The sequence below is a fragment of the Paracoccus sp. S1E-3 genome, assembly GCF_013868135.1.
Classification (GTDB): Bacteria; Pseudomonadota; Alphaproteobacteria; order Rhodobacterales; family Rhodobacteraceae; genus Paracoccus.
In genome coordinates this window covers 1-223,714 of record NZ_JACEMU010000016.1, presented here as the reverse complement: position 1 = coordinate 223,714, position 223,714 = coordinate 1, and the positions used below count along the sequence as shown (strand labels likewise).

General features: G+C 65.6%; 223 protein-coding genes, 3 tRNA genes, 1 pseudogene and 1 riboswitch (1 of these 228 cut by a window edge). Of the genes and pseudogenes, 139 read left to right on the top strand and 88 right to left on the bottom strand.

What is annotated here, in order from left to right; translation table 11 throughout:
- A protein-coding gene (gene hflX / locus H1S04_RS15595) for a GTPase HflX (RefSeq protein ID WP_181746442.1) crosses the window boundary here: on the top strand, positions 1-1,213 show its 3' portion. 86 nt of this gene lie to the left of the window's left edge; 1,213 of the gene's 1,299 nt are visible here — the last part of the coding sequence; the start codon falls outside the window, past its left edge; its stop codon occupies positions 1,211-1,213.
- A gap of 309 nt (positions 1,214-1,522) precedes the next feature.
- Here the strand turns inward: hflX and H1S04_RS15590 are convergent, their stop codons facing one another.
- A complete protein-coding gene (locus H1S04_RS15590) occupies positions 1,523-1,789 on the bottom strand; it encodes a DUF333 domain-containing protein (protein ID WP_181746441.1) in 267 nt (88 codons plus the stop codon).
- A gap of 161 nt (positions 1,790-1,950) precedes the next feature.
- Entirely contained in the window at positions 1,951-2,718 is a 768-nt protein-coding gene (gene radC / locus H1S04_RS15585; protein ID WP_181746440.1) for a DNA repair protein RadC, read from the bottom strand.
- A 189-nt stretch (positions 2,719-2,907) separates the two neighbouring features.
- Here radC and H1S04_RS15580 point away from each other — a divergent pair, with 189 nt between their 5' ends.
- The 8 genes from H1S04_RS15580 to H1S04_RS18830 all read left to right on the top strand — a co-directional run bounded on the left by H1S04_RS15580 (position 2,908) and on the right by H1S04_RS18830 (position 12,029).
- A complete protein-coding gene (locus tag H1S04_RS15580; RefSeq protein ID WP_181746439.1) occupies positions 2,908-3,897 on the top strand; it encodes a BMP family protein in 990 nt (329 codons plus the stop codon).
- Entirely contained in the window at positions 3,897-5,570 is a 1,674-nt protein-coding gene (locus tag H1S04_RS15575; protein ID WP_181746438.1) for an ABC transporter ATP-binding protein, read from the top strand. The genes H1S04_RS15580 and H1S04_RS15575 overlap by 1 nt, the downstream gene beginning before the upstream one ends.
- Positions 5,570-6,667, top strand: coding sequence for an ABC transporter permease (locus H1S04_RS15570; RefSeq protein WP_181746437.1), 1,098 nt, complete (start codon positions 5,570-5,572; stop codon positions 6,665-6,667). Before H1S04_RS15575 ends, H1S04_RS15570 begins: the two co-directional genes overlap by 1 nt.
- 53 nt (positions 6,668-6,720) lie before the next feature.
- Positions 6,721-7,773: an ABC transporter permease gene (locus H1S04_RS15565; protein WP_181746436.1), complete on the top strand. Its 1,053-nt coding sequence runs from the start codon at positions 6,721-6,723 to the stop codon at positions 7,771-7,773.
- On the top strand, positions 7,757-8,554 hold the full coding sequence (locus tag H1S04_RS15560; RefSeq protein WP_181746435.1) for a purine-nucleoside phosphorylase: 798 nt from the start codon (positions 7,757-7,759) through the stop codon (positions 8,552-8,554). The genes H1S04_RS15565 and H1S04_RS15560 overlap by 17 nt, the downstream gene beginning before the upstream one ends.
- Before the next feature lie 246 nt (positions 8,555-8,800).
- On the top strand, positions 8,801-9,361 hold the full coding sequence (gene petA / locus H1S04_RS15555) for a ubiquinol-cytochrome c reductase iron-sulfur subunit (protein WP_181746434.1): 561 nt from the start codon (positions 8,801-8,803) through the stop codon (positions 9,359-9,361).
- Between the two features lie 10 nt (positions 9,362-9,371).
- The gene (petB, locus tag H1S04_RS15550; protein ID WP_181746433.1) at positions 9,372-10,694 is read left to right on the top strand and encodes a cytochrome b; all 1,323 of its coding nucleotides are present in this window, start codon (positions 9,372-9,374) and stop codon (positions 10,692-10,694) included.
- A 531-nt stretch (positions 10,695-11,225) separates the two neighbouring features.
- Positions 11,226-12,029 carry a cytochrome c1 gene (locus H1S04_RS18830; RefSeq protein ID WP_298948203.1) on the top strand — a complete coding sequence of 268 codons (804 nt, stop codon included), beginning with the start codon at positions 11,226-11,228 and terminating at the stop codon, positions 12,027-12,029.
- A gap of 680 nt (positions 12,030-12,709) precedes the next feature.
- Here the strand turns inward: H1S04_RS18830 and H1S04_RS15540 are convergent.
- Positions 12,710-14,137, bottom strand: coding sequence for a Glu/Leu/Phe/Val dehydrogenase (locus H1S04_RS15540; RefSeq protein ID WP_181746431.1), 1,428 nt, complete (start codon positions 14,135-14,137; stop codon positions 12,710-12,712).
- A gap of 151 nt (positions 14,138-14,288) precedes the next feature.
- On the opposite strand from H1S04_RS15540, the gene H1S04_RS15535 reads away from it, so the two are divergent.
- The 4 genes from H1S04_RS15535 (at position 14,289) to H1S04_RS15520 (ending at position 16,155) form a co-directional block, all read left to right on the top strand.
- A complete protein-coding gene (locus tag H1S04_RS15535) occupies positions 14,289-14,939 on the top strand; it encodes a TetR/AcrR family transcriptional regulator (protein WP_181746430.1) in 651 nt (216 codons plus the stop codon).
- Positions 14,940-15,094: 155 nt separating this feature from the next.
- Complete coding sequence (locus tag H1S04_RS15530) at positions 15,095-15,439, top strand: hypothetical protein (protein ID WP_181746429.1); 345 nt, start codon at positions 15,095-15,097, stop codon at positions 15,437-15,439.
- Entirely contained in the window at positions 15,439-15,729 is a 291-nt protein-coding gene (locus tag H1S04_RS15525; RefSeq protein WP_181746428.1) for an I78 family peptidase inhibitor, read from the top strand. The genes H1S04_RS15530 and H1S04_RS15525 overlap by 1 nt, the downstream gene beginning before the upstream one ends.
- Before the next feature lie 81 nt (positions 15,730-15,810).
- Complete coding sequence (locus tag H1S04_RS15520) at positions 15,811-16,155, top strand: DUF2794 domain-containing protein (protein ID WP_181746427.1); 345 nt, start codon at positions 15,811-15,813, stop codon at positions 16,153-16,155.
- On the opposite strand, the gene H1S04_RS15515 is transcribed toward H1S04_RS15520, so the two are convergent.
- Genes H1S04_RS15515 through H1S04_RS15505 form a run of 3 tightly spaced genes read right to left on the bottom strand, consistent with a single transcriptional unit; the run spans position 16,143 to position 19,337 of the window.
- Entirely contained in the window at positions 16,143-16,835 is a 693-nt protein-coding gene (locus H1S04_RS15515) for an ATP-binding cassette domain-containing protein (RefSeq protein WP_181746426.1), read from the bottom strand. The two genes, H1S04_RS15520 and H1S04_RS15515, sit on opposite strands and share 13 nt — an antisense overlap.
- Positions 16,822-18,372, bottom strand: coding sequence for an ABC transporter permease subunit (locus tag H1S04_RS15510; protein WP_181746425.1), 1,551 nt, complete (start codon positions 18,370-18,372; stop codon positions 16,822-16,824). The genes H1S04_RS15515 and H1S04_RS15510 overlap by 14 nt, the downstream gene beginning before the upstream one ends.
- Positions 18,348-19,337 carry a thiamine ABC transporter substrate binding subunit gene (locus H1S04_RS15505; RefSeq protein WP_181746424.1) on the bottom strand — a complete coding sequence of 330 codons (990 nt, stop codon included), beginning with the start codon at positions 19,335-19,337 and terminating at the stop codon, positions 18,348-18,350. The genes H1S04_RS15510 and H1S04_RS15505 overlap by 25 nt, the downstream gene beginning before the upstream one ends.
- Positions 19,338-19,373: 36 nt before the next feature.
- A riboswitch (TPP riboswitch) is annotated at positions 19,374-19,470 on the bottom strand.
- Positions 19,471-19,582: 112 nt separating this feature from the next.
- Between H1S04_RS15505 and aroC the strand changes: the two genes are divergently transcribed.
- The 7 genes from aroC to phoB all read left to right on the top strand — a co-directional run bounded on the left by aroC (position 19,583) and on the right by phoB (position 26,767).
- Positions 19,583-20,683 (top strand): chorismate synthase, encoded by a 1,101-nt coding sequence (gene aroC, locus H1S04_RS15500; RefSeq protein ID WP_181746423.1) that lies wholly within the window; start codon positions 19,583-19,585, stop codon positions 20,681-20,683.
- A 198-nt stretch (positions 20,684-20,881) separates the two neighbouring features.
- Positions 20,882-21,913: a PstS family phosphate ABC transporter substrate-binding protein gene (locus H1S04_RS15495; protein ID WP_181746422.1), complete on the top strand. Its 1,032-nt coding sequence runs from the start codon at positions 20,882-20,884 to the stop codon at positions 21,911-21,913.
- A 59-nt stretch (positions 21,914-21,972) separates the two neighbouring features.
- Positions 21,973-23,157 carry a phosphate ABC transporter permease subunit PstC gene (gene pstC, locus H1S04_RS15490; protein WP_181746421.1) on the top strand — a complete coding sequence of 395 codons (1,185 nt, stop codon included), beginning with the start codon at positions 21,973-21,975 and terminating at the stop codon, positions 23,155-23,157.
- Positions 23,154-24,515 carry a phosphate ABC transporter permease PstA gene (gene pstA / locus H1S04_RS15485; protein WP_181746420.1) on the top strand — a complete coding sequence of 454 codons (1,362 nt, stop codon included), beginning with the start codon at positions 23,154-23,156 and terminating at the stop codon, positions 24,513-24,515. The genes pstC and pstA overlap by 4 nt, the downstream gene beginning before the upstream one ends.
- A gap of 21 nt (positions 24,516-24,536) precedes the next feature.
- Positions 24,537-25,334, top strand: coding sequence for a phosphate ABC transporter ATP-binding protein PstB (gene pstB, locus H1S04_RS15480; protein WP_181746419.1), 798 nt, complete (start codon positions 24,537-24,539; stop codon positions 25,332-25,334).
- Between the two features lie 11 nt (positions 25,335-25,345).
- Positions 25,346-26,071 (top strand): phosphate signaling complex protein PhoU, encoded by a 726-nt coding sequence (gene phoU / locus H1S04_RS15475; protein ID WP_181746418.1) that lies wholly within the window; start codon positions 25,346-25,348, stop codon positions 26,069-26,071.
- A 3-nt stretch (positions 26,072-26,074) separates the two neighbouring features.
- Positions 26,075-26,767 carry a phosphate regulon transcriptional regulator PhoB gene (gene phoB, locus H1S04_RS15470; RefSeq protein WP_181746417.1) on the top strand — a complete coding sequence of 231 codons (693 nt, stop codon included), beginning with the start codon at positions 26,075-26,077 and terminating at the stop codon, positions 26,765-26,767.
- Between the two features lie 118 nt (positions 26,768-26,885).
- On the opposite strand, the gene H1S04_RS15465 is transcribed toward phoB, so the two are convergent.
- Complete coding sequence (locus H1S04_RS15465) at positions 26,886-27,605, bottom strand: glutathione S-transferase family protein (RefSeq protein WP_181746416.1); 720 nt, start codon at positions 27,603-27,605, stop codon at positions 26,886-26,888.
- A gap of 126 nt (positions 27,606-27,731) precedes the next feature.
- On the opposite strand from H1S04_RS15465, the gene argC reads away from it, so the two are divergent.
- From argC to H1S04_RS15440, 5 genes are read left to right on the top strand one after another with little or no spacing between them, the layout of a single operon-like run.
- Positions 27,732-28,649: an N-acetyl-gamma-glutamyl-phosphate reductase gene (gene argC, locus H1S04_RS15460; protein ID WP_181746415.1), complete on the top strand. Its 918-nt coding sequence runs from the start codon at positions 27,732-27,734 to the stop codon at positions 28,647-28,649.
- Positions 28,646-30,172, top strand: coding sequence for a 2,3-bisphosphoglycerate-independent phosphoglycerate mutase (gene gpmI, locus H1S04_RS15455; protein WP_181746414.1), 1,527 nt, complete (start codon positions 28,646-28,648; stop codon positions 30,170-30,172). The genes argC and gpmI overlap by 4 nt, the downstream gene beginning before the upstream one ends.
- Positions 30,169-31,371, top strand: a complete 1,203-nt coding sequence (locus H1S04_RS15450; protein ID WP_181746413.1) for a murein hydrolase activator EnvC — start codon at positions 30,169-30,171, stop codon at positions 31,369-31,371. Before gpmI ends, H1S04_RS15450 begins: the two co-directional genes overlap by 4 nt.
- Entirely contained in the window at positions 31,368-32,873 is a 1,506-nt protein-coding gene (locus tag H1S04_RS15445) for a S41 family peptidase (protein ID WP_181746412.1), read from the top strand. The genes H1S04_RS15450 and H1S04_RS15445 overlap by 4 nt, the downstream gene beginning before the upstream one ends.
- Entirely contained in the window at positions 32,870-33,367 is a 498-nt protein-coding gene (locus H1S04_RS15440; protein ID WP_181746411.1) for an RNA pyrophosphohydrolase, read from the top strand. Before H1S04_RS15445 ends, H1S04_RS15440 begins: the two co-directional genes overlap by 4 nt.
- 32 nt (positions 33,368-33,399) lie before the next feature.
- Here the strand turns inward: H1S04_RS15440 and H1S04_RS15435 are convergent, their stop codons facing one another.
- Positions 33,400-34,230 (bottom strand): LOG family protein, encoded by an 831-nt coding sequence (locus tag H1S04_RS15435; protein ID WP_181746410.1) that lies wholly within the window; start codon positions 34,228-34,230, stop codon positions 33,400-33,402.
- Positions 34,231-34,325: 95 nt separating this feature from the next.
- Here H1S04_RS15435 and dapD point away from each other — a divergent pair, with 95 nt between their 5' ends.
- A complete protein-coding gene (dapD, locus tag H1S04_RS15430) occupies positions 34,326-35,150 on the top strand; it encodes a 2,3,4,5-tetrahydropyridine-2,6-dicarboxylate N-succinyltransferase (RefSeq protein WP_181746409.1) in 825 nt (274 codons plus the stop codon).
- Positions 35,151-35,257: 107 nt separating this feature from the next.
- Here dapD and rsmD read toward each other — a convergent pair whose 3' ends face one another.
- Both rsmD and H1S04_RS15420 read right to left on the bottom strand, forming a co-directional pair.
- Entirely contained in the window at positions 35,258-35,842 is a 585-nt protein-coding gene (rsmD, locus tag H1S04_RS15425; protein WP_181746408.1) for a 16S rRNA (guanine(966)-N(2))-methyltransferase RsmD, read from the bottom strand.
- Complete coding sequence (locus tag H1S04_RS15420; RefSeq protein ID WP_181746407.1) at positions 35,839-37,041, bottom strand: NAD(P)/FAD-dependent oxidoreductase; 1,203 nt, start codon at positions 37,039-37,041, stop codon at positions 35,839-35,841. The genes rsmD and H1S04_RS15420 overlap by 4 nt, the downstream gene beginning before the upstream one ends.
- Positions 37,042-37,147: 106 nt before the next feature.
- Between H1S04_RS15420 and H1S04_RS15415 the strand changes: the two genes are divergently transcribed.
- The 7 genes and pseudogenes from H1S04_RS15415 (at position 37,148) to H1S04_RS15385 (ending at position 44,522) form a co-directional block, all read left to right on the top strand.
- A tRNA-Ala gene (locus H1S04_RS15415) sits at positions 37,148-37,223 on the top strand.
- A gap of 201 nt (positions 37,224-37,424) precedes the next feature.
- Positions 37,425-37,796: pseudogene (locus H1S04_RS15410) on the top strand (recombinase family protein); the annotation flags it as partial.
- Complete coding sequence (locus H1S04_RS15405) at positions 37,793-38,203, top strand: hypothetical protein (RefSeq protein WP_181746406.1); 411 nt, start codon at positions 37,793-37,795, stop codon at positions 38,201-38,203. The pseudogene H1S04_RS15410 and the gene H1S04_RS15405, both read left to right, overlap by 4 nt.
- A gap of 56 nt (positions 38,204-38,259) precedes the next feature.
- Positions 38,260-38,775, top strand: coding sequence for a DUF488 family protein (locus H1S04_RS15400; protein ID WP_181746405.1), 516 nt, complete (start codon positions 38,260-38,262; stop codon positions 38,773-38,775).
- Positions 38,714-39,478 (top strand): hypothetical protein, encoded by a 765-nt coding sequence (locus tag H1S04_RS15395; RefSeq protein ID WP_255435648.1) that lies wholly within the window; start codon positions 38,714-38,716, stop codon positions 39,476-39,478. Before H1S04_RS15400 ends, H1S04_RS15395 begins: the two co-directional genes overlap by 62 nt.
- Positions 39,479-39,800: 322 nt before the next feature.
- On the top strand, positions 39,801-41,930 hold the full coding sequence (locus H1S04_RS15390; RefSeq protein ID WP_181746404.1) for a site-specific DNA-methyltransferase: 2,130 nt from the start codon (positions 39,801-39,803) through the stop codon (positions 41,928-41,930).
- A gap of 3 nt (positions 41,931-41,933) precedes the next feature.
- Positions 41,934-44,522, top strand: coding sequence for a DEAD/DEAH box helicase (locus tag H1S04_RS15385; protein ID WP_181746403.1), 2,589 nt, complete (start codon positions 41,934-41,936; stop codon positions 44,520-44,522).
- A 311-nt stretch (positions 44,523-44,833) separates the two neighbouring features.
- Here H1S04_RS15385 and H1S04_RS15380 read toward each other — a convergent pair whose 3' ends face one another.
- From H1S04_RS15380 to H1S04_RS15325, 12 genes are all read right to left on the bottom strand, one after another.
- Complete coding sequence (locus H1S04_RS15380; RefSeq protein WP_181746402.1) at positions 44,834-45,376, bottom strand: metallophosphoesterase; 543 nt, start codon at positions 45,374-45,376, stop codon at positions 44,834-44,836.
- Between the two features lie 76 nt (positions 45,377-45,452).
- Positions 45,453-46,046, bottom strand: a complete 594-nt coding sequence (locus H1S04_RS15375) for a hypothetical protein (protein ID WP_181746401.1) — start codon at positions 46,044-46,046, stop codon at positions 45,453-45,455.
- A 5-nt stretch (positions 46,047-46,051) separates the two neighbouring features.
- Complete coding sequence (locus tag H1S04_RS15370; RefSeq protein ID WP_181746400.1) at positions 46,052-46,420, bottom strand: DUF3768 domain-containing protein; 369 nt, start codon at positions 46,418-46,420, stop codon at positions 46,052-46,054.
- Positions 46,421-46,887: 467 nt separating this feature from the next.
- The gene (locus H1S04_RS15365; protein WP_101754806.1) at positions 46,888-47,925 is read right to left on the bottom strand and encodes a hypothetical protein; all 1,038 of its coding nucleotides are present in this window, start codon (positions 47,923-47,925) and stop codon (positions 46,888-46,890) included.
- A 2-nt stretch (positions 47,926-47,927) separates the two neighbouring features.
- Positions 47,928-48,146, bottom strand: coding sequence for a KTSC domain-containing protein (locus tag H1S04_RS15360; protein ID WP_181746399.1), 219 nt, complete (start codon positions 48,144-48,146; stop codon positions 47,928-47,930).
- A gap of 2 nt (positions 48,147-48,148) precedes the next feature.
- Positions 48,149-50,053: an ATP-binding protein gene (locus tag H1S04_RS15355; protein WP_181746398.1), complete on the bottom strand. Its 1,905-nt coding sequence runs from the start codon at positions 50,051-50,053 to the stop codon at positions 48,149-48,151.
- Positions 50,043-51,233: an SIR2 family protein gene (locus H1S04_RS15350; RefSeq protein ID WP_101754807.1), complete on the bottom strand. Its 1,191-nt coding sequence runs from the start codon at positions 51,231-51,233 to the stop codon at positions 50,043-50,045. The genes H1S04_RS15355 and H1S04_RS15350 overlap by 11 nt, the downstream gene beginning before the upstream one ends.
- Before the next feature lie 266 nt (positions 51,234-51,499).
- A complete protein-coding gene (locus H1S04_RS18825; RefSeq protein ID WP_255435647.1) occupies positions 51,500-52,462 on the bottom strand; it encodes an SOS response-associated peptidase in 963 nt (320 codons plus the stop codon).
- 657 nt (positions 52,463-53,119) lie between these two features.
- Positions 53,120-53,929, bottom strand: a complete 810-nt coding sequence (locus tag H1S04_RS15340) for a hypothetical protein (protein WP_181746397.1) — start codon at positions 53,927-53,929, stop codon at positions 53,120-53,122.
- Positions 53,916-54,143: an AlpA family transcriptional regulator gene (locus H1S04_RS15335; RefSeq protein WP_181746396.1), complete on the bottom strand. Its 228-nt coding sequence runs from the start codon at positions 54,141-54,143 to the stop codon at positions 53,916-53,918. Before H1S04_RS15335 ends, H1S04_RS15340 begins: the two co-directional genes overlap by 14 nt.
- Before the next feature lie 356 nt (positions 54,144-54,499).
- Positions 54,500-55,549 (bottom strand): hypothetical protein, encoded by a 1,050-nt coding sequence (locus H1S04_RS15330; protein WP_181746395.1) that lies wholly within the window; start codon positions 55,547-55,549, stop codon positions 54,500-54,502.
- The gene (locus H1S04_RS15325) at positions 55,530-56,669 is read right to left on the bottom strand and encodes a site-specific integrase (protein WP_255435646.1); all 1,140 of its coding nucleotides are present in this window, start codon (positions 56,667-56,669) and stop codon (positions 55,530-55,532) included. The genes H1S04_RS15330 and H1S04_RS15325 overlap by 20 nt, the downstream gene beginning before the upstream one ends.
- A gap of 571 nt (positions 56,670-57,240) precedes the next feature.
- Here H1S04_RS15325 and H1S04_RS15320 point away from each other — a divergent pair.
- Positions 57,241-57,675 (top strand): hypothetical protein, encoded by a 435-nt coding sequence (locus H1S04_RS15320; protein ID WP_181746393.1) that lies wholly within the window; start codon positions 57,241-57,243, stop codon positions 57,673-57,675.
- A gap of 140 nt (positions 57,676-57,815) precedes the next feature.
- Positions 57,816-59,072, top strand: coding sequence for an MFS transporter (locus H1S04_RS15315; RefSeq protein ID WP_220185259.1), 1,257 nt, complete (start codon positions 57,816-57,818; stop codon positions 59,070-59,072).
- On the opposite strand, the gene H1S04_RS15310 is transcribed toward H1S04_RS15315, so the two are convergent.
- From H1S04_RS15310 to H1S04_RS15295, 4 genes are all read right to left on the bottom strand, one after another.
- On the bottom strand, positions 59,069-60,361 hold the full coding sequence (locus H1S04_RS15310; protein WP_181746391.1) for a TRAP transporter large permease: 1,293 nt from the start codon (positions 60,359-60,361) through the stop codon (positions 59,069-59,071). The two genes, H1S04_RS15315 and H1S04_RS15310, sit on opposite strands and share 4 nt — an antisense overlap.
- Complete coding sequence (locus H1S04_RS15305) at positions 60,358-60,888, bottom strand: TRAP transporter small permease (protein WP_255435645.1); 531 nt, start codon at positions 60,886-60,888, stop codon at positions 60,358-60,360. The genes H1S04_RS15310 and H1S04_RS15305 overlap by 4 nt, the downstream gene beginning before the upstream one ends.
- Complete coding sequence (locus H1S04_RS15300; protein WP_181746390.1) at positions 60,885-61,856, bottom strand: TRAP transporter substrate-binding protein; 972 nt, start codon at positions 61,854-61,856, stop codon at positions 60,885-60,887. Before H1S04_RS15300 ends, H1S04_RS15305 begins: the two co-directional genes overlap by 4 nt.
- A 68-nt stretch (positions 61,857-61,924) precedes the next feature.
- Positions 61,925-62,539, bottom strand: coding sequence for a DsbA family protein (locus H1S04_RS15295; protein WP_255435644.1), 615 nt, complete (start codon positions 62,537-62,539; stop codon positions 61,925-61,927).
- Between the two features lie 144 nt (positions 62,540-62,683).
- Between H1S04_RS15295 and H1S04_RS15290 the strand changes: the two genes are divergently transcribed.
- Positions 62,684-64,192 (top strand): inorganic phosphate transporter, encoded by a 1,509-nt coding sequence (locus tag H1S04_RS15290; protein ID WP_370470477.1) that lies wholly within the window; start codon positions 62,684-62,686, stop codon positions 64,190-64,192.
- Positions 64,193-64,195: 3 nt separating this feature from the next.
- On the top strand, positions 64,196-64,765 hold the full coding sequence (locus H1S04_RS15285; RefSeq protein ID WP_255435643.1) for a histidine phosphatase family protein: 570 nt from the start codon (positions 64,196-64,198) through the stop codon (positions 64,763-64,765).
- Here H1S04_RS15285 and H1S04_RS15280 read toward each other — a convergent pair.
- The 12 genes from H1S04_RS15280 to rpsF all read right to left on the bottom strand — a co-directional run bounded on the left by H1S04_RS15280 (position 64,762) and on the right by rpsF (position 72,781).
- A complete protein-coding gene (locus tag H1S04_RS15280) occupies positions 64,762-65,151 on the bottom strand; it encodes a GFA family protein (RefSeq protein ID WP_181746388.1) in 390 nt (129 codons plus the stop codon). The two genes, H1S04_RS15285 and H1S04_RS15280, sit on opposite strands and share 4 nt — an antisense overlap.
- Positions 65,152-65,255: 104 nt before the next feature.
- The gene (locus tag H1S04_RS15275; protein WP_181746387.1) at positions 65,256-65,678 is read right to left on the bottom strand and encodes a glyoxalase superfamily protein; all 423 of its coding nucleotides are present in this window, start codon (positions 65,676-65,678) and stop codon (positions 65,256-65,258) included.
- Positions 65,679-65,930: 252 nt separating this feature from the next.
- The gene (gene glnA / locus H1S04_RS15270; protein ID WP_181746386.1) at positions 65,931-67,337 is read right to left on the bottom strand and encodes a type I glutamate--ammonia ligase; all 1,407 of its coding nucleotides are present in this window, start codon (positions 67,335-67,337) and stop codon (positions 65,931-65,933) included.
- An 81-nt stretch (positions 67,338-67,418) separates the two neighbouring features.
- On the bottom strand, positions 67,419-67,757 hold the full coding sequence (locus H1S04_RS15265; protein WP_181746385.1) for a P-II family nitrogen regulator: 339 nt from the start codon (positions 67,755-67,757) through the stop codon (positions 67,419-67,421).
- Positions 67,758-67,907: 150 nt separating this feature from the next.
- On the bottom strand, positions 67,908-68,309 hold the full coding sequence (locus H1S04_RS15260; protein ID WP_181746384.1) for a nuclear transport factor 2 family protein: 402 nt from the start codon (positions 68,307-68,309) through the stop codon (positions 67,908-67,910).
- A gap of 72 nt (positions 68,310-68,381) precedes the next feature.
- Positions 68,382-69,716, bottom strand: coding sequence for a trigger factor (gene tig, locus H1S04_RS15255; RefSeq protein WP_181746383.1), 1,335 nt, complete (start codon positions 69,714-69,716; stop codon positions 68,382-68,384).
- 21 nt (positions 69,717-69,737) lie between these two features.
- Positions 69,738-69,822 (bottom strand) — tRNA-Leu (locus H1S04_RS15250).
- A gap of 83 nt (positions 69,823-69,905) precedes the next feature.
- Complete coding sequence (locus tag H1S04_RS15245) at positions 69,906-70,703, bottom strand: NAD(P)H-hydrate dehydratase (protein ID WP_181746382.1); 798 nt, start codon at positions 70,701-70,703, stop codon at positions 69,906-69,908.
- Entirely contained in the window at positions 70,700-71,374 is a 675-nt protein-coding gene (locus H1S04_RS15240; RefSeq protein WP_181746381.1) for a hypothetical protein, read from the bottom strand. Before H1S04_RS15240 ends, H1S04_RS15245 begins: the two co-directional genes overlap by 4 nt.
- Before the next feature lie 142 nt (positions 71,375-71,516).
- Complete coding sequence (rplI, locus tag H1S04_RS15235; protein WP_181746380.1) at positions 71,517-72,092, bottom strand: 50S ribosomal protein L9; 576 nt, start codon at positions 72,090-72,092, stop codon at positions 71,517-71,519.
- A gap of 11 nt (positions 72,093-72,103) precedes the next feature.
- On the bottom strand, positions 72,104-72,331 hold the full coding sequence (gene rpsR, locus H1S04_RS15230; protein WP_090520233.1) for a 30S ribosomal protein S18: 228 nt from the start codon (positions 72,329-72,331) through the stop codon (positions 72,104-72,106).
- Between the two features lie 12 nt (positions 72,332-72,343).
- Complete coding sequence (gene rpsF, locus H1S04_RS15225) at positions 72,344-72,781, bottom strand: 30S ribosomal protein S6 (RefSeq protein ID WP_181746379.1); 438 nt, start codon at positions 72,779-72,781, stop codon at positions 72,344-72,346.
- 228 nt (positions 72,782-73,009) lie between these two features.
- On the opposite strand from rpsF, the gene H1S04_RS15220 reads away from it, so the two are divergent.
- From H1S04_RS15220 to H1S04_RS15200, 5 genes are all read left to right on the top strand, one after another.
- Positions 73,010-73,738 carry a YceI family protein gene (locus H1S04_RS15220; RefSeq protein WP_255435642.1) on the top strand — a complete coding sequence of 243 codons (729 nt, stop codon included), beginning with the start codon at positions 73,010-73,012 and terminating at the stop codon, positions 73,736-73,738.
- Positions 73,739-74,456: 718 nt separating this feature from the next.
- Positions 74,457-75,419: an agmatinase gene (speB, locus tag H1S04_RS15215; protein WP_181746718.1), complete on the top strand. Its 963-nt coding sequence runs from the start codon at positions 74,457-74,459 to the stop codon at positions 75,417-75,419.
- A 9-nt stretch (positions 75,420-75,428) separates the two neighbouring features.
- The gene (gene prfA, locus H1S04_RS15210) at positions 75,429-76,481 is read left to right on the top strand and encodes a peptide chain release factor 1 (RefSeq protein ID WP_181746378.1); all 1,053 of its coding nucleotides are present in this window, start codon (positions 75,429-75,431) and stop codon (positions 76,479-76,481) included.
- Positions 76,478-77,308, top strand: coding sequence for a peptide chain release factor N(5)-glutamine methyltransferase (gene prmC / locus H1S04_RS15205; protein WP_181746377.1), 831 nt, complete (start codon positions 76,478-76,480; stop codon positions 77,306-77,308). The genes prfA and prmC overlap by 4 nt, the downstream gene beginning before the upstream one ends.
- 231 nt (positions 77,309-77,539) lie before the next feature.
- Positions 77,540-78,307 (top strand): DUF4167 domain-containing protein, encoded by a 768-nt coding sequence (locus tag H1S04_RS15200; RefSeq protein ID WP_181746376.1) that lies wholly within the window; start codon positions 77,540-77,542, stop codon positions 78,305-78,307.
- A gap of 759 nt (positions 78,308-79,066) precedes the next feature.
- Here the strand turns inward: H1S04_RS15200 and rsmA are convergent.
- The 6 genes from rsmA to lptF are packed head-to-tail and all read right to left on the bottom strand — an operon-like array spanning position 79,067 to position 86,782.
- Positions 79,067-79,915, bottom strand: coding sequence for a 16S rRNA (adenine(1518)-N(6)/adenine(1519)-N(6))-dimethyltransferase RsmA (gene rsmA / locus H1S04_RS15195; protein WP_181746375.1), 849 nt, complete (start codon positions 79,913-79,915; stop codon positions 79,067-79,069).
- A complete protein-coding gene (gene pdxA, locus H1S04_RS15190; protein WP_181746374.1) occupies positions 79,912-80,877 on the bottom strand; it encodes a 4-hydroxythreonine-4-phosphate dehydrogenase PdxA in 966 nt (321 codons plus the stop codon). The genes rsmA and pdxA overlap by 4 nt, the downstream gene beginning before the upstream one ends.
- A gap of 4 nt (positions 80,878-80,881) precedes the next feature.
- Positions 80,882-82,150, bottom strand: a complete 1,269-nt coding sequence (locus H1S04_RS15185; RefSeq protein WP_181746373.1) for a peptidylprolyl isomerase — start codon at positions 82,148-82,150, stop codon at positions 80,882-80,884.
- A gap of 32 nt (positions 82,151-82,182) precedes the next feature.
- The gene (locus H1S04_RS15180; protein WP_255435641.1) at positions 82,183-84,531 is read right to left on the bottom strand and encodes an LPS-assembly protein LptD; all 2,349 of its coding nucleotides are present in this window, start codon (positions 84,529-84,531) and stop codon (positions 82,183-82,185) included.
- The gene (lptG, locus tag H1S04_RS15175) at positions 84,531-85,628 is read right to left on the bottom strand and encodes an LPS export ABC transporter permease LptG (protein ID WP_181746371.1); all 1,098 of its coding nucleotides are present in this window, start codon (positions 85,626-85,628) and stop codon (positions 84,531-84,533) included. The genes H1S04_RS15180 and lptG overlap by 1 nt, the downstream gene beginning before the upstream one ends.
- Positions 85,625-86,782, bottom strand: a complete 1,158-nt coding sequence (gene lptF, locus H1S04_RS15170) for an LPS export ABC transporter permease LptF (protein WP_181746370.1) — start codon at positions 86,780-86,782, stop codon at positions 85,625-85,627. The genes lptG and lptF overlap by 4 nt, the downstream gene beginning before the upstream one ends.
- A 131-nt stretch (positions 86,783-86,913) precedes the next feature.
- Here lptF and H1S04_RS15165 point away from each other — a divergent pair, with 131 nt between their 5' ends.
- The 3 genes from H1S04_RS15165 (at position 86,914) to H1S04_RS15155 (ending at position 89,537) form a co-directional block, all read left to right on the top strand.
- Positions 86,914-88,527 carry a leucyl aminopeptidase gene (locus H1S04_RS15165; protein ID WP_181746369.1) on the top strand — a complete coding sequence of 538 codons (1,614 nt, stop codon included), beginning with the start codon at positions 86,914-86,916 and terminating at the stop codon, positions 88,525-88,527.
- Positions 88,528-88,534: 7 nt separating this feature from the next.
- On the top strand, positions 88,535-88,987 hold the full coding sequence (locus tag H1S04_RS15160; protein WP_181746368.1) for a DNA polymerase III subunit chi: 453 nt from the start codon (positions 88,535-88,537) through the stop codon (positions 88,985-88,987).
- A gap of 82 nt (positions 88,988-89,069) precedes the next feature.
- Positions 89,070-89,537, top strand: a complete 468-nt coding sequence (locus H1S04_RS15155; RefSeq protein ID WP_181746367.1) for a GNAT family N-acetyltransferase — start codon at positions 89,070-89,072, stop codon at positions 89,535-89,537.
- 166 nt (positions 89,538-89,703) lie between these two features.
- Here H1S04_RS15155 and H1S04_RS15150 read toward each other — a convergent pair whose 3' ends face one another.
- Together H1S04_RS15150 and H1S04_RS15145 are read right to left on the bottom strand one after the other, a co-directional pair.
- A complete protein-coding gene (locus H1S04_RS15150; RefSeq protein WP_220185274.1) occupies positions 89,704-90,273 on the bottom strand; it encodes a TIGR02281 family clan AA aspartic protease in 570 nt (189 codons plus the stop codon).
- Positions 90,273-90,887: a MarC family protein gene (locus tag H1S04_RS15145; protein WP_181746365.1), complete on the bottom strand. Its 615-nt coding sequence runs from the start codon at positions 90,885-90,887 to the stop codon at positions 90,273-90,275. The genes H1S04_RS15150 and H1S04_RS15145 overlap by 1 nt, the downstream gene beginning before the upstream one ends.
- Before the next feature lie 179 nt (positions 90,888-91,066).
- On the opposite strand from H1S04_RS15145, the gene H1S04_RS15140 reads away from it, so the two are divergent.
- The 14 genes from H1S04_RS15140 to H1S04_RS15075 all read left to right on the top strand — a co-directional run bounded on the left by H1S04_RS15140 (position 91,067) and on the right by H1S04_RS15075 (position 102,151).
- Positions 91,067-91,336, top strand: a complete 270-nt coding sequence (locus H1S04_RS15140) for a twin-arginine translocase TatA/TatE family subunit (RefSeq protein ID WP_181746364.1) — start codon at positions 91,067-91,069, stop codon at positions 91,334-91,336.
- Positions 91,337-91,367: 31 nt separating this feature from the next.
- Positions 91,368-91,853, top strand: a complete 486-nt coding sequence (gene tatB / locus H1S04_RS15135; protein ID WP_181746363.1) for a Sec-independent protein translocase protein TatB — start codon at positions 91,368-91,370, stop codon at positions 91,851-91,853.
- 3 nt (positions 91,854-91,856) lie between these two features.
- Positions 91,857-92,711 carry a twin-arginine translocase subunit TatC gene (tatC, locus tag H1S04_RS15130; protein WP_181746362.1) on the top strand — a complete coding sequence of 285 codons (855 nt, stop codon included), beginning with the start codon at positions 91,857-91,859 and terminating at the stop codon, positions 92,709-92,711.
- A complete protein-coding gene (locus tag H1S04_RS15125; RefSeq protein ID WP_181746361.1) occupies positions 92,704-93,546 on the top strand; it encodes an ATP-binding protein in 843 nt (280 codons plus the stop codon). Before tatC ends, H1S04_RS15125 begins: the two co-directional genes overlap by 8 nt.
- A 75-nt stretch (positions 93,547-93,621) precedes the next feature.
- On the top strand, positions 93,622-94,875 hold the full coding sequence (locus H1S04_RS15120; RefSeq protein WP_181746360.1) for a helix-turn-helix transcriptional regulator: 1,254 nt from the start codon (positions 93,622-93,624) through the stop codon (positions 94,873-94,875).
- 46 nt (positions 94,876-94,921) lie between these two features.
- Positions 94,922-95,296 (top strand): response regulator transcription factor, encoded by a 375-nt coding sequence (locus H1S04_RS15115; protein WP_181746359.1) that lies wholly within the window; start codon positions 94,922-94,924, stop codon positions 95,294-95,296.
- Between the two features lie 187 nt (positions 95,297-95,483).
- Positions 95,484-95,747, top strand: coding sequence for a hypothetical protein (locus H1S04_RS15110; RefSeq protein WP_181746358.1), 264 nt, complete (start codon positions 95,484-95,486; stop codon positions 95,745-95,747).
- The gene (locus tag H1S04_RS15105; RefSeq protein WP_181746357.1) at positions 95,737-98,379 is read left to right on the top strand and encodes an ATP-binding protein; all 2,643 of its coding nucleotides are present in this window, start codon (positions 95,737-95,739) and stop codon (positions 98,377-98,379) included. The genes H1S04_RS15110 and H1S04_RS15105 overlap by 11 nt, the downstream gene beginning before the upstream one ends.
- 126 nt (positions 98,380-98,505) lie before the next feature.
- Complete coding sequence (locus H1S04_RS15100) at positions 98,506-99,657, top strand: FliM/FliN family flagellar motor C-terminal domain-containing protein (RefSeq protein WP_220185258.1); 1,152 nt, start codon at positions 98,506-98,508, stop codon at positions 99,655-99,657.
- Between the two features lie 219 nt (positions 99,658-99,876).
- Positions 99,877-100,095 (top strand): translation initiation factor IF-1, encoded by a 219-nt coding sequence (gene infA, locus H1S04_RS15095; protein WP_036636451.1) that lies wholly within the window; start codon positions 99,877-99,879, stop codon positions 100,093-100,095.
- 101 nt (positions 100,096-100,196) lie between these two features.
- The gene (locus tag H1S04_RS15090) at positions 100,197-100,793 is read left to right on the top strand and encodes a nucleoside triphosphate pyrophosphatase (protein ID WP_181746355.1); all 597 of its coding nucleotides are present in this window, start codon (positions 100,197-100,199) and stop codon (positions 100,791-100,793) included.
- Position 100,794: 1 nt separating this feature from the next.
- Positions 100,795-101,835, top strand: coding sequence for a ribonuclease E/G (locus H1S04_RS15085; RefSeq protein WP_181746354.1), 1,041 nt, complete (start codon positions 100,795-100,797; stop codon positions 101,833-101,835).
- Positions 101,835-102,008, top strand: a complete 174-nt coding sequence (locus H1S04_RS15080) for a DNA gyrase inhibitor YacG (RefSeq protein WP_181746353.1) — start codon at positions 101,835-101,837, stop codon at positions 102,006-102,008. The genes H1S04_RS15085 and H1S04_RS15080 overlap by 1 nt, the downstream gene beginning before the upstream one ends.
- Positions 102,009-102,075: 67 nt before the next feature.
- Positions 102,076-102,151 (top strand) — tRNA-Phe (locus tag H1S04_RS15075).
- 610 nt (positions 102,152-102,761) lie between these two features.
- Here the strand turns inward: H1S04_RS15075 and H1S04_RS15070 are convergent.
- The 6 genes from H1S04_RS15070 to secG form a co-directional block, all read right to left on the bottom strand.
- Positions 102,762-104,951, bottom strand: a complete 2,190-nt coding sequence (locus tag H1S04_RS15070) for an FTR1 family protein (RefSeq protein WP_181746352.1) — start codon at positions 104,949-104,951, stop codon at positions 102,762-102,764.
- Positions 104,948-106,495: a multiheme c-type cytochrome gene (locus H1S04_RS15065; RefSeq protein ID WP_181746351.1), complete on the bottom strand. Its 1,548-nt coding sequence runs from the start codon at positions 106,493-106,495 to the stop codon at positions 104,948-104,950. The genes H1S04_RS15070 and H1S04_RS15065 overlap by 4 nt, the downstream gene beginning before the upstream one ends.
- A complete protein-coding gene (locus H1S04_RS15060) occupies positions 106,486-106,968 on the bottom strand; it encodes a hypothetical protein (RefSeq protein ID WP_181746350.1) in 483 nt (160 codons plus the stop codon). Before H1S04_RS15060 ends, H1S04_RS15065 begins: the two co-directional genes overlap by 10 nt.
- A 5-nt stretch (positions 106,969-106,973) precedes the next feature.
- Complete coding sequence (locus H1S04_RS15055) at positions 106,974-108,008, bottom strand: imelysin family protein (RefSeq protein WP_181746349.1); 1,035 nt, start codon at positions 108,006-108,008, stop codon at positions 106,974-106,976.
- 414 nt (positions 108,009-108,422) lie between these two features.
- A complete protein-coding gene (locus H1S04_RS15050; RefSeq protein ID WP_181746348.1) occupies positions 108,423-110,069 on the bottom strand; it encodes a CTP synthase in 1,647 nt (548 codons plus the stop codon).
- A 147-nt stretch (positions 110,070-110,216) separates the two neighbouring features.
- On the bottom strand, positions 110,217-110,654 hold the full coding sequence (secG, locus tag H1S04_RS15045; protein WP_181746347.1) for a preprotein translocase subunit SecG: 438 nt from the start codon (positions 110,652-110,654) through the stop codon (positions 110,217-110,219).
- Between the two features lie 136 nt (positions 110,655-110,790).
- Between secG and H1S04_RS15040 the strand changes: the two genes are divergently transcribed.
- Positions 110,791-111,078 carry a hypothetical protein gene (locus tag H1S04_RS15040; RefSeq protein ID WP_181746346.1) on the top strand — a complete coding sequence of 96 codons (288 nt, stop codon included), beginning with the start codon at positions 110,791-110,793 and terminating at the stop codon, positions 111,076-111,078.
- A 65-nt stretch (positions 111,079-111,143) separates the two neighbouring features.
- Here the strand turns inward: H1S04_RS15040 and H1S04_RS15035 are convergent, their stop codons facing one another.
- The gene (locus H1S04_RS15035) at positions 111,144-112,100 is read right to left on the bottom strand and encodes an acetyl-CoA carboxylase carboxyltransferase subunit alpha (protein WP_181746345.1); all 957 of its coding nucleotides are present in this window, start codon (positions 112,098-112,100) and stop codon (positions 111,144-111,146) included.
- Between the two features lie 101 nt (positions 112,101-112,201).
- Between H1S04_RS15035 and H1S04_RS15030 the strand changes: the two genes are divergently transcribed.
- The 4 genes from H1S04_RS15030 to uvrC all read left to right on the top strand — a co-directional run bounded on the left by H1S04_RS15030 (position 112,202) and on the right by uvrC (position 116,984).
- A complete protein-coding gene (locus H1S04_RS15030) occupies positions 112,202-113,008 on the top strand; it encodes a S49 family peptidase (RefSeq protein WP_181746344.1) in 807 nt (268 codons plus the stop codon).
- A 102-nt stretch (positions 113,009-113,110) separates the two neighbouring features.
- The gene (locus tag H1S04_RS15025; RefSeq protein ID WP_181746343.1) at positions 113,111-114,046 is read left to right on the top strand and encodes a calcium/sodium antiporter; all 936 of its coding nucleotides are present in this window, start codon (positions 113,111-113,113) and stop codon (positions 114,044-114,046) included.
- Positions 114,043-114,816: an SDR family oxidoreductase gene (locus H1S04_RS15020; protein ID WP_181746342.1), complete on the top strand. Its 774-nt coding sequence runs from the start codon at positions 114,043-114,045 to the stop codon at positions 114,814-114,816. The genes H1S04_RS15025 and H1S04_RS15020 overlap by 4 nt, the downstream gene beginning before the upstream one ends.
- Before the next feature lie 311 nt (positions 114,817-115,127).
- On the top strand, positions 115,128-116,984 hold the full coding sequence (gene uvrC / locus H1S04_RS15015; RefSeq protein ID WP_181746341.1) for an excinuclease ABC subunit UvrC: 1,857 nt from the start codon (positions 115,128-115,130) through the stop codon (positions 116,982-116,984).
- Positions 116,985-117,037: 53 nt separating this feature from the next.
- Here uvrC and H1S04_RS15010 read toward each other — a convergent pair whose 3' ends face one another.
- The 3 genes from H1S04_RS15010 to ccmI all read right to left on the bottom strand — a co-directional run bounded on the left by H1S04_RS15010 (position 117,038) and on the right by ccmI (position 119,723).
- On the bottom strand, positions 117,038-117,916 hold the full coding sequence (locus H1S04_RS15010) for a glycosyltransferase family 2 protein (RefSeq protein WP_181746340.1): 879 nt from the start codon (positions 117,914-117,916) through the stop codon (positions 117,038-117,040).
- A gap of 86 nt (positions 117,917-118,002) precedes the next feature.
- Positions 118,003-118,470 (bottom strand): Holliday junction resolvase RuvX, encoded by a 468-nt coding sequence (gene ruvX, locus H1S04_RS15005; RefSeq protein ID WP_181746339.1) that lies wholly within the window; start codon positions 118,468-118,470, stop codon positions 118,003-118,005.
- The gene (gene ccmI / locus H1S04_RS15000; RefSeq protein WP_181746338.1) at positions 118,467-119,723 is read right to left on the bottom strand and encodes a c-type cytochrome biogenesis protein CcmI; all 1,257 of its coding nucleotides are present in this window, start codon (positions 119,721-119,723) and stop codon (positions 118,467-118,469) included. Before ccmI ends, ruvX begins: the two co-directional genes overlap by 4 nt.
- Positions 119,724-119,920: 197 nt before the next feature.
- On the opposite strand from ccmI, the gene H1S04_RS18540 reads away from it, so the two are divergent.
- The 3 genes from H1S04_RS18540 (at position 119,921) to H1S04_RS14985 (ending at position 121,433) form a co-directional block, all read left to right on the top strand.
- Positions 119,921-120,214: a hypothetical protein gene (locus H1S04_RS18540; protein ID WP_220185257.1), complete on the top strand. Its 294-nt coding sequence runs from the start codon at positions 119,921-119,923 to the stop codon at positions 120,212-120,214.
- A 181-nt stretch (positions 120,215-120,395) separates the two neighbouring features.
- On the top strand, positions 120,396-120,998 hold the full coding sequence (locus tag H1S04_RS14990; RefSeq protein WP_181746337.1) for a superoxide dismutase: 603 nt from the start codon (positions 120,396-120,398) through the stop codon (positions 120,996-120,998).
- Between the two features lie 132 nt (positions 120,999-121,130).
- Positions 121,131-121,433: a hypothetical protein gene (locus tag H1S04_RS14985; RefSeq protein WP_181746336.1), complete on the top strand. Its 303-nt coding sequence runs from the start codon at positions 121,131-121,133 to the stop codon at positions 121,431-121,433.
- Here the strand turns inward: H1S04_RS14985 and H1S04_RS14980 are convergent.
- On the bottom strand, positions 121,430-121,687 hold the full coding sequence (locus H1S04_RS14980) for a DUF6522 family protein (RefSeq protein WP_181746335.1): 258 nt from the start codon (positions 121,685-121,687) through the stop codon (positions 121,430-121,432). The two genes, H1S04_RS14985 and H1S04_RS14980, sit on opposite strands and share 4 nt — an antisense overlap.
- A 75-nt stretch (positions 121,688-121,762) precedes the next feature.
- Between H1S04_RS14980 and H1S04_RS14975 the strand changes: the two genes are divergently transcribed.
- Positions 121,763-122,428 carry a 5-formyltetrahydrofolate cyclo-ligase gene (locus H1S04_RS14975; RefSeq protein ID WP_255435640.1) on the top strand — a complete coding sequence of 222 codons (666 nt, stop codon included), beginning with the start codon at positions 121,763-121,765 and terminating at the stop codon, positions 122,426-122,428.
- Here H1S04_RS14975 and H1S04_RS14970 read toward each other — a convergent pair.
- The 5 genes from H1S04_RS14970 to H1S04_RS14950 form a co-directional block, all read right to left on the bottom strand.
- Positions 122,425-123,573 (bottom strand): HPP family protein, encoded by a 1,149-nt coding sequence (locus H1S04_RS14970; RefSeq protein WP_181746334.1) that lies wholly within the window; start codon positions 123,571-123,573, stop codon positions 122,425-122,427. The two genes, H1S04_RS14975 and H1S04_RS14970, sit on opposite strands and share 4 nt — an antisense overlap.
- A 175-nt stretch (positions 123,574-123,748) precedes the next feature.
- Entirely contained in the window at positions 123,749-124,378 is a 630-nt protein-coding gene (locus H1S04_RS14965; protein WP_298948003.1) for a CoA transferase subunit B, read from the bottom strand.
- Positions 124,378-125,082, bottom strand: coding sequence for a CoA transferase subunit A (locus H1S04_RS14960; RefSeq protein WP_181746332.1), 705 nt, complete (start codon positions 125,080-125,082; stop codon positions 124,378-124,380). The genes H1S04_RS14965 and H1S04_RS14960 overlap by 1 nt, the downstream gene beginning before the upstream one ends.
- 49 nt (positions 125,083-125,131) lie before the next feature.
- Positions 125,132-125,854, bottom strand: coding sequence for a xanthine dehydrogenase accessory protein XdhC (gene xdhC / locus H1S04_RS14955; protein WP_181746331.1), 723 nt, complete (start codon positions 125,852-125,854; stop codon positions 125,132-125,134).
- Positions 125,855-125,938: 84 nt separating this feature from the next.
- The gene (locus H1S04_RS14950) at positions 125,939-126,364 is read right to left on the bottom strand and encodes a VOC family protein (protein WP_181746330.1); all 426 of its coding nucleotides are present in this window, start codon (positions 126,362-126,364) and stop codon (positions 125,939-125,941) included.
- Positions 126,365-126,430: 66 nt separating this feature from the next.
- On the opposite strand from H1S04_RS14950, the gene H1S04_RS14945 reads away from it, so the two are divergent.
- Entirely contained in the window at positions 126,431-127,018 is a 588-nt protein-coding gene (locus H1S04_RS14945; protein WP_181746329.1) for a TetR/AcrR family transcriptional regulator, read from the top strand.
- Here H1S04_RS14945 and H1S04_RS14940 read toward each other — a convergent pair.
- From H1S04_RS14940 to dprA, 3 genes are all read right to left on the bottom strand, one after another.
- On the bottom strand, positions 127,006-127,404 hold the full coding sequence (locus tag H1S04_RS14940) for a hypothetical protein (protein ID WP_181746328.1): 399 nt from the start codon (positions 127,402-127,404) through the stop codon (positions 127,006-127,008). The genes H1S04_RS14945 and H1S04_RS14940 overlap by 13 nt on opposite strands.
- A 64-nt stretch (positions 127,405-127,468) precedes the next feature.
- Entirely contained in the window at positions 127,469-130,147 is a 2,679-nt protein-coding gene (topA, locus tag H1S04_RS14935; protein WP_181746327.1) for a type I DNA topoisomerase, read from the bottom strand.
- A 159-nt stretch (positions 130,148-130,306) separates the two neighbouring features.
- Entirely contained in the window at positions 130,307-131,746 is a 1,440-nt protein-coding gene (dprA, locus tag H1S04_RS18990) for a DNA-processing protein DprA (protein ID WP_181746326.1), read from the bottom strand.
- A 118-nt stretch (positions 131,747-131,864) separates the two neighbouring features.
- Between dprA and H1S04_RS14925 the strand changes: the two genes are divergently transcribed.
- Positions 131,865-132,170, top strand: a complete 306-nt coding sequence (locus H1S04_RS14925) for a hypothetical protein (protein ID WP_181746325.1) — start codon at positions 131,865-131,867, stop codon at positions 132,168-132,170.
- Positions 132,171-132,190: 20 nt separating this feature from the next.
- On the opposite strand, the gene tldD is transcribed toward H1S04_RS14925, so the two are convergent.
- The gene (gene tldD, locus H1S04_RS14920; protein ID WP_181746324.1) at positions 132,191-133,615 is read right to left on the bottom strand and encodes a metalloprotease TldD; all 1,425 of its coding nucleotides are present in this window, start codon (positions 133,613-133,615) and stop codon (positions 132,191-132,193) included.
- A gap of 189 nt (positions 133,616-133,804) precedes the next feature.
- Here tldD and coxB point away from each other — a divergent pair, with 189 nt between their 5' ends.
- The 15 genes from coxB (at position 133,805) to H1S04_RS14845 (ending at position 148,077) form a co-directional block, all read left to right on the top strand.
- Positions 133,805-134,683 carry a cytochrome c oxidase subunit II gene (gene coxB / locus H1S04_RS14915; RefSeq protein ID WP_370470476.1) on the top strand — a complete coding sequence of 293 codons (879 nt, stop codon included), beginning with the start codon at positions 133,805-133,807 and terminating at the stop codon, positions 134,681-134,683.
- 12 nt (positions 134,684-134,695) lie between these two features.
- Entirely contained in the window at positions 134,696-135,610 is a 915-nt protein-coding gene (gene cyoE, locus H1S04_RS14910) for a heme o synthase (RefSeq protein WP_181746323.1), read from the top strand.
- A complete protein-coding gene (locus H1S04_RS14905) occupies positions 135,610-135,882 on the top strand; it encodes a hypothetical protein (RefSeq protein WP_181746322.1) in 273 nt (90 codons plus the stop codon). The genes cyoE and H1S04_RS14905 overlap by 1 nt, the downstream gene beginning before the upstream one ends.
- On the top strand, positions 135,879-136,490 hold the full coding sequence (locus tag H1S04_RS14900; RefSeq protein WP_181746321.1) for a cytochrome c oxidase assembly protein: 612 nt from the start codon (positions 135,879-135,881) through the stop codon (positions 136,488-136,490). The genes H1S04_RS14905 and H1S04_RS14900 overlap by 4 nt, the downstream gene beginning before the upstream one ends.
- 20 nt (positions 136,491-136,510) lie before the next feature.
- Positions 136,511-137,335, top strand: coding sequence for a cytochrome c oxidase subunit 3 (locus H1S04_RS14895; RefSeq protein WP_181746320.1), 825 nt, complete (start codon positions 136,511-136,513; stop codon positions 137,333-137,335).
- 184 nt (positions 137,336-137,519) lie between these two features.
- Positions 137,520-137,771, top strand: a complete 252-nt coding sequence (locus H1S04_RS14890) for a hypothetical protein (protein WP_181746319.1) — start codon at positions 137,520-137,522, stop codon at positions 137,769-137,771.
- Between the two features lie 144 nt (positions 137,772-137,915).
- Positions 137,916-138,596, top strand: a complete 681-nt coding sequence (locus H1S04_RS14885; RefSeq protein WP_181746318.1) for an SURF1 family protein — start codon at positions 137,916-137,918, stop codon at positions 138,594-138,596.
- An 8-nt stretch (positions 138,597-138,604) separates the two neighbouring features.
- Positions 138,605-139,987 (top strand): threonine synthase, encoded by a 1,383-nt coding sequence (gene thrC, locus H1S04_RS14880; RefSeq protein ID WP_181746715.1) that lies wholly within the window; start codon positions 138,605-138,607, stop codon positions 139,985-139,987.
- 53 nt (positions 139,988-140,040) lie between these two features.
- Entirely contained in the window at positions 140,041-141,246 is a 1,206-nt protein-coding gene (locus H1S04_RS14875) for a pitrilysin family protein (protein ID WP_181746714.1), read from the top strand.
- On the top strand, positions 141,246-141,830 hold the full coding sequence (locus tag H1S04_RS14870; protein WP_181746317.1) for a GNAT family N-acetyltransferase: 585 nt from the start codon (positions 141,246-141,248) through the stop codon (positions 141,828-141,830). Before H1S04_RS14875 ends, H1S04_RS14870 begins: the two co-directional genes overlap by 1 nt.
- 4 nt (positions 141,831-141,834) lie before the next feature.
- The gene (locus tag H1S04_RS14865) at positions 141,835-143,247 is read left to right on the top strand and encodes an FAD-binding oxidoreductase (protein ID WP_181746316.1); all 1,413 of its coding nucleotides are present in this window, start codon (positions 141,835-141,837) and stop codon (positions 143,245-143,247) included.
- A gap of 57 nt (positions 143,248-143,304) precedes the next feature.
- On the top strand, positions 143,305-144,246 hold the full coding sequence (locus H1S04_RS14860; RefSeq protein ID WP_181746315.1) for an ABC transporter permease: 942 nt from the start codon (positions 143,305-143,307) through the stop codon (positions 144,244-144,246).
- Positions 144,243-145,058, top strand: coding sequence for an ABC transporter permease (locus tag H1S04_RS14855; RefSeq protein ID WP_181746314.1), 816 nt, complete (start codon positions 144,243-144,245; stop codon positions 145,056-145,058). Before H1S04_RS14860 ends, H1S04_RS14855 begins: the two co-directional genes overlap by 4 nt.
- Positions 145,055-146,638, top strand: a complete 1,584-nt coding sequence (locus tag H1S04_RS14850) for an ABC transporter ATP-binding protein (protein ID WP_181746313.1) — start codon at positions 145,055-145,057, stop codon at positions 146,636-146,638. Before H1S04_RS14855 ends, H1S04_RS14850 begins: the two co-directional genes overlap by 4 nt.
- A complete protein-coding gene (locus H1S04_RS14845; RefSeq protein ID WP_181746312.1) occupies positions 146,635-148,077 on the top strand; it encodes an aldehyde dehydrogenase family protein in 1,443 nt (480 codons plus the stop codon). Before H1S04_RS14850 ends, H1S04_RS14845 begins: the two co-directional genes overlap by 4 nt.
- A 19-nt stretch (positions 148,078-148,096) precedes the next feature.
- Here H1S04_RS14845 and H1S04_RS14840 read toward each other — a convergent pair whose 3' ends face one another.
- Positions 148,097-148,966 (bottom strand): M48 family metallopeptidase, encoded by an 870-nt coding sequence (locus H1S04_RS14840; RefSeq protein WP_181746311.1) that lies wholly within the window; start codon positions 148,964-148,966, stop codon positions 148,097-148,099.
- Between the two features lie 120 nt (positions 148,967-149,086).
- On the opposite strand from H1S04_RS14840, the gene H1S04_RS14835 reads away from it, so the two are divergent.
- Positions 149,087-150,616 (top strand): ATP-dependent RecD-like DNA helicase, encoded by a 1,530-nt coding sequence (locus tag H1S04_RS14835; protein ID WP_181746310.1) that lies wholly within the window; start codon positions 149,087-149,089, stop codon positions 150,614-150,616.
- 512 nt (positions 150,617-151,128) lie between these two features.
- On the opposite strand, the gene H1S04_RS14830 is transcribed toward H1S04_RS14835, so the two are convergent.
- Together H1S04_RS14830 and H1S04_RS14825 are read right to left on the bottom strand one after the other, a co-directional pair.
- Positions 151,129-151,929 (bottom strand): EcsC family protein, encoded by an 801-nt coding sequence (locus tag H1S04_RS14830; RefSeq protein ID WP_298948014.1) that lies wholly within the window; start codon positions 151,927-151,929, stop codon positions 151,129-151,131.
- 3 nt (positions 151,930-151,932) lie between these two features.
- Positions 151,933-152,517 (bottom strand): GNAT family N-acetyltransferase, encoded by a 585-nt coding sequence (locus tag H1S04_RS14825; RefSeq protein ID WP_299291151.1) that lies wholly within the window; start codon positions 152,515-152,517, stop codon positions 151,933-151,935.
- Positions 152,518-152,605: 88 nt separating this feature from the next.
- Between H1S04_RS14825 and H1S04_RS14820 the strand changes: the two genes are divergently transcribed.
- Genes H1S04_RS14820 through H1S04_RS14810 form a run of 3 tightly spaced genes read left to right on the top strand, consistent with a single transcriptional unit; the run spans position 152,606 to position 154,621 of the window.
- A complete protein-coding gene (locus tag H1S04_RS14820; protein ID WP_181746309.1) occupies positions 152,606-153,205 on the top strand; it encodes a flavin reductase family protein in 600 nt (199 codons plus the stop codon).
- A complete protein-coding gene (locus H1S04_RS14815; protein WP_181746308.1) occupies positions 153,202-153,738 on the top strand; it encodes an adenine phosphoribosyltransferase in 537 nt (178 codons plus the stop codon). The genes H1S04_RS14820 and H1S04_RS14815 overlap by 4 nt, the downstream gene beginning before the upstream one ends.
- Positions 153,731-154,621, top strand: a complete 891-nt coding sequence (locus H1S04_RS14810) for a DMT family transporter (protein WP_298948018.1) — start codon at positions 153,731-153,733, stop codon at positions 154,619-154,621. The genes H1S04_RS14815 and H1S04_RS14810 overlap by 8 nt, the downstream gene beginning before the upstream one ends.
- Here H1S04_RS14810 and H1S04_RS14805 read toward each other — a convergent pair.
- The gene (locus tag H1S04_RS14805; protein WP_181746307.1) at positions 154,616-156,244 is read right to left on the bottom strand and encodes an MFS transporter; all 1,629 of its coding nucleotides are present in this window, start codon (positions 156,242-156,244) and stop codon (positions 154,616-154,618) included. The two genes, H1S04_RS14810 and H1S04_RS14805, sit on opposite strands and share 6 nt — an antisense overlap.
- 94 nt (positions 156,245-156,338) lie before the next feature.
- Positions 156,339-156,593 (bottom strand): GlsB/YeaQ/YmgE family stress response membrane protein, encoded by a 255-nt coding sequence (locus H1S04_RS14800; protein ID WP_181746306.1) that lies wholly within the window; start codon positions 156,591-156,593, stop codon positions 156,339-156,341.
- Between the two features lie 315 nt (positions 156,594-156,908).
- On the opposite strand from H1S04_RS14800, the gene H1S04_RS14795 reads away from it, so the two are divergent.
- The 24 genes from H1S04_RS14795 to H1S04_RS14680 all read left to right on the top strand — a co-directional run bounded on the left by H1S04_RS14795 (position 156,909) and on the right by H1S04_RS14680 (position 178,907).
- Positions 156,909-157,274, top strand: coding sequence for an NADH-quinone oxidoreductase subunit A (locus H1S04_RS14795; protein ID WP_181746305.1), 366 nt, complete (start codon positions 156,909-156,911; stop codon positions 157,272-157,274).
- 89 nt (positions 157,275-157,363) lie between these two features.
- Positions 157,364-157,882 (top strand): NADH-quinone oxidoreductase subunit B family protein, encoded by a 519-nt coding sequence (locus H1S04_RS14790; protein ID WP_181746712.1) that lies wholly within the window; start codon positions 157,364-157,366, stop codon positions 157,880-157,882.
- A 5-nt stretch (positions 157,883-157,887) separates the two neighbouring features.
- Entirely contained in the window at positions 157,888-158,514 is a 627-nt protein-coding gene (locus H1S04_RS14785) for an NADH-quinone oxidoreductase subunit C (RefSeq protein ID WP_181746304.1), read from the top strand.
- A 74-nt stretch (positions 158,515-158,588) separates the two neighbouring features.
- Positions 158,589-159,824, top strand: coding sequence for an NADH-quinone oxidoreductase subunit D (locus H1S04_RS14780; protein ID WP_181746303.1), 1,236 nt, complete (start codon positions 158,589-158,591; stop codon positions 159,822-159,824).
- A 145-nt stretch (positions 159,825-159,969) separates the two neighbouring features.
- On the top strand, positions 159,970-161,019 hold the full coding sequence (gene nuoE / locus H1S04_RS14775; RefSeq protein ID WP_181746302.1) for an NADH-quinone oxidoreductase subunit NuoE: 1,050 nt from the start codon (positions 159,970-159,972) through the stop codon (positions 161,017-161,019).
- Positions 161,020-161,047: 28 nt separating this feature from the next.
- Positions 161,048-161,962 carry a hypothetical protein gene (locus tag H1S04_RS14770; protein WP_181746301.1) on the top strand — a complete coding sequence of 305 codons (915 nt, stop codon included), beginning with the start codon at positions 161,048-161,050 and terminating at the stop codon, positions 161,960-161,962.
- Complete coding sequence (locus H1S04_RS14765) at positions 161,962-162,189, top strand: DUF5337 domain-containing protein (RefSeq protein WP_181746300.1); 228 nt, start codon at positions 161,962-161,964, stop codon at positions 162,187-162,189. The genes H1S04_RS14770 and H1S04_RS14765 overlap by 1 nt, the downstream gene beginning before the upstream one ends.
- A 10-nt stretch (positions 162,190-162,199) precedes the next feature.
- Positions 162,200-163,495 (top strand): NADH-quinone oxidoreductase subunit NuoF, encoded by a 1,296-nt coding sequence (gene nuoF, locus H1S04_RS14760; protein ID WP_181746711.1) that lies wholly within the window; start codon positions 162,200-162,202, stop codon positions 163,493-163,495.
- 152 nt (positions 163,496-163,647) lie between these two features.
- Positions 163,648-164,049 (top strand): DUF5333 domain-containing protein, encoded by a 402-nt coding sequence (locus H1S04_RS14755; protein WP_181746299.1) that lies wholly within the window; start codon positions 163,648-163,650, stop codon positions 164,047-164,049.
- A gap of 11 nt (positions 164,050-164,060) precedes the next feature.
- Entirely contained in the window at positions 164,061-166,091 is a 2,031-nt protein-coding gene (gene nuoG, locus H1S04_RS14750) for an NADH-quinone oxidoreductase subunit NuoG (RefSeq protein ID WP_181746298.1), read from the top strand.
- Positions 166,092-166,100: 9 nt separating this feature from the next.
- Positions 166,101-166,898: a hypothetical protein gene (locus tag H1S04_RS14745; protein WP_181746297.1), complete on the top strand. Its 798-nt coding sequence runs from the start codon at positions 166,101-166,103 to the stop codon at positions 166,896-166,898.
- Complete coding sequence (nuoH, locus tag H1S04_RS14740; protein ID WP_181746296.1) at positions 166,891-167,952, top strand: NADH-quinone oxidoreductase subunit NuoH; 1,062 nt, start codon at positions 166,891-166,893, stop codon at positions 167,950-167,952. Before H1S04_RS14745 ends, nuoH begins: the two co-directional genes overlap by 8 nt.
- A gap of 4 nt (positions 167,953-167,956) precedes the next feature.
- On the top strand, positions 167,957-168,127 hold the full coding sequence (locus tag H1S04_RS14735) for a hypothetical protein (protein WP_181746295.1): 171 nt from the start codon (positions 167,957-167,959) through the stop codon (positions 168,125-168,127).
- A gap of 2 nt (positions 168,128-168,129) precedes the next feature.
- Positions 168,130-168,621, top strand: a complete 492-nt coding sequence (nuoI, locus tag H1S04_RS14730) for an NADH-quinone oxidoreductase subunit NuoI (protein WP_181746294.1) — start codon at positions 168,130-168,132, stop codon at positions 168,619-168,621.
- On the top strand, positions 168,618-169,022 hold the full coding sequence (locus tag H1S04_RS14725; RefSeq protein ID WP_181746293.1) for a carboxymuconolactone decarboxylase family protein: 405 nt from the start codon (positions 168,618-168,620) through the stop codon (positions 169,020-169,022). The genes nuoI and H1S04_RS14725 overlap by 4 nt, the downstream gene beginning before the upstream one ends.
- On the top strand, positions 169,019-169,621 hold the full coding sequence (locus H1S04_RS14720) for an NADH-quinone oxidoreductase subunit J (RefSeq protein WP_181746292.1): 603 nt from the start codon (positions 169,019-169,021) through the stop codon (positions 169,619-169,621). The genes H1S04_RS14725 and H1S04_RS14720 overlap by 4 nt, the downstream gene beginning before the upstream one ends.
- Positions 169,622-169,686: 65 nt before the next feature.
- A complete protein-coding gene (locus tag H1S04_RS14715; RefSeq protein WP_181746291.1) occupies positions 169,687-170,103 on the top strand; it encodes a hypothetical protein in 417 nt (138 codons plus the stop codon).
- Between the two features lie 64 nt (positions 170,104-170,167).
- Positions 170,168-170,473, top strand: coding sequence for an NADH-quinone oxidoreductase subunit NuoK (gene nuoK / locus H1S04_RS14710; RefSeq protein ID WP_147097326.1), 306 nt, complete (start codon positions 170,168-170,170; stop codon positions 170,471-170,473).
- Positions 170,474-170,479: 6 nt separating this feature from the next.
- Positions 170,480-172,627, top strand: coding sequence for an NADH-quinone oxidoreductase subunit L (gene nuoL, locus H1S04_RS14705; protein ID WP_181746290.1), 2,148 nt, complete (start codon positions 170,480-170,482; stop codon positions 172,625-172,627).
- Position 172,628: 1 nt separating this feature from the next.
- Entirely contained in the window at positions 172,629-174,212 is a 1,584-nt protein-coding gene (locus H1S04_RS14700) for an NADH-quinone oxidoreductase subunit M (RefSeq protein WP_181746289.1), read from the top strand.
- Between the two features lie 10 nt (positions 174,213-174,222).
- A complete protein-coding gene (nuoN, locus tag H1S04_RS14695) occupies positions 174,223-175,713 on the top strand; it encodes an NADH-quinone oxidoreductase subunit NuoN (RefSeq protein WP_181746288.1) in 1,491 nt (496 codons plus the stop codon).
- 26 nt (positions 175,714-175,739) lie between these two features.
- Positions 175,740-176,462, top strand: a complete 723-nt coding sequence (locus H1S04_RS14690; protein ID WP_298948044.1) for a biotin--[acetyl-CoA-carboxylase] ligase — start codon at positions 175,740-175,742, stop codon at positions 176,460-176,462.
- Positions 176,462-177,241: a type III pantothenate kinase gene (locus H1S04_RS14685; protein WP_181746287.1), complete on the top strand. Its 780-nt coding sequence runs from the start codon at positions 176,462-176,464 to the stop codon at positions 177,239-177,241. Before H1S04_RS14690 ends, H1S04_RS14685 begins: the two co-directional genes overlap by 1 nt.
- Positions 177,234-178,907: a ribonuclease J gene (locus H1S04_RS14680; protein WP_181746286.1), complete on the top strand. Its 1,674-nt coding sequence runs from the start codon at positions 177,234-177,236 to the stop codon at positions 178,905-178,907. Before H1S04_RS14685 ends, H1S04_RS14680 begins: the two co-directional genes overlap by 8 nt.
- 398 nt (positions 178,908-179,305) lie before the next feature.
- Here the strand turns inward: H1S04_RS14680 and H1S04_RS14675 are convergent, their stop codons facing one another.
- The gene (locus tag H1S04_RS14675) at positions 179,306-181,096 is read right to left on the bottom strand and encodes an SLC13 family permease (RefSeq protein WP_181746285.1); all 1,791 of its coding nucleotides are present in this window, start codon (positions 181,094-181,096) and stop codon (positions 179,306-179,308) included.
- Between the two features lie 84 nt (positions 181,097-181,180).
- Between H1S04_RS14675 and H1S04_RS14670 the strand changes: the two genes are divergently transcribed.
- Positions 181,181-181,885 (top strand): tRNA (guanosine(46)-N(7))-methyltransferase TrmB, encoded by a 705-nt coding sequence (locus tag H1S04_RS14670; RefSeq protein WP_181746284.1) that lies wholly within the window; start codon positions 181,181-181,183, stop codon positions 181,883-181,885.
- A gap of 226 nt (positions 181,886-182,111) precedes the next feature.
- Here H1S04_RS14670 and mazG read toward each other — a convergent pair whose 3' ends face one another.
- Positions 182,112-182,948, bottom strand: a complete 837-nt coding sequence (gene mazG / locus H1S04_RS14665) for a nucleoside triphosphate pyrophosphohydrolase (protein ID WP_181746283.1) — start codon at positions 182,946-182,948, stop codon at positions 182,112-182,114.
- A gap of 180 nt (positions 182,949-183,128) precedes the next feature.
- On the opposite strand from mazG, the gene yajC reads away from it, so the two are divergent.
- The 9 genes from yajC to H1S04_RS14620 all read left to right on the top strand — a co-directional run bounded on the left by yajC (position 183,129) and on the right by H1S04_RS14620 (position 189,416).
- Positions 183,129-183,461 carry a preprotein translocase subunit YajC gene (yajC, locus tag H1S04_RS14660; RefSeq protein ID WP_181746282.1) on the top strand — a complete coding sequence of 111 codons (333 nt, stop codon included), beginning with the start codon at positions 183,129-183,131 and terminating at the stop codon, positions 183,459-183,461.
- 12 nt (positions 183,462-183,473) lie between these two features.
- On the top strand, positions 183,474-185,138 hold the full coding sequence (secD, locus tag H1S04_RS14655) for a protein translocase subunit SecD (RefSeq protein ID WP_181746281.1): 1,665 nt from the start codon (positions 183,474-183,476) through the stop codon (positions 185,136-185,138).
- A 10-nt stretch (positions 185,139-185,148) separates the two neighbouring features.
- Entirely contained in the window at positions 185,149-186,123 is a 975-nt protein-coding gene (secF, locus tag H1S04_RS14650; RefSeq protein ID WP_181746280.1) for a protein translocase subunit SecF, read from the top strand.
- On the top strand, positions 186,123-186,479 hold the full coding sequence (locus tag H1S04_RS14645) for an Mth938-like domain-containing protein (RefSeq protein ID WP_181746279.1): 357 nt from the start codon (positions 186,123-186,125) through the stop codon (positions 186,477-186,479). Before secF ends, H1S04_RS14645 begins: the two co-directional genes overlap by 1 nt.
- Entirely contained in the window at positions 186,476-187,108 is a 633-nt protein-coding gene (ccmA, locus tag H1S04_RS14640; protein WP_181746278.1) for a heme ABC exporter ATP-binding protein CcmA, read from the top strand. Before H1S04_RS14645 ends, ccmA begins: the two co-directional genes overlap by 4 nt.
- Before the next feature lie 214 nt (positions 187,109-187,322).
- Positions 187,323-187,979, top strand: coding sequence for a heme exporter protein CcmB (ccmB, locus tag H1S04_RS14635; RefSeq protein WP_181746277.1), 657 nt, complete (start codon positions 187,323-187,325; stop codon positions 187,977-187,979).
- Positions 187,980-188,018: 39 nt separating this feature from the next.
- Positions 188,019-188,744, top strand: coding sequence for a heme ABC transporter permease (locus H1S04_RS14630; protein WP_181746276.1), 726 nt, complete (start codon positions 188,019-188,021; stop codon positions 188,742-188,744).
- Positions 188,741-188,893 carry a heme exporter protein CcmD gene (ccmD, locus tag H1S04_RS14625; RefSeq protein WP_181746275.1) on the top strand — a complete coding sequence of 51 codons (153 nt, stop codon included), beginning with the start codon at positions 188,741-188,743 and terminating at the stop codon, positions 188,891-188,893. Before H1S04_RS14630 ends, ccmD begins: the two co-directional genes overlap by 4 nt.
- A 7-nt stretch (positions 188,894-188,900) precedes the next feature.
- A complete protein-coding gene (locus H1S04_RS14620) occupies positions 188,901-189,416 on the top strand; it encodes a DsbE family thiol:disulfide interchange protein (RefSeq protein ID WP_181746709.1) in 516 nt (171 codons plus the stop codon).
- Between the two features lie 10 nt (positions 189,417-189,426).
- On the opposite strand, the gene H1S04_RS14615 is transcribed toward H1S04_RS14620, so the two are convergent.
- Both H1S04_RS14615 and H1S04_RS14610 read right to left on the bottom strand, forming a co-directional pair.
- Complete coding sequence (locus H1S04_RS14615) at positions 189,427-189,777, bottom strand: cupin domain-containing protein (RefSeq protein ID WP_220185255.1); 351 nt, start codon at positions 189,775-189,777, stop codon at positions 189,427-189,429.
- 343 nt (positions 189,778-190,120) lie between these two features.
- A complete protein-coding gene (locus H1S04_RS14610; protein WP_181746274.1) occupies positions 190,121-192,517 on the bottom strand; it encodes an ATP-dependent helicase in 2,397 nt (798 codons plus the stop codon).
- 213 nt (positions 192,518-192,730) lie between these two features.
- Between H1S04_RS14610 and H1S04_RS14605 the strand changes: the two genes are divergently transcribed.
- Positions 192,731-193,666 carry a hypothetical protein gene (locus H1S04_RS14605; protein WP_181746273.1) on the top strand — a complete coding sequence of 312 codons (936 nt, stop codon included), beginning with the start codon at positions 192,731-192,733 and terminating at the stop codon, positions 193,664-193,666.
- A gap of 18 nt (positions 193,667-193,684) precedes the next feature.
- Here the strand turns inward: H1S04_RS14605 and folE2 are convergent, their stop codons facing one another.
- Complete coding sequence (gene folE2, locus H1S04_RS14600) at positions 193,685-194,734, bottom strand: GTP cyclohydrolase FolE2 (RefSeq protein ID WP_181746707.1); 1,050 nt, start codon at positions 194,732-194,734, stop codon at positions 193,685-193,687.
- Between the two features lie 25 nt (positions 194,735-194,759).
- Entirely contained in the window at positions 194,760-195,935 is a 1,176-nt protein-coding gene (metZ, locus tag H1S04_RS14595) for an O-succinylhomoserine sulfhydrylase (RefSeq protein ID WP_181746272.1), read from the bottom strand.
- An 81-nt stretch (positions 195,936-196,016) separates the two neighbouring features.
- On the opposite strand from metZ, the gene H1S04_RS14590 reads away from it, so the two are divergent.
- Complete coding sequence (locus tag H1S04_RS14590; protein WP_181746271.1) at positions 196,017-196,997, top strand: hypothetical protein; 981 nt, start codon at positions 196,017-196,019, stop codon at positions 196,995-196,997.
- Here the strand turns inward: H1S04_RS14590 and H1S04_RS14585 are convergent.
- The 3 genes from H1S04_RS14585 to H1S04_RS14575 all read right to left on the bottom strand — a co-directional run bounded on the left by H1S04_RS14585 (position 196,988) and on the right by H1S04_RS14575 (position 199,716).
- Positions 196,988-197,614 carry an inner membrane-spanning protein YciB gene (locus tag H1S04_RS14585; protein WP_181746270.1) on the bottom strand — a complete coding sequence of 209 codons (627 nt, stop codon included), beginning with the start codon at positions 197,612-197,614 and terminating at the stop codon, positions 196,988-196,990. The genes H1S04_RS14590 and H1S04_RS14585 overlap by 10 nt on opposite strands.
- A 17-nt stretch (positions 197,615-197,631) precedes the next feature.
- Positions 197,632-198,534 carry a DMT family transporter gene (locus H1S04_RS14580; RefSeq protein WP_181746269.1) on the bottom strand — a complete coding sequence of 301 codons (903 nt, stop codon included), beginning with the start codon at positions 198,532-198,534 and terminating at the stop codon, positions 197,632-197,634.
- Between the two features lie 69 nt (positions 198,535-198,603).
- Complete coding sequence (locus tag H1S04_RS14575) at positions 198,604-199,716, bottom strand: thioredoxin family protein (protein ID WP_181746268.1); 1,113 nt, start codon at positions 199,714-199,716, stop codon at positions 198,604-198,606.
- Between the two features lie 230 nt (positions 199,717-199,946).
- Between H1S04_RS14575 and acnA the strand changes: the two genes are divergently transcribed.
- Both acnA and H1S04_RS14565 read left to right on the top strand, forming a co-directional pair.
- The gene (gene acnA / locus H1S04_RS14570; RefSeq protein ID WP_181746267.1) at positions 199,947-202,715 is read left to right on the top strand and encodes an aconitate hydratase AcnA; all 2,769 of its coding nucleotides are present in this window, start codon (positions 199,947-199,949) and stop codon (positions 202,713-202,715) included.
- Positions 202,716-202,797: 82 nt separating this feature from the next.
- Entirely contained in the window at positions 202,798-203,136 is a 339-nt protein-coding gene (locus H1S04_RS14565; protein ID WP_181746266.1) for a hypothetical protein, read from the top strand.
- A 90-nt stretch (positions 203,137-203,226) separates the two neighbouring features.
- Here the strand turns inward: H1S04_RS14565 and H1S04_RS14560 are convergent, their stop codons facing one another.
- Together H1S04_RS14560 and H1S04_RS14555 are read right to left on the bottom strand one after the other, a co-directional pair.
- Complete coding sequence (locus tag H1S04_RS14560; protein WP_181746265.1) at positions 203,227-204,000, bottom strand: 23S rRNA (adenine(2030)-N(6))-methyltransferase RlmJ; 774 nt, start codon at positions 203,998-204,000, stop codon at positions 203,227-203,229.
- A 430-nt stretch (positions 204,001-204,430) separates the two neighbouring features.
- Positions 204,431-204,655, bottom strand: coding sequence for a DUF1127 domain-containing protein (locus H1S04_RS14555; protein WP_181746264.1), 225 nt, complete (start codon positions 204,653-204,655; stop codon positions 204,431-204,433).
- Positions 204,656-205,193: 538 nt separating this feature from the next.
- Between H1S04_RS14555 and H1S04_RS14550 the strand changes: the two genes are divergently transcribed.
- The 9 genes from H1S04_RS14550 (at position 205,194) to murD (ending at position 215,497) form a co-directional block, all read left to right on the top strand.
- The gene (locus H1S04_RS14550) at positions 205,194-205,685 is read left to right on the top strand and encodes a YcxB family protein (RefSeq protein ID WP_181746263.1); all 492 of its coding nucleotides are present in this window, start codon (positions 205,194-205,196) and stop codon (positions 205,683-205,685) included.
- Between the two features lie 677 nt (positions 205,686-206,362).
- Entirely contained in the window at positions 206,363-206,878 is a 516-nt protein-coding gene (gene mraZ, locus H1S04_RS14545) for a division/cell wall cluster transcriptional repressor MraZ (protein ID WP_181746262.1), read from the top strand.
- A gap of 3 nt (positions 206,879-206,881) precedes the next feature.
- On the top strand, positions 206,882-207,871 hold the full coding sequence (rsmH, locus tag H1S04_RS14540; protein WP_181746261.1) for a 16S rRNA (cytosine(1402)-N(4))-methyltransferase RsmH: 990 nt from the start codon (positions 206,882-206,884) through the stop codon (positions 207,869-207,871).
- The gene (locus H1S04_RS14535; RefSeq protein WP_181746260.1) at positions 207,868-208,260 is read left to right on the top strand and encodes a cell division protein FtsL; all 393 of its coding nucleotides are present in this window, start codon (positions 207,868-207,870) and stop codon (positions 208,258-208,260) included. The genes rsmH and H1S04_RS14535 overlap by 4 nt, the downstream gene beginning before the upstream one ends.
- Positions 208,257-210,065, top strand: a complete 1,809-nt coding sequence (locus H1S04_RS14530) for a penicillin-binding protein 2 (protein WP_181746259.1) — start codon at positions 208,257-208,259, stop codon at positions 210,063-210,065. The genes H1S04_RS14535 and H1S04_RS14530 overlap by 4 nt, the downstream gene beginning before the upstream one ends.
- Positions 210,066-210,075: 10 nt before the next feature.
- On the top strand, positions 210,076-211,560 hold the full coding sequence (locus H1S04_RS14525) for a UDP-N-acetylmuramoyl-L-alanyl-D-glutamate--2,6-diaminopimelate ligase (RefSeq protein WP_181746258.1): 1,485 nt from the start codon (positions 210,076-210,078) through the stop codon (positions 211,558-211,560).
- Positions 211,560-212,939, top strand: coding sequence for a UDP-N-acetylmuramoyl-tripeptide--D-alanyl-D-alanine ligase (murF, locus tag H1S04_RS14520; protein WP_181746257.1), 1,380 nt, complete (start codon positions 211,560-211,562; stop codon positions 212,937-212,939). Before H1S04_RS14525 ends, murF begins: the two co-directional genes overlap by 1 nt.
- Before the next feature lie 3 nt (positions 212,940-212,942).
- Positions 212,943-214,025 carry a phospho-N-acetylmuramoyl-pentapeptide-transferase gene (gene mraY, locus H1S04_RS14515; protein ID WP_181746256.1) on the top strand — a complete coding sequence of 361 codons (1,083 nt, stop codon included), beginning with the start codon at positions 212,943-212,945 and terminating at the stop codon, positions 214,023-214,025.
- A 77-nt stretch (positions 214,026-214,102) separates the two neighbouring features.
- Entirely contained in the window at positions 214,103-215,497 is a 1,395-nt protein-coding gene (murD, locus tag H1S04_RS14510; protein ID WP_181746255.1) for a UDP-N-acetylmuramoyl-L-alanine--D-glutamate ligase, read from the top strand.
- 87 nt (positions 215,498-215,584) lie between these two features.
- On the opposite strand, the gene H1S04_RS14505 is transcribed toward murD, so the two are convergent.
- A complete protein-coding gene (locus H1S04_RS14505; RefSeq protein WP_181746254.1) occupies positions 215,585-215,887 on the bottom strand; it encodes a hypothetical protein in 303 nt (100 codons plus the stop codon).
- A gap of 33 nt (positions 215,888-215,920) precedes the next feature.
- Here H1S04_RS14505 and H1S04_RS14500 point away from each other — a divergent pair, with 33 nt between their 5' ends.
- Complete coding sequence (locus H1S04_RS14500; protein WP_367275776.1) at positions 215,921-216,850, top strand: LysR family transcriptional regulator; 930 nt, start codon at positions 215,921-215,923, stop codon at positions 216,848-216,850.
- 6 nt (positions 216,851-216,856) lie between these two features.
- On the opposite strand, the gene H1S04_RS14495 is transcribed toward H1S04_RS14500, so the two are convergent.
- On the bottom strand, positions 216,857-217,348 hold the full coding sequence (locus tag H1S04_RS14495) for an SH3 domain-containing protein (RefSeq protein ID WP_181746252.1): 492 nt from the start codon (positions 217,346-217,348) through the stop codon (positions 216,857-216,859).
- Between the two features lie 144 nt (positions 217,349-217,492).
- On the opposite strand from H1S04_RS14495, the gene parC reads away from it, so the two are divergent.
- Positions 217,493-219,730: a DNA topoisomerase IV subunit A gene (gene parC / locus H1S04_RS14490; protein WP_181746251.1), complete on the top strand. Its 2,238-nt coding sequence runs from the start codon at positions 217,493-217,495 to the stop codon at positions 219,728-219,730.
- 108 nt (positions 219,731-219,838) lie between these two features.
- On the opposite strand, the gene H1S04_RS14485 is transcribed toward parC, so the two are convergent.
- The 4 genes from H1S04_RS14485 to H1S04_RS14470 form a co-directional block, all read right to left on the bottom strand.
- Positions 219,839-219,991, bottom strand: coding sequence for a hypothetical protein (locus H1S04_RS14485; RefSeq protein ID WP_181746250.1), 153 nt, complete (start codon positions 219,989-219,991; stop codon positions 219,839-219,841).
- Between the two features lie 153 nt (positions 219,992-220,144).
- Positions 220,145-220,705, bottom strand: coding sequence for a cytochrome b/b6 domain-containing protein (locus H1S04_RS14480; protein ID WP_255435638.1), 561 nt, complete (start codon positions 220,703-220,705; stop codon positions 220,145-220,147).
- Positions 220,706-220,735: 30 nt separating this feature from the next.
- On the bottom strand, positions 220,736-221,188 hold the full coding sequence (locus H1S04_RS14475; RefSeq protein ID WP_181746248.1) for a cytochrome c: 453 nt from the start codon (positions 221,186-221,188) through the stop codon (positions 220,736-220,738).
- Between the two features lie 171 nt (positions 221,189-221,359).
- Entirely contained in the window at positions 221,360-222,253 is an 894-nt protein-coding gene (locus H1S04_RS14470; RefSeq protein WP_181746247.1) for a DUF533 domain-containing protein, read from the bottom strand.
- A 217-nt stretch (positions 222,254-222,470) separates the two neighbouring features.
- Here H1S04_RS14470 and tuf point away from each other — a divergent pair, with 217 nt between their 5' ends.
- Positions 222,471-223,646 (top strand): elongation factor Tu, encoded by a 1,176-nt coding sequence (tuf, locus tag H1S04_RS14465; RefSeq protein WP_181745627.1) that lies wholly within the window; start codon positions 222,471-222,473, stop codon positions 223,644-223,646.
- Positions 223,647-223,714 lie beyond the last annotated feature (68 nt).

Genomic DNA, 223,714 nt, shown 5'->3' with positions numbered 1-223,714 from the left:
CCTGCCTGAAAATGCGTTGGACGAGGCGGTCGCCCTGGCCCATGCCCTGCCGGGGGTGGAGGTCGTGGGGGCGCAGGTCGTCCGCCTGCGCAAGGCTGAACCGGGCAAGCTGTTCACCAAGGGGAAGCTGGAAGAAATCGGCACCGCGCTTGCGGAGGTCGAGGCCGAACTGGTGCTGATCGACGGGCCGGTGACGCCGGTCCAGCAACGCAACCTTGAAAAGGCCTGGGATGTGAAGATCCTGGACCGGACGGGTCTGATTCTGGAAATCTTCGCCGATCGCGCGCGTACGCGGGAAGGCGTGTTGCAGGTGGAACTGGCGGCGCTCAGCTATCAGCGCACTCGTCTGGTTCGCGCCTGGACGCACCTTGAACGGCAGCGCGGGGGGCTCGGCTTCGTCGGCGGTCCCGGCGAAACCCAGATCGAGGCTGACCGCCGCGCCATCGACGAACAGATGACCCGGCTGCGCCGGCAGTTGGACCGGGTGGTGAAAACCCGCACCCTGCATCGCGCCGCGCGCGCCAAGGTGCCTTATCCGATTGTCGCGCTGGTGGGCTATACCAACGCGGGAAAATCAACGCTTTTCAATCGCATGACCGGGGCCGAGGTGATGGCCAAGGATATGCTGTTTGCCACGCTCGATCCAACGATGCGGGCGATCCGGCTGCCCGGCGGGCGCCAGATCATCCTGTCCGACACCGTGGGGTTCATCAGCGATCTGCCGCACGAACTGGTCGCCGCCTTCCGCGCCACGCTGGAGGAGGTGCTGGAAGCCGACCTGATCCTGCATGTGCGCGACATCAGCCACCCCGAGACCGAGGAACAGGCCGCCGACGTGGCCGAAATTCTGGAGTCGCTTGGCGTTGATGAAAACGTCGCCCTGATCGAGGTGTGGAACAAGATCGACGCGCTGTCTCCGGCGACGCAGCAGGCGCTGCGCAACACCGACAAGCGCACCGATGGCGTGCAGGCGATCAGCGCGCTGACCGGCGAAGGGCTGGACGATTTGACCAAGGCCATTGATTCGGCGCTGGAAAATGCCCTGTCCGAGCCCAAGGAGCCGGCCGAATTGCGTCTCGATTTCAGCGACGGCCGCCGCCGCGCCTGGCTGCATCAGGCCGGCGTGGTCCAGTCCGAGCAGCCCGGCGACGAAGGCCTGACCGTCCGCGTCCTGTGGACCGAACGCCAGCGCGCGTCTTTCGAGGCGCTCTGATCCGACGCCGCCAATGGCGTTGAATACGGAAGCGCGCGCGGCCGGCGCCGCAGGCGTGACATCTGAAAGTATATTCGGCGTGATCCTTCGCACCGTCCTCGGCGCGGGCCTCGGCGCAGGCCGACAGAACGCCGATGCCTCAGGTTCCGCCGCTGCAAGGGCCGCCTCGACTGCACATTGCCTCAGCGTGACCACGCATCAGGCTCACAGATCGTGCCGTGTTCGGACGTCGCCGAATGCCGGGGCTGCGCCGGCTATGTGTCTGATGCGCCCGATCCCTGCTGCAGGCCCACAGCGTGCTGGCTGACCTTACAGATCGTTATGGCTGTTGAGTAGATCGGCCGCACGCACGGTTCGACCGTCCGGCATCCGGCACAGATCGGCGCGCCTGCCGCCAGCGGTTCGGGGAAGGACGGTGCCGCCGCTGCCCTGACAGTAAAGGGCAGCAGGATCGACGGCCATCTGCGCCGCCGAGGGTGCGGCGCTGCTGCGTGTCGTCGTTGAGCCGCCGCCGCCACCGCACGCCGTCAGGGCGATGGGTGCGATCAGCACGGTCAGGGCCAGAATGGGTCGCATGGTCGTTCCTTCACTCGATCAAGCGAAGATTGCCGCTCCTTGCAACCAGAGACAAGTAGCGACGGTTCACGACTGCCCCTTGCCGTGTGTTCTGACCTTTCGACTCGTGGGCGGTTGGGGCGCGTCGCCCCGGCCTCGGTGTTCCGAGCCGGAGCGCCTGCCTATAACAATCCTTCGCGACGAAAGCTGACCTCGCGCCCGGTACCGATCACCAGATGGTCGTGAATGGCGATCCCCATGACCTCCGCGCCCACGCGGATGCGGTCGGTCATGGCGATGTCGGCCTGCGACGGGGTCGGGTCGCCGGAGGGGTGATTGTGCACCAGGATCAGCGCCGACGCGCCAAGTTCCAGCGCCCGGCGCAGGATCTCGCGCGGATAGACGGGGACGTGGTCCACGGTGCCGCGCCCCTGCGCCTCGTCCGCGATCAGCACATTCTTGCGGTCAAGGAAAAGGACGCGGAACTCCTCGGTTCCGGCATGGCCCATGGCGGTGTGGCAATAGTCCAGCAACGCGTCCCAGCCCGACAGGACCGGCCTGCGCAGCACCCGGCCGCGTGCCATGCGTTGGGCGGCAGCGGCGACGATCTTCAACTCCGTCACCACGGTGGGGCCGACACCGTCGATGCTGGTCAGCCGGGCTTCGGGCGCGGCAAGGACGCGGGCGAAATCACCGAAGGTTTCGATCAGCCGCCGGGCCAGTGGCTTTACGTCCTGCCGGGGAATGGCGCGGAACAGCACCAGCTCCAGCATCTCGTAATCCGGCATCGGGACCGCGCCGCCGGCCATGAAGCGTTCGCGCAGGCGGGCGCGATGATCGGCCAGATAGGAGGGCGTTTTCGCCCCTGGCCGCGGGATCGGCACCGCCTCGTCGCTATCGGCGGCGAACAGCGGCAGAGGTGCTTCGTGAAAGGCGCGATTCGTGTCCATTCGCAAAGGCTTGCATGACGGCGGTGAAAAATCCGTTAACCGGCGCTCGCGCCAGAGCCCTGCAATTCCGGTCCCGTTCGGCTGACCTTTCGTCAGCGCCAAGAAATCGCCTTGACCCAAGGCCCGCCTTCCGCCCTAAACTCGATGCCATCCTCGGGCAGAATCGCCCGCTCGAAACAAGAGGTTGCCATGACCCTGACGAAAACCCTTCTCGCATCGGCCGCGACGCTCGGCCTGATGGCGGGCGTTGCTGCAGCTGAACCCGCGCTGATCTTCGATCTGGGCGGCAAGTTCGACAAATCCTTCAACGAAGCCGCCTATGCCGGGGCCGAACGTTGGAAGGCCGAGACCGGAGGCACCTACAAGGAACTGGAAATGCAGTCCGAAGCGCAGCGCGAACAGGCCCTGCGCCGGCTGGCCGAAACCGGTGTGAACCCGATCGTGATGACCGGCTTCGCCTTTGGCGAGGTGCTGAACAAGATCGCGGGCGATTATCCTGACACGAAATTCGTCATCATCGACACCGTGGTGGAACAGCCGAACGTGCAGTCGAATGTCTTCAACGAAGGCGAAGGGTCGTATCTTGCGGGGATCATGGCGGCGAACGCCTCGAAAACCGGGACGGTCGGCTTCATCGGTGGCATGGATGTGCCGTTGATCCACAAATTCGAATGCGGCTTCCGCCAGGGTTTCCTGGCCGCCAAGCCCGACGGCAAGGTTCTGGTCAATTATACCGGCACAACGCCCGCGGCGTGGAACGACCCGGTGAAGGGTGGCGAACTGGCCAAGGCCCAGAAATCGCAGGGCGCAGATGTGATTTACGCCGCCGCAGGCGGCACCGGGATCGGTGTCCTGCAGGCCGCCGCCGACGAAGGCATCCTGTCGATCGGCGTCGATTCCAACCAGAACCACCTGCATCCGGGCAAAGTGCTGACCTCGGTCGTGAAGCGCGTCGACAATGCGGTCTATGATGCCTTCAAGGCGGGTGAAGCGGTCGAGCCGGGCGTGAAGGTCTGGGACGTGAAGTCGGACGGGGTGGTCGTGGCCATGGACGACAACAACAAGCCGCTGGTCACGCCGGAGATGACCGCCGTGGTCGAGGACGCCCGTACCAAGATCGCCTCGGGCGAGATCGTCGTGCATGACTACATGACCGATAACACCTGTCCGGTCGATTGATGAACGACACCGTGACCAAAGCTGGGGGGCCGGATTCGGCCCCCCAATCCATCCCGCCGGCCATTGAACTGCGCGGGATTTCCAAGGCGTTCGGCCCGGTTCAGGCCAACAGGAACATTGATCTGACCGTCCAGAAGGGCACGATTCACGGCATTATCGGCGAGAACGGGGCCGGGAAATCGACGCTGATGTCGATCCTTTACGGCTTCTACAAGCCGGACAGCGGTGAGATCCTGATCGACGGCAAGCCCATCCAGATCACCGATTCCATGACGGCGATCCGCGCGGGCATCGGCATGGTCTTTCAGCATTTCAAGCTGGTGCGGAACTTCACCGTGCTGGAAAACATCATCCTCGGGGCCGAGGATGGCCCACTGCTGCGCCCGTCTTTGGCGCGCGCGCGGAAGCGCCTGCGCGAACTGGCCGAGGAATACGAATTGCAGGTCGATCCCGATGAGGCGATCGAGGAACTCTCGGTCGGCCACCAGCAGCGGGTCGAGATTCTGAAGGCGCTGTATCGGCAGGCCGACATCCTGATTCTGGATGAGCCGACCGGCGTGCTGACCCCCGCCGAGGCGGATCACTTGTTCCGTATCCTCAATGGCTTGCGCGATGAGGGCAAGACCATCATCCTGATTACCCACAAGCTGCGCGAGATCATGGAGATCACCGACAATGTCAGCGTCATGCGGCGCGGCGAGATGGTGGCTTCGGTCAGGACCGCGGAAACCACACCCGAGGAACTGGCCGAGCTGATGGTCGGCCGCAAGGTTCTGCTGGAGGTCGACAAGACCCCCGCCCAGCCCGGCAAGCCCATCCTGGAGGTGCGCGACCTGCGCATGATCGATATCGACAAGGTCGAGCGTCTCCGCGGCATTTCCTTCGACATCCGCGCGGGCGAGATCGTCGGCATCGCGGGCGTCAGCGGCAACGGCCAGACGCAGTTGCTGGAAATCCTCGGCGGCTTCCCGGAAAAGGGCGCGAAGATCAGCGGCGAGGTGATGATGAACGGCCAGCCGCTGGCGCTGAACGGGCGCGGCTCGGACGCGGCGGAGCGGCGCGAACGCGGCATCGGCCACGTTCCCGAAGACCGGCAGGACGAGGGGCTGATCATGGATTTCCCGGCCTGGGAAAACGTATCATTCGGCTATCACAACGCGCCGGAATATTCGAACGGGATCTTCATGGACTGCGCGGCGATCCGCGCCGATGCGGAAGGCAAATTCCAGCGCTTCGACGTGCGCCCACCCAACCCGGAGCTGGCGGCGCGGAATTTTTCCGGCGGAAACCAGCAGAAGATCGTCGTGGCCCGCGAGGTCGAACGCAATCCCGACCTGCTGCTGATCGGCCAGCCTACGCGCGGCGTCGATATCGGCGCCATCGAATTCATCCACAAGCGTATCGTCGAGTTGCGCGACGCCGGCAAGGCGGTGCTGCTGGTCAGCGTCGAGTTGGATGAGATCATGTCGCTTTCGGACCGCGTGCTGGTGATGTTCGACGGCATGATCATGGGGGAACGCGACCCCGAAACCACCACGGCGGGCGAGTTGGGGCTGCTTATGGCGGGTGTCACCGACAGGGACGCCTCTGGCCGCGACGGGATCACCCCGGCGCATCGGCACCCGGCCGATCACCCGGACGAGCCGACCGCAAAACCCGAAGGGCAGGCGTAATGGACAAGATGCCGAAATGGGTGGATGTGATCCTGACGCCGGTGATCTCGCTTCTGCTGGCGGCGGCGATTTCCGCGCTGGTGATCCTCGCCATCGGGGAAAGCCCGTGGGAGGCACTGAAGACCATGGTGACCGGCGCGCTCGGGTCCAGCTATGGCTGGGGCTTCACGCTGTATTACACCACCAATTTCATCTTCACCGGGCTCGCGGTGGCAGTGGCCTATCACGCGGCCCTGTTCAATATCGGCGGCGAGGGGCAGGCGGGGCTGGGTGGACTTGGCGTGGCCCTGGTCTGTCTGTTTATTCCCTGGCCGCACTGGACGCTGGCGCTGCTGGGCGCGATGCTCGGCGCGGCCGCCTTTGGTGCGGCCTGGGCCTATATCCCGGCCATTCTTCAGGCCAAGCGCGGCAGCCATATCGTGATTACCACGATCATGTTCAACTTCATCGCCGCCGCCCTGCTGAACTGGGCGCTGGTGAGATGGCTGCGTCCGGTGGGCAGCATGGATCCGGCCTCGGCCAATTTTCCGCCCTCGACCCATCTGCCGAAGATCAGCGACATCTTCGCCCGTTTCGGCATCGAATGGGGCACCCATACCCCGGCCAACGTCACCTTCCTGATCGCGCTTCTGGCCTGCGTGGCGGTCTGGCTGCTGATCTGGCGCACAAGGCTGGGATATGAGATCCGCGCCTTCGGCAAATCCGAAACCGCCGCGCGTTATGCCGGCATCTCGCCGGTCAGGATCACCGTCATCACCATGCTGATCTCGGGCGGCCTCGCCGGTTTGATGGCCATCAACAATGTCATGGGCGAGGCCGAGCGGCTGGTGCTGAACAGTGTCGAAGGCGCGGGCTTTATCGGCATCGCTGTGGCGCTGATGGGCCGCAATCACCCGGTCGGGGTGCTGCTGGCGGCGCTGCTGTTCGGCTTCCTCTATCAGGGCGGGGGCGAGCTGGCGCTGTGGACTTCGATCCCGCGCGAGCTGATTATTGTCATTCAGGCCCTGGTGATCCTGTTCACCGGCGCGTTGGACAACATGGTCCGTATGCCGCTGGAACGTTTCTTCACCGCCCGCCGGCTGAGGAACCGGGCATGAGCAGGGCCTGTCGCATGAACGCCGCCCGTCCTTCGGCCACGGAGGGCTGAGCCATGGATTTCAACACCATCCTGCAGATCCTCGACAGCGCGGTCCGGCTGATGACGCCCCTGCTGCTGGCCTGTCTGGCGGGGCTGTATTCGGAACGCGCGGGCGTGTTCGACATCGGGCTGGAAGGCAAGATGCTGATGGCCGCCTTCACCTCGGCCACGGTGGCGGCGCTGACGGGCAATGTCTGGCTGGGGCTGTGCGCGGGGATCATCGGATCGCTGATGCTCTCGCTGGTGCATGGGCTGGCCTCGATCACTTTCCGGGGCAACCAGTTGATCTCCGGGGTGGCAATCAACTTTCTGGCCGCCGGGCTGACGGTGTTGTTGGGGCAGAAGATCTTCGGGCTGGGGGGGCGGACGCCCACCCTCAACCCCGGCGCCGAGCTGGAGGCGCTGACGACGCCGTTCCGCGACTGGCTGTCGGGGATCGTCGGGCCTGATCTGGCGGTGACGCTGACGACCATGCCGCGCTTCACCGAGATCAGGTTGCCCTTCGCCGATGCGCTGCGCGATGTGCCGGTGATCGGGCCGATCTATGCCGAACTGATCTCGGACCATTCGATCCTGGTCTATGTGGCCTTCCTGTGTGTGCCCGCGACCTGGTGGCTGCTGAATCGCACCCGTTTCGGGCTTCGGCTGCGGGCGGTGGGGGAAAACCCGGCCGCGGTCGATACTGCGGGCGTGTCGGTGACGCGGCTGCGTTACGCCGCCGTGGGCATCTGCGGCGTGTTGTGCGGACTGGCCGGGGCCTATCTGGCGACCGGGCTGTCGGCGGGCTTCGTCAAGGACATGACCGCCGGGCGCGGCTTCATCGCGCTTGCGGCATTGATCTTCGCCAAATGGCGCCCCTGGGGCGCGCTGGGTGCAACCTTCCTGTTCGGCCTGCTGGAGGCCATCGCCAACCGCTATCCCAATCTGGAACTGGGGCCGATCACCATTCCGTCGATGTTCATGAACGCGCTGCCCTATATCCTGACCGTCATCATCCTCGCGGGCTTCGTCGGCCGCGCCATCCCGCCGCGCGCGGGCGGAGAACCCTATGTCAAAGAGCGCTGAACTCGCTGCCCTGATCCAGGACCGCGCCGGACCCGAGGCCCCGGAATACGGGCTGATCCTCGGGTCCGGCCTTGGCCATCTGTCGCAGGCGGTCGAGGGCGTGGCCATTCCCTATGACGAACTGCCCGGCTTTCCGCATGCCGGTGTGTCGGGTCATGTGCCGCAACTGGTGATCGGCAATCTGGAAGGGCGCCGCGTCGCGGTGTTTGGCGGCCGGTCGCATTATTACGAATCCGGGCGCCCCGATGCGATGCGCCTGCCGCTGGAAACGCTGGCCGCGCTTGGCACCCGGAAGCTGATCCTGACCAATGCGGCGGGGGCGGTGAATACCGTCCTCGCGCCGGGCGGCCTGATGATGCTGAACGATCATATCGCCTTCGCGGGCACCAACCCGCTGATCGGCGAGAAGACGGATGCCCGTTTCGTGCCGCTGACCGACGCTCATGACGCCGAGATGCGCGCCGGCCTGCGGGCGGCCGCCGAGTCGGAGGGCGTGGCCCTGCCCGAAGGGGTTTACGGCTGGTTTTCCGGCCCCAGTTTCGAAACCCCGGCGGAAATCCGGACCGCCCGCGTGCTCGGCATGGATGCGGTGGGCATGTCGACGGTGCCGGAAATCATCCTTGGCCGCTTCCTGGGCCTGCGCTGCGCGGCGATTTCGGTCATCACCAATATGGGGGCGGGGCTGTCCGACGAATCGATCAGCCACGACCACACCAAGCAGATGGCGCCGCTCGGCGCGGCCAAGCTGGAAAAGGTGTTGCGCAGCTTCCTGCGGGGCTAGGCCTTCTCGATGCGCGCTCGCAATCTGTTCACCGTGGCCCGGCGGGCTGCGGCGCAATGTGGCGGCCGCGCTGCTCGGGTCCGACGAAAACGCAACACTTGCGGCGATTTGGCCGAAACTGATGCCGGTCTCCCGCTGGACTGGCGGGAAATTGATCGGTAGAGATGCCGATGCCGAGGCCGCGATTCAAGCGGCCCGATAGATTATAGTTGGTCCGCGGTGGCGGGCCGGAACCGGAGATTAGCCGTGACCAACGCAGAAGAACACGAAGGCACGCGGAGGGACTTCCTCTACTACGCCACCGCCGGGGCAGGGGCCGTCGCGACCGGCGCCGCCGCCTGGACCCTGATCAACCAGATGAATCCGTCCGCCGACGTGCAGGCGCTGTCCTCGATCATGGTCGATGTCGGCGGGATCGAAACCGGCACCCAGCTGACCGTGAAATGGCTGGGCAAGCCCGTGTTCATCCGCCGCCGCACCCCGGAAGAAATCGAGGCCGCCCGCGCGGTCGAGGTCACGGATCTGATCGACCAGGGCGCTGAAAACAAGAACAAGCCCGGCGAACCGGCAACCGACGCCAACCGCGCCATGGACGAAGCCGGCGAATGGCTGGTGATGATCGGCGTCTGCACCCATCTGGGCTGCGTGCCGATCGGTGACGGCGCCGGCGATTTCGGTGGCTGGTTCTGCCCGTGCCACGGCTCGCATTACGACACCGCCGGCCGCATCCGCAAAGGCCCCGCGCCGCGGAACATGGAAGTCCCGATCGCGACCTTTGTCGACGACGCAACGCTGAAGCTCGGCTGAGGAGACACGCATGTCCGGTATTCCGCACGACCATTACGAACCCAAGACCGCGCCCGAGCGCTGGTTGCACCGCCGTCTGCCGGTCGTCAGCATCATCTATGACACGCTGATGATCCCGACGCCGAAAAACCTGAACTGGTGGTGGATCTGGGGCATCGTCCTGGCCTTCTGCCTGGCGCTTCAGATCGTCACCGGCATCGTCCTGGCGATGCATTATACCCCCCATGTCTCGCTGGCCTTCCGCAGCGTCGAGCATATCATGCGCGACGTGAACGGCGGGATGATGCTGCGCTATCTGCATGCCAACGGCGCCTCGCTGTTCTTCCTGGCCGTCTACATCCACATCTTCCGCGGCCTGTTCTACGGCAGCTACAAGGCGCCCCGCGAAGTGACCTGGATCGTCGGCATGCTGATCTATCTGTGCATGATGGGCACCGCCTTCATGGGCTACGTCTTGCCCTGGGGTCAGATGTCGTTCTGGGGCGCGACCGTGATCACCGGCCTGTTCGGCGCCATCCCCGGCATCGGGCCGAGCATTCAGGAATGGCTGCTGGGCGGACCGGCCGTCGACAATGCGACGCTGAACCGCTTCTTCTCGCTGCACTATCTGCTGCCCTTCGTGATCGCCGCGCTGGTTGTCGTCCACATCTGGGCCTTCCACACCACCGGCAACAACAACCCGACCGGCGTCGAAGTGCGCCGCGGCTCGAAAGAGGAGGCGAAGAAGGACACGCTGCCCTTCTGGCCCTATTTCGTCATCAAGGACCTGTTCGCGCTGGCGGTCATTCTGGTGGTGTTCTTCGCCGTGGTCGGCTTCATGCCGAACTATCTCGGCCACCCCGACAACTATGTCGAGGCGAACCCGCTGGCGACCCCCGCCCATATCGTGCCCGAATGGTATTTCCTGCCCTTCTACGCGATCCTGCGCGCCTTCACCGCTGACGTCTGGGTGGTGATCCTGGTCGAGAAGATCAGCTTCGGCATCATCGACGCCAAGTTCTTCGGCGTTCTGGCGATGTTCGGCGCGATCGCGGTCATGGCGCTGGTGCCGTGGCTGGACACCAGCCGCGTTCGCTCGGGTCAGTATCGCCCGCTGTTCAAGTGGTGGTTCTGGCTGCTCTGCGTCGACTTCGTGGTGCTGATGTGGGTTGGTGCCATGCCTGCCGAAGGGGTCTATCCCTATATCGCGCTGGCGGGTTCGGCCTATTGGTTCGCCTATTTCCTGGTCATCCTGCCGCTGTTGGGCGTGATCGAGAAGCCGGCGCCGATGCCCTCGACCATCGAGGAAGACTTCGCCGCGCATTACGGCAAACACACCCATCCTGCCGAGTAAGGAGAGGCAAGCATGACCCTGAGAACCAAGACCCTCACGGCCGTCGCCGCGCTGACCCTTGGCGCAGCGGCCTGGGCGCAGGACACGACCGTCACCGTTCCGGTCCCGGAAAACACGGCACCGGCCGAAGCCGCCGAAGCGGCGACGGGCGCCGCCAATGACGCTGCCGGTGCCGTCAGCGACACGGCGGCCCCCGCGGGCGAGGCTGCGACCGACACGGTCGCCCCTCCCACGGGTGCTGATGCAACCGCCGACGCCGCGGGCGAGGCTGCGGAGACGGAAGGTGCGACCGCCAGCGAGACCGTTGCCGCAGAAGATGCGGCCACCGCTGAAGCCGCACCGGCCCCGGCGGCCCCTGCGGAAACGCCGGCCGAAGCTGCCGAACAGACCGGCAGCGCTGCCGAGCTGAGCGAGGAGGCTGCGACCAGCCCCGAAGCGACTGAGGCCGTTCAGGCCGAGGAAGACAAGGCCGTGGCCGAGACCACCCCGGCGGATGCCGCTGCCGAAGAAGACCTCGGCGAAGCTGCCACCATGGAAGGCGAAGCCGACGTAGCCGCGGGCGCCGAAGCCGAGGCCGCCTCGGGCGCTGAAGCAGAGGAAGCGGCCGGCGGCCATGAGGTCCAGCACATCACCGACGTGGCCTTTTCCTTCGAGGGGCCGTTCGGCAAGTTCGACCAGTTCCAGCTGCAGCGCGGCCTTCAGGTCTATACCGAGGTCTGCTCGGCCTGCCACGGCATGAAGCAGGTCGCCCTGCGCACGCTGGGTGACGAGGGCGGCCCGGATCTGCCTGACGATCAGGTCCGCGCCTATGCGGCCGCCCTGGACATCACCGACCCGGAAACCGGCGAGGATCGTCCGCGCATTCCGACCGACTACTTCCCGACCGTGACCGGCGAGGGCATGGGCCCCGATCTGTCGCTGATGGCGAAGGCGCGGGCCGGGTTCCATGGGCCGCTGGGCACCGGGATCAACCAATTGATCTACGGGATCGGCGGGCCCGAATACATCTATTCGGTGCTGACCGGCTATGATGGCGAAACCAAGGAGCAGGCCGGCACGACGCTGTATCACAACGCCGCCTTTGCCGGGAACTGGATCGGCATGCCGGCGCCGCTGGCCGACGATCAGGTCACCTATGAAGATGGCACCCCGGCCACGGTCGACCAGATGGCCAAGGACGTGTCGGCCTTCCTGATGTGGACCGCCGAGCCGCACATGATGAACCGCAAGAAGGTCGGTTTCGTGTCGGTGATCTTCCTGATCGTGCTGGCCTCGCTGCTCTATCTGACCAACAAGCGCCTATGGGCGCCGATCAAGCACGGCCGGGACGTCTGATCCCCGCCCACACGACAATGCGAACGCGCCCTTTCGGGGCGCGTTTTCTTTTGCGGTATCGTCACCGTTTTCAATCGATGCCCCGAATTGCAGGCGCCCGGACGCCCCTCTACAATTCCGGTTCGATCAGCGTGGGTCACATCTATTGCTGCCCCATATGCCTACGCCCGCACAACCAAGGCCTCGCACACTTACACGCAGGGGCTTGGCAGCAAGCGGACGATCCGGCCGGACGCAGTGGCGCGCGCGGTCCATATCGGGGTACTTTCGACCCATGCCGCAGGGGCTGGAACGGCTGGGCGAAGACGGTATCGACAGGCCGCCCGTCGCCCGATGGCCGCAGATTGTCACGGGAAATGCGATCATCCCGCTGAATGACCGTTTGCCGTATGGCCGCGAGATGACGCGCGGGTGCTGTTGACCGGAGGGGCGGTCCAGTTGCCGCAGACCGGATCAACGCGTCGACTCATGGGATCATCGGCTGACCACGGACGGGAAATGCTGCAGCCTGCCCAGCTTGCCGCGAGGGCGCGCGGTCGCCGCGAGCGGCGATTACGATCGACAGGCGCAGGCATCATACGGCGGAGGCGCTGCAGACTTTGACCGCGTCGGCCCGATCAGCGCAAAAAAAAATGGACCGGCGGCGATGCGCGCCGCCGATCCCACCAGTCTGCCGGTGCTTACAGCCCGAGTGAGCCGTAGACATTGGCGATGCGGCGGATGGCCACCACATAGGCCGCGGTCCGCAGGTCCTCGACGCGATCATCGCCGAACCAGACTTCCTGCATCTTCATGTAGCTTTCGCGCATGGTGTCATCGAGGCCCGAGCGCACCAGTTCCAGCTCGTCGGCGCCGTGCAGATAGGCTTCCTTGAAACCGTCCGACAGCGTCCATTTCACCCCGGAATCCGCCGAAAGCCGGGTGATTTCTTCGACAAGCATGCGGTTGCGGGCTTCTTCGTGGCGCCGCTCCAACCGGCCGAGGCTGATCTGCGACAGGTTCTTGACCCATTCGAAATAGGACACCGTCACGCCGCCGGCATTGGCATACATGTCCGGGATCACCACGATGCCGCGTTTCTTCAGGATTTCGTCGCCCTCGGCGGTGACGGGGCCGTTTGCGGCCTCGATCACCAGCTTGGCCTTGATGCGGGGGGCGTTTTCCTCGGTGATGACGCTTTCCACGGCGGCGGGGATCAGGATGTCGCACTCATCCTCCAGCCCTTCCAGACCGGCTTCGCGGAAGGTGGCGCCGGGGAATCCGGCCACGCTGCCGGTTTCGTTGACATGCGCCTTCAGCGCCTCGATATCGAGGCCGTCCGGGTTCGACACGGTGCCGTTATATTCGACCACGGTGACGATCACGCAGCCGTCTTCCTGCTGAAGGAACTTGGCGGCGTGATAGCCCACATTGCCCAGACCCTGCACGACGACCCGCTTGCCCGACAGACTGCCCTCGACGCCGGCGCGCTTCAACGCTTCGGGGTGGCGGAAGAACTCGCGCAGGGCGTATTGCAGCCCCCGCCCGGTCGCCTCGACCCGGCCGAGGATGCCGCCGATGGTCACCGGCTTGCCGGTGACGCAGGCCTTGGCGTTGATGTCATCGGGATGCAGGCGCTTGTAGGCGTCCGCCATCCAGGCCATTTCCCGCTCGCCCGTGCCCATGTCGGGGGCAGGCACGTTCTGCGAGGGCGAGATCAGCGAGCGGCGCGAAAGCTCGTAGGTGAAGCGGCGGGTGATCCGTTCCAGCTCGTCCTCGTCCCACTCGCGCGGGTTGATCCGCAGACCCCCCTTGGAACCCCCGAAAGGAACCTCCACTAGCGCGCACTTATAGGTCATCAGTGCCGCCAGCGCCTCGACCTCGTCCTGATTTACCGACATTGCATAGCGAATACCGCCCTTTACCGGCTCCATATGTTCGGAATGGACCGAGCGGTAGCCGGTGAAGGTATGGATCGCGCCACGCAGGCGAACACCGAAACGCACCGTATAGGTTGAGTTGCAAACGCGGATCTTTTCTTCCAGCCCTGGCGGCAATTTCATCAGCGAGGCCGCATGGGTGAACATGCGGTCGACTGAATCACGAAACGAGGGGTGAGGATTGGACATGGTACAAACTCCGCATTTGCCTAATCATTTGGCAGAGCATCACCGCTGCGGCGGAAATTCGCAACGCCTTTCGGCGGAGCCCGCCGGACCTTGTGAAGGTTGGGCACGGTGGCATAGAAGCAAATTATTGGTGCCAATGTAGGCAAGTGAGATGTTTAACGAGGATAGGCTCATCACCAAGGGCCGCAAATTCGATCAGGTCCTGGAAGGCGCCCGCAGCGTTTTCATGCAACATGGCTACGAGGGGGCGAGTGTCGATGACATTGCCCGTGCGGCGGCTGTCTCCAAGGCGACGCTGTACAGCTATTTCCCCGACAAGCAGCTGATGTTCACGGCCGTATTTCGTGGTGAGCTGGAACGGGAAAAGATCGGCCGCGACACGCTGGTCGGCATGGATCTGCCCATCCATGAGGTGCTGCGCTTCACCGGTCACATGATCGCGAGCCATCTGGTGTCCGAACTCGGCTCGCGCACGTTGCGGCTGGCCATTGCCGAGGCCCGGCGCTTCCCCGATCTTGCCGCCGAATATTACGAAATCGGCCCGCGCGCGCTGCGCCGCGGGTTGGAGCGGCGCCTGCACCTCTGGCAACATGACGGCATGCTGCGGCGGGACATCGCGGACATGAACCTGGCCGCAGACAGTTTCGTGCAGCTTTGCGGGGTGCAGGTGCGCGAGCCGGTGATGCTGCTGGGCCGCGAGAGGGTCGACGACGGAGCCATCCGCCGGACGGTGGAAAACGCGGTGATCGTGTTCCTGCGCGCGTTCGGCACCGCTGCGGCGTTGCGGCTGCTGGACGAATAGCGCGCCTGCGCCTGTGGCATTGCTGCGCCGCCGGCCCGATGGCGGCGCAGGGTGGGCTTAACACGCTGGCCCCGGACGCGTATAGGTTGCGCAGGACCCCGGCCTGGCCGGGGCCTGATGCCGCATCGTTGAAACCGCAGGAACAGATGAACAGAATGACGAAAACGCCCCGTATTTTCGCCTCGCTTGCCGCAGTCGCCATGCTGGCCGGTTGTGTCGGGGGCGGTGTAGCCACCGATGTTCCGGTGCAGCCCGCCGGGATCGAGCCGCTGCCGACCGTGGCCGATGACGGCCTGACCGAGCGCAAGCCGGATGCCTGCAAGGCCAGCACCTATGCCACTTACGTCGGCCAGCCGGGTGCCGTCATCCCGACGCTGGGGATCACCCGCGAATATCGTGTGGTCGAGTACCGCGGGATCGAGCCGCAGGAATACAACCCGCTTCGGATCGTGTTCCGCCTGGACGCCACCGGGCTGATTTCCGGCGTGGATTGCGGCTGATGGCCGGGCGTTGGGCGGTGGCCGGGCTGATGCTCGGCGCGTTGACCGCCTGCACCGAGACCGAACTGGCACCGGGCGGCGCGCAGCCGCCGGCGCCGTCGGATGCCTGTGGGGCCTCGAAGCTGCAAAAGCTGGTCGGCACGCAGCTGGACGGGATGGATGTAAGGGCGCTGCCCAGCGTGCCACGCCAGATCGGCCCGGACATGGCTGTGAATGCCGATTACGACCCCACCCGGCTGAACATCGAATATGACGGCAGGAACACCATTACCAAGGTGTCCTGCTTCTGAACCGGGCGGGGCCATGCTGGTCCCGCCTGCTTTTCCGCTTTTATGATTGATCGCGGGCGGATGCGGTGTCACCATCCCGTCATGCAAAGCCCGTCGCAGCCGTTCGCTCCGCAGCCCGACCGTGTCGCCTTCGACCGGGGCGAGCTCGCCTCCATCCTGTCGGTCTATGGGCGTATGGTCGCGGCGGGCGAATGGCGTGATTATGCGATGGCCTTTCTCAGCGATGTGGCGGTGTTTTCGATCTTCCGCCATGCCGCCGAGACGCCGATCTACCGCGTCGAGAAGCGGCCGAAGCTGCGCCAGGCGCAAGGGATCTATGCGGTGATCGCGATGGATGGGCGGATCCTGAAACGCGGCCACGATCTGGCCCAGGTCCTGCGGGTCTTCGACCGCAAGCTGATCCGCGCCGTCGATCACCCGAGATAGGCGCGCAGCCCTTCGGGCGGATGGTCCAGCAGCGCGCCGGTCGGCATCGGCGGATGGGCCACGCCGTCCATCACCACCACCGTTTCGGGCGCGAAGGCGCGGGCATCGTCGGGATCGTGCGTCACCATCAGCACGGTGGTGCCGTCGCGATCGGCGATGCGGCGCAGCAATGCCAGCATCTCTGTCTTCAGCGCCGGGCCGAGCGCGGCGAAGGCCTCGTCCAGCAGCAGGATCGGCTGGGCGCGCAAGGCCACGCGTGCCAGCGCCACCCGGCTTTGCTGGCCGCCGGAAAGCTGCGCGGGGCGGCGGTTGGCCAGATCCTGCAGCCCGACCTGACGCAGCGCCTCGACCACGGCCTGGCGCTGATCCGGCGACAGCCGCAGATCCGGCCGCAGGCCGAGGCCCACATTCTGCGCCACGGTCAGATGCGGAAACAGGTTCTGGTCCTGAAACAGGATCGAGACCGGTCGCGCCCCCGGCGGTGTGCCGGTCAGGTCACGGCCCTCCCATTCGATCCGACCCGCGCTTAGCGGCACGAAGCCCGCGATCATTCCCAGCAGCGTCGATTTGCCCGATCCCGATGGCCCGATCACCGCCAGCCGCGCGCCGGCGGCGACGGAGAAATCGGCGCTGAGGGCGAAGTCGCCCAGCCGCGTCTCGGCCCGGTCAAAGCGCAGCATGCAGGCGGCCTCCCTTGTCGAAGATCCAGAACAGCGCAAAACTGATCGCCATCAGCACCACCGCGCAGGCGGCGGCGTCGGCCATGCGATAGCTGTTCATCAACTGGTAAAGCTGCAGCGGCAGCGTCGGGTTCCGGCTGTCGGCGAACAGCGTGATGACGCCCAGATCGCCCATCGCCAGCGCGGCGGACAGGCCGCCGGCAAAGCCCAGCGGACCGGACAAACGGGGCAGCGTCAGCAGGCGCAGTCGGGCCATCCCCCGCATCCCCAGCGAATCCGCCAGCCGCCCGTAATCGGCGCGCAGGGTGCGGGCGGCGGGGATCAGGATGCGCAGCGCGAAAGGCAGCGCCATGACCGCATTGATGATGACCGTGACCGGCAGCGCCATCTGCGGGGCCGAGGCCACATTGCGCAGCAGCAGGAACAGCCCCGTTCCCAGCACCAGCGGCGAGGCGACGATGGGCAACATGCCCGCCGCCTCGACCCACGAGCGCCCCTCGGCGACCGAAAGCGCCAGTGCCAGCGCCAGCGTCAGCGTCAGCGCGGCCGAGATCAGCGCCATCACCACCGATCGCGCGGCAGCGGACCAGACGGCATCGGGCAATGCCGGGATGCGGGGGGCGCCCTGCAGGATGACGAAGCTCATCGGCACCAGCAGGAAGGCGGCGGCCAGCAGAATCGCGGCCGTATCGGCGCCGCGCCGCCAGCCGGGCGGTGCGGGCAGCGGCAGGTCGCGGTCCAGCCCGGCACCGAACCCCGCCGTGACCGTCGCCCGCCGCGACAGCAGCAGCGCCACCAGACATAACCCCACCTGGATCAGCCCCAGCGTCGCGGCCTTGCCCATGTCGAAATCGAAGCGGAAAGCCTGATAGATCGCCAGCTCGATGGTGGTGGCGCGGGGGCCGCCGCCCAGTGCCAGCGCCACGGCGAAGCTGGTCAGGCAGACCAGAAACACCGCCAGCCACGCGCCCGGCAGCACCTCGCGCAGCATCGGGCGTTCCAGATGGCGCGCGGTATCGGCGGGGGTGAAGCCCAGCGACTGGGCCAGGCGGAAACGCTCGGCCGGGATGGCCTGCCAGCCGTGCAGGACCATCCGCACCGCCAGCGGCAGGTTGAAGAAGACATGCGCCAGGATGACGCCCTGCCAGCCATAGATGCTGACCGGGCCGAGGCCCAGCGGCGCCAGCGCGGCATTGACCAGCCCATTGCGGCCGAAGACCGCGATCAGCCCCATGATCGCCACGATCACCGGCAGGATGAAGGGCGCGCCGAGCAGCGTGATCAGCAGCCCGCGCCCGGCAAAGCGCCGCCGCGCCAACGCCCGCGCCACCGGCACCGCCAGCAGCGCCGACAAGGTCGCCGACAGCGCCGCCTGCCACAGGGTGAAGCGGACGGCGCGCCAGTCCCACGGCCCCAGGGCCGACAGCCCCCCCGCCGTAGCTGCAACGACCGCCAGCGTGCCGATCACCAGCACGATCACCGCCGCGCCGGCGATCATCCCCGGCGAAAGGGCTATTGCGCGAAAACGCTCAGCCATTCTTCCAGCGCGGGCTTGCGCAGCGCCTCAGCCTCGGTTTCCGACAGGAAGATGGTGCGTTCGGGCCGGTCGAGCGCGGCGAAATAGGCCGGCAGCTGGTCGCGCGCCAGCTTCGAGGGGTAGGACCAGTTGGCTTCGGCGATCATGCCCTGAAAATCCGGTGATAGCACGTATTCCATGAACTTCTCCGCCAGTTCCGGCTGGTCCGAGGATTTCAGCCGGGCGGCCAGTTCCGCCATGAAATAATGCCCCTCGGGGAAGATGGCGGCGCGCTTCGAGGTGTCCTGCTCGGCCCCGATGTGATAGGCCGGCGAGGTTGTGAAGCTGAGGACCATATCCGCCTCGCCATCGGTGAACATGCCATAGGATTCCGACCAGCCCGGCGTCACCGTCAGCACCTTCGGGCGCAGCTTCTGCCAGGCTTCCAGCGCCTTGTCGCCATAGACCGACTTGACCCATAGCAGCATCGCCAGCCCCGAGACCGAACTGCGCGGGTCCTGGATCAGGATCTTCAGGTCATCGGGCGCGTCCAGCAGGTCTTGGAAGGTCGCAGGCGGGTTCTTCAGCCGGTTCGCATCATAGATGAAGGCGATTTCCGACCAGTTGAAGGGCAGGAAGGTATCATCGGTCCAGGTCACCGGCATGGTCAGCCCGGACAGGTCCTGCCCATGGGGCGCGAACAGCCCCGATTCGCGGGCGCGCAGGGTGACGTCGGTGTTCAGCCCGATCACCACGTCGGCCTTGGTCCTGTCGCCTTCCAGCAGGATACGCGGCAGCACGTCGCCGGTCACCAGCACCAGATCGCAGCCGCAGATCTTCTCGAAACCGGCCTCGATCTTGGGGCCGGGGCCCCATTCCGAGGCGAAGTAATCCGGTGCGTAAACAGTGAATTCCGGGCCTGCGGCCAGGACCGGGGTGGCGGCCGTCAGGGCGCCCGTCAGCAGGGCAAGAGCGGGGTATCGCATCGCTTCCTCCTTTTTTCTTCGTCAGGCTTCGGAAAGAAAGGGCAGCGAAACCTTCCCTCCGCCGGGGTCAACCGGATCAGGTTCAACGGGTCCGCAAGCGCGTCTCAGCCGGATGGCCCCCCGAGGCGTTGCAAGCATGGGCAAAGCCGCAGGCGCGCGCAAGGGCGATCTTCGCAGGGGGCGGGATGCAGCCGCCTTGCCGCTGCAGGCGCGGGCCGCTAACGAAGGGGCAAAGGAGATCCGCGATGAGCCTGAACAGCTTCGGCCATGTTTTCCGCGTCACCACCTGGGGCGAAAGCCACGGCCCTGCGCTTGGCGCCGTCGTCGACGGCTGCCCGCCCGGCGTGGCCCTGGCCGAGGACTGGATCCAGCCCTTCATGGATCGCCGCCGTCCCGGCACGTCGAAAAACACCACCCAGCGGCAGGAGGCTGACCGCGTCCGCATCCTCTCGGGGGTGTTCGAAGGCCGCACCACCGGCACGCCGATCATGCTGATGATCGAAAACACCGATCAGCGCTCCAAGGATTACGGCGAAATCGCGCAGGCCTTCCGCCCCGGCCATGCCGATATTGCCTATCACCAGAAATACGGCATCCGCGACTATCGCGGCGGCGGCCGGTCCTCGGCGCGCGAAACGGCGGCGCGGGTAGCGGCGGGCGCGGTGGCGCAGGCGGTGCTGCGCGATCTGGTGCCGGGGCTTCAGGTCCTCAGCTACATGGTTCAGATGGGCGAGATGCGGCTGGATCCGGCCCGTTTTGACGAGGCCGCGATCGCGGCGAACCCGTTCTTCCTGCCCGATGCCGGCGCCGCCCAGGCATGGGAGGATTATCTGACCGGCATCCGCAAGGCGCAGAACAGCGTCGGCGCCGCGGTCGAGGTGCTGATCCGCGGCTGTCCGCCAGGTCTGGGCGCGCCGGTCTATGGCAAGCTGGACACGGAACTGGCGGCCGCGATGATGTCGATCAATGCCGTCAAGGGCGTCGAGATCGGCGAGGGGATGCATGCGGCCGCCCTGACCGGCACTGAAAACGCCGACGAGATCCGCATGGGACCGGACGGCCCGGAATATCTGTCGAACCATGCTGGTGGGATTCTGGGCGGGATCTCTACCGGTCAGGACATCGTGGTGCGGTTTTCGGTCAAGCCGACCAGCTCGATCCTGACGCCGCGCCGCACCATCAATGCAGCCGGCGAGGAGATCGAGCTGATCACCAAGGGCCGTCATGACCCTTGTGTCGGCATCCGTGCCGTGCCCGTTGCCGAAGCCATGGCGGCTTGCGTGATTCTCGATCAACTGCTGCTGGACCGTGCACAGACCGGCGGGCAGCGCGGCCGCATCGGCTGAAGGGCGAATCGCCGTTTGGCACCACCGGGGGCCACCCCGCGCGGCCCCGCACTGATTCAGGACCCGATATCAGGGGCTTGGCCTGCCCGCACGCCTTGTCATGAAACCGTCACATTTCCGTCGCATAAGCGTCGTGTTCCCGCACTAGGGAATGCGCAGGCCAATTCGTGCCACCCAAAAGCGTTCAGGAGTGATCCTATGAAATCCGTCAAGCTTGCCGTCTCGGCCTTCGCCCTCATCGCCGCCAGCGCCTCGGTCGCCTCGGCCCGCGATCAGGTCCAGGTCTCGGGCTCGTCGACCGTTCTGCCCTATGCGACCATCGTCGCCGAGGCTTTTGCCGAAAACACCGATTTCGCCGCGCCGGTCGTGGAAGGCGGCGGCTCCTCGGCGGGGCTGAAGCAGTTCTGCGAAGGCGTGGGCGAAAACACCATCGACATCGCCAATGCCAGCCGCAAGATCAAGGATGCCGAGATCGAGACCTGCAAGGCCAATGGTGTGAACAACATCATCGAGGTCCAGTTCGGCTATGACGGCATCGTTTTCGCCTCTGACGTGAACGGCGCCGATTTCGTGCTGACGCCGAAGGACGTGTTCCTGGCGCTGGCGAAGGACGTGGTCACGGATGGTGCGGTCAGCGCCAATGCCGCGACCAAATGGTCGGACGTGAACCCCGACCTGCCCGCACAGGACATTCTGGTCTTCGTGCCCGGCACCAAGCACGGCACCCGCGAAGTGTTCGAGGAAAAGGTCCTGATCGAGGGCTGCAAGGAAGCCGGCGCGCTGGAGGCCTTCGCCGCCGCCAATGGCGGTGACGAAAAAGCCGCCGAAGCCGCCTGCAAGGCCCTGCGCACCGACGGAAAATCGGTCGATATCGACGGCGACTACACCGAGACGCTGGCCCGCATCGACAGCGCCAAGAACGGCATTGGCGTCTTCGGCCTGTCCTTCTATGAAAACAACACCGACAAGCTGAAAGTGGCGACAATCAACGGCGTGACGCCTTCGGTCGACAGCGTCGCTTCGGGCGAATACCCGGTCTCGCGTCCGCTGTATTTCTACGTCAAGAAAGACCATATCGGCGTGATCCCGGGCCTGAAGGAATACGCCGAGTTCTTCGTCTCGGACGAGATCGCCGGCCCCGACGGCCCGCTGGCCGCCTACGGACTGGTCCCCGATCCGAAGCTGGCCGATGTCCAGAAGGTCGTGGCTGACGAAACCGTCATCCAGTAACAACGCGCGGCCGGGCGGCATTCACGCCGTCCGGCCCGTCGGTTTGTCCGGGGAACATCATGCCCGTATCGTGGATCATCCTGCTGGTGCTGGTTCTGGCCGCCACCGCCTATGTGCTGGGCCGCCGCCGGGCGCTGGAGGGCGCGAACGGCGACCCCCGCCGTCTGCATTCGCGCCCCGTCTATTACGGCTGGAATGCGGCGCTGTCCGCCCTCGTCCCTGCCGTGCTTATGCTGGTCGTGACCCGTCTTGCGCTGGGGTCCAGCAATCTGGGCGCGCTGCTGGTGCTCGCCGCCGCCATTGCGGGCGTGATCTTCGCGCTCAGCCGCACCACACCCGACTTCCGTGCCCGCAACATGGTCGAGCAGGTGGTGAAAGCCGGACTGATCCTGTGTTCCTCGGTCGCGATTGCCACTACGCTCGGCATCATCCTGTCGCTGGTCTTTGAATCGGCGCAGTTCTTCCGGATGTATCCCTGGCAGGACTTCCTGTTCGGCACCGAATGGACGCCCGCCTTCGGCGGTGGCTCCAAACTCGGGATGCTGCCACTGCTGTGGGGGACGCTTTATATTTCGCTGATCGCGCTGCTGGTGGCGGTGCCGATCGGGCTGTTTGCCGCCATCTACATGTCCGAATATGCCGGTCCCCGCGTGCGCGCCTGGGTGAAACCCGCGATCGAGATCCTCGCCGGGATTCCCACCATCGTCTACGGCCTGTTCGCGCTGGTGACGGTCGGGCCGCTGCTGCGCGACTGGATCGCCGCACCCACAGGTCTTGGCGACAGCGGGTCGTCGGTGATGACGGCGGGCATCGTGATGGGCATCATGCTGATCCCCTTCGTCAGCTCGCTGTCCGACGACATCATCAATGCGGTGCCGCAAAGCCTGCGCGACGGCAGCCTGGGGCTGGGCTCCACACCCTCGGAAACCATTCGCAACGTGGTGCTGCCCGCCGCCCTGCCGGGCATCGTGGGCGCGATCCTGCTGGCCGCCAGCCGCGCCATCGGCGAGACGATGATCGTGGTGCTGGGCGCCGGCGCCATGGCCCGGATCAGCGGCAACCCGTTCGAGGCGATGACCACGATCACCGTCAAGATCGTCGGCCAGCTGACCGGCGACAATGACTTCGCCAGCCCCGAAACGCTGGTCGCCTTCGCGCTTGGCCTGACGCTGTTCGTCATCACCCTGGCGCTGAACATCTTCGCCCTCTACATCGTGCGCAAATATCGGGAGCAATACGAATGACCGATACCACCTCCGGCGTCGTCCCCGAATCCGCCGGCGAGCCCGCGATGAAATCGCTGCTGATCGCCGACGCCCGCACCCGCCGCCGCAATGCCGCCGAGACCCGCTTCCGCGCTTACGGCATCATCGCCATCGGCCTCGCCATCGCGGCGCTGTTCTGGCTGCTGAGCACGATCCTCGCCGACGGCTCCAGCGCTTTCCGCCAGACCTATGCGACCATTCCGGTCTCGATCGACGCTTCGGTTGTCGATCCGAAGGGCAATCGCAACCCCGAGGAGATGCGGAAAGTCCTGACGCTCAGCTATGAAAAGCTGCTGACGACCGGCCTGAAGGATTACATCGCGAAGGAAAACCTGCAGATCGAGGGGCTGAGCGACAGGGATCTGAAGGGCTTCCTGTCCGATCAGGCCAAGGCCAACCTGCGCGCTTCCGTGCTCAACGATCCCGAACTGATCGGGCAGGTGGTGACGGTGCCGGCGCTGACCAGTTCGCGCATCGACGGCTATTTCAAAGGGCGGGTGACGGCCGAGCAGGCCGCGCGCGACAGCAAGACCAGCCCGGCGCAGCTGGCGCTGGCGGACGCACTGAAATCGCGCGACGTGCTCGAGACCCGCTTCAACATGGGCTTCCTGACCAATGCCGACGCCTCGGAAACCCGGCCCGAATCGGCGGGTCTGGGTGTGGCCATCCTCGGCTCGGCCTATATGATGCTGATCGTGCTGGTGCTGGCGCTGCCGATCGGGGTCGCGGCTTCGATCTATCTGGAGGAGTTTGCGCCGAAGAACCGCCTGACCGACGTGATCGAGGTGAATATCGCCAATCTCGCCGCCGTGCCGTCCATCGTCTACGGCATCCTCGGGCTGGCGGTGTTCATCAATTTCGTGGGGCTTCCCCGGTCCGCGCCCATCGTCGGCGGCCTGGTGCTGACGCTGATGACGCTTCCCACCATCATCATCGCCACCCGTGCGGCGCTGAAGGCGGTGCCGCCCTCGATCCGCGATGCAGCGCTTGGGGTCGGGGCCAGCCGGATGCAGACGGTCTTCCACCACGTTCTTCCGCTGGCCATGCCCGGCATCCTGACCGGCACCATCATCGGGCTGGCCCATGCGCTTGGCGAAACCGCGCCGCTGCTGCTGATCGGCATGGTGGCCTTCGTGCAGGATTATCCCGACGCTCCGCCTGCCGGTCTCTTTGATCCGGCATCGGCGCTGCCGGTGCAGATCTATAACTGGACCCGCCGCGCCGATCCGGCCTTCTTTGAACGCGCCGCCGGGGCGATCATCGTGCTGCTGGTCTTCCTTCTGATCATGAACCTGGCCGCCATCTGGCTGCGTCGCCGGTTCGAGCGCCGCTGGTAATGCGGCCGCAAGGGTGAAAACATGAACGACATGAGCATCGTGGAGCGTAAGTTGACACAGGATGAGATCAAGATCTCGGCCCGCGGCGTGCAGGTCTATTACGGCGATAAACACGCCATCAAGGATGTGAATGTCGATATCCTCGACAAAACGGTCACGGCTTTCATCGGCCCCTCGGGCTGCGGGAAATCGACCTTCCTGCGCTGCATCAACCGCATGAACGACACCATCGATGCCGCCCGCGTCGACGGCAAGATCCTGCTGGATGGCGAGGATATCTATGACAAGCGCGTCGATCCGGTGCAGCTGCGCGCCAAGGTCGGCATGGTGTTCCAGAAGCCGAACCCCTTCCCGAAGTCGATCTATGACAATGTCGCCTACGGTCCGCGCATCCATGGGCTGGCACGCACGCGCGGCGAACTGGACGAGATCGTCGAGAAATCTCTGCGCGGCGCCGCCCTGTGGAACGAGGTCAAGGACCGTCTGCAAGAGGCCGGCACCGGCCTTTCGGGCGGCCAGCAACAACGCCTGTGCATCGCCCGCGCGGTCGCGACCCAGCCAGAAGTGCTGCTGATGGATGAGCCCTGTTCGGCGCTTGACCCCATCGCCACCAGCCAGGTCGAAGAACTGATCGACCAGCTGCGGCAGGATTTCTCGGTGGTGATCGTGACCCATTCGATGCAGCAGGCAGCGCGCGTCAGCCAGAAGACGGCTTTTTTCCATCTGGGCAATCTGGTCGAATACGGGGCGACCGACGACATTTTCACCCGGCCGCAGGACCCGCGGACGGAAAGCTATATTTCGGGCCGGATCGGCTGAGGGAGGATGCCATGAACACCGAAAAACCGCATATTGCTTCGGCCTTCGACCGTGATCTGGAAACCATTCAGGCGCTGGTGGTGCGCATGGGCGGTATGGTCGAACGCGCCATCGCCGATGCCGCCACCGCGCTTGAGACCTTCGACGACGAGCTGGCCGAGGATGTCCGCCGCCGCGACAGGGAAATCGATGCACTGGATGCGCAGGTGAACGAGGAAGCGGCCCGGCTGATCGCGCTGCGCGCCCCCGCGGCCACCGATCTGCGGCTGGTGCTGACGGTCATCAAGATCTCCGCCGCGCTGGAGCGGGTGGGCGATTACGCCAAGAACATGGCCAAGCGCAGCCACGTGCTTGCGACGCTGCCGGTGATCGACGGGGCGGGCATGGCGCTGCGCCGGATGGCGATGACCGTGGACCGGATGCTGAAGGATGCGCTCGACAGCTATATCCAGCGCGACGCGGTGCTGGCCAATGACGTGCGCGACCGGGATCTGGAAGTGGATCAGATGTATAACGCGCTGTTCCGCGAATTCCTGACCTATATGATGGAAGACGCGCGCAACATCACCCCCTGTATGCATCTGCATTTCATCGCCAAGAACATCGAACGGATGGGCGACCACGCCACCGCCATCGCCGAACAGGTGATCTATCTGGTCACCGGCACGCTTCCGGGCGAGGCGCGGCCGAAAAGCGACGGCGTGGTGCGCACTGCCGAAACCCAGGCCGAGGGGTGATCCATGGCCCGCCGTCAGACCCCCTGTGTCCTGATCGTCGAAGATGAAGGCGCGCAACGCGAAGTGCTGAAATACAACCTTGAGGCCGAGGGCTTCGAGGTGGTCATGGCCGAAAACGGCGACGAGGCGCTGTTGCTGGTGGCCGAGGAAGACCCCGACCTGATCGTGCTGGACTGGATGCTGCCCAATATCTCGGGGATCGAGATCTGCCGCCGCATCAAGGCCGACCCGGCCACCCGTCCCATTCCCATCGTCATGCTGTCGGCGCGCGGGGATGAGGGCGACCGCGTCCGCGGCCTTGAAACCGGCGCGGATGACTATGTGGTCAAACCCTATTCCGTGGTCGAACTGATGGCACGTCTGCGCACCCAGTTGCGCCGGACCCGGCCCGCGACGATGGGAGAGAGGCTGAGCTTCTCCGACATCATCCTCGATTCGGGCGAACACCGGGTCTTCCGGGCCGGACAGGCGCTGCATCTTGGTCCGACCGAGTTCCGGCTGCTGTCGACGCTGATGGAAAAGCCCGGCCGGGTCTGGACGCGCGAACAGCTGCTGGACCGGGTCTGGGGCCGCGACATCTATGTCGACAGCCGCACCATCGACGTGCATGTCGGGCGTCTGCGCAAGGCGCTGATGCAGAATGGCGGCGACAATCCGGTGCGCACGGTGCGCGGCACCGGATACGCTCTGGGCTGAAACGGCGCGGGGCATGCCCCCCGCACCCCCGAGTTGTCTGGGCACAGAAGATGCCGGACACCTCGGGCTTGCCGATACTCAGCGCGCAGTTTCCTCGGCGTCCGGCGAGCGCCGACGTTCAGAAGTCCAGTTGCGCGTAATGCGGCGCCGGGTGCAGTCCCGGCACCTGATCGGCCAGAACGCTGCGGAAGGCCGGGCGCGACTTGATCGTCGCATACCATTGCCGCACCAGATCCGAGCGGTCCCAATCCACGTCCGAGATGTAATCAAGGCAGGAGAAATGTGCCGCCGCCGCGAAATCGGCGAGACTCAGCGTCGGGCCGGCCAGCCAGCGGCGCTCCTCCAGCAGGCGGTGCATATAGTCGATATGGGCCTTCACCGCGCCGAGACCCGCCTTGACCACGCGGCTGTCGGGATAGCCGGTCTTCTGGACCTTCTTCCACACCCGTTCGGTCAGAACCGGGCGGGTGACCTCGGCGTTGAACTTGTCGTCGAACCAGGCGCAGAGGCGCCGCACCTCATAGCGGCCTGCGGCGGTGTCGGGCATCAGCGGCGGGTTCGGAACGGTTTCGTCCAGATACTCGCAGATGGCCTGACTTTCGGCCAGAAGCATGCCGTCATGGCGCAGGACCGGGATCTTCCCGGCGGGGTTGCGGCGGAACAGCTCGGGCCCCTGTTCCCAGTAACGCTCCTCGGCCAGTTCGACCTCGATCCGCTTTTCGGCCAGCACCAGCCGGACCTTGCGCGAGAAGGGCGACAAGGGGGTGTGATACAGCCGGGCCGGTTGGCCGGAGGATGCGCGGGCGGCGGGGGCGGTCTGGGCGTATGGGTCGGTCATGGCAAGGTGATACGCGAAGGGGCGGGGTCGTTTCAACTGTGCGCGATCCCGCTCGGCAACGGCCTGCCTGCATTGCCCCCGGACCTGCGGGACGCTATGTGATAGGCGCAGCAGGGAAGGGCAGCGATGGCATATAAGGTCTTCATCGACGGCGAGGCCGGCACCACCGGCCTGCAGATCCGCGACCGGTTGGCCGGGCGCGACGATATTCAGCTTGTCCAGATCGAACATGAATTGCGCAAGGATGCCGAGGCCCGCCGCGCCTGTTTCGCGGCCGCCGATGTCGCGATCCTGTGCCTGCCCGATGCCGCCGCGAAAGAAGCCGTGGTGCTGGCCGCCGATCTGCCGGTGCGGCTGATCGACGCCTCGACCGCGCATCGGGTGGACCCGGACTGGGTTTTCGGCTTTCCCGAACTGACCCCGGAGACCCGCGAACAGATCGGCGCGGCGCCGCTGGTCAGCAATCCGGGCTGCTATTCCACCGGCTCCATCGCCATGCTGCGCCCGCTGATCGCCGCGGGCCTGATCGCCCCGGACGAGGCGCTGTCGATCAATGCCGTATCGGGCTACACCGGCGGCGGCAATGCGCTGATCGGCGAATACGAGGCCGGAACCGCACCCGATTTCTTCCTTTACGCGCTGGCGCAAGGCCATAAGCACATCCCCGAGATCATGGCCCGGACCGGCCTTGAGGTGCAGCCGGTCTTCGCGCCCTCGGTCGGGAATTTCGCGCAGGGCATGGCGGTGTCGCTGCCCCTGCATCTGGGGGGCGGGCGCAGCCTGTCCAGCCTGCATGGGTCGCTGGCGCAGTATTATGCCGGCGCCGAATTCGTCCGCGTCCGCGAGGCCGAGGAGATCGGCGCCCGCGTCGATCCGCAGGCGCTGAACGGCACCAACATGATGGAAATCTCGGTCCATGGCGATGACGCGGCGGGTTGCGCGGTGGTGGTCGCGGTGCTGGACAACCTCGGCAAGGGCGCATCGGGCGCTGCGGTCCAGAACCTGAACATCATGCTGGGCATCGACGAGGGGGCGGGGCTGTGAGCGGCAGGAAACCGGTTGTCCTGTGCATTCTCGACGGTTGGGGGATTTCCGACCGGCCCGAACAAAGCGCGCCGGATCAGGCGCATACGCCGGTCATGGACCGGCTGACGGCGGAAAATCCGCATTCGACGCTGATCACCTTCGGCCCCGATGTCGGCCTGCCCAAGGGCCAGATGGGCAATTCCGAGGTCGGCCACACCAATATCGGCGCCGGTCGGGTGGTGGCGATGGATCTGGGGCAGATCGACCTCGCCATCGAGGACGGCAGCTTCTATGCCAATACCGGCCTTGGCGATTTCATCGCAAAGCTGAAGGCGACCGGGGGGACGGCGCATCTGATGGGCGTCATCTCGGATGGCGGCGTCCATGGACATATTCAGCATGTCATCGCCTCGGCCCGCGCTGTCGCGGAAAAAGGGGTACCGGTGGTCATCCATGCGGTCACCGACGGGCGCGACGTGCCGCCGACATCGGCCATGGGCTTCATGACCGAACTGCAGGGCAACCTGCCCGAGGGCGCGACCATCGGCACCGTGATCGGGCGCTATTTCGCCATGGACCGCGACAACCGATGGGACCGGGTGGGCCGCGCCTATGCCGCCATGGTCGCGGGGCAGGGGCTGAATGCACCCGACGCCACGCAGGCGGTCGAGGCCGCCTATCAGCGCGGCGAGACCGACGAATTCATCCAGCCCACCGTGATTGACGGTTATACCGGGGCGCATGACGGCGACGGCTTCTTCAGCCTGAACTTCCGCGCCGACCGGGCGCGCGAGATCCTCTCGGCCATCGGTCAGCCCGAATTCAACGGCTTCGACACCGGGGTCCGTCCGAAATGGGCGGCGCTTCTGGGCATGGTCGATTACTCGGCCGTGCATGACACCTTCATGTCGGCGGCCTATCCGAAGCGGCAGGTGGAAAACACGCTCGGGGCCTGGGTGGCCAAGAAGGGCCTGCGCCAGTTCCATCTGGCCGAGACCGAGAAATACCCGCATGTCACCTTCTTCCTGAATGGCGGCAAGGAAGCGCCGGAACCGGGCGAGGACCGGCAGATGCCTTTCAGCCCCAAAGTCGCGACCTATGACCTGCAGCCGGAAATGGCGGCGGACGAGGTCGGCGACTGGCTGGTGAAGGCGATCGAGGACCGCTATGATCTGATTGTGGTGAATTTCGCCAATCCAGATATGGTCGGCCATACCGGCAGCCTGCCTGCCGCGGTGCTGGCCTGCGAGGCGGTGGACCGCAATCTCGGCCGGGCGATGGAGGCCTTGGCGAAGGTCGGCGGCGCCGCCGTCATCATCGCCGATCACGGCAATTGCGAAACCATGATCGATCCGGTGACGGGCGGTCCGCACACCGCCCATACCACCAATCCGGTGCCGGTGATCGTGGTCGGCGACCCTATGGCCAAAGCCCTGCGCCCCGGCGGCCGGCTGGCCGATGTGGCGCCGACCGTGCTGGACCTGATGGGGCTGGACCTGCCCCCCGAGATGACCGGCCAGAGCCTGATCGAGCGCGCATGAAACGCCTTCTGCCCCTCGCGCTGATCGCCGCCCTGGCGCTGCCTGCCGGCGCCGGCAATGCCCAGACCGAAGGCGGCAGCAACCCCGGAGAGGATGCCGCCCGCGCCGCCTTTCAACTGCGCGAGGCGACCGGCCAGCTGGAAGCGGCGCTGACCAAGGACGATCAGGTCACAGCGCTGACCGATATGATCCACGCCTATGAAACCGGGCTGACGGCGATGCGCGCGGGCTTGCGTCAGGCCGGCATCCGCGAACAGGAAATCCGCGCCGAATGGGAAGCGCGGCGCGCCGAGCTGTCGAAGATCATCGGGGTGATGATGGCCATGGAACGCTCGCCCGAGACGCTGATGCTGCTGCACCCGGCGGGGCCGGCGGCGACGGCGCGTTCGGGCATGATCCTGTCCAGCGTCCTGCCCGGCCTGCGCGAGGAGGCCGACCAGCTGAAAGCGGGCCTCGACGACATTGCCGAGGTGCGCAAGCTGCAACAGGAGGCCGCGAACACGCTGGCGGAAGGTCTGGGCCGCGTGCAGGAAGCGCGCCGGCTGCTGGCCAATGCGGTGAACGACCGTTCGACCATGCCCAAGCGTTTCGCCGAAAACCCGGAAGAACTGCAGGCGCTGGAAAAATCCGCCGCGACGCTCGACGCCTTTGCCGAGGGCATCGCCGGGATGGAATCCGACGTGGGACCGCCGCTGGCCGATTTCGAAGGCGCGCAAGGGTCCCTGCCGCTGCCCGTGATGGGGCAGGTCCTGCGGCGCTATCAGGAACCCGACGCGGCGGGGATCGAGCGCCCCGGTCTGGTCATTGCCACCCCGCCGGCGGCGCTGGTGACCGCGCCCTGGCCCGCGACCATCCGTTACCGGGGGCCGCTGCTGGATTACGGCAATGTGATGATCCTCGAACCCTCGAAGGATTATCTGCTGGTGCTGGCCGGCATGGCCCAGGTCTTCGGCGAGGTGGGCGACGTGTTGGCGGCGGGCGAACCCGTTGGCCTGATGGGCGGAACCGAGCCGCCGGCCCAGGAATTCGGCATCGATTTCGTGGTCAATGCCGCCACCGGGCAGGGCGCGGACCGCACCGAAACGCTCTATCTCGAACTGCGCCGGGACAAGCAAACGCTGGACCCGGCCGAGTGGTTTGTGCTCAATCATATCGTCGATACGCAAAAGCAGGCTGAAGGACAGGCGGACACGCAATGAAGAACTCTCTGATCGCGGGCATCAGCGGCACCCTGGCCGGTCTTTTGCTGACCACGCAGCTGGCCGGGCCGATCCTGGCGCAGGACGCCTCGAAAAATGCCGACGTGTATGAACAGCTCGACCTGTTCGGCAATGTGTTCGAGCAGGTGCGCGGCCAATATGTCGAGGAAACCGACCCCAAGAAGCTGATCGAGGCGGCCATCAACGGCATGCTGCAATCGCTGGACCCGCATTCCTCGTTTCTGCCGGCCGAGGATTACGAGGACATGCAGACTCAGACCCGCGGCAGTTTCGGCGGCCTCGGGATCGAGGTCGGGCAGGAAGACGGGCTGGTCAAGGTCATCTCGCCCATGGATGACACGCCCGCCGCCGAGGCCGGCGTGAAGGCCGGCGATTTCATCACCCATGTCAACGGCGAGCCGCTGATGGGCCTGACGCTGGATCAGGCCGTCGACATGATGCGCGGCGAAATCGGGTCCGAAGTCACCGTCACCATCCTGCGCGAGGGCGAGAAGGAGCCGTTCGATCTGAAGATGATCCGCGACACCATCAAGCTGACCGCCGTGAAGGGCCGCACCGAGGGCCATGTGGTGGTCCTGCGCGTCGCCACCTTCAACGACGAAACCATGTCCTCGCTGGAAGCCGATCTGAAAAAGGCGGTGGACGAGCTGGGCGGCATCGACAAGGTGACGGGCTTTGTCATCGATCTGCGCAACAACCCCGGCGGGTTGCTGGATCAGGCGATCTACGTCTCGGACGCCTTCCTTGACAAGGGCGAGATCGTCTCGACCCGTGGTCGCACCCCGGACGAAAGCGAGCGCTGGAACGCCACGCCGGGCGATCTGGCGATGGGCAAGCCGATGGTGGTGCTGATCAACCGCGGCTCGGCCTCGGCGTCGGAAATCGTGACCGGCGCGCTGCAGGATCACCGCCGCGCCATCGTTGTGGGCGAGAAATCCTTCGGCAAGGGCTCGGTCCAGACAGTGCTGCCGGTGACCTCTGACAGCGCCATGCGGCTGACCACAGCCCGGTATTACACCCCCTCGGGGCGTTCGATTCAGGCTTTGGGGATCAACCCCGACATCATCGTCGCCCAGCCTTTGCCGAAGGCTGCCGAGGACGAGGACAAGCCGCGCACCGAATCCAGCTTCTCGACCTCGGAAGCCCAGCTGCGCGGGGCGCTGAACAATGACAGCTATTCCGATGAGGAAAAGCGCCAGCTTGAAGAAGAGGCCGCCGAGGTCGAAGCCACCGCCAAGCTGCGTGAGGAAGATTATCAGATGGCCTATGCCATTGATATTCTGAAAGGCCTGGCGGCCATGGACGTTCGCGCCGACGCCGTGCCGGAAAGCGCCAAACCTGCCGTGACCGGCGAGGATTCGGGGATCGAGGGCGCACCGGCGCCCGATGAACCCGAGGGCGTGCCCGCGACCGACGCGCCCGAGGTTCAGGACGATGGCGGCGCGCCGGGCGACGGCGCGGCTGAGGCCCCGGCCCAATGAGCGAGGCGGACGAACGGCTGGGACCGCGCGGGCTGCCTTACCGGCCCGGCGCGGGTGTGGTGCTTGTCAATGACGATGGGCTGATCTGGGCCGGGCTGCGCATCGACAGCACGGTCGAGGCCTGGCAGATGCCGCAGGGCGGCATCGACCCCGGCGAGGACCCACTGCAGGCCGCGATCCGCGAACTGGGCGAGGAAACCGGGCTGCCCTCTGACGCCGTTGAAGTCGTGGCCGAAACCGCCGGCTGGGCCTATTACGACCTGCCGGACGAGCTGGTCGGCAAGATCTGGAAGGGCAAATATGGCGGCCAGCGGCAGAAATGGGTGCTGATGCGCTTCACCGGTCGCGACGATCAGATCGACATCGCCACCGAACATCCCGAATTCGCCAAATGGGCCTGGATGCGCGCCGATGACCTGATCGCCGCCATCGTGCCCTTCAAGCGCGCGCTGTATCGGGAAGTCTTTGCAGAGTTCGGCGACCATCTGGCGTGAAACGGGGCGGCCGCCGGGACCGCCCCATATCGTTATTCGCAGGCTTTCGGGTCATAGGCATCGATGATGCGCACGGCTTCCTCGGCGGTGTCGACGAAGCGGAACAGATCCAGATCCTCGGGGCTGATGGTCCCGGCCTCGGCCAGGGCCTCCCAACCGATCACCTCGTCCCAGAATTCGCGCCCGAACAGCAGCAGGGGCACCCGCTTCATGCGGCCGGTCTGCATCAGCGTCAACGTCTCGAACAGCTCATCCAATGTGCCGAAACCGCCGGGAAAAACGGTGATGGCGCGGGCGCGCAGCAGAAAATGCATCTTGCGGATGGCGAAATAGTGGAAGTTGAAGGATAGGTCCGGCGTCACATATTCGTTCGGAGCCTGCTCATGCGGCAGCACGATCCCCAGCCCGATGGACTGGCCGCCCGCATCATGGGCGCCCTTGTTGCCCGCCTCCATCACGCCGGGGCCGCCCCCGGTGCAGATCACGAATTCGCGCCCATAGGTCTGCAGGCTGCGTTCGGTCATCAGCTTGGCGAATTCATAGGCCTCGTCATAATATCTGACCAGATCGGCCATGCCCGGCGTGCGGGCGCGGTCCTTGTGTTCGGGCGCCGGGATCCGCGCGCCGCCGAACATCACCACCGTCGATTCGATGCCGCGTTCGTCCAGGATCATCTGCGGCTTCAGCAGTTCCAGTTGCAGGCGGATGGCACGCATTTCCTCGCGCAGCAGAAAATCCATATCGGCAAAGGCCAGCTTGTAGGATGGCGCCCGCGTCTGCGGCGTGTCGGGCGTCTTCTCGGCCGATTCCGCATCTTCGCGGCTGCGCGGGAAAGGATGGGCGCGGGCTTCGTCTTCGGTCATATCGGCCTCTGGATGGGGAGGGGCGCATTGCGCCAGCTTCCTCCCCCGCTTATAGCCCAAAGCAAGCATTTTCCACCCTGACCGAGGAGAGCCCCATGTCCAATGCCGCGCTAGAGGCCGCCATCGAAGCCGCCTGGGACGCCCGCGACACCATCACCCCCGCCAGCACGGGCGCGGCCCGCGAGGCGATCGAGGAGACGCTCGACGCGCTCGACAAGGGCGCTCTGCGCGTGGCGGAAAAGCGCGGCAGCGACTGGCATGTGAACCAATGGGCAAAAAAGGCGGTGCTGCTGGGCTTCCGCCTGCGCGACATGGAGGAAATGTCGGGGGGACCGCAGGGGTCCGGCTGGTGGGACAAGGTCGATACCAAGTTCAAGGACTGGGGCGACGACCAGTGGCGTGCAGCCGGTTTCCGCGCCGTGCCGGGCGCGATCGTCCGTCGCTCGGCCTTCATCGCCAGGGGCGCCGTGCTGATGCCCTCCTTCGTCAATCTCGGCGCGCATGTGGGCGAGGGGACGATGGTCGATACCTGGGCCACCGTCGGATCCTGCGCGCAGATCGGCAAAAACGTCCACCTCTCGGGCGGCGTTGGCATCGGCGGTGTGCTGGAACCGCTGCAGGCCGGTCCCACCATCATCGAGGACAATTGCTTCATCGGCGCGCGCTCCGAGGTGGTCGAGGGCTGTATCGTGCGCGAAGGCTCGGTGCTGGGCATGGGGGTCTTCATCGGCCAGTCGACCAAGATCGTCGACCGCGAGACCGGTGAGGTCATGTATGGCGAAGTGCCCGCGGGATCGGTCGTCGTCGCCGGGTCGATGCCGTCCAAGAACGGGATCAACCTCTATTGCGCGGTGATCGTGAAGCGGGTGGATGCCAAGACCCGCGCGAAAACCTCGATCAACGAGCTGCTGCGCGACTGAGGGCAGGGGGCTGTCTGCCCCCGGTCCTTCGGACCTCCCCCGAGGATATTTGTGCAGAGTGAAACCGCGTTCATTCTGGTCCAAATATCCTCGGGGGTGAATGGCCGTCAGGCCAGAGGGGGCGCGAGCGCCCCCTTTCTGCGCTGAAGAATGGTCACCAGCGTGTCCCCGTAGCGGCGCTGATCCAGCATGTCGAAACCCTCGGGCAGCGCCGGCGGGGCGCTGTCTTCCCAGATGACGACAGCCTCATCAGCCAGCCAACCCCCTTTCAGCGCCGAATGAAGCGCGGCCTCGCCCATGGCCTTGCCATAGGGGGGGTCCATGAAGACCAGATCATAACCGGCGCCCCGATTGGGACCAAGCCGGGTGGCATCGCGACGCCACACATCCGTGGTGCCCATAGCGCGGGCCTTGTCGATATTGGCGCGCAGCAGCGCCCGCGCCACAGCCCCGTCATCCACGAAGGCGACGCGGGCCGCGCCGCGAGACAGGGCCTCCAGCCCGAGCGCGCCGGTGCCGGCAAACAGGTCCAGCACCCGCATCCCCGCCAGCCGGAGACCGAGGCTGTTGATCAGCAGGTTGAACATCGTCTCGCGCACGCGGTCGGTGGTGGGGCGCAGATGGGCGGCGGGATCGCCGGCGCCGATCTCGGCCAGTTTCAGCCCGCGCAGATGGCCGCCGATGATCCTCACAGCAGTTCCTTCAGTGGAACGGCAGGATCGGCCACGCGTGCGGGGTCGGCGGTCCTGCCGCCCTCGATCAGGCGCTTGCCCACCATATAGGCGCGGGCGTCGTTCAGCGCATCGACCGCGATCAGCCGGCCGTCACGATAATACCAGACCGAACTGGCCCGCGCGGTCTCGCCCGGACGGGTGAGGATCCGGTCATAGCCGGCGTTCAGCCCGGCGATCTGCAGTTTGGCGTCGTACTGATCGGACCAGAACCACGGTTTCGGTGCATAGTCCTTGCCCGCGCCCAGCATGTTCTCGGCGACGAGTTCGGCCATGTCGATGGCGTTGCCGACGCTTTCCAGCCGCAACCGCTGGCCTTGCCACAGGAACGAGGCGCAATCGCCGGCTGCCCAGATCGTCGGATCCGAGGTTCGCCCTTGGGCATCGCAGGCGATCCCGTTGTCGATGGTCAGCCCCGCTTCCGCCGCGAGGGCGGTTTCCGGCGCCACGCCGATCCCCAGCACCACCAGATCGGCGGGAAGGCGGCGGCCGTCGGCCAGCCGTACGGTGCGGACATGGCTGTCGCCCTCCAGCCCGTCGATGCCGGTGCCTTCGAGGATCGTCACCCCATGGGCCTGATGCAGGTCGCGGATCAGATCGGCGGTTTCGGGCGCCGCGACCCGGCCGAGGATGCGGGGCGCGGCCTCGACCACCGTCACCTCAAGCCCCAGCTTGCGGGCGACGGCTGCGGCCTCCAGCCCGATATAGCCGCCGCCGATCACCACCAGCCGCTTGCCCGGCGTCAGTGCGGGCTGGACCTGCTGGATATCGGCGATGCCGCGCACAGTGTGGACGCCGCGCAGCGCGCCTCCCAGCGCCGCCGGCAAGCGGCGCGGGCTTGCGCCAAGGGTCAGTGCCAGCTGATCGTAGGGGAGGAGTCCGGCCGAGGTCTCGACCCGCTTCGCCGCGCGGTCGATCCGGGTCGCTTGGGTGTCGGTCAGCAGGCGGATGTCCTGGTCTGTCCACCAGTCATCGGCGCGCAGCGTCAGCCGCTCAATCGGCATTTCACCCAGCAGATAGGCCTTTGACAGGGGCGGGCGTTGATAGGGAGGGGCGGCCTCCTCGCCGATGAGGGTGATGCCGCCGTCATGGCCCTGCGCGCGCAGTTTCGCCGCCATCGCGGCCGCCGCCTGCCCGGCGCCGAGTATCAGGATATTCATCGCGGGTCCCCTTTTGCCCCGTCATGGCGCGACCGGCGCCACGGTGCAACCCCTGCGATTTCGTTGCTTGACATTGCTGCAGGTGCAGGCCAGAACTCACGCCGATGGGGCCGTAGCTCAGTTGGTAGAGCGCGTCGTTCGCAATGACGAGGCCAGGGGTTCGATTCCCCTCGGCTCCACCAAATCATCCAATAAAGTTATGCTCTTACAGTGACTTAACTGTCATCTCGCCAATTTTATCCTCCACTTCTTCCCCCACTTCGATCTGAACGCCCTAGGACACTGGCGCACTTCGCTGGGCTGTGGGAAAGAATCCTGCCGTAGCAGCTGCGACGCTGTGACTGAACAGCTCCCCTCCCGTGCCCACTGCGACCAAGGCCGTGTACTACGTCAGCAAGACAGTGCTGAAGCACGGCGCGGGGTCCTGCCCGGTCGGCCGCGTGCCCGCCGGCGAAAACGAGGCCACCGTCATCGACCAGCTTCGCGCCGTATTCCGCCAGCCGGAGATCATTGCGGCGACCTGGAAGACGGCGCGTGCGGAGACCGGCGACATCACCGAATCCGACGCCCGCGCGGCGCTGCAGCAAGTCGATCCGCTGTGGGACGAACTCTTCCCCGCCGAGCAGGCGCGCATCGTGGCGCTGCTGGTCGAGCGCGTGGACATCGGCACGGATGGACTCAACGTCCGGCTGCGCGTGGACGGGCTGGCAGGATTGGCGCGCGAAATCACTACTGACATTGGAGCAGCCGCATGACCCGCGCCAAGCCGATCCCCGACACGGTCACCGTCCACGTCCCGTTCCGCCTCGTGAAGCGCGGCGGGAGGAGGGAGATGCTGCTGCCCGAGGGCGCGTCTGCCCAGCGCCGCCCCGATGATGCCCTCGTCAAGGCACTGGCCCGTGCCTTCCGCTGGAAGCGAATGCTGGATTCTGGCGAGTTCGCCACCATCGCTGAGCTGGCCGCGCGCGAGGGGATAGCGGCCCCGTACCTGACCCGGGTCTTACGCCTTGCCCAGCTTGCGCCCGATCTGGTCGAGTCGATCCTCGATGGACGGCAGCCGCGCGGCTTGACGCTCGAATCATTGCGCGAAGCCTTGCCCGAGGGTTGGGCCGAACAGAGGCGCGCGCTGATCGCGATCTGCAAATCCGTATATTTAGGCTGATTCAGGGGATTCCCGTTCGGATACGGTCCTGATAGGGTCCAAAAAAAGGGGCAGGTATGAGCGTAGTATTCACCGTTGGCTATGAAGGGACCGATATTGATCGGTTCGTCCGGACCCTGAAGGCGGCCGGCATCGAAAGACTGGCCGATGTTCGTGCCGTTGCTGTCTCGCGCAAGGCCGGGTTTTCCAAGACCAAGCTCGCTGCGCGGCTTGCGGAAGAAGGCATCGAGTATTCGCATTTCATCGCCCTCGGCGATCCCAAGCCTGGCCGGGAGGCTGCCCGGGCCGGGGATTTCGATCTGTTTCGTTCCATCTACGGCGCGCATATCGAAACCGGTGCCGCGCAGGAATCGCTGCGGGAACTGGTCGATTTCGTTCAGGATGCGCCGACATGCCTGCTCTGTTTCGAGCGCGATCCGGAAACCTGCCACAGGACCATCGTCGCGCAGGAAGTGATCGAAGAGACGGGCTTCGAGATTTGCAACCTGTTCGCCGACGACCCTGATCGCTATGTCCGAAACGCATCAAAGCTCCCGCGTTTCCATCCTGGTGAAGGCCTTACCGCAGCGTAGCGCCAACCATGGGGAAACGGTCTGCTGCGCCGGGGTGACCGCCCATGGCGAGTTCAAGAGGCTTTTTCCGATCCGCTTCCGGCATCTCGGAGCAGATGCGGCGTTCAAGCGCTGGGACTGGGTAAAGTTCACCTATCGGCGCCCGACCAGCGACAACCGCGCCGAAAGCTGCCACGTCTGGGAAAACTCGCTCCGCCGGGACGGCCATATGCCCGAGAAGGAACGCGCCTCATTTCTCAACCCGCTTGTCTCCGCTTCCGTGAAGGAGGCCGAAGCCGCGGGGAAATCCCTCGCGCTGATCCGCCCCCGGAACACCCGCTTCTTTTACAAGACCAAGAAGCCGGACGAGATTGAGGCGGAGCGGCGCACCTATGCAGAGGCCGCGCGCCAGGACTCCTTCTTCGACGAGAAGCTGAAGGCGCTCGAACCCAGCCCATACGAGTTTCGCTTCAAGTTTGAGGATGCCACGGGGCCACACGACTACGCGAATGGCGATTGGGAGGCCCATGCGATGTTCTTCAACGGCCGCCAACGGGAGGGAACCGACCAGGCGACGCTCGACTGGATGAGCAAGACGTTCAACGAAACATACCCCCGGAAGGGCATGCTGTTCTGTGTCGGCAACATGGCCAGTCGTCGCCAGACATGGCAGTTGCTTGGCGTGTTGCGGGTGGACGACACGGGACAGTCGGCGCTCTTCTGAAAACCGGCGGACGGAGCCATCGGTTCTGGCGCGGAACTGCCCGAGGATTGGAATGCGTTGGCCATTCGGCTTGCGCCAACCTCTCGCCCCGGTTTAGTCTGCGCGGGTAAACGGCGGTTCTGTCAGCTCATTTTGCAGGGCGTTCAGCAAGCCCGCTGCCTGACAGGACGAAAGCATTGAAAACAGCCGCGACCGAAAATCCTACCACCTTGCCAACCCAACCGTCGTCTTCGGCGAGGCGCGCGCATGCCTTGCGTGGCACTTGGCGCGCGGGACATCACGGGTGCGGTGCAGCGGCGGGTGAAGGGAGCTGGGGTCGGCCATGTCGCGTCTGACGGATCTGATCGCGCGCGCCAAGGCCAGGGACAGCGCGCTGGGGGACGAGCTCGAGCGGGAGTTCAAGGCGCTGGCGTCGCGCCGCGCCTTCGGGCTGAACTTCGAACGGCACCGACCCGAGAGCGTGGAGCTGCCCAGCCGTCCCGTGCGGCGGGGCGACAAGGTGCGCATTCTGTCTCCGCGGGGTAGCACCGAGCGTGGCGATCAGCGGCTGTGGCGCGTGGCGCGAATGGCTGGAAGGGGTGCGGCAAAGGTGGCGCATCTGGCGCTGATCGACACGGATGCCGCCGAGACGGCCGAGGTCACGGTTGCCGATCTGGTCGTGGTGGCGGAGTTCCGCGATTACATCTACCCTGGGTTGGTCAGCACCGGACGGGTGGAGCGCGGCGGTGACAAGCCGTTCCACACGGTGATCAACGGCGAGAACTTCCATGTGCTGGAGGCGCTGACTTACACCCATCGGGGCAAGATCGACGCCATCTATATCGACCCGCCCTATAATACCGGGGCGCGGGACTGGAAGTACAACAACGATTACGTCGAAGGGGATGACCTCTATCGCCACTCTAAATGGCTGGCGATGATGGAGCGGCGGCTTCTTGTTGCTCGGGAACTGCTGAATCCAAATGCGTCTACGCTGATCGTTACTATTGATGAAAAGGAGTACCTCAGGCTAGGCCTGCTTTTGGAGCAGACTTTTCCAGATGCTCGGCTTCAAATGGTATCAAGTGTCATTAATCCTAAAGGCGCTTCTCGAGGTGCCGCATTTGGCAGGACCGACGAGTATCTATTTTTTGTCTGGATCGGCAGTGCCGCTCCTGAAGCCATTCCACTGGGAGATGAATGGAAGATTGTCCAAGACAAAAGAGCTGGCAAGCTTCGGTGGGCTGAGGCGCTTCGTTCTGGTTCTGACCCCCTCCGCACAGATAGCCCCAATCAATTCTACCCGGTGTTCATCAAGAATAACGAAGGCAGCCCTGTATTTCATTCTGTTGGAGAGGCCTTCTTCGGAGAAAACTGGCAAGATATTGAGCCGCCCGAGGGCTGTGTAGCTGTTTGGCCGATTAGGTCAGACGGCACTGAAGGCAGATGGCAAAACAGCGCGAACGGCCTACGCAGCCTTATCGAAAAAGGCTATGCTAAACTCGGCCGATGGCGCGGTAGTTCTACCTCTATCACTTATTTGTTTCGAGGAGAGCAGAAGAAGGTTGAAGCTGGCTTGTTTCCTATCACGGGAAGGCGGCCAGACCACTCGATTATCGTCGATGATGCGGCTTATCAGCCGACGTTCGTTCCTGGCACTCAGTGGAGAATTGCTTCACACAATGCGGAGCAAGGAGGAACAAACTTACAGAAACTCCTGATGCCGGGGCGAAAGTTTCCTTTTCCTAAAAGCCTTTATGCCGTCGAAGATGTGCTACGTTTCTTTGTCGTAAGCAATCCTCACGCCATCATCCTCGACTTCTTCTCCGGATCAGGCACCACCGCCCATGCCGTTATGCGGCTCAACCGTCAGGACGGCGGGAGTCGACAGTGCATCTCGGTCACGAACAACGAGGTGGCCGCCGAAGAGCAAGCAGCATTGCGTAAGGCTGGCTTGCGTCCTGGTGATCCAGATTGGGAGAAGTGGGGCATTTGCGACTATATTACGAAACCCCGGATCGCTGCCGCCATCACAGGCAAGACGCCGGACGGAGAGGATATCAAGGGGGACTACAAGTTCACTGATGAATTCCCGATGGCTGAGGGATTCGAGGAAAACGCCGAGTTCTTCACCCTAACCTACGAAGCTCCTGTCGCCGTCAGCCACAACCTTGCATTCAAACGAATCAGCCCACTGTTGTGGATGCGCGCCGGATCGGAAGGCCGTCGCATCGACCATGTTCCGACCGCTGGATGGGACGTTGCAGATACCTACGGCCTGCTCGTGGACCTGGACCGCTCTGCGGCATTTTGTGATGCGGCCTCCGCGCAACCGACCCTGCGCATCGCCTACATCGTGACGGATGACGACCGCCGGTTTCAGGCGGTGGCGCGTGCGCTACCCGACAGCATCCAACCGGTACGACTTTATGAGTCCTACCTCTCCAATTTTCGCTTTTCGATGGGCCGATGAGACATGAAGTTCACGCTGAAGGATTATCAGGAAGAAGCCGTCGAGAACGTGCTGGTGAACATCAAGAAGGCATCGCGACGCTGGCGCGAAGACGGTGATAAACATGCGTTCTCGCTGACGGCCACCACGGGAGCCGGCAAGACCGTCATGGCAGCGGCGGTGTTCGAGGCGCTGTTTCACGGCGACGACAATTATGACATCGAACCCGATCCCGGCGCTGTGGTGATCTGGTTCAGCGACGACCCCTCTCTGAACGAACAGTCGCGGTTTCGACTGCTCGAAGCGTCGGACCGGCTGACGCTTTCGGACCTTGTGGTGGTGCAGAACACCTTTCAGCGCGAGGTGCTGGAGCCGGGGAAGATCTATTTCCTGAACACCCAGAAGCTCGGCAAATCGAGCCTGCTGGTGCGCGGGCACGATCCCGACGACGAGGGGATCGAGAAGGACGGCCAGATCCGGCTGATGCCCGACAGCCGGTCCTTCACCATCTGGGACACGATCCAGAACACGATCGACGACCCGGCGCTGACGCTCTATCTGGTGCTGGACGAGGCGCATCGCGGGATGCGCGCGGCGACCGGCGCGGGCGAGAAGACCACCATCGTCAAGCGGCTGATCAACGGCTCGGGGCCGGTACCCGGCATCCCCGTCGTCTGGGGCATCTCGGCCACGGTCGAGCGTTTCAACGCCGCGGTGTCCGACATGCAGGGCCGCGCGACCCTGCCCAATGTGGTGGTGGATTCCGCCAAGGTTCAGGCGTCCGGCCTGCTGAAGGACACGATCATTCTCGATGTCCCCACGGATGCGGGCGCGTTCGATACCGTGCTCGTCCGTCGCGGCACAGACAAGCTGAAGGAGATTTCCTCCGCCTGGGAAGCCTATGGCCAGCAGCAGGACGATGCCGACACCGTTCTGCCGCTGATGGTGCTGCAGGTGCCGAACGCACCCGATCACAACGATATCGGCGCGGCGCTCGACACCATCTATGCGCAATGGCCGGACCTGCCCGAAGATGCGGTGGCGCATGTGTTCGGGGAGCATACCGCCCAGACCTTCGGGGCCCATACCGTGCCCTACATCTCGCCGGAACGTGTGCAGGAATCGACCTGGATCAGGGTACTGATCGCAAAGGATGCGATCAGCACCGGCTGGGACTGCCCGCGCGCCGAGGTCATGGTCTCGTTCCGGCCCGCACGGGACAGGACGCATATCACCCAGCTTCTGGGCCGGATGGTGCGCACGCCACTGGCGCGGCGGATTCCCGGCAACGATCGGCTGAACTCGGTCGACTGTCTGCTGCCCTTCTTCGACGAAGCCTCGGTGACGGATATCGCCAAGGCGCTGATGTCGGGCGGGGACGGAGGCGAGGATCTGCCCGGCCGTCGCGTGCTGATTAACCCGGTGGAGTTGAAGCCGAACCCGTCCATCCCGGAGGACGTGTGGGACAAGCTGCTCTCACTCCCCTCTCAGACCTTGCCGAAGCGGCATTCCCGGCCTGTGAAGCGACTGACGTCGCTGGCGCATGAACTTGCCATGGATGGCCTGCTGGCGGATGCAGGCAAGGCAGCCCACGCCGAGATGCACAAGGTGCTCGACGGCCTCCGGGCGCGGTTCAAGGCGGAAATCGAAACTGCCCGAAAGTCGGTCCTGACCGTCGAAGGCAAGAGCCTGAAGGCCGACCTGAAGGGCGGGGGCATGTCATTCGACGACTTCCTCGAGGAAGCGGACTACGCCGTGATCGAGGATGCGTATCGCCGCGCCGGGCGTGGGATCAGCCCCGATCTTGCGACGTCCTACAGCGATTATCTCGCGCGGAACGAAGGCGATCCGGACGACCTGGAAGGCGCCCTGATCGACGCCCATGTCATGATCGCAGCGTTGGGTTTGGTTCCCGAGGTGAAAGAGACGCTTGAGGCCGAGGCCGAGAAGCTGGCGGCGCAATGGCTCAGCCGGTTCCGGGTCGAGATCAAGAGCCTCTCCGACGAGCGACAGGACGTCTATCGCCAGATCCGCGAGATGAGCTCCGAGCCGATGCCGGTCGATCTGGCACGGCCGACATCCTGGATGCAGCCGACGACGCTCCGCGAAGCGAATGGAACCGAGACGCCGCTGCCGCACTATACCCAGCACCTGCTGTCCGACGACGACGGCAACTTCCCCGAGGACTTCAACTCCTGGGAAGGCGAGGTGGTGAAAGCCGAGCTGGCGCGGGCAGGCACGGTCGGCTGGTATCGCAATCCGTCGCGCGCCAGTCAGGACTCGCTTGGCGTCATCTACGAGGAAGGCGGCAGCCCGAAGATCGTCCGGCCCGACTTCGTGTTCTTTGCGCGGCTGCCCGACGGGTCGGTCGCCGCCGACATCATCGACCCGCACGGCATCCAGTTCGGCGATGCGATTCCGAAGCTCAAGGGGCTGGCCGACTATGCGGAAGCCTTTGGAAGCCAGTATCGACGGATCGAGGCTGTAGCCAAGATCGGCGACAAGTTCCGCGCTTTGGACCTGACCGAGGCTTCGACGCGCGCCGCGGTCGCGGCAGCGACATCGATCAGGGCACTATATGAAGGTGAGGCCGGAACGGACTATCTGGGCTGATCCGGTTTCGATTTCAGTCGCGGGCGCAAGGGATTTGCCCCTGCCAACGGTTTCCAGCCGCATGGTCTGATTTTCCCTTGGTTTACAGGTAGATACGGAAACTAACCGGAATGGCGCGGTTAACAGGTCCGGAGAATATCGGCCCGGAGAGAACACTTCCGGGCCTCCTGGTGCCGGTGCCGGTTAAAAGCCCGCGTCGCATAACCCTCGAAAACAACGGATAAATCCGGCCGCAGCCGGATCGGGAGAACGCTTTCGCGAGGGCAAGTGGCGGACGGGACGGGATTCGAACCGTGGGGCAACAGGCTTGCTCACAGCCGCTCGACCCGCTGCCGCAGCTTCGACGGCGGCAACGTCAGCGCCGCCACTTCCGCAGCCTCCGCCGACACGACGCCAAACTGCCACAGGTCGACGCCGACATTGACCATGCCCTCCGCCCCGCGCCAGCGCGTGTGCACGTGGCCGAAGAGGTGCAGGGCACCGGCGCGGGCGCCGTTCCATGACAGCAGCGGATAATGGCACAGCACGAAACGACGCGCGCCGATGTCGAGCTCGAACAGTTCGTGCACTGACGCCCAGGGCAGGTCGGCAGTCCAGTCGCCGTCGTGGTTGCCGCGGATGAGGTGCTTGCGGCCGGGGATGGCGTCGAACATGCGTTTGGCGTTAGCGCGCTCGGCGTCGCTGTCGCACGCGGCGAAGTCGCCCAGATGCCAGTAGTCGTCGTCAGCGCCGATGCGGGCCGTATTGGCCAGCATGTCCGCGTCCATGTCGGCGGCGCTGAGGAACGGCCGTCCGAAAAACTGCCGGATGTTGTCGTCGCCGAAATGCGTGTCGGCCGTGAAGTAATGCGCCATAGTTTCCTCTGTCTGATGGTTTCGTCTTAGCCGTCTTGCGCCGCAGCCCTTGACTCGTGACAAAAGTGACAAACTGTCATGAGTCAGGGTTTCGGTCGGGACAGGTGCCCGTCAGTCGTTTCACGATGATGATGTCGCGCGGCCCCAGCCGGTGCCGCCGTTTCGAGTGTTTGGTGCCGATCGACCGCCGCGCGATCCAGCGCAGCCCGTCGCTGTCGTTGAGCATATAGCGCGACGGCGTGCGGCCAACGATGACGCTGACATGCTCATGCGTGTGGCCGAGCCCGGCGATGACGACGTGGCCGTCGTCCAGCGCAGCGTCGATGATCGCCAGCAGGGCCTTCCGTCGCCATGCTCCGGGCCGAGGCCGGCTCACGTCCACAGTCCTGCCCAGCCATTTCTGCAGGCTCTCGGCCATGTGCCGAGCCAGCGCGAACACCAACTCGTCCTCCATGCCGCCGATAGCGACGGCACGCAGCTGCTTGCGGCCCTCCAGCCAGGCGATGCCCGCACCGAACAGCAGACGAGCTTCAGGGCGGCTCAGAGGGGCCGTATGGGCCAATACGGCGGCGAAGGCGTTGATGACGGCATAGAGGCCGCAGAGCCCATCCAGGTCGCCCTGGCGGTAGGGCGCAGCGCGCTGCGCTCCCCGTTCGCGCTTCGATGCCACGTTCGTCAGTACTCGCTCGACAGCATGATGGTCAGCACGCGCGTGGTGACAGCTTCATCGGCCGGGTCGGGCGAGCCATAGCAGAGCGACCGGTCGTAATAGTCGATCTTCCACAGGATGGTCTGTCCGGCGATCTTCAGGCGCCCGAAGTCGTGCTCGCCATACGGATCGTTGTCTGGCGTGAAATCGTCGAACGCCATGATCTCATGGAGCATCAGCTGTACCGTGGCTTCGCCCAGACCTTGGACGCCGGGGGTCAAAAAGATCTGTCCCCCGACCAGCTCGCCGCGCAGCCGATCGTTGAGGGCACGGACCTTCGGGATACGGGGATCGGGCTGGCATTCGGCATGCCAGGTGTCATCGCTGTGAGTCATCACAACGTCTCCTTCGATTTGGGAGGGGGATAGGGGAAAAAGGGGAAAGAGGGCCGACGCGGCCTACAAGAGGCCGACCAGCTTGCGCTGAATGTCGCGGTCACCTTTGCAGGGTGTCGGGTCATGAGGTCCTCAATGTGGGGGATGGCGACGCTTCAGCGCATCACAACATAATAATATAACGAAATCAAATGCTTGTCAAATTTACCGCATCGTCTGGAATCCAGACCTTGCTTTTCCCACATAGGAATAGATGCGGCGAAGGGCCACAATGGGCGGAAAGCGGACGGTCGCGACAATAGGTTCGAAGGGCTGGTTCGTGGCGTCGACCGCGTTTCCACTACTGGTGAAGCTTTCGATAAAACCTGCAAATACGACTAAGAGCGCGTCTAACCCGAAAAGGCCACCGATTTACGGCAATTTGCGACCGCTTGGTCGGTGGGATCTCCTGTGGCTTGGCTTCCGGTCTACTGCGCCAGATCACTTATCTCCCGCTCGATCAAACGGAAGCGGTCCTTCAGTTCCTCCCCCGCATAAAAGTCGAGCAGATCCTGCTTAGACAGCGTTCCGTCCGATAGGAATTTCGCCAGATAGCGCTGACTGAATTCCATCAGCATCATGCTCTTCTCGATCTGGGCGAGGATCTTCTTGCTATTTTCGATGTTGGCATGGACCAATGCCTTGATCGATGCGATGTCCACCAGATCCTTGATGATCCGGTTGACGATCACGTTCAACACATCGGAATCGAGTGAAACTTCCTTGGTGTTCAGCGCGAGGTCCCGAGCCAGCGTGTAGGCGATCGCAAGGTTCTTGTAGTCGCCCTTTTGCGAGTCGATGATGGCCACGAATCCAACCGCGGGAAGAAACCGCACGTCCTGGATCGCGTTCAGGATGGAGTTGTCTACCAGAGAAAGATCAAACACGATAATGCCGGCGCTGCCATCCCGATTGGCCTGAGCCTCGAGGAGCTGGCTCCATGCGGTGTCGGATTTTCTCGTGAACACGTCCTTGGTCTGGATATCACCGAGCCGAATGCCCTTGTCGAACTTACATTCGATGGCGATGCGTTTGCCGCCAACGCCGTTCAAATGACAGACGATGTCACCGGTCTTGTTGCGATGCAGCTTTCCGGCGGTATCGCCGGTCAGCTCAACGCGATCTGGCAGTCGTTGCTTTTCGAGGAACTCCACCAAGAATTCGGCGATGTCCTCCTCGGCGAGAACGCCTTTTACCGATGAGCGATAGAAGAGCTCCTTCTTCATGTCGAAGATCATCTTGAGGCTCTCGAGCTCGGTACCGAGTTCGTTGCTGGTTCGAGCCAGGAAGGTAGATAGCCGATCCTCCATCAGCGCGAGCACACCGATGTAGAGAGCCCGATGGAGCTGGTCGTCGCGGTCGGCGGTGCCAACCCGATTGAAGAATTCGAAGAGTATCTTGTTCTCGACCTCGAAGGACGAGATTTGAACCCTTCCTGCCTTCTGATCCAAGCTGACTATGCCCATGCTCAAACTTTGCTGTAGCGGTAGTGGCCCTTGATGCGCTTTGCTAGGAAGCCGCCCATGGTGTCGGACGCCTTGAATTCCTCGATCACTCGCGCATCGACGTCAAAGTACTCGTAGATTCCACCATTCTTGAAGGTGACCTCAAGCAGCATCTGGTCGGGATCGTAACGGATCGCCTGTATGTTGGACGAGTCGAATTGAGGAAACTCTTCCCAAGCCATGTCTATTCTCCTTGTTTGGGTCTTTTGGCAAGAACGGGATTCTGGGAGAGCCAGGTCTCCACAAAGGGCGAGTAATCTGGATTTTCCGGCCGAGCGATGTTCCAGCCTCCAGGTGTGAGGGATTCCTCGGGCGCGAGTTCGTCGCACACGATAGGGTCCTGACTGTCCGGCCTGCGGTCCTTCGGCGGCGCCTGGATCATCGTCCTCATGGGCAGCCCCACAGCTTCCCCCAACACGATGGCTTCTCCCGTCCGAAGAATTGGGAGCATGTTGGTCAATCCGTCCAGATTATCAGACAGTGCGCCAGTCACATGAGAACGGTCGGAGGCATTGCTCAATCGCATTGCGAAGAACGTTCCACATTGAGACAGGATGGTAGGGTTGATCTCTGATGGGCGCTGGCTAACGATCATCGCGCCAATGCCATATTTCCGGCCTTCCTTCACGATCCGCTGGGTCACGATGGAGGCGGCACTATCGAAGTTGTCGTTGAGGTAGGTGTGGGCCTCCTCCATCACGACCAGCAGGGGCCTCTCCCTACCGCCCTCCGATTGGTTGCGCGCCCAAAAGAGACCATCGTACAGGACGCGCAGCACGACGCCGATGATGTCGTTCGTCATGGTAGACGGTACGCCCGAGAGGTCGAGGATCGTGACTGGCTTATCGCTGCCAAGCCAGCTCAGCATCAACGCCGCCAGATCCTGTGCGACTGCGCCGTCCTGATTTGGGTGCCAATCTCCTGCGCGCAGCAGGAAGTCATAGCGTGAGACCCTGAGCTTGGAGCCGAGAGATTCAAGTTGGCTCCTGAGGTTCAGGCCGTCAGGGATGTACTGGATCTTCTCCGTATCTTTTGCGGCGTTCTTCACCTTCTTGAACCTCGGTGGAATGCCCGCGTCAGCGTCCCCTAAAAGTGGGTTGCCCGCTGCGTCGAGCTCATATGCCCAGTTCGCGCGATCCACATGGCTCCCTTGGTTCGAATAATAGGTGCCGAACTCTGTGCAATAAAGCTCGTGCCAGAGCTTGTTCAGTGAGAACGGCACCGGGCTGTCCGCCCCAACCGTGTCCGGGGTGACGCCCTGTACGGGATTGGCCGTCAGCGTCTGAGCCTTCGCCTCGATGACTTTTTCGAGGATCATGTTACGCGCTTTCCCGTCCGCCGGAAGGGGGCCGAAAGTGACGCGCAGCATCTCATCAAAGCTCAACGCCCAGAATGGGATGCAAAGTCTGCTCTCGGTGATGCGGTGAGGGTCAGGGTTGACCTTGTACACGGCCGCCCGATCCCCTAGGGCGCGTGAATACTCGCCATGCAAATCTAGCACGACGATGCGGGCGGAAGGAAAGCGAGCTCCATCTGAGAGTATGTTGAGCAAGCCTGCCACGGTGGTCGACTTGCCCGATCCAGTGGTTCCGACGATAGCCGAATGCCGCGTGATGAGCTTGTTGATGTCGACCAAAGCATCGATCGACTCGCTGCCAGCGACGTGGCCAACGCGCACGAAGTGGTTCTGAGCACCTGAACGTCCATAGATGGCCTGCAGGTCCATCTCAGAGACCAAGTGCACCTCATCGTCGATGGTCGGGTACTGCGAAATGCCGCGCTGGAAACGCCCTGTACGATATCCTTCGCCGATGAGCTGCACCGTCATCCAGCGCTGTCCATTGGGCATTGCCTTGACCTGATTTTCCGGGACTGCGCTGGCACCGACTTGCGAAACGATCCCGAACAGGTCGACGTAGCCGACAGGAATCTTTACGAAGCTGCCTATCTGGCCAATTCGATAACCTTGGCCGTCGACGAAGCTCAGCCCTGAGAACCGGTCCGCACGCAAAGTGACGCTAACGGACGTGCCGCTCACGTCCTGAACGGCCCCGATGACCGTGGCGTCGCCAGGTCCGCTACGCGTCATCGGTCTGCTCCTGAGTGCCCGCAAGGCTGCGCAACAGACTACCGACGACGGCAAAATCGCCAAGTTTGACTGACGCGGTGGTGTTGTCGGTGACGAAAACGTTCTGCGGCAGCACCATGCCCTCAATTGGCTCAGGTCGCCAGACGCCGGAGATACGACCCACGATCGCGCTGTCGAAACCGATCATGCTCAGGTTCGGGGTGGCAAAGGCGCATTCGCGGGCCTTCGCATATTTGTCGTCGCCGAGTTCGCCGTGCATGAACGCGAAGACATGGGCCGTCGCATTCGTCTCGAGGCTCCTCATGATGACGTCGTTGATGTGGTCGTCGGCGAATGAGTACCCGCAGATGAAGAGCACCGCAGAAGGCTTGAGGAGGAAAGACTTCAGGCGATCGAGCATCGCCAGGTAGGGCATCTTGCGGCTCTGATCGTACTTGAGGTGCGATGGATAGATCAGGTAGGAGCCCCCGAGTTTGTCGGTAGTTCTGACCACAGAGCCTTTGTCGAGCCGCCAGTTCAATGACCCATGGACCTTCCAGAGGCGTGTCCACCGGGCGGGGAGCAGTCCCTCGTCCTCTACGGCGCCAAGATCGAAGAAGGCACGCCGGGACCCTATGAAGCCGTCGAAGTACGGCGCAGAGCTCTCCTCCATCGCCTGTTCAAGCAACAGGTCGTAGTTCGTGGTGAACAGGTGGACGGGTTGGGCGCGATTCACTGATCGGGTCCAGACGGCAAGGTCGTGATACGCCGTGTTCCTTGTCGGGAGCTCGCGGTTGACCTGATCGGAAATCACGCTGCATATTTTCTCGTCCAGTGTGATCAGCTCATCGGCAGACAAATCCCTGACCTTTCCCCTACCTGCGACACCGTGCAACTGGCGTATTCTGCTCAAAAGCAGCTCGATGTTCTCATTGTCCTGACCGTCGTCTTTTACCGCGTTAGTCAGAAGGAGCCACGAGTCGGCGAGCACGGGATCTTTGGTCATTTGCTCTGCGATGATTGTCGTGAGCCCGCTGACGTCTGGGATCAGTGCGTTATTAACCGCCTTTCCGTCTACTTGCGTCTCAACCCGTACTGAGAGCGGACACCCTGCACCGATGAAGAAGCCGACCGGTTTGCGGTTCTGCGATAAAGCTTGTTGGATGAAGCTTATCTGTCTTGCGGGATCATGTGTTTGCATGGCGGGTCAGCGTTAGCTCAATTGATTGTGTTGAAACCAGTACGAGCCAAGCACGGTGAATTCGTCAGCGCAATGAAAAAGAAGGCAAAACGTCGATCGTTTGGTGCTCGGCGGCACAACGAGGTGACGCATGCTAAGGTTTGCGAAACGGCAGTTAGCACAGAAGCGGACGTTGTGCACGAGCTGCTCGAGTGTCCGCTATGGGCCGGAAGCTGCCTTCCGCTCTCATCTCAGGTAGCCGTCCCAAGTGTCGCCGGCAGCACGAGCTAGACGGCCTCTGCAACGAGCCTTAGCGCCCCGTCAGGCAGTGGGCGCTGCAGCTTCGCAGCGATCTCCCAAGGCGCCGACAGCCAGCGCTCCCACTCGTCGGGCCGGGTCAGGATCACGGGCATGGCCTTTGGGTGGATCCTGCCGACCTCCTCGTTCGGCGTGGTGGTCAAGAAGGCAAACAGGTCGTCGGTCGTTTTCCCGTCCTTGACCTTCCGCACCGACGACCACGCCCGGACCTCGATGCCGGCAAAGAACATCGGCGCGTCGCCAGTAGTCGCGAACCACTGATTGCCGCGCCCAGCCCCCAGGGGCTCGGCAAATGACGTCAGCGGCACAAGGCAGCGGTGCGCCGGGCCTAGCCACCGTCGCCAATGTGGGGAGGCCGTGTTGCGGACATTGGTTACGCCTGGGTCGCGGGCGGTCTTCAGCACAGACGGTGGGGAAGGCATCCCCCACAGGGCGCGGACCAGCTCAAATCCCCCACCCTCGGCATGCCGGATAATGGGCGCGAGTCTGCCGGGATAGACCTCGCCGGGCTCCAGGTTGCCTGCGCGGTTCGCAAATGGCAGCGGCGCGAAGAGCTGGCGCATCGCATCGACGGCGCGGGTCTGATTATAGAGATTACACACGGGTTCATCCTCGACGGGCGGCCGGCCGAACGGCAAGCACGGGGAATAGTAGCCGGGAAGCCGGGTGCCGTCTGCCAGCTCCAACTGGGGAAAGGCCGCGTGCCAGGCATCGGCGTCCGTCGGGGTGCGGAAATAGAGGGACACACAGTCGCCGCCGACCGCCCTGCCGCCGCCGTGCACGGCATAGTTCCCTCGGCCGATCTGATCGTCCAGCCAGTCATGCAGCGCGGAGGTGGTCCGCCCGAGCCCGTGCGGCCCGACATGAAAACGCACGCGCACCGGAAAGGCGGCATCGTCGGTCTTTGCCTGGGGTGTCGTGCGTCTGGCCATGGGCTAGAACAATACGGGAACATCGACGATTAGCAACCGGCGACTTTCTGCTCCGCCGACCGACCCTGCGGCGAAAGCATTGGACGCAAGGCCGGCGACTGGAGCCATGCCCGTTCGCACGGGCGTAGCGGCGCCCACAAGGCACCGGAAGGCGGAGCAGAAGGGGGGGTGGGGCGGAGGCAGAATGCCGCTGTACGGCCTTCTCCGTGGCCCTGGCGATCGTCGCGGTGAGTTGCCTAACTGCCGCGGGGAGATGAGACCCCTGTCGCCCGGCTGGAAAAAAGCAAACGCCCGGACCATGACAATCCGGGCGCCCGCAAAGATGCGGTCAAGAGGTTGTGGCGGCTTCAATCGAGAGCCATTCGCATCGCGAACCTTCCCGACGACGATGCCGTCCGTCATGCGAGAGGGAAGTGAAGCCAAGCCGACTTCGAACGCTACACTTGCGCCCGCACCTGCCTGTGGGCAGGACCGGCCACGCTCAAAAGGTCTGCTTAAGCAGTCGTTCAGACGACGTGCTGGCCGGTGGCATGCAGTTTACCAGACAGATACCACCAACCAGCCCATCCTCCATGCTATTCACACCTCCAGACGCCATCAACTGGCAAATTGGCCAAAAAACATAACTTCAAGGATTCACAGAATCCAGCCGATCTCTCACACACGTTTTCGACGCGACATGAACTCCAAACGCATCTTGCCGATGTCGGCACTCCTCTTCCGCCGCAACCCCCTGAACATCAGCAGGCTACCGACCTTTAGATCGGACCACGCTAGCTGAAGCTCCAGGTCCTGCTGGGCAGTAAGGATCGGAGGGGGCTTGACCGATTGACGGAAGTCTGCCCTGCCCAGACTCGTGGCGGTGTAGGTAAGCCTCTGACAGAAAAACGACTTCGAGCAGTACCGCCCAGTTTTCTTCAACTTTCCTTTTTTTATAAACCGGACGTCGACGGCCTGATAGATGTCCTTGTCCTCGACGTTCGGGTACACTGCCCTCAGAGCCGCTGCGACCTCATCTCGAGAGGTAGTGGTCGTCTTCGCCACCAGATGAATGTGCACCTGCCAGTTGACCGGATCGCCGCGAAACGACAGGTAGGCCACGTCTACGCCACCCGCGTAGACGACATCGTCTGGAAGCACCCGCCCGATCTTTTGCAGGTGGCGTTTGACGAACGCGTTGAAGTCGAAGTCGCCAAGCCTGCCCAGCGGGCACCATCCGTCTTCAGGTATGATGGTGATAAGCAGGGCTTCACCATCGTCCTTCAAAGCCCGACGCAGGGCGCGCGCGAACGCGCCCTGGTAGGTTTCTCGGCAAAGACGGCAGGACTGCAGCCCGCAGGGCCATTGTCCGTCGCGGCAGTGCTTCAAGTCGCGGCGGAGCGGGACGGCTGCCTTGATGCCCTTGAGAGACTTCAGCAGGCGGTCTGCGTGCTCCTCCGGCGTCATGTAACCCTTATCGTCCGGCATCATCCGCCTCCGCGCTTGCGATGTAGGCGAGGATGTCACTTTCTCGCCATGCAGAGATGCGGGCGGAGAGCTTACAGGCCTTGGGGATCTTTCCGGCAGCGACGAGCGCGTAAAACGTGCTGCGCGAGACCGGCAGTATGCCGTAGGGCCCGATGATGTTTCTGAGTCGAAGCAGCGGGTCGTGTGTTTTTGGTTCAGTAGGAGTGTTGGTCATCGGTAAGCCTTTCATGCTTTGTTACCGAAGATCCTTTACATTCCTGCCCTCCCCGCCTTTTCCGCCTTTCAAATTACTAATGCGGATTCAATGAATCCAATAGTTAATTCAGTACTTTGCGGGGTTTCGTCGCATCCGACAACGGTCTGCCGCGTTTCTGTGCTGAACTTGCTGCTGTAGACCTTGTGCTTCAGCGGATTACCGGAATCCGCAACTATTGGATTCAAGGAATCCGACTAGCGCGTCTTGTAGCATCTCGCCCCGTCGATAGGCGGTCGACGTGGGCGCTGAAGCGTAGCGCGCTCGGAACGTTTGCCATTGGCGAGCCTGATCCAGCGTCAAGGCTCGCCTGGCGATCAGCGGCGGGTGGATTTAGCCAACGCCTTTTCGCGGCTCGGCGAGGGTCGTGGCGCCGGCGGCTTCCGTCGGCTCTGGCGCAATCCCTGAACGAAGCGGGCAGCGGCATCGCTGTCGTCGAATGGGCCGCCCGTCAGCTCAAACCTGTCACCATCGAATATGGGCAGTATCTTGTCGCGAATGAAAACTGCGGATGAGAGCCACGCTTGAGTAGCGGACTGGCCATCAAAGTCTAACTTCCAGTCGGGATCCATAAATTTCTCAAGCAATGTGCCGGAAATCGGCCGGTCGCTTTCAACCGGTTTATTGCCCAGGTGAGTTAAGAAAGCAGCGTATGTCAAAACCGCGCGCGGAACGTCCAAATATTTTTTTCGTCGCAGCGAATCGTATTTAAGCAATACACCCTTTGTTCCATCCTCATCCTTCTTCGAAGATCGCAACGTAAGGTTTGGCTGTTCGCAATTCGGCTTGAGCCTATTAAAATAGGAATTGATCGTCGACGGCTTGAGCGACTTTTTGCTGTCATCCGACAGGTAGACGCGGTGGGCTGATTCAAGTACCTCAATAAAGGTTTCGAGCGCATCGAGCTGTGAGCGTTTCACCCTGCTCCTATAGGTACTCGATGAACTGGAGCCGAGCACTGCCGCACCACCGAGGCCGTAATAGGCCTCGCGCAAAAAGTCGTCGCCTAAGGTCTGTCGCGCTTCGACATCGGCCTTTGCCCATCCTTCTGGCGGTTTCCGCAGGACCGCTTTTTCGGCATCGGCCAGCCAATGGCGAACTCCGATGCGAATAGCCAATTTTCTCATCTTGTCATTGGCAGGCGCTATGACCCAGCCGCCAAATGCTCTGAGCAGGAGCTCGTGTTGGTGTGGGAATGCCTCGCTGCCGCCCTCGGTGAGAATGGCGGCGACAGTCGCGGGATCAAACACGCGCCATGCGATGTCGGCGAAGCTGGGCGCAGCGTGCGCTGGTTCTCGAGACGACTTTCTTTGGGCCGTTGCCCGTCGGCTCCGGGCTTTGGACTGTTTAGCCATCTCGACGCCCATGACTGAGATACTCCGCCCATGCGTCCATCATCTGCCGCCGCCGATCAAGCATATCGGACCGCGCGTAGGCCTGCTCGACAGCATCGCCGACGGCGTGCGCCAGCGCCGCCTCAGCCACTTCGCGCGGATAGTCAGTTTGCTCCTGAACCCATGTCCGGAAGGAGGTCCGGAAGCCGTGCACGTCAGCGTCGAAGCCAAGCTCTTTCACCAATTTCGAAAGTGTCATGTCCGACAGGGGCACGCCGTATCGGGTGCCGGGGAAGACGACTTTGGAGCCGTCGCCGAACGCACGGGCGTCGTTCAGGATGGTGAGGGCTGGCGCCGACAGCGGCACGCGATGGGCGCGCTTGGCCTTCATGCGCGCCGCCGGAATGACCCAAAGCCTGTTGTCCAGGTCTATCTCGTCCCATACGGCATCCCGGACCTCGCCAGATCGCGCTGCGGTCAGAACGAGGAATTCCAGCGCCAGCTTCGTCGACGTCATGGCGCGAGACTGCCGGATCGCCGCCACGCAGTCGGCGATGTCAGTGTAGGGCAGCGACTTCCGGTGGACTTGAGACTTGCCGACTTTCGGCAGCGCTTGTGTGATGCTGTCGGCAGGATTGTCCTGCCGCCACCCCTGCGCCACGGCCCATTTCAGCACAGTGCCAATACGCTGGCGCACGCGGCGCGCCGTCTCGGGCTTTTCGGTCCAGATCGGCGTCAAGACGCGCAGCACGTCGGCCGCCGCCACCTTCGAAGCTGGCAGCTTGCCGATGAACGGGAAGGCATAGCGTTCCAGGGACGAGATGAAGTCGCGGCGATGCTTGGCATTGCGCCACGTCGGCGCGTGCAATTCGTGTACATGTCGGCTGGCCTGCTCGAATGTCATGACGGCCTGCTGCTCGCGCCGAGCTGCGAGTGGGTCGCCACCCTCCCGGGCCATCTTGCGATTCGCCAGCGCCTTCTCGCGGGCCTCGGCCAGTGAGACGAGCGTAACGCTGCCCAGGCCGAGCTCGCGCCGCTTGCCGAGTATCACGATCCTCTGCACCCAGAATTTGGTGCCGTTCGGCTCGACGCGAAGGTAGAGGCCGTTGCCGTCGAAGTACTTGCCCGGCGTACTGGCGTTCTTCACCATCATGGCCGTGAGCGCCTTCTGCGGCCTACGCGCGTTTTGGGTAACCATACCTAGTCTGTCCACCATCTCTTCCCCCACCTTGACATGGATAGTGGCGGACGCAAGTGGAAATCTCTGGACGATGGACTTGCGATTAGTAACACAATTTCAGCAGTTTGCGAGACTTCGACGGACGACCTCGGACACTCGATCCGTGGACCTCGGCTCCACCAGATTTCCATTTTCCGTGGGCGCATAAGCGGGCTGATTGCGGGCTGCTGTCGTCCATGCGGCCGGATCGCTGACCTGACGCGGATCTGGCGAAAGAATATCCGTCTGATCTGCTGGCGCCCGGATTGCCGAATGCCGATCCGCGGGAAACAGCCCCTTGCTGCCGCATCGGGATGCCCACAGACAGGTGTTGAGCGGCGGCGCGGCCCCATGATCCGACATTCGCGCTTGGTCTGCCCGAGGTCGATCCGGCGCGCGGCGTGGCTTTGGCCTGCCGGCAAATTCCCGCCGATGCGAGGACCGCTCGGTTCGGAATCAACCCGGTCGGCGTTATAGCGCTGAAACAACTATTCAGGAGCGCAAGATGAAGCTCGGATCCTATATGACGGCGATGATCGTGCTGGCATCGGTCGCGGCGACGCCGGTGCTGGCCGATCCCGGCAATGGCAAGGGGAATGGCCGCGGCAACAAAGGCGGCGAACAGCGCCGGGGTGACGTCGACCGCCATCGCAACGTGATCGTTGTCGGCAATTGCCCGCCCGGACTGGCCAAGAAAGACCCGCCCTGCGTGCCCCCCGGTCAGGCGCGCAAGCATGATCGCGACTACGACCGCGTCTATCGCCGCGTGGGCGATGTGATCCGCGTGGGCGATTATACCATCATCCGCGATATCGATCGCTATGGCTGGGATGACCGCGACAACTGGGATTACTATCGCGACGGCGACCGGGCCTATCGTGTCGACCGGAACACGCAGAAAATTCTCGCGGTCATCAACCTGATCAACGCCTTCAACTGACCAGGCTCAACAGACCGACAAAACGGGCGCGGCGCGGCGGGACATTCCTGCCGCGCCGCCGTTCTTTTGGCGCATCGGGGCGTGCGCCATCTTGACGCAGGGCGCCCGTGGCGGAACAACAGCGCCCGAGAGGTTTCCCCATGTCCCATTCCGCTTCCCTTCCCGCCGACCGGCCGGAACGCACCACTTGGCTGATCCTTGTCGCCATCAGTCTGTGCCACATGCTGAACGACGTCATGCAGTCGCTGCTGGCTGCGATCTATCCGCTGCTCAAATCCGAGTTCTCGTTGCAGTTCTGGCAGATCGGCTTTCTGACTTTTGCCTTTCAGGGCACGGCCTCGCTGTTGCAGCCCGCCGTGGGCGCGATCACCGACCGCCGCCCGATGCCGATGTCGTTGCCGCTCGGCATGGCCTCGTCGCTGCTGGGGCTGGTGGCGCTGGCGACGGCGCCCGGCTATGCGATGCTGGTCACTGGGGCGATGCTGATCGGCATCGGCTCGGCCATTTTCCACCCCGAGGCGAGCCGGGTGGCGCGCATGGCCTCGGGCGGGCGTTACGGGACGGCGCAGTCCTTCTTTCAGGTCGGCGGCAATGCGGGCACGGCGCTGGGGCCACTGCTGGCAGCGTTCATTGTGGTGCCGCAGGGGCGCGGATCGATCCTTTGGTTCACGGCGCTGGCGGCGCTTGGCATCGTGATCCTGTCGCGGGTGGGGGCGTGGTATGCCGCCTATATGCGCGCGTCGGCGGGGCGGCGGAAGGCCATGCGCCCGCATGGCCTGTCGCGAGCGCGGGTGCGGCAGGCGATCGTCATTCTGGCGCTGCTGACCTTTTCCAAGAACATCTACACCGCCTCGATCACCAGCTATTACACCTTCTTCCTGATCGAGAAATTCGGCCTGACCCAGCAGCAGTCGCAGATCATGCTGTTCCTGTTTCTGGCCGCGATGGCCGTGGGGGTGATCCTTGGCGGTCCCCTTGGGGATCGCTTCCGGCCGCTGACGGTGATCTGGATCTCCATCCTGGGCGTACTGCCCTTCACGCTGGCGCTGCCCTATGCCGGGCTGGCGGCGACGGGGGTGCTGACGGTCATCATCGGGGTGATCCTCGCATCGGCCTTCCCGGCTATCGTGGTTTTCGCGCAGGAACTGGTGCCGGGCCGCGTCGGGCTGATCGCCGGGATATTCTTCGGCTTCGCCTTCGGCATGGGCGGGATCGCCGCCGCCGTTCTGGGTGTGATCGCCGACCATCAGGGGGTGGAATTTGTCTATCGGCTCTGCGCGTGGATGCCGCTGATGGGCGTGCTGACGATCTTCCTGCCGCGCGAGGCGGCGATGGTCGCGGTCCCCGAGGCCGAGGCCCGCGCCACCCTCACCACCGGCGACCAGCCCGAGATCTAGCCGCCGCCATAGCCGCTGGCGGCGGGCAGCCAGGTCGACAGGGCGGGCACGAATGTCAGCACCAGCAGCACCAGAAGCGCCGCCAGAAAGAACGGCGGCAACTGGCGGATCAGGGCGGCGGGTTTCTGGTTCGTCGCCGCAGCGATCACGAAGATCAGCCCACCCACCGGCGGCGTCAGCAGCCCGAAGGTCAGGTTCACGATCACCACCATGGCGAAATGGTTGGGCGCGATGCCAAGCGCGTAGGCGATGGGGGCGAGGATCGGGACCAGGATCATCACCCCCGGCAGCGGGTCCATGAACATCCCGAAGACCAGCAGCAGCAGGTTCACCGCCAGCAGGAAAGCGACGGGCGGCAGGTTCAGGGCGATGACATAATCGGCGAGCGCCTGCGGCACGCCCTCGATGATCAGCACCCAGGCGAAGGCGCGGGCCGAGGCGAGGATCAGCAGCACCGCCACCGACATCACCGCCGCGCGGCGCGCCGCGATCCACAGATCGCGCCAGCCCATGCTGCGATAGACCAGCGTGCTGACCAGCAGCGCATAGAAGACCGCCATGACCGATGCCTCGGTGGGCGTGGTGATGCCGCTGCGGATGCCGCCGACGATCAGCACGATCAGCAACAGCGAGGGGATGGCGTGGACGGTGTTGCGCAGCATGGTCGCGCGGTCGGGGCGCGGGTCGCGGCCGATATAGTTGCGCTTGCGGCTGATCCACCAGTTTACCCCGGCCATGGCGCAGGAAATCAGCAGGCCCGGAAGGATCCCGGCCATGAACAGTGACCCGACCGAGACGTTCTGATCCTGAAGCGCATAGATGATCATGGTGATCGAGGGCGGGATAATCGGCCCGACCACCGCGCTGGAAATCGTCAGCGCGCCGGCATAGGCGCGATCATAGCCGCCCTTTTCCATCATCCGCGTCATCATCGCGCCCGGCCCCGCCGCATCCGCGAGGGCCGAGCCGGAGATGCCCGCGAACAGCGTCTGGCTGATCACATTGGCATAGCCCAGACCGCCGCGCAGATGGCCGACGAACTGGGTGGCGAAGCGCAGAAGCGACATCGAAATCGCGCCGACCGACATGATCTCGGCGGCGAGGATGAAGAAGGGCACCGCCAGCAGGGGAAAACTGTCGAGGCCGGAAAACATCTCTTTCGGGATGACGATCAGCGGATAGGCTCCGGTCAGTCCCAGCGCGGTGAAGGCGGCGAGGCCAAGCGCGAAGGCGACCGGCACGCCGATGACCAGAAAGAGCAGGAAGGCCCCCAGCATCAGCGCGATCATGGTTGGGTCTCCGTCGGGTCGGTGTCGAAACCGGCGCGCAGATAGCGCGGGGCGATCAGCAGCAGATGGACGGTCAGCAGCGCAAAGCCCACCGGCATCGCCGCATAGACCCAGGACATCTTCAGCCGCAGCGCCGCCGACATCTGAAACCGGGCGCGCTGCATGTAATCCCAGCCCATTCCGATCATCACCAGAAAGAAGACCAGCAGCAGCGCCAGCACCGCCACCCGCAGGACCCAGGCCATGCGTGGCGGCAGCGCGGATTGCAGACTGCCGAGCGCCACATGCGCGCCTTCGCGCAGGGCCAGCCCGGCGCCCAGAAAGACCATCCAGATCATCGTGTAGCGCGCGACCTCGTCGGCCCAGGGCAGCGAATTGTTGGTCAGAAAGCGCAGGCTGACGTTCCAGCCGACCACCACCGCCATCACCGCCAGCAGGGCCACCACGACGGCCGCATTGGCGGTGACGAACCAGCGTTCGGCGCGCGAGGGCAAACCTGCCCCCGCCTTCATGCCCCGATCGCTCATTTGCTGGCGATGATGCTGTCCATCAGCTCCTTGCCGAACTGGGCCTCGTATTCGGCATAGACATCGGCCAGCTTGTCCTGAAACGCCTGTCTGTCCTCGGGCGTCAGGGTGTTGACCTGCATCCCCTGGGCTTTCAGCGTCTCGACGCCCTGCGCTTCGACATTGTCGACATAGTCGCGCATGGCGACCACCGCCGCATCGCCGGCCTTCTCGAAGGCGGCTTTCTGCGTGTCATCCAGACTGTCCCACAGCTTCTGCGAGACCATCACGATGGCGGGGGAATAGACGTGGCCGTCCAGCGAAAGGTATTTCTGAACCTCGCCCAGCTTGGCCGAGACAATCACCGAGAGCGGATTTTCCTGCCCATCGATGGCGCCCTGTTCCAGCGCCGGGATCACCTCGGGCCAGGCCATCGGGGTGGGGGCGGCGCCAAGCGCGGTGAAGGCTTTCAGGTGAACGGGGTTTTCCATGGTGCGGATCTTCAGCCCGGCCAGATCGGCCGGCGTGGCCACCGCGCCGCGATTGTTGGTGATGTGGCGGAAGCCCTGCTCGCCCCATGCCAGCGCATGGGTGCCCACGGCGTCGAATTTCGTCAGCATCTCCTGCCCGATGGGACCGTCCAGCACGCCACGCGCATGGCTCAGGTCGCGAAACAGGAAAGGCACGTCGAAGACGCCGACCTCGGGCACGAAATTCGACAGCGTTCCCGAGGAGGCGATGGTCGCATCGACGGTGCCGATCTGCAGCCCCTCGATTACCTCGCGCTCGCCGCCCAGACCCGAGGACGGGAAGTGCCTGACCGTGAAGGCATCCCCCAGTTCGGCCTTCAGCGTCTCGTCGAAGGCGCGGGCGCCGGCGCCGTAATGGCTGTCCTCGGCCAGGGCATAGCCCAGCTTCAGATCCGCCGCCGCCGCCATCGCGGCGGTCGAGGCCAGCAGCACCGCTGCCAGCGCGAAATGTCTGGTCATTGTTGTTTCCTCCCGTTTTGCAGCCACAGATTGGGCGGCGCGAGAGGATGCGTCAATGGCGCTGAAGGTTAAAGCATGTCTTTCCGGGCGGTTGCGACCAGCTGCTTCAGATCGGCGAGGGTCAGCTTGCCGAAAGACGCCTCGTGGCCGGCGATGAAAGTGGGCGTTCCGGTCAGCATCATGGTGTCGGCGAGATCCATGGTTTCATAAATCTGATCGAGGATTGCGCGCTTTTCCATATCCACCCGCAGCCGGTCGACATCGAGACCCACCTGCCGGGCGGCGCGCAGCACGGTCGCCTCCTCGGCGCGGCCCTTCATGTTCATCAGCGCCTCGTGGAAGGGCCAGTATTTGCCCTGCTGAAGCGAGGCCAGCGACGCCTTGGCCGCGAACATCGAGCCGTCGCCGAAGACCGGCCATTCGCGAAAGACCACGCGCAGCTTGGGATCGCTGGCGATCAGGCGCTGCACATCGGCCATATTGGTGCGGCAATAAGGGCAGTTATAGTCGAAGAATTCGGTCAGGGTGACATCGCCATCGGGATTGCCCAGCACAGGCGTGGCCGGATTGCGTTCCAGCGCCTTACGCAGCTCGGCGGGCATCGGGTTGGGATGCTCGGTCTTGGCCAACAGCGGCAGCGGCGCCAGCGCCATTCCGGCCACAGCGCCAGCCGTCCCGATCATCATTCTGCGCGTCGGTCCGTGCCGCTCTGTCATCATGCTCTCCTGTCGATTGGGCGCCAGCGTGGCTGCGCCGCGACCCGAGGGCAAGTGCGACCGGCAAACAATGACGTGAACGGCGGCTGCGGCCGCGATTGTCGGAGTGTCATGAAACTGTTACCAGCGCTCGCACATCTGACCGAGGGCGCCATGGCCGAATCTGACCCGAAATCCTGGAAGACACTGAACAAGGACCTCGAGCGAATCTCGACCCTTGAGCAGGCCGTGGCCTATGTCTCGCGTCCGCTGGTCGCACCGGGGATCGGCATTGCCTTCATGGTGCTGGTCGGGCTGGTGGTGGCCTCGTTCACCGGCATCAGCGCGGCCACCGCCATCGTGATCGCGGCGGCGGTCGTCGGGGCCTATATGGCGCTGAATATCGGTGCCAATGACGTGGCCAACAATATGGGGCCGGCGGTCGGCGCGCGCGCCATGACCATCGGGACAGCCCTTGTCGTTGCCGCGATCTGCGAAACCGCGGGCGCGCTGCTGGCGGGCGGGGACGTGGTCAGCACGGTGTCGCGCGGCATCGTCTCGCCCGAGGCGGTGGCCGACCCCGAGACCTTCATCTGGGCGATGTTTTCCGCGCTTCTCGCCGGGGCGCTGTGGATCAACCTCGCGACCTGGCTTGGCGCGCCGGTCTCGACCACGCATTCCATCGTCGGGGGCGTGATGGGGGCGGGGATCGTCGCGGCCGGATTTTCGGCGGTGAACTGGTCCACCATGGGTGCGATCGTCGCCAGCTGGGTGATCTCGCCCCTGATGGGCGGGGTGACGGCGGCGCTGTTTCTGGCCTTCATCAAGACCCGCATCATCTATACGCCCGATATGATGGCCTCGGCACGGAAATGGGTGCCGGTGCTGATCGGGATCATGGCGGGCACCTTCGTGGCCTATCTGGCGCTGAAGGGCTTCAGCAAGCTGATCAGGATCGAACTGGGCACGGCGGTCCTGCTGGGCCTCGCGACCGGCATCGTCACGACCTTCGCGATGCGTCCGGTGATCGCGCGCCAAAGCGCCGGGCTGGAAAACCGCAAGAAGGCCCTGAAAGAGCTGTTCGCCATTCCGCTGGTGCTGTCGGCGGCGCTGCTGTCCTTCGCGCATGGCGCCAATGACGTGGCCAATGCCGTGGGGCCACTGGCCGCCATCGTTCATGCGGTGCAGGACGGCGGTGCTTCGGACAGCGTGGGGATTCCGCTGTGGGTGATGCTGATCGGCGGCGTGGGCCTGTCGGTCGGGCTGTTGCTGTTCGGGCCGAAACTCATCAATATCGTCGGCAACGAGATCACCCGCCTGAACGCCATGCGCGCCTATTGCGTGGCGCTGTCGGCGGCGGTGACCGTCATCATCGCCTCCTGGCTGGGTTTGCCGGTCAGTTCGACCCATATCGCCATCGGCGGCATTTTCGGCGTGGGCTTCTTCCGCGAATGGTATCACGAGCGGATGCTGGGCGAATTGCGCGTGGACACCGATTCCACCCCCGAACAGCGGCGCCGGCGCAAGGTCGTGCGGCGGTCGCATTTCACCACCATCCTTGCCGCATGGGTCGTCACGGTGCCTGCGGCGGCGCTGCTGTCGGCGGGGCTGTTCTGGATGTTCACCTCGATCTGGGGCTGATACTTGGCCTTTCCCGACCTGTATCTGATGCGCCACGGCCAGACCGAATGGAACGCGGCCGGGCGGATGCAGGGCCATATGGACAGCCCGCTGACCGCACTTGGCCGGCAGCAGGCGGCACGCCAGGCCGCGATCATGGCCGGCATTCTGGACCGGACCCCGGGCCTTTCGCTTGTCGCCAGCCCGCTCGGCCGGGCTGTCGAAACCGCCGGAATCGTCTTTGGCCCGCGCCCCTTCACGCAGGACGCCCGCTTCCGCGAGATCTCGGTGGGCGCGTTCGAGGGCCGCACCCGCACTGATCTGGAGGCTGCCTATCCGGCGCTGTTCGGCCTCAGCTGGCTGGGATGGTATGACCACGCGCCGGGGGGCGAGCGGCTGCCCGATCTGCGCGCCCGCGTGACCGAGGCGCTGCTGGCCTTGCAAGGCCCCGCCGCCATTGTCTGCCACGGCATCACCCTGCGCATGATCCGCCTCATCGTGCTGGGCTGGCCGGATACCCGGCTGGAGGAGATGGAAGTCCGTCAGGGCGCCGTCCACCTGATGCGGGACGGCCAGCACCAGATGCTGATCTAGTCTTCGCGCCGCCCGTGGCTGTCACGGTCGCGGGGATAGGACCGGACGGGGAAGGGCGGCAACCAACCCTCTCGCCGGATGGTCCATAACTCATAGGTCGGGGTGAACTGGTCGGGCGCGTCCAGCGTGCCCAGATTGATTTCGATCTCATCGCCCGAGCGTCCGAAGACCGGCGATCCGCAGCGCGGACAGAAGAAGCGGCCCTGATAGTCGCGGGTCGCACCGGTGACGGTCACTGCGGTCTCGGGGAAGATGGCCGAGGCGTGAAACAATGCGCCGTGATGATTGCGGCAATCAAGACAATGGCACAGCCCGACGCGGTAGGGCATCCCCACCGCTTTCAGCCTGACATCGCCGCACAGGCAGCCGCCGGTGACATGATCCATGGATGACTCCCCATCGGCAGGCTAGCAGCGCGCGGCGCCTGCTGTCCACGGCAGGGATAAGGAAAGGGGGCCGCGCAGGCCCCCCTTGGTTTCAGTTCCGGCGCTCAGGCCGCTTCCAGCACCAGATGGGGCTGACCGTTCGAGGTGCGACTGATGCTGCGCCCCTCGGTATTGACGGTGGCGTTGATGCGCTTGCGCGGCACCTCCATCAGGGCCGATTCCGACACGTTCACCGGCTTGTCGAAGGCGATGGTCAGCGCGTGATGCTTGGGACCGCGCTCGCTGGCCGCGATGACGCGGCCGGTGAAGGGCTTGCCAAGATAACGGCCCTTCACCGCGCCGCCGAACTGCCACAGCGGCGTGGCGGCGGCAGAGGCATGGGCGGTGTTCCAGTCGCGCGCGCCGTGGCTTTGCGCGATCAGTTCCAGCGCCTCGGCATGGGTGATCGCGGTCCCGGAATGGGACAGCGCCTTGCGCAGGTTTTTCGCTTGGGTCTTCAATTCGTTCAGGTCATGGGTCTGTGCCATGTCATTACCCTTTTCACATCATGCCGTAAAAGACGGGGTCCGCATTGCCGCCGACTGGCAGGATGCCAAGATCGGTAGATGTTTCAGACTTCACCATGGCTTGCGCCCGCGGACGGCCGGGGTCTGAACCCGAGCCCGCGATATGGGGCGGCCCGCCTGCGCCTTCAAGGGCCGCAGGCGGTGGCGCTTCGGGCGTGGCAGAAATGAAACAGGCGCCCGCGAGGGGCGCCTGTCTGTTCCATCTGTCGCCGCTCAGCAGCTGTAATACATCGCGTATTCGATCGGGTGGGGGGTATGCTCGTAGGCGTAGACCTCCTCCCATTTCAGCTTGATGAAGGCTTCCAGCTGGTCGCGGGTGAAGACATCGCCGGCCAACAGGAAGTCCATATCCTTCTCCAGCTCCTCCAGCGCCTCGCGGAGGCTGCCGCAGACGGTGGGGATTTCGGCCAGTTCCTCCGGCGGCAGGTCGTAGAGGTCCTTGTCCGAAGCCGGGCCGGGGTCGATCTTGTTCTTGATCCCGTCGAGGCCCGCCATCAGCAGAGCGGCAAAGGCCAGGTATGGGTTGGCCGACGGATCAGGGAAGCGGGCTTCAACACGCTTGGCCTTCGGGCTTTCGGTCCACGGGATGCGCACGCAGCCCGAGCGGTTGCGGGCCGAATAGGCGCGCAGAACCGGGGCTTCGAAACCGGGGATCAGACGCTTGTAGCTGTTGGTCGACGGGTTGGTCAGCGCGTTCAGCGCCTTGGCATGTTTCAGGATACCGCCGATGAAATACAGCGCCTCCTGCGACAGGTCGGCATATTTGTCCCCGGCGAACAGCGGCTTGCCGTCCTTCCAGATCGACATGTTGACGTGCATCCCGGACCCGTTGTCGCCCTTCATCGGCTTGGGCATGAAGGTCGCGGTCTTGCCATAGGCATGGGCCACGTTGTGGATGACGTATTTGTATTTCTGGATATTGTCGGCCTGCTCGACCAGACCGCCAAAGATCATCCCCAGTTCGTGCTGGCAGGTGGCGACCTCGTGGTGATGCTTGTCGACCTTGATGCCCATGCGTTTCATCGTCGACAGCATCTCGCCGCGGATGTCCTGCGCTTCGTCGACCGGGTTGACCGGGAAATAGCCGCCCTTATGGGGCGCGCGATGGGCAAGGTTGCCCATTTCATATTGCGTATCGGTGTTCCAGGCCGCCGCGTCGGCGTCGATTTCGAACGCCACCTTCTGCGGGGTGACCGCATAGCGCACGTCGTCGAACAGGAAGAACTCGGCCTCGGGGCCGAAATAGGCGGCGTCGCCGATGCCCGAGGATTTCAGGTAGGCCTCGGCCTTCACGGCGGTGCCGCGCGGGTCGCGGCTATAGGGCTCGCCGGTGTCGGGCTCGGCCACGTTGCAATGCACGCACAGGGTCTTTTCGGCATAGAAGGGGTCGATATAGACCGAGGCCGGGTCGAAGATCAGTTTCATGTCCGACTGATCGATCGACTTCCAGCCGGCGATGGAAGAACCATCGAACATGAAGCCCTCCTCGAACAGGTCTTCGTCGACCAGATCGGCAACGAGGGTCACGTGCTGCAGCTTGCCCTTAGGATCGGTGAAGCGAATGTCGACATATTCGACTTCCTCATCCTTCATCAGCTCAAGGACGTCTTTGACTTTCATGGGGGCCTTTTCCTTCTTCACAACGGAACCGGCCGCGGCCGGTCCCAGGCAAGAGTGTAATGATTATGCGCGGGCGGCGGATCAGACCGCGTCGTCGCCGGTTTCGCCGGTGCGGATGCGGATCGCCTGATCGACGGGCGAGACGAAGATCTTGCCATCGCCGATCTTTTCGGTGCGCGCGGCCGAGACGATGGCCTCGATCGCGGCGTCGATCTGGTCGTCGGGCAGGACCATCTCGACTTTGATCTTGGGCAGGAAGTCGACGACATATTCGGCCCCGCGATACAGTTCCGTGTGCCCTTTCTGGCGACCGAAACCCTTCACTTCGGTGACGGTCAGGCCCTGCACGCCGACTTCCTGAAGGGCCTCCTTCACATCGTCCAGCTTGAAGGGCTTGATGATCGCTTCGATCTTCTTCATCGCGGTGATCCTTCCTGCGCTTGTCTGAACCCTGATTGCCGGGTTTGGCCGGAAGCGTCCACGCCGGGCGCGTAATATTCGGGCGTTTGAACGGAGGATTCTGGAAAAATTGCCTTAAATGTAGTCATAACGCTTAAAAATTATGCAGAACTACCATTTGGAGATCGCCGGGTCCACCTCCAGCAGACCCCGCCGCCAGTCCGGCACCGGATAGGAATCGGGCCAGAACTCGGTCTGGCGCAGGATGTGGCGCCCGTCGATCTCGTGGAAGCTCAGGCAGCGAACAGCGATTTCCAGCGGCGCATTGGTGATGCGCATGTCGGTCACCACACGGGCGCCATCCGCCAGCAAGGATATCTCCTCGAACCGCCAGTCGCCCTGGCCGGGAAAGGCATTGTTGACGCGGGCAAAGGCATCAGGGCCGCGCATGACTTCGCCAGTTTGTGGCCACAGGCCCAGATAATCCGGTGCCAGCCAGCGGTCGGCGGCGGCGGTGAAGTCGTTCTCGCGCATGGCATCCCAGAAGCCGCGCACGATTTCGGTGGGGGTCATACGGGATCTCCGATGAAAAAAGCCGCGCCCGGAGGGTCGCGGCTTTTCATCATCTTGGCAAGTGATCCGAAATCACAACTCGTCCAGGGCTTCGACGGCCTTTTCCAGGTCTTCCTTGGAGACGGTCTTGTCGGCGACCTTCGCCTGCTCGGCGATGTGGTCGATGACCTTGTCTTCGAAGATCGGCGCGCGCAGCTGCTGCTGGGCCTGCGGGTTCTGCTGGATGAACTCGAAGAAGGCGCGTTCCTGGCCCGGATATTGACGGGCCTGCATCATCACCGCCTGGGTGAATTCCTGATCCGAGACCTTCACGTCGGCCTTCTGGCCGATTTCGGCCAGCAGCAGACCCAGACGCACGCGGCGCTCGGCCAACTTCTTGTGCTCCTCGGTCGGCTCGATCTCGCCATGGTGGTGGCCGTGATCGTCCGGGTGCTCCTCGTGATACAGCTGGTGGGCGATCTGGGCGGCCTCGGCCTCGACCAGCACTTCCGGCAGGTCGAAATTGACCTGACCGTCCAGCTGGTCCAGCACGGCGCGCTTCATCACCGCGCGGCTGGCGCCCTTGTATTCGGCCTCCAGACGCTCGGCGATGTTTTCCTTCAGCTTGTCCAGCGATTCGGCGCCGAAACGCTTGGCCAGCTCGTCATCCAGCTTGGCATCGACGGGCTTCTTCACCGCCTTCACGGTGGTGGCGAAGACGGCGTCCTTGCCCGCCAGCGCGGCATGGCCGTAATCGGCCGGGAACTGCACCTTCACCTCGACCTCGTCGCCAGCCTTGGCGCCGGTCAGCTGATCCTCGAAGCCGGGGATGAAGCTGCCCGAGCCGAGCACCAGCGGGTAATCCTCGGCCGAGCCGCCTTCGAACAGCTCGCCATCGACCGAACCCTTGAAGTCGATCACGATCTGATCGTCCTTCGCGGCTTTCGAGCCCTTCTTCTTGTCCTCGTAGGACTTGGCGTTCTTGGCCAGGTTCTCCAGCGCCTCGGTCACGGCGGCATCCTCGGCCTTCACAACCAGACGCTCCAGCTTCAGCTTGGACAGGTCGACTTCCGGGATCGCGGGCAGGACTTCGTAGGTGACGTTGACGACCACGTCATCGCCTTCCTTCCAGTTCTCGCCATCCTGCATTTCGACCTTGGGCTGGACGGCCGGGCGGTCGCCGGATTCGTCCAGATGCTTGCGCAGCGCGCCGTCGACCGAATCCTGCATGGCATCGCCCAGAACACGCGGGCCGAACTGCTTTTTCAGCATCGCCATCGGGACTTTGCCCTTGCGGAAGCCCTTCATTTCGACTTCGGGCTGAGCTTCTTTCAGCTTCTGATCGACCATCGCCGCCAGGTCGGCGGCGGGGAGCGTCATCTGGTAGCCGCGCTTGAGGCCTTCGTTCTGGGTCTCTTTGACCTGCATGTCCTATCCTTCACGTCGTCATGGTGCGGGTGGAGGGACTTGAACCCCCACGCCTTGCGGCGCCAGAACCTAAATCTGGTGCGTCTACCAATTTCGCCACACCCGCAATGTCACACGGCGGACACAATGGCCCGCCACAGAAATCCGCGCCGTCTTAGCAAAGCGCGGGGCAAGGCGCGAGGGGAAAAATCAAGCCGTTTCGCGCAGAATCGCCGGGATCTGCTCGACCAGATCATCGGCAATCAGGCCCGGCCCGAAGCGGCGCGCCGCCGCCGCGTGGATATGGGCGGCCGCCCATGCCGCATCAAGAGGTGCGATTCCCCGCGCCAGCAGCCCCGCGATCAGCCCCGACAGCACGTCACCCGACCCGGCTGTCGCGAGCCAGGGCGCGTCGCGCCCGTCATGAATCCGCAATGTGCCATCCGGGTCGGCAATCGCGGTCTCTGGCCCCTTCAGCAGCACCACCGCGCCCATGCGGCGGGCGGCCTGAACTGCGGCCTGCCGGTCCGGCAGCGCGGCGAAGTCGGGAAACAGCCGAGCGAATTCGCCCCGGTGCGGGGTCAGGACGATATTGGCCCGCAGGGGCAGCCGGGCGGCCGCCAGCGCGGTCAGCGCGTCGGCATCCAGCAGGCAGGGCAAGGCGCTGTCCAGCACAGCCGGCAGCAGCGCCGTTGCGCGATCCACGCCGCAGCCGGGGCCGATGGCGATGGCCGCGATGCGGCGCGCAGACAGGGCGGCGCGCAGATCCGGGGCGCCGTCCACCGGGCTGCGCATCAACGCATCGGGCCTGCCTGCATGTTCCGCCATCGCGCTGGCGGGGGGCGCGAGCGTTACCAGCCCTGCGCCGATCCGCAACCCCGCACGCGCGGCCAGACGGGCCGCGCCGCCCTGTCCGGGGGCGCCCGCAATCACCAGCAGATGGCCGTGGTCGTATTTATGGCCGCCCCGCTTCTGCAGGTCCAGGCGCAGGGCTGCGTCCAGCGTCACAGGCGATGGGTGCGGTCGCGGCCCGGCTCGGGTGCGGGCGCTGCATCGGCCGTGGCTTGCTGCGCGGGCGGTGCGGGCGGGGTGGCTGGCGCGGGTCTGCCGCCATCGAAGAAGCCGCGCAGCTTGTCGGCGGTGTCCGAGAGGTCCTGCATGATCCCGCCGGTGCGGCCCGAAACCTGCTGAAGCCCGTCCATCGCCGCATTGGCCGCCGCGATCAGCGTGGTGATGCCGGTCGCCAGCTTTACCGCGCTGGAGCCGATGTCGCTCATCATGCTGCGCCGCGCCCGCTTACGGTGGCGGGCGCGGGCCGCGCGCTCTTTCTCGCGGCGCTCGCGCAGGGCGGCTTCGCGCAGATCTGCGGCGCGTTCCTCGAAGTCCAGAACCTCGGCGCGGGCGCGGGCGCGCAGGGCGCGGCGGTCGTCCTCATCCATGTCGGCAAAGCGGGGGGCGAGGCTTCCGCGCCGTCCGCCCTTGGGGCGTGGCCGGTCCTCGGCATCGCCCGCCAGTGCCTCGGCAAGGGTACGGGCGGCCAGCAGGCTGACCCCTGCGGCAAGGCCGATGCCGCCCCACAGGACCAGCTTCGAATGGCCGCGCGTCCTCGGGGCCGCCTGGGCCTCGGGCGGGCGGCGGCTCTGGGGCATATCTAGGGGGGCGTCATCATATTGCGACATGGCCGTTCCTTTCGCATCCGGTTCGACAACAAAACGAGGCGCGGGGCGGATTCGTTCCGGCCATCCTTCCGCTGGCGGCGGCAAAAGGAAAGGCCGCGCCAGTTGCCCGGCGCGGCCTTCGATCGGATCGGCGGGACGCGGATTACTCGTCGTCGTCGCCCGCAGCGGAACCCAGGTCGTCGAACAGTTCGGCGATCTCGAATTCGGCGGCGGCATCTTCTTCCGCGGCCAGATCCTGGATCGACTTGCCCGAGGCCTGCAGCGCGGCTTCTTCGGCCGAACGCGCGATGTTCAGCACGATTTCCGCCTGCACTTCCGGGTGCAGCACGACCACGACGGTGTGCATGCCCAGATCCTTGATCGGGGCGCCCAGAACGATCTGCTTGCGGTCGATCTTGTGGCCAGCGGCTTCGGCGGCTTCGGCGGCGTCACGCGGGGTGACCGAGCCATAGAGCGCGCCGGCGTCGGAGGCCGAACGGATGATGACGAATACTTCGCCATCGATCGTTTCGGCCAGCTTCGCGGCTTCGGCTTTCGATTCGTCGTTGCGGGCAACCAGCGCGGCCTTCTGCGCTTCGAATGCCTTGATGTTCGCGTCCGAGGCGCGCAGGGCCTTGCCTTGGGGCAGCAGGAAGTTACGGGCGTAACCTTCCTTGACCTTCACGACTTCGCCCATGGCGCCCAGTTTGGCGACGCGTTCCAGCAGGATGACTTGCATCGGTCTTCCCCTTACTTCACGACATAGGGCAGCAGTGCCAGGAAGCGCGCACGCTTGATGGCCTGTGCCAGCTTGCGCTGGTTCTTGGCCGAAACGGCGGTGATCCGCGACGGCACGATCTTGCCGCGTTCGCTGATATAGCGCTGCAGCAGGCGGGTGTCCTTATAGTCGATCTTGGGGGCGTTGTCGCCACCGAACGGATCGACCTTGCGACGGCGGAAAAACGGTTTGTTCGCCATGTCTCAAGCTCCTCAGTTGTCGCGGTCGCGGCGCTCACGGCGCTCGCCACGGTCGGCACGATCACCGCGATCGCCACGTTCGGCGCGGTCACCACGCTCACCACGTTCGCCGCGTTCACCACGCTCTTCGCGCTTCTGCATCTGGACCGAGGGGCCTTCCTCGTGGCCGTCGACCTTGATCGACATCACGCGCATGACATCGTCATGCAGACGGGCCAGACGCTCCATTTCCTGCACGGCGGCCGAAGGCGCGTCGGTGCGCAGATAGGCGTAATGGCCCTTGCGGTTCTTGTTGATCTTGTAGGCGAGGGTGCGGACACCCCAGTATTCGCTGTCGATCACCTTGCCGCCATTATCGGCCAGCACGGTGGAGAAATGTTCGATCAGCCCTTCGGCCTGCGTGTTCGACAGGTCCTGGCGGGCGATCAGCACATGCTCGTAAAGCGGCATGTCAGACCTTTCAGTTTCAGGCGGCTTCAACGGCGGGATAGCCCTCCGCGCCCCGCCACGAGAGGCTGCGCCAGTTTCGCAAATTGCGGAAGGATGCGGCTTTATAGCGGCGAAATCCGGCAATGCAAGGCGATTCGGCGTCTTTACACGGGGCCATCACAGCCGCGTCAGGGCCGGAACCGCGCCACCGCGCCAACGTTGCCTCGGCGATATTGCAGGAGGGATCTGATGTTCCAGCCGTTTGACAAGACCATGCTCGGCGCCGCCTCGCTGCTGGCACTGGTCATGGCCCCACCGCTGGCTGCCCAGGACGCCGCCCCGGCTCCGGTCGCCGAGGCGCCCGCCCAGGCTCCTGCCGCTGCCGATGCGGCGCCTTCAGCGGCGTCCGCCCAAACCCCTGCCCCGATGCCCATCCCCGCATCGAAGACCACCACGCCCGATGCCGGCGCCTATGCCTTTGATCCCGCCCACAGTCAGGCGGTTTTCACCTATGATCATATGGGATTTTCGACCTCGCGCGGCTTCGTGAACGGGATCGAGGGCACGATCACGCTGGACCCGGCCGATCCCGCGAAATCCAGCGTCGAGGCGTCCTTTCCGTTATCGGCGCTGCAGACCCTCGATGCCGGATTGGACAAGCTTGTGATGGGCCCGGATTTCTTCAACGTGACCGGGGACGCGCCTCTGGTCACCTTCAAGTCCACCAGCGTTGAGCCCGATGGAGATGACGAGGCCCGCGTGACCGGAGACCTGACGCTGAACGGCATCACCAGGCCGGTGGTGCTGGAGGTGGAGTTCAACGGCGCCGGTCTGGACCCGATCACGCAGGTCCCGACCATCGGCTTCAGCATCGAGGCCGAGCTGAAGCGCTCGGACTTCAATCTGGGCGGCTTCTCCCCGGCAGTCGAGGACGAGGTCGAGATCGACATCGAAATCGAGGCGAAAAAGCAGTCCTGACTCGCTGGGCGGTTGCTCGGCTTTTCCGCCACGCCGAAGGGGCCACATCCGGCGTGGTCGCCCGCCACGGCGCGGATCCGAGAGTGCATCCGGGGGGATCTGCCTCGCCCTGATCGGCGCAATCGCATGGGCGAAGCCGCCGGAGGCGATCGGGCCGGTTGGGGCAGGCGGCCCGGAGGGTAGCCATGGGCCGGCATCAATTTCAGCATTGCTGGCGGCTGTTCGGGCACGGTTTTTCGCCCGACCGCGCCCTGAATGGGATCCGTGGCCTGCCTGACCTGATCTACGCGCGACCATGCCGGAACGGCACGAGATTGATGGCTGGCTTCCGCCCGCCGGGCGCCTCGCTCGGTCCCATCCGCCGGCCATGCCTGATCGCGGTCGGCCGCGCCCCGATGGGAGAATCGTGACGGCTGGCCCAGAAGGTCATCTGGGACAGAAGCCATTGGGGGCAAATACGGCACTTTCCCGCGCACGATCCCGTAGGGGGATTGCGCGCCCCTTGCGCGGGCTGCCGGAATTGCGGACCGACAGGCCGGATTGCGGCGCAATATTGGGGGAGGCACGATGACGGGTCTCGGTGTGGGCTTTCCTGAAGTATGATCGCGCGAATATATTGACGCAGGCCGGGCGCCCGCAGGGTCCAACGGCGATCACGCAGGATTGTGCCAACCCCCGACTTGTCGGATGGTCACGGCCCGAGGGATGGGAGATGGCGATGGCACTGGAGGACGCGAAGACTCAGGTCGATCAGGCTTTTACGCGGGCCGATCCACGCGGCCTCAGCTTTGAGAACGCCTTTGGCGGCGCGACCTCGTTCCTGCGCAGGCGCTATACCAAGGATCTCGCGGGGTTCGATCTGGCCGTCACCGGCATCCCTTTCGATCAGGCAGTGACGCATCGCCCCGGCACCCGCTTCGGGCCGCGTGCGATCCGCGAGGCCTCGACCCTGCAACCTTACGATCCGCCTTACGGCTGGGGCTATGATCCGCTGGCCGAGTTGGCCATCGCGGATGCCGGCGACATGGCCTTCGATTATGCCAACACCCGCGAGGTGCCCGGCCGGATCGAGGCCCATATCGGCGGCCTTCTGGATCAGGGGGTGGGCACGGTCACACTGGGGGGCGATCACTTCATCACCCTGCCGATCCTGCGCGCCTATGCGAAACGCCACGGGCCGGTGGCGCTGATCCAGTTCGATGCCCATTCCGATACCTGGATCGATGACGATCCCGACCGCATCGACCACGGCACCTTCCTGTACAAGGCCATTCGTGAGGGAGTGGTGGACGCCTCGGCCTCGGTCAGCGTCGGCATCCGCACCGAAAACCCCGACAGCCAGGGCGTCACCATCCTCGACGCGCCCTCGGTCCATCAGGACGGGACCGAGGCAACGCTGGCCCGCATCCGCGCCGTGGTCGGCGACCGCCCGGTCTATATCACCTTCGATATCGATGCGCTGGACCCGGCCTTCGCACCCGGCACCGGCACACCCGTCTGGGGCGGACTGGCCAGCTGGCAGGCGGCGGCGCTGCTGCGGGGGCTTGCGGGTGTCAACCTGCTGGGCGGCGACGTGGTCGAGGTCTCGCCCCCCTACGACACCACCGGGGCCACCGCGATCGCCGGCGCCCATGTGGCGACTGAACTGATCTGCCTTTACGGCTGGACCCGGCGGCGCTAATCCCGACCCATGCTTCCAGAAGACCGCCTTGCCCAGATCACCCAGCGTTTCGAGTTTCTCGAAGCCAAGCTGAATGCCGGCCCTTCGGCAGATGAAATCGCGGCAATCAGCCGAGAATATGCCGAACTGCGCCCCATCGTCGCCGAAATCGCGGCGTGGCGCGCCGCCCGCGAGGGTCTGGCCGAGGCGCAACTGATGCTCGCCGATCCCGACATGCGCGAATTGGCCGAGGACGAGGTCCAGCGGTTGAAAAACGCGTTGCCCGAGCTGGAGCAGGCGCTGCGCATCGCGCTGCTGCCCAAGGACGCTGCCGATGGCCGCCCCGCCATCATCGAGATCCGTCCCGGCACCGGCGGCGAGGAAGCGGCGCTGTTCGCAGGCGACCTTCTGTCGATGTATCGCCGCTATGCCGAAGCGCAGGGCTGGAATTTCCAGATGCTGGAACTGGCGGAAACCGAACTCGGCGGGATCAAGGAAGCCTCGGTCCGGATCGAGGGCGAAGGCGTTTTCGCCCGGCTGAAATACGAATCCGGCGTCCACCGCGTGCAGCGGGTGCCGGAAACCGAATCGGGCGGCCGCATCCATACCTCGGCTGCGACCGTGGCGGTGCTGCCCGAAGCCGAGGAGGTTGATATCGACATCCCTGCCGGCGATATCCGCATTGATACCTACCGCTCCTCGGGCGCGGGCGGGCAGCATGTCAACACCACCGACTCGGCGGTGCGCATCACCCACCTGCCGACCGGGATCATCGTCACCAGTTCGGAAAAGTCGCAGCACCAGAACCGCGCCAACGCCATGGCCGTCCTGCGCGCCCGGCTCTACGACATGGAGCGCGAGCGCGCGGCCTCGGAACGCGCGGCCGACCGCAAAAGCCAGGTTGGCAGCGGCGACCGGTCCGAGCGCATCCGCACCTATAATTTCCCGCAGGGGCGCATGACCGACCACCGCATCAACCTGACGCTTTACGCGCTCGACCGGATCATGGCCGGTGAACTGACCGAGATCATCGACGCGCTGATCGCCCATGATCAGGCCGAGAAGCTGGCGGCGCAGGAATGACATGGGGCGATTGGCTGGCGGGTGCCTCGACCCGGCTGGCCGGGGCCGGGCTGGACGATCCGCGCCGCGAGGCATGGGCGCTGATTTCGGCGCTGCTGGGCAGCAATGCCCGCCACCATATCATGCTGTCGGCGCCGGTGCCGGCAGATCAACTGGCCCGGCTGGACGGGATGCTGGCGGCGCGGGCGGCGCGTCAGCCGCTCAGCCAGATCATCGGCCGCCGGGCGTTCTGGAAGCATGATTTCCGCGTCACCCGCGACACGCTGGACCCGCGCCCCGAAACCGAGTCCCTGATCGAGGCGGCGCTGAAGCTGCCCTGGCGCAGCGTGCTGGACCTGGGCACCGGAACCGGGGCGATCCTGATCTCGCTTCTGGCCGAGCGGTCGGGGGCGCGCGGCCTCGGCACCGATCTGTCGGAATCGGCGCTGGATGTGGCCCGCGACAATGCGGCGCGGATCGGCGTGGATGCGGCATTTCAGCGCGCCGACTGGTTTCAGGGCGTCGCCGGGCGCTTCGATCTGATCGTCTCGAACCCGCCCTATATCGCGCAGTCGGAAATGCCCGACCTGTCGCCCGAGGTCCGCGAATGGGAGCCGCATTCGGCGCTGACCGATTTCGGCGACGGACTGTCGGCTTACCGTGCCATCGCTGCGGGGGCGCGCACGCATCTGGTGCCGGGCGGGCATGTGCTGGTCGAAATCGGCTGGCAACAGGGTCGCGACGTGGCGGCAATTTTCGCCGATGCAGGGGCCGAGGTCGCGGTGCTGCCCGATCTGGACGGGCGCGACCGGGTGGTGCGGGCGCTTTTCCCGGCCAGCTTGGCCTGAAAACGACGAAAATCCGCCGAAGGCGTCGGTTCCGTCAACGGATTCGCAATTTTTCCCTTGTATATGACGAGTAGCCGTGGTTATTCAAAGCAAGTGACGGGGGACAAGGTCCACCGCATGAACCAGCCACGACATCGCCAAACTCTGGATGCGGGGAACCGCGCTGAAGGGGCTTCGCGCAAATCGTCGGTGGCGGGATGCAATTCCAGACGACTGGATAAAGTCAGGCAAATGAGATCATCGAAATCCCGTTCGCGTTCGAAGTCGAACCGTCAGCGTTCGCTCGGCAATATCGTCAATCGTGTGTTTGATTCTTCGGGTCCTGAGGGCAAGGTGCGCGGCACCCCTCAGCAGATCATCGAGAAATATCTGGCGCTGGCGCGCGACGCCCAGCTGTCGAATGACCGCGTGGCCGAGCAGGCCTTCCTGCAGCATGCGGAACATTACACCCGCATGCTGGGCGAGGCGCAGCGCGAACAGGCCGAACGCCAACAGCAGCAGAACAACCAGCAGGGCTTCGGCAATCGCGGCGATGATGACCGCGACGACCGGGACGAGGGTGAGGAGCCGACCCGCGAGCAGCAGCCGCGCGAGCTGCGCGAAGACCGCAATCAGCGCCGCGACGACCGTGCCGAGCGTCCCGACCGTGCCGAGCGCCCCGACCGTGACGAGAGCGACGCGCGCGACCGCCGCCGCGAACCGCGTGTCGATACCCGCCCCGAGCCGCGCAACGACGTTGCGCCTGCGCCTGACGCGAGTTTCGACTCGGTGTCCGCCCCGGCGGCCGCAGGCGGTCTGCCCGACGCGATTGGCGACAATGATGGCCCGGTCGAGACGCCGGAGAACCAGCAGCGGCCCAAGCGCGCGCCCCGCGCGCCGCGTGGCGAAGGCGCGCCGCGTGCCAACGCCACCCCGCGCGCCCCGCGCCGCCGTACCGGCGTCGCGACCGAAACCGCCGAGGGTGGCACCCCCGCTGCCGATCCGGGCGGTCAGGCCTGAACTCAGGGACTGTATAGGAAAGGGCCGCTTCTGCGGCCCTTTTTCATTCGGCCGGAAAAAGCACTTGCGAGCCTGTATCGATGCGCCGCCGCCCCAAGGGGCGTTTATTAACACCAGCGGCGTCCTGTTTCGGGTCAACGGCTCTAGGCAGCAAGGCAGGAGGGGCACGAGGCGCGGGCGTCCCCAGTGGCCGAAGTCGGTCCGTGCAACCTTGGCCACGCGCGCGCCGGATCAGGTTCGCGGTCCAGACCGGTTTCGGAGCCGGATCGCACGGGGCCGCCGGGCTGCCAAACTTGTCCGCGACGATTGCTGCCATGCAGCGCTTCCTTTCACGCGCATTGACCGTCAAGTGGTTGATTTCTTGGCGCAGACGGGCAGGACGGTGATGCCGCGTCGGGGCCTGTGATCGCGCATGGCGCGGGGCGCTGCCATCGTGGCCGCAAAGAAGCGCCGGGAAGGCGGACCTGTTCCGGGCAGGCGGATCGATCCGGCGGGACGGTCAAGATGCGGCGCGTAACGCGACTGCGGGCGGCCGCACCGCGCGACTGTAGTCACGGGGGTTGCGGCGGCGGGACAGTCGCCAAGCAGAGCCGGCGGACAGTTCGGCCTGCGCTTGCGGGTTGCGCGGGCACGGTCCTGGCGTGAGCCGCTGCCGGGCCTGACAATCTTCCATCGGGCATGGGGTTTCCCAAGTGGCCCGCGCGGAGCGGCCACGAAAACGCCCATATCTCGCGAAAATTGCGCCCGCGCGGCGCGGTTTCAGCGTTCGCTGGCCGCCAGGGCGCGAGCAAGGGCGCAGAACTGTTCCAGCCCGATCTCCTCGGCGCGGGCGGTCGGGGGGATGCCGACCTGCTCCAGCATCGCCTCGATCTGCGGATACAGACCCTTCAGCGAGCTGCGCAGCATCTTGCGGCGCTGGTTGAAGGCGGCGGCGGTCACGCGCGACAGCATGGCCGGATCGGCGGGAAAGCGCGGCTTGGGCAGGGCGGTCAGGTGGACCACGGCGGAATGGATCTTCGGCGGCGGCACGAAGGCCTCGGGCGGCAGCTGCATGACCACACGCGCGTCGGTGCGCCATTGCGCCAGCAACGCCAGCCGGCCATAGGCCTTGCTGCCGGGCCTGGCGACGATGCGTTCGGCCACTTCCTTCTGGAACATCAGCGTCAGCGACTGCCAGAAGGGCGGCCATTCGGGTGGCGTCAGCCAGCGGACCAGCAACTCGGTCCCGACATTATAGGGCAGGTTGGCGGCGATGCGAATCGGCGGCGTCAGATGCGCCAGCGGGTCGACCTGCAAGGCATCGCCATGGATCACCGTCAGCCGCCCCGGATAGGCGGCGGCGATTTCGGCGAGGGCCGGCAGCGCGCGTTCGTCCTTTTCGATGGCGAGGACATGGCGCGCGCCCTCGGCCAGCAGGCCACGGGTCAGGCCACCGGGGCCGGGGCCGATTTCCAGCACATCGGTGCCGGACAGATCGCCCGCCTGTCGGGCGATCTTTGTGGTCAGGTTCAGGTCCAGCAGAAAGTTCTGGCCCAGCTGCTTCTTCGCCCGCAGATCATGGGCGGCGATCACCTCGCGCAGCGGCGGCAGGCCGTCGATCGTGCTCATGCGGTGCCCCGGCTCCGCGCCATGTCCCCAGCCATGCGCAGCGCGGCGATTGCGCTTGCCGCATCGGCGCGGCCCTGACCAGCAATGTCGAAGGCGGTGCCGTGGTCGGGCGAGGTGCGCACGAAGGGCAGGCCCAGCGTCACATTCACCCCGCCGGCGAAATCCAGCGTCTTGATCGGGATCAGCGCCTGATCGTGATAGGCGCAGATGGCCGCGTCCCACCGGGCGCGGGCCGGCGCGTGGAACATGGTATCGGCGGGCAGCGGTCCGACCAGATCCATGCCTTCGCCGCGCAGGCGCTGGATCAGCGGGGCGAGCCAGTCGCGTTCCTCGTGCCCCATGGCGCCGCCTTCGCCGGCATGGGGGTTCAGCCCCGCCACGGCCAGACGGGGCGCAGCAAGGCCGAAATCGCGGATCATCGCCGCATGGGTGATGCGGATCGCGCTTTCCAGTGCGGCGGGGGTCAGCGCGGCGGGCACCTCGGCCAGGGCGATATGAATGGTCGCGGGAACGACGCGGCAGGGCGGCTGCACCGTGGTCGAGGCGAGCATCATCGCCACCGGGACATCGCCCGCCAGATGGGCGAGGAATTCGGTATGGCCGGGGAAGGGAAAGCCCGCCCCATCCTTCAGCGCCTTCTTGTGAATTGGCAGGGTGCAGATGCCGGCGGCCTCACCGGCCATGGTCAGGGCGACGGCGCGCTCGATCACCTCGATCACGCCGCGCGCGTTGGCGGCGGTTGCCTGTCCGGGAGTGGCGGGCGCGGCGAAGTCGTGGCGCAGGACCGACAGCGCCCCTTGCGGCAGATCGGCGAGATCCGTCACCTCGGCCCAGTCGGTCCCCCGTGGCAAATGGCGGGGATCGCCCAGCCAGACGAAAGGCACACCGGCGGCCAGCAGCTTCGGCGCCAGTTCGGGGCCGATGCCGGCGGGTTCGCCACAGGTGACGATGATCGGACGCATCCGGTTATGGCCTGCGGATCACGGCATTGGCGCGCTGCTCGGCCAGATAGGCATCGGCAGCCTGTGTGATCTTGCGGTTGAAAATCTGGTCGCGCACCGCCGACCGCTTGGGCAGGGCGTCCGGGTTGGGGGCGGTGGTGCCGCCATCGGCATTGGCGGTCGCGGTGGCCACCGGGCCGCCATCCAGCCCGGTCAGCAATGCCGGGGTCCGGTCGCACAGCATGACCACCTCGGCGGCATTGCCGCGGTTGATGACGGTGGCCTCGTTTTCATCCAGACTGGCCAGCAGCATCCCGACATCGCCCGGAATCGCCCCCTGGCGGGCGGTCTGCTGGCGCACCTGCGCATCGGGCAGGCCCTTGGCGAAGGTATAGAGATCGGCGCAGCTGCGGGCCTGGGCGGCGACGTTCTGCGCCTCGGGCAGGGTGGCATAGGTCACGGCGAGATAGTCGAGCGTCTGCTCGGCCGCGCCGGGGCGCATCTGGCCCTTGGTGTCGCGCAGGTAGAACAGCACCACGGCGCCGGGCACGGTCAGCGGCGACGTCATCTGCCCCGGTTTCAGCCCCAGCACGATGCCGCGCAGGCTGGGCGGCATGTTTTCCACCGCCATCCAGTCCAGCTGGCCGCCGCGCGGGGCACTGGGCGTCGCCGAATAGCGGCGCGCGGCCTCGGCAAAGGCAGCTTCGCTGCGGGCGGTGTCGGCGATGTTTTCGGCCCGGTCCATCGCGGCGCGTTCCTGGCCGGGCGGGGCGGGGATGATCAGTTCCGACAGCAGAACCTGATTGACGATCGGGGTCTCGATGATGCGCTTCATCGCCTGATCGACCTCGGCATCCGAGACCGAGACCGCGGGCGCGATCCGCTGGCGCACGACCTCGCGCCAGGCCACGCCGGCCTTCACGAAATCGCGATAGGCCTGCCGTTCGACGCCGCTCTTTTCGAGGGCCTGAATGAACTGGCCGGTGGACATTCCGGCGCGACCGGCGAACTCGGCCAGACCTTCCTCCAGCCCCTCGTCGCTGACCTCCACCCCGATCTGGCGGGCGGCCTCCAGCCGCAGCCGGTCCTCGATCAGCATCTTTTCGGCCATGGCTTCGCCTTGTTCGGGGGCGTTCAGCACCTGCATGAAGCGGGCGCGCTGCTGGACTTCATAGCGCGTCACCACGGCGTTGTTGACATAGACCACGGGTGAAAAATCCTGCGCCAGCAGCGGCGCCGCGACGGACCCGGACAAGACGGCCGCCAGTGCCGCGGAAAGAAGAAGCTGCCGCATGTTCCCATGCCCCCTTATGATTTTGCGTCAATCTAGCGCATGCAGGCGCGCCGCGCCACCGTGCCCTTGCCGCCGGTTTTCTGTCCGAACCCGCCCAGCCGGATCGACAGGTCGAAATCGGTTTCCGGGTCGACGGCGGCAGTATCGGTGAAGCGCCGCGAGGCGCCCATTTCGACCGCGATGCATTCGTTCTGATAGGTCATCCCGAAGCCCGCCTTCTGAGCCTTATTCTCGTCGATGTCATGGCGGGCATGGGCGGTGGCCCACCACCCCTGCGCGACCTGCCAGCCGACCTCGGCCGTCAATTCGGACAGGTCCTGGCGGCGATCCTCGAACCGGTCGGCCTTCATCCACAGGTAGCCGAGGCTCAGTTGCACATCCGAGCGTGCCCAGCCGATGCGCAGCTCGTCGCGGGTGATGTCCATATTGTCATCCAGCAGCGCCCGGTTCGCCAGGCTGAGGCCCGAGACATCCGAATAATGCCCCGCGATCAGCCAGTCGGACTGTGCGCCATCCAGCAGCATCGGGGTATCGGTCACCGAATCATCGGTGTTTTCGCGCCAGATCCGGCCGGCCGCCAGCGACAGCTGCCAGCCGGTCGGGTCAAAGCGGGTCCAGGTCACGCCCAGATTGGCCCGCAGACCGGCCTCGCGCGCGTCCCATCCCGGATAACGCGACAGGGCGAACAGGTTGCCTTCGTCGAATTCAACCTGGCGGCTGTCTTCGTTCGGGATGGCGTCGTCGTCGTCGTTGTAGCGGGGCGACCAGACCAGCTGTGCCACCGGTTCCAGCACATAGGAGGCATGGCCGTCGCTGCCGGTCAGGGGATAGCGCAATGTGCCCGACAGCCAGGGCGTGGTGCGGGTCACCGTGCTGTCATAGCGGCTGTCGTCGCGGATCGAATAGATATCGGTTCCAACCCCGGTGGCCACGGTGCCGACGATGCCGCCGGGCAGGATCTCGCTGCGCTGCCAGTCGAGTGCCAGCGAAGCGCGCGCCATGTCGCGCCCGATGATGTCGTCGCCCGAGGGGCGGCGATGGGCATGGGCGGACCATTCCAGTCCCGCCTCGCCCCCGCCCAGCCGCCAGCGGCGGACCCACATCATGTCGGCCACCTGCGCCGGCGAGGTCGAGTTGTCCTCGTCCTCGCGCAGCGAGTGATAGTTGCCGACCCGCGCCCAGACCAGCCGCTCGGTGGTGACGCGTTCCAGAGTCAGCCCGCTCCACAGTCGGTCGGCATCGGTGATGTCGTAATCCAGCAGATAACCATCGTCCGAGGCCACCTGCACCTGCAGCCCCAGCGTATAGCCGCGCGGCAGTTCCCAGGCCGCCGCGCCGAACAGATAGCCCCGCGTCTCGCCCTCGCGGATGTCGTCGCGGGTGATGGCGCCGTTCCATTCGGTCGCGCCGTTCTCGAAGGCCTGGCGATAGCGCAGCTTCAGCGTATTGGTATAGCTGGCAGAGACATAGGGCGTCACCGTCAGGTCGGCATGGTCGCCGAGCATCTGGAAATAGGGCAGCATCACCCCGAAGCCGAGCCGGGAGGTGGTGCGGAAGCGCGGCTGCAGAAAGCCCGACATACGCTCGACCGAGGGATCGGGCGCGGTGACCCGGCCGGGCCAGCCGGCGATCGGCAGCCCGAAAGCGCGCAGCTGCGGATACTGGAAGATCAGCTGGTTGGCCTCGTCGTCATGCACGATGCTGCGGGCACGGATCTCCCACAGGGGGGTGGGGTCCTCGGCGCAGATCCGGCAGGACGACGCCACCACCTGATTGAGGGTGGTATAGCGGCCGCCGCCGGTCAGGGTGACCTCGCGCGCGGCCAGCTGCATTTCGCGCGCCAGCACCAGACGGGCGCCGCGCAACATGCCCTCGCGCATGTCCTGGCTCAGCTGGCCGGAATCGGCAATGACGGTCATGTCGTCCCTGGTCCCGGCAAGGCCGGGGCGGGTCAGGTGGATCGGCCCGGTTATGGTCATGTCGCCGGTCTGGCCGTCATAGCGGACGCTGTCCGCCACCAGCCGCGCGCCCTGATACCAGACCACCACCCCGCCCGAGGCAGTCAGCGTGCGGTCGCTTTCGAGGGTGACGTAATCAGCCAGCAACGTGGCCGCGCCGCCGTCGTCCGGCACATCGGCGCCCCGGACGGTCACGGTATCGGGCCGGGTGCGGACCGATCCGGTCAACCGGCTGAGTTCGGTGCCGTCATTCAGCGGCGCATTGCTGCCGACGCCCTCGGTCGGCGCCAGCGCCGGACCATGGCTGCCCTGATAGGCCGGATCGGTCTTCCAGAAGGGCTGCGTGGCGGTGCCCAGCCCGAAATCCTGGCCAAAGGCCGGCGCTGCCGCCAGGCAGAGGGATGCGATAGTCAGGCGGCTCATCATCCGTCCTCGAGTTGCAGCAGAATGCCGATGGCGAACAGTATTCCGACTATGGGGGGGGCCCAGCCCGCAAGGGAAGGGGGAACCCCCGCGTTGTCGCCAAGGACCTGCGCCATGTTGCGCAGGAAGAACAGTGCCAGCCCGGCGGCGAAGGCCCCCAGCACGAGGCCACCGGTCTTGCGGCCACGCATGTGGCGCATGGTGAACACCGAAGCGACCATCACCATCGCCGCCAGCATCAGCGGCAGGGCCAGTTCCATCTGCAGCCAGACCTGATGGCGCAGGGCAGAAAAGCCCGCGCGCTTCAGCCCGGCGATATAGGTCGGCAATTCCCAGATCGGGATCGCCTGCGGGCTGCCGAAACCGTCGCGGATGCGGGCGGCGGTCAGTTCGGTCGGCAATTGCAGTTGGTCCAGCAGATGGGCTTCGGCCTCGGGGTTGGGGGCGTCCAGAGACCATTCCTTCACCCCGGTCAGCCGCCATTCCCCATCCGACAGCGCGGCCTCGCGCGCCTCGATCCGGGTCTTGGGGCCGGTTGCGGGGTCGTAGATGATGAAGCTGGCGTCATAAAGGGTGGTCGCGTCGGGGCTGGTGCGGGCGGCGCGGATCATCATCTGGCCGCCATTGTCGCCCATGCCCTGACGCAGCCAGACCGCGTCCTTGCCCAGACTGACGGTCGAGGCCCCCGATTCGATGCGCGCCACCGCCGCCGAGTAATGCGTCTGTGTGGCCGCCACGATGGGGTTGAGGATGGCGACGGCGGCAATGCCGATCAGCGCCGCCATCACCGCCGGCGCCATCACCATGCGCAGCCCCGACCGGCCCGAGGCGCGGATCGCCACCATTTCCGACGACCGCGAGAGGTTCAGAAACAGCATGATCCCGGCCAGCAGCGCGATCAGCGGCAGGATATTGTAGAAACTGCCCGCCACCGCCAGCGCCGACAGCCGCGCGGCCGCGCCGATGGTGATGCCCTTGTCGGCGAAGCGACGGATCTGCTCGACCATGTCGATCAGCAGCAGGATCGCCAGAAACACCCCGGCCAGCAACAGGAAGGCGCGCAGATAGCGATTGGCGACATAGCGGGCAAGGATCATCGCGCGCCCCCGGATGCGTCCTGCGCCCTGCCGCGCAACCGCGACAGGAGCGGCCGGGACGGCCCGGCGGCGATCCGCAGCAACAGCACGCAGATCGCCGCGCCGACCGCCGCCGGCAGATAGACGAGCGGCCATTGCGCCGGGTTCTCGCCGGCGCGGTTGGCGGCCCAGTTGGTCAGCAACTGCACGAAGATCAGCGCCACTACGGCCCAGCCCACCTGCCGCCACACGCCGAAGCGTGAAAAGCCGCCGACCAGCAGCGTGGCAAAGCCCAGCATGGCCGCGACGGGGGACAGCAGCGGCTGGGCGATGCGGGAATGGGCCTCCAGCCGGGCGCGTTCCGGGCTGGCGCCGGTGGCGTTCAGCAGCGCCTGATCGGGGCGCAACAGCGCCGCCGTGGAATAATCGCGCAGGTCGCGCCCGCGCGTCGAGCGGGCCCCCATCAACGCCCCCAGGTCATAGGTCATGTCGGCGAAGCGGGTGACCGACAGGCGCGGCGCGGTCCCGGTCTGCCGCAGCGACTGGATGACCCCGTTGACCATGACCAGTTTCGGGCCGGTGTCGGATTTGACCAGCAGCGCGCGCTCGGCGCTGTAACTGCTGACATCGGCGGGGTCGCGGGCGTCCTCCAGGAACAGCCCTTCAAGTTCGCCCAGCGGGGTGACGTCGCGGATGAACAGGGTGATGCCGGCGGCGGGATACTGGAAGACCCCGGCATTGAGGAATTGCGCGGTCACGTTCTCGGCGATCTGGGCCTGCCGCTCGGCCAGACGGGCGCGCGACATCGGCACCAGCGCGTTGACCAGCACCGCCACCATCATCGCGATGATGAAGCCGAAGACCAGCACCGGGCGCGCCAGCCGCCAGGGCGACAGGCCGCCCGCCTGCATCGCCACCAGTTCGGATTCGCCCGACAGCCGGTTGGTGCCATAGGCGGTCGCCGCGAAGGCCGCCACCGGTAGCACCACCGAAATCACCACCGGCAGCGTCAGCAGGGTGAATTCCAGCACCACCATGGCGGTCTGGCCGTCGCCGATCAGGCGCTCGAACAGGGACACCGCGCGGTTGACCCAATAGACGGCCACCAGCACCAGGGCGAAGAAGCCGAACAGAATCAGCATCGTCTTCAGGATATAACGGTCGATGCGTTTCATCTCGGTCGCTTCCTCGGAATGCGCCCTGATTAACCTTTGCTGCGGCTTGGGGAAAGCCCGCGCGCGCCATGGTCTGGTAAAGGCCATTGGCGAGGTCTAGGCTTCGCGCCGACGCAAGCAGGAGTTCTGGCATGACCCACCCGGTCGAGATCCGTTTCATCGACACAGCTACCGAAGGCCTGACCAGGCAGGAAGGGCGCATCGCGCTGCTTATGGACGAGGCGGCCAAGCTGCCCCCGAAACTGCCGAAGGTCGCACGCGAGGGGCTGGCGCGGGCGCTTGGATCACGCGATTTTCAGAAGCTGAAGCCGGGGCAGGCGCTGACGCTCGCCTGGCCCGCCGGCTGGGCCGCCGAATCGGTGCTGCTGGTCAAGCTGCCGCGCAAGGCCAGCGTGGCCGAGGCGCGCAAGGCCGGCGCCACCATCGGCGCGGGTCTGGGCAAGGGCAAGACGCTGGTGCTGGCCAACAGTCACGCGATGGCGGGCGACGTGGCGCTGGGGCTGGCGCTGCGCAGCTATGATTTCTCGGTCTACAAGACGCGCAAGGACGGGGGCGAGGGCGGCGCGACGGAAAGCGGGGCGCCGGCGCAGTCGCTCGCCGGCAGCCAGGACGACGCCGTGCTGGATGATGCGATGCTGGACGACGCCACGGGCGGCGGCAAGGGCAAGCGCGGCAAGGCCAAGTCGGGCGAGGTACCCGATCCGGCCCGCGCCAGCGTCACCTTCATGGCCGCCAAGCCCGAGGCGCTGGCGCGCGCCGCCGCCGATCAGGCCGCCCTGGCCGAGGGCGTCTTCTTCACCCGCGATCTGGTGAACGAGCCCGCCAATATCCTGACCACCAGCGATTTCGCCGACCGCCTGAAAGCGATGGAGGCGCTTGGCCTCGAGGTCGAGGTGCTGGAGGAGGATGAGCTGGAAAAGCTGGGCATGCGCGCGCTTCTGGGCGTCGGCCAAGGCTCTGAATCGCCGTCCAAGGTGGTGGTGATGCGCTGGAACGGCGGCAAGAAGAAGGATGCGCCGCTGGCCCTGGTCGGCAAGGGCGTGGTCTTCGATTCGGGGGGGATTTCCATCAAGCCCGCCGCCGGGATGGAGGAAATGACCATGGACATGGGCGGCGCGGGCGTCGTGGCGGGGGTGATGCGCACGCTGGCGCTGCGCCGGGCCAAGGCCAATGTCGTCGGTCTGGTGGGCCTGGTCGAGAACATGCCTGACGGCCGCGCCCAGCGTCCGGGCGACATCGTGCGCTCGATGAAGGGCGACACGATCGAAGTCATCAACACCGATGCCGAGGGTCGCCTGGTGCTGGCCGACGTGCTCTGGTACGCGCAGGAGCGGTTCAAGCCAGCGGCGGTCATTGATCTGGCGACGCTGACCGGGGCGGTGATCATCGCGCTCGGCCATGAAAACGCCGGGGTCTTTTCCAATGACGACAAGCTGGCCGACCGGGTGCTGAAAGCGGCGCGGGCCGAAGGCGAAGGCGCCTGGCGTCTGCCGCTGTCGCCCGCCTATGACGGGCTGATCGACAGCCGGCTGGCGGATGTGAAGAACACCGGCGGGCGCCCGGCGGGGTCGATCACCGCGGCGCAGTTCCTGCAGCGCTTCATCCGCGACGGTCAGCCCTGGGTTCATATCGACATCGCAGGGGTGGCGCTGCCGCCCGGTGCGACCGATCTGGCCCCGAAGGGCGCGACCGGCTGGGGGGTGATGACGCTGAACCGGATGATCCGGGACAATTTCGAAGGCTGATCCGCCCGTGGGCAATGCGCTGTTCTATCATCTGACGCGGTCAAACGCCGAAACCCTTGTCCCGCAACTGTTGGGCAAGGCGCTGGCGGCGGGTTGGAGGGTGGAATTGCGCGGCGCCAATGCCGCCCGACTTGAGGCATTGGATGCGGGTCTGTGGCAAAGCGAGGGCTTCCTGCCGCACGGTCTGGCAGGTGGCCCCCATGATGCGCGCCAGCCGGTGCTTTTGCGCGCGGCCGATGCGCCCCCCGCCGCCAATGCGCCGGAATGCCTGATGGCGCTGGACGGCACCGACGTGGCGCCCGCCGAGGCCTTGGCGCTGACGCGGGTGTGCATCATTTTCGATGGCAATGATTCCATGGCGGTCGACCGCGCCCGCGACCAGTGGCGCGCGTTGACAGGGGGCGGCATCGCGGCGGAATACTGGTCTGAGGCCGGGGGGCGTTGGGAAAAGAAGCGCTGATACGCTTGTATTCGCGATGCTTGGGGGCAAAGCTGTCTGCCGGGAATTGCGGCGACATGGGCGGATGCTGCGGAGGTTGGTTTTGACGCGGTTCCATCTGCGCATGGCGAATGACAGCGATCACGACCGGATCGCGGAAATCTGGCATTCCAGCGGAAGCTTGCCGGATGTCGGCCCGGTCGAGATGCCCAGCCATGACTTTCTTCGGGCGCGTGTCGACGACGAACTGGCGACTGGCTGCGTGGTCACGGTGGCGGAGGGCGAAGACGGGCTGATCGGTTTTGTCGCGATCAAGCCCGAGGCGCGCTATCTGGCTGAGTTGTTCGTCTGCCCGAAGCATTTGCAGTCGGGCATCGGCAAGGCCCTGCTGGACGAAGCCAAGCGCGCCATGGCGGATGGCTTCACGCTGTTCACCACTTCCCGGAACGCCCGTGCACGGCGGTTCTATGAACGCGAGGGGCTGATCCTGGACCACGAGGGGCCGCATCCGCGCTGGGGTCACCCGGTCACTCATTACCGGTGGACAGGGTCGGGGAAAAAATTGGCCTAGGCGCGGTCGGGCTAGCGTGTGCCACTGTCCCCGCCCACGTCGTCGCCAACCCCCGCCGTCAGCAGCTTGCCGTCCCTCGGTGATGCCCGAGCGCCTTGACATCAATATGAGAGGAGAGGCACCAACCCTCTATCAGCCGGGGCGGATGGGGCAACGGGGCCGAGACCTAGCGCTCCAGCACCATTGTCTCGCCTTCAAAGCCGACGCGGGCGAAGCGGCGCAGGTAGGACATGCCCAGAAGCGAGATTTCCAGATCACCCTCGACCACGTCGGCGCGGACGTTCTCGTCAGTAATATCGCCGATCTGGATCAGGCTGATGCGCACCGGAGCAGTCGACACGGTGCCATTCGCGGTCGCGGCGAAGCCGGTATAGGACAGCGCGTCCAGCTGCAACCCGATGCGTTCGGCATCGCGGCGGCGCAGCGCAATGTCGGAGGCGCCCGTGTCGACCATGAAATTGACCGTCTCGCCATTCAGTTTGAGGTCCACGTAGAAATGGCCGTCGCTGGCCATCGGCAGCTCGATCCGATCTCCCTGAACGATCTGCGGCGGCGCGATCTGGTGGCGGACGTCGTTCCACAGCCCATAGCCGGCCAGCAGGCCCAGCACGATCAGCCCCCAGGCGAGCATCTGGCGCAGCGATTTGCTGAAATCGCGGCGCAACTCGGTAATCAGATAGCCGCCGAGTGCCAGCAGAAGCAAAGCCAGATAGGCAAAGCGCGGCCAGTCCTCCATCACGAATAAAGACCCGTCCCGCGCAGCCCGTCGATGATGAACTGCACCGACAGTGCCGCCAGAAGCATCCCCAGCAGCCGGGTCACCACCATGGTTCCGGTTCGGCCAAGCGCCCGCGATAGCGGACCGGCCAGCATGAACAGCACCATGTTCAGCGCCAGCACCGACAGCATCACCAGATGAATGATAAGGGTGTGGACGGGCGAGGGGTCCTGACCCACCAGCAGGATCATCGTCGCCAGCGCGCCGGGACCGGCCAGAAGCGGCGTGGCCAGCGGAAAGACGGAAGGATCGTGATCTTCGTCGGCGTGCTGACCCTCGCGCCGCTCGGTCCGGCGCTCGAACAGCATGTCGAGCGCGGTCAGGAACAGCAGGATCCCGCCGGCGATGCGGAAGGCCGGCAGCGAGATGCCGATGCCCGACAGGATCTTTTCGCCAGCCAGCCCGAACAGGGTCAGCAGGATGGCAGCGATGACGGTGGCGCGCCAGCCGATGCGGCGGCGGCGCGCATCGCTCATCCCATTGGTCAGGGCGATGAACAAAGGCGCCAGGCCCGGCGGGTCGATGACCACGAACAGCGTGACGAAGGCGGTGATGATGGCGGACAGTTCCATGCCGCCTTATGGCCCAGCCGGGGCGTCCTGCCAAGCCGCTCGATCCGGTGCGGAAACGGGCGTCGGGCATCACGCCCTCGTGACATGCTTTCTGCGCTGCAACGAAGCTTTGCAAAACGGCCTCGAAGCGCTTAGACATGATGGGTCAACGGGCGATCCCGCCCGACGAGGATGGAAATATGCTGAACAATATCGGCCTTCCCGGCCTTCTGTTGATTGCGGTTGTGGTGCTGGTGCTGTTTGGGCGTGGCAAGGTCTCGTCCCTGATGGGCGAGGTCGGCAAGGGCATCAACGCCTTCAAGCAGGGCGTCAAGGAAGGCAGCGAGGAGGTCAAGGACGCTGGCCGCGAGCTGACCGACGAGACCAAGCGCGAGGAAGCCAAGCGCGAGGAAGCCCGGCGTGACGCGGCCCTGCGCGACGTGACGCCGGAAGACCACAACCGGGTCTGATCCCGGCCCGTTAGCCCAGGGACGCCGGAAAATGGACATCGGCTGGAGTGAGCTTCTGCTCATCGGGGTGGTGGCGCTGATCGTGATCGGTCCGCGCGACCTTCCACATATGTTCCGTGCCTTGGGCCGGATTACCGCCAAGGCGCGGGCGATGGCGCGCGAATTTTCCTCTGCCATGGAAGACGCCGCCCGCGACACCGGGCTGAACGACGCCGCCAATTCGCTGAACGATCTGCGCGACGTGACCTCGAAGCGCTCGATGGGGATCGAGGCGCTGGATCGCGCCGCCGACCGGTTCGAGAAATGGGACCCGAAAATCCCGTCCTCCCGCGCCGGGCCCACGCCCGACCCGGCCGCCAGCGCGCCGGTGGCACAGGACGGGGCGACGCCTGCCTCCGCACCGGCGCCCGCGTCCACCCCCGCCGCAGCAGCCCCCGCCGCCTCTGCGGACGGCGCGGCCGCCACCGGTCAACGGCGCCTGCATGCCGTGCGACGCAGCGAATCGAAGGACGCTTGAGTTTTGGCCGCGAAGTCCCCGAACGATATCGACGACAGCTCCGCCCCGCTGATCGAACACCTGGCCGAGCTGCGGACGCGGCTGATCTGGTCGGTTCTGGCCTTCGTCGTGGCGATGGTCATCTGCTATGCGGTGTGGAATCCGGTCTATAACTTCCTGACCCGTCCGATCTGTCAGGCGCTGGAAGGGCGCGGGCAGGAATGCGGGCTGATCCTGCTTAAGCTGCAGGAGGGCTTCTTCGTCGCCATCCAGATCAGTTTCTTCGGCGGCTTCATTCTGGCCTTCCCGGTCATCGCCTATCAGCTGTGGCGCTTCGTGGCGCCGGGGCTGTATCGCAGCGAAAAACAGGCGTTTCTGCCCTTCCTGATCGCCTCGCCCGTCATGTTCTTCATCGGCGCGGCCTTCGCCTATTACGTCATCCTGCCGATGGCCTATGACTTCTTCCTTGGCTTCCAGCAGGGGCCGATGGCGTTGCCCGATGATCCCGCGGCTGCCGAGGCGGCCGCGAAAAGCCCGCTGGCCGGGATCGTGTTTCAGGGCTCGGTCAGTGAATATCTGTCGCTGACGACGAAATTCATCCTCGCCTTCGGGCTGTCCTTCCAGCTGCCGGTGGCACTGACGCTGCTGGGCAAGGCCGGGCTGGTGTCGTCCGAGGGGCTGGGCAGCGTGCGCAAATACGCCATCGTGCTGATCCTGATCCTCTCGGCCATCGTGACGCCACCCGACGTGGTCAGCCAGATCGTGCTGTTCACCGTGGTCTACGGTCTTTACGAGATCTCGATCCAGCTGGTGCGCCGCATAGAGAAAAAGCGCGACCAGGAGTTGCGCGCCCAGGGCCTTTCCACCGGTGATGACTGACGCCACCCTGACCCGCATCGCCGAGGCGTTGGAGCGTCTGGCCCCCGCGCCCGCGCCCGCGCCCAGTTTCGCCGAGGCCGGGGCCTATATCTGGTCCACCGATCCCGACCGGCTGGAGCCGGTGGCCCATGTCAACCGCGTCGATCTTGCCCGACTGGTCGGCATCGACCGCGCCCGCGACACGCTGTTGGCCAATACGCTGCAATTCGCGCGCGGCTATGCGGCGAATAACGCGCTGCTCTGGGGGGCGCGCGGCATGGGGAAATCCTCGCTGGTCAAGGCCGTGCATGCCGAGGCGGTGGCGCAGGGTCTGCCGCTGGTGCTGGTCGAAATCGCCCGCGAGGATCTGGACAGTGTCGGGCGCCTGCTGGCGCTGTTGGGCAACGCGCCAACGAGGCGCTTCGTGTTGTTCGCGGACGATCTGTCCTTCAGCCATGACGACACCCAGTATAAGTCGCTGAAGGCGGTGCTGGATGGCGGCCTGGCGGGGCGGCCCGACAACGTGATCCTGTATGCGACTTCGAACCGCCGGCATCTGATGCCGCGTGACATGATCGACAATGAACGCGCGACCGCCATCCATCCCGGCGAGGCGGTCGAGGAAAAGGTCTCGCTCTCGGATCGCTTTGGGCTGTGGCTGGGCTTCCATCCCTGCGCGCAGGACGAATACCTGCAGATGATTCGCGGCTATTGCGACGCTTACGACCTGCGGATCGACCCCGAACAGCTGCGCGCCGAGGCGATCGAGTGGCAGGCCACGCGTGGCGCGCGCTCGGGCCGGGTGGCGTGGCAATTCTTCACCGATCTTGCCGGGCGCAACGGGCTGGCGCTGTAAATTTCGCGATGATTTGTAAATCTGACGTGCAGGCAATGGTTTGACTGGGCGCCACACTGTGCCATCATTGTAAAAATGAGCCAGCCCCCGCCCCCTTCCCGCGTCTCGGCCGGGACCCGCATCCGCGAGCGACGGCTGTCGCTGGGGCGGGCGCAATCGGATGTGGCGCGGGCGGCGGGGATATCGCCCGCCTATCTGAACCTGATCGAACATGACCGCCGCAACCTGACCGATGCCGTCCGCGCCCGTCTGGCCGCGGCGCTGGAGATCTCCGAGACCGAGCTGGAGGCCGGGCGCGAACAGGCGCTGCTGGCCGGGTTGCGGATCGCTGCGGCGGCCGAAGCCGCAGGCGGTGTCCCGGTCGAAACAGACCGCATGGCCGAATTTGCCGCCCGCCTGCCGGGTTGGGCGGGGCTGGTGGTCGATCTGTCGCAGCGGGCCGAGGCGCAGATGCGCCGTCTCGCCGATCTTTCGGATCGGATGACCCAGAACCCCTATCTGCTGGACACCTTGCACGAGGTGCTGTCGGCGACGACCTCGCTGCGGTCGACGGCCTCGATTCTGGTGCAGGAACCCGACATGGACCGGGACTGGCGCGCGCGCTTCCACGGCAATCTCGATCAGGACAGCAAGCGCCTTTCGGTGACGGCGCAGGCGCTTGTCGCCTATCTGGACGGGTTCGAGGAGGATGCCGGCCTGATGACCCCGCAGGAGGAGTTCGAGGCCTGGGTCGTCGAGGGCCGGCCGGCAATAGGCCCGGCCTCGGACGCGGCGCGCGATCTGGCGCGGGGCTGGCAGCGGCAGGAGGCCGCGGACCGCGCGGCGCTGCCCGATGCGGCGCTGGCGGAGGCCGACGGCGTCGATCCGGCGCGGCTGGCCGCCGGGCTGGGGCTGCCGCTGGATCTGGTGCTGCGTCGCCTTGGCCTGACCGAGACGCATTCGGGGCTGATGATCTGCGACGGGGCGGGGGGTGTGATCTTTCGCCGTCCGGCGCGCGGCATGGCCCCGGCACGGCCCGGCGATCCCTGCGCCATGCTGCCCATCTTCGAGGCTCTGGGCCAGCCCGGCACCCCCGTCCTGCGTCTGATCGAGACCGAAACCGGCCTGCGCCTTCGCGCGATCGCACTGGCCGCCCGCCACCCGGCGGCGGGGCTGGGCGGCCCTGTCCTCAGCCGGGCGGTCATGTTGCTGCGCCCGGCGCCCGAGGATCAGGATGCGCCCGCCGTGGCCGTCGGCCCCACCTGCCGGATCTGCTCGCGCCCGGCTTGTCCCGCGCGGCGGGTGGCCTCGATCCTGCATCCGCCGAAAGCGGGCTCGCGACCGCTTTGACAAGTGGCCATGGCCTTCGTATCCCTGAAGGGGGAGAGGGACCACGGTGTCAGCGACGGACATCCTGTTGATCGAGGACGAACCCAACATCGCCGAGGCGGTGCGATTCATCCTGACCCGCGACGGCTGGCGGCTGGACCACTGGTCTGAGGGCAGTCAGGCCCTGGCGCGCATCGCCGCGCTGCAGCCCCGGCTGGTGATCCTGGACGTGATGCTGCCCGCGCAGTCCGGGCTGGAGGTGCTGGCCGCGCTGCGTGCCGACCCGATGCTGGCGGCAACGCCGGTGTTGATGCTCACCGCGCGCGGCACCGCCGGGCGCGGCGCCATGGCGCCCGGCGGTGCCGACCGGGTCGTGGCCAAGCCCTTCGACAATGACGACCTGCGCCGTGTGGTGTCCGAAATGCTGGGCCGCTCGGGATGAGTCTGCGCGACGGTCAGCCGATCTTCCGGGCGCGCGCCGCTGCTTGCCGCCGGTGCCTGCGGGACGCGGCGCGCTTGCCCCCGATGGTGGTGCTGACCGCGCCCGGCGGTTCCGACCGTCTCATGGCCAAACCCTTTCACCACGATGCCCTGCGCCGAGGGGTGTCCGGCATGGCGAGGGCGCCGCGATGAGCCTGCCACCGGATCAGCCGATCTTCCTGGAACGCGCCGCCTATCGGCGCCGGCGCCTGCGGGACGCGGCGCGCCTGTTGCCCATGGTGACGCTGGCGGCGCTGCTGCTGCCGGTCTGGCTGATGCCGGCGACGATGTCGGGGGCGGGCGGAATGATATGGCTGTTCGGCCTGTGGCTGGTGGTCATCGCGGCCTCGGCGCTGCTGCATTGGCGGCTGGGGCGAGGGCCGCGCGCGGGGGATCCGCCGGATGCCTTTTGACGCGCTCGTCATTGCCGCGCTGATTTATGTGGGGTCGCTGTTCGTCGTGGCATGGGCCGCCGATCGCGCCGCCGCACGTGGCCGCACGGGGTGGAGCGATCGGCCCATCGTCTACACCCTGTCGCTGTCGGTCTATTGCACCGCCTGGACCTTCTATGGCGCTGTCGGCAATGCCAGCCGCACCGGTCTGGAATTCGCCACCATCTATCTTGGCCCGACGGTGGTGCTGGCGGGCAGTTGGTGGGGCCTGCGCCGTCTGGTGCGGGTGGCGAAGATGCATCGGGTTACGTCGGTCGCGGACCTGATCTCGGCCCGGTTCGGCAAATCGAACACGCTTGCAGCGCTGATCACGCTGATTTCGCTGACTGCGGCCACGCCCTATCTGGCACTGCAGTTGCAGTCGATCAGCCTGTCCTTCGCCGCCTTCGGCCCCGGTGATGTGCTGCCCGGCCCGCTGGAGCTGTGGGTTGCGGGCGGGCTGGCCGTGTTCTCCATCCTGTTCGGCACCCGCAACCTGGCCGCGGATGAGCGTCACCATGGCGTCGTCATGGCCATCGCGGTCGAGGCGGTGGTGAAGCTGGTGGCCTTCGTGGCGCTTGGCATCTGGGTGATCTGGGGTCTGGCCAACGGCCCCGGTGATGTGATCGCCCGCATCGCTGCCCGCGCCGCCGACCATGAGGCCGCCGGCTGGGTCCTGCGCGCCGACCGCTGGACGGCGCTGATCGCGATATCGGCGGCGGCGGTCGTCACCCTGCCGCGCATGTTCCAGGTGCTGGTGGTCGAACCGGCGGATGAGACGCCGCTGAACTCGGCCGCCTGGGCGTTTCCGGCCTATCTGATGGCGATGTCGCTGTTCGTCCTGCCCATCGCCGTGATCGGGCGCGAGATGCTGCCGCCGGATGCCTCGCCCGACCTTTATGTCCTGCACCTGCCCCTGTCGCAGGGCGCGGACGGGCTGGCGCTGCTGGTCTTTCTGGGCGGGCTCAGTTCGGCCACGTCGATGGTCATCATCAGCGCCATCGCGCTGGCGACGATGATTTCGAACCATTGGCTGGTGCCGTTATATCTCGCTCTGCGGCGCGCCGAGGGCGAGGACGCTGCCCATGCCAGCCTGCGCCAGCCGCTGCTGATCTCTCGCCGGATCGCCATTCTGGCGGTGATCGCGGCGGGGGCGATCTATCAGGCAGTCGGGGGCGGGCAGGAACTGGCGGCGATGGGGACGGTGGCCTTCGTGGGGATGGCGCAGCTGCTGCCGGCGATGCTGGGGGGGCTGCTTTGGCGCGGCGCCACGCGCGTCGGCGCCTATGCGGGCATCATCGCGGGGGCGCTGATCTGGATGGGGCTGGTGTTTCTGCCCTCGCTCGGCTGGGCGCCCGGACTGGACTGGGGGCCGGTGGATCCGCTGGCGGGCGCCGTTCTGGTCTCGCTCGGGGTGAATATGGGGCTGTTCATCATCCTGTCGCTGGTGACTCTGCCCGACCCGCAGGAGCGTTTGCAGGGCCTGTCCTTCGTTCATGCCGTCACCCCCGACACCGCCGCCGTATCCACGCCCCAGCGCCCGGACGGCGCCATCCGGGCCGAGGCGCTGCTGACGCTGGCGCGCCGGATCTGGGGGGGCGACGAGGCGCTGCATTTCTTTCGCGCCGAGGCCGAACGGCAGGGCAAGTCCGGTTTTCTGCCCGATGTCAGTGCGGGCTTTCTGTCGCGGCTGGAACGCCGGCTGGCCGGCGCCGTGGGGGCGGCCACCGCCCATGCGATGCTGGCGCAATTCGCCGGGCAGCGCCCGACCTCGATGGCCGAACTGATGGCAGTCGCCGGCGAGGCGCAGCGTGCGCAGGAACGCGCGCGCCAGCTGAAGGACGATTCCGACGAGTTGGCCCGCACCGCCCGCCGCCTGCAGGAGGCCAATGACCGCCTGACCGCGCTATCTGTGCAGAAGGACGCCTTTCTGGGCCAGATCAGCCATGAATTGCGCACGCCGATGACCTCGGTCCGGGCGTTTTCGGAACTGCTGAAACTGCCCGATCTGGCACCCGATGATCGCACCCGCTTTGCCGGAATCATCCATGAGGAAGCCTCGCGGCTGACCCGGCTTCTGGATGACTTGCTGGACCTGTCGGTGCTGGAAGGCGGACGGGCGCGGCTGTCGCCCCGCGTGGTCAATCTGCACGACCTGATCTCGCGCGCGATCGAGGCCAGTTCGGCCCTCGGCGGCGCGGCGCTGGTGATCGACCGCGATATCCCGGCCGAACATCTGATGGTGCTGACCGACGGCGACCGGTTGCTGCAGGTGCTGATCAACCTGATCGGCAATGCCCGCAAATATTGCGACGCCGCACGGCCGGTGCTGACCATCCGCGTGCGCAGGCTGGCGGCGGCCACGCAGATCGACATCATGGATAACGGGACCGGGATTCCGCCCGACAAGCAGGATCTGGTGTTCGAGAAGTTCTCGCGCCTGAACGACCCTGCACGGGCCGGCGGCGCTGGGCTGGGGCTGGCCATCTCGCGCGAGGTCATGACGGCGCTGGGAGGCTCCATCACCTATCTGCCGGGGCATGAGGGCGCGGCCTTCCGGCTGCAGTTGCCGGTGCGGCCGCCGGGGCTGGGGGCGAAAAGCGCGGAGGCGTAAACGGATTATCAACCTGTCGCGTGGCAGTCTGCGCGAAGGCACATCTGATTCGGGCAGGGCATGGCAAGGGCTGCGAGCGCACAGGCGCCAAAGACGGAAACGGCCCCGTCGCGCGGCACCGCGGCGGTGTTGGGGCAGCACCTTGCGCGGTTCCGCGTCGGTCTGCCGGCGACGCAGCCGCGCGTGGCGGTGCCCAAGGCCACGCCGGAACGTGCGCTGGCCACCGCCATCGGACGTGCGGCGCAAGCGTCCTGCCAAATGCCCGTCTATCCGGCGCAGGCGCAGATGACCCATGCCACTCTGGCCGAACTCGGCGAAATCCTGCCGGAGCGCGGATTGATCCTCGTGGTCGAAGGCCCGCTGGGGGCGCTGGGTGTCGTGACGCTGTGCCCGGCAATGCTGGCATCGGTGATCGAAATGCAGTCTCTGGGACGACTGACCCGCCAGCCGCCGCGCGAGCGGCGGGCGACGCGGACAGATGCCTCGATCTGCGCGGATTTCGTGAATCTGTCGCTGGCGGAACTGGCGGCAGAGCTGAGTGCGCTGACGCCGGGCGCGGCGCATCCGGTATTTCGCTTCGCCAGCTTCGTCGAAGATCCGAGGCCGTTGGAACTGATGTTGGACGATATTGCCTATCGCTGCCTGCGGCTGGACATGAAGGTCGGACAGGGCGGGATGCGCGATGCCGCGATGCTGATCTTCCTTCCCGATACCGATGCGGCCGTCGCCAGACCGGGCGAATGCACGCCGGGCCAGGCGGCGCCGGGAGCGGCGGTGCCGGGCCATGTGGCATCCGTCCCCGCCGCCGGGCGCAGCCTGGCCGAGGCCGTGCGGGCCGCCCCGGTATCGGTGAATGCCGTCTTGTGCCGGCGCAAGATCACGCTGCGGGAATTGCGCGCCTTGCAAGCCGGTTCCGTGCTGGGATTGCCCCATGACGCGATGGCGACCGTGCGGCTGGAAACACCCTCGGGGCTTGAGGTAGCCCGTGGCAAGCTGGGCGCGCTGCATGGCAATCGTGCGATCCGCATCGCCGCGCGGGCAGGTGCGAAGGGCGATGCGGGCCGGCTTCTCGATGTCGGGATGGAGGGGGCAGCGTCCGGGACCGCCTGCCCAGCCGATCGGACCAAGGGGGCGACATCGGATGAAATGTCGCTCTTGGCCGATCCGCCGCTCGCCGATGTCGACCAGCCCGATCCGTTCCGCACCGCCTTCCTGGACAGCGCAGACGGATCGGACAATGCGGCCCCGGCGCCCCCGCTGAATTTCATGATCGACTGATCCGCGCAATCGACCGGTGTGGATGTGGTGATTCGCTCTCCTCCGCGTGTCCGGCGGGCGACGGGAGGTGCATCAGAATTGCCCGACCCTGACGCCGCTTTTGTCACGCCACTGTCGCGAAAGCGGGGGTTTTGTGCTTTTTCCCTTGTAAACCCGCCGTGGCGGACGCATTTAACGCACGCCCGCAGATTCAAGCGGGCATGCTGTCTAGGAGTGACCATGGCCAAGGAAGAAATGCTCGAATTCCCCGGCGTCGTGAAGGAACTCCTGCCGAACGCGACATTCCGGGTCGAGCTTGAAAACGGCCATGAGATCATTGCGCATATGGCAGGGAAGATGCGGAAGAACCGTATCCGTGTTCTGGCTGGCGACAAGGTTCAGGTGGAAATGAATACCTATGATCTGAGCAAGGGCCGGATCAACTATCGCTTCAAGTGATCCGCGCGCGGCCCGGCGCCGCGCCCGCGCGCGGGCTGGCGATGGTTCCCTTCGCCCGCATTCCGCGTTAACCGGGGGCGATTGCAGCAACCGGCCCTGACATGACCCGCACACACCAAGCCCGGCTGATCCTCGGCTCTGCCAGCCCGCGACGGCTGGACCTGCTGGCCCAGATCGGCATCACCCCCGACGAGATCCGCCCGGCCGATATCGACGAAACCCCCCGCCGCAACGAGGACGCGCGCGCCTATGTGCGCCGGATGGCCGCCGAAAAGGCTGAAGCCGTATCCGCCGCGCCCGATGACATCGTGCTGGCGGCGGATACGGTGGTGACGGCCGGGCGTCGGATTCTCGGAAAGCCGGAAGATGCCGCCGAGGCCCGCGCCTTCCTGACCCTGCTGTCCGGGCGCCGCCACCGCGTCATGACCGCCATCACGCTGCGCCGGGGCGGCCGCGAATGGTCGCGGCTGGTTGAAACGCAGGTTCGCCTGCGGCCATTGTCGGCCCGGGAAATCGAGGATTATCTGGCCAGCGGCGAATGGCAGGGCAAGGCTGGCGGCTATGCCATTCAGGGCCGCGCCGGGGCCTTCGTGAACTGGATCGAGGGGTCGTTCAGCGCCGTGGTCGGCCTGCCCCTGGCCGAAACCGCGACATTGCTGCGCGCCGCGCAGGCAGCCCGCCCCAGCAAGGAGGATTGAGATGAAGGGACGCCAGGTCGCTCTCGGCCATGTTTCCGGGCGCGAAGCCGCCGCCATGCTGGTCGATGGCCAGCTTGAGGATCTCCTCATCGACCCGGCCGATCTGACCGCTTTCGCCCCCGGCGCCATCCTGCGCGGACGGGTGAACCGGCTGATGAAGGGGCAGGGGGGTGTCTTCGTGACCCTGCCTGACGGCGCCAGCGGCTATCTGCGCGACCGCAGCGGACTGCGCGAGGGGCAGCCGGTGCTGGCGCAGGTCGCCGGCGTGGCCGAGCCGGGCAAGGCCATTCCGCTGAGCGCGCGGCTGCTGATTCGCGGCCGCTACTGCATCGTCACACCGGGCGTTCCGGGGGTGAACGTCTCGCGCGCGATTCGCGACCCCGATCGCCGCGCGGCGCTGCAGGCGCTGGGGGAGGACGCCTTGGCCGGGCGTGATCTTGGTCTGATCCTGCGCAGCGCCGCCGACCATGCCGACGATTCGGACATCGCCGAGGAGTTGGCGGAGAACATAGATCTCGCCGCAGCCATCGCCGCCGATATCGAGGGCGAGCCGGAGCTTCTGCTCGACGCGCCGCCGCCGGCGGAGACCGCCTGGCGCGACTGGGCCGAGCCCGCGCCCGACGTGGTCGAGGAATTCGACGAACTGCCCGACGACATTCTGGATGCGATCCACGCGCTGCTCTCGCCCCGCGTGGCGCTGCCGGGGGGCGCCTTCGCGGTGATCGAGCCGACCTCGGCGCTGGTGGCGGTGGATGTGAATACCGGCCCCGATACCTCGCCCGCGGCGGCGCTGAAGGCCAATATCGCCCTCGCCCGCGACCTGCCCCGACAGTTGCGCCTGCGCGGTCTTGGCGGCCAGATCGTCATTGATTTTGCGCCGATTTCCAAGCGCGAACGGGGCACCCTGGATCAGGAGCTGAAAAAGGCCTTCCGTTCCGAGGGCGCCGATGCCGTGCTGACCGGCTGGACCGCGATGGGCCTGTTCGAGATGAGCCGCAAGCGCGACCGCATTCCCCTGACGCTGCTGCTGGGAGAGACGTGATGGCGACCTGTCCGATCTGCGGCAAACCCAGTGTGGCGCCCTATCGACCCTTCTGTTCGAAGCGCTGCGCCGATATCGACCTCGCCCATTGGCTGCGTGGGGATTATGTGGTGCCCGGCAATACGGCAGCGGATGATGAACTGGTGCCTGAGCGTCCTGTTGATGAAGAATAGTTTTTTCGCTCTGGACACCGCCGAAAGGCTTTCGTAAACACCCTCACACCTCAGCAGAGGCTGAAGTGCCCGGATAGCTCAGTTGGTAGAGCAGCGGATTGAAAATCCGCGTGTCGGTGGTTCGAATCCGCCTCCGGGCACCATTTCGGTGTCTTTTCCGCCGATGATCAACAGTTCACATCGCCAGAATTCCTGTGTGCCCGCAAGCACGAAGCCTGCCCAGGACAGGGTGTGTCTCGGCGCAGGTTCCATGAAGCAGGATGGGTCGCTTCCGGATTGCGGATGCCCTCGGAGCGTGGTGGCCGAGAGCAATACTAGGCATGAATGAATGTGAGGCTCTAGGCTGCTGGGTGCAAAGGCCGAAGGGCGGGCGCGTCCGATCCCGCGATGGTAACGCGCGACACAGCCGAACCAAACAGCCCTTCGGGGAGGCTTTCTGGAGAGGAAACCAGCGGCCTAGGATAACGCTTTGCGGATGATCGGCGAGATCGCGCGCGAGGGGAGAAGCCCCGTGTCAACCTATCGCCGGGCATGCCCGAGGCGAATTCGGGGCGTCAATCTCGGCGGACGCGCCAGTTCTTCGCACTTGCGGGGTGATGACGGGTATCGCCGGCGCGCCGACCTCAAATACATCTGCACGCAGTGATGTGCCTGTCGTCGCAGAAAGGCGAAGGCCAGCGGGATTGGGGCACGCGCGCGCTCCCTGAGCGGGAGGCGCCAGCGGCGGCGCGGCGGCTGGCCGTCAGCGCGGCCTCAGCCGCGCTTTGCCGTCAGGGCGGCCGCGGCGCCGGCGCGGCGGCGCAGCAGCCATGGCAGCGTCAGGACCACCAGCACCAGCGCCTGCGCCGCCAGAGGTTCGGCGAGCGGGTAGAGACCGAACCACAGCTGCAGCCAGTCGTGATCGGGGAACCAGGCGACGGGCGTAGCGCCGATCAGCGCCGCCGTCTGCAGGCCGCGGATACCGGCGCCGACCAGCATCACCGACAACGCGGCCAGCAGGACCGAGGTCACGCGGAAGAACAGCCGCAGCGGCAGCTTGCGCCCCGAAGCCAGCACCAGCCAGCCCACCGCCAATGCCGCCGCACCTCCGCCGATCAGGCCACCGATGACTGGGGCCGGGGCGGAGCTGGTCAGCAACGCCTCGTAGAACAGAACCGTCTCGAAGCCCTCGCGGAAGACCACCAGAAAGGCCAGCATGGCCACGGTCCAGGGGGTGGTCACGCCGGCCAGACGGGCGCGGAAGGCGGCGACATGACCGCCGCCCGCGGCCAGGCCCAGCACCATCCAGACAAGCACCCCGGCGGCCAGAAGCGCGGTCCAGCCCTCGATCGCTTCACGGGCCAGCGTGGGCAGCGAGAACAGCCAGCGTGCCGCCGCCCACAGCGCGAAACTGGCCACCAGTGCGAGGCCCACGCCCGCGGCGACCGGACGACGGAAGCGGGCGGCGGCAAGGCCTTCGGCGCGCATGGCGGCCAGGAGGGCGGCGATGATCAGCACCGCCTCCAGCCCCTCGCGGAAGACGATGCCGGCCGATTGCAGCGCCGCCCCCAGCGAGGAGACCGGCGTTTCGATACGGGTGCGGGCCTCGATCAGGTCGGATTTGATGGCGGCGATTTCGTCGGCCACCGGTTGTTGCTTGGCGATGAGGGTGCCGAGGCCTGGATGGCTGGCACTGCCTTCCCAGAACCGCCGCTCCAACCGCAGCGCCATCGAGGGCGCGCGCGGCACCAGTTGTTGTTCGAAATCGGGATCGAACCAGCTATAGGCCTCCAGCCGCTTCAGATCGGCCCCGGCCCAGTCGCCCGCCTGCGCCATCAGCTGCAATTCGTCCAGCGTCGCGGGCAGCGCATCAATCGCGGCGGCATAGCCGCCTTGGGCGACCTCGGCCCCGAAGGCGGTGTCGATCAGCGCCAGTGCCTCGTTGACCAGCGGCTCGATCCCGTCGCTGCGGGCCTCCATCCCGGTTTTCATGGCGGTCAGCAGCGCGACCAGTTTCGCCGCCTGCGCGGGATCGGCCATCTGTGGGACCAGATCGGCCAGAATGATGGCGGCGCGGTCGCGGAACAGCCGGGCCTCGTGATATTCCAGCGGCTGGGTGATCTGGCCGTTGCGCACGCCGTTGCCGTATTCCTGCCAAACCAGCGCGGTGAAGCGACGCAGCAGGCGTGCGCGGCGCAGCGTTTCCTCGGGCGACAGCGCCACCGGGGTATAGTCCGCCAGCAGCGCGCCGATCTGGTCGAGCGCCGTGGGATCGGTCGCCGCGCGCGTCAGGGCCAGCGACAGCGCCGCCTGCCCCTCGGCCCCCAGATGCTCTGCCAGATTGCCGCCGAGATAGGCGGCCAACCCCTCGATCCGGCCCAGATCACCGGCATATTGGGTCATGTGGCCAGCGGCCGCGTCGTCACGGGCGCGGGTCAGGGCGAGGCGCAGCTCGGATGCGGCCACGGTCAGCAGTTCGGCCTCGACGGCGTCATGGGCGGCCTGCGGCTGCATCGTGCCGGCGCCAAGCGCCTGCACCGCCAGCGCCGCCGCCGTATCGCCCGAGGCACGGGCATAGTCGCGGATGGTCAGCCAGTCCGAGGCCTGCGCCGCATCCCCGGCCAGCACGGCGGCAAGAGCACGGTCGCGGGCGGTCGACATCGTCGCCGCCCAGAGCAACTGGCGGCGGCGCGCCGTGTCGGCCTGCGCGCCCGCCGCGGCACTGGTGCTGTAATCAGCCAGCGCCGTCGTCACCGCCTCTGCCCCGAAGGCGGGGGCTGCGGCGGCCATGCGATCCAGCCGGGCCTGAATATCCGCCGCCCGCTCTCTGGTGTCGGGCCGGTAAAGCATCCGTTCGATGCGGCCGGTTTCGCTGCGGATGACCTCGGCCGCGGCCCAAGGGGTTTCGGCATGCAGGGGCAGCGCGAACAGGATCAGGCTGGACAGAAGGACGAGCAGTTTCACAGCGGGACATCCGGCAAATCGGCCGACAGCTCGGCCAGGGTGAAGGAGGGCAGCGGCAATTCGCGCCGCAGGTTGGTAAAGATCAGCTCCGGCAGGGCGACCTTGTAATTGAGCCGCGCGGTCAGGTGCAGCGGGCCTTTCGCAGGCGGCAGGTCATAGCGGACGACATCCTCGCCTTTGGGGGGGATCGGGCGGCGCATCCAGACGACCTTGGCGGTGGCGAAGGTCAGGTGATCGGTCAGCCGGCGGCCTTTGTTGTCCAGAAAATGCTCGATCCAGGTCACCGCCTCAGGATCCTCGACCCCCAGTCGCTCGGCGGCGCCGCCGGACCGGAAGACCTCGGCCCCGGTGCTGTCGGTCACCACGACCTCCAGCCAGATATGTTTCTGGTCGTTCACGCCGGTGGGCAGGTTGTGCCCGGCGCCGAGGTTCTGCACCGCGATATCCAGTTTCAGTCCCGAGGCATCGCGGGAGATCCCGCGCAGCTCCAGCCCCGCGGCGGTGCGCAGGAAAGCGGCGGTCTGTCGGGCCTGCTCCTCCAGTGTTGCCCTGGTCAGGGCCGCATCGGTGCCGGGCAGCAGGCCGCCGCGCAGCACGGTCAGCGCATCGCCCATGGCGGTATCGGTCATCACATGGTTGGCGCCCACGAAGCGGTGCGCGTATTTCGCCGGCTTGACCAGCTTGCCTTGCCGCAGCGCCATCACCTGCGCCGCCGGATCGGCGGCCATGTGGCAGTCCTGACAGGTCACGCCGTTCTGTGCATACCAGCTGTCCTTCCATTCGGCGAAGGTCGATTGCACCACCTGCGGGGTCTCGGCCGGGGTCATGTTCCGGTCATAGATCTCGGTATGGCAGGCGCCGCACAGGTTTGCGCTTTTCATCAGCGCAACGGTGTCGGGCGCGGCGAAGGCGGCCAGATGGGCGCGTGGATCGGCCAGCAGGGCGGCGCCCTGGGGGGTGTCGCGTTCGGTCTCGGCGCGGTCATAGGCCAGCGTGATGGCGCCGTTGCCGGCCTCGGGGTCCGCGGCGGTGGCCGTGTGGCAGGTGATGCAGGCCACGCCTTCGGTTGTCGCGTCGGCGGGCGGGACGGAAATGAACCGGTTGATGCGGCCGGTCAGCATCTCGGCCGGGGCGTGGCAGCCCTCGCAGAAGCGCTCCTGTTCGGGTTTCTTCTTGACGATATCGACATTGGCCTCGACCGTGGCGTCATAGATCAGGTCACGATCGGCGATGGCGTGCAGCGATCCCGCCCATTCCCGAAATTCCTGCGCGTGGCAGCCCGCGCATTCGGCGGATGAAGGCAGCCGCGCCGGGTCGCTGAACAGCCCGCTATGGCTTTCCAGCCGCGAGGGCCAGAAGGGCCGGTCGGTGCCGTCCTCGGCGGGGCCGAAGGGCATCCGGTAGAAGGGGATGTCGGACAGGGCCACGCCCACGGGTGCGGCGCGGGGCAGCCATGCAGCAATGCCGATAGTTGCGACCACGGCGATCGCCGCCCCCAGCAGCAGCGGCCGCGCGTGATAGCGGGCCTGCGATTTCAGCCCCATGGCCGTCCCCAGTGCCGCAGGGTCAGATGCAGGAACAGGCCTCCCATGGCCAGCCACGCGGACCAGAAATGGACCAGCGACAGCGTTTCTGTCACGGCGCGTTGCGGAAACCAGACCACGCCCGCCAGCCACAGACCGGCAGGCAGCGCCATGAACAGCCCGCTGCCCAGCAGCGCCAGCCAGCAGACCAGCAGCGCCCATGACAGGATGGTGAAGCCGCTGCGCTGGCTATGGCCAAGCCCGGTGGGGATATGCCGGGCCAGCCACGGGGCCAGCATGACCAGCAGCGCCAGCCCGATCAGCACATGCGCCCATAGCATCAGCCGCTGTTGCCCCGTCAGCCACAGGTCCAGCCCGGTGACGAACAGTGCCGCAAAGGCGATGCTCTGGACGGCCGAACGCGCTGTCCCCCCGCGTGGGCGGGGGAAGGGCCTGGCAATCGGGGCGGGATGGCTTGTGGCTGGTCCCCTCATCTGGCTTAGCCCTTGATCTGGACCCCGTTCTTGGCGGCCGCCTGCAGCACCTGCGCGACAATCCGTTCGGCGATGTCCTGCGCCTCGTTGCCAAGCGCATCGGCTTCCTCGGCCGAGAATTTCTCGCCTGCCGCCTCGCGCTCGCGGGTTTCGGTGACCAGTGTGATCAATTCGTTGAAATCATTGGTGATCGCGGAATCCAGCGCGGCGTCCTGCGGCGCCACCACCGGTGAGACCGCCGAGACATACATCCGCTGACAGCCGCCCATGATGCCCAGCACGTCGATCAGACGGCTTTGGGCGACGAAAGAGGCGCCCTCGCCGCCGAGTAACTGCGATTCCTTCCACTCGCCGAAGTAATCGCCGACGGTCGGGGTCATGGTGACCACCGCGGTGAAGGCGTCGTCGCGGTTAGGCTCCCAAGCGGCCATGTCGCTGCGCAGCGCCTTGGACCAGTCGACCATGCCGGTGGCCGCGCCAAGCGCCAGATTGGCATCGAACAGCACCTCGCCCGGATCCGCGGCGCCATTGCCGTTGAGATCGGCCTGCAGCTTCACATGATCCTTGTCGGTGCCCCAGAACAGCGGTTCGGTGATGATGTGGAACAGGCTGCCCGGCTGCTTCAGCACGGTGCCATCGGGTAGCGTCAGGTCATATTCGGCGACATCCTCAGCCTCGGTGCCCGGATTGCCGGCGTCGAGGATGAGGTCGTATTTCGCCGTCGAGGGTATGCCCGCCACGATGCCTTCGATGGTCTCATACTGGTTCGAGGCCGCCAGCCACTGTGCGCGCAGCGTGTTCACGGCCTCGGCCAGTTTGGCGGGCTCGGCCGCCCAGGCGGCGGCGTAATCGCCGTTATGCGCTTTGATGAGGTCGTTATAGGCGGTGGCTGCGGCCTGCATCTTCTCGGCCTCGGCGATCAGCGCGTCGTTATGTTCCAGCGTGAAGGCCTTCACCTTGGCCAGCCCTTCGGCCTCGGTTTCGGCGAAGGCGGCGGTGGCGAGCAGGGTCGAGGCGGTCAGGGCGATGATGAGACGCATGGTATCCTCAGATCAGGGCGGGGCAATCGCCCGGCAGGTTTCAAGGTGAGGTATAGATCATAACCAAGCATTTCAGTCAATTTAATCGGAAAGTGTCATATGGCCGCATCGTGTCAGTGACATAAAGGCGCGACGCCCGCTGACCGCGCGCGCGTCTGCCGCAGGTGCCAGATCGGGGGGCTGAGGTGCGCGCGGCCTTGCGGTAACGTCGCCAGGTCTCGGAACCAACTGCTGAATATGCGTAAATCCCGATGTAAGGGGCGCGACTGATCGGGATACCGGGCCCGGCGCTGCTGAAAGAAGCTTGGCTGCCGCAGCGCAGGATGCGCATCACCCCCGCTGCGCTATTCTCGCCAAAGAAAAGGGCGGCTCCCGATGTGCGGGGCCGCCCTTGCCATGCAATTTCGCGACGGATCAGACCAGCCGCGCCCCTTCCTTGGCGGCTTCAATGAAGCCGTCGAACAGGGGGGCGGGCTCGAACGGTTTGGATTTCAGTTCGGGATGGGCCTGCACGCCGATGAACCAGCGGTGGTTCGGATATTCGATCGCCTCGGGCAGCTTGCCATCGGGAGACATGCCCGCAAAGGACAGGCCGGCTTCCTCCAGCTGGGGGATATACTGGCTGTCGACCTCGTAGCGGTGACGGTGCCGGTCCTCGATCTCGGTCGCGCCGTCATAGATTTCCGAGATCTTCGAATCGGGCTTCAGCACCGCAGTATAGGCGCCGAGCCGCATGGTACCGCCCTTGTCATCGGCGAGCGAGCGTTGGACCTTGTAGTTGCCCTGGACCCATTCCTTCAGGTGATAGACCACCGGCGTGAAGCGGTTTTCGCCCGCTTCGTGGTCGAATTCCTCGGAGCCGGCATCCTCGATGCCGGCGAGGTTCCGCGCCGCCTCGATCACCGCCATCTGCATGCCCAGACAGATGCCCAGATAGGGGACGTTCTTTTCGCGGGCATATCTGGCGGCGGTGATCATCCCTTCGGTGCCGCGTTCGCCGAAGCCGCCCGGCACGATGATGCCGTGATAGCCGTCCAGCAGATGGCTGCCGTCCTTGGCCTCGATATCCTCGGCGGCGATCCAGTCGGCCTTGACGCGGACGCGGTTGGCCATGCCGCCATGGGTCAGCGCCTCGGCGATGGATTTATAGGCGTCGCCCAGCTGTGTGTATTTGCCGACGATGGCGACCTTTACCTCGCCATCGGTGTGGGTCAGCCGATCCATCACGTCTTCCCAACGCGACAGGTCGGGGCGCGGGGCGGGGCTGATCTGGAAGGCGTTCAACACCGCCTGATCCAGCCCTGCGCGGTGATAGGCGAGCGGCGCTTCATATATCGACTTCAGATCATAGGCGGGGATCACGGCATCGGGGCGGACGTTGCAGAACAGCGCGATCTTGGCGCGCTCCTTTTCCGGGATCGGATGTTCGCTGCGGCAGACCAGCACATCGGGGGCGAGGCCGATGGACTGCAGTTCCTTGACGCTGTGCTGGGTTGGCTTGGTCTTCAGTTCGCCCGAGGCGGCCAGATAGGGCAGCAGCGTCAGGTGCATCAGGATGCACTCGCCGCGCGGACGCTCGTGGATGAACTGGCGGATGGCTTCGAAGAAGGGCAGGCCCTCGATATCGCCGACGGTGCCCCCGATCTCGCACAGCATGAAATCGACCTCATCCGTGCCGATGGACAGGAAGTCCTTGATTTCATTGGTGACATGCGGAATGACCTGAATGGTCTTGCCCAGATATTCGCCGCGGCGCTCTTTCTCCAGCACGTTGGAATAGATCCGGCCCGAGGAAATCGAATCGGTCTGGCGCGCGGATACCCCGGTGAAGCGCTCGTAATGGCCCAGATCGAGATCGGTTTCTGCCCCATCGTCGGTGACGAAAACCTCGCCATGTTCAAAGGGCGACATCGTGCCCGGATCGACGTTCAGATAGGGGTCCAGCTTGCGCAGCCGCACGGTATAGCCGCGCGCTTGCAGCAACGCCCCAAGGGCCGCCGAGGCAAGGCCTTTGCCAAGCGAGGACACAACACCGCCGGTAATGAAAATGTAACGTGCCATGCGGTTCCCCGTGAATCGAATCAATGATTGGTGCGGTCGCGAAAGCGCCGTTCACGGGAGGAAAGAAATAACCGATTTATCCCGTGGCCGCAATGCGGACCGCAAGTTGTCGTGGGCGCGAAAGCACGCGCCCGCTAGGTATTGGGCTTAGTTTGCCGCAGGCGGCGTGACGGGCGCAGGGGCCGCGGGCGTCGTTTCCGTGGGCGTGGTGGTCGCCGGTGCGGCGGCCTCGGGCGCGGGCGGGGCGATCGGCTGGCCCACGCCGGGCGGCGGGGTATAGGCCGGAAGCTGCGGCGTGCCGTCGGTGCTGGGCGCGGGCGCGTTCACGCCCAACTGGTCCAGAACCGAAGCACCGGTCGCATTGCGCGAGGCGATGATGGTCAGCGTCAGCGAGGTGCACAGAAAGCCTGCCGCCAGAATCCAGGTCAGTCTGGACAGCGCATTGGCGGCCTGACGGCCGGTCATGACGCCACCGCCGCCACCGCCGCCCATGCCCAGACCGCCGCCCTCGGAGCGTTGCAGAAGCACGACGCCGATCAGCAGCAGCGCAAGGATCAGATGGACGGTCAGGACAACGTTTTCCAAGACACGGGCCTTTTTAGAATGCGGACGGGCCTATCTAGTCAGGAAGCGCCCAGTTGGCAAGGCGAAGCGGCGCGCCGGCCCTATCATCCTGCCGGGAAGGCTGTAGATTGGCCGGAACACGCAGACGAGGGTGCGAATGGCGATGAAATGGCTGGTGATAGTGGCGCTGCCTCTGGTGCTTGCAGGTTGCGCTGAAACCGCGACCGGCGGCGGGACCGTGCGGATCAGTCATGAACGGATGGGCCCGACGACCGGCAAGGCGCATTACGCGACCTCCTGCGACGCGCGCGACCTGTCGGGATGCGAACGCGCGGCGGCTCAGGTCTGCCCCGAAGGCTCGAACGTCAAGGAAAACCGCGTCCAGCCCGCGCCGGTGAACAGCCGCCGCGCCCCCACCCGCCACATCGTCTTCACCTGCCGTTAGGCGGCAATGCGAACGGCCGGCACCATGGGCGCCGGCCGCTGAAATCCTGTCGGTAGGACGGACGGTCAGCCCAGACCCTTCTTGCCCATGTCCAGAAACTTCTGCCGGCGGTCCCTGATCAGTTCGGGTCCGCTTTTGCCCGACAACTCCTTCAACGAGGCCGCGATCTGCTTGCCCACGGCGTCCATCGCCGCCCTGGGGTCGCGCTGCGCGCCGCCAAGCGGTTCGGGCACGATGGTGTCGATCACCCCCAGCTTCTTCAGATCCTGCGCGGTCAGGCGCAGCGCCTCGGCGGCCTCGCGCATCTTCTCGGCATCCTTCCACAGGATCGAGGCGCAGCCTTCGGGCGATATCACCGAATAGATCGAATGTTCCAGCATGATGATGCGGTTGGCGGTTGCAAAGGCCACCGCGCCGCCCGATCCGCCCTCGCCGATGATGACCGAGACCAGCGGCACGCCGATCTGCAGGCATTTCTCGGTCGAGCGGGCGATGGCTTCGCTTTGGCCGCGTTCCTCGGCGCCCTTGCCGGGATAGGCGCCGGGGGTGTCCACCAGTGTGATTACCGGCAGGTTGAAACGGTTGGCCAAGTCCATCAGCCGGATTGCCTTGCGATACCCCTCGGGCCGGGCCATGCCGAAATTATGGGTGATGCGCGACTTGGTATCATTGCCCTTTTCATGGCCGATTACCACGCAGGGCGTGTCGTTGAAGCGTGCAAGCCCGCCCATCACCGCGTGGTCGTCGCCAAAGGCGCGGTCGCCGGCAAGTGGTGTGTATTCGGTGAACAGCGCATCGATATAGTCGCGGCAGTGCGGCCGTTCCGGGTGGCGGGCCACCTGGGTTTTCCGCCAGGCGTCGAGGTTGCCGTAGAGCTCTTTCAGCAGGGCGCCGGCCTTCTTGTCGAGCGCGGCGGCCTCTTTCTCGACATCCACGCCTTCGCCTTTCTGGCCCATGGCGCGCAATTCTTCAGCTTTGCCTTCGATATCGGCCAGCGGCTTTTCGAAATCGAGATAGGTCATCCGGGCTCCCTCGTCGTGTCGGCCCTTTATATGCGGCGGGTTGTAACAGATTGCAACGCGGCACGCTTGCCCGGCCCCGCGCGCGCCCTTATTTGTCGGGCATGAGAATTCCATTTTTGAACCGCGCGCCGCGCGTCAGCGTCGTCCGCCTGCAGGGCGCCATCGGTATCTCCGGCCGCGGGGCGGGGGGGCTGAACGATGCTGCCCTGGCGCCGGTGCTGGAACGCGCCTTTACAAAGGGTAAGCCGGTGGCGGTGGCACTGGCGATCAACTCGCCCGGCGGCTCGCCGGTGCAATCCTCGCTGATCGCGGCGCGGATCCGGCGGCTCGCCGACAAGCACGACATTCCCGTCCACGCCTTTGTCGAAGATGTCGCAGCCTCGGGCGGCTATTGGCTGGCGACGGCTGCCGACAAGATCTGGGCGGATGACTGTTCGGTGGTTGGCTCGATCGGGGTGATTTCGGCCGGGTTCGGGCTGCCCGAATTCATCGCCCGGCACGGTATCGAGCGCCGCGTCTATACGGCCGGGCGGTCGAAATCGCAGCTGGACATGTTCCGCCCCGAAAACCCCGAAGACGTCGCCCGCCTCAAAACCCTGCTGGACGAGATGCACCGCATTTTCATCGCGCAGGTGAAAACCCGGCGCGGCAGCCGTCTGACGGGCGGCGATGAGACGTTCAGCGGCGAGTTCTGGCTGGCCGCGCGCGGGCAGGAGCTGGGGCTGATCGACGGCATCGCCCATCTGGCGCCGAAAATGCGGGCGCTTTACGGCGACAAGATCCGCTTCCAGAGCTTCGGCGCCCGTACGTCCTTGCTGCGCCGCCTCGGCCTGTCGGCGGGCGCGCTGACCGGGGACGCCCTGGCGGCGGTAGAGGAGCGCGCCGCCTTCCAGCGTTTCGGCGCATGATCAAGGGCGTTCTGCTGATCCTTCTGGCGCTGATCGCGCTGGGTCTGATTTCGGGGCCGGGCTTCCGGCGTTTCGTGGCAAAGCTTCTGGGGTGGTCCCGACGTGATCGTTGATCTGCTGTTCATTCTCGCCGGCCTGGCTCTGCTGGTCATTGGCGGCGACTATCTGGTGCGCGGCGCGGTGGCGCTGGCGCTGAAACTGGGCATCGCGCCGGTCATTGTCGGGCTGACCGTGCTGGCCTTCGGCACCTCCGCGCCTGAGCTGATCGTGTCGGTCGCCGCCGCCCTGGGCGGGCAGCCCGGCATTGCGCTGGGAAATGTGGTCGGGTCGAACATCGCCAATGTGCTGGTGATCCTGGGTGCGACGGCGGTGATCGCGCCCGTGCTGTCGGATGATGACGAACTGAAGATCAGCTGGGTCTATGCGATGCTGGCCTCGGTTCTGCTGATCGTGCTGTGTTTCGCCGGGCCGCTGGTGTGGTGGCATGGGGTGATCCTGCTGGCCTGTCTGGCCGTGACCCTGTATCAGCAGATCGGTCGCGCCCGCAGCCCTCAGGGCCACCCGCCCGAGCTTGATGTCGAGGTCGCCACCGATCGTGGCGCCAAAATCGCGCTGTGGCTGGTGGTGGGGCTGGTGCTGCTGCCCGTCGGGGCGCGGCTGCTGGTCGACGGGGCCACCGACATCGCCCGTGGCTTCGGCATCAGCGAGACGGTGATCGGTCTGACGCTGGTGGCGGTCGGCACCTCGCTGCCGGAACTGGCGGCTTCGGTCGCCTCGGCACTGCGGGGGCGGGCGGATATGGCCTTGGGCAATGTGATCGGCTCGAACCTGTTCAACATTCTCGCCATCATGGGCATCACCGCCTTTTTTGGCCCGCTGCAGGTGCCCGAGCAGATGCTGCGCTTCGATCTGTGGTTCATGCTGCTGACCACCGGCCTGCTGGGGCCGTTCCTGTATCGCCATATCGCTGTCGGCCGGGTTGCCGGTGCGGCGCTGCTGTCGATCTACGCCGCCTATACGGTCTGGCTGCTGGCATGAGCGCCGCATTGGTCACCGGGGGCGCCCGCCGGCTGGGCCGGGCAATGGTGCTGGCGCTGGCGCGCGCCGGGCACGATGTCGCCATCCATTACCACGGTGCGGAAGCCGAGGCGGAACAGACTGCGGCCGAGGCCCGCGCCTTTGGCGTCCGGGCCGAGGTCTTCGCCGCCGATCTGCTGGATCTGGAGGCCGCCGAGGCGCTTGTGCCCCGCGTCACCGCGCGCATGGGAACGCTGTCTGTGCTGGTCAACAATGCCTCGATCTTCGAACATGACACAATCGCCACGGCAACGCGGGACAGCTGGGACCGCCATCTGGGGTCGAACCTGCGCGCGCCCTTCATCCTGTCGCAGGCCTTCGCGGCGCAGGTCCCGCGCGCCGACCGCACCGGTCCCGAGCCGGTGGCGCAGGCGCTGATCGTCAACATGATCGACCAGCGGGTGCTGAAGCCCACGCCGGAATTCCTGACCTATGCCCTCGCCAAATCGGCGCTGTGGGACCTGACGCGGATGCTGGCGCAGGCGCTCGCGCCCGATATCCGCGTCAACGCCATCGGTCCGGGCCCGACCCTGCAGGGGGCGCGTCAGGGTGCCGAACAGTTCGCCCGGCAGCGCGCCGCCACCATTCTGGAACGCGGCGCCGATCCCGAGGATGTGACCGCCACGCTGACCTATCTGATGGCTGCGAAAGCCGTCACCGGCCAGTTGATCTGCGTGGATGGCGGCCAGCATCTGGCCTGGCGGACGCCCGATATCCAGGTCGTCGAATAGCCGTCGCCGGGCGCGTCTGCCATCGGGTGCGGCGCTTTGTCCACTTTCCGCGCGGCGGTAACAAAACGGTAAGGAATCCGTCTTGTTTTTCAGGTGATTGTCCGGATGAGATAAAATATATATTATAATCAAATAGTTACCTTTATGCTCAAAACTTATGCAAATATGAGAAATCCTGTAAAACGCCAAGAAAAGCGCCGAAGGCCACAGCTCGCCCACAGAGTTATCCACAGAATCCGTGGACAGGATTCTTCTTGCCTTCGCGTCGCGGAACTTGCAGCAGCCCCCCAGAATCACCCATCTGTAAAGCCATGACCGATTCCGCCCCCAAACTGATCGGACAACCGCTGATCGCCGACTATCTGAAGACGCTGGACGGCAGTCCCGGCGTCTATCGGATGCTGGGCGAGAAGGGGGATGTGCTGTATGTCGGCAAGGCGCGGAACCTGAAGGCGCGGGTCTCGAACTATGCGCGCGGGCAGGGGCATACGGCGCGGATCGCGCGGATGATCCGCGAGACCCATTCGATGATGTTCCTGTCCACCCGCACCGAAACCGAGGCGCTGCTTCTGGAGCAGAACCTCATCAAGCAGCTGAAGCCGCGCTACAACGTGCTGCTGCGCGACGACAAGAGCTTCCCGAACATTCTGGTGGCGAAGTCGCATCCGTTCCCGCAGATCAAGAAGCATCGCGGGGCAAAATCTGAGAAAGGCGATTATTACGGCCCCTTCGCCGGGGCGGGCGCGGTGAACCGGACGCTGAACCAGTTGCAACGGGTCTTTTTGCTGCGCAACTGCACCGATGCGGTCTTCGAAAGCCGCACCCGGCCGTGCCTGCTGTATCAGATCAAGCGCTGCAGCGCGCCCTGCGTCGGCAAGATCTCGGAACGCGATTACGGCGAGCTGGTCAATGATGCCGAGCTGTTCCTGAAAGGCCGCTCGACCCAGATTCAGGCCGATCTGGCGGCCGAGATGGCAGCGGCCTCGGCGGCGATGGAATATGAACGCGCGGCCGCCCTGCGCGACCGCATCAAGGCGCTGACGGCGGTGCAGTCGGTGCAGGCCATCAATCCCCGCGGCATCCCCGAGGCGGATATCGTCGCGCTCCATATGGAGGGCGGGCAGGCCTGCGTGCAGGTCTTCTTCATTCGCGGCAATCAAAGCTGGGGTAACCGCGATTTCTATCCGCGTCTGGGGGGTGTCGAATCCCCCGACGAGGTGATGCAGGCCTTCCTGATGCAATTCTACGACAACAAGGTGCCCCCGCGCATGGTGCTGCTGTCCCACGGCGTCGAGGACATGGATCTGATGCGCGAGGCGCTATCGGAAAAGGCCGGGCGCAAGGTGGTGCTGGGCGTGCCCCAGCGCGGCGAAAAGGCCGAGTTGGTCGATAACGCGCTGCGCAACGCCCGCGAAAGCCTTGCCCGGCGGATGTCCGAAAGCGCGACGCAACTGCGCCTGCTGGAAGGACTGGCCGATGCCTTCAACCTGCCCGGCCCGCCGCGCCGGATCGAGGTCTACGACAACTCGCATATCATGGGCACGAATGCGGTCGGCGGCATGGTCGTGGCCGGCCCCGAGGGCTGGCTGAAAAGCCAGTATCGCAAGTTCAACATCAAGGGGACCGAGATCACCCCCGGCGACGATTTCGGCATGATGAAAGAGGTGCTGACCCGTCGTTTCACCCGGCTGCTGAAGGAAGACCCGGACCGCGAATCGGAAGCCTGGCCCGACCTGCTGCTGATCGACGGCGGCGCCGGTCAGGTCAGCGCCGTGCATGAGATCATGGCCGAGCTTGGCGTCGAGGACATCCCCATGATCGGCGTTGCCAAAGGCCAGGACCGCGATCACGGCAAGGAGGAGTTCTACCGTTTCGGCCAGCCCCCCTTCGCGCTGCGGATGAATGACCCGGTGCTGTATTTCATCCAGCGCCTGCGCGACGAGGCCCACCGCTGGGCAATCGGCACCCACCGCGCCAAGCGGGCGAAAGCGGTGTCAGCAACGCCCCTGGACGAGATCACGGGCGTGGGGGCCGCGCGCAAGAAGGCGCTGCTGGCGCATTTCGGATCCGCCAAGGCCGTCAGCCGGGCGGCCGTTGCCGACCTGATGGCCGTCGACGGCATCAACGAGGGGCTGGCGCAGAAGATCTATGATCACTTCAGGGTGTGAGGGCTTGCCGGAGCGGCTGATCGATCCGGCCCGCAATGCGCTGCCGGGATGGTCTATCCGGGCAGGAAGGCGTCCAGCGACGGCAGCAGGCCCGTCATGCGATCGGGTATTCCAATGTGGTAACCGCGCGCGACATTCCCGTCCGGGATGCGGCCCACATGCGGTCCCGTCGGCGATGGCAATGATTTCATAAGGTGCTCGCGGGCGTCGCTGATCCGCGCATCGAAATCGAGCGGCTGGGACTCACTGATTTCATCAAAGCGGGTGAAACGTCCGGCGATATGGTCGCCCTCGCTGCTGTCCTCGGCGGCTTTCTTGCGTCCCGCGATGCGCCTGGCGGCCGTCTCCCGGTCGAAGAGGGCCAGGTGAAACAGCAGCAGATCCGTCGACAGGTCCACCGGAACCTCCTTGCCGCGGTGAAAACCGCTCATCCACCGCAGCGGTGCGCGTGCGACGACCAGCTTGGAAAATTCCCGCGTCAGGATGGCGTTGCGCCGCTGCTGAAGAATGGGGATGTCCGGCGCCAGCGGTCCCTCGGACGGTGCCTGAATGACATCCAGTCCAATCGCCGCGCGGCGCGTCTCGGGGCCAAGGGTGGCGAGATATTCGGGAAGCTGCATGCCGGTGGCCGGGTCGACGGCCACGAATTCGTCGATATCCGTCCGCAGCACCACATCGGTGCCATCGCGCAGAAGGTTGTTGGCCAGCCCTGACTGCCATCGCGCCGTTCGCCGATCCCGCCGGACCCGTTCACGGGGGACATTGGCAACAACGTGCACATTTACATCCGTCAGGTCGACGGTGGGCGTCCAGTCATCCCCATCGAGCATGATGTGAAGATTTTCCCGACCGAAGATCCCGCCATAGTAATGGATCCAGAGCGCCAGAAAGAATTCGTCTGTGCGCACATTGGTCAGGACCTGAACTTTCACGAATCACCTGTCTGGGCCGAGAGCTATCCCCTTGGGGGTGCCGGGAAAAAAACTGTATCGCAAGGGTTGATGGCGCGGTTTGGCCCTCAGCCCAAAAACCGCAGCCGATCCAGCGCCCCTTGCAGGATATACCCCGCCGCCACCTGATCGATCACCTCGGCGCGGCGTTTGCGCGAGGTGTCGGCCTCCAGCAGCGCGCGCTCGGCGGCGACGGTGGAGAGGCGTTCGTCCCAGAAACTGATCGGCAGATCGGTCAGCCGCGACAGGTTCCGGGCGAAGGCGCGGGTGGACTGGGCGCGGGGACCCTCGGTGCCGTCCATGTTGCGCGGCAGCCCCAGCACGATGCCGACCAGTCCCCGGTCGGCCGCGATCTTCAGCAGCGCCTGCGCGTCGAGGGTGAATTTCTCGCGCCGGATCACGGTGAGGGGGGACGCGACCTGGCGCAGCCCGTCGCTGACCGCGATCCCGATCGTCTTGGTGCCGAGATCGAGGCCGGCGATTGCCCCCGCACGCGGAAGCCCCGCTGCGAAATCGGCAATATCCTCGAAGATCATGGGCCGATGCCCACCGATTCCGCCGCGTCGTTGACCTTCGCCAGCCCGATCGGATCTTCGGCAAAGCGGGTCCGCGCCTCGGCGGCGATTTCGCGGGCATGCTCGCCTTCGCCCACCACCGACAGCTGGGTGATGAGCATTGCCCATTCATCGGCGCTGCCGCCCTCCGCTGCGAGGCGTGCTTCGCGCCGGGCGACCATGCTGCGGATGAATTCGGTCCGGTCCTGTGGCGTCATCTCGCTGGCCGCGGCCATCTGATCGGCATCGAGCGCCGGCATCATCGGGGTGGCACCTGCATCGGTTCCACCCGCCTGCGGCGGAACATATTCGGGATGCCCGGCCAGCCACGCGATGTCGCCGATGACCTGCCGGATGGCGGCGTTCCAGGGTGAATCGGCGGGGGTGTCTTCCAGCATCGCCGCCCAGACGGGGAAGGCGCGGTCGGCACGGCCATTCTGGGCCTGCAGCAGACCGGTCATATATCGGGCCTGCGCGTTTTTCGGATCGAGGCGCAAGGCCGTCGCCATCTCGCGTTCGGCCTCGGGGGTGATGAGGCCGCCGGCGGCCTCGGCCATCAGCCCGGCGAGGAAGGCGTGCTCCTCGGCGGTCGCGGTCGCGCCCTGAACCTCGATCAGACGCTTCTGCGCCGTGATCGCGGCCTGGGTATTGCCCAGCCGCGCCTCATTGCGGGCCAGCAGCGACAGGCCCCTGGTGTCGTCCGGGCGCTGCTGGACGGCGCTGCGCAACTGGTCCATCAATTCGAGGAACTGCGCATCGGGGGCCGGCAGCGCAGGGGGCGGGTTCGCGGCCATGCGGGCCTCGGCCTCGGCCTGACTGGGGCGGCTGGCATAGCGGGCTTCGGCCGCAGCGATCCGCGCGGCGAGTGCCATATCCGGCTGGCCGGGCGCGCCGATGCGCAGATAAAGCGCGCTGCCCGCCGCGACCAGCACCATCAGCACCGCAGCCGCGATCCAGCCGTGACGGGCGGTCATGGGGACTGCTCCGGCCTCGCGCGTCAGCGCCCGGTCGGCGCCCAGCACCTTGCGGCCGATCTCGGTCCGCAGCCGTTCGGCATCGGCCGGATCGATGATGCCGCGCGCCAGGTCACGGTCGATCTCGGCAAGCTGGTCGCGATAGACGCGCAGGTCGTAGGCCGCGGCGGGTTCGGTCGCGCCGGGGCGGGCACGCCAGAACGGCAGCAGGATGGCGAGGGCGACGGTCAGGGTCAGGGCGGCGGCGAACAGCCAGAACATCGATGGGCTTCCTTTCGGCTTTGCCCTAGATAGGCTTTTCCTGCGCCCGGCAAAACCCCGCTCAGCATTGCAAGGCGGCAAGTTTCACGCATATTCCCGCGGCAGATTGATGCATGATAATGATGCATGATAGGGATCCAATTGCGAAGTCGCGCATTGTTACCCTCATACGAAACCCAACTCGGAGTTGAATCTCTATGGCTAACGAACCCCGGAGCAGCAACAATCTCTACTTCATCGTCGGCGCGCTGGTTGTTGCTGTGCTGGTGATTTTCTGGCTGATGAACAGCAACGGCGAAACGGCTGCCGATGCCGGTGGCGACACCGTCGTGACGGTCGAGGAAACCACCGAAGCCCCGGCTGCGGACGCCCCGGCGGCTGACGCCCCCGTTGTCGAGACGCCGGCCCCGGCTGCTGACGCCCCCGCTGCCGAACCGGCCCCGGCGACGGAAGCTCCGGCTGCGGAAACTCCTGCGCCTTCGACGAACTGATCCGTATCGCGGATGCCCCCGAAAGCCCCGAGGCGCTGCCTCGGGGCTTTTTCGTTTCCGGGCTTTTTCCCAGTCTGCGGCCCATGTTAAGGCTGCACCCGGAACCCACGCCAACAAGGCTGCGTTGGTGGGTGACCGCACCCGTGCGGGCAGCCGCCCGCCCAGACAAGAGGATGAGACCATGGCCTTCACGCTTCCCGATCTTCCTTATGCCCATGACGCGCTTGCGCCCGCCGGCATGTCCAAGGAAACGCTGGAATATCACCACGACATTCACCACAAGGCCTATGTCGACAACCTGAACAAGCTGATCGACGGCACCGAATGGGCCGACAAATCGCTGGAGGACATCGTCACCGGCACCTTCCAGAAGGGCGCCGTGGCGCAGAATGGCATCTTCAACAATGCCAGCCAGCACTGGAACCACAGCCAGTTCTGGGAAATGATGTCGCCTGACGCGGGCGAGATGCCCGAGAGCCTGAAGAAGGCGATCATCGACAGCTTCGGCTCGGTCGAGAAATTCAAGGAAGAATTCGCCGCCGCCGGCGCCGCCCAGTTCGGTTCGGGCTGGGTGTGGCTGGTGCAGAACCCCGACGGGTCGCTGGCCATTACCAAGACCGAAAACGGCGTGAACCCGCTGGTCTACGGTCAAAAAGCGCTGCTGGGCTGCGACGTGTGGGAGCATTCCTACTACATCGACTTCCGCAACAAGCGTCCGGGCTATCTGACCAACTTCCTCGACAAGCTGGTCAACTGGGACAATGTCGCCTCGCGGATGCAGTAAGCGTCGCGGTTGGTGATCGTGACGGGCCGCCGCAACTGGCGGCCCGTTTGCATTGGGGGTCTGGGCGGCATTGGCCATCTTCTGCGCCGTCTCGACGGCGGCGCAGGGCTATGATTTCAGCGCCGCACGTCGGTGGCAGGCGATCTGCACGCCCGATCAGCTCCCGGCTGGAAAAGCGCCATCAAGAAAACGCTGCGCCAGATTGAAGGTGAGGCAGATTATACCGTCCATTTCCGCTACGGCCCGGACACCGCTGTGGTGATCCCGGACGAGGGGACGGCGCCGATCGACTGCTGCTACAACGCCATGCTGTCGATGCGGTCGAGCGGCGAATATGCGCGAACCACCCATGACATCAGCCGTGGCGACATGAAGGCCGTCAGCGGGGAAGGCCAGCGCACCTTCACTCGCCTGAACGAGGTCGAGATCCGCTAGGCCTGTCCCCGCTCGAACCGCGCCCGGCTGAGGAGATTGCCCTCGGCATCCACGGTCAGGCGCAGGGTCTTGCCCCGATGGAAGAAATTCAGCCGGAACCGCCCGGCATCCGCGCCCTCGCCGCGCTCGAAGCGGGTGGTAATGGCGCCCGAGGCCATGGCGCGGGCGATGGCATGTTCGGGCAGGTCCAGCCCCTCGGCGATGATCTTCGCGTCGACGGTGAAATCGTCGCCGTTGCGGGTGATCTCCGGCATCGCGCCCCCTTGCCAAGCTGCCATTCTCGGGCGCAGCATTTCAGGCGAACCCGAATTTCTCAACCCGTGCGAGACATGAGCGACGAAAACCCCAAGGATTACGCCTCGCCCGCCTGCATGGCGGGGCAGGTCGCGGCTGATTACTTTGACCCGCAAGCGGTGGACCCGGTGGCGGCAGCCGATGCGGCGCGCTGGCGCAGGGAGACGCGGGCGCAGCTGTTGGCGGCGCGGGCCACGCGCGATGCGCAGGCCACGGATGGCGCCATCGCCGACCATCTGGACAGCGTGCTGGCGGCGCGTTTCGGCGGCGCGCAGGGGCTGGTCGTCGCCGCCTATTGGCCGATCCGGGGAGAGCCGGACCTGCGCCCCTGGATGGCGCGGCGGGCTGCGGCCGGGCTGCGGATCGCGCTGCCGGTCGTCACCGCGCCCGATCAGCCGCTGGTCTTCCGGCCGTGGACGCCCGATGCCCCGATGCAGCCCGGCCGCTGGAACATCCCCGAGCCGGCGACCACCGTGCAGGTGGTGCCGCAGCTCGTGCTCGCCCCGACGGTCGGCTGGGATGGGGGCCGGTTCCGGCTGGGCTATGGCGGCGGGTTCTACGACCGCACGCTGGCGGCGCTGCGCCCGCGTCCCTATGCCATCGGCATCGGGCTGGAGGCCGGGCGCCTGCCGACCATCTACCCGCAGCCCCATGACGCCGCCCTGGATCTGATCGTGACCGAGGCCGGCCCGCGGCCCTAGCCGTCGGCCCGCAGGCTCTGCCGCGCCAGCGCCGCGATCAGGTCGGTCTGGGTGACCACGCCGACGATGCGCCCGGCCTCGAGGATCGGCACCGCGTCCATACCGCTGGCCAGTTGCGGCAGCAGCGCTGCGATGGGCGTCTCGGGGGCCGCGCTTGGCGGCTGCGGGTCCATGATGTCGGCGGCTTTCGCACCCTCCTGCACCGCGAGCGGCGGCGGAAGGGCCGCCATCAGCTCATGGTCGGGGAAGGCCGCGGCGATGATCTGCAGCTGGAATATCACCCCAAGAAACCGCTGGTCTTCGCCCACCACCGGCAGCGAGGTGAAGCCGTGGCGCAGAAACAGCGCCGCGATCTCATCAATAGGGGTGGCGGGGGTCACGCAGACCAGATCGCGCGACATGATGGACTGCGCGGTCTGCGGGCCGGTCAGGTGGCTGGCGGCCTGTATCTCGGCCGCGCCGATCAGCCGGGCCAGGTCCTCCACCCCCAGGTTCAGCGACTGGCGATAGCGCGACAGGATCTCGGTCAGCTCATCCTCGGTCAGGCCCAGACGCTCGACCGGGGCCGGGTCATGGGTGCCCAGGGGGTTCATCTCGCCGAACTGGCGCAGGGGATAGCGCCGGCCAGTGAGGTGGGCATAGATCGCCGCTGCGATCACAAGGATGATGGTGCCCGCCGCCACCGGCATCAGCGCAAAGCCGAAGCCGTGGGGCATGATCCGCTCGGCCCCGAGGGCCACGGTCATCGCAACCGCCCCGCCGGGCGGATGGGTGGCGCGCAGCATGGTCATCACCAGGATCGCCAGACCCACCGCCAAGGGCACGGTGATCAGCGGCGCGCTGATCAGCCGGCACAGCGCAATCGCCACCAGCGCCGATGCGGTGTTGCCGACGATCGCCGGCCAAGGCTGGGCCAGCGGGCTGTTGGGGGCGGCAAAGACCAGCACCGCCGTCGCCCCGAACGGGGCAATCAGATACAGCGCCAGCCAGCGCTCGGGTGCGACGACGAAAGCTGCGGCGGCGGTGATCGCCAGACCCAGAAACGCGCCGAGACTCGCCCGCAGCGCCTCGGATGCCGGAACCGAGGCAGCGGGGCCGAGGGCGCGGATATGGAGATGGCGCGACAGGGTGGTCAGTTGGCGCATGAAAGGCCTCGGATGGCGGCCGCCCCTGACTGGAGCGGGCGGGGGCGGGGATAAATGGGGAGCGGCGCGGTTCGGTAAGGCCGCGCCGCAGCGGGGGACAAGCTTGGGAAAAACATGTCGAACGGCATGAAAAAGGGGGCCGATCGGCCCCCTTTCCATCTTCACGCGGTCGGCGTCAGACCAGCGTCGCCTCGGTCGCGGCGCGGAACTCCTCCTCGGTCACGCCATCGGCGAGTTCGACGATCTTCAGACCGCCCGGCACCACGTCCAGCACGCCCAGATTGGTGATGATCCGGTCGACCACGGCCTTGCCGGTCAGCGGCAGGGTGCATTCGCGCAGCACCTTCGATTCGCCGTGCTTGTTGGTGTGGTCCATGACGACGACCACGCGGCCCACGCCGGCGACCAGATCCATCGCGCCGCCCATGCCCTTGACCAGCTTGCCCGGGATCATCCAGTTCGCCAGATCGCCGTTCTCGGCCACCTCCATCGCGCCCAGAATCGCCATGGCGATCTTGCCGCCGCGGATCATCGCGAAGCTTTCCGAACTGTCGAAGAACGAGGTCTGCGGCAGCGCCGTCACCGTCTGCTTGCCGGCGTTGATCAGGTCGGGGTCTTCCTCGCCCTCATAGGGGAAGGGGCCGATGCCCAGCATGCCGTTTTCCGATTGCAACGTTACCTCGACTCCGTCGGGGATATAGTTCGCCACCAGTGTCGGGATGCCGATGCCGAGATTCACATACCAGCCGTCCTGCAACTCGCGTGCGGCGCGGGCGGCCATCTGATTGCGGTCCCAGCCAGCCATCATGCGGTCTCCTTCTTGCGGGTGGTGCGCTGTTCGATGCGCTTTTCGTGCGGGCCCTGAATGATCCGGTGCACATAGATGCCCGGCAAGTGGATGTGATCGGGGTCGAGGCTGCCCGTCGGCACGATCTCCTCGACCTCCAGCACGCAGACGCGGCCGCATTTGGCGGCGGGGACGTTGAAGTTGCGCGCGGTCTCGCGGAAGATGGCATTGCCGGTCGGATCGGCCTTCCACGCCTTCACGATGGCCAGATCGGCCACGATCCCGCGTTCGAGGATGTATTCCTTGCCGTCGAATTCCTTCACTTCCTTGCCCTCGGCGATCACCGTGCCGACGCCGGTCTGGGTATAGAAGCCGGGGATGCCCGCGCCGCCCGCCCGCATCCGTTCGGCCAGCGTGCCCTGCGGGTTGAATTCCAGCTCCAGCTCGCCCGACAGATACTGGCGCATGAATTCGGCATTCTCGCCGACATAGGAGGATTGCATCTTCTTGATCTGATGCGTGTCCAGCAACTTGCCGAGACCAAAGCCGTCGACACCGCAATTGTTGCTGGCGATGGTCAGGTCCTTGACGCCGCTGCGCACCAACGCGTCGATCAGCAATTCGGGAATGCCGCACAGGCCGAAGCCGCCCGCGGCGATGTGCAGGCCGTCCTTCAGTAGCCCGTCGAGCGCCGCATCCGCGTCGGGGTAGACTTTCTTCATCACGTCCTCCGAAATGGTTGCGAGTTTGTCGCAAGGGGGTGACGCCGTGTCAACGGACGGTAGCGTTAGCAGTCAGTCTTGCGGTGATCTCGGCGGCGGCGAAGACGGCGATCACCTCGGGCCGCTTGTCGGCGGTGAAGCCTGCGCCGATCGGGCAGGTCAGGGCAGTGGTGTCGACGCCCTGCGCACGCGCCTCGCGCAGGAAGCGGGCGCGCTTGGTGGCGCTGCCGATCAGGCCGACATAGACGGCATCGCCCCGGCGCAGCGCCTCGGTGGTCAGCAGGAAGTCCAGCCCGTGATCATGGGTCAGGACGACATAGGCGGCGCCGGGGCGGGCGGCGGCGATGACGGCTTCGGGGATCGCCTCCAGCCGGGTTCGGCAGCCGGTGGCCAGCGACAGCTCCTCCGCGCGGCTGTCGATCAGGGCGACATCGAAGGGCAGCTGCGACAGCAGCCGCGCCAGCGCCCGCCCGACATGGCCCGCGCCGAAGATCAGCACCTGCGGCGGCGCCGGCAGGGGCGAGGGTCCCGCGCGGTCGAAACCCAGCCTGACGCGCCCGCCGCAGCACTGTCCGCTGTCGGGGCCGAGCGTGATCTCCATCACGGCTTCGGTTTCGGCGGCGGAGATCATCTGGCGGGCGCGGGCGATGGCGTCGAATTCCAGTCGGCCGCCGCCGATGGTGCCGGTGCAGCCTGCGGCAGTGACGAACATTTCTGCCCCCACCTCGCGCGGGGTCGAGCCCCAGGTCTGGGTCACGCGCACTCGGATCATCGCAATTCCTTCGCTGCGGAGGGCAGAGGATCTTAGCCCGCAGCCGGGCGGATACGAAAGGGGCGACGCGTCGCTTTTCCCGATCTATCGCGGCAGGACGTCGGGCTGGAAGCTGGCAGCGAAATCCGCCGAGGGCGGGATCGGGGTAATGATGTCGATCAGCACGCCTTCCGGGCCCTGCAGGATGAAGTGACGCTGCCCGAAATCCTCGTCGCGCAGGGGCTGGACCGGGGACAGCCCCTCGGCCAGCAGGCGGTCGTGCACGGCGTCGACATCCTCGACCTCGAAATTCAGCAGCAGGCCGGCGCTGCGGCCCCGGCCCACGGCGGGAATGGTGGGGTGCTGCCCGTCCAGAATCGCCAGGTTTATCGCCGGGTCTTCGGGCATCTGCAGATGCGCATACCAATCGCTTTCGAACATCGGGGCAAAGCCGAAGTGACGGATGAACCAGGCGGCGGCGGCCGGCACGTCCGCGCTTTGCAGGACGGGATAATATTGGGTGCATTTCACGGCTGGAACTCCACTCCGCAAACTTGGATACTCGATGTATGTAAAATAAACATACACGGTGTATGTATGCAAGAGAAATCCCCCAGGACGCAGGCGCAGCGCCGCGCCGCCACCCAGGCCGCGCTGATCGGGGTCGCGCGCGATCTGTTCGCCCGGCACGGGTTCGCCGGGGTTGGCGCGCCCGAGATCGCGCAGGCGGCGGGCGTCACGCGTGGCGCAATCACCCATCATTTCAAGGACAAGACCGGCCTGTTCCACGCCGTCGTCACCGCCGAGGCCGAGACCGTGGGCGCGGCGCTTGCGGCCTTGCCGCCGGGCGATATGGCCGGGGCGGTGCGGCACTGGTTCGCGGTCATGGAGCAGCCCGGCCGGGCGCGCATCCTGCTGATCGACGGGCCGGCGGTGCTGGGCGCGGCCGAGATTGCGCGAATCGATGCCGCGACCGGCGCCGCCGAACTCGGAGATGGTCTGGCCGAAATGCTGCCGGGGATGGCCGCGCCCGATCTGGCCGCCCTGACCGAGATTCTGTCGGCAGGTTTTGACCGCGCCGCCCTGCGCATCGCCGAAGGCGCGCCGCCCGCGCCTTATATCACGGCGCTTCTGGGGCTGATCGAGGGGCTGCGGCAGCAGGTCAGGCCCGGTCAGCCGGGCTGACGGTTCTCCAGCTGCCCGATCCGGCGCTGCACGGCCTCGCGGAACCTGATATTCGCGATGAACTGCTTTTTCCCGCGGTGCTCGATGAAGATCACCGTGGCCACGCTGCCGATCAGCGCCGCCCCCATCTCGAACACCAGATCGACCAGAGTATCGGCGATCACCTGATCGAAGGCATTGTCGAACCTGGCGGCGATGACCTTGGACAGCGCAACCAGGATCAATGCGGCGATGAGAATGCGCCAGAGATGCCGCGTGCCCAGGGTTTCGCGCTCGCCGATCAGGTCGAGCAGCTCGGGGTGATCGCGCAGATAAGCGATCTGGGCATCGGTCAGCGCCTCGGGGTCGTCGACCAGCAGCAGCTCATCCAGATTGACGTCCGACATCGACGACCTCCTGTGGTGCGGGGCGCGCGGGGGGGCCGAAGGCGATCCGCGCTCCCCGCCAGCCCTATTCTTCGGCCGGCGCGTCAGAAGGCGCCTTTTTCGCGGCAGGTTTCTTCGCCGCCGTTTTCTTCACAGTGGTCTTTGCGGCCGGTTTCTTGGCCTTGGCAGCTGGCTTGCCCTCGGCCGTTTTGGCGCTTGCCTTCTTCGCGGCCGGCTTTTTCGCCGCCGCCTTCTTCGGCGATTTTGCCGCCTTGGCCGAGATCAGTTCCAGCGCCTGTTCCTGCGTCAGGTCGGCCGGTTCCACGTCACGGGGCAGGGTGGCGTTGATCTTTTCCCATTTCACATAGGGTCCGTAGCGCCCGTTCATCACGCTGATCTTGCCGCCCTCGGGATGCTCGCCCAGCTCCTTCAGGGGGGCGGCCGCCGCGGCGCGCCCGCGCATCGGTTTGGCGGCGAGCACCTCGACCGCGCGGTTCATGCCGATGGTGAAGACCTCCTCCACATCCGGCAGATTGGCATATTTGCTGCCATGCTTGACGAACGGCCCATACCGCCCGATCCCGGCCTCGACCAGTTCGCCGTCCTCGGGATGAGGCCCGACCGCGCGCGGCAGCGACAGCAGCGCCACCGCACGTTCCAGATCCAGCGTCGCCGGGTCCCAGCCTTTCGGAATGCTGGCGCGCGGCGGCTTCGGCGCCTCCTCGGTCGGTTCGCCGCGCTGAACGTAAGGGCCGAAGCGGCCATTCTTCAGGCTGATCTCGTCGTCATTGTCGATGCCAAGCACCCGGTCGCCGGTCGCCTCGCCATCGCCGGGCGCGGAAAGCGGCCGGGTATAGCGGCATTCGGGATAGCGCCCGCAGCCGATGAAGGCCCCACCCGACCGGGCGGTCTTCAGATGCAGCCGCCCCTGATGACACAGCGGGCATTCGCGCGGATCGCCGCCATCGGTGCGCGGCGGGTAAAGATGCGGCGCCAGAGCCTCGTCGATGGCGGTCAGCACCTCGCCGATGCGCAGATCGGTGGTGCCGCTGAGCGCTTCGGAAAAATCGCGCCAGAAGCGCCGCAACACCTCGCGGTAAGCACGGTTGCCGGAACTGATATCGTCCAGTTCCGTCTCCATGTTCGCGGTGAAATCATAGGAGACGTAGCGCGGGAAATACTTGACCAGAAAGGCCGTGACCAGCCGACCCTTGTCCTCGGGGATCAGCCGGTTCTTGTCCTTGCGGACATAGTCGCGGTCCTGAATCGTGGTCACGATGCTGGCATAGGTCGAGGGCCGGCCGATGCCCAGTTCCTCCATCCGCTTGACCAGCGTCGCTTCGGTATAGCGCGCCGGGGGCTGGGTGAAATGCTGCCGCGCGGCCGAGGTGCCGTGTCCGTCGACCAGCACGCCTTCCTCGGTGGCGAAGGCGGCGATCTTCTTCGCGGGCTCGCCCTGATGGATCAGGGGCAGGCGGGCGCTGTCCTCGCCGTCGTCGTCATCGCGGCCCTGATCGTAGACAGCCAGAAAACCGTCAAACAGCATCACCTGACCATTGGCGCGCAACCCGACCTGACCGTCCGCGCTGCCGATCTCGACGGTGGTGCGTTCCATCCGCGCGGCCTCCATCTGGCTGGCCAGCGTCCGCTTCCAGATCAGATCATACAGGGCGCGCTGATCCTTTTCGGATATCCGCAGCTTGTCGGGCGACAACGACATATCCGTCGGGCGGATACATTCATGCGCTTCCTGGGCGTTCTTGGCCTTGTTCTTGTACATGCGCGGCGATTTCGGCAGGTAATTCTCGCCAAAACGCGCCTTGATGACATCGCGCGCCGACATCACCGCCTCGGGCGCCATGTCGATGCCGTCGGTCCGCATATAGGTGATCAGCCCGGCCTCATAGAGGCGCTGCGCCGTCGACATGCAGGCCCGCGCCCCCATGCCCAGCTTGCGGCTGGCCTCCTGCTGCAGGGTCGAGGTCATGAAGGGCGGCCAGGGGTTCCGGCTGGCCGGTTTGGACGCCACGCTGGTCACGACCAGATCGCGCGCATCGATCGCCGACAGCGCCAGACGCGCCTTTTCGGCGGTCGGGATATCGAAGCGGTCCAGCTTGTCGCCCGCGAGGCTGACCAGCGTGGCCTCGTATTCATCGCCCGAAGGCGTGGCCAGCCGCGCATGGACCGACCAGTATTCGCGGGGCTTGAAGGCCTCGATCTCCATCTCGCGTTCGACGATCAGCCGCAGGGTGACCGATTGCACCCGGCCGGCCGATTTCGCGCCCGGAAGCTTGCGCCACAGGACCGGCGACAGGTTGAAGCCGACCAGATAATCCAGCGCGCGGCGGGCCAGATAGGCGTCGACCAGATCGCGATCGATCTCGCGCGGGTTGGCCATCGCCTCGGTCACGGCGGCCTTGGTGATGGCGTTGAAGGTCACCCGGCTGACCGGCTTGCCCTTCTTCAGCGCCGGGGCCAGCGATTCCAGCAGGTGCCAGCTGATCGCCTCGCCCTCGCGGTCGGGGTCGGTGGCGAGGATCAGGGAATCATCATTCGCCAGCGCGTCGCGGATCGCCTTGAGGTGCTTTTTCGATTCGCTCGCGACTTCCCATTTCATGGCGAAATCTTCGTCGGGATCGACGGATCCGTCCTTTGGCGGCAGGTCGCGGACATGCCCGAAGGACGCGAGAACGGTATAATCGTCGCCCAGATATTTGTTGATCGTCTTGGCTTTGGCCGGCGATTCGACGACGACGACAGGCATGTTGGACCTCATGGCGGATTCGGGGCCGGAACATGGGGGCGCTGACGGGGCGTGTCAACGGGCGGCAGGACTGACCGGCCGGAGGACGAGACGACCAAACCCTGCCGGGGGCGCCGTTGCCAACCCCGGCGGCGTGGATGAATGACGGTTTCGACGCCTTTACAGCAGCGCCAGCCGGCCACCGGCCAGCCGGGCCAGTCGCCCCGCCAGTTCCAGCCGAAGCAGCACCGGTGTCAGCACCGAGAGCGGCATGCCGATGTCGCGGATCAGGGCGTTTTCCTCGGTCGGGCTGTGCGAGAGATGCGACAGCACCCGCGCCTCGATCTCGGCCATCGTCGCGCCGCGATGAGGCAGGGGCAGACCGGGTTGCCGGGGCATGGTGGCGGTGGGCTGCGGCGCCAGCGGATTCGGGCCGTCCGGCAGGTCAGGGGCAGGGGGTGCACGCCTCCGGCTGGTGTGCGAAGCGGCGGCATCCAGAGCCGGGGCATCCACCGCCGCCGCGGGGAGCGGGCCGATGGTGGACGAGGGCATTGCGGGCGACACCTGCAGGGCCGCGTGGCCTTCTCCTGCATTGGTGGCGCGCGGCGCGCGCGGGTGGCGGAGCAGCGCCTTCGGGGTGGCGTTGTCGTCCGCAGGCATTCCGGCCCACCGGGCGCAGGGCGGATCGCCGGGTGCGCCTTCGGGGACAGATCCGGTCGTCAGCGCCTGTTGCAACGGGGGCAGCGCCTCGATCACGTCTTCGGCATTGCGGACCAGCACCGCGCCATCGCGGATCAACTGGTTGCAGCCGCCCGCGCGGCCGTCGACGGGGTGGCCCGGAACCGCCATGACCTCGCGCCCCTGATCGAGCGCGTCGCGCGCGGTGATGAGGCTGCCCGACTTGATCGCCGCCTCGATCACGACCACGCCGTGACTGAGACCCGAGATGATGCGGTTACGCAGCGGGAAATGCCGCGCGGTCGGTGCGACCCCCGGCGGCTGTTCGGTGACCAGACAGCCGCGATCGCAGATCATCGCGGCGAGCACCTTGTTTTCTGACGGATAGATCACGTCGATCCCGCTCGCCATGACGGCGATGGTGCCGGTCTTCAGGCTGACTTCGTGAGCCGCGCTGTCGATCCCGCGCGCCAGACCGGCGACCGGGACGATGCCCGCTTCCGCCAGTGCGCCGGCCATCCCGCGCGCCATGCGCAGCCCCAGCGACGAGGCGTTGCGCGCGCCCACCACGGCCACGGCCGGGCGGTTCAGCGCGGCGGGATTGCCCTTCACCCAGATCACCGGCGGCGCGTCGGCGATGTCGCGCAGAAGCATCGGATAGTCGGGCGCGTCGCAGCGGATCAGCCGCGCCCCGGCTTTCCTGCCCGCTTTCAGTTCGGCGGCCGCCACGGCTTCCGGGCAGGGCTGATAATCCGCGATCCCGGCCTGACGGGCGATTTCGGGCAGCGCCTCAAGTGCGGCGGCGGCGCTGCCATGTTCGGCAATCATGCGGTGAAATGTCGCCGGTCCCACCCGGCGCGAGCGAATGAGGCGGAGGAAAGTCAGATCGTCTTCCTTCGCGGTGAGTGGGGTGTGGGGGGTGTTGAACGAAAACAACCTCATCGACCTCTCCGCCTCATTCGAAGGTGTTATGGCGGATGATTGGTTAAATTTCTGTTAGCGCGAGAAGGAAATTTCCGACCCCGCCCGGCGCGGGGGAGGCGCAGGCTGGCGGGTTGCCATGGACGTGCTGAAAAGCCCCGAGGCGGGGTGCAAATCGGGGAGGATCACCGGGCTGGGCCTGCGGGTCGACTCCGCGCTTTCCGCCCGCCCCCCAAGGGTGGATGAGACCCGCTCTCCATATCTGCTGCCATATCTGCCGCCGCCCGCATTGGCCCATGTCGATTTTCTGGACCTCTGCACCCGCGACGCGCGGGAGATCCGGCGGGCGCGGGCCGGACGGCGTGTTCGTCCGCAAGGACAGCCGGGCCGACTTGCCCGAATCGTCGATGAACCCGACCGGTTCTGCTTTTCCAGCGGATCGTGATACCGGCTGCGCCGGCTGCGTCAGCCTGCCGCCGAGCCGCCCACCGTCAGCCCGCCGATCAGCAGCGAGGGCAGCCCCACCCCAACCGGCACCCATTGGCCCTGCTTGCCGCAGGTGCCCATGCCGGGGTCCAGCGACATGTCATTGCCGATGGCGCGGATCTGCTGCAGGGCGGTCGCCCCGTCGCCGATCAGGGTGGCGCCCCGGATGGGGTCGCCGACCACGCCATTCTTCACGCGATAGGCCTCGGTGCAGGAAAAGACGAACTTCCCATTGGTGATGTCGACCTGACCGCCGCCGAAGCCCACGGCATAGATGCCGTCCTTCAGATCGGACAGAATCGCATCGGGGCTGGCATCGCCGCCCAGCATGAAGGTGTTGGTCATGCGCGGCATCGGCGCATGGGCATAGCTTTCGCGCCGCCCGTTGCCGGTGGGCGCGACCCCCATCAGCCGCGCATTCTGGCGATCCTGAAGATAGCCGACCAGAATGCCATCCTCGATCAGCACGTTGCGGGCCGGGGGGGTGCCCTCGTCATCGACACTGATCGAGCCGCGCCGGTCGGGGATGGTACCATCGTCGATCACCGTCACGCCGGGCGCGGCCACGCGTTGTCCCATCAGCCCGGCGAAGGCCGAATGGCCCTTGCGGTTGAAATCACCCTCCAGCCCGTGACCCACGGCCTCGTGCAGCAGGATGCCCGGCCAGCCGGGGCCGAGCACCACGTCCATGACGCCCGCAGGTGCGGGCTGGGCGCGCAGGTTCACCAGCGCGATGCGCAGGGATTCGTCCACCAGTGGCTTCCAATGGGCGGGGTTCATCATCCCGGCCAGCGGAATGCGGCCACCGCCGCCGGTCCCCCCGGTCTCGCGCCGGGCATTGTCCTCGACGATGACTGCGACATTCAGTCGCGCCATCGGCCTGATATCGGTCACGAGGCCGCCTTCCGGGCGCAGGATCGCCACCTGTTGCAGGCTGGTCGACAGGGATACCGTGGCCTGCACCACCCGCGGATCGAGGCCGCGTGCATAGGCGTCGATCTCACGCAGCAGATCGATCCGGGTGGCGATGTCGATGCCCTGCGCCGGGTCTTCCGCCATATATAACGGCGTGACCTTGCCTTCGGGCGGCAACGCCAGCGTGCGTCCGCCATTGCCGACGGCCAGGCGCGCGGTTTCAGCGGCGCGGCGCAGCGTGGGCAAGGTCAGTTCGGTCGAATGGGCATAGCCGGTCACCTCGCCCGCGACCGCGCGCAGACCGAAGCCCTGGCTGGCGGTATAGCTGGACCCGCGCAGTCGACGGTCGTCATAGACCAGCGATTCCGCATGGGCGCGTTCGATGAACAGCTCGCCGTCATCGGCGCCAGCGGTCGCCTCGCGCAGGATGGCGAGGGCGGCGTCCCGGTCGAAATCATGGTCGAAGGGCTTGAATTCGGTGCTGCTCATGGGTGATCCGCAAATCTCTCAGTCAGAGGACTTCGCCCGGTTGCCGGTATGTGCCGACTTGTCGCAGGCGGGGTTTTGTGGTTGTAAACGGAAAACGTTTGACTCGGAAGGGTGGCGGTCCGTCTCGCATGGATGTGTGGCGTGCTGTCGGAAATGGCAAGGGATACTCGGATGGTGGCTCCAGCAATGATGCGGCACGTGGCGGCGGCGGGAATGGGTGCGGCGGTTTTGCTGTCGTCGGGCATGGCCTGGGCGCAGGAACGCGCGCAGGATGTGCTGGGTGATCTGCCGGTGATCGGTGCGCCCAAAGCGAAAGGCATCGCCTTCCAGCCGGCCTCCAGCCCGGAAGCCGTCGATCAGCAATGGCTGGACCATTATGTGCTGGTCATCATCACCGTCGTCACCATCTTCGTCTGCGGCCTGCTGCTGTGGTGCATCCTGCGCTATAACCGCCGCGTCAACCCGGTCCCCGCGCGCTTCAGCCACAACACCCCGATCGAGATCACCTGGACGCTGGTGCCCATCCTGATCCTGATCGCCATCGGCGTCTTCTCGCTGCCGATCCTGTTCCGCCAGCTGGCCATTCCGCAGAACCCGGCGGTGGTCATCAAGGCCATCGGGCACCAGTGGTACTGGTCCTATGAATACCCGAACGAGGGCCTGGCCTTCGACTCACTTCTGCTGGCCAGGGAAGACCTCGCCGCCAATGGCTATGCCGAGAACGAATATCTGCTGGCCGCCGACAACCCGATGGTGGTTCCGGTCGGGCAGGAAGTGCTGATGCAGTTCACCGCCACCGACGTGATCCATTCCTGGACCATTCCCGCCTTCGCCGTGAAGCAGGACGCGGTGCCGGGCCGGATCGCGCAGTTGGCCTTCACCGCCACGCAGGAAGGCGTCTATTTCGGCCAGTGCTCGGAGCTGTGCGGGATCAACCACGCCTATATGCCCATCGTCGTGAAGGCCGTCTCGCCCGAGAAATACGCCGCATGGCTGGAAGGCGCGAAAGTCGAATTCGCCGCCGCCGAGCTGCTGAACGCGCAGCCCATCCAGCTGGCTGCGAAGTAAACGAAGGCCGCCGTGACCGACGCAACCACATATCAGACGCCGACCGAGGCCGAATTCAGCGATTACATTGCGCTGCTGAAGCCGCGTGTGATGTCGCTGGTGGTCTTCACTGCCTTCGTCGGCCTGATCGTGGCGCCGGTTCATCTGCATCCGCTGATCGCCTTCTGCTCCGTCCTGTTCATCGCCATCGGCGGCGGCGCCTCGGGCGCGCTGAACATGTGGTATGACGCAGATATCGACGCGGTGATGAACCGCACGAAATCCCGCCCCATCCCCGCCGGCAAAATCGCAGCGCACGAGGCATTGGCCCTCGGTCTGGCACTGTCGGGCATTGCGGTGATGATGCTGGGCCTGTCGGCGAACTGGTTCGCCGCCGCCTTCCTGGCCTTCACCATCTTCTTCTACGCGGTCGTCTATACGATGTGGCTGAAGCGCTCGACGCCGCAGAACATCGTGATCGGCGGCGCGGCGGGGGCCTTTCCGCCGATGATCGGCTGGGCCTGCGCGACCGGCGGGATCAGTCTGGAATCGCTGCTGATGTTCGCGCTGATCTTCTTCTGGACGCCGCCGCATTTCTGGGCGCTGGCGCTGTTCATGAAGGAGGATTACCACAAGGCCGGTGTGCCGATGCTGACCGTGACCCATGGCCGGCGGACCACGCGGCGCCACATCTTCGCCTATACATTGGTGCTGGCGCCCTTCGCGATCTGGCTGGGGCTGACCTCTGTTGGCGGCCCCATCTACCTCAGCGTGGCGGTGGTGCTGAACGCGCTGTTCATCTGGCGCGGCTGGCAAGTGATGCGGCGGACGGACGAACAGTCCCATGCCGATGGTCACAAGGCCGAGAAAAGCTTCTTCAGGCTGTCGCTCATCTACCTGTTCGCGCATTTCGCGGCGCTGCTGGTCCAACACTGGGTGGGGGCGTGATGGCGCTGCGCACGGAACACGAACTGCACACGCGGCGCAAGTCGCGCAATATCGGGCTGCTGGTTGTGCTGCTGGCCTTTGTCGCGCTGATCTTCGCGCTGTCCGTCGTCAAGGTGCAGAACGGCGGCGGCGCGGCGCTGGAAGGCTTTGACCATCAGGTCCGTCCGGGGTTGCTCCCGCGTGAACAGGGCGTCGAAATCCGGCCCAGCGACAACCCCGTGGCCGCCCCCGGCACCCCCGGCGCCGAAGCCGGCGCGAGGACCGCACCATGAGCCTGCTTCCCAAGGACAAGAACCAGCGCGTGCTGGTGCAGCTGGTCGGCGTGGTGCTGGTGATGGGCGCGCTCGCCTGGGCGGCGGTGCCGTTCTATAACTGGTTCTGCCGGGTCACCGGTTATGGCGGCACGACGCAGGTTGCCGCCAGCCACGACGAGGCGGCGGATATCATCGACGAAGACATCACCATCCGCTTCGACGGCAATACCGATCCGAACCTGCCCTGGACCTTCCGGCCCCTGCAGAACGAGATGACGCTGAAGATCGGCCAGGACGGCCTGGCCTTCTACGAGGCGGTGAACAATTCCGACAAGCCGATCACCGGGCGCGCCTCGTATAACGTCGCCCCGGAAATCGCCGGCTCCTTCTTCGTCAAGATCGATTGCTTCTGCTTCACCGAGCAGACGCTGCAGCCCGGCGAGCGGGTCGAGATGCCGGTCACCTTCTATGTCGAGCCCGACATTGTGACCGACCGCGACGCCTATAAGGTGCGCGACATCACCTTGAGCTATACTTTCCATCAATATGCCACCCCCGAAACCGCCGCCCTGACTGGTGACCAGGCAGCGCAGGCATCGGGCGGTGACGCAATCAGAACGAACTGACGCAATAGCGGGGACAGCCAATGGCGCATGTTAAGAACCACGACTATCATATCCTGCCGCCCTCGCTTTGGCCCTTCCTGGGCGCGACTGCCGCCTTCATCATGCTGACCGGCGCGGTCGCATGGATGAAGGGCATCGAAGTCTTCGGCGCCCCCATTACCGGGCCGTGGATGTTCCTGATCGGCTTTGTCGGGGTGCTGTATGTGATGTTCGGCTGGTGGGCCGATGTCGTCAACGAGGGCGAGACCGGCGACCATACCCCGGTGGTGCGGATCGGCCTGCAATACGGCTTCATCCTGTTCATCATCTCGGAAGTGATGTTCTTCGTCGCCTGGTTCTGGGCCTTCTTCAAGAACGCGCTCTATCCGATGGGGCCGGACAGCCCGCTCAAGGACGGCGTCTGGCCGCCGGAAGGCATCACCACCTTCGATCCTTGGCACCTGCCGCTGATCAACACGCTGATCCTGCTGCTGTCGGGCGTGGCCGTGACCTGGGCCCACCATGCGCTGGTGCATGAAAACGACCGCAAGACCGCCATCAACGGTCTGGCCGTTGCCGTGGTGCTGGGTCTGTGCTTTACTGCGCTGCAGGCCTATGAATACAGCCACGCCGCCTTCGGACTGTCGGATACCGTCTATGGCGGCGTCTTCTACATGGCGACCGGTTTCCACGGTGCTCATGTCATCATCGGCACCATCTTCCTGTTCATCTGCATGGTGCGCCTGATGCGCGGCCAGATGACCCAGCAACAGCATGTGGGCTTCGAGGCCGCCGCCTGGTACTGGCACTTCGTCGACGTGGTCTGGCTGTTCCTGTTTTTCGCCATCTATATCTGGGGCCGCTGATCCGGCGCTGACCGGAGTTTCGAACGGCGCGGGGGACCCCCGCGCCGTTTTTGTTTAGAAGGTGCCACGAGGACGGCCCGCAAAAGCTTCGTTGGACGCGTGGCTGCATCCCTGTTCGCCTCGGGTGCGGCGATGGCCCAGACCCCACGCTCGACCAGCAATCCCGCCGCCCCTGATCGAGGATTTGGCCGCCCATCCCCGCGCCCCGGATGAACTGGCCCGCACGGCCCGCAGCGAAGCCACCCTGCGCGCCCGTGGTGTCAAAGTGCTGGACAGCCTGCCAGTGATCGCGGGCGAGACCCGCAGCCTGCGCCGCACGGATCGCGCGGTGGCCGAACGCAGGCCCGGCGCGATGATCGCGGCGGTGAAGAGGAAACCAGCGACTGCGACATGGGGCAGGCGCTGTTGCAGCGGTCCGGCGCGGCGGGCTACCTGACCCCGGTGGAACGCTGCCGGGCGCTGAACTGGCTGTGCGGCTATGCCGGTCGGGGTTGGGACGACGTGACGGTCGACCCGCGATCGCCCCTTGGTCTCGGGCGCGCGCCGCGCTATCGCAGGGCGTCGCAAGAACGGAAATGTCATGACCGCCCGCCGCTCCATCCTGCCGCCGCTGATCTTCGGCATCGTCACCACCGCTATCCTGCTCAGCCTCGGCTTCTGGCAGCTGCGCCGGATGGAATGGAAGGAGGCCATGCTGTCCGAAATTCAGGCCGGCATCGATGCCGCCCCGCAGCCCCTTCCCGCACAGGCCGATCCGTCGATGAAATACATGCCGGTCACGGTGTCGGGCCGGACCACCGGCGAGGAAATCCTGGTCCTGTCGGGCACCAAGGAACTGGGCGGCGGCTATAACATCATCTCGGGATTCGTGACCGATGACGGGCGGCGCATCCTGCTGGATCGGGGCTTCGTCACGCAGGATTACCGCCACAGCCCGCGCCCACCGGTGGCGCTGCAGGTGGTCGGCAACCTGCATTGGCCGCAGGAGAAGGGCAGCGCGACCCCCGACCCGGATCTGAAGGCGGGGATATGGTTTGCGCGCGACGTGCCGGCCATGGCCGAAGCGCTGAAAACCGAACCCGTTCTGGTGGTGGCAGCGGAGGTCGCGGGCGACGCGCAGGGCGTCATGCCGATCCCGATCAGCATCGAAGGGGTGCCCAACAGCCACCTTTCCTATGCCGTCCAGTGGTTTCTGTTTGCAGCCACCTGCGCGGGGATGACAGCATGGCTCATCTGGCGTATCAGGCGGCGGACATATTAGAGGCGATGATGCGCTATATCTCGACGCGGGGAGAGGCCCCGGTTCTGAATTTCGAACAGGCCATGCTGACGGGGCTGGCCCGCGACGGCGGCCTGTATCTGCCCGAAACCATTCCGCAGCTGGACGACATCGCGGCCCTCGAAGGTCTGCCTTACGAGGAGGTCGCCCTGCGCGTCATCAAGCCGTTTCTGGGCGAGAGCTTCTCGGATGCCGAGCTGAATGCGGCCATCGGCGCGGCTTACGCCGATTTCGGCCATGTCGCCCGCGCGCCGCTGCGCCAGTTGGCCCCCGGCCATCACCTGCTGGAACTGTTTCACGGGCCGACACTTGCCTTCAAGGATTTCGCCATGCAGCTGATCGGTCAGCTGTTCCAGATCGCGCTGGCGCGGTCGGGCCAGCGGATCACCATCGTCGGCGCCACCTCGGGCGATACCGGATCGGCCGCGATCGAGGCCTTCCGGGGCCTCGACAATGTCGATGTCTTCATCCTCTACCCGCATGGCCGTGTGTCCGAGGTGCAGCGCCGCCAGATGACGACGCCGTCGGAATCGAATGTCCATGCCCTCGCCATCGACGGGCATTTCGACGATGCGCAGGCCCGGCTGAAGGATCTGTTCAACGACCACGCCTTCCGCGATGAGGTCGGGCTGGCGGGGGTGAACAGCATCAACTGGGCGCGGGTGCTTGCGCAGGTGGTCTATTACTTTACCGCCGCCGTCAGCCTCGGCGCGCCGGGGCGCGAGGTGGATTTCACCGTCCCCACCGGTAATTTCGGCGATATTCTGGCCGGTCTGGTGGCCAAGCGCATGGGGCTGCCCATCGGCCGGCTGGTCATCGCGACCAACCAGAACGATATTCTGCACCGCGCCATGACCACCGGCGAATACCGCGTGGGCGAGGTTGCGCCGTCGATCTCGCCGTCCATGGACATTCAGGTCAGCAGCAATTTCGAACGCGCGCTGTTCTGGGCCTACGGCGGCGATCCCGCGCCGGTCCGGCAGATCATGAACGACCTGAAGGCGGGCGGCTTTACCATCAGTCAGGGTGCGCTGCAGGCGTTGCAGGAAAATTTCGTCTCGGGCCGGGTGTCCGAGGATCAGACGCTGGACACCATCCGCACCATCCGCGCCGAGACCGGCGAAATCATCTGCCCCCATACCGCCGTCGGCGTAACCGTTGCCCGCGACCACCTGCGCCCCGGCGTGCCGATGGTGACGCTGGCCACAGCCCATCCGGCGAAATTCCCCGATGCGGTGGAATGGGCCGTGGGCGTCCGCCCGGCGCTGCCGCCGCATATGGCGGACCTGTTCGGCAAGCCCGAGCGCGGGAGCCGGGTTGAAAACGACGTCAGGGCGCTTAAATCGCTGATCCTTGAACGGAGGACCGCGTGAGCGACACCAATATCACCACCCTTCCCAACGGCCTGCGCATCGTCACCCGAACGATGGCTGGCCTGCACTCAGCCACGCTGGGAATCTGGGTCAATGCCGGCGGCCGCGACGAGCGCGCCGAACAGAACGGCATTGCCCATTTTCTGGAGCATATGGCCTTCAAGGGCACCGCGCGCCGGAGCGCCCTGCAGATCGCCGAGGAAATCGAGGATGTAGGCGGCTATATCAACGCCTATACCTCGCGCGATACCACGGCCTATTACGCCCGCGTGCTCAGCGCCGATACCGCGCTGGCGCTGGATGTGATTGCCGATATCGTGCTGAACCCGGCCTTCGATCAGCGCGAGATCGAGGTTGAACGCGGCGTGATCCTGCAGGAAATCGGGCAATCGCTGGACACGCCCGACGATATCATCTTCGACTGGCTGCAGGAGGCCGCCTATCCCGATCAGGCCATGGGCCGCACCATTCTCGGTCCCGCGGAACGCGTTTCCAGCTTCGGGCGCGCCGATCTGTCGGGCTTTGTCACCGAACATTATGGCGCGGGCCAGCTGATCCTTGCCGCCGCAGGCGCGGTGGACCATGACGCCATCGTCCGTCAGGCCGAGCAGGTCTTCGGCCATCTGCCCGCCTCGGCCGGACGCCCGCGCGACGGCGCGCGGTGGCAGGGGGCCGAAACCCGGCGGCTGAAGGATCTGGAACAGGCCCATTTCACCCTTGCCTTCGAGGGACCCGGCTATCTGGCGCCCGATTATCACGCCGCGCAGATCTGGACGACGGCGATGGGCGGCGGCATGTCCTCGCGTCTGTTCCAGAAGATCCGCGAGGAACGGGGCCTGTGCTATACGATCTTCGCGCAGTCGGGCTTCCACGACGATACCGGCATGATGACCGTATATGCCGGTACCGCCGCCGAGGATATCGAGGAACTGGCCCTGCTGACAGTGGACGAGCTGAAGCGCTCGGTCGATTCGCTGTCGGATGCGGAAATCGCTCGCGCCAAGGCGCAGCTGAAGGCGGGCACGCTGATGGGGCTTGAAAGCAGCTCCGGTCAGGCCGAGCGGATCGCGCGGTCTCTGGCGATCTGGGGTCGCGTGCCCGAGCCGGCCGAGACCGCCCGGCGGCTGGATGCCGTCACACGCGCGGATCTGCGCAACTATGCCGCCAGCCTGATCGCCCGCCGCCCGGCGATGGCGCTCTATGGCCCGGTGGATCGCGCGCCCTCGCTGGAGGCGCTGATCGAACGGTTAGCTGCCTGATGTTCGGGCGGCGCCGTCCGATCCGGCTGGAAACCGAACGGATGGCGCTGCGCCTGCCGCAGCATTCCGATTTCAACGCCTGGACGACCCTGCGCCGGGAAAGCCGCGACTTTCTGACCCCGTGGGAGCCGACCTGGTCGCCCGACCACCTGTCGCGCAAGGCCTTCACCAATCGCGTCTATTGGGCGCAGCGCGCCAGTCGCGCCGGGACGGCCATCCCGTTCTTTCTGGAACGCAATGTCGATGGCGCGCTGCTGGGCGCCATCACCCTCGACAATATCCGCCGCGGCCCGGCGCAGATGGCGACCATCGGCTACTGGATCGGCGCCCCCCATGCCCGTCAGGGCTACATGGCAGAAGCGATCGGTGCGGTTACGCGCCACGCCTTCACCACCCTCGATCTGTCCCGGATCGAGGCCGCCTGCCTGCCCGACAACGCCGCCTCGCGCGCGGCGCTGGAACGGGCCGGGTTCAAATACGAAGGCGTGGCGCAAAGCTTTCTGCAGATCAACGGCCGGTGGCGCACGCATGTTCTCTATGCCAATCTGCGCAACGACAGGCGGGGACGAACAGAGGCGGGATAGCGCGATGAGGAATGGCAACGGGTTGAAGGCGGCGGGGCCGGATCTGGCGGCCGCGCTGCCCGAAGGCGTCTTGCGCCCGATCGAGCCGCGCCATCTGGAAGAACCCCGCGGCCGCTATCACGGTCAGGCCGGTCTGCTGGCCGCACCCCGCGATGTCGAGGAAGCCGCCGCCATTGTGCGCGTCTGCGCCGCCGCCCGCGTCGGCATCGTGCCGCTGGGCGGGGGCACCGGGCTGGTGGCCGGGCAGGTCATGCCCGATGGTCCCGCGCCGCTGCTGTTGTCGCTGGAACGCATGACCCGCATCCGCGAAACGCTGCCCATGGAAAACGTCCTGCTGGCCGAGGCGGGCGCCACCCTGCAGGCCGTCCGCGATGCGGCGGCGGGCGCGGGACGGTTGTTTCCGCTCAGCCTCGCCTCGCAGGGGTCGGCGACGATCGGCGGCAACCTGTCGACCAATGCAGGCGGCGTGAACGCGCTGCGTTACGGCACCGCGCGCGCCCTGTGTCTGGGGATCGAGGCGGTGCTGCCCGATGGCGCCATCCTGCGCGACCTGAAGCGGCTGCGGAAGGACAATACCGGCTATGACATCCGCGACCTGCTGATCGGGGCCGAGGGCACGCTGGGCATCATCACCGCCGCCAGCCTGCGTCTGGTGCAGCCCCCGGCCGGGGTCGGCGTGGCGCTGATGGTGGTGCCGGATCCCGCCGCCGCGCTTGCCCTGCTGGCGCGGGCGCAGGCGCGGTTCGGCGAAGGCGTGACGGCGTTCGAGCTGATCTCGGGACAGGGCCTGCGTTTTCTGACCGAGACCATGCCCGATCTGCGCCAGCCCTTCGCCGCGCCTCCCGACTGGATGGTCCTGATCGAGCTGGGCCTGCCCGCCGGGCTGGACCCCGACGCCGCGCTGGAAGCGCTGTTCGTCACCGGGGTAGACGCCGGCCTGGTCATGGACGGGCTGATCGCCCGATCCGGCCAACAGGCGGCGGATTTCTGGCGTCTGCGCGAGGAAATCCCCGAAGGAAACCGCCGCGTCGGCGCGATTTCCAGCCACGACATCGCGCTGCCCCTGTCCGAGGTGCCCCGCTTCATCCTCGACGCGGGCGCGATGGTGGCGGCGATGGGCGACATGCGGATCAACTGCTTCGGCCATCTGGGCGATGGCAATCTGCATTACAACGTCTTTCCGGCCGTGGGCCGTCACCGCGCCGAATATGACGCCCTGCGCCCGCGGGTGCAGGAGGCGGTGCACGAGATGGTGGTGGCGCGCGGCGGCTCCTTCTCGGCCGAGCATGGGGTCGGGCGGCTGAAGGTGCGCGATCTTGAACGCTGGGCCGATCCGGCGCGGCTGGCGGCGATGCGGGCGATCAAGGCGGCGCTTGACCCGCTGGGGATCATGAACCCCGGTGCGGTGCTGGCGTGACGGCCCTGCGTGTGAGGGGGCTTGCCGCCTTCCCGGCGCCGCCCTAGCCTGCCGGTCATGCTGCGCTATCTGTTCCGCCGGTTTCTTTCGCTGACGCTCAGCCTCGCTGTGGCGTCGGTGGTGATCTTTCTGCTGGTCGAGATGGTGCCGGGCGATCCCGCCACCTTCATGCTGGGCACCGGTGCGCAGCCCGATACGCTGGCGGCGCTGCGCGCACAACTCGGCCTCGATCAGCCGCTGCCGATCCGCTATGCGAACTGGCTGGGGGCGGTCCTGACCGGCGATCTGGGCACCAGTTTCGCCTATAAGACCCCGGTGGCAGGGATGATCCTTGACCGCATGCAGGTCTCGTTGCCGCTGGCGTTGATGGCGCTGATCCTGTCGGTGCTGATCGCCTTTCCGGTCGGGCTGTTCGCAGCCGCGCGCCGGGGCAGCGCGCGGGATACGGCGGTGATGGGGTTGACGCAGATCGGCATCGCGCTGCCGAATTTCTGGTTCGCGATGCTGCTGGTGCTGCTGTTCGCGGTGCGCCTGCGCTGGCTGCCGGCGGGCGGTTTCGCCGGGTGGGACAACCCTGTGCAGGCGCTGCGGTCGCTGTTGCTGCCGGCCATTGCGCTTGCCCTGCCGCAAGCGGCGATCCTGGCCCGCGTGTTGCGCTCGACCCTGATCGAGACGCTGGATCAGGACTATATCCGCACCGCCCGCGCCAAGGGCCTGACCCGCGCCCAGACCCTGCGCCGCCACGCGCTGCGGAACGCGCTGATCCCGGTGCTGACGATTCTGGGGATGCAGTTTTCCTTTCTGCTGGCGGGGGCGATCATCATCGAGAATGTCTTCTATCTGCCCGGCCTCGGGCGGCTGATCTTTCAGGCCATCACCCAACGCGACCTGATCGTGGTGCAATCGGCGGTGCTGGTCATGGTCGCGGCGGTGATCGCGGTCACCTTTCTGGTCGACCTCGCCTATGCCGCCGTCGACCCGAGGCTGCGCAGCAGATGAGGTGGACGCTGATCCTTGGCGCGATGCTGGCGGGGTTGGCGCTGCTGTTGGCGGCGCTGTCCTTCTTCTGGACGCCTTTTGACATCACCCAGATGGATGTGGCGAACAAGCTGCAGGGCCCGTCTGGCGCGCATTGGCTGGGCACCGATCACTTTGGCCGCGACATCCTGTCGATGGTGATGCTGGGGGCGCGCACCTCGATCGCGGTGGCGCTGGTGGCGGTCGGGATCGGCATCGTCCTTGGCGTGCCGCTGGGGCTGATCGCTGCCGCGAACAAGGGCGGCTGGCTGGACGAGATCATCATGCGCGGCAATGACCTGATCTTCGCCTTCCCCTCGCTGGTCATCGCCATCCTCATCACCGCCGCCTTCGGGCCAAGCGCAATCAACGCCATCATTGCCATCGGCATCTTCAACATCCCCGTTTTCGCCCGCGTGACCCGCGCGGGCGCCTTGCCGGTCTGGACGCTCGACTATATCCGCGCCGCGCAGGTGGCGGGCAAAGGCAAGGCGTTGATCAGCGTGGAGCATGTCCTGCCCAATATCGCCAATCTGCTGATCGTGCAGGGCACCATCCAGTTCAGCCTTGGCATTCTGGCCGAGGCCGGGCTGTCTTATGTCGGCCTCGGCGCGCAGCCGCCCACGGCCAGCTGGGGCCGGATGCTCGCCGATGCCCAGACCTTCGTGACGCTGGCCCCCCATGTCGCCATCATTCCGGGTCTCGCCATCTTCCTCACCGTGCTGGGGCTGAACCTGCTGGGTGACGGCTTGCGCGACGCGCTCGACCCGCGGCTGAAGGTGATGCGCGCATGATCGAGATCCGCGACCTGTCGGTCAGCATCCACGACCAGCCGGTGCTTCGCGATGTCGATCTGCGGCTGGAGCCGGGTCGGATCACCGGGCTTGTGGGCGAATCCGGCTCTGGCAAGTCGATGACGGCGCTGGCGGTCATGGGGCTGCTGCCGCGCGGCGCGCAGGCCGGGGGCACGGTGTCGCTGGACGGTCGGAACCTGCTGGACCTGCCCGAAGCCCAGATGTGCCGCATCCGCGGCAGCCGCATCGGCATGATCTTTCAGGAGCCGATGACGGCGCTGAACCCGCTGATGAATATCGGCGATCAGGTGGCCGAAGTGCTGCGCATCCATCACGACATGGCGCGCGAGCAGGCGCTCAAGCGCGCCCGCGACCGGCTGGACCGGGTGGGGCTGCCCGGTCCCCGCTTTCCGCTGACGCTGTATCCGCACGAGCTTTCGGGCGGCCAGCGTCAGCGGGTGGCGATCGCGCTGGCGATTGCCGAGGCCCCCGACCTGCTGATCGCCGATGAACCGACGACCGCGCTGGATGTGACCACGCAGGCGCAGATCCTCGATCTGCTGCGCGATCTGGTGCGCAGCGAAGGGATGTCCCTGCTGCTCATCACCCATGATCTGGCGGTGGTGGCGGGCATCGCCGATCAGGTGGCGGTGATGAAATCGGGCGAGATCGTCGAAAAGGGCCCGACCGAGGCGCTGTTCCGCAGCCAGACCGACCCCTATACGCGGGCGCTGTTCGCCGCCTCGCGTCATGTGCCGGCCCAGGTGGCGGCGGCGCATGACGACACCCCGATCCTGTCGGTCAGGAATGCGGTGCGCGAATACCTGCTGCCGCGCCCGCAGGCCTTCGCGCCGCATCAGGTGCTACGCGCCGTGAATGATGTCAGCTTCGACATTCAGGACGGCGAATCGGTCGGGCTGGTGGGGGAATCGGGATCGGGAAAATCGACGCTCACCCGCGCGATCCTGGGCCTCGATCCCCTGAGCGGGGGCGAGATCCGGCTGGACGGCACCAGCGTCGCGGCGGGACTGTCGATGCCGGCCGCGCTGCGCGCCAAGATGCAGGCGGTGTTTCAGGACCCGTTCGGCAGCTTCGATCCGCGCTGGCGGGTGGACCGGCTGATCGCCGAGCCGTTTCATCTGACCGGCCGCCCGAAGGACTGGCGCGACCGCGTGGCGCAGGCGCTCGACGCGGTGGGGATCGAGCCCTCCGCCGCGCGCCGCTATATTCACGAATTTTCCGGCGGGCAGCGCCAGCGTCTGGCCATTGCCCGCGCGCTGATCATCCGACCCCGGCTGATCGTGCTGGACGAGGCCGTCAGCGCCCTTGACGTGCGCGTCCGCGCGCAGGTCCTCGACCTGCTGGCCGCACTGCGCCGCCGCCATAACATCGCCTATCTGTTCGTCAGCCACGACCTCGGCGTGGTGCGCGGCATCACCGACCGCGTTCTGGTGATGGAGGGCGGCAGGATCGTCGAGCAGGGCGTTACCGCGCAGGTAATGGATGCACCCACCCACCCGACCACCCGCAGGCTGATGGAAGCCATGCCCGAAATCCCCCCCGAATGGAGCGTCGCATGACCAAACCATGGTTCGACCCCGCCGAAATCCTGATCGACGGGCGCTGGCGCCGCGCCGGTGCCGCACTGCCGGTCGAAGACCCCTCAACAGGAGAGACCTTTGCCGAAATCGGGCGCGGGACCGCCGAGGATATTGATGAGGCGGTCGCGGCTGCCGAGGCCGCCCGTGCCGGTGAATGGGGGCGCCTGACCGCGCCCGAACGCGGGCGCATCCTGACCCGGATCGGGCAGGCGGTGCTGGACCGGGCCGAGGAGCTGGCGGTGCTGGAATCGCGCGATGTGGGCAAGCCCTTGAAGCAGGCGCGTGCCGATGCGCTGGCTCTGGCCCGCTATCTGGAGTTCTACGGCGGCGCCGCCGACAAGATCATGGGCGAGACCATTCCCTATCTGGACGGCTATACCGTCTGGACCCTGCGCGAGCCGCATGGCGTCACCGGCCATATCGTGCCGTGGAACTATCCGATGCAGATCATCGGGCGCTCGGTCGGGGCGGCCTTGGCGATGGGCAATGCGGCGGTGCTGAAACCAGCCGAGGAAGCCAGCCTGACCGCGCTCGCCTTCGCCCGGATCGCGCAGCAGGCGGGCCTGCCCGCAGGGGCGCTGAATGTGGTGACGGGTCTGGGCGAGGAGGCGGGCGCGGCGCTGTCGGCCCATCCGGGCGTGCACCATGTCAGCTTTACCGGCTCGGTCGGGGTGGGGGTGCTGATCCAGCAGGCGGCGGCGAAAAACGCTGTGCCGGTGACGCTGGAACTTGGTGGCAAGTCGCCGCAGCTCGTGTTCGCGGATGCCGATCTGGACCGCGCCCTGCCGTTTCTGGTCAATGCGGGCGTGCAGAATGCCGGTCAGACCTGTTCCGCCGCCTCGCGGATTCTGGTCGAACGCGGTCGCTATGCCGAGGTCGTGGACCGCATGGCTGCGGCCTACCGCGCGCTGCGCGTCGGGCCGGCACTTTCGGATCTGGAGGTGGGGCCGCTGATCTCGGCCCGGCAGAAGCAGATCGTCGAAGGCTATCTGGCACAGGCGGGCGATCTGGAAATCGCCGGCACCGCGCAGATCGTGGCCGATGCGCCTGCGGGCGGCCATTACGTCGCCCCGCATCTGCTGTCCGGGGCAGCGGGCAACCACCGGCTGGCGCAGGAGGAGATTTTCGGCCCCGTGCAGGTCGTCATCCCCTTCGATGACGAAGACGATGCCATCGCCATCGCCAACGGCACCGAATACGGGCTGGTCGCGGCGGCGTGGACGCAGGACGGATCGCGGGCGCTGCGCATGTCGCGCCGTCTGCGGGCGGGGCAGGTGTTTCTGAACAATTACGGCGCCGGCGGCGGGGTCGAACTGCCCTTCGGCGGCGTCGGCAAATCCGGCCACGGCCGCGAGAAGGGGTTCGAGGCGCTTTACGGCTTTTCGACCCTCAAGACCGTCGCCGCTCATCACGGATAGCGGCGCCCCGCATGCCGCGTCAGAACATCTCGCCCTGCGCCTTGAAGCCCTCACGCTCGATATCGCGCAGCGCCTTGTAGCGCTTGATGCCGACCGCATGGCTCGACATCGCATTGGCGGCGCGGACCATCCATTCGCGATGCTCGTCCTCGGCCTGCTCCAGCCATGCCTCGGGATCGACGCCGTTCGCCATCCATGGCCCGACGGACAGAAGCCGCACAGCATTCGCGTGGTCGGGGCAGATTGCCAGCGCTACCCGGTCGGCTGAATATTCCTGCGCCCGCGTCGTCGCCTGACCGGGAAGCACCAGAATATTGGGGATGATGGTGATGAAGTTGCGCCACAGGCTGACATGGCGCAGCTTGTGATGGGCCATCTCATGGCCCAGCACGAATTCCACCACGTCCGGAGCGGTCGGCAGCATCATTGCGATTTCGGCATTGATGACGATGTAGCGGTTGCGCCGGTTGCATTCCAGCGCGAAGGCGTTGACCACCCCATTGCCATTGGTGACGTAAAGGCGCGGCAGGTCCGGCATATCCAGCCTGCGCCCGAGATCCTGATACATCGCCCAAAGCTCGGGAAACTGCTTCGGCCCGACCCGGATCGCACCGGCCTTTTCCTTGGCGGCCATGTAGAAACGGAAGATATAGATGGCGATGGGCGCGATCAGCAGCAGCATCAGGCTGCTTGACCAGTCACGAAGGGTGGTGGCGGTATCCTCGCCCAACGCGTCGTTCAACTCGGTGCCGGTATCGGCCATGAAGATCGCCAACGCTCCCAGAAGCGCCCCGAACGTGATCGCCGCCGAAAGCCAGATCATCGGCATTTCCCAGCGATGCCGGAAGCGCGTGAAGTTGTTCTGCGGGGTCGTCGGGTTGGAACACATGAAAGCACCTGCAAATCATCGGGCGAGGAATAATCTCCAAGGTGTCCAATGCCGCCCAAGGGCGCAAGGTTCCGTGTCCCGGCCCCTTCGCTTTCCGCGCCGCGCAGGCTATCAGAGGGCATGAACCTGCCCGCCCTTTCCCCCGATCAGGCTGAAGCCTGGGACAGCCTGTCCGAGGTGCTGGCCGGCGCCGGCGTCGATCTGCTGGCCGAGGAGATCATGCCCCCCCAGCCCGGCAAGGGGCGGGTGATGGCGGTGATCGGCAAGGCCGGCTCGGGCAAGACGATGATTCTGGCCGCCCTGACAAAGGCCCTGCGCGAGGCGGGGGTCGAGGTCATCAGCGGCGATTACGAAGGCAAGAAGCGCAAGGACCGCCGCACTGTGGCGGTGCTCGCCCCGACCAACAAGGCGGCTTTCGTGCTGCGCATGCGCGGCGTGCCCGCGACCACGATCCACCGCATCCTGTATACGCCCGTCTATGATCCCGAATATGAAAAGATCGCCGACTGGCTGACCGGGACCGGCGACCGGCCGGCCATCGAGGGGCTGACCGATGCCGCGCTCGACCGGGCGAAGGCGTTTTACGACCTTCACGCCTCGATCCCCGGCGCGCTGGCGGCGGCCGGTCTGCGCGGTTCGGACTTCATTCGCGGCTGGAAGCGGCGCGAGGACGGGCTGGATATCGGGCTGATCGACGAATCCTCGATGCTGGACGAACGCCAGTTCGAGGACCTGCGCGAGATCTTCCCGGTGCTGATCCTGTTCGGCGATCCGGCACAGCTGGCCCCCGTGGGTTCCTCGGGCGAGATGGTCTTCGACAAGCTGCCAGCGCCGCAGCGGCTGGTGCTGAGCCGCATCCACCGGCAGGCGGGGGACAGCCCGATCCTCGATCTCGCCCATGCGCTGGCGGATGAATCTTTGGATTTCAACGGGTTCGAGCGTATGGTGCGGGACGCCGCCGCCCGCGATCCCCGTGTGGTCTGGGCCGAGCGTGTCGAATCCGACCTGATGTCGCGCAGCCCGGTGCTGGTCTGGCGCAACGCCACGCGCATCCGGCTTATCACCGCTTTCCGCGCCGCCTATGGCGCCCCCGGTGACGCGCTTCTGCCGGGCGAGCCGCTGATCTGCGACGGGCTGGAACTGCCTCTGAAACATCGCAACAAGCGCATCGATCTGGAGGCGCGGGGCCTCATCAAGGGCGCGCAGGTGATCTATCTCGGGCCGGGCAAGAAGCCCGGCTTCTCGCGTCTGCATGTCATCGGCGCCGAGGACCCGCGCCTGTCGGCGGCGTCGATCGTGAAGATCGAAACCCCAGACGAGGAGGAGCCTTTCATCCCCTTCGCCGCGCGGATGGGGGCCAGCTTCCTGCATGGGGCGGCGGTGACGATCCACAAGGCGCAGGGGTCGCAATGGCCCGATGTGCAGGTCTTCGGGCCGGATATCAGCGCCGCCGCATGGTCGGGGCGCAACGAGGCCGGGATTCCGCTGTGGAAGCGGCTGACCTATGTGGCGATCACCCGCGCGCAGGAACGGCTGCACTGGGTGACGCGGGCGCGTTTGGCGCGGCCGTCGGGGCCGCTGGGGATCGACGATCTGGCGGTTCCGGCCTCGCCGCTGGAGTTGCAACTGGAAGCGCAGGAAGCGGGCTGAGGGTTCGCGGTAAAACGCGGCGGAAGTGCCACGGCTGGCCGGGCGGGTTTCGTCAGCGTCACGGGTGCTGCCCATGAAGGCCCGTCCGTTCGCAAACACGCGTCGCTCGCCGAAGCGAGACGACGACGAGCGAGCGTGCGGCAGGACGCACGGTTTCGTGGGATCCAGACTTTTCCCTGACATAAAGCGGATGGTGCGCCGCAACGGCATAGGGCCAGCAATCGCCCAAGGCAGAGAGCAAGGCCGAAGGTCAACGAATAGCCCATTCTCGCTGTGCTACCCGTTCGGCTGAACAGGCTGCGCGCCGCGGCCCCTGTTGGAACCGCCAGCAGGATAACGAAGGCGGTGAGCGGCAATCTTTCCTCGGCGCATGATGCCGGATGCTCCCCTGGAACCCCTATCCCACGAGCCTGAGGGGAATGAGCGTCCCCGCATGGATCGTCAGCGACAGTCCCATGCACCGCCCCAAACTGCTCGCAGGGATGACGGGCTGCGCCGTCACATGGAAGGGGTCAGGCGTTGCGCTTGCTTTCCAGCTTCTTCGCCTCCAGCGATTTGATGCGCATGACCAGACGTTCGGCCAGGGCCTCGCGCGGGATGCCGGTTTCATTGGCCAGCCGCAGCAGGCCGAACTGCACCCGCGCCAGTTCCTGATAATAGCGCGCGAAGATATAGTTGATCGACGCCCCCGCCGCCGCGCCCAGCACCGGCACCACCTGCGCGCCGGCCTTGGCCAGCACGCGGCTGGCGATCTGGGGGGCGAATTTGGTGATCAGCCCCTGCAGCGTGCCACCGCTGATGGCGACGCGGGTGGCCAGAAGGGCGGTATCGGTGCCGTCATCCTCCTCCAGCGGGCCGCCGGTGGCGAAGATGCGCAGCGCCTCGGCGCGGATTTCGTCGCTGTCGACGTCCAGCCCATGTTCATCGGCGATCTCGAGGATGGCGCGCTGCAGAATGGTGACGGTGACCGGCAGTTCGATCACCGTGCCGGCGATCCCGGCAGCGCCGCCGATGGCGCCGGCGGCGGTGGTGCCCATCCGGTTGAACCAGTCGCCCCGGTTGCCCACCATCCGACGCGAGGCCGAGGCTGCGCCGAAGGTCCGCCGCAACGCCGCCGCGACCGCCTTGTCAAGGCGCTTGCGCAGGAAGGGCGGTAGCATCTTCATCAAAGTCTCGCCGCCATCGCCGACACGGTCGAGGATCTCCATCCCCAGACCGCGGGCGGCGACATAGCGTTGCGCCAGCCGGTCGATCTCGGCCAGCACACTGGGATCGGTGATGGGGGGCAGGACGAATTGCTGGCGTTCGGCCACGGGCTATTCCTTTGTCAGATCCGCCGGTTGGCAGTCGGGGCGCCCGGACGGATCCTCATGCGCGAGGGCGATATCGGGATCGGTCTCGCGCAGGACCGGTCCCGTCACCCCAACCCACGCGCCGGGCTGAAGTTCCAGTCCCAGCACCCGGTCTGGATTGGTGGGGGGCGGCATCTCGACTTCATCCAGCCTGACGAAGCCGAAGCGGGAATAATAGGGCGCATCGCCGACCAGCATCACCCGCGGCCAGCCCATCTCGGTTGCGCGATGCAGACTTTCGCGCATCAGCCAGCCGCCCAGCCCCTCGCCCTGCGCGGTCGGGTGGACGGCTATCGGACCCAGCAGCAGAACCGATTGGCCATCCACCCGCACGGGCCAATAGCGGATGGCAGCGCGGATGGTGCCGGATTCGCGCAGCAGCAGGCACAGGTCGCGCACCGGAGCCACCCCGTCGCGCAGGCGGTAAGACGACAGCGCCGTGCGCCCCGGCGCGAAGCACAGATCCATCAGCGCCTCGACCTCGTGCCAATCCTCGGGTTGTTCTTCGCAGATCTCCACCGCGCCCCCCTGTTCGCCTTCCGGGAGGATGCGTAGCACGGTCACCGTCAGTTGCAAGAATGGGGTGGACCGCGCGCGGACGGGCGGGCAGGATGCCTGCGCGCGCGAAGGAGAGATCATGTTTTACCGCCCCGAGAACGGCCACGGCCTGCCGCATAACCCGTTCAACGCCATCATTGCCCCTCGGCCGATCGGCTGGATCTCGACGCGGGGGTCGGATGGCGACAATCTGGCCCCCTACAGCTTCTTCAACGCGGTCGCCTATACGCCGCCGCAGGTGATGTTCGCCTCGACCACCGCGAAGGCCGACCGGTCGCACATGAAGGATTCGCTGGCGCATATCGCGGAAACCGGGGTGTTTTGCGTCAACATCGCCTCGGCGGCGCTGATCGATCAGATGAATGCCTCCAGCGAGACATTCCCCGCCGGCGTCAGCGAGTTCGAGGCCTGCGGAATCGCCGCCGCAGAATGCGACACCATCGACTGTCCGCGCGTGGCGCAGGCGCCCGCATCGCTGGAATGCCGCATGATGCAGGTCCAGCGGCTGGCGGGGCCGGCCAACTGGCTGGTGCTGGGCGTGGTGACGGGCGTGCATCTGCGCGACGACTGTATCCGCGACGGGCGGTTCGACCTGACCCGCGATGGCTGGCTGGCCCGCATGGGCTATCGTGACTATGCGGCCGTCCACGAGATTTTCGAGCTGGAGCGCCCCGAATGACGCAGAAGACCGTCAAGGATTACATCCGCAGCATCTATGATTTCCCGCATGAGGGGATCATCTTCCGCGACGTGACCACGCTGTTTGCGGATGCGCGCGGCTTTCGCATGGCGGTTGACCAGATCCTGCTCGATTACGCCGGCCAGAAGATCGACAAGGTCGTCGGGCTGGAGGCGCGGGGCTTCATCCTCGGCGGCGCAGTGGCGCATCAGCTGTCGGTGGGCTTCGTGCCGATCCGCAAGAAGGGCAAGCTGCCCGGCACGGTGATTTCGGAAGCCTATCAGCTGGAATATGGCGAGGCGGTGATGGAGATCCATGACGATGCCCTGAAGACGGGCGAGCGGGTGCTGATCGTCGATGACCTGCTGGCGACCGGCGGCACGGCGGAAGCGGGCATCACCCTTTGCCGCCGGCTGGGGGCCGAGGTGATCGGCTGCGCCTTCGTGATCGACCTGCCGGAACTGGGCGGCCGCAAGCGGCTGGAAGCCATGGGCATCCCCGTCCACGCCTTGACAGAATTCGACGGTGCTTGAGGCCGCCGCCCCACCGGTCGAGCGGGCGAACCTGATCGGCAGCATCTGGATGGTCGCGGCCATGGCGGCCTTCGCGGTCGAGGATGCGCTGATCAAGGCCGCCGCCCGCAGCCTGCCCACGGCCGAGATCCTGATCCTGTTCGGCGCTGGCGGCGCGATCCTGTTCGCCGCCTATGCCCGGCTGACCGGGCAGCCGCTGGCAAGCCGCGCGGTGCTGGCGCGCGTCATGCAGCTGCGGATGCTGTTCGAGGTCGTCGGCCGGCTGTTCTATGCGCTGGCGATCACGCTGACGCCGCTGTCCTCGGCCACGGTGATCCTGCAGGCGACGCCGCTGGTGGTGGTCGCGGGGGCGGCACTGGTCTTTGGCGAAAGGGTCGGGCCGCGGCGCTGGCTGGCGATCCTGATCGGGCTGGTGGGGGTCATCATCATCATCGGGCCGGGCACCGACAGCTTCTCGGCTCTGTCGATCCTCGCGGTGGTCGGAATGCTGGGCTTTGCCGGGCGCGATCTGGCCAGCCGCGCCGCGCCCGCAGGGCTGGGCACAGCGATCCTTGGCTTCTACGGGTTTCTGGCGATCATCCTTGCCGGGGCGATCTATGCGCTGTGGGATGGCACCACCTTTGTGCGGCCAGACGGTCATGCCAGCCTGCGCCTGCTGGGTGCGGTTCTGGCGGGCATCTGCGCCTATGCCAGCCTGATGAAGGCCATGCGCACGGGCGAGGTTTCGGCGGTGACGCCCTTCCGCTATTCCCGGCTGCTGTTCGGGATTGCCCTTGGCGTGGTCCTGTTCGGCGAGACGCTGACGCCCGCCATGCTGGCCGGATCGGCGCTGATCGTCTGTTCGGGGCTGTTCATCCTGTGGCGGGGCAAGCGGGTGTCATAACACGTCGATCTTGCCCCTGAGCGGCACATCGGCATGCGAGGAAACATTGTGCCGCTCGATCAGGCGGTGGACGGGCGGGTCGCCTTCGTCGCGGTGCAGACGATGCAGGGCGTTGGTGACCTCGTTATCAGTCACGGTGCGGCGCGTGTTGTGGCGGATATAATCGTCCCAGGTGGCGATGTGATAGCTTTCCGACCAGTGATCGGGCTTTTCCAGATCGCGCAGCAGCACCCATGACCGAGCGCCGTCGCGGCGGCGAATGTCGCGGCGCCGGGCCATCAGGGTCAGGAATTCCTCGGTATCCTCGGGCGCGATGTGATAGTCGACCATCACCATGATCGGCCCCGACCGCCCGCGCAGGTCCAGCCCCAGCACCGGCTCGCGGAAGCGGTTGGCGGGCGACAGGTCGGATTCGCTGAATTCCGGCATCGGCAGCGCGAAGCCGATCGCGGCGGCGAGCAGCAGCCCGATGGCGGCGCCGATCAGCGCCACCTGCAGCCCGTAGGCATCGGCCACGGCCCCCCACAGCCATGCGCCCGCCGCCATGCCGCCGAAGGTGGCGGTCTGATACAGCGCCAGCGCGCGCGCCACTACCCAGCGCGGCGTCGACAGCTGCACCGTCACGTTGAACAGCGACAGCGTGATGACCCAGGCCATGCCGGCCGGGAACATCGCCCCCGCATGGGCCCAGATATTGCTGGTCAGCGCCAGCGCCGCGGTGGCCGCGGCAAAGACCACCATCCCGATCCGCGTCACCCATTCATTGCTGAACCGCGCCCGGATACGGGTATTGGTCAGCGCCCCGATGATCGCGCCGGCGCCAAAGCAGCCCAGCAGGACGCCGAACAGCAACGAGCCGCCCTCGGGATGGGATTTCGCCACCAGCGGCAGCAGCGCCATCAGCGCCGCCGCCGACAGCCCGAAGGCCGAGGAACGCGTCAGCACCCGCACCAGATTGGGCGACAGCGCGACATAGCGAAGCCCTGCGCCCACCGCCGCCATGAAAGGCTCGCGCGCGATGGTGCGGGGCGGATAGTCGGGCTTCCAGCGCAGCATGGCGATGAGCAGCGGGATATAGCTGAAGGCATTGACCGCGAATCCCACCGCCGCGCCCCATGCGGCCACGATCAGGCCACCCGCGGCCGGCCCGACCGAGCGCATCAGGTTGAACCCCACCGAGTTCAGCGTCACCGCCTGCGGCAAATCCTCGCGCGGGACCAGATCGCCCATGCTGGCCTGCCAGGGTGGGTTGTAAAGCGCCTGGCCGAGACCGATCAGGAAGGTGAAGGCCAGCAGCACCCAGGGCGTGACCGCGCCCGCCCAGGCGACAAGTGCCAACCCTGCCGAAGTCACCGCCATGAAGGCGATGGCGGCGATCATGATCTGGCGGCGGTCGAAGATATCGGCAAGCGCGCCCGATGCCAGCGCGAACAGCATGATCGGCAGGGTGTTCGACGCCTGCACCAGCGCGATCAGCGTCGCGTTGTCGGTCAGCTGGGTCATCAGCCAGGCGGCGCTGACCGCCTGCACGAGGCCGCCGAAATTCGACACCAGCGTCGCCGTCCACAGGGTGCGGAAGGCAGGATGTCGAAACGGGGCGAAGGTGGATCCGGTGGCTGGCATCGCGCCAATCTGTCGGGAAAATAAAGCCCCCGCAAGATACTTGCGGGGGCCTCGGGATGCATTTCGGTTATGATGGTGATCGGCCGCGACCGCCTCAGGAGGCGCGGTTGACCAGCCGCAGTAGCACCAGAAGGATCACCGCGCCAATGGTGGCATAAAGGATGGCGCCGATGATGTTGGTGCCTTCGCCCGCACCCATGCCAAGGGCCGGGAACAGGAAAGAGGCGATCAGCGCGCCGACGATCCCGACGACGATATTGACCAGCAGGCCCTGGCCGTGGCCCTTGACGATCTGACCCGCCAGCCAGCCGGCGATGGCGCCCACGATGATTGCAACGATAAGACTCATGCGCTTCCTCATAAAGTTCGGCCACCGCGTGCGGGCAGAGGCTTTCCGCCCGGCGCGGCGATGGTGATGACTGTGCTGTAACGCGAGTTTAGCATCTAAGGTTTCGTCAACGAAGGGTTTTTCTTTCAGAAACCACCCCGCGCCACGCTGCGCGCCATGTTATTCCGGCCGCGGGGCACCGGGCCGCAAAGCGTCAGTTTGCGGCGGCTTATTCGTGCGCCCCTTAGTTGACCCTCTGGTGCGGCAGGGATAAACGGACAGTAGCCCAACCCAAACGCAGCCGGGCCCGGCTGCGGCACAAGGGAGCCTGATCTCGTGGACTATCTGCTGTCCGAATACCTGCCGATCCTGGTCTTTATTGCCATGGCTTCGGCCCTGGCGCTGATTCTGATCGCCGCCGCGGCCGTTCTGGCCGTCCGCAATCCCGATCCTGAAAAGGTCTCGGCCTATGAATGCGGCTTCGCGCCCTTCGACGATGCGCGCGCCAAGTTCGATGTGCGGTTCTACCTCGTCTCGATCCTGTTCATCATCTTCGACCTCGAGGTCGCCTTCCTGTTCCCCTGGGCCGTCAGCTTCCAGAGCCTGTCCGATGTGGCCTTCTGGGGGATGATGCTGTTCCTGGGCGTGTTGACCGTAGGTTTTGCCTATGAATGGAAGAAGGGGGCGCTGGAATGGGCGTGACGAGCGATCAGAAGCCGAAGATCATCCAGCCGGAAGGCGGTGTCCTGTTCGGGCCCAACGTCTCGGGCCCCGGCGCTGCGGTGCCGGCAATGGCCAACAGTGCCGGTCCCGACCGCGACGTGCAGGTGCGCGAGCTGTCGGACGCGTTGCAGGACAAGGGCTTCCTGCTGACCACCACCGAGGACATCATCAACTGGGCGCGCAACGGCTCGCTGCACTGGATGACCTTCGGTCTGGCCTGCTGCGCGATCGAGATGATGCAGGTCTCGATGCCGCGCTACGACCTTGAACGTTTCGGGACCGCGCCGCGCGCAAGCCCGCGCCAGTCGGACCTGATGATCGTCGCGGGCACGTTGACCAACAAGATGGCCCCGGCGCTGCGCAAGGTCTATGACCAGATGCCCGAGCCGCGTTATGTCATCAGCATGGGCAGCTGCGCCAATGGCGGTGGCTACTATCATTATTCCTATGCGGTGGTGCGCGGCTGTGACCGGATCGTGCCGGTCGACATCTATGTCCCCGGCTGCCCGCCCACGGCCGAGGCGCTGCTTTATGGTATCCTGCAATTGCAGCGCCGCATCCGTCGCACCGGCACCCTGACGAGGTAGCAGACATGGCGATCTATCCCGATCTCGACACTCTCGCCGATCTGGCGGAACTGGTTCAGACCCGGTTCCCGGATGATGTCCTGGCGACCGAGCTTGCCTTTCAGGAGCTGAATGTCACCGTCAGCCTGTCCGGGCTGGTCCGGCTGATCGAGTTCCTGCAATCGGACACGAATTGCCGCTTCTCGACGCTGTCGGACATCACTGCGGTCGACCATCCCGAACGCCCGGTGCGCTTCGATGTGGTCTATCAGTTCCTGTCGATGTATCGCAATCAGCGCATCCGGGTGAAAACTGCCGTGCGCGAGGATGATCTGGTGCCGACGCTCACCGGGCTTTATCCCGGCGCGAACTGGTATGAACGCGAGGTCTTCGACATGTTCGGGATCATGTTCGCCGGTCACCCCGACCTGCGCCGGATCCTGACCGATTACGGCTTCCGCGGCTTCCCGCTGCGCAAGGACTTCCCGACCACCGGCTATGTCGAGGTGCGCTATGACGAGGCGCTGAAGCGCGTCGTCTACGAACCCGTGCGGCTGACGCAGGAATACCGGCAGTTCGACTTCCTGTCGCCCTGGGAAGGGGCGAAATACGTGCTGCCCGGCGACGAGAAGGCGAAGGAGGCGGGCAAGTGAGATCTCTCCGCCGCTTCTGCCACCGTGCCATTCAGGGCTGCGCGCGCCTGCGCGCTGCAGCAGAGGAGTAAGCCATGGACGGCGATATTCGCGTCAACAGCTATGACGACGGTTCCGTGGACGCCCATACCGGCGAACAGGACATCCGCAACTTCAACATCAACTTCGGTCCCCAGCATCCGGCGGCGCATGGCGTGCTGCGTCTGGTGCTGGAACTGGACGGCGAAGTCGTCGAACGCGCCGACCCCCATATCGGTCTGCTGCATCGCGGCACCGAAAAGCTGATGGAAAGCCGGACCTATCTGCAGAACCTGCCCTATTTCGACCGGCTCGACTATTCCTCGCCGCAGAATCAGGAACATGCCTGGTGTCTGGCCATCGAAAAGCTGGCCGGAATCGCGCCGCCGCCGCGCGCCCGGATCATCCGGGTGCTGTTCGACGAGATCGGCCGCATCCTGAATCACCTGCTGGGCGTGACCACGGGGATGCTGGACATCGGCGCGCTGACCCCGCCGGTCTGGGGTTTTGCGGCTCGCGAGGAATTGATGGTCTTCTGCGAACGTGCCTCGGGGGCGCGACTGCACATGGCCTATTACCGTCCCGGCGGGGTGCATGAAGATCTGCCCCCCGGTCTGGTCGACGATATCGAGGCCTGGTGCGATGGATTTCCCAAGGTTCTGGACGATCTGGAAACCCTGCTGACCGAAAACCGCATCGTCAAGCAGCGGCTGGTCGATATCGGCGTCGTTCACGAACAGGACGCGCTGAACTGGGGCTATTCCGGCGTCATGGTGCGCGGCTCTGGCCTTGCCTGGGATCTGCGCAAGTCGCAGCCCTATTCCGGCTACGAGGAGTATGATTTCCAGATTCCGGTCGGCAAGAATGGCGACTGCTATGACCGCTATCTGGTCCGCATGGCCGAGATGCGTGAATCGGTCAAGATCATGCGGCAGGCCATTGCCAAGCTGCGGGTCACCGGCGGCGACGTGCTGGCGCGCGGCAAGCTGGCCCCGCCGAAGCGGGCGGCCATGAAGACCGACATGGAAAGCCTGATCCACCACTTCAAACTGTATACCGAGGGCTTCAAGCTGCCCGCGGGCGAGGTCTATGCCGCAGTCGAGGCGCCGAAGGGCGAATTCGGCGTCTATCTGGTTTCGGACGGCACCAACAAGCCCTACCGCGCCAAACTGCGTGCGCCTGGTTTCGCGCATCTGCAGTCGATGGACTGGATGGCCAAGGGCCACATGTTGTCCGACATCCCGGCCTTCATCGCCACGCTCGACATCGTGTTCGGCGAGGTTGACCGGTGATGGCCCGCCGCCTGCCGGCCTGTGCGCCGGCTGGGCAAGACTTGATCACGGGGGGCGCCGGTGGCGCCGCCCGCACACGGATTAACGAGGGGCGAGGCGCGCGGGAATGCGTGCCGCCGGTCCTCAAGACGGAGACCTGCCGCTGATGCTGCGCCGCCTATCCCCCATCCAGCCGGACTCGTTCGAGTTCACGCCAGCGAACCTTGACTGGGCGCGGGCGCAGATGACCAAATACCCCGAAGGTCGCCAGCAGTCGGCGGTGATCCCGATCCTGTGGCGCGCGCAGGAACAGGAAGGCTGGCTGACCCGTCCGGCGATGGAATATGTCGCCGACCTGCTGGGCATGGCCTATATGCGGGTGCTGGAGGTCGCGACCTTCTATTTCATGTTCCAGCTCTATCCGGTCGGTTCGGTCGCCAATATCCAGATCTGCGGCACCACCACCTGCATGATCTGCGGGGCCGAGGACCTGATCCGCGTCTGCCGCGAGAAGATTTCCCCGGCACCGCATACGCTGTCGGACGATGGCCGCTTTTCCTGGGAGGAGGTCGAGTGCCTGGGCGCCTGCGCCAATGCGCCGATGGCCCAGATCGGCAAGGATTTCTATGAAGACCTGACCGCCGAAAAGCTGGCCGAACTGATCGACGCCATGGTCGCCGGTCAGGTGCCGCGTCCCGGCCCGCAGGATGGCCGCTTCTCCTCCGAGGCGAAGACCGGCCAGAATGCGCTGACCAACCTGCTGCCCCCGGTCGAGGCCGCGAATGCCTCGGTCACGCTGGCGCTCGAGATCGGCGATACGCTGAAGCGCATCGACGGCACCGAGGTGCCGATCCTGACGCCCTGGCTGGGCAAGACCGAGCGGGCCGAAGTCGCGCGGGAAGAAAAGATCATCGTCGCCGATACCGCCGCCGCCGCGGCCGAGGCCCTGGCCGAGGGGCGCAAGCCCGAAGGTCTGGCCGCGCCGCGCGACGGTCGGCCCGACGACCTGAAGGAAATCAATGGCGTCGGCCCGAAGCTTGAACAGCTGCTGCACCAGCTGGGGGTCTATCATTTCGACCAGATCGCAGGCTGGGCCTCGGACGAGATCGCCTGGGTCGATGCCAATCTGGAAGGCTTCCATGGCCGGGTGACGCGCGACGAATGGGTCAGGCAGGCCCAGCAATTTGTCAGGGAACGCAAGGGGACGGCCAACTAGGATCAACCGCACGCCACGGGGGTGACAGATGCTGAAGACTGAATGCACGCGGAATTGCTGGCTGGCTGCTGCTCTGGCCGGCTTGCTGGTGTTCCTGTTCAATCTCTTTGGCGGCGGCTTCATGGCGGGGCTATTGCTTGGCCTGATGTCCTTCTTCCTGATGGGCCAGCTTCTGGTCTGGCTGCTGTGTGATGGTCGTGGCGGCGTGGTCGAAAGCGCCGAAGTGCTGGGTCCGCGCGCCACCGCCCATGACATCGGCGATGGCGGCATGCTGGACCGGGCCGAGGATGCGATCGTCCATGCTGGAACCGCCTTGGCCTCCGGCACCGTCTCGGCCGTGGAAAAGGGCCGCGAGGCGTTGCACGACATGCGCGAAGACCGCGAGAAGACGCGGCGCGAATCTGGGAACGACGACGGCCGGGACGGCGATGATGCCGGTGAGCGCAGTGCGGAGCCTTCGGAAAAAGCCGGTGCGACGGCGAGCGACGCGATGGGCGCGCTGGCGGCGCGCGGCAGGACGGCGCAGGATTCGCCGGCAGGCGAGGGTGCGCCCGCACCGGCGGCAGGGATCGCGCAGGCCTCCTCGACGCCCGAGGTGACGCCCCTGCCGGCGAGCGAGACGGTCACGCCGGCGAAGGTGAAGGCGAAAGCGAAAGCGAAGGTTGCGAAGACCACCGCAGCGAAGCCTGCGAAGGCGGTGGACAACCTGAAGGAAATCAAGGGTGTCGGCCCGCAACTGGAAAAGCTTCTGCATGACAATGGGGTCATCAGCTTCGCGGAAATCGCCGCGTGGAGCGACGGCGATATCGACCATTTCGCCGAACTGATCGGACGCATGGGCGGGCGCATCCGCTCGGACGATTGGGTCGGGCAGGCGAAGATCCTGGCGGCGGGTCAGGACACGGAATTTTCGCGCCGCGTCGACAAGGGCGAGGTGTATTGATGGCGGATCAGGCCCAGCGGGATGCCGCGCAGTTGCGCCTCGCCGCGCTGGTGATGGCGGCGACGGGTCTGCTGTGGCTGGCCGCGAACTGGGCCGGGCAACGCTACGGCTGGCCATCGAAATATGCGTTCCTCGCGGATTTGGCCGCGATGGGCGGGTTTGTCTGGTCGCTGCTGGTGACCTGGCGTATCTGGCGGCGCAAGGCGCGGCCGGGCAAGGAAGGATGACGACGGAATGTTGCTGAAGGATCAGGACCGCATTTTCCAGAACCTTTACGGGATGGGCGACCGTTCCCTGAAGGGCGCCATGTCGCGCGGCTGCTGGGACAACACGGCCGAGCTGATCGCGCGCGGGCGCGACAAGATCATCGACGAGATGAAGGCCTCGGGGCTGCGCGGACGTGGCGGGGCAGGGTTCCCGACCGGCCTGAAATGGTCCTTCATGCCGAAGGAATCCGACGGCCGCCCGTCTTATCTGGTCATCAATGGCGACGAATCCGAACCTGCGACCTGCAAGGACCGCGAGATCATGCGCCACGATCCGCATACGCTGATCGAAGGCGCGCTGGTGGCCAGCTTCGCCATGGGCGCCCATGCCGCCTATATCTACATCCGGGGCGAGTTCATCCGCGAACGCGAAGCGCTGCAGAACGCCATCAACGAATGCTACGACGCGGGCCTGCTGGGCAAGAATGCCGCCAGGTCGGGCTGGGATTTCGATGTCTACCTGAACCACGGCGCCGGCGCCTATATCTGTGGCGAGGAAACCGCGCTGCTGGAGTCGCTCGAAGGCAAGAAGGGCATGCCGCGCATGAAGCCGCCCTTCCCGGCGGGCGCGGGGCTGTATGGGTGCCCGACCACGGTGAACAATGTCGAATCCATCGCCGTGGTGCCGACCATCCTGCGCCGGGGGCCGGAATGGTTCGCCAGCTTCGGCCGCCCGAACAACGCCGGCACCAAGCTGTTCGGCCTGACCGGCCATATCAATACCCCCTGCGTCGTCGAGGAAACCATGTCGATCCCGATGCGCGAGCTGATCGACAAGCATGGCGGCGGCATTCGCGGCGGCTGGAAGAACCTCAAGGCGGTGATTCCGGGCGGTGCCTCCTGCCCGATCCTGAACGCCGAGCAGTGCGAGAATGCGATCCTCGATTACGACGGCATGCGCGAACTGAAATCCAGCTTCGGCACCGGCTGCCTGATCGTGATGGACCAGAGCACTGATGTCATCAAGGCGATCTGGCGGCTGTCGAAGTTCTTCAAGCATGAAAGCTGCGGCCAGTGCACGCCCTGCCGCGAAGGCACCGGCTGGATGATGCGGATCATGGGGCGTCTCGTCTCGGGCGATGCCGAGGTCGAGGAAATCGACATGCTGCTGGACGTGACCAAGCAGGTCGAGGGCCACACCATCTGCGCCCTCGGCGACGCCGCCGCCTGGCCTATTCAGGGCCTGATCCGCAATTTCCGGGGTGAGATCGAGGACCGCCTCAAGGCGAAGAAAACCGGGCGCACGGGCGCTCTGGCGGCCGAGTAAGGCGCGCGAATGATGCGACAGGCGGCGGATGTGAGAGGGCGCAGGCAGCGGTGCGGGGGCATGGCCTTCACGCGCTGCTCACCCCTCCGTGTCGGGCAGCTTGCGCCCCGCCATGTTATGGCTGCATCCATGTTGGAATGGAGGCAGATGCCATGAAGAAACTGATCGCAATCGCCCTGACGGCCGCCACGCTGGCCGCGCCCGCATTGGCGCAGGCGCCGCTGGCGCAGGAGCGTTACATCAACGACCGGCTGATCGCCGCGCGGGTCGCGGACCGGGTGCGGCGCGAATGCCCCTCGATCGATGCCCGCATCGTTTATGCGTGGAGTCAGGCGCGGGCGTTGAAACGTTATGCCGAGAGCAAGGGCTATTCCTCGTCGGAAATCGACGCCTTCCTCGACAGCAAGCAGGACAAGGCGCGGATCTATGCCGCGGCCGAAGACTATCTGACCCGCAACGGCGCGCGTAAGGGGGATGCTGAATCCTTCTGCCGCATCGGGCGGAATGAAATCGCAAGCAAGTCGGTTGCCGGATCGCTTCTGGTGGCCAAGTAAGGACTGACGACATGGCAGATCTGCGCACAATCAAGATCGACGGCAAGGCAATCGACGTCGACCCCAACCTGACCCTGATTCAGGCCTGCGAACAGGCGGGGATCGAGATTCCGCGCTTCTGCTATCACGAGCGTCTGTCGATCGCTGGCAACTGCCGCATGTGTCTGGTCGAGATCGTGGGCGGCCCGCCCAAGCCCGCCGCCTCCTGCGCGATGCAGGTCAAGGACCTGCGGCCGGGGCCGGAAGGGGCGCCGGCGGAAATCCTCACCAACTCGCCCATGGTGCGCAAGGCGCGCGAGGGGGTGATGGAATTCCTGCTGATCAACCACCCGCTCGACTGCCCGATCTGCGATCAGGGCGGCGAATGCGACCTGCAGGATCAGGCGATGGCCTATGGCATCGACTTCAGCCGCTATCGCGAGCCGAAGCGCGCCTCCGAGGAACTGAACCTCGGGCCGCTGATCGAAACCCATATGACGCGCTGCATCAGCTGCACCCGCTGTGTGCGCTTCACCACCGAAATCGCCGGCATCACCCAGATGGGCCAGACCGGGCGCGGTGAAGACAGCGAGATCACCAGCTATCTCAACGAGACGCTCAACTCGAACCTGCAGGGCAATATCATCGACCTGTGCCCGGTCGGCGCGCTGGTGTCGAAGCCCTATGCCTTCACGGCCCGCCCGTGGGAGCTGACCAAGACCGAAACCATCGATGTGATGGACGCGCTTGGCAGCAATATCCGCGTCGATACCAAGGGCCGCGAAGTCATGCGTATCCTGCCGCGCAACAATGACGGCGTGAACGAGGAATGGATCAACGACAAGACCCGTTTCGTCTGGGACGGGCTGCGCCATCAGCGTCTGGACAAGCCCTATATCCGTGAAAACGGGCGTCTGCGCCCCGCCGCCTGGGGCGAGGCGCTGAATGCCGCCGCCGCTGCCATGAAGGGCGCGCAGAAGGTCGCCGGTCTGGTTGGCGATCTGGCCCCGACCGAAGCTGCCTTCAGCCTGAAGCAGCTGATCGAAGGCTTGGGCGGTTCGGTGGAATGCCGCACCGATGGGGCGAAACTGCCTATCGGCAACCGCTCGGGCTATGTGGGCACGGCCAGCATCGCCGATATCGACGGCGCGAAGATGATCCAGCTGATCGGCACCGACCCGCGCAGCGAAGCGCCGGTGCTGAACGCGCGGATCCGCGCCGCATGGACCAAGGGCGCCAGGATCGGGCTGGTCGGCGCGCCGGTCGATCTGACCTATGATTATGCGCATGTGGGCGATGACCGGGCGGCGCTGGAAAGCCTGTCCTCGCGCGAGATTTCGCAGGAAACCAGGGATGCGCCGAGCATCGTGATCGTCGGGCAGGGCGCCATCCGCGAGGCCGACGGCGAGGCGGTTCTGGCCCATGCGATGAAGCTGGCCGAGAATTCGAATTCGAAGCTGCTGGTGCTGCAGACCGCCGCGTCCCGCGTGGGCGCGATGGATGTGGGCGCGGTGACCGAAGGCGGCCTGGCGGCGGCGACCGAGGGGGCCGATGTGGTCTTCAACCTCGGTGCGGACGAGGTCGATATCGCACCGGGCGCCTTCGTGATCTATCAGGGCAGCCATGGGGATCGCGGCGCGCACCGTGCCGACATCATCCTGCCCGCGGCCTGCTATACCGAGGAAAACGGCCTGTTCGTGAATACCGAAGGGCGCCCGCAGCTGGCGATGCGCGCCAATTTCGCGCCGGGCGTGGCCAAGGAAAACTGGGCCATTCTGCGCGCGCTGTCGGCGGAACTGGGCAAGACCCAAGGCTGGGACAGCCTTGCGGGCCTGCGCCGCGAGATGGTCAAGGCCGTCCCCGTGCTGGCCATGATCGATCAGGTGCCGGTCAATGAATGGCAGCCGCTGCCGGTTCGCGAGATGGGCAAGGCGGATTTCCAGTATGCGATCAGGGACTTCTACCTTACCAACGCAATTGCCCGCGCCTCCAGCCTGATGGGCGAGCTGTCGGCGATGGCCGCGGCGCGTGCGCAACTCGGCGGCGTGCTGGCGGCGGAATAAGAGGACGCGATGCGGCAACAGGCGGGGCATATCGGCATGGTGGCGGGGGCGGCTTTTGCCGTCCTGTCCGGCTGTGCGTCTACCTCGTCTGACGGGGGGCTGTCGCAGCCGCCGCGCGCCAAGCCCGCAACCCTGCCGGTGCAGCTGGAAGGTCCGACCGAAGACACCTCGATTCTGGCCGGCCTGTCGACCAAACGCGGCGAGTTGATGATTCTGGAAAATGACGGCTCGGTCACCACGACCAAGCTGGATTCGCCACGCGGGCGCCAGACGCTGGGCCAGACCGGGGACGAGGTCTACAGTCTGGCAAGCGTGCTGGTCGCAGACGATTCGATGCCGGTGGAGGCGCTGCCCAAGCCCCCCACCGCGCAGGACATCGCGCTGGAAAAATTCGCCGCCAAGCGCGGCGGCCTGCTGCCGGCGCGGATCACGCCGACCGCGCCCGAGGCCTTTCTGGGCGGCAAGGTCATGGCCGTCGGCGGCGGCAAGACGGGCCCGGCCGATCTGGTGATGGTGCAGGTGCGCTTGCAGCAGGGGGTGGACGACAGCGCCGCCTTTGCCTATGCCACATGCACATTGGCCGCCTGGTCGACGACCACGAAAACGCCGTTTGCACGCCATGTCCGCACGGTGAAAAGCGAGGACAAGAGCGTGCAGGTGGTGGAATCGGTCTTTACCATGTCGAAGACCATGCCGCTTGGCCTCGCTGTCATGGAACGAGAACAGACCCTGCGCGATTGCAGGGCGCACGGAATTCCCGCCCGCATGACGGCCGGGCCTGTGGAAGGGACGAAAAAGAATGGCTGACTTCTGGGCATCCACCTTGGGCAGCGCCATCATCCTGCTGGCGCAGGGGCTGGCGGTGATCGCCTTCGTGATGATCTCGTTGATCTTCATGGTCTACGGCGACCGCAAGATCTGGGCCGCCGTGCAGATGCGGCGCGGCCCGAACGTGGTGGGGCCCTGGGGCTTGCTGCAGACCTTCGCGGACGCGATCAAATACGTGTTCAAGGAAATCGTCGTGCCTGCCGGGTCGGACAAGTTCGTCTTCTTCCTGGCCCCGTTCCTTGCCATGGCGCTGGCGCTGATCGGCTTTGTCGCCGTGCCCTTTGCCGAAGGCTGGGTGATGGCCAATATCAACGTGGGCATCCTGTTCATTTTTGCGATGTCCAGCCTCGAGGTTTACGGCACCATCATGGGCGGCTGGGCCTCGAACTCCAAATATCCGTTCCTCGCCTCGCTGCGGTCCGCCTCGCAGATGATCTCGTATGAGGTCTCGATGGGGCTGATCATCATCGGGATCATCATCTCCTCGGGGTCGATGAACCTGACGGCCATCGTCAATGCCCAAAGCGGCTATGGGCTGCTCAGCTGGTACTGGCTGCCGCACCTGCCGATGCTGGCGCTGTTCTTCATCTCGGCGCTTGCCGAAACCAACCGGCCGCCCTTCGATTTGGCGGAAGCGGAATCGGAACTGGTCGCTGGCCACATGGTCGAATACGGATCGACCCCGTATCTGCTGTTCATGGCCGGCGAATACATCGCCATGTATCTGATGTGCGCGCTGATTTCGCTGCTGTTCTTCGGCGGCTGGCTGTCGCCGATCCCCGGCCTGCCGGACGGCGCGCTGTGGATGGTGCTGAAGATGTGGTTCTGGTTCTGGATGTTCTCGATGGTGAAGGCGATCGTGCCGCGCTATCGCTATGACCAGCTGATGCGGATCGGGTGGAAGGTCTTCCTGCCGCTGTCGCTGGCCTGGGTCGTCATCGTCGCGATCCTCGCCCGTTATGAAATCCTCGGCGGCTTCTGGGCCCGCTGGGACCACCTGGCGCCCATCGGCGCCGCCGTTACCGGAGGCTGATACCATGTCGGAGCAAACCATCGCCCTCGCCCTTGCGAACGCCAGCGAAACCGACAAGGCCGAATTCGCGCATTTCCTGGCCGATCATGCCGGGCTTGACCGCGACTCGGCGCATGTGCGCGCCCTTGTCGCCGCATTCGACCGTTTCGTCGCGGAACGCCTGAAGGAGCGCTGAACATGGCATTCGATCTGGCCCGGGCGACGAAGTATTTCTTCCTCTGGGACTTCATCAAGGGGTTCGGGCTGGGGGTGAAGTATTTCTTCGGCCCGAAGGAAACCATCAACTACCCGCATGAGAAAGGCCCGCTCTCGCCGCGATTCCGGGGCGAGCACGCGCTGCGCCGCTATCCCTCGGGCGAGGAGCGCTGCATCGCCTGCAAGCTGTGCGAGGCGATCTGCCCCGCGCAGGCGATCACCATTGATGCCGAACCCCGCGACGACGGCTCGCGCCGGACGACGCGCTACGACATCGACATGACCAAGTGCATCTATTGCGGCTTCTGCCAAGAGGCCTGCCCGGTCGATGCCATCGTCGAGGGTCCGAATTTCGAATTCGCCACCGAAACCCGCGAGGAACTGTTCTTCGACAAGGAACGCCTGCTGCAGAACGGTGATCGCTGGGAACCCGAAATCGCCCGCAACCTCGCGCTGGATGCGCCTTACCGATGACCGACGCATTCGCCCTTCTGTTCCAGCAGATGCTCCAGCAGGGGCAGGACATGGCGCGCGCGTTCAACCCGGCGCTGGAAAAGGTCGACACCAAGGCCTTTGAAAAGCTGGTGCCCACCATGCCCGCCGATGTGCTGGAGATGTGGTTCGGCCGCACCTTCAACCGCGAGGGGCTGGACGCCAAGACCCGGCTTCTGCTGACCATCGGCGCGATCACCGTGCAGGGCGCGCTGGCGGAACCGCAGCTGCGCCTGACCATCCGCCACGCGCTGGAAGCCGGGGCGACCAAGCGCGAGATCGCGGAAACCATCTATCAGATGAGCATGTTCGCGGGCCTGCCCGCCATGCAGAAGGCGCTTGGCATCGCGGCCAGCGTCTATGACGAGGAGAACGAGGCGTGACCGTCTTTGCATTCTATCTGTTCGCGGTCGTGGCCTGTCTTGCGGGCTTCATGGTCGTGCTGTCGAAAAACCCGGTCCATTCGGTCCTGTGGCTGATCCTGACCTTCCTGTGCGCGGCCGGCCTGTTCGTGCTGCAGGGCGCCGAATTCGTCGCCATGCTGCTGATCATCGTCTATGTCGGCGCGGTGGCGGTGCTGTTCCTGTTCGTGGTGATGATGCTCGACATCGATTTCGCCGAACTGAAGGGCGAACTGGCGCGCTTCCTGCCGCTGGGCCTGGTGGTCGCGGCGGTTTTGCTGACCGTGCTGGGGATGAGCTTCGCGGGCTGGATCACGGCTGACGGCGCGGCCGATCTGCGTGCCGCCCCGATGGTGGAAAATACCTGGAACACCAATGCCCTCGGCGCGGTGCTGTATGACCGCTATTTCCTAGCCTTCCAGTTGGCAGGTCTGATCCTGCTGGTGGCGATGATCGGGGCCATCGTGCTGACCATGCGCCACCGTCGTGACATCAAGCGGCAGAACGTGCTGAAGCAGATGTGGACAGACCCCAAAAAGCAGCTGGAACTGCGCGACGTGAAGCCGGGTCAAGGGCTGTAGGAAGAGGGACCAAAGAACCGATGCGGAAGGTCTGGGCATATCCGACGGCGGGGACGGGGCTGGCCATGGTTGGCACCGCCGCCGATGCCTGCAGGCCTGTCGCTCCTACCCGTTCCGGCGTGGAGCGGGGGAGGCAATGTGCCGACAGCTACTTCAGCCCTGAGAGGACTGTATTTTCGGGCCCCGCCGAGCGCATCAGCGCGACGACCGTACGCCAGAAGATCACCAGCGGCAGGTGCGAAGGCGAACAGATCGTCGTCTATTACGACTGCGCGCGTGAACAGGCGGTCTGGATGGGCGGCGAGTACAGTGTGATGGGGTTTTTTTCGCCCGACCACTCGGTCACCGCGATTTCGGGACGCCTGCAAGGCCTTGGCTGGATGCCGCAGAGCGGAACGGTCAACAGTTCGGCCATCACGGTCGACGGCAAGCGTTTCAACCTTGCCTGCGGCTGCGATCTGCCTCAGATGGGCGGCAACTGACTAACCTACCCGGCTGGGCAAGCCGGGAAGACGAAACCGGCAACAGCCCGGAGGGACAGAGACGATGATAGGCTTGACGCATTTTCTGGTGGTGGGGGCGATATTGTTCGTCACTGGCATCTTCGGCATTTTCGTGAACCGCAAGAACGTCATCGTCATCCTCATGTCGATCGAACTGATGTTGCTGGCGGTGAACATGAACTTCATCGCGTTTTCGGCGCATCTGGGCGATCTGGCAGGGCAGGTCTTCACCATGTTCGTGCTGACCGTGGCCGCTGCCGAAGCGGCCATCGGTCTGGCCATTCTGGTGGTGTTCTTCCGCAACCGCGGGTCCATCGCCGTCGAAGATGTCAACGTGATGAAGGGGTAAACAGACATGGTCCAGTTCATCCTGTTTGCGCCCTTGATCGGCGCGCTGATCGCCGGTTTCGGCTGGCGCGTCATTGGCGAGCAAGCCGCCCAATATCTGACCACCGGCATCCTGTTCCTGTGCTGCGCGCTCAGCTGGATCGTATTTCTGGGCTTTGACGGCGTCACCCAGCATATTCCGCTGCTGGACTGGATTGTCGCGGGCGATTTCGTGTCGCAATGGGCGATCCGGCTGGACCGGCTGACCGCGATCATGCTGATCGTGGTCACCACGGTCTCGGCGCTGGTTCACCTGTATTCGATCGGCTACATGGCCCATGATGAAAGCTGGGACCATTCCGAGCATTACAAGGCGCGCTTCTTCGCCTATCTGTCCTTCTTCACCTTCGCCATGCTGGCGCTGGTGACGGCCGACAACCTGCTGCAGATGTTCTTCGGCTGGGAGGGCGTCGGCGTCGCCTCCTATTTGCTGATCGGCTTTTACTACAAGAAGCCCTCGGCCAATGCGGCGGCGATGAAGGCGTTCATCGTCAACCGCGTAGGCGATTTCGGCTTCCTGCTGGGGATCTTCGGGATGTGGTGGCTGACCGGCACCGTGGTCTTTGACGAGATCTTCGCGCAGGTGCCCGCCATCGCCGAGACCTCGGTGCATTTCCTGTGGCGCGACTGGAACGCGGCGAACCTGCTGGGAGTGCTGCTGTTCATCGGCGCGATGGGGAAATCGGCGCAGCTTTTCCTGCACACCTGGCTTCCCGACGCGATGGAGGGTCCGACCCCGGTTTCGGCGCTGATCCACGCCGCGACCATGGTGACGGCGGGGGTGTTCCTGGTCTGCCGGATGTCGCCGCTTTATGAATTCGCGACCGATGCGCGGCTGTTCATCACCGTGATCGGGGCCTGCACCGCCTTCTTCGCCGCGACCGTGGGTCTGGTGCAGAACGACATCAAGCGCGTCATCGCCTATTCGACCTGTTCGCAGCTTGGCTATATGTTCGTGGCGGCGGGCTCCGGGGTCTATTCGGCGGCGATGTTCCACCTGCTGACGCATGCCTTCTTCAAGGCGATGCTGTTCCTCGGCGCCGGTTCCGTGATCCATGCGATGCATCACGAGCAGGACCTGCGGAACTATGGTGGGCTGAGGAAAAAGATCCCGCTGACCTTCTGGGCGATGCTGATCGGCACGCTCGCCATCACCGGCGTCGGCATTCCGCTGACCACCATCGGCTTTGCCGGCTTCCTGTCCAAGGACGCCATCATCGAAAGCGCCTGGGTCAGCAATCAGTTCGCCTTCTGGGCGCTGGTGATCGCGGCCGGCTTCACCAGCTTCTACAGCTGGCGGCTGATGTTCATGACCTTCTGGGGCACGCCGCGCGGCGATCATCACGCCCATGACCATGCCCATGAATCGCCGCCGGTGATGACCGTGCCGCTGGGCGTTCTGGCCATTGGGGCAATCTTCGCCGGCATGGTCTGGTATCAGCCCTTCTTCGGCGACCATGACCGGGTGAACGAATTCTTCGGCATCAAGGCTGCCGGCGAACATGCCGCCACCGCCGGGGCCGAAGCAACCCCGGCGAGCGAAACGGCGACCGCAGAAGCGCCTGTCGCGGAAACCGCTGCCGAACCGGCCGCCGCCGAAACCGCCGCCGAAACCGAGGGCGATCACGCCGTCGTCGCCGTCGCACCCGACCAGACGCCCGAGGCCATGGGTGGCGCGATCTACATGTCGCCCAACAACCACGTCATGACCGAAGCCCATGAGGCGCCGAAATGGGTGAAGGTTTCGCCCTTCATCGCCATGCTGATCGGGCTATTCACCGCCTGGATGATGTATATCCGCTATCCCGAGGCGCCCGCGAAGCTGGCCGCGACGCAGCGCCCGCTCTATAACTTCCTGCTGAACAAATGGTATTTCGACGAGATCTACGACCGCGTCTTCGTGCGGCCGACCCTGTGGCTGGGCCGCGCGCTCTGGACCGGGGGGGATGGGCGTGTCATCGACGGCGCGATCAATGGCGTGGCCATGGGGCTGATCCCGCGGCTGACCCGCTTCGCTGGCCGGATGCAGTCGGGCTATCTGTTCCACTATGCCTTCGCGATGGTGTTGGGGATCGTGGCGCTGCTGATCTGGGTGATGGCGCGGGGGAGCATGTAAGATGACCAATATCCTCTCGATCATCACCTTCCTGCCGCTGGTTTCGGCGCTGATCCTGGCCGTGTTCCTGCGCGGCAGTGATGCGGCGGCCAACCGCAACGCCAAATGGCTGGCGCTGATTGCGACCACCGCGACCTTCCTGATCTCGCTGACAGTGCTGTTCGGCTTCGATCCGGCCAATACCGGCTTCCAGTTCGTGGAAGACCGCAGCTGGATCATGGGCCTGCGCTACAAGATGGGCGTCGATGGGATTTCGGTCCTGTTCGTTCTGCTGACCACCTTCCTGATGCCGATCACCATCCTGTCGACCTGGGATGTGGACAAGCGCGTCAAGGAATACATGATCGCCTTCCTGGTGCTGGAGGGGCTGATGATCGGCGTCTTCACGGCGCTGGATCTGATCCTGTTCTACCTGTTCTTCGAAGCCGGCCTGATCCCGATGTTCCTGATCATCGGCATCTGGGGCGGCCAGAACCGCATCTATGCGGCATTCAAGTTCTTCCTCTATACCTTCCTCGGCTCGGTGCTGATGCTGGTCGCCATGGTGGTGATGTATCGCGCCGCCGGGACCACCGATATCGAACAGCTGCTGGCCTTCGACTTCTCGTCCGAGCCGCTGCATTTCCTTGGTTGGACCATTTTCGGCGGCCTGCAGACGCTGCTGTTCCTGGCCTTCTTCGCCAGCTTCGCGGTGAAGATGCCGATGTGGCCGGTCCATACCTGGTTGCCGGATGCGCACGTTCAGGCCCCGACGGCCGGCTCGGTCGTGCTGGCGGCGGTGCTGCTGAAGATGGGGGGCTACGGCTTCCTGCGCTTCTCGCTGCCGATGTTCCCGGTGGCCTCCGATATCTTCCAGCCGGTGGTGTTCTGGCTGTCGGCGATCGCCATCGTCTACACCTCGCTCGTGGCGCTGGTGCAGAGCGATATGAAGAAGCTGATCGCCTATTCCTCGGTCGCGCATATGGGCTATGTCACCATGGGCATCTTCGCCGCCAACCAGGTCGGCGTCGATGGCGCGATCTTCCAGATGCTGTCGCATGGCTTCGTCTCGGGTGCGCTGTTCCTGCTGGTCGGCGTCATCTATGACCGCATGCACACGCGCGAGATCGACGCCTATGGCGGGCTGGTGAACCGGATGCCGAAATATGCGCTGGTGTTCATGTTCTTCACCATGGCCAATGTCGGGCTGCCCGGCACCTCGGGCTTCGTGGGCGAGTTCCTGACGCTGCTTGGCACCTTCCGCGAAAATACCTGGGTTGCGACGATCGCCACCACCGGCGTGATCCTGTCGGCGGCTTATGCGCTGTGGCTTTACCGTCGGGTGACGCTGGGCGCGCTGGTGAAGGAAAGCCTGAAGTCGATCACCGACATGGACGCGCGCGAGCGCTGGATCTTCGTGCCGCTGATCGTGATGACGCTGTGGCTGGGGATCTATCCGCGCGCCGTCACCGACATCACCGGACCCAGTGTCGAAGCGCTGGTGACCCATGTTCGTGCCGCCACCGAAGGCATGCCTGAAGACCCGGCCGCCTATCGCGTGGTCGAGGCAACGACCGGCGCCGACACGGCCGCCGCTGCGCACTGAGAGGACCGTCATGACTTCGCTCGATTTTACGATCATCATGCCGGAAGCCCTGCTGGCGGGTTATGCCCTGCTGGCGCTGCTGGCGGGGGCCTATTTCGGCAAGGACCGCATCGGCGGCCTGCTGATGTGGACGACGGTGGCCGTCTTCCTGCTGCTGGCCTTCTATATCGGCATCGGCCGGGGCAGCGAGGGCGCGGCCTTCTTCGACATGTATGTGGCCGATGGCTTCGCGCGCTTCTGCAAGATCCTGATTCTCACCTCGGCCGCCGCCGTGCTGGCGATGAGCGTGGACTATCTGCAGCATCGCAACGCGCTGCGCTTCGAATATCCGATCCTGATCGCGCTGTCGGTCGTCGGCATGATGGTGATGGTCTCGGCCGCCGACCTGCTGACCCTTTATATGGGGCTGGAGCTGCAATCGCTGGCCCTTTACGTCGTCGCCGCCATGCGCCGCGATTCGGCGAAATCCTCGGAAGCGGGTCTGAAATATTTCGTGCTCGGCTCGCTCAGCTCGGGCTTGCTGCTCTATGGGGCTTCGCTAATCTATGGCTTCGCCGGGACGACGAATTTCGCTGGGATCATCAATGTGGTGCAGGGCGGCGCGCTGCCGGTCGGCCTGCTGTTCGGCATGGTGTTCGTGATCGTCGGTCTGGCCTTCAAGGTCAGCGCGGTGCCGTTCCACATGTGGACGCCCGACGTTTACGAAGGCTCGCCCACGCCGGTCACCGCCTTCTTCGCCACCGCGCCCAAGGTCGCCGCCATGGCGCTGCTGGCCCGGCTGCTGACCGATGCCTTTGGCCGCGTGCCGGGGGATTGGGGCCAGATCATCGCCGTGCTGGCGCTGCTGTCGATGTTCCTCGGCTCCATCGCGGGGATCGGGCAGACCAATATCAAGCGCCTGATGGCCTACTCCTCGATCGCGCATATGGGCTTTGCGCTGATGGGTCTGGCGGCGGGCACCGCCACCGGCGTGCAGGCAATGCTGATGTATATGGCGATCTATGCGCTGATGAATGTGGGCGTCTTCGCCTGGATCCTGTCGCTGGAGCGCGATGGCCAGCCGGTTTCCGATCTGGCCGGGCTGAACCAGTTCGCGCGGGCCGAACCCGTCAAGGCCATCGCGGTGCTGATCCTGTTCTTCAGCCTCGCCGGGGTGCCGCCGATGCTGGGCTTCTTCGCCAAGCTGAGCGTGCTGAACGCGGCTGTCGATGCCGGGATGGGCTGGCTGGCGGTGGCCGGGGTGATCGCCTCGGTGATCGGGGCGTTCTATTACCTGCGCATCGTCTACTACATGTATTTCGGGGCCGAGACCGATCCGGTCAACAGCCGCATGGGGCCGGTATCCTATGTGATGCTGGTCGGTGCGGCGGCGGCCGTGCTGCTGGGGTCGATCTCGATGCTGGGTGTTGACCGTGCGGCCGCCCGTGCGGCGGAATCGCTGATGATCGTGGATGCGCAACCGGCGGGGGAAACCGCCGCCGCTGCGACCACAGCCCATTGACGGAGCTGCCCCCCTGGCCCGAGGGCGTGGCGCGGCATGTCCTGCCACGCAGTCCGTCCACCAATGCCGAGGCGCTGCGCCTTGCCGCCCGGATGGGTGGCAGGGCCTGGGTCATCACTCATGACCAGTATCAGGGCCGCGGGCGGCGTGGCCGAAGCTGGGCGATGCCGCCCGGCAATTTCGCGGGATCGCTGGCCCTGCGCCCGGAAGGGGATGCCAGTCAGGCGGCGCTTTATTCCTTTGTCGCGGCGCTGGCGCTGTCTGACGCATTGGGCGCGACCTGCGGGCCTTCGGCACGGCTGGCGCTGAAATGGCCCAATGATGTGCTGCTGAATGGCGGCAAGGTCGCGGGCATCCTGCTGGAAAGCGCGGGGCAGGGCCCGCGGGTCTCTGCGCTGGCGGTGGGGATCGGTGTGAACCTTGCCGCCGCCCCGCCCCCCGATCCCGGCGCGGCCTTCGCGCCCGTCAGCGTGGCCGGGGAAACCGGCATCACCATCTCGCCCGAGGACTTCCTCGACCTGCTCGCCCCCGCCTTCGCCGCATGGGAAGCGCGCCTGCTGACCGAGGGTTTCGCCCCCATCCGCGACGCCTTTCTGGCCCGCGCCGCCAGGCTGGGCGAGACCATCACCGCGCGCACCGGCACGACCGAACTGACCGGCCGCTTTGACGGCATCGACGCCAGCGGCGCACTGATTCTGACCACCGCCGCAGGCCGCCAGGCGGTCCCCGCCGCAGATGTGTATTTCTGATGCTGCTTTGTATTGATACGGGTAACACCAACACCGTCTTTTCCATCTGGAATGGCGAGAAATTCCTGTCCCACTGGCGCATCGCCACCGATCACAAGCGCACGGCGGATGAATATTACGTCTGGCTGCAGACGCTGATTTCGCTGACGCATTTCGAACTGGACATTGACAGCTGCATCATCTCGTCCACGGTGCCGCGTGTGGTCTTCAACCTGCGGGTGCTGTGCAGCCGCTACTTCAACACACGGCCGCTGGTGGTCGGCAAGCCCGACTGCCTGCTGCCCGCCTATCCGCGCGTCGATGCCGGCGCGACCGTCGGCCCCGACCGCATCGTGAATACCTGGGGCGCCCATGCGCGCCACGGCGGCGATCTGATCGTGGTCGATTTCGGCACCGCCACCACTTTCGATGTGGCCGATACGGATGGCGCCTATATCGGCGGGGTGATCGCGCCCGGCGTCAATCTCAGCCTCGAGGCGCTGCATATGGGGGCGGCCTCGCTTCCGCATGTCGACGTGACCCGGCCCGAGCGGGTCATCGGCACCAATACCGTGGCCTGTATTCAGTCAGGCATCTTCTGGGGCTATATCGGCCTGGTCGAGGGCATCATCGCCAAGATCCGTGATGAGCGTGACCGCCCGATGAAAGTGATTGCAACCGGCGGCTTGGCGCCGCTGTTCGAACAGGGGACGGATGTTTTCGACAGCATCGAAGACGACCTGACCGTGCACGGACTGCGGCTTATCTATGATTTCAACAAGGAGGCGGACAATGTCTGACCGTCTGATCTATCTGCCGCTCGGCGGCGCGGGCGAAATTGGCATGAACGCCTATGTCTACGGCTATGGCGAACCCGGCCGGGAGCGCCTGATCGTCGTCGATCTGGGCGTCACTTTCGGCGACATGGACACCACGCCCGGCATTGACCTGATCATGGCCGATACCGCCTGGCTCACCGCCAACAAGGATCGTATCGACGCCATTTTCATCACCCATGCGCATGAGGACCATGTGGGTGCGCTCGGCCTGCTTTGGGACCGGGTCGGGGCGCCGATTCATTGCCGCAAATTCACCGGCGCGCTTGCGCGGATGAAGATGGAAGAGCGCGGCCAGCCCACCGACGCGATCCATATCCACGAACCGCGCCCCGACAGCATCGAAGCGGGCCCCTTCAAGGTCCAGTTCGTGCCGATCAGCCACTCGATCCCGGAAAGCTCGGCGCTGATTATCGATACGCCTGCCGGGCGGATCGTGCATACGGGCGATTTCAAGCTGGACGGCACCCCGGTGGTGGGCGAGCCCTTCGACCCGATCCTCTGGCACGAGATCGCCAATGAAGGCGCGGGCGTGAAGGTGCTGACCTGCGATTCCACCAACGTCTTCAGCCTGCATCCCGGCCGGTCCGAGGCCGTGCTGGCCAATCCGATCCTGGATTTCGTCATGGCACAGCCGAACATGGTGGTGGCCACGACCTTCGCCTCCAACGTCGCGCGCCTGAAAACCCTGGCCGAGGCGGCGATCGCCGCCGACCGCAAGGTCTGCCTGCTGGGCCGCGCCATGCGCAAGATGGTTACCACCGCGCAGGAAACCGGCATTCTGACGCGCTTTCCCAAGACCATCAGCCCCGAAGAAGCTGCCGATCTGCCCCGCAACAAGGTGATGCTGATCGCCACCGGCAGCCAGGGCGAACGCCGCGCGGCCACCGCGCAACTGGCGCGTGGCACCTATCTGGGCCTGCGTCTGAAGGACGGGGACAGCTTCCTGTTCAGCTCGCGCACCATTCCGGGGAACGAGCGCAGCGTGATCCGCATCCAGAACCAGTTCTCCTATCTGGGCGTCAATGTTTTTGACCCCGATGACGGGATGTATCACGTCTCGGGCCATGCCAACCGGCCCGATCTGGAGGCGGTCCACGACCTGCTGAAGCCGAAGATCCTGATCCCGATGCATGGTGAGCACATGCATCTGCGCGAACATGCGAAGCTGGGCGCGGCCAAGGGGATCGCCTCGATCATTGCGACCAACGGGCAGATGGTGGATATCACCGGCGACCAGCCGCGTCATGCCGAGGAGATCGAGCACGGCCGGATCTATCTGGATGGCTCGGTCCTGATCGGGGCCATGGACGGGGTGGTGCGCGACCGCATCCGCATGGCGCTGAACGGCACCGCCATGGTCAGCGTGATCGTCGACGAAAGCGACAACCCCTTCCCCGACGCCTGGGTCGAGTTGATGGGCCTGCCCGAGAAGGGCCGCTCCAACACCCCCGTCGCCCAGCAGATCGAGGCCGAACTGGCCGAGTTCCTGGAACGCGCGGATGCCAAGACCGTCGCCGATGACCAGAAGCTTGAGGAAGCGGTGAAGAAGATCACCCGGCAGGTGGCCATGGAGGAGGTCGGCAAGAAGCCCGAGGTCACCGCGATCATCAGCCGCCTCGCGCCCTGATCGCCAGCACATCGCGGACGCGCGCGAACCCGCAGCCGGGGCCGCGCGCGTTTTCATTCGCACCATGCGCGTGGCCGGTCAAGCGTCCGACCCGCCCAACGGGTCGGTTGACGAAGCGGCGCCGCTGCGCCAGCTATGATTGTCGCGGTGGTCAATGCCAACGGGCAGGCGGCGACTTTGCAGGCGACGGCGCAGCGCGATAGCGGTGATTTTCGCGACCACCTGCGATCCGTCCTGGGGATGTCACCTGTTTGGTCGATCTGCAGCCCGCGCGCCGATGATCCGGCACCATCGCATGCCGCAGCGGGAATTACGGATCTGGGCCCCGCAATCGCGCCATAGGGCCGCGCGATGTCTCACGCCGCCCTTGCGGTTTGTGGCGGACCCGACGCCGGCCCTCACAGCGGAAAGAAAACCAGCAGAAGCGGCACCGAGACCAGCATCACGATGATCTCCAGCGGCAACCCGAGCCGCCAGTAATCGCCGAAATGGTATCCCCCCGGCCCGAGAATGAGCGTGTTGTTCTGATGCCCGATCGGCGTCAGGAATGCGCAGGACGCCGCGACCGCCACCCCCATCAGAAATGCATCCGGGTTCACGCCGATCTGGTTGGCGAGGTCGATCGAGACCGGCGCGGCCAGAATGGTCGTGGCGTTGTTGTTCAGCACATCGGACATGAACATGGTTGCGACCATCAGCAGCGACAGCGCCACCCATGGCGGATAGCCAGCTGTCAACCGCTCCAGTCCGCTGGCGATCAGCGCCGATCCTCCGGTCGTTTCCAGCGCCATCCCCAGCGGGATCATCGCGCCCAGCAATACGATGATCGGCCAGTCGATATGGTCGTAAAGCTCCTCGGGCGACAGCACCTTGCCCAGCACGAACAGCAGCAGCACCAGTGCAAGCGCGATGGGCATGGTCAGCACGCCCATGCTGGTCAGCGCAATCGCACCCGCGAAAATCAACAGCGCTCCCCACAGGCGATGTTCCTTGGTCACCTGTGTGGCGCTGCCCTCCAGCGCCATCAGATCGCGCGGGTTCAGCGCTGCCGCCACCCCGTCCTCGGGCAGCAGCAACAGCAGCACGTCGCCATGCCGGATGCGCTTGGTGTTCAACTTTTCGCGCAGCGTCAGCCCCTCGCGCAGGATGCCCAGCAACATGCCATCGACGTCATTGCCCCGAAACAGCCGATCGCCGCGCCGTCCGATCAGACGCGAACGTAGCGGCACCACCGCCTCGACCAGCACGCGGCCGCCGGCATCGAGGCGCGCCCGGCGCGAATCGCCCTCGGCCTCGCCTTCGCGGGTTTCGGGATAGGCGAGGCCCAGGTCGGTGCGGAACTCCTCCATCGCCTCGGGGCTGGCCTCGATGATCAACCGGTCGCCCGCATGCAGCACGATCATCCGCGAGGTGCGGTAATAGCGCGTGCCCCCCCGCTCGACGGCGAGAATGGCCACATCGCCGGCCGCATCGATGATCTCCCCCAGCGGTTTGCCGACGACGCCGCTGGTTTCGGGCAGGACGAGCTGGGCGACATAGTCGCGCAATGCCTCGCGGCTGTCGTCGAGTCTGGCGCCTTCGCGCCGCGGAATCAGACGCCAGCCGATCAGCGCGATGAAGACCACGCCGGCGACGGCCACGGCGCCGCCGACCGGCAGGAAGTCGAACATCCTGAAGCCTTCGCCGGTCTCGCTTTCACGGAACTGCGACACCAGCAGGTTCGGTGGCGTGCCGATCAGCGTGGTCATGCCGCCCAGAATCGTCGCGAAGGCCAGCGGCATCAGCGTCAGCGCCGGGCTGCGCCCGGCCTTGCGGGCGGTCTGGATATCGATGGGCATCAGGATCGCCAATGCGGCCACATTATTCATGAAACCGGAAATGAACGCCCCGACGCCGCCGATGATGGCCACATGGGCGGCGACCGAGCGCTTGGCCCCCGACAGAAGCCTGGTCAGCATGGCAACCACCCCGGCACGTTGCAACCCGGCCGTGACGACCAGAATCAGCGCCACGGTCATGGTGGCGGGGTTCGCAAAGCCGGAAAACGCCTGCCCCGCCGGGACAATCCCGGTCAGCACGCCCGCAATCAGGCCGGCAAAGGCCACGATGTCATAGCGCCATTTCCCCCAGATCATCAGGACCATCACGACCGCGAAAAGGATGAAAAGCGTGATCTGATCGGAGGTCATGCGCGCTCTGCCCAAAGTGAAGGCGATCCTGTCATGTCCGCGCGGGCTTGACCAGAGCCCCCTCTCCGGGGCAGAGGAGCCGCCATGTCAGACAAGCCATTCGACCCGAACCCGACGCATCGCAACTTCTATGGCCGGCGGCACGGCAAAACCCTGCGGCGCAGCCAGAAGGGCTATCTGGCGGATGATCTCGGCGCCCTGCGCCCGCAGGGCATCACGCTGTCCGACAACCCCGATCGCAATCCCGTCGATCCAGCCGCCTTTTTCGACGGTCAGCCACCGGTCTGGCTGGAAATCGGCTTTGGCGGGGGCGAGCATATGGTCCATATGGCCGCCACCTATCCCGGAATTGGCATCGTCGGCTGCGAACCTTTCATCAACGGCGTGGCCATGCTGGTCGGCAAGATCAAGGCGGCCGGGGTCAGCAATGTCAGCGTCCATCCCGGCGATGCGCGCGATCTGATGGATGTGCTGCCCGAAGGCTCCATCGCGAAAGCCTTCCTGAACTACCCCGATCCCTGGCCGAAGACGCGCCATCACCGTCGCCGCTTCGTGACCCCGGAGCACCTGATCCCGCTGCACCGCGTGATGGCGCCCGGCGCCGAATTCCGGGTGGCGACCGACATCCCGTCCTATGTGCGCCAGACCCTGTCCGAGGTGCCGAAGGCGGGTTTCGAGCTGGTCAGCCTGCGGGCAGGGGCCTGGCCGGACTGGCCCTCGACCCGATACGAACAAAAGGCCCTGCGCGAAGGGCGCACGCCCACCTATATCTCCTTTCGCCGGGTCTGAGGCCGACCAGAGAAGGCAGACCGGGGCGCTGCCCCGGACCCCGGGATATTTCTGCCAGAATGAAATCTGCCAGAATGAAAACGGCCGCGCCCTGCCGGGCGGCCCCATGCGGGCGGTCCGGCAGGGCGCTTTCACTCTGGGCGGTCATCGGCGTCCCCGCCTGTACCGCCCGGTCTGCGTAACGCTTTAACCTTTCATTCTGGTTAAAATATCCCCGCCGGAGGCATTATTTCCGTTCCTCAGCCTTGGCCGCGTCCCAGAGCGCATCCATTTCCGCCAGCGACGACTCCTCGGGGCGGCGCCCCTGAGCGTGCAGGGCAGCCTCGATCGACTGGAAACGCCGGGTGAATTTGGCGTTGGCGCCGCGCAGGGCTTCCTCGGGGTCGATGTCCAGATGGCGGGCGAGATTGGCCATCACGAACAGCAGATCGCCGAATTCTTCCGTCAGATGGGCGCGGTCGGCGCTGTCGCGGGCTTCGACCAGTTCGGCGGATTCCTCGCGGATCTTGTCGAGCACCTGCTCGGGACCGGGCCAGTCGAAGCCCACGCGGGCGGCGCGGTTCTGCAGTTTCAGCGCGCGCGTTAGTGCGGGCAGCCCGAGGGCCACGCCGTCCAGCACGCCCTTTTCGGCTTTGGCGGCGCGTTCCACCGCCTTGATCGCCTCCCAGTCCTTGATCTGCTGGGCGGCGGATTTGTCCCGCGATTCGTCGCCGAAAACATGCGGATGCCGCGCGATCAGCTTGTCCGAGATCTTCGCCGCGACATCGGCGAAATCGAACATGCCCTTTTCCGTCGCCATCTGGGCGTGAAAGACCACCTGCAGCAGCAGATCGCCCAATTCGCCCGGAAATTCGTCCCAGGCCTCGCGGGCGATGGCGTCAGCGACCTCATGCGCTTCTTCGATCGTGTAGGGCGAGATCGAGGCGAAATCCTGCTCGATATCCCAGGGGCAGCCCGTCTGCGGGTCGCGCAGAGCGGCCATGATGTCGATCAGCCGGGCGATCTCGGCCTGGGCGCGGTGGGTCGCTTCGGAATGGGGCAGGGCGGCGGGCGTGGCGGTCATGTTTTGCTCCTTCGCGTGAGGCAGGGGTGCCATAAACGGCCCCCGGAGTCCATGTTTCGCCCCCACCCCACGCAGAGTTCAGTCCTGTCTTTGCGCGGCTTCCTTGCTATCTGCGCGCCTCAAGATTAGGTTGCGCCGCAACTCCGGGGTGGGACGCCCCGTTTCGCGAAAGGACCGCCGATGTTTGTCACCCCCGCCTATGCCCAAACCGCCGGAGGCGCCGGTGGCGCTGGCGCCATCGCCCAGTTCATTCCGCTGATCCTGATCTTCGTGATCATGTATTTCCTGATCCTGCGCCCGCAGCAGAAGCGCATGAAGGATCACCGCAACATGGTGGCCGAACTGAAGCGTGGCGATCACGTGGTTACCCAGGGCGGGCTGATCGGCAAGGTCACCGATGTCAAGGATGACGAACTGACCGTCGAGATCGCGCAGGGCGTGAAGGTCCGCGTCGTTCGCGCGACCATCGCGCAGGTTGTGACCCAGACCACCCCCGCCGCCGCCAACAGCTAAGGCCCTCCCGCCATGATGCATATCCCGCTCTGGAAGCGCGTCCTGATTCTGGGCGTGGTGGCAATCGGTCTGCTTTGGGCCGCGCCGAACCTGTTCTATTCGCGTGTCGAGGCGCATAACGACGCCCTGGCCGCATCCGAAAAGGCCGGGTTTGTCACCCCCGAACAGCAGGCCGCGATCGACGGCTGGCCGAATTGGATGCCGAGCGGGCTGGTCAATCTGGGGCTCGACCTGCGGGGCGGGGCGCATCTGCTGGCCGAGGTCCATACCGGAGACGTCTACAAGGCACGGATGGATTCTCTGTGGCCGGAACTGCGCCGGGCGCTTGCCGATCAGCGCGATCTGGTGGGGGCGGTCCGCCGCGTTCCGGGCCCCGAGGGTGAACTGCATATCGAAATCGAGAATGCCGACCAGATGGCCAAGGCGGTGGAAATCGCGCGCGGCCTCGCGACACCGGTGGTGACGCTGACCGGGGCGGGCCAGATGGATCTGGATATCACTGCTTCGGGGAATATTCTGCGGGTGAAGCTGTCGGATGCCGAAAAGGCGGCCGCCAATGACCGCACCATCCAGCAATCGCTGGAAATCGTGCGCCGCCGCGTGGACGAAGTGGGCACCCGCGAGCCGACCATCCAGCGTCAGGGTGCGGACCGCATCCTGATCCAGGTGCCGGGCATCGGTTCCGCGGCCGAGCTGAAGGAACTGATCGGCACGACCGCCAAGCTGACCTTCAATCCGGTCGTCGGGCGCACCACCGATGCCAATGCCCGTCCGGGCGTCGGCAATGTGCTGCTGCCCTCGCAGGACGAGCCGGGCGTTTACTATATGATCGAAAACACCCCCGTGGTGACCGGCGAGGAGCTGACCAACGCGCAGCCGGCCTTTGACCAGAACAGCCAACCGGCGGTGAATTTCACCTTCAACCCCTCGGGGGCACGCAAGTTCGGGGCCTATACGGCTGCCAATATCGGCCAGCCTTTTGCCATCATCCTGGATAACGAGGTGATCTCCGCCCCGGTCATCCGCGATGCGATCACCACCGGCTCGGGCCAGATTTCGGGATCGATGGATGTCGCCGGTTCCACCCAGCTGGCGGTGCTGCTGCGCGCGGGCGCGTTGCCGGCGAAGCTGACCTTCCTCGAAGAACGTACCATCGGGCCGGAACTGGGGCAGGACAGCATCGATGCGGGCAAGCTGGGGTCGATCATCGCCATTATTGGCGTGGTCGCCTATATCGTCGCCAGTTATGGGCTGTTCGGGGTCTTTGCCTCGGTCGCGGTGATTGTGAACGTGATTATGCTGCTGGCTGTCATGTCGGCCATCGGGGCCACGCTGACGCTGCCGGGGATTGCCGGGATCGTGCTGACGGTCGGCACTGCGGTCGATGCCAACGTCATCATCTACGAGCGCATCCGCGAAGAATTGCGCAAAGGCAAGCGCGTCGCCGCATCCATCGACACCGGCTTCCAGGAGGCGATGTCGGCGATCATCGATGCCAACGTCACCACCTTCATTGCGGGTCTGGTGATGTTCTTCATCGGGTCTGGCCCGGTGAAAGGGTTTGCGGTGACGCTGACCATCGGTCTGGTCACATCGGTGTTCACCGCGATCTATCTGACGCGCCTGATCATCGTGATGTGGTATGAATGGCGCAAGCCGAAGCAGCTGGTTCTGTAAGGGGGCTATCATGGCATTCCGTCTGAAACTCGTCCCCGACGACACCAAGATCAATTTCTTCCGCTGGCAGTTCCTGACCTTCGGCATCTCGGCCGTCGCCATGGTCGCCTCGGTCGTGCTGCTGCTGACCATGGGGCTGAATTACGGCATCGACTTCAAGGGCGGCACCACCATCCGCACCGAAAGCACCACCGCCTTCGAGGTGGGCGAATATCGCAACGCATTGCAGGCGCTGGGGCTGGAAGATGTTTCCATCACCGAGGTGTTCGACCCGAGCTTCGGCGAAAGCAAGCACGTGGCGCAGGTCCGCATCGGCGCCGGCGACAGCACCGCGGCGATGAGCCCCGAACAGATCGCCACGGTCGAGGCGGCGCTGAAGGAGGTGGACCCGAATGTCACCTTCGCGGCGGTTGAATCGGTAGGGCCGAAGGTCTCGTCCGAGCTGATCAAGACCGCCGTCTATGCGGTCGTCGCCGCCTCGGCGGGGATCCTGCTGTATATCTGGCTGCGCTTCGAATGGCAGTTCGCCGTGGGCGGCGTGGTGGCGATCGTCCATGACGTGTTGCTGACGATGGGCATCTTCTCGCTGTTCCAGCTGAAGTTCGACCTGTCGACCATCGCGGCGCTGCTGACGATCCTCGGCTATTCGATCAACGATACGGTGGTCGTTTTTGACCGGCTTCGGGAAAATCTGATCAAGTTCAAGTCGATGCCCCTGATCGACGTGATGAACCTGACGGTGAACGAGACGCTGTCGCGCACCATCATGACCGCCGTGACCACGGCCATTGCGCTGACGGCGCTGCTGATATTCGGCGGCGACGTCATCCGGGGCTTTGTCTTCGCGATGCTGATGGGGGTCTTCGTCGGTTGCTACTCGACGATCTATGTCGCCAAGAACATCGTGCTGTGGCTGGGGGTGAAGCGGGACTGGTCGAAACCCGACCCCGAAAAGCTGCCGGAAAAGTTCACGGAAGCACCCTGATGAAACTGACCGAGGCCGAATATCCGATCGGTGCTGTCCCGGTGGATGGCTATGGCCCCGGTTTCTTCCGCGTCGGTGGCAATGTGCATGAAGGCGCGGTGATCGTGTCCCCGGTCGGTGTGTCCGGCTGGGGCGGCATTGCCGATCGTGCGGGCCTGCTGGCGCTGGCGGGGCAGGTCGATCTGCTGTTTCTGGGCATGGGCGCGGACATTGCCGTGCCCCCCGCCGATCTGATCGCCGAACTGGACGGCTTGGGGGTTATGACCGAGCCGATGTCCTCGCCTTCCGCGGCGCGCAGTTACAATGTCCTGCTGGCCGAGGGGCGGCGCGTCGCCTGCGCGCTGATCCCGGTATGAGCCTGCTGTCCGTCCACGATCTTGCCGTGGCGCGCGGCGGGATGCGGGCGGTCGAAGGCGTCACCTTCACCTTGGGGGCCGGGCAGGCGCTGATCCTGCGCGGCCCGAACGGCATCGGCAAGACCACGCTTCTGCGCACCGTGGCGGGGTTGCAACCCGCCGTCGCCGGCCGGATCGAGGCCGCGCCCGACGCTATCGCCTATGCCGCCCATGCCGATGGACTGAAAACCGCCCTGACGGTGACCGAAAACCTGCGCTTCTGGGCGCAGGTCTTCGGTCGGGCCGAGATTGCTGCGGCGGTCGAGGCGATGAACCTGCGCGATCTGACCGGGCGTCCCGCAGGCACCCTGTCCGCCGGGCAGAAGCGCCGCCTCGGGCTGGCGCGGCTGCTGGTCTCCGGCCGTCCGGTCTGGGTGCTGGACGAACCCACCGTCTCGCTGGACGCGGATTCGGTGGCGCTGTTTGCCGGTGCCGTGCGCGCGCATCTGGGGCAGGGCGGTGCGGCGCTGATGGCGACGCATATCGACCTGGGCCTGCCCGAGGCCGAGGTGCTCGACCTGATGGCCCATCGCGCGTCGTCCACCGGCAGGGTGGTAAAGCCCGCCGGGTTTAACGAGGCCTTTGCATGATCGCCACCTGCCGCCCTGCACCTCATCACGTCTTCTTCGCCGGGTGGGAGGGGGTTGGCGCCGAGCCTGCCGGGACAGCCAGCGGGCCGCCCCCGTCACAGATATGCGCGCTGCCTGCGTCCCGAGCGCGGCCCACGATTGCCCAACGCTGCCGCTGGGGGACGGCCTTTGCCGCACGCGGCCGGATGTCCGGTCTATGCCGGGGCATCCCGCAATGATCGCCCTTCTGCTGCGCGACCTGAAGCTGGCGACCCGTGCCGGCGGCGGCTTTGGCCTCGGCCTCGCTTTCTTCCTGATCGTCTGCACGCTGGTTCCCTTCGGCGTCGGTCCCCAGGCCGAGATGCTGTCGCGCATCGCCCCCGGCATTCTCTGGGTCGGGGCGTTGCTGGCCTGCCTGCTGTCGCTGGACCGGATATTCGCGCTGGATTTCGAGGACGGCTCGCTGGATCTGCTGGCGACCGCGCCCATGCCGCTGGAGGGTGCCGTTGCCGTCAAGGCCGCCGCCCATTGGATCACCACGGGGCTGCCATTGGTCCTCGCCGCGCCTTTGTTCGGGATGCTGCTGCATCTGCCGGCGCGCGCGGTGCCCTATCTGCTGATTTCGCTGCTGATCGGGACGCCGGCGCTGTCGATGCTGGGCGCATTCGGCGCGGCCATTACCGTCGGTCTGCGCCGGGGTGGCCTGCTGCTGTCCCTGCTGGTGCTGCCGCTTTACGTCCCCACCCTGCTGTTCGGGGCCGAGGCGGTGAGACGCGGCGCAGCAGGCATGGACGCAACTACGCCTTTGGTCTTTCAGGCCGCCATCACGCTGCTGACCTGCGCGCTGATCCCCTTCGCGGCGGCTGCGGCAATACGTATCAACCTGCGCTAGGGACTTCACCCAGCCCCCGCCAACCGCTAGGAACCCCCCATGTCGATCTGGGAATACGCGAATCCCGTCAAATTCATGCGCATATCGGGCGCGGCCCTGCCATGGGTGGTGGCGGGGGCGGCCATCTGCACCCTCGCGGGGCTGATCTGGGGCTTTCTGACGCCGCCGGATTACAAGCAGGGCGCCTCGGTCAAGATCATGTTCCTGCACGTGCCCGCCGCCATGATGGCCATCAATTGCTGGCTGATGATGCTGGTCGCCTCGCTGATCTGGATCATCCGCCGCCACCATGTCAGCGCGCTCGCCGCCAAGGCGGCCGCCCCCATCGGCGCGGCCATGACGCTGATCGCGCTGGTGACCGGCGCCGCATGGGGCCAGCCAACCTGGGGGACGTGGTGGGAATGGGACCCGCGGCTGACCTCGTTCCTGATCCTGTTCCTGTTCTATCTGGGTTATATCGCCCTGTGGGAGGCGGTCGAGAACCCCGACAGCGCCGCCGATCTGACCGGCGTGCTGTGCCTCGTCGGATCGGTTTTCGCGATCCTGTCGCGCTACGCCGTCAATTTCTGGAATCAGGGCCTGCATCAGGGGGCCTCGCTCTCCGTCGCCTCGGGCGAGCGGATGAGCGCGGTCTACCGCTATCCGCTTTACCTGTGCATGGTTGGGTTATTCCTGCTGTTCCTGTCGCTGCTGCTGATCCGCACCCGGACCGAGATCCGCATCCGCCGCACCGCCGCCCTGCAAGCCCGCGAGGGCCGCCCATGATCGAACTCGGCAAATATACCCAATCCGTCCTGATCGCTTACGGCGTCAGCCTGACCCTGCTGGTCGGGCTGATCTGGCAAAGCGTCGCCCGAAATGCCCGCGCGCGCCGCGCGCTGGAACAACAGGAAGGAAAACGCGATGCGCGTTAAGCCGCTGATGCTGATCCCGCCGCTGGTTTTTCTGGCGCTGGCGCTGACCTTCCTGTGGGGGATGGGGCGCGACGACCCGAGCGGGCTGCCCTCGACCTTCGTCGGGCGCGACGCGCCGGCCGTGCCGCAGAGCACACTACCCGGCAACACCCAGCTTACCGATGCGATGCTGCGCCAGCCCGGCGTGAAGCTGGTGAATTTCTGGGCCAGCTGGTGCCCACCCTGCCGGGCCGAGCATCCGACCCTGACCGAGCTGTCCAAACGGCTGCCGGTCTACGGCATCGACCTGAAGGATAACGAGGCTGACGCGCTGCGCTTTCTGGCGCAGGACGGCAACCCCTTCGCCGCCATCTCGACCGACCCGCGCGGACGCACGGCGATCGACTGGGGGGTGACGGCCCCGCCGGAAACCTTCATCATCGACGGTGAGGGCAAGATCCTCTACCGCCATGCCGGACCGCTGGTGCGCGAGGATTACACCAACCGCTTCCTGCCGCAGCTGGAAAAGGCGCTGGCGGAGTAGGGGCGCCGGCCTATTCCAGGTTGGTCTGGATCCATTCCGGGCTGTGATGGATATCAATGGTGCGCAGCCGTCCGGGTCCCAGATTGGTGAATTTATGCGGGACCTCGGCGGGCGCGGTCAGGATGTCGCCCGCCTGCGCCTCGATCACGGTCTCGCCGATCTGATAGCGGGCGCGGCCCTCCGCCACGATGAAGGTCTCGGCATAGGGGTGGATGTGCAGGACCGGGCCTTTGCCGATCTCGTCGGTCTCATAGAAGACCAGCGAATGATCGCTGCCCATCCGGTCGCCCGCCAGACTGCCGCGCCAGATACCGGGGTTGCGCTGCCAGTCCTCGGGCGTGAACTTGCGGGTTTCGACCATGGGTTCCTCTTGCTTGCATCTGCCCCTTGCACCGCACGACCATTCCGCATCCCGGACCGTCTGGCAACCGTTATTGGATGATGCAGAGCTTGCAGTTATCACAGGTGCAGATGTCGCCGCACCCGCCGAGCATGACCGCAGAGGCGATGAGCAGCAGGATCGTCAGGGGATGCATGGCAGCACTCTCCAAGGTGAAACACGCTTTCTTCACAGAGAGTTATAGACGCCGGCGGCGCCCGCGTCGCGCGAAATTCCGGCCAACGGGGCGCGACCTCGGGTGTCGTTCATGGCCTCGGTCGGCGGCGATGCGGGGCGCTGCGCGGAGGGGTGCGGCGCGTTGCTGTCAGAACGGCACATCATCCCCGGCGCCGACCGGCTGGACATAGCCCGCCTTCACATTCTTGAACCCGGCCTCGAACTGGATGGTCAGAGTATCCTCGGCCATGCCCATCACCGTGCCCTCGCCGAATTTGGGATGCGTGACCTTGTCGCCGACGCTGAACCCCACGGCTTCGGCGTCGATCACCACCGCGGCCGGCGCACGCGGCTTCTGGCGCTGATCGCCATAGGCCTGCATCCGCTTCCATCCGGGCGAGTTGTAGACATCGGCACTGGCCGCGCGGGCCTGCATCCCGGCCCCGAAATCGGTCCCCGCCATCACCGCCGCGCCGCCATAGCCCGCACCATACAGTCCGGGCGCGGTCAGAACATCGATATGATCCTCGGGCAGTTCATCGATGAAGCGCGAGGGCAAAGAGCTTTGCCATTGCCCATACATGCGCCGGTTGCCGGCAAAGCTGATCGTCGCCAGCTTTTCGGCGCGGGTGATGCCGACATAGGCGAGGCGACGCTCCTCCTCCAGGCCCTTCATGCCGGTTTCGTCCATGCTGCGCTGGCTGGGGAACAGGCCGTCCTCCCATCCCGGCAGGAAGACGATCGGATATTCCAGCCCCTTGGCGGCGTGCAGCGTCATGATGCTGACGGCGTCCTGCGCTTCGTCATTATCGCGGTCCATCACCAGCGCCACATGTTCCAGAAAGCCCTGAAGGTTGTCGAACTCCTCCAGCGCCTTGACCAGTTCCTTGAGGTTTTCCAGCCGGCCGGGCGCTTCGGGCGTCTTGTCGTTCTGCCACATCGCGGTATAGCCGGATTCGTCAAGGATGCGCTCGGCCAGCTCGACATGGTTCACCGTCGAATCAAGCGCATCGGCATGGAAGCGGCCCATGGCATTGACGAATTCGCGCAGATTCGCCGCGCCCTTGCCGCCAAGCAGCCCGTTCGCCACCGCCGATTGCGCCCCGATCAGCAGCGGTTCGGCCAGTTGCCGGGCCTCGGTCTGGATGGTCTGCATCGCCTTGTCGCCAAGGCCGCGCTTGGGTGTGTTCACGACACGCTCAAAAGCCAGATCATCGGCGGGGCTGACGGCCAGCCGGAAATAGGCCATGGCGTCGCGGATTTCCTGCCGCTCGTAGAAGCGCGGGCCGCCGATGACGCGGTAGGGCAGGCCGATGGTCAGGAAGCGGTCCTCGAAGGCGCGCATCTGATGGCTGGCGCGCACCAGAATCGCCACATCGTTCAGTGCGTGCTGGCCGACGCTGCGGCGGGTGCCGGAATGGAAATCCTCGATCTCCTCGCCGATCCAGCGGGCTTCGGCCTCGCTGTCCCAATGGCCGATCAGGCGGACCTGCAGGCCCTCGGGCCTGTCGGTCCACAACGTCTTGCCCAGCCGCCCCTTGTTGGCCGCGATCAGCCCCGAGGCCGCCGCAAGGATATGCGGGGTCGAGCGGTAGTTCTGCTCCAGCCGGATGACCTGTGCGCCGGGGAAATCGGTCTCGAATCGCAGGATGTTGCCGACCTCGGCGCCGCGCCAGCCATAGATGGACTGGTCGTCATCGCCCACGCAGCAGATATTGCGATGCCCCTGCGCAAGCAGCCGCAGCCACAGATACTGGGCGACGTTGGTGTCCTGATATTCGTCGACAAGGATATAGCGGAAGCGGTCCTGCCATTGCCGCAGAAGATCCGGGTGGGCTTGAAACAGCATCACGCAATGCAGCAGCAGATCGCCGAAGTCGACCGCGTTCAGTGCCAGCAGGCGTTCCTGATAGGCGCGGTAAAGCTGCACGCCCTTGCCGTCAAAACCAGCCCCTTCGGCCCGGCTGACCTTGTCGGGGGTCAGCGCGCGGTTCTTCCAGCTGTCGATCAGCCCGGCCAGCTGCCGCGCCGGCCACCGCTTTTCGTCGATATTCGCGGCCGAGATCAGCTGCTTCAGCAGCCGGATCTGGTCGTCCGTGTCCAGAATGGTGAAATTGGTCTTCAGATGCAGGTCGCCCGATCCGATCAGTTCGGCATGGCGGCGCAGGATCTTGACCGAGACGCTGTGAAAGGTGCCCAGCCACGGCATGCCTTCGATCGCATCGCCCAGCAGGCGGCCAATCCGGTCGCGCATTTCGCGGGCGGCCTTGTTGGTGAAGGTCACCGCCAGAATCTGACCCGGCCGTGCCCGCCCGGTGGCGATGAGATGCGCGATCCGGGTGGTCAGCACGCGCGTCTTTCCGGTCCCGGCCCCGGCCAGCACCAGAACCGGGCCATCCAGCGCCTCGACCGCGCGGCGTTGCGCAGGGTTCAGCCCCTCCAGATAGGGCGGCGGCCCCGCCGGCACCCCCATGGCGCGCTGCGACAGGCTGAGCCGCCGTTCGGCGGCTTCGAAGGGATCGTCGGGCTCGTGCTGTGTCGTCATGGCGTAAGTATAGTGATCGGCAGCCGGAACGGGAAGGGTTGTTCTTGTAACGTTCCTCCGTCCGGATGGCATTGGCGTTTCGTCTCCTCGCGCGCCTGCTTTCTGAAACCTGATATATGTCCTGCGACGCCACGACTGAGCACCAGTCTTGACCATGCAACCGATTTGGCGCAGAAATTTGCCGGTCAATTCATTGGGTTAGGTAGGGTCATCATGCGACAATTCCACATTGCGGCACTGGCCGCTGTTTCGGCGGTCTCGATGGGGGGCTCGGGGGCCCTGGCGCAACAGGCCGGTGCCTGCGGCCAGCCGGCGGCACTGAACGGGGGTGCGCTGGTGCTGGACCAGCCGCCGGCCGAGATCGTCGGCGCCTTCACCCAGATCACCCGGAACGAGCCGCGCTATGTCGAACTGACGGTGAACGCGCCGATGGCGCTGACCATCTCGACCGTCGCCGAGGGTGTGGACACGACTCTGATCCTGTTTGACCGGCAGGGCCGGGTTGTGGCCTCGAATGACGATCAGCGCGGAAGCAACGCGGCGCGGATCATCACCCGGCTGGAGCCGGGGACCTATTGCGCGCAGGTCGATATTCTGGGGATGCTGGATGCGGCGCCGACCGTGGTGCCGATCTCGGTCGAGGGCGCGCCGCCGGCCGATGCCTGCATTCGCAACGCCGGGCCGGCGGTCGCCCTCGGGCAGGGCAGTCAGGAAATCATCGCCACCGGCACGCTGACGGGACGCGTCGACCATGCCTTCACCCTCCCCGCCGGGACCGGGGCGAAGATCATGGCGCGCAGCCCGATCTTCGATACCTATCTGGCGCTGGAGGATGAAAACGGCATCGACCTCGCCAGCGACGATGACAGCGGGGGCGACACCAACAGCCTGCTGGAGGTGACGGCCGCGGCCGAGGAGCGGACGTATTGCGTGCGCTTGACCGGTTTGAACAACCAGGGCGGCATCTATGCCCTGTCGATCGCGCCGCAGGCGGAAGACGACGGGGCAGCGCCGATGCAAGAGGATGCTTCCGCCGCGGAAGCCGAAGCGGACCCAGCGGCCACCGCCGCTGAAGCTGCTGCCGCCGCCGAAGCGGCCGCTGCCGAAGCCGCCGCGTCTGCCGCTGAGGCCGTCGAGGACAGCCAGTAACCCGGCTTGGGCCAGCCTTCAGCCCCGGTGCTGAAGGCTGGCGAAGGTGGTGGGATCCAGACTGTCCTGCGCGAAGGTGGGCCCGCTGACCAGCATGCTGACGGCGTCATGGCTGTGCAGCGATTCCTGATGGCTGGCGATGACGCGGAAATCGCCGATGCGTGGGTCGGCGATCAACTGCTCGGCGAAGCTGCGCACGGCATCCTCGACAAAGATCGGGTTGGCGGCGTTCAACTCGGCGAAGGCCTGTTCGTCCTCGCGCTTGACCATGACCTGCGTTTCGGTGGGGACGGCGCGGCGGCACAGCGCGATCACGTCCTCGAACCACAGTTTGTCATGCCCCTTCATCTCGACCGAGATGCGCGCCACGGATCGCTGCGAATGCGGCGTTGCCAGCCGGCCCCGGCTTTCGCGGGCATGTTCGCTGAGTTCCAGCGAGCAGGGGCAGGTCGAGGAATAGACGTAATCGACATGCATGATCCTGCGGCGGGTGCCCTGATGCTCGATCAGCTCCAGCGCGATGTCGTAATATTGCCAGCCGGACAGGCCCGAGCGCAGCGATTCGACCCGCATCGGATAAGAGATCCGCATCTGGATCCGGGCGTCCATGCTGCCCAGATCGTCCTTGTAGTCATCGAGCGCCGCCTGCAGCACGTCGAGGCTGAAGGCCTTGTCGGCATGGGCATAGAAGCTGCGCATGATGCGCGACATGTTGATGCCCTTGCGGTCCGCCTCTAGACTGACGGTGCCGGTGACGCTGGTTTCCAGCGTCAGTTCCCCACCGTCCTTGGTCTGATAACGGATCGGCAGGCGGAAATTCGAGATGCCGACATGCTGGATCAGCACATTGGCGCCGACGATCAGGCTGGCGGGACCGTTCTGCAGATCGGGCAGGCTGGCCTTGTATTGCGGATCCACGCGGAAATCCGCGTCATAGTCGCGGGCGAGCGCGGGATAGATCGTCGGCGGGCGCGGCGTGTTCACGGGCGGCTCCTGGCTGGTCGCGCCTTTGATATAAGCGGGATGAACGGAATCCAAAGTGTTTTCGGCAAGGATCGCGAAGATGATGCGATTCCCTGCCGCCCTGACATGCTTATTGCAGTGCCTGACGCAGATCCGCGATCAGATCGTCGGGATGTTCCAGGCCCACCGACAGTCGCACCAGACCCGGCGTGATGCCAAGGCGCAGCCGGTCGTCCTCGGTCAGGCGCTGATGGGTGGTGGTGGTCGGGTGGGTGACGATCGACTTGGCATCGCCAAGGTTGTTGGAAATCAGGATCAGATCCAGCCGGTTCAGCGCCGCGAAGGCCGCGTCCCTGCCGCCCGCGATCTCCAGCGCGATCATGGTTCCCCCCGATCCCATCTGCGCCATCGCCAGGTCATGCTGGGGATGGTCGGGCAGGCCGGGATAGATCAGCCGCGACAGTTTCGGATGCCCGCTCAGCGCATCCGCGATGGTTGCGGCGCTGTCGGCCATGGCGCGGACGCGCAGGTCCATCGTCGTCAGCCCGTTCAGCATCAGCCAGGAATTGAACGGGCTGATGGCGCCGCCGGAATGTTTCAGATAGGGTTCGGCTACCTCGCGCACGAATTGGCGGGTGCCGCAGATGACGCCGCCAAGGCCGCGGCCGGCGCCATCGATATGCTTGGTGGTCGAATAGATGACCACATCGGCGCCCTGATCCACCGCGCGAGAGAAGACCGGCGTGGCGAAGACATTGTCGACGATTACCAGCGCGCCGGCGGCATGGGCGATTTCGGCCACCGCGGCGATGTCGATCACCTCCAGCGTCGGGTTCGAGACCGATTCGAAGAAGACCGCCCGCGTGCCCGGCCGGATGGCGGCGCGCCACTGGTCCAGATCGGTGCCGTCGACCAGCGTGACCTCGACGCCGAAGCGTTTCAGCACGTCGAAGATATAGAGGTTCGATCCGAACAGCGCCCGCGCGGCGACGATATGGCTGCCCGACTGGCAGATCGCCATCAGCGCGCCATTGACGGCCGCCATGCCGGAACTGGTGGCGAAGGCGTCCTCTGTCCCCTCCAGCGCGGCGATCCGGTCTTCGAACATGCGGTTGGTGGGGTTGCCGTAACGGGCATAGATGAACTCGTCGTCGCCGACCTTCTGGAACCGCGCCTCGGCCTGTTCGGCGCTGTCATAGACGAAGCCCTGGGTCATGAACATCGCCTCGGCCATCTCGCCATATTGGCTGCGACGGGTGCCGGCGTGCACGGCAAGGCTGCGTTTGTGCAGATTGCGTTGGTTCATGATTTGCCTCGTTGGTTGCGGCTCCGCGATACGCGCGCGCCCCGCGCTTGGCAAGCTTTGCGGGGAAAAACGCCGGCTGTCATGGCATTGTCGTGCTGCTTTCATCGCCATGTCGCGCAACTGCGGCATCAGGGCGCGACCGAAGCCAACGCGGGGCCGGCCATGGCCGTGCTGCATCTCAATTCCGACTGGCGGAACGTGAGCGGGATCATCGCCGCCGCCCGCGCCTTGCCGCCGGGCGTGCCGCTGATCGTGATGATCCACGGCTACCGCTTCTGCCCCTTCAGCCCGACGCATGACCCGCATCGCCATATCCTCGCGCTGGACCCGACGCTGCCGGGGCCTCGGCTGCGGTCATGGCCTGCGGCGTTGGGGATGCGGGGCGAGGATGGTGCGCTGGGCATCGCCTTCGGTTGGCCCGCACGTGGCGGGCTGGGGCGGGTCTATCACCGGGCCGGGGTGATCGGCCGGGATCTCGGTCAATGGATCGGCGCGCTGGCCGAGGCGGCGGGGCGTCCGGTGCAGGTGATCGGGCATTCGCTCGGTGGCCGGGTGGCGTTGCAGGCGATGGCCGGCGCGCCCGCGGGCAGCGTCGGGCGCATCATCCTGCTGGCCGCCGCCGAATTGCGTCCCGCGGCCGAGGCGGCGATGGACAGCCCCGCCGGGCGAGGGGCCGAGGTCATCAACGTCACCTCGCGCGAGAATGACCTGTTCGATTTCGCCATGGAGCTGGTCGTCAGCCGTGGTCGCCACGCGGCACTGGGCTTCGGCCTGTCACAGCCGCGCCCGAACTGGCTGGACCTTCAGATCGATGCGCCCGAACCGCGCGCGGCGCTGGCGGGGCTTGGCTTTGACATCGGCGCGGAGACCGCCCGCGCCTGCCACTGGTCGCCCTATCTGCGGGCGGGACTGTTCGACTTCTACCGTGTCGCGCTGGGTCAGCCCTGGGCGTTGCCGTTGCGGCTGCTGCGCGCCCACCTGCCGGAGCGCCAGGCGCCCCGCTGGTCGCGGCTGTTGCAACTGCCGGGGCGGCCAGCCGCCCCGCACGGCGCTCAGGGCTGAGGGTCGGCGTCGTCATCCTTGTTGATGCCATAGCGTGTGAACAGGCTGGCATTGGCAATCAGGAAGACGAACATGATGACCGGCAGGCCGAAGGTCTTGAAGTTCACCCATGCGGTGTCGGACATGTTGCGCCAGATCACCTCATTGGCGACGGCGAGGCCGACGAACAGGGCGATCATCCGCTGGGTCAGCTTGACCCAGCCCTCGTGCCGCATGGGCAGGGCCTCGCCCATCACCAGTTCCAGCCAGTTGCGGTTCAGGATCAGGCCGAGGGACAGCAGCGCGGCAAAGAGCCCGTAGATCAGCGTGACCTTGATCTTGAAGAACCGCTCGTCATTCATCCAGACGGTCAGGCCGCCGAAGACCACCACCAGAAACAGCGTCAGCACCTGCATCACCGACAGCTTGCCGCTGAGCCGCCACAGCACCAGCGTCGACAGCGCCAGCACCGGCACGAAGATCATGGTGGCGACGATGAAGCCCCCGTATTCGGTCCCCCCCAGCGTGACGGGGCGGTCCTTCAGCAGCTTGAAGGCCGCAAAGAAGACGAGCAAGGGGCCGAATTCCAGCATCGCCTTGATGCCGGGCGAGACGGGTTTGCGATTGTCGGGTTCCATATCCTCATCCTCTCCGTTCAGCCTGCGCCGAATTCCATGATGACCGCGCCGGCGGCGATCAGCGCCATCAGCGCCGCCCGCGCAGGCCCGACCTTTTCGCCCAGGACGAGCCAGCCGACAAGAGCCGCGAAGACGGTCGAGGTCTCGCGCAGGACGGCGGCGCGGCCGACCTCGTCGATGCGGGTGGCCATCATGATGGACCCGAAACTGGCGAAGGCCACAAAGGCACCGATCACCCCGCGGATCGCCAGCCCGCGCCATTCGGCGCGCGGCAGCGCCACAAGCCGGCGGCGGGCGAAAAGCGGCATGAACAGCCCGTCGAGCAGGAAGAACCATGCCAGAAAGGTCAGCGGACTGGCCGCCTGCCGGATGCCCCAGGCGTCGTAGGTGGTATAGGCGGCAACGAAAATGCCGGTGATCACGGCCCAGATCAGCGCCGGGATCAAGGTCTCGCGCCCGACATCCAGCTTGCGGTAGTTATACGCGGCGAGGCCCAGGATCCCCGCCACCAGCGTCGCCACCCCCAGCCATTGGATGAGATTATAGCGCTCGTGGAAGACGATGCTGGCCATGATGACGGTGACCAGCGGGCCGGTGCCGCGCACCACCGGATAGACGACGGTATAGGCCCCGCGCTGATAGGTCATCGCCTGCGACAGCTTGTAGCCGATATGAATCACCACCATGCCAGCGAAGATCGGCCACAGCGCCGGTTCGGGCCAGGGGGCGATGAACAGCACCACTGGCAGGGCAATGGCGACGATGGCGATGTCGATGGCGGCGCGGCTGACCCAGGGGTCGTGACGCCCTTTTTGAAGCGCCCCGAAAATGGCGTGCAACAGCGCCGCCGACAGCGCTAGCATCGAGGCGATGCGGGCGCCTTCGGGTGTGCCGGCGATCTGGTTGATCCATTCGGTCATGGCGACGTCATGGACCGGCGGCCAGCCAAGGTCCAGAGGCCAGGGGTAGCGCCGGGGAAGAAGGGGGTATCAGTCCAGACGGATGGCGGCGAAAATCTCGCCCGGCCGGTTGCCCTTCATCTGCTGGACGATCAGCGCGTGCCGGGTGTCTGGGGGCAGGTTCGCGCTGCGTCCGGCGCCCAGTGTGACGGTCAGCCGCAGCGGGGCGCGGCCGTCCCATCTCGCCAGCACCTCGCTGGCCGCGACGACATTGCGCAGGGTCAGCTTGCGGCCGCGATTCTCGCCCTCGCGTACCTCGACGGTGCGTTCGGGCAGGTAGCGGATCAGCTGCACCGCAATGGAGGGCGGCAGGGGGTCCTGCGGAATCAGCTCGATCTCGCGGCGGGCGCCGGATTCGCGCCGGAGGATGCTGACGTGGTCGCCCTCGGCCCGTTCGAAATCGATGGCCGCGGCCACATCGGCCGGCCGCGGCAGGTCGATCGGGGTTTCGCCGCCCACGACCATCTGCGGCGTGAACAGCGATCGCGCGCCCCAGTTCCGGTTATAGCCTTTCTGGCGCAGGCTGAATTCGGGGCGGGCGAAATCGTCGGCCCAGCCGAGGTAATCCCAGTAATCGACATGCCAGCTGAGCGCGAGCACGTTGGGGCGGCCAGCGAGATCGGCCAGCAGGTCATCGGCAGTCGGGCAGGCGGCGCAGCCCTGCGCGGTGAACAGCTCCACCACCACGGGCGAGCGTGCGTGCGGGCCCTGACGGCTGCGCGCGGTCGGGGCGGTGGCGGCGCCGGACGCCTCGCGCTTGCCGTTCAGTTGATCGAGGTCGGGGGCGTCGGGGGATGTTTTGCCGACGAAACCGGCAGCAGGGGCGGCGGCCTCATCGTCGCTCATGGCATCGATGACCGCGTCCACATCATCCATCATGTCATCGTAATCCGCCGGCGCCGGATCGTCGGGGGCGGATTGCGCCAGTGCGCGCCCTTTGCCCATGGCAGCGTCGAGGCCGTTCATCACCCGGTGCAAGCTGCCGCGCGGGTCACGGCCACCGCCACGCTTGGCGCCGGGGGCATCGCCACGCATCCCGGCCACGGCCCCGCGCGGGGTGTCGGGCGCCGTCTCGGCCAGGGCCGGCATGGCCAGCAGCGCCAACGCCAGCAGTGCGAAGGGGATCTGCCGTACGTGGTGCATGATTGCCTTTCCTGCTCAGGCGCCGGGATAGGACATCGTTCGGTAAATCCCAAATCAACGCTATGTGACGTGGCCGTCAGGCCGCGTAGCGTTGCGCTTGTGCAACAAGGCGTTGAATGGTATACAATCGCATACAAACTACGCGTCGGCCCCTTGAAACGATTCCCCGAATGGGGCATCTGATTGCGCGAACCGACCGCCGAACCCATCCAACCGACAGGGAGGCCACCATGCCCATCGTTACCGGAACCGATACCGCCAAGACCCGCCGCACACTGGAAGTGGGCGGTCAAAGCGTTGATTATTACTCGATCCCCGCCGCCTCCGAGGCAGGCTTGGGTGATTTTTCCAAGCTGCCCGCCTCGTTGAAGGTGGTGCTGGAAAACATGCTGCGCTTTGAAGACAACGGGCGCACGGTCTCGGTCGACGACATCAAGGCCTTCGCCGAATGGGCCGAGAAGGCCGGCAAGAACCCGCGCGAGATCGCCTATCGCCCGGCCCGTGTGCTGATGCAGGACTTCACTGGCGTTCCCGCCGTGGTCGATCTGGCCGCGATGCGCGATGGCATCACCGCGCTTGGCGGCGATGCGCAGAAGATCAACCCGCTGAACCCGGTCGATCTGGTCATCGACCACTCGGTCATGGTCGATGAATTCGGCACACCGCGCGCCTTCCAGTTCAACGTCGAACGCGAATACGAACGCAATATCGAGCGTTACACCTTCCTGAAATGGGGCCAGAACGCTTTCAACAACTTCCGCGTCGTGCCCCCCGGCACCGGCATCTGCCACCAGGTGAACCTGGAATATCTGGCCCAGACCGTCTGGACCGACACCGATCAGGCCGGCAAGGAAGTCGCTTACCCCGATACACTGGTCGGCACCGACAGCCACACCACCATGGTCAACGGCCTGGCCGTTCTGGGCTGGGGCGTCGGCGGGATCGAGGCCGAGGCCGCGATGCTGGGTCAGCCAATCTCGATGCTGATCCCGGAGGTCGTGGGCTTCAAGATCACCGGCGCGTTGCAGGAAGGCGTGACCGCGACCGACCTGGTGCTGAAGGTCGTCCAGATGCTGCGCAAGCATGGCGTGGTCGGCAAATTCGTCGAATTCTACGGCGACGGGCTGGACCACATGCCGCTGGCCGACCGTGCCACCATCGCCAACATGGCCCCCGAATATGGCGCCACCTGCGGTTTCTTCCCGGTGGATGGCGAAACCCTGCGTTACCTGCGCCAGACCGGCCGGGAGGAGGACCGCATCGCCCTCGTCGAAGCCTATGCCAAGGCCAACGGCATGTGGCGCGACAAGGATTACGCCCCGATCTATACCTCGACGCTGGAATTGGATCAGAGCACGGTCGTCCCGGCGATCTCGGGCCCCTCGCGTCCGCAGGATCACGTGGCCCTGACCGACGCCGCTTACGAGTTCAGCAAATATGTCAGCGGCAACCGCAAGCTGGAAGAACCGACGCGGAAAGAGGCAAAGACCTGGAATGAGGAAGGCGGCGCGCCGGCGCCGGCCCATATGCCGGGGCACCTGCCGGGCTTCCACGAAGGCGTCGTCGAAGGCGCCGATTACACGCTGCATGACGGTTCGGTCGTGATCGCGGCGATCACCAGCTGCACCAACACCTCGAACCCTTATGTGCTGATGGCCGCCGGTCTGGTGGCGCGCAAGGCGCGCGCGCTGGGTCTGACCCGCAAGCCCTGGGTGAAAACCTCGCTGGCGCCGGGGTCGCAAGTGGTCGAAGCCTATCTGAAGGCCGCGGGCCTGCAGGCGGATCTGGACGCGCTCGGCTTCGATCTGGTGGGCTTCGGCTGCACCACCTGCATCGGCAATTCCGGTCCGCTGGACGCGCCGATCTCGAAGGCGATCAATGACAATGACCTGATCGCCACCGCCGTTCTGTCGGGCAACCGCAACTTCGAAGGCCGGATCTCGCCCGACGTGCGCGCCAACTATCTGGCCTCGCCGCCGCTGGTCGTCGCCTATGCCATCGCCGGCGACATGAATATCGACCTGTCGAGCGAGCCGCTGGCCTATACCGCCGACGGCAAGCCGGTCTTCCTGAAGGACATCTGGCCGACCTCGAAAGAGGTCTCGGACATGGTCGACAGCGTCGTGACGCGCGAGATGTTCCAGGAAAAATACGCCGACGTGTTCAAGGGCGACAAGCGCTGGCAGGAGGTCGAGACCACCGACAGCGAGGTTTACGACTGGCCCGCATCCTCGACCTATATCCAGAACCCGCCCTATTTCCAGGGCATGGCCAAAGAGGCCGGCACGATCAGCGACATCAAGGGCGCCCGCGTGTTGGCGGTTCTGGGTGACATGATCACCACCGACCACATCTCGCCCGCCGGTTCGTTCAAGCCGACCACCCCCGCCGGTCAGTATCTGACCGAGCGTCAGGTGGCGCCGAAGGACTTCAACAGCTACGGTTCGCGCCGGGGCAATCACGAAGTCATGATGCGCGGCACCTTCGCCAATATCCGCATCAAGAACGAGATGCTGGACGGCGTCGAAGGCGGCTATACCAAGGGTCCGAAGGGCGAGCAGGAGGCGATCTACGACGCCGCCATGCAATACGAAGCCCAAGGCACCCCGCTGGTCATCATCGGCGGCAAGGAATATGGCGCGGGCTCCAGCCGTGACTGGGCGGCGAAGGGCACCAACCTGCTGGGCGTCAAGGCGGTCATCGCCGAGTCGTTTGAGCGCATCCACCGCTCGAATCTGGTCGGGATGGGCGTCATCCCCTTCGAGTTCACGAACGGCGATACCCGCAAATCGCTGGGTCTGACCGGCGACGAACAGATCACCATCGAGGGTCTGGCCGATGTGAAGCCGCTGCAGATCGTCGACGCGAAGATCCGCTATGCCGACGGCACCGAGAAGACGATCAAGCTGAAGGCCCGCATCGATACCGAAGTCGAGATCGACTACCTGAAGAATGGCGGCGTGCTGCATTACGTGCTGCGCAACCTCGCCGCCGCTTAAGCACTGCTTAGCGGATGACATCACCACCCCCGGCGCTGGCTGCGCCGGGGGTTTTTCGTTGAAGCCATGTGGCGAGACCCTGATGGTCGGCTTCCAGATCCGTCCGCAGGCCGTCGCGGCGCCAAGCCCCTATCTGGATTACGATACACGGGCGAAGCTGCACCTGCCGGTCGAGGGCGAATGGTTCGTCCATTGGGGCGGTCGCACCGTCGGGGAGAATTACCACGCCGCCGATCCGGGCCAGCGATTCGCTCTCGATCTGCTGGTCCGCGAGGGCGATGCCGCGACGCTCGAAAGCTATCACTGCTTGAACGCCCGATCCTTGCGCCGGCTATCTGGCGGACGGGGTTTCCATGGCGTGGGGAGAGCCGAGGCAAGAGCAGGTCATCCGCTCCGCCGACTGACGGGCGGTCGCCCGTAAAGCCGAAAAACCGGCTGGCGCGAGGCGCAGGCGCCTTGGTGCCGGCACGGCCGGTTTGCGCACGGGGTCTACTCGCTGCGTGCGCCCCTTTCAGCCCCGGAAAAGCGCCTCGATCCGGGCCGCTTCCTCGCCCAGTCCCCAGGGCGGATTGACCACGAACATCCCCGATCCGACCATGCCGTGGCCGGGCTTGGCGGGCGGGAAGTGGACTTCGGACTTCAGCGCGTCGGGGAATGCCTGCGACAGCCGCGCGATCATGCCGCGCTGGCGGTCATCGGTCAGGATCGGATACCATAGCGCCAGCGTGCCGACATTCCACTTGCGGGCAATATCCTGAAAGAACGGCGGAATGTCGGCGTAATCGGTCTTCACCTCGTAGCTGGGATCGACCAGCATCAGCCCCCGGCGCGGGGTCGGTGGGGCCACGGCGCGGGCCATCTGGAACCCGTCCTGCCGATACAGCGTGGCGCCACGCGCAACCTCTGCCAGGGCGTCATGCTCGGCGGGATGCATCTCGGCCAGGTGGGTGCTGTCGCCCCGGCGCAGGAAGTGCTGCGCGATCAGCGGCGATCCGGGATAGGCGTTGACGCCATATTGCCGCCGCACCGATGCCAGCGCCCGCATGAGCGGGTGATCCTCGGGAAGCCAATCGGCGCGCTCGGCGCGCAGGATGCCGGCCTCGGCCTCGGCGGTCTTGCGGGCCTCGGCCGAGGACAGATCGTAAAGCCCGCGCCCGGCATGGGTTTCCACATAGCTGAGCGGCTTGTCCTTGGCGGTCAGGTAATCCAGCACCCAGGCCAGCAGGGCGTGCTTGTGCAGATCGGCCGCGTTCCCGGCGTGATAGATGTGCTGATAGGACAACATGCGGTTTTATCGCGCGGCTTCAGGCAAAAGAAAAGCGGCGGCGCCCAGGGAGGAGGAGGGGCGCCGCCGCGACAACGCTGGCCCAGGGAGGAGGAGGGGCCGCGTATAGGTGCGATACAGGCAGGGAGGAGGAGCCTGCATCGCTATCGCAGCCCCAGGGAGGAGGAGGGGGCCGCGTATGGGGTGCGACGCAGGCAGGGAGGAGAAGCCCGCATCGCTGACGTCGCGCCCAGGGAGGAGGAGGGGCGGACGTATCCGGTGTCAAGCGGCGTCCCCGAGGGAGGAGGAGACGGGGGCGCCGCTGCACCAACAGAACCCAGGGAGGAGGAGAGGGTCCCGTCGTATCTTGGCGGTGGCGCCTCCAGGGAGGAGGAGGGAGGCGCCACCTGAACCCGGACCCAGGGAGGAGGGAGGGTCGGGTATCGGTGAATTACTTGCCCCAGGCGGCCTCGGTGGCGATCCGGGTGATCATGCTGCGGTGAATGCCCAGGTCGGCCAGTTCGCGGTTCGACAGATTGGACAGTTCCGAGACGGTCTGGCGATACACGGCACGGCGGGCGCGGGCTTCCTGCAAGCGCACGATCATGCCCATGAAGCCGGTGCCGGCAGCGCGTTCGGTGCGGGCGATGTGGTTCAGAGTGTTCGTTGCGGCCATTGTTCTATCGCTTCATCTACGGTTCGTTTCGGACGGTGCAGCCATCTGCGCCGTTGGGTTGAAGATGGACGTAATGCTGCGGTTGCACAACGGCCAATCGCTCAATGCTGCTATGCAGCAAATGCAAGACCCTGGAAAAAAGCACGTCCAACATGACGGTTTTGTTATGAAAAATAGATCGGTTTCAATGTTAGCGCATGTCAAAATCTGACGTTTCGGTCAGGTTTTGCAATAAGTCTGTGCTATGGTGCCACGCTTTTAGCAGATTGATTGCTGCAGGCGCGTTGTAACGTGGCGTCACGAGCCTTTCCCTCTTGAAGTTGCTTTGCTGTGGCAGTCTGCCGCCGTTGCGCCGCAGGATTGGCCGGCCCGGCGCGCATGGATGACCGGGATGTGCGCGTCGCCAGTCACGAGTCGCGATTCCTCCCATCTTCCGCCGCAGGCTTGAAAAACTGACGGCTCACCGGCGCCTCCTGCGGCCGGATCGATGGACATTTCCGAACTCACTCGTGAAAAAGGTGGCAGCAAGAGGAGCATGATGGCGGCGCCGTACAGTTTCAGCGTGACTTATGACGGCAGGGTCGTTCGCGATGCGGTGCGCACCTTTATCCTGCGCCGCAGTTTTCACGAGCATAGGGCGCTTTGGATGGGTGTTCTGGTGGTGCTGATCTTTCTGTGGTGGCGGCTGCAGAACGGCCATCGCGGCTGGACCGAGGTGCTGATCGGCACCGTGCTGCTGTTGCTGCCGGTGCTGGTGCTGGTGATCTGGTCGGTCCATGCCCGCAACTCGCTGCGCAAGCTGTACCGAATCGGGGCGCCCGAAGTGGGTTTCGTGCTGGATGAGCGGGGGATCTTCGCGGCCTCGGATCAGGGTGAGGCGCTTATCCCCTGGGACCGCGTCACCGAAGTCTGGCAGCGCCCGGAAAGCCGGATGATCTTTACCGGCTCGAGCCGGTTCATCCTCCTGCCGACACGCGATGTGCCCGAGGAAGCCCTGCGCTATCTGCGCCGCTATCTCGACCACGGCTGAGTCGGGAATTCATGGGAACGGCATGGCCGAGGCGATGCCGGGGCGGCGCGGGAATCCGTGGAACCGACCGCTGGGGGTGCTGTAACAGGGGCTGGGAACGCATGGGAAAACCTTCCGAAATCCGAATCACTGCCGCGTGAACGCCCGTGATTCGACGCGGATCGGCGGGACTTCCGGCGGCGCAGCAGGGAGATTTCGGCGAGTCTCCGCCATGCCACGGGATTTTCTGGGAGATCGTGGCGATCCTGCATCGCATACTACATTTGGTATGATCGTTGGAAACTTCTTCAACACTTGCGCAACGCTGCCCGAAGCTATCGATCTGTTCTGCGCTTGTTCACGTGTGATCACAAGTACTCACGGCCGGGACTTCCAAGATTTTCCATTGCGTCCCATAAAATCCCATGCCATCAAAAGCTCACGGAGACGGGCTACAAGGGGCGCATAAGACCCCGAAGGCGATAGCAGACTTCATACAGGCACCCGCTTCCGAACAAGACGGTCCCGAACGTGCGAGCAGCACCTCCCCCAAGGTGGCACCAGGGACCAGCCCGCCAACGATGCGGGCCCCAGCAATGGGAACGAGGGCGGCGGATCGGGCGGTGGCAGCGGCCCGGTCCGCCTTTCTTTTCCGGGTCCCCGGAAAAGAAGGACAGGATCGAAGGAGAGGCGGGCCGGTGGCGCGCAAGTTCAGAGGCTCGGAAGAGGTCAAGGTGGACGGCAAGGGTCGCATGTCGATCCCGGCCCGGTTTCGCCGTATCTTCGAAGCCGGCGATCCTGACTGGAAGCCCTCGGACCGGACGCGCATGATCGTCGTCTACGGCCCCGAACACTGGAAAAAGCTTGAATTCTATACCGTCGAGGCCGCCGAACGCATCGACGATGAAATCGACCAGCTGCCGCGCGGCTCGCAGGAGCGGATCTGGCTGGAAACGCTGATGAACGGAATGGCCACCGAGGCCGAGATCGACACCGATGGCCGTCTGGTCCTGCCGCAGAAGCTGCGTGACAAGATCGGGCTGGATGACGGCGCCTTCTTCACCTCGAAGGGCGATTTCATCGAAGTCTGGAGCCCGGCGAATTATTCCGAATCCAGCGGGTCGCTGCAGAATTTCATGGCGCAGTTCCCGGATGATTTCGATCCGCGCAGCTTCCTGAACGCCGCCGCCGACCAAGAACCGCGCGAGGGTTAGGCCATGGCCCCCGCTGACACTGTCAAGGATCCCCATGTTCCCGTCCTGATCGACCCGCTGATCCGGGCGGTGGCGCCCATCGGGGGCATCTGGGTTGACGGCACCTTCGGTGCGGGCGGCTATACGCGTCGGCTGCTGGACGCGGGTGCGGAGAAGGTGATCGGCATCGACCGCGATCCCAGCGTTTTCGACATGGCCGCAAGCTGGGCCGGCGATTACGGTGACCGCCTGGTGCTTGCGCCCGGCACGTTTTCTGATCTGGAACGGCTGGCGGGCGGTCCCGTTGACGGGGTGGTGCTGGACCTCGGCGTCAGCTCCATGCAGCTCGATCAGGCCGAGCGCGGGTTTTCCTTTCTGCGGGATGGACCGCTGGACATGCGTATGGGCGCGGATGGCCCCAGTGCCGCCGATCTGCTGAACACCGCCGAGGAATCGCAGATCGCCGATGTTCTGTATCATTACGGTGAGGAGCGCGCCTCGCGCCGGATCGCCAAAGCGATTGTCGCCGCGCGTCCGCTGCAGACCACGGCCCAGCTGGCCGAGGTGATTTCCAGCCAGTTGCCGCGTCCGAAGCCGGGCCAGAGCCATCCCGCGACGCGCAGCTTTCAAGCCATCCGCATCTGGGTGAACGATGAATTCGGCCAGTTGGCCGAGGGGCTGGCGGCCGCCGAGCGGGCATTGAAGCCGGGCGGCAAGCTGGCGGTGGTCAGCTTTCATTCGCTGGAGGACCGGGTGGTCAAGCGCTTCCTGCAAAGCCGCTCGGCCACGGCGGGCGGGGGGTCGCGCCATGCGCCGGCGGGTCATGTCGATGCGCCCACCTTCACCATGCCGCACCGCCGCGCCATCGGGGCCGACGATGCCGAACTGGCGGCGAACCCGCGGTCGCGCAGCGCCTTCCTGCGCGTGGGCATCCGCACCGAGGCGCCCGCGCGCGACCTGGACGAAGGCGTTCTGGCCCTGCCGCGCCTGCCGGTGAAAGGCGGTCGGCGATGAGGTCGCTCTTTTTCCTTGGGATCGCTATGGTGGTGATGGGGCTGGCCTTCTGGGCCTACCGCGAGAATTACCGCACGCAGGACGCCCTGAACGAGATGGAGCGGGTCCAGAACGACATCGCCAACCTGCGCGAGCAATTGGTCGTACTGCGCGCCGAATGGGCCTATCTGAACCGACCGGAACGGTTGCGCGAACTGGTGCAGCTGAATGCCGACAAGCTGAATCTGCAGCCGATCACCTCCAGCCAGTTCGTCGATACCTCGAAGATCGACTATCCGCCGCCGCCGGTGAAATATCCGCCGCGCCGCCCCGACGATTTCGTGCCCCCGACCGAGGGCGCGATCACCGATGACGACCCGACGCCTTCCGAACAGGAGTCCTCGCAATGATCCGCAAGCCGCTGCGCCCGTTGGCCCGCATCCTTCGTGCCCGTGAAACCGGGCAGGACCCCGACGCGATCGAGGCCGAGAACCGCGCCGAACGACACGCCCAGATCCAGGATCGTGCCCGCAAACGCGCGGAGGGCCGACTGGTCTTCATGGCGCTGGGGTTCCTCGCGGCCTTTTCGCTGGTGGGCTTCCGCATGGGGGCGCTCGCGGCCTCGGACCCGGCCGAGCCGCGCGCACAGGCGACGGGCACGCAGATCATCAGCCAGCGCGCCGACATCACCGACCGCAACGGCCGGGTGCTGGCCACCAACATGCTGACCCACAGCCTTTACGCCCAGCCCAACCAGATGGTCGACGGCCGCCGCGCCGCCGAGGCGCTGTCGCGCATCTTCCCCGATCTGGACCGCGAGCGGCTGGTCAAGGATTTCACCGATCCGAAGCGGAAATTCCTGTGGGTGAAGAAGAAGATCAGCCCCGAGCAGATGCAGGCGGTTCACGATATCGGCGAACCCGGCCTGCTGTTCGGCCCGCGCGAGATGCGGCTTTATCCCAATGGGCGGATCGCCAGCCACATCCTCGGCGGGTCGGCCTTCGGTGCCGAGGGCGTGAACAGCGCCGAGGTGATCGGCACCGCGGGCGTCGAAAAGGCCTTTGACGGCTGGCTGCGCAATCCTGCGAATGAAGGCGCGCCGCTGACCCTCTCGCTGGATTTGCCTGCCCAATCCGCGATGGAGGAGGTGCTGTCCGCCGGCATGCGCCGCATGAACGCCAAGGGGGCGGCAGGCGTATTGATGGAGATCGAGACCGGCGAGATCCTGGCCATGGCCAGCCTGCCCGATTTCGACCCCAATGACCGCCCGAAACCGGCGCTGAAGGGCGATCCGTCCGACAGCCCGCTGTTCAACCGGGTGGTCCAGGGGCAGTATGAACTGGGTTCGACCTTCAAGATCTTCCCGGTCGCGCAGGCGATGGACCTGAAGCTGGTCAACCCGAACACGCATATCAACTCGACCAGCCCGATGAAGATCGGCAAATACAGCATCAAGGATTACCACAATTACGGCCCCAGCCTGTCGGTGGCCGACATCATCGTGAAATCCTCGAACGTAGGCACGGTTCGGATCGCGCAGATGATCGGGGTCGAACGTCAGAAGGCGTTTCTGGAAAAGCTCGGCTTCTTCGCGCCGACGACCGTCGAGATGGTCGAGGCCCCGACCGGCAAGCCCATCGTGCCGTCGCGTTGGCCTGCCGTGACGGCGGCGACGGTCAGCTTTGGTCATGGTTTGGCGGCCAGTCCGCTGCATCTGGCCGCGGCTTATGCCACCATCGCCAATGGGGGCCGCAAGGTGACGCCGACGCTGGTTCACGACAAGAAGCGCCCGGAAGGCGAGCGGGTCGTGTCCGAGCAAGCGGCCAAGCTGGCGCTGGCGATGCTGCGCGAGGTCGTGGTGCGCGGCACCGCGCGGTCGGGCAATGTCGAGGGCTATGAAATCGCCGGCAAGACCGGCACCGCCGACAAGCCGCGTCCGGGCGGCGGCTATTACCAGAACAAGGTGGTGGCCAACTTCGCCTCGGTCTTCCCCTATGAGGATCCGAAATATGTGCTGGTGGTCACTCTGGACGAACCCACCGCCAGCCTTGGCGGGGGCGAAAGCCGCGTCGCGGGCCTGACCGCCGTGCCGGTCGCGGCCGAGGTCATCAGCCGGCTGGGGCCGATCCTGGGCCTGCGCCCGGTTGGCGTGAAACCGCTGCCCGACATTGAAGCGCCCCCACAAACCAAGCTAAAGGTCGCCGCAAACGACTGACGGAGTAAGCATGACCGAGGGCGTAAAGCGGCTGTCCCAACTGGGGTTGAACGCATTTGGCGGGCGCGACCCGGAGATTACCGGCCTGTCGGTCGACAGCCGGACGGTCCGTCCGGGCCATCTGTTCGCGGCTCTGCCGGGTTCCGCGATTCATGGCGGCGAGTTCATCCCCTATGCGCTGCGCCAGGGTGCGGCGGCGGTGCTGACCGATGCCGCAGGCGCCGCGGTCGCCGCGGATGACCTGCGCGGCTGGGATGGCGCGCTGGTGGTGGCCGAGGACCCAAGGCAGGTGCTGGCGGGGGCGGCCGCGCTGTGGTTCGGGCGTCAGCCTGAAAAGGTCGTGGCGGTGACTGGCACCTCGGGCAAGACCTCGGTGGCGAATTTCACCCGGCAGATCTGGCAGTCGCTGGGGCTGAAGGCGATCAGCCTCGGCACCATGGGCGTGCAGGGCGATTACGAGGCGAAGCTGGCCCATACCACCCCCGAGCCGGTGACGCTGCACCGCATTCTCGCCGCCGCCGCCGAGGCCGGTGTCACCAATGTGGCGATGGAGGCCTCCAGTCACGGGCTCGACCAGCGGCGTCTGGACGGGGTGCGGGTGATGGCCGGGGCCTTCACGAATTTCAGCCAGGACCATCTGGATTACCACGCGGGCTTTGACGAATATTTTGCCGCCAAGGCGCTGCTGTTCAACCATATCCTCGATCCGGGCGACGGGGCGGTCATCAATGTCGACAGCGAACGCGGCCGTCAGATGGCCGACATCGCCCGCGAGCGCGAATTGGTCCTGACCACCATCGGACGGGCTGAGGACAATGATTTTCGCATCCTCGGCCAGCGTTATGACGCCACCGGGCAAGAACTGCGCTTCAGTTACAAGGGTCAGACCCATCTGGTGCGGCTGAACCTGATCGGCGGTTTTCAGGCCGAAAACGTGCTGGCGGCGGCGGGTCTAGCCATCGCCTCGGGCGACGACGCGGCGGCGGTTCTTGCCAGTCTGCGCAGCCTTGAAACGGTGCGCGGCCGGATGCAGCTGGTCGCGCAGCGCGACAATGGGGCGGCGGTCTTCGTCGACTATGCCCACAAGCCCGGCGCGGTGATCGCGGCGCTGCAAAGCTTGCGTCCGCATGTCATGGGCCGCATCATCGTCGTGCTGGGCGCGGGCGGCGACCGTGACCGCGGCAAGCGCCCGCTGATGGGGCAGGCGGCGCGCGACTTCGCCGATGTGGTCTTCATCACCGACGACAACCCCCGGACCGAGAACCCGGCCGCCATTCGTGCCGAGGTCATGGCCGGCGCCGGTCCCGACGCCATCGAAGTGGGCGACCGGGCCGAGGCGATTCTGCGCGGCGTCGACGCCCTGCAGCCGGGCGATGCGCTGCTGATCGCGGGGAAAGGTCACGAAACCGGGCAGATCATCGGTGCCGATGTGTTCCCGTTTGACGATGCCGAGCAGGCCTCGGTCGCGGTGGCTGCTCTGGACGGGAAAATCTGATGGCGCTCTGGACTTCGGAAGATGCCGCCGCCGCCACCGGCGGCCGGGTGACGCGCGACTGGCAGGCGAACGGGGTCAGCATCGACACCCGCAGCCTTCAGCCGGGCGATCTGTTCGTGGCGCTGCAGGCTGCGCGTGACGGCCATGATTTCGTCGCCCAGGCGCTGGAAAAAGGTGCGGCGGCCGCTTTGGTCAGTCATGTCCCCGAAGGCGTCGCCCCCGACGCCCCGCTGCTGATCGTGGACGATGTGCTGACCGGGCTGGAGGCGCTCGGCCGCGCCGGCCGCGCCCGGATGTCGGGGAAGGTTGTCGGTGTCACCGGGTCCGTCGGCAAGACCTCGACCAAGGAAATGCTGCGCTCGGCACTGGCGGGGCAGGGGAAAATCCACGCCGCTGAAGCGTCCTACAACAATCACTGGGGGGTGCCGCTGACGCTGGCGCGGATGCCCGCCGACACCGATTTCGCCATCATCGAAATCGGCATGAGCAACCCCGGTGAGATCGCCCCCCTCGCAAAGATGGCCCGCCCCCACGCGGCGCTCATTACCACCATCGCGCCCGCCCATATGGCGGCGTTCGGCGATCTGGACGGCATCGCGCGCGAGAAGGCGGCGATCTTCACGGGCCTGACCCCTGCCGGTGCGGCGATCATCCCGACCAGCCTGCCCAGCACGCCGATCCTGCGCGAGGCCGCCGACGATGCCGGCGCCCCGATCCTCAGCTTCGGCGACGCCGGCGAGGCGCGGCTGATTTCCTCGACCCCCGAAGGCGACCTGCTGCGGGTGCGCGGCGCGCTGTCGGGCAAGCCGATCAACTTCACCCTGCGCTCGGTCGGGCCGCATTTCGCCAATAACGCCATGGGCGTGCTGGCCACCGTCAGCGCCATTGGGGCCGACGTGATCGAGGCTGCAAAGCACCTTGCCGACTGGCTGCCGCCGCAGGGGCGCGGCGCGGTCGAGGATCTGGGCAGTGTCCGGCTGATCGACGACGCCTTCAACGCCAACCCCTCCTCGATGCGGGCGGGGCTGGGGACGCTGGCGCGCCTGCAGGGGCAGCGGCGGGTGGCGATTCTCGGCGACATGCTGGAACTGGGCGTCGAGGAAGACGCGCTTCATGCCGCGCTGGCAGATGATCCGGCGATGGAGAAGATCGATCTCGTCCATGCTGCCGGACCCCGCATGCAGCACCTGATGCAGGCACTCCCGCCCGAGAAGCGGGGCCTGTGGGCGGAATCCGCCGATGCGCTGGCGCTGCGGCTGGACGAAATGATCCAGCCCGGCGATACGGTGCTGATCAAGGGCTCCAAGGGCTCGTATATCAGCCGCGTCGTCGAGGCGATGCGCAAGGCCGGGAACGCGGCCAACGCAACGGGGGCGTGACGAATGCTGTATTGGCTTTACGATCTGACCGGCGGGCAAGGTGCCTTCAACCTGTTCAAATACATCACCTTCCGCGCTGGTGGTGCGTTCTTCACGGCGCTGATCTTCGCCTTTTTTTTCGGCCGTCCGCTGATCGAATATCTGCGCCGGGTGCAGAAGCGCGGTCAGCCGATCCGCGATGACGGCCCCGAAAGCCATTTCGTCAAGGCCGGCACGCCGACAATGGGCGGCATCCTGATCCTGTCGGCGCTGCTGGTCGGCACATTGCTGTGGGCGAGGCTGTCCAACGGCTATGTCTGGATCGTGCTGATGGTCACCTACGGCTATGCCGCCATCGGCTTCGCGGATGATTATGCCAAGGTCTCGAAGCACAACACCAGGGGCGTCTCGGGCCGGGTTCGCATGGCGCTCGGCTTCGGTCTGGCCTTCGTCGCCGCCGCCTGGACGATGTATCTGCACCCCGAGGGCCTGCGCGGCCAGCTGGCCTTTCCGTTCTTCAAGGACGCGCTGCTGAACCTTTCGATCCTGTTCGTTCCCTTTGCCATGGTCGTCATCGTCGGCGCCGCCAATGCGGTGAACCTGACCGACGGGCTGGACGGGCTGGCGATCATGCCGGTGATGATCGCAGCCGCCACCTTCGGAATCATCGCCTATGCGGTCGGCAACGCCACCTTCGCCGATTACCTTGGCGTCCACCGCGTCTCCGGCACCGACGAGCTGGTGATCTTCGTCGCCGCGCTGATCGGCGGGGGCCTGGGCTTTCTGTGGTATAACGCCCCCCCGGCGGCGGTGTTCATGGGCGATACCGGCAGCCTCGCCCTCGGCGGCGCGCTTGGCGCCATTGCCGTGGTCACCAAGCATGAAATCGTGCTGGCCGTGGTCGGCGGCCTGTTCGTGGTCGAGGCGCTGAGCGTCATCATCCAGGTCCTCTATTTCAAGCGCACCGGCAAGCGTGTCTTCCTGATGGCGCCGATCCACCATCATTTCGAAAAGAAGGGCTGGAAGGAAAGCCAGATCGTGATCCGCTTCTGGATCATCGCGCTGGTGCTGGCGCTGATTGGCCTCGCGACGCTGAAATTGCGCTAAACCTTTCGCTCTGGTTCAAATATCCTTGGGGTGCGGGGGCGGACAGCCCCCGTGGCGACCCCGGAAAGAGAAGCGACATGATCCCCGTCCAAGGCGTTACCGGCCAGACCATCGCCGTTCTGGGCCTCGGCCGTTCCGGCAAGGCCACCGCGGCCGCGCTGCTGGAGGGCGGCGCGAAGGTCGTCGTCTGGGACGACGGCCAGGAAGCCCGTGCACAGGCCGAGACCGACGGGCTGGAGGTCCGCGACCTGACCCGCGACACGGCATGGGAGGGGGTGTCCGCGCTGATTACCTCGCCCGGCATTCCGCATCTTTATCCAAAGCCCAACCCGGTGATCGCCAGGGCGCTGGAACTGGGCGTGCCCGTCGATAACGATATCGGTCTGTTCTTCCGCAGCTTCGCCACCACCGAATGGGCGGAATTCGACACCACGCCGCGCGTCATTACCGTCACCGGATCGAACGGCAAATCGACCACCACGGCGCTGATCCATCACATCCTGCAATCCGTCGGGCGTCCGACCCAACTGGGCGGCAATATCGGCACCGGCGTTCTCTCGCTCGACCCGGCCATCGACGGCGAGGTGGTGGTGATCGAGCTGTCCAGCTATCAGACCGACCTCGCCCGTGCGCTGACGCCCGATGTGGCGGTGTTCACCAACCTCTCGCCCGACCATCTGGACCGTCACGGGGGACCGGGGGGCTATTTCGCCGCCAAGCGCCGGCTGTTCGCCGAAGGCGGCCCCGACCGCTGCGTCATCGGCATCGACGAGGTCGAGGGCCAGTATCTCGCCAACCAGATGGGGCAGGGGCCGCAGGATGACCGGGTGATCCGTGTGTCTTCGGGGCAGAAGCTGGACCGCTTCGGCTGGTCGGTCTTTGCCCGCAAGGGTTTTCTGAACGAATATCGCAAGGGGCGGCAGGTCGCCTCCATCGACCTGCGCGAGGTCCAGGGGCTGCCCGGCGCGCATAACCACCAGAATGCCTGTGCCGCCTATGCCGCCTGCCGGGCGGTGGGCGTCGCCCCGCGTGAAATCGAGGCTGCTTTCCACAGCTTCGCGGGGCTGCCCCACCGTAGCCAGACCGTGCGCGAGGTGAACGGCGTCCGCTATGTCAACGACTCCAAAGCCACCAATGTTGACGCCGCCCAGCAGGCGCTGCACGCCTTCGCGCGCATCCGCTGGATCGCGGGCGGGCTTGGCAAGGATGGTGGCATCGCGGCGCTGCAACCGCATCTGGGCGAGGTGGTGAAAGCCTATCTGATCGGCCATTCGGCGCGTGATTTCGCGCTGCAGCTGGGCGAAACCCCGCATGAGGTCGTCGACACCATGGAGGCCGCCGTCGCCCGCGCCAGCGCCGAAGCCCAGCCGGGCGAGACCGTGTTGCTGGCCCCTGCGGCCGCCAGCTTCGACCAATACCCGAATTTCGAAAAGCGGGGCGAGCATTTCACCCTGCTGGTCAACGCGCTTTGACCGAAAAGGAAAACCCGGCTATCCACGGATGGGATAGCCGGGTTGGAGCGTGTGATCATGCCGGGGCGCGCCCTGAACCATGCTGGCTCAGAACGCGACGGTGATTTGGCCTTTTTCGGCCTCGATGACGCGGATGCGCTCATTGCGGGCGTCACCGGGGTCTTCTGCGGCGATCTGGGCCAGTTCATTGGTCGTGAAGCGCGCCGCATCAAGACCCAGCAGGTCGGCCTGCATCTGGCGTCCGCGATTGATGTTGCTGGCGAAGTTCATTCCTTCCGCGAGGGCCGGAACGGCAAAAACGGACAGAAGGGCGGCGATGGCGAATTTGTTGGTCATTTCGCATGTCTCCATTGTGTGGTGCGTTGTTGCCCCGACAATTGCGCCGGGCATTAGGGCAACTAGCGTTCACTCCCGAGTTGTGGAATGGTCGCGAAAGAACAGGGTTTGTGCGAAACTGAGTTGCTCATGCGCTTGAATTTCTGGACTGAGATACGGACTGCGTGGTGTGTGGCCGAATTGCGCAATATCACGCGCGCGGCCAAGCAGCTCGGGATGCATCACTCTTCGGTGATCCGCCATATCGACGCGCTTGAAACCGAGTTGGGGGTCAAGTTGTTCCAACGGCATTCGCGCGGCTATACGCCGACCGAGGCGGGCGAGGAACTGCTTCGGACGGCAAGCTCCGTCGACGAGCAGCTGCTGAATCTGAGGGCGCGGATCGAACATAGCCAGGTGCAGATTTCGGGAAGGCTGGTCCTGACCTCCGTGCCGAGCCTCGATTTCACGATCATGCCGATGATCGCGCGCTACCAGCGGCAATATCCACAGGTCGAGGTCGTCTATGTCGCCGATCCACGCAACTTTGAACTCAGCTTGGGAGAGGCCCATGTCGCCTTGCGTGCCGGGCCGCGTTCGACCACGCCCGACGATATCGTGACACCGGCCTGGGATTTCTTCCCCGGCCTTTATGCCTCGCCCGCTTATGCCGAACGCTTCGGCCTGCCGCGCAATGTCAACGAGCTGGTTCATCACCGTTTCATCGTGGGCAATGAACCGGCGCCGCTGGCTCCGTTCACGAAATGGCTGCACGCGCGCCTGCCCCAGTCGGCGCTTGTCCTGCGCACCTCGCAGATGTCGGCCCAATATGCCGCGATTCAGAGCGGGGTCGGCATCGGTTTTCTGTCGACCCGCGTGGCGCCGCCCGGGATGGTGCCGGTGCTGCCCGATCTGACGCCGCCGGAATGGAAAGTGCAGATCTGGATGGTCACCCATGTCGATCTGCATCGCAGCCCGAAGGTGCAGAGCCTGACCCGCTTCATCCAGCAGGAGGTCAAGTCCGGGCGGATCAAATAGCGGCGGTCAGGGGCGCTCGGCCGACAGGAAATCCGCCGACATGAAGCCGGTTCGGCCGCGTTCGTCGCGAATCTCGATCCAGTCACCGCTGCGCGGACCGATGGCGGTCACAAGATCGCCGCGCGACAGCGATCCCACCACCTCGTCTGCGGTGGTCGGTCCGGCGCGGAAATTCACCCTGTTGCCGATGACGAACAGGGTGTTGGTCGGCGCCTCGGCCAGATCCTCGGCAGGCTGCTGGCCGGCATATTCCGGCGAGGGGCGCAGCGCCGGCCCCGGAAAATCGCGGCGGCGTTCCGGGGTCTGGGCGACTTCGGTGATGACCGGCGCGCCGGCAGCGGTCGGGTCGGGCGTGGGCTGGACGACCGCGGGCGCGGGCTCCGCTGCTGGCTGCGGCGTTGCCGCTGCGGGGGCTGATGCCTTCCGCCCGTCGTTGCCGCCCAGGAACATCAGCACGGCCCCGATGGCCAGCACCGTCACCAAGATCAATCTCAACATCCAACCCGACCCCTGCATCCCCACACGACCTTGCGCGGGGATTGGCAAGCGTAACGCAGCCGGCAAGCGCGGCGTTCCGCAGCTTTCGCAGCGCCGACGCATTTCCGACTGGACCGGCGCCCGGGCGCGGCCTAAATCCAGTGCATGTCCGATGATCTGATCCCCGAAGACCCCGAGAATCTCGTCTCCGAGCCGCTTTCGCGCGCCATTGGCGAACGCTATCTGACCTATGCGCTGTCGACCATCATGAACCGGGCGCTGCCCGATGCGCGTGACGGGTTGAAGCCGGTGCATCGGCGCATCCTTTATGCCATGCGCGAATTGCGACTGGCGCCGAACGGTCCCTTCCGCAAATCGGCCAAGATCACCGGCGACGTGATGGGCAATTATCATCCCCATGGTGACAGCGCGATCTATGACGCAATGGCGCGTCTGGCCCAGGATTTCGCCATGCGCTATCCGCTGGTCAGCGGGCAGGGGAATTTCGGCAATATCGACGGCGACAGCCCCGCCGCCTCGCGTTACACGGAAGCCCGTCTGGGCCAGCCGGGTGATGCGCTGATGGAAGGGCTGGCGGAAGACGCGGTCGAGTTCCGCCCGAACTATGACGGCACGCTGACCGAACCGGTGGTGCTGCCGGCGGCCTTCCCGAACCTGCTGTGCAACGGCGCCTCGGGGATCGCGGTGGGGATGGCCACCAACGTGCCGCCCCATAACCTGCACGAGGTCGTCGATGCCTGCCTGCATCTGATCAAGACGCCCGACGCGCGTGACGATACGCTGCTGAACTTCGTCCAGGGGCCCGATTTCCCCACCGGCGGCGTGCTGGTCGAGGATGCCGAGACCCTGCGCGAGGTCTACCGCACCGGGCGCGGCAGCGTCCGGCTGCGCGCCCGTTGGGTGCAGGAGGATCTCGGCCGCGGGTTGTGGCAGATCGTGGTCACGGAAATTCCCTATCAGGTCCAGAAATCCAAGCTGATCGAGCGTCTGGCGGAACTGATCCAGACCAGGAAGATCCCGATCCTCGCCGATGTCCGCGACGAATCCGCCGAGGATATCCGCATCGTGCTGGAGCCCAAGACCCGCAGCGTCGATCCGGCGCAGCTTATGGCGGCGCTGTTCCGGGTCTCGGATCTGGAAATTCGGTTCGGCGTGAACATGAACGTGCTGATCGACGGGCGCGTGCCCGAGGTGTGTTCGCTGAAGAAGGTCTTGCAGGCTTTCCTCGACCACCGCCGAGATGTGCTGCTGCGCCGCTCGACCTTCCGGCTGGGCAAGATCGCCGCCCGGCTGGAGGTGCTGGAAGGCTATATCATTGCGTTCCTGAATCTCGACCGGGTGATCGAGATTATCCGCAATGACGACGACCCGAAGGCCGGGCTGATGGCCGAGGATTGGGGCGGCGGTGTCCGTCTGACCGAGATTCAGGCCGAGGCGATCCTGAACATGCGCCTGCGCGCCCTGCGCCGGCTGGAGGAGATGGAGTTGCGCGCCGAACGCGACAACCTGCTGGAGGAACAGCAGGGCCTGACCGCGCTGGTGGCCGATCCGACCCGCCAATGGGCCCGCATCGCCGACGAGTTGCGCGAGGTTCGGGGCCAGTTCGGCAAATCCGCCCCCGGCGGGCAGCGCCGGACCGAGATCACCGCCTCGGTCCATGTTCAGCCGCTGGACATGGACAGCATGATCGAGCGTGAGCCGGTGACGGTGATCCTGTCCAAGATGGGCTGGATCCGGGCGATGAAGGGGCATCAGCCGCTGGATGCCGAGGTCAAGTTCCGCGACGGCGACGGCCCCTTCATGGCGCTCCATGCTGAAACCACCGACAAGCTGATGGTCTATGGCTCGAACGGGCGCTTCTATACGCTGGCGACCAATGAACTGCCCGGCGGGCGTGGTCTGGGCGAGCCGGTGCGTCTGATGGTCGACCTGCCCAATGACGCCGCGATCATCGACCTGTTCCCCTGGCGCGAGGGGGGGAAATACCTGCTGGCGTCGAAGGCAGGGGACGGGTTCGTGGTGAACGCCGGTGATATCCTGGCGCAGACCAAGTCGGGCAAGCAGGTGCTGAACGGCGACGCGCTGTTGTGCCGACCGGTGGCCGGTGACCATGTCGTGACCGTCGGCGAAAACCGCAAGATGCTGATCTTCCCGCTGACCGAGCTGCCGGAAATGGCGCGCGGGAAGGGGGTGCGGCTGCAGAAGTTCAAGGATGGCGGCCTTGCCGATGCAACCTGCATCACCCTGGCCGAAGGGCTGCGCTGGCAGGAAAGCGGCGGCCGTACCCGGACCGAGCCGGACTTGAGCGAATGGGTCGCCAAGCGGGCGACGGCGGGCCGCATGGCCCCACGCGGCTTCCCGCGCGACAACAAATTCAACTGATGCGGAAGGGGCGGGCTTCAACCCGCCCCTGACATGTTCCGGGCTTCCGAGAGACCGAATACCCGTGCAATGCCCGCCGAGATCGTGTCGATTTGGCGGGTCGCTTGCCTAGACGCTGGTCTTCGGCGGGACGACCACCGGCTCCGTCGGCGGGGCCGTCGTGGCAGTCTGGTCATGCGGTTTGCCTGTGCATTCAGCCGAGGCCGGAAGCACAGCCAGCGTAAGCACCGCTGCGGCAAGCGCCGCGCAGATTTTCGTCATGTGGTCGTCCTTTCGTGGTTGTTGCACGTCAGGTCGTCAAAGGGCGCAATATCGATCACCCTGTCATCAGACTGTCATGGCTAGCCGATTCGATCAAATCCATGCTGCATCGGCGGCGGTCTCTTGCCCGATTCTGCCTAAACGTCAGGCAAATCAGTCGCGCCGCACCTGTTTGCGACCGTTAATCATCGATTTGATCAGGTCTTCGCGCTTCCAGAAGCGGTAGAACAGCAGAACGCTCACATGAAGCAGCACCAGCACCAGAATCAGGTCGGCGCCGAAATCGTGATAACTTTTCGCCGTCTTCCGCGTCGCCGCACTGACCGAGCTCGCCAGCGGGCCGGCGTCGATGAAATTCTCGGATTCCGACATCATCCCGGTCAGCACCTGCGCTGCCAGCGCCGCGAGCATGGCGATCACCGACAAGGCGCCCAAGGGGTTGTGGCCGGGCCAGTAACTGGGCTCGCGCAGGAAAAAATGGCGGGAATAATCGGAAATCGCCTTTGGACCGCGCAGGAAGCTGGAAAAGCGCGCCGGTTCCGGTCCGACGAAGCCCCAGATCAGCCGGAAGACCAGCAGGAAGGTAACTGCATAACCGCACCAGAAATGCAGGGTCATGCTGGTCGGGCCGTAATTGCCCAAAAGCCATGCTGCGGTGACAAAGAAGGCCAGCAGCCAGTGGAACCCGCGCAGAAGCGGGTCCCACAGTTTCATTTCCCGGACGGGCGGGCGGTCAGGCATCAATCAGTCTGCCTTGCGGAAGTCGTCATGACAGGCCTTGCAGGCGCCGCCCAGCTTTTGCAGCACCGGCCCAAGCGCATCCTGACCGCCGGCGACGGCCTCACCGGCCCCGGCCGCCGCGGTCTGGAACGCGGTGTATTTGGCGGCAAACTCCTCGGGCTTTTCCCAGACGGCGGGCAGCGCCTCGGTCTCCTTGCCGTCGGCCGGCCCCGAACCGGGGATGAACAGCGCCGGCACGGTGTTGTACTTGCTGAGCGCCTCGATATTGCTGGCGGCGGCGGTCACGGCAGCCTGATCAAAGGGAATTTCGCCCTTCGCGGTGCCGGCCAGAGTGGCCATGTTGATCGACAGCATCTTCATATAGCCCTCGCGCGCCTCGATGGCGTCGTCGGCGGCATCGGCATGGGCAAGCAGGGGAACGGCGGCGAGAAGGCTGGCGATGAAAAGCTGGCGCATTATAGGCTCCATAGGTTCCTTACCCGGCAGGGCATGTTGTTGATACGATGGACGGTCTTCTGGAAGGGCAGGTCTTTCAGCAAAACGGATTACACCCGAAAGATTACTGAAAATTCAACCGCGCACAATATTTCACCGCCGCCCAAGTGCCGGGCGGCGGTGAATTTTTAGTCAGCTGTACAGGTTCTGCACACCGACCTCCTGGTGAATCTGGTTGATCGCCTGCGGCTGCAGACCCAGCGCCTGCGCCAGCTTGTGCAGATATTGCGCCTCTTCCTGGCTGTCGAAATCGATGGCCATGACCGACATCAGATAGACCTGCGGTTCCAGCCCTTTGGGCACGTCACGCGCCAGCGCGGCGGCGTCGACCGGGGCAGCCATCTGTTCGCGGATGAACTGGCGTTCCTCGTCGTCCAGGTCGCCCAGCTCGCCCATCAGGCGCTCTTTTTCGGCCTCGTCGATCTTTCCGTCGGCCTTGGCGGCCTGGATCATCGCGCGCAGCATCAGGCCGGCCACCGCATTCTGCTCGGGCGTCGGCGCGACCTCGGGTTCGCCCTTGCTGACGAGCGAGTCGTTCAGCAGCTCGCCGAACGAGGCGTCATTGCTTTCCTGCGACCCGCGCCGGGCAAGCGCGCCGCCCGCCGCGCCACCGGCGGCACCACCCAGCAGACCGCCCAACAGGTCGCCGAGGCCCCCGCCTGAGGAGCTTGCCGACTTGCTGCGCGTGGCACCGCCCAGCTGGTCCAATATGCCGCCCAGGCCGCCCGAGGCGCCGGTCGAGTTGGGTCTGCCATAGCGCCGGCCGGTGCCCGCGCCGCCGCCAGAGGTGCCCCCGCCCAGCACCTGTCCGAGAATGTCGCCGAGGCCGCCACCGGAGGTGCCCGATTGGCCGCGCGACTGGGTGCCCTGCAGGATCTGATCCAGAAGGCCGCCGCCGGTGCGGCGCGAGGACGGCGTGCCGCCCGTTGAGGTCTGGGGCGACCGCGCATTCTTCATCATCGTGCTCATGCCTTTGGCGACCAGGACGCCAGCCGCGACACGGGCGAGGGATTTCATCAAGCTCATGGTATCAACTTCCTCCAGCGATCTGCCTTGCTGAAAGCGCAGCATGCTTCCGAAAGCGAACGCGTTTTGCCGCGCGCGGTTCCCACACGGTTCCGGGCGGCCAATAAAATGCAGCCCCCGCTGCGCCCCTTGATTTTTCCCGAATCTGAATTTATCTCCGCCCCCGATACGAAAACCGGGGACGGGACCGCCATCTGCCCCGATCATGGAGGCCTTTATGGCAAAAGCTAAGTTTGAACGGACGAAACCGCACGTCAACATCGGGACGATCGGTCACGTTGACCACGGCAAGACGACGCTGACGGCGGCGATCACGAAGTATTTCGGCGAATTCCGTGCCTATGACCAGATTGATGGCGCGCCGGAAGAGAAGGCCCGCGGGATCACCATTTCGACGGCGCATGTGGAATACGAGTCGCCGACCCGTCACTATGCCCATGTGGACTGCCCCGGCCACGCCGACTATGTGAAGAACATGATCACCGGCGCGGCGCAGATGGACGGCGCGATCCTGGTGGTGAACGCGGCCGACGGCCCGATGCCGCAGACGCGCGAGCACATCCTGCTGGGCCGTCAGGTCGGCATTCCCTACATGGTCGTCTACCTGAACAAGGTCGACCAGGTGGATGACGAGGAACTGCTGGAACTGGTCGAGATGGAAGTGCGCGAGCTGCTGAGCTCGTACGACTATCCCGGCGACGACATTCCGATCATCAAGGGCTCGGCTCTGGCGGCGCTGGAAGGCCGTGACCCGGAGATCGGCGAGAACTCGATCAAGGCGCTGATCGAAGCCGTTGACAACTACATCCCGACGCCCGAGCGCGCCGTGGACCAGCCGTTCCTGCTGCCGATCGAAGACGTGTTCTCGATCTCGGGCCGCGGCACGGTTGTGACCGGCCGGATCGAGCGCGGCGCGGTGAACGTCGGCGACGAACTGGAAATCGTGGGCATCCGCGACACCAAGAAGACCACCTGCACCGGCGTGGAAATGTTCCGCAAGCTGCTGGACCGCGGGGAGGCTGGCGACAACGTCGGCGTCCTGCTGCGCGGCATCGACCGTGACGGCGTCGAGCGTGGCCAGGTTCTGGTGAAGCCGAAATCGGTGACCCCGCACACCACCTTCGAAGCCGAGGCCTATATCCTGACCAAGGAAGAAGGCGGCCGCCACACGCCGTTCTTCGCCAACTACCGCCCGCAGTTCTACTTCCGCACCACGGACGTGACCGGGACGGTGAAGCTGCCGGAAGGCACGGAAATGGTGATGCCGGGCGACAACCTGAAGTTCGAGGTCGAGCTGATCGCCCCGATCGCGATGGAAGAAAAGCTGCGCTTCGCCATCCGCGAAGGCGGCCGCACGGTCGGCGCCGGCGTGGTGTCGAAAATCATCAAGTGATCCCCGGCCCTCGGGCCCGCGGAGATCAGGATGGAAAGGCCGCCCGACAGGGCGGCCTTTTTGCGTTG

What these genes read in the sequence shown, in the direction of transcription:
- H1S04_RS15590 (WP_181746441.1), bottom strand. Translation starts at nt 1,789, where the DNA reads ATGCGACCCATTCTGGCCCTGACCGTGCTGATCGCACCCATCGCCCTG.
- radC (WP_181746440.1), bottom strand. Translation starts at nt 2,718, where the DNA reads ATGGACACGAATCGCGCCTTTCACGAAGCACCTCTGCCGCTGTTCGCC.
- H1S04_RS15580 (WP_181746439.1), top strand. Translation starts at nt 2,908, where the DNA reads ATGACCCTGACGAAAACCCTTCTCGCATCGGCCGCGACGCTCGGCCTG.
- H1S04_RS15575 (WP_181746438.1), top strand. Translation starts at nt 3,897, where the DNA reads ATGAACGACACCGTGACCAAAGCTGGGGGGCCGGATTCGGCCCCCCAA.
- H1S04_RS15570 (WP_181746437.1), top strand. Translation starts at nt 5,570, where the DNA reads ATGGACAAGATGCCGAAATGGGTGGATGTGATCCTGACGCCGGTGATC.
- H1S04_RS15565 (WP_181746436.1), top strand. Translation starts at nt 6,721, where the DNA reads ATGGATTTCAACACCATCCTGCAGATCCTCGACAGCGCGGTCCGGCTG.
- H1S04_RS15560 (WP_181746435.1), top strand. Translation starts at nt 7,757, where the DNA reads ATGTCAAAGAGCGCTGAACTCGCTGCCCTGATCCAGGACCGCGCCGGA.
- petB (WP_181746433.1), top strand. Translation starts at nt 9,372, where the DNA reads ATGTCCGGTATTCCGCACGACCATTACGAACCCAAGACCGCGCCCGAG.
- H1S04_RS18830 (WP_298948203.1), top strand. Translation starts at nt 11,226, where the DNA reads ATGGAAGGCGAAGCCGACGTAGCCGCGGGCGCCGAAGCCGAGGCCGCC.
- H1S04_RS15540 (WP_181746431.1), bottom strand. Translation starts at nt 14,137, where the DNA reads ATGTCCAATCCTCACCCCTCGTTTCGTGATTCAGTCGACCGCATGTTC.
- H1S04_RS15535 (WP_181746430.1), top strand. Translation starts at nt 14,289, where the DNA reads ATGTTTAACGAGGATAGGCTCATCACCAAGGGCCGCAAATTCGATCAG.
- H1S04_RS15530 (WP_181746429.1), top strand. Translation starts at nt 15,095, where the DNA reads ATGACGAAAACGCCCCGTATTTTCGCCTCGCTTGCCGCAGTCGCCATG.
- H1S04_RS15525 (WP_181746428.1), top strand. Translation starts at nt 15,439, where the DNA reads ATGGCCGGGCGTTGGGCGGTGGCCGGGCTGATGCTCGGCGCGTTGACC.
- H1S04_RS15520 (WP_181746427.1), top strand. Translation starts at nt 15,811, where the DNA reads ATGCAAAGCCCGTCGCAGCCGTTCGCTCCGCAGCCCGACCGTGTCGCC.
- H1S04_RS15515 (WP_181746426.1), bottom strand. Translation starts at nt 16,835, where the DNA reads ATGCTGCGCTTTGACCGGGCCGAGACGCGGCTGGGCGACTTCGCCCTC.
- H1S04_RS15510 (WP_181746425.1), bottom strand. Translation starts at nt 18,372, where the DNA reads ATGGCTGAGCGTTTTCGCGCAATAGCCCTTTCGCCGGGGATGATCGCC.
- H1S04_RS15505 (WP_181746424.1), bottom strand. Translation starts at nt 19,337, where the DNA reads ATGCGATACCCCGCTCTTGCCCTGCTGACGGGCGCCCTGACGGCCGCC.
- aroC (WP_181746423.1), top strand. Translation starts at nt 19,583, where the DNA reads ATGAGCCTGAACAGCTTCGGCCATGTTTTCCGCGTCACCACCTGGGGC.
- H1S04_RS15495 (WP_181746422.1), top strand. Translation starts at nt 20,882, where the DNA reads ATGAAATCCGTCAAGCTTGCCGTCTCGGCCTTCGCCCTCATCGCCGCC.
- pstC (WP_181746421.1), top strand. Translation starts at nt 21,973, where the DNA reads ATGCCCGTATCGTGGATCATCCTGCTGGTGCTGGTTCTGGCCGCCACC.
- pstA (WP_181746420.1), top strand. Translation starts at nt 23,154, where the DNA reads ATGACCGATACCACCTCCGGCGTCGTCCCCGAATCCGCCGGCGAGCCC.
- pstB (WP_181746419.1), top strand. Translation starts at nt 24,537, where the DNA reads ATGAACGACATGAGCATCGTGGAGCGTAAGTTGACACAGGATGAGATC.
- phoU (WP_181746418.1), top strand. Translation starts at nt 25,346, where the DNA reads ATGAACACCGAAAAACCGCATATTGCTTCGGCCTTCGACCGTGATCTG.
- phoB (WP_181746417.1), top strand. Translation starts at nt 26,075, where the DNA reads ATGGCCCGCCGTCAGACCCCCTGTGTCCTGATCGTCGAAGATGAAGGC.
- H1S04_RS15465 (WP_181746416.1), bottom strand. Translation starts at nt 27,605, where the DNA reads ATGACCGACCCATACGCCCAGACCGCCCCCGCCGCCCGCGCATCCTCC.
- argC (WP_181746415.1), top strand. Translation starts at nt 27,732, where the DNA reads ATGGCATATAAGGTCTTCATCGACGGCGAGGCCGGCACCACCGGCCTG.
- H1S04_RS15450 (WP_181746413.1), top strand. Translation starts at nt 30,169, where the DNA reads ATGAAACGCCTTCTGCCCCTCGCGCTGATCGCCGCCCTGGCGCTGCCT.
- H1S04_RS15445 (WP_181746412.1), top strand. Translation starts at nt 31,368, where the DNA reads ATGAAGAACTCTCTGATCGCGGGCATCAGCGGCACCCTGGCCGGTCTT.
- H1S04_RS15440 (WP_181746411.1), top strand. Translation starts at nt 32,870, where the DNA reads ATGAGCGAGGCGGACGAACGGCTGGGACCGCGCGGGCTGCCTTACCGG.
- H1S04_RS15435 (WP_181746410.1), bottom strand. Translation starts at nt 34,230, where the DNA reads ATGACCGAAGACGAAGCCCGCGCCCATCCTTTCCCGCGCAGCCGCGAA.
- dapD (WP_181746409.1), top strand. Translation starts at nt 34,326, where the DNA reads ATGTCCAATGCCGCGCTAGAGGCCGCCATCGAAGCCGCCTGGGACGCC.
- H1S04_RS15420 (WP_181746407.1), bottom strand. Translation starts at nt 37,041, where the DNA reads ATGAATATCCTGATACTCGGCGCCGGGCAGGCGGCGGCCGCGATGGCG.
- H1S04_RS15405 (WP_181746406.1), top strand. Translation starts at nt 37,793, where the DNA reads ATGACCCGCGCCAAGCCGATCCCCGACACGGTCACCGTCCACGTCCCG.
- H1S04_RS15400 (WP_181746405.1), top strand. Translation starts at nt 38,260, where the DNA reads ATGAGCGTAGTATTCACCGTTGGCTATGAAGGGACCGATATTGATCGG.
- H1S04_RS15395 (WP_255435648.1), top strand. Translation starts at nt 38,714, where the DNA reads ATGTCCGAAACGCATCAAAGCTCCCGCGTTTCCATCCTGGTGAAGGCC.
- H1S04_RS15390 (WP_181746404.1), top strand. Translation starts at nt 39,801, where the DNA reads ATGTCGCGTCTGACGGATCTGATCGCGCGCGCCAAGGCCAGGGACAGC.
- H1S04_RS15385 (WP_181746403.1), top strand. Translation starts at nt 41,934, where the DNA reads ATGAAGTTCACGCTGAAGGATTATCAGGAAGAAGCCGTCGAGAACGTG.
- H1S04_RS15380 (WP_181746402.1), bottom strand. Translation starts at nt 45,376, where the DNA reads ATGGCGCATTACTTCACGGCCGACACGCATTTCGGCGACGACAACATC.
- H1S04_RS15370 (WP_181746400.1), bottom strand. Translation starts at nt 46,420, where the DNA reads ATGACTCACAGCGATGACACCTGGCATGCCGAATGCCAGCCCGATCCC.
- H1S04_RS15365 (WP_101754806.1), bottom strand. Translation starts at nt 47,925, where the DNA reads ATGGGCATAGTCAGCTTGGATCAGAAGGCAGGAAGGGTTCAAATCTCG.
- H1S04_RS15360 (WP_181746399.1), bottom strand. Translation starts at nt 48,146, where the DNA reads ATGGCTTGGGAAGAGTTTCCTCAATTCGACTCGTCCAACATACAGGCG.
- H1S04_RS15355 (WP_181746398.1), bottom strand. Translation starts at nt 50,053, where the DNA reads ATGACGCGTAGCGGACCTGGCGACGCCACGGTCATCGGGGCCGTTCAG.
- H1S04_RS15350 (WP_101754807.1), bottom strand. Translation starts at nt 51,233, where the DNA reads ATGCAAACACATGATCCCGCAAGACAGATAAGCTTCATCCAACAAGCT.
- H1S04_RS18825 (WP_255435647.1), bottom strand. Translation starts at nt 52,462, where the DNA reads ATGGCCAGACGCACGACACCCCAGGCAAAGACCGACGATGCCGCCTTT.
- H1S04_RS15340 (WP_181746397.1), bottom strand. Translation starts at nt 53,929, where the DNA reads ATGCCGGACGATAAGGGTTACATGACGCCGGAGGAGCACGCAGACCGC.
- H1S04_RS15335 (WP_181746396.1), bottom strand. Translation starts at nt 54,143, where the DNA reads ATGACCAACACTCCTACTGAACCAAAAACACACGACCCGCTGCTTCGA.
- H1S04_RS15330 (WP_181746395.1), bottom strand. Translation starts at nt 55,549, where the DNA reads ATGGGCGTCGAGATGGCTAAACAGTCCAAAGCCCGGAGCCGACGGGCA.
- H1S04_RS15325 (WP_255435646.1), bottom strand. Translation starts at nt 56,669, where the DNA reads ATGATGGTGAAGAACGCCAGTACGCCGGGCAAGTACTTCGACGGCAAC.
- H1S04_RS15320 (WP_181746393.1), top strand. Translation starts at nt 57,241, where the DNA reads ATGAAGCTCGGATCCTATATGACGGCGATGATCGTGCTGGCATCGGTC.
- H1S04_RS15315 (WP_220185259.1), top strand. Translation starts at nt 57,816, where the DNA reads ATGTCCCATTCCGCTTCCCTTCCCGCCGACCGGCCGGAACGCACCACT.
- H1S04_RS15310 (WP_181746391.1), bottom strand. Translation starts at nt 60,361, where the DNA reads ATGATCGCGCTGATGCTGGGGGCCTTCCTGCTCTTTCTGGTCATCGGC.
- H1S04_RS15305 (WP_255435645.1), bottom strand. Translation starts at nt 60,888, where the DNA reads ATGAGCGATCGGGGCATGAAGGCGGGGGCAGGTTTGCCCTCGCGCGCC.
- H1S04_RS15300 (WP_181746390.1), bottom strand. Translation starts at nt 61,856, where the DNA reads ATGACCAGACATTTCGCGCTGGCAGCGGTGCTGCTGGCCTCGACCGCC.
- H1S04_RS15295 (WP_255435644.1), bottom strand. Translation starts at nt 62,539, where the DNA reads ATGATCGGGACGGCTGGCGCTGTGGCCGGAATGGCGCTGGCGCCGCTG.
- H1S04_RS15290 (WP_370470477.1), top strand. Translation starts at nt 62,684, where the DNA reads ATGAAACTGTTACCAGCGCTCGCACATCTGACCGAGGGCGCCATGGCC.
- H1S04_RS15280 (WP_181746388.1), bottom strand. Translation starts at nt 65,151, where the DNA reads ATGGATCATGTCACCGGCGGCTGCCTGTGCGGCGATGTCAGGCTGAAA.
- H1S04_RS15275 (WP_181746387.1), bottom strand. Translation starts at nt 65,678, where the DNA reads ATGGCACAGACCCATGACCTGAACGAATTGAAGACCCAAGCGAAAAAC.
- glnA (WP_181746386.1), bottom strand. Translation starts at nt 67,337, where the DNA reads ATGAAAGTCAAAGACGTCCTTGAGCTGATGAAGGATGAGGAAGTCGAA.
- H1S04_RS15265 (WP_181746385.1), bottom strand. Translation starts at nt 67,757, where the DNA reads ATGAAGAAGATCGAAGCGATCATCAAGCCCTTCAAGCTGGACGATGTG.
- H1S04_RS15260 (WP_181746384.1), bottom strand. Translation starts at nt 68,309, where the DNA reads ATGACCCCCACCGAAATCGTGCGCGGCTTCTGGGATGCCATGCGCGAG.
- tig (WP_181746383.1), bottom strand. Translation starts at nt 69,716, where the DNA reads ATGCAGGTCAAAGAGACCCAGAACGAAGGCCTCAAGCGCGGCTACCAG.
- H1S04_RS15240 (WP_181746381.1), bottom strand. Translation starts at nt 71,374, where the DNA reads ATGTCGCAATATGATGACGCCCCCCTAGATATGCCCCAGAGCCGCCGC.
- rplI (WP_181746380.1), bottom strand. Translation starts at nt 72,092, where the DNA reads ATGCAAGTCATCCTGCTGGAACGCGTCGCCAAACTGGGCGCCATGGGC.
- rpsR (WP_090520233.1), bottom strand. Translation starts at nt 72,331, where the DNA reads ATGGCGAACAAACCGTTTTTCCGCCGTCGCAAGGTCGATCCGTTCGGT.
- rpsF (WP_181746379.1), bottom strand. Translation starts at nt 72,781, where the DNA reads ATGCCGCTTTACGAGCATGTGCTGATCGCCCGCCAGGACCTGTCGAAC.
- H1S04_RS15220 (WP_255435642.1), top strand. Translation starts at nt 73,010, where the DNA reads ATGTTCCAGCCGTTTGACAAGACCATGCTCGGCGCCGCCTCGCTGCTG.
- speB (WP_181746718.1), top strand. Translation starts at nt 74,457, where the DNA reads ATGGCACTGGAGGACGCGAAGACTCAGGTCGATCAGGCTTTTACGCGG.
- prfA (WP_181746378.1), top strand. Translation starts at nt 75,429, where the DNA reads ATGCTTCCAGAAGACCGCCTTGCCCAGATCACCCAGCGTTTCGAGTTT.
- prmC (WP_181746377.1), top strand. Translation starts at nt 76,478, where the DNA reads ATGACATGGGGCGATTGGCTGGCGGGTGCCTCGACCCGGCTGGCCGGG.
- H1S04_RS15200 (WP_181746376.1), top strand. Translation starts at nt 77,540, where the DNA reads ATGAGATCATCGAAATCCCGTTCGCGTTCGAAGTCGAACCGTCAGCGT.
- rsmA (WP_181746375.1), bottom strand. Translation starts at nt 79,915, where the DNA reads ATGAGCACGATCGACGGCCTGCCGCCGCTGCGCGAGGTGATCGCCGCC.
- pdxA (WP_181746374.1), bottom strand. Translation starts at nt 80,877, where the DNA reads ATGCGTCCGATCATCGTCACCTGTGGCGAACCCGCCGGCATCGGCCCC.
- H1S04_RS15185 (WP_181746373.1), bottom strand. Translation starts at nt 82,150, where the DNA reads ATGCGGCAGCTTCTTCTTTCCGCGGCACTGGCGGCCGTCTTGTCCGGG.
- H1S04_RS15180 (WP_255435641.1), bottom strand. Translation starts at nt 84,531, where the DNA reads ATGAGCCGCCTGACTATCGCATCCCTCTGCCTGGCGGCAGCGCCGGCC.
- lptG (WP_181746371.1), bottom strand. Translation starts at nt 85,628, where the DNA reads ATGATCCTTGCCCGCTATGTCGCCAATCGCTATCTGCGCGCCTTCCTG.
- lptF (WP_181746370.1), bottom strand. Translation starts at nt 86,782, where the DNA reads ATGAAACGCATCGACCGTTATATCCTGAAGACGATGCTGATTCTGTTC.
- H1S04_RS15165 (WP_181746369.1), top strand. Translation starts at nt 86,914, where the DNA reads ATGACCCACCCGGTCGAGATCCGTTTCATCGACACAGCTACCGAAGGC.
- H1S04_RS15150 (WP_220185274.1), bottom strand. Translation starts at nt 90,273, where the DNA reads ATGGAGGACTGGCCGCGCTTTGCCTATCTGGCTTTGCTTCTGCTGGCA.
- H1S04_RS15145 (WP_181746365.1), bottom strand. Translation starts at nt 90,887, where the DNA reads ATGGAACTGTCCGCCATCATCACCGCCTTCGTCACGCTGTTCGTGGTC.
- H1S04_RS15140 (WP_181746364.1), top strand. Translation starts at nt 91,067, where the DNA reads ATGCTGAACAATATCGGCCTTCCCGGCCTTCTGTTGATTGCGGTTGTG.
- tatB (WP_181746363.1), top strand. Translation starts at nt 91,368, where the DNA reads ATGGACATCGGCTGGAGTGAGCTTCTGCTCATCGGGGTGGTGGCGCTG.
- H1S04_RS15125 (WP_181746361.1), top strand. Translation starts at nt 92,704, where the DNA reads ATGACTGACGCCACCCTGACCCGCATCGCCGAGGCGTTGGAGCGTCTG.
- H1S04_RS15120 (WP_181746360.1), top strand. Translation starts at nt 93,622, where the DNA reads ATGAGCCAGCCCCCGCCCCCTTCCCGCGTCTCGGCCGGGACCCGCATC.
- H1S04_RS15110 (WP_181746358.1), top strand. Translation starts at nt 95,484, where the DNA reads ATGAGCCTGCCACCGGATCAGCCGATCTTCCTGGAACGCGCCGCCTAT.
- H1S04_RS15105 (WP_181746357.1), top strand. Translation starts at nt 95,737, where the DNA reads ATGCCTTTTGACGCGCTCGTCATTGCCGCGCTGATTTATGTGGGGTCG.
- infA (WP_036636451.1), top strand. Translation starts at nt 99,877, where the DNA reads ATGGCCAAGGAAGAAATGCTCGAATTCCCCGGCGTCGTGAAGGAACTC.
- H1S04_RS15090 (WP_181746355.1), top strand. Translation starts at nt 100,197, where the DNA reads ATGACCCGCACACACCAAGCCCGGCTGATCCTCGGCTCTGCCAGCCCG.
- H1S04_RS15085 (WP_181746354.1), top strand. Translation starts at nt 100,795, where the DNA reads ATGAAGGGACGCCAGGTCGCTCTCGGCCATGTTTCCGGGCGCGAAGCC.
- H1S04_RS15080 (WP_181746353.1), top strand. Translation starts at nt 101,835, where the DNA reads ATGGCGACCTGTCCGATCTGCGGCAAACCCAGTGTGGCGCCCTATCGA.
- H1S04_RS15065 (WP_181746351.1), bottom strand. Translation starts at nt 106,495, where the DNA reads ATGGGGCTGAAATCGCAGGCCCGCTATCACGCGCGGCCGCTGCTGCTG.
- H1S04_RS15060 (WP_181746350.1), bottom strand. Translation starts at nt 106,968, where the DNA reads ATGAGGGGACCAGCCACAAGCCATCCCGCCCCGATTGCCAGGCCCTTC.
- H1S04_RS15055 (WP_181746349.1), bottom strand. Translation starts at nt 108,008, where the DNA reads ATGCGTCTCATCATCGCCCTGACCGCCTCGACCCTGCTCGCCACCGCC.
- H1S04_RS15050 (WP_181746348.1), bottom strand. Translation starts at nt 110,069, where the DNA reads ATGGCACGTTACATTTTCATTACCGGCGGTGTTGTGTCCTCGCTTGGC.
- H1S04_RS15040 (WP_181746346.1), top strand. Translation starts at nt 110,791, where the DNA reads ATGGCGATGAAATGGCTGGTGATAGTGGCGCTGCCTCTGGTGCTTGCA.
- H1S04_RS15035 (WP_181746345.1), bottom strand. Translation starts at nt 112,100, where the DNA reads ATGACCTATCTCGATTTCGAAAAGCCGCTGGCCGATATCGAAGGCAAA.
- H1S04_RS15030 (WP_181746344.1), top strand. Translation starts at nt 112,202, where the DNA reads ATGAGAATTCCATTTTTGAACCGCGCGCCGCGCGTCAGCGTCGTCCGC.
- H1S04_RS15020 (WP_181746342.1), top strand. Translation starts at nt 114,043, where the DNA reads ATGAGCGCCGCATTGGTCACCGGGGGCGCCCGCCGGCTGGGCCGGGCA.
- uvrC (WP_181746341.1), top strand. Translation starts at nt 115,128, where the DNA reads ATGACCGATTCCGCCCCCAAACTGATCGGACAACCGCTGATCGCCGAC.
- ruvX (WP_181746339.1), bottom strand. Translation starts at nt 118,470, where the DNA reads ATGATCTTCGAGGATATTGCCGATTTCGCAGCGGGGCTTCCGCGTGCG.
- ccmI (WP_181746338.1), bottom strand. Translation starts at nt 119,723, where the DNA reads ATGTTCTGGCTGTTCGCCGCCGCCCTGACCCTGACCGTCGCCCTCGCC.
- H1S04_RS18540 (WP_220185257.1), top strand. Translation starts at nt 119,921, where the DNA reads ATGGCTAACGAACCCCGGAGCAGCAACAATCTCTACTTCATCGTCGGC.
- H1S04_RS14990 (WP_181746337.1), top strand. Translation starts at nt 120,396, where the DNA reads ATGGCCTTCACGCTTCCCGATCTTCCTTATGCCCATGACGCGCTTGCG.
- H1S04_RS14980 (WP_181746335.1), bottom strand. Translation starts at nt 121,687, where the DNA reads ATGCCGGAGATCACCCGCAACGGCGACGATTTCACCGTCGACGCGAAG.
- H1S04_RS14975 (WP_255435640.1), top strand. Translation starts at nt 121,763, where the DNA reads ATGAGCGACGAAAACCCCAAGGATTACGCCTCGCCCGCCTGCATGGCG.
- H1S04_RS14970 (WP_181746334.1), bottom strand. Translation starts at nt 123,573, where the DNA reads ATGCGCCAACTGACCACCCTGTCGCGCCATCTCCATATCCGCGCCCTC.
- H1S04_RS14965 (WP_298948003.1), bottom strand. Translation starts at nt 124,378, where the DNA reads ATGGCTGGCTGGGACCGCAATCAGATGGCCGCCCGCGCCGCACGCGAG.
- H1S04_RS14960 (WP_181746332.1), bottom strand. Translation starts at nt 125,082, where the DNA reads ATGAAGAAAGTCTACCCCGACGCGGATGCGGCGCTCGACGGGCTACTG.
- xdhC (WP_181746331.1), bottom strand. Translation starts at nt 125,854, where the DNA reads ATGATCCGAGTGCGCGTGACCCAGACCTGGGGCTCGACCCCGCGCGAG.
- H1S04_RS14945 (WP_181746329.1), top strand. Translation starts at nt 126,431, where the DNA reads ATGCAAGAGAAATCCCCCAGGACGCAGGCGCAGCGCCGCGCCGCCACC.
- H1S04_RS14940 (WP_181746328.1), bottom strand. Translation starts at nt 127,404, where the DNA reads ATGTCGGACGTCAATCTGGATGAGCTGCTGCTGGTCGACGACCCCGAG.
- topA (WP_181746327.1), bottom strand. Translation starts at nt 130,147, where the DNA reads ATGCCTGTCGTCGTCGTCGAATCGCCGGCCAAAGCCAAGACGATCAAC.
- dprA (WP_181746326.1), bottom strand. Translation starts at nt 131,746, where the DNA reads ATGAGGTTGTTTTCGTTCAACACCCCCCACACCCCACTCACCGCGAAG.
- H1S04_RS14925 (WP_181746325.1), top strand. Translation starts at nt 131,865, where the DNA reads ATGGACGTGCTGAAAAGCCCCGAGGCGGGGTGCAAATCGGGGAGGATC.
- tldD (WP_181746324.1), bottom strand. Translation starts at nt 133,615, where the DNA reads ATGAGCAGCACCGAATTCAAGCCCTTCGACCATGATTTCGACCGGGAC.
- coxB (WP_370470476.1), top strand. Translation starts at nt 133,805, where the DNA reads ATGCGGCACGTGGCGGCGGCGGGAATGGGTGCGGCGGTTTTGCTGTCG.
- H1S04_RS14905 (WP_181746322.1), top strand. Translation starts at nt 135,610, where the DNA reads ATGGCGCTGCGCACGGAACACGAACTGCACACGCGGCGCAAGTCGCGC.
- H1S04_RS14900 (WP_181746321.1), top strand. Translation starts at nt 135,879, where the DNA reads ATGAGCCTGCTTCCCAAGGACAAGAACCAGCGCGTGCTGGTGCAGCTG.
- H1S04_RS14895 (WP_181746320.1), top strand. Translation starts at nt 136,511, where the DNA reads ATGGCGCATGTTAAGAACCACGACTATCATATCCTGCCGCCCTCGCTT.
- H1S04_RS14885 (WP_181746318.1), top strand. Translation starts at nt 137,916, where the DNA reads ATGACCGCCCGCCGCTCCATCCTGCCGCCGCTGATCTTCGGCATCGTC.
- thrC (WP_181746715.1), top strand. Translation starts at nt 138,605, where the DNA reads ATGCGCTATATCTCGACGCGGGGAGAGGCCCCGGTTCTGAATTTCGAA.
- H1S04_RS14875 (WP_181746714.1), top strand. Translation starts at nt 140,041, where the DNA reads ATGGCTGGCCTGCACTCAGCCACGCTGGGAATCTGGGTCAATGCCGGC.
- H1S04_RS14870 (WP_181746317.1), top strand. Translation starts at nt 141,246, where the DNA reads ATGTTCGGGCGGCGCCGTCCGATCCGGCTGGAAACCGAACGGATGGCG.
- H1S04_RS14865 (WP_181746316.1), top strand. Translation starts at nt 141,835, where the DNA reads ATGAGGAATGGCAACGGGTTGAAGGCGGCGGGGCCGGATCTGGCGGCC.
- H1S04_RS14860 (WP_181746315.1), top strand. Translation starts at nt 143,305, where the DNA reads ATGCTGCGCTATCTGTTCCGCCGGTTTCTTTCGCTGACGCTCAGCCTC.
- H1S04_RS14855 (WP_181746314.1), top strand. Translation starts at nt 144,243, where the DNA reads ATGAGGTGGACGCTGATCCTTGGCGCGATGCTGGCGGGGTTGGCGCTG.
- H1S04_RS14850 (WP_181746313.1), top strand. Translation starts at nt 145,055, where the DNA reads ATGATCGAGATCCGCGACCTGTCGGTCAGCATCCACGACCAGCCGGTG.
- H1S04_RS14845 (WP_181746312.1), top strand. Translation starts at nt 146,635, where the DNA reads ATGACCAAACCATGGTTCGACCCCGCCGAAATCCTGATCGACGGGCGC.
- H1S04_RS14840 (WP_181746311.1), bottom strand. Translation starts at nt 148,966, where the DNA reads ATGTGTTCCAACCCGACGACCCCGCAGAACAACTTCACGCGCTTCCGG.
- H1S04_RS14835 (WP_181746310.1), top strand. Translation starts at nt 149,087, where the DNA reads ATGAACCTGCCCGCCCTTTCCCCCGATCAGGCTGAAGCCTGGGACAGC.
- H1S04_RS14820 (WP_181746309.1), top strand. Translation starts at nt 152,606, where the DNA reads ATGTTTTACCGCCCCGAGAACGGCCACGGCCTGCCGCATAACCCGTTC.
- H1S04_RS14815 (WP_181746308.1), top strand. Translation starts at nt 153,202, where the DNA reads ATGACGCAGAAGACCGTCAAGGATTACATCCGCAGCATCTATGATTTC.
- H1S04_RS14805 (WP_181746307.1), bottom strand. Translation starts at nt 156,244, where the DNA reads ATGCCAGCCACCGGATCCACCTTCGCCCCGTTTCGACATCCTGCCTTC.
- H1S04_RS14800 (WP_181746306.1), bottom strand. Translation starts at nt 156,593, where the DNA reads ATGAGTCTTATCGTTGCAATCATCGTGGGCGCCATCGCCGGCTGGCTG.
- H1S04_RS14790 (WP_181746712.1), top strand. Translation starts at nt 157,364, where the DNA reads ATGGCCAACAGTGCCGGTCCCGACCGCGACGTGCAGGTGCGCGAGCTG.
- H1S04_RS14785 (WP_181746304.1), top strand. Translation starts at nt 157,888, where the DNA reads ATGGCGATCTATCCCGATCTCGACACTCTCGCCGATCTGGCGGAACTG.
- H1S04_RS14780 (WP_181746303.1), top strand. Translation starts at nt 158,589, where the DNA reads ATGGACGGCGATATTCGCGTCAACAGCTATGACGACGGTTCCGTGGAC.
- nuoE (WP_181746302.1), top strand. Translation starts at nt 159,970, where the DNA reads ATGCTGCGCCGCCTATCCCCCATCCAGCCGGACTCGTTCGAGTTCACG.
- H1S04_RS14770 (WP_181746301.1), top strand. Translation starts at nt 161,048, where the DNA reads ATGCTGAAGACTGAATGCACGCGGAATTGCTGGCTGGCTGCTGCTCTG.
- H1S04_RS14765 (WP_181746300.1), top strand. Translation starts at nt 161,962, where the DNA reads ATGGCGGATCAGGCCCAGCGGGATGCCGCGCAGTTGCGCCTCGCCGCG.
- H1S04_RS14755 (WP_181746299.1), top strand. Translation starts at nt 163,648, where the DNA reads ATGAAGAAACTGATCGCAATCGCCCTGACGGCCGCCACGCTGGCCGCG.
- nuoG (WP_181746298.1), top strand. Translation starts at nt 164,061, where the DNA reads ATGGCAGATCTGCGCACAATCAAGATCGACGGCAAGGCAATCGACGTC.
- H1S04_RS14745 (WP_181746297.1), top strand. Translation starts at nt 166,101, where the DNA reads ATGCGGCAACAGGCGGGGCATATCGGCATGGTGGCGGGGGCGGCTTTT.
- nuoH (WP_181746296.1), top strand. Translation starts at nt 166,891, where the DNA reads ATGGCTGACTTCTGGGCATCCACCTTGGGCAGCGCCATCATCCTGCTG.
- H1S04_RS14735 (WP_181746295.1), top strand. Translation starts at nt 167,957, where the DNA reads ATGTCGGAGCAAACCATCGCCCTCGCCCTTGCGAACGCCAGCGAAACC.
- nuoI (WP_181746294.1), top strand. Translation starts at nt 168,130, where the DNA reads ATGGCATTCGATCTGGCCCGGGCGACGAAGTATTTCTTCCTCTGGGAC.
- H1S04_RS14725 (WP_181746293.1), top strand. Translation starts at nt 168,618, where the DNA reads ATGACCGACGCATTCGCCCTTCTGTTCCAGCAGATGCTCCAGCAGGGG.
- H1S04_RS14715 (WP_181746291.1), top strand. Translation starts at nt 169,687, where the DNA reads ATGGTTGGCACCGCCGCCGATGCCTGCAGGCCTGTCGCTCCTACCCGT.
- nuoK (WP_147097326.1), top strand. Translation starts at nt 170,168, where the DNA reads ATGATAGGCTTGACGCATTTTCTGGTGGTGGGGGCGATATTGTTCGTC.
- nuoL (WP_181746290.1), top strand. Translation starts at nt 170,480, where the DNA reads ATGGTCCAGTTCATCCTGTTTGCGCCCTTGATCGGCGCGCTGATCGCC.
- H1S04_RS14700 (WP_181746289.1), top strand. Translation starts at nt 172,629, where the DNA reads ATGACCAATATCCTCTCGATCATCACCTTCCTGCCGCTGGTTTCGGCG.
- nuoN (WP_181746288.1), top strand. Translation starts at nt 174,223, where the DNA reads ATGACTTCGCTCGATTTTACGATCATCATGCCGGAAGCCCTGCTGGCG.
- H1S04_RS14685 (WP_181746287.1), top strand. Translation starts at nt 176,462, where the DNA reads ATGCTGCTTTGTATTGATACGGGTAACACCAACACCGTCTTTTCCATC.
- H1S04_RS14680 (WP_181746286.1), top strand. Translation starts at nt 177,234, where the DNA reads ATGTCTGACCGTCTGATCTATCTGCCGCTCGGCGGCGCGGGCGAAATT.
- H1S04_RS14675 (WP_181746285.1), bottom strand. Translation starts at nt 181,096, where the DNA reads ATGACCTCCGATCAGATCACGCTTTTCATCCTTTTCGCGGTCGTGATG.
- H1S04_RS14670 (WP_181746284.1), top strand. Translation starts at nt 181,181, where the DNA reads ATGTCAGACAAGCCATTCGACCCGAACCCGACGCATCGCAACTTCTAT.
- mazG (WP_181746283.1), bottom strand. Translation starts at nt 182,948, where the DNA reads ATGACCGCCACGCCCGCCGCCCTGCCCCATTCCGAAGCGACCCACCGC.
- yajC (WP_181746282.1), top strand. Translation starts at nt 183,129, where the DNA reads ATGTTTGTCACCCCCGCCTATGCCCAAACCGCCGGAGGCGCCGGTGGC.
- secD (WP_181746281.1), top strand. Translation starts at nt 183,474, where the DNA reads ATGATGCATATCCCGCTCTGGAAGCGCGTCCTGATTCTGGGCGTGGTG.
- secF (WP_181746280.1), top strand. Translation starts at nt 185,149, where the DNA reads ATGGCATTCCGTCTGAAACTCGTCCCCGACGACACCAAGATCAATTTC.
- H1S04_RS14645 (WP_181746279.1), top strand. Translation starts at nt 186,123, where the DNA reads ATGAAACTGACCGAGGCCGAATATCCGATCGGTGCTGTCCCGGTGGAT.
- ccmA (WP_181746278.1), top strand. Translation starts at nt 186,476, where the DNA reads ATGAGCCTGCTGTCCGTCCACGATCTTGCCGTGGCGCGCGGCGGGATG.
- ccmB (WP_181746277.1), top strand. Translation starts at nt 187,323, where the DNA reads ATGATCGCCCTTCTGCTGCGCGACCTGAAGCTGGCGACCCGTGCCGGC.
- H1S04_RS14630 (WP_181746276.1), top strand. Translation starts at nt 188,019, where the DNA reads ATGTCGATCTGGGAATACGCGAATCCCGTCAAATTCATGCGCATATCG.
- ccmD (WP_181746275.1), top strand. Translation starts at nt 188,741, where the DNA reads ATGATCGAACTCGGCAAATATACCCAATCCGTCCTGATCGCTTACGGC.
- H1S04_RS14620 (WP_181746709.1), top strand. Translation starts at nt 188,901, where the DNA reads ATGCTGATCCCGCCGCTGGTTTTTCTGGCGCTGGCGCTGACCTTCCTG.
- H1S04_RS14615 (WP_220185255.1), bottom strand. Translation starts at nt 189,777, where the DNA reads ATGGTCGAAACCCGCAAGTTCACGCCCGAGGACTGGCAGCGCAACCCC.
- H1S04_RS14610 (WP_181746274.1), bottom strand. Translation starts at nt 192,517, where the DNA reads ATGACGACACAGCACGAGCCCGACGATCCCTTCGAAGCCGCCGAACGG.
- H1S04_RS14605 (WP_181746273.1), top strand. Translation starts at nt 192,731, where the DNA reads ATGCGACAATTCCACATTGCGGCACTGGCCGCTGTTTCGGCGGTCTCG.
- metZ (WP_181746272.1), bottom strand. Translation starts at nt 195,935, where the DNA reads ATGAACCAACGCAATCTGCACAAACGCAGCCTTGCCGTGCACGCCGGC.
- H1S04_RS14590 (WP_181746271.1), top strand. Translation starts at nt 196,017, where the DNA reads ATGGCATTGTCGTGCTGCTTTCATCGCCATGTCGCGCAACTGCGGCAT.
- H1S04_RS14585 (WP_181746270.1), bottom strand. Translation starts at nt 197,614, where the DNA reads ATGGAACCCGACAATCGCAAACCCGTCTCGCCCGGCATCAAGGCGATG.
- H1S04_RS14580 (WP_181746269.1), bottom strand. Translation starts at nt 198,534, where the DNA reads ATGACCGAATGGATCAACCAGATCGCCGGCACACCCGAAGGCGCCCGC.
- H1S04_RS14575 (WP_181746268.1), bottom strand. Translation starts at nt 199,716, where the DNA reads ATGCACCACGTACGGCAGATCCCCTTCGCACTGCTGGCGTTGGCGCTG.
- acnA (WP_181746267.1), top strand. Translation starts at nt 199,947, where the DNA reads ATGCCCATCGTTACCGGAACCGATACCGCCAAGACCCGCCGCACACTG.
- H1S04_RS14565 (WP_181746266.1), top strand. Translation starts at nt 202,798, where the DNA reads ATGGTCGGCTTCCAGATCCGTCCGCAGGCCGTCGCGGCGCCAAGCCCC.
- H1S04_RS14560 (WP_181746265.1), bottom strand. Translation starts at nt 204,000, where the DNA reads ATGTTGTCCTATCAGCACATCTATCACGCCGGGAACGCGGCCGATCTG.
- H1S04_RS14555 (WP_181746264.1), bottom strand. Translation starts at nt 204,655, where the DNA reads ATGGCCGCAACGAACACTCTGAACCACATCGCCCGCACCGAACGCGCT.
- H1S04_RS14550 (WP_181746263.1), top strand. Translation starts at nt 205,194, where the DNA reads ATGGCGGCGCCGTACAGTTTCAGCGTGACTTATGACGGCAGGGTCGTT.
- rsmH (WP_181746261.1), top strand. Translation starts at nt 206,882, where the DNA reads ATGGCCCCCGCTGACACTGTCAAGGATCCCCATGTTCCCGTCCTGATC.
- H1S04_RS14535 (WP_181746260.1), top strand. Translation starts at nt 207,868, where the DNA reads ATGAGGTCGCTCTTTTTCCTTGGGATCGCTATGGTGGTGATGGGGCTG.
- H1S04_RS14530 (WP_181746259.1), top strand. Translation starts at nt 208,257, where the DNA reads ATGATCCGCAAGCCGCTGCGCCCGTTGGCCCGCATCCTTCGTGCCCGT.
- H1S04_RS14525 (WP_181746258.1), top strand. Translation starts at nt 210,076, where the DNA reads ATGACCGAGGGCGTAAAGCGGCTGTCCCAACTGGGGTTGAACGCATTT.
- murF (WP_181746257.1), top strand. Translation starts at nt 211,560, where the DNA reads ATGGCGCTCTGGACTTCGGAAGATGCCGCCGCCGCCACCGGCGGCCGG.
- mraY (WP_181746256.1), top strand. Translation starts at nt 212,943, where the DNA reads ATGCTGTATTGGCTTTACGATCTGACCGGCGGGCAAGGTGCCTTCAAC.
- murD (WP_181746255.1), top strand. Translation starts at nt 214,103, where the DNA reads ATGATCCCCGTCCAAGGCGTTACCGGCCAGACCATCGCCGTTCTGGGC.
- H1S04_RS14505 (WP_181746254.1), bottom strand. Translation starts at nt 215,887, where the DNA reads ATGCCCGGCGCAATTGTCGGGGCAACAACGCACCACACAATGGAGACA.
- H1S04_RS14500 (WP_367275776.1), top strand. Translation starts at nt 215,921, where the DNA reads ATGGTCGCGAAAGAACAGGGTTTGTGCGAAACTGAGTTGCTCATGCGC.
- H1S04_RS14495 (WP_181746252.1), bottom strand. Translation starts at nt 217,348, where the DNA reads ATGTTGAGATTGATCTTGGTGACGGTGCTGGCCATCGGGGCCGTGCTG.
- parC (WP_181746251.1), top strand. Translation starts at nt 217,493, where the DNA reads ATGTCCGATGATCTGATCCCCGAAGACCCCGAGAATCTCGTCTCCGAG.
- H1S04_RS14485 (WP_181746250.1), bottom strand. Translation starts at nt 219,991, where the DNA reads ATGACGAAAATCTGCGCGGCGCTTGCCGCAGCGGTGCTTACGCTGGCT.
- H1S04_RS14480 (WP_255435638.1), bottom strand. Translation starts at nt 220,705, where the DNA reads ATGAAACTGTGGGACCCGCTTCTGCGCGGGTTCCACTGGCTGCTGGCC.
- H1S04_RS14475 (WP_181746248.1), bottom strand. Translation starts at nt 221,188, where the DNA reads ATGCGCCAGCTTTTCATCGCCAGCCTTCTCGCCGCCGTTCCCCTGCTT.
- H1S04_RS14470 (WP_181746247.1), bottom strand. Translation starts at nt 222,253, where the DNA reads ATGAGCTTGATGAAATCCCTCGCCCGTGTCGCGGCTGGCGTCCTGGTC.
- tuf (WP_181745627.1), top strand. Translation starts at nt 222,471, where the DNA reads ATGGCAAAAGCTAAGTTTGAACGGACGAAACCGCACGTCAACATCGGG.